We start from the raw sequence: 229867 nt of genomic DNA on the forward strand, positions 1-229867 counted from the left end.
TCGTGCTCACTAGCTGAGGCCATCATGACGCCTATTCTGCAATTGCTGCGCAATCTCGTCACCCTGCGCTGGATAACGGGAAAAAATGCGGGCCGCAACGTCGTCATCGCCGTGCCGTCGCTGTTCCTGGCGGCCGCCTTCCTCGTGCCTTTCCTGATCGTGCTGCGCATCAGCCTGTCGGACATGGAAACGGCGGGCAGCCCGTTCGGCGGCCTGCTGTCGTACGTCGACGGCATCGTCGTGCTGAAGGTCAAAATCGCCAACTACCTGTTCATCGCCGCCGACGAACTGTATCTGCTGACCTATCTCAGCTCCCTCAAGTATGCGGCGATCACCACCGCCATCTGCCTCGTCATCGGCTACCCGTTCGCCTACTTCATGGCGCGCGCCAGGCCGTCGATACGCCCCGTGCTGATGATGCTGGTGATGCTGCCGTTCTGGACCTCGTTCCTGCTGCGCGTGTATGCGTGGAAGGGCATCCTGGCCAACCACGGCCTGCTCAACGACCTGCTGATCGCGCTGGGCGTGGTGAACGAACCGCTGCACATGATGAACACCTCGTTCTCGCTGGTCGTCGGCATGGTGTACGCCTATCTGCCCTTCATGATTTTGCCGCTGTACGCCAACCTGGTCAAAATGGACATGCGTTACCTGGAAGCTGCTGCCGACCTGGGCGCCACGCCCCTGCAGGCGTTCTGGCGCATCACCGTGCCGCTGTCGAAGTCGGGCATCATCGCCGGCGCCATGCTGGTCTTCATCCCGTCCGTCGGCGAGTATGTGATTCCCGAGCTGCTGGGCGGCCCGGAAACCCTGATGATAGGCCGCGTGCTGTGGGATGAATATTTCACCAATAACGACTGGGCCATGGCCTCGTCGGTGACGGTGCTGGTGATCCTGCTGATCCTCGTGCCGATGGCGATTTTTAACAAGTACAAGATGGACCAGGACGCGGGGAAACAAACATGAGCACAGGTAACAATGCGCACTCTTTCCTGCAGCGCTGGTTCGGCCGCGGCTGGCTTTCGCTGGGCTACCTGTTCCTCTACCTGCCCATCATCGTGCTGATCGTCTTCTCGTTCAACAGCTCGCGCCAGGACATGGTGTGGAGCGGTTTCTCGCTGCGCTGGTACAGTGAGCTGATGAGCGATACGGAGATCATCTCGGGTTTCGGCCTGTCCCTGAAGATCGCCTTCATGTCGGCCACGTCCTCCGTCATCCTCGGCACGTTTGCCGCCTTCGCCCTGACCAGCTACCAGCGCTTCCGCGGCCGCACCGTGTTTTCGGCCATGGTCAGCGCGCCGCTCGTGATGCCGGAAGTGATCATCGGCCTGTCCCTGCTGCTGATGCTGGTGTCCATGCAAAAGGTCTTCGGTTTTCCCGAGCGGGGCGTGCTGACCATCTGGCTTGGCCATACCTTGCTGGGCATGGCGTACGCGGCCGTGGTGGTGCAGTCGCGCCTGCAGGAGATGAGCAAGTCGCTGGCCGAGGCGGCGATGGACCTGGGCTGCCGCGCGCACCAGGTCTTCTTCCTCGTGACCCTGCCGAACATCACGCAGGCGCTGGCCTCGGCCTGGCTGCTGACATTTACCCTGTCGCTCGACGACGTCGTGCTGTCCGCCTTTTTGTCCGGCCCCGGTTCGACGACCATGCCGCTGGTGATTTTCTCGCGCGCGCGGCTGGGCCTCGACCCGCGCGTGAATGCGGTTGCCGCGCTGACCATCCTGGCCGTGTCGATCGCCGTGATCGTGTATGCCGTGATGCTGGCGCGCGCCGACCGCAGACGCCGCAAGCAACTGTCTGCGGCCTATACGCCAGACTAGGAGTAAGCTGGCGTTTTCACCTTGCAGGAGACGACCATGACGAAAAACACCAGCTGGCATGCACGGGCAGCAGCGCTCACGATCGATGGCCGCGCCATCATCAACGGCGAACGGGCCTGGGCCAGATCCGGCCAGACCTTCGACAATCTGTCGCCCATCGACGGGCGCCTGCTGGGGCAGGTGGCCCGCTGCGATGGCGCGGACGTGGACGCGGCCGTGCTGGCCGCCCGCGCCGCCTTCGATGACCGCCGCTGGGCGGGAAAATCGCCGGCGCAGCGCAAGCGCGTATTGATCAAGTTCGCCGACCTGGTGCAGCAGCACGGTCCCGAACTGGCCCTGCTGGAAACCCTGGACATGGGCAAGCCGATCAAGTACAGCCAGAGCGTGGACGTGGGCGCCACGGCCAACTGCCTGCGCTGGTATGGCGAGGCGATCGACAAGGTCTACGATGAAATCGCGCCCACGCCGGCCAACAGCCTGGCCCTGATCACGCGCGAGCCGGTGGGCGTCGTCGCCGCCATCGTGCCGTGGAATTACCCGATGATCATGGCCGCCTGGAAGATCGCGCCCGCGCTGGCGGCAGGCAACAGCGTCATCCTGAAGCCGTCGGAAAAATCGCCGCTGACAGCCCTGCGCCTGGCCGACCTCGCGCTGCTGGCGGGGCTCCCGCCGGGCGTGTTCAACGTGCTGCCCGGCTACGGCAACGAGGCCGGCGCCGCGCTGGCGCTGCATATGGATGTCGATTGCATCGGCTTTACGGGCTCCACGCGCACGGGCAAGCTGATCGTGCAGATGGCGGGCCAGTCGAACCTGAAACGGGCCTGGACGGAACTGGGCGGCAAGTCCGCCAACATCGTCTGCGCCGATTGCCCGGATCTGGACAAGGCCGTGGCGGCCGCCGTCGGTTCCATCTTTTTCAACCAGGGCGAAAGCTGCAACGCGCCCTCGCGATTGTTCGTGGAAGAGTCGATCAAGGACGAGTTCCTGGCCAAGGCGCTGGCCATGCTGCCGCGCTTCCAGCCGGGCGATCCGCTCGACGAAGCCACGGTCATGGGCGCCATCGTCGACGCCACGCAGATGCACACCGTCATGGGCTATATCGCGGCAGGCAAGAACGAGGGCGCGACACTGCTCGGCGGCGGCGACGCCGTGCGCGCGGAGACGGGCGGCTACTACGTGCAGCCGACCGTGTTCGGCGACGTGGATGCCGGCATGACGATCGCGCGCGAAGAGATCTTCGGCCCCGTGCTGTCCGTGCTGGGCTTTACGGATATCGCCGAAGCGGTGAAGCAGGCGAATGCCACGCCGTATGGCTTGCAGGCGGCCGTGTGGACGTCGGACATCAGCAAGGCCATCCAGACGGCACGCGCCCTGCGCGCCGGCACCGTGCACGTCAACCAGTACGATGGCGATGACATCACCGTGCCGTTCGGCGGCTACAAGCAGTCGGGCAATGGGCGCGACAAGTCGCTGCACGCGCTGGACAAGTACACGGAGCTGAAGACGACGTGGATACAGGTGGGGTAGTGGCGAGAGTTTGAGCTGGTGGCGGTGTCGGGTTACGCTGCGCTAACCCGACCTACGATGCCGACAGGTCGTAGGCCGGCCTGGCGCGCAGCGCGCAAGCCGACAAACACACTACATCAGAAGCAGTGTTCCAGCGCCGGGAAGCTGCCATCCTTGACGGCCTTGACGTAGCCGGTGACGGCGTCGTCGATGCTGGCAGCGCCTTCCATGAAGTTGCGCACGAAGCGCGCCTTGCGGCCTGGGAACACGCCCAGCATGTCGTGCATGACGAGTACCTGGCCCGAACAGTCGGGACCTGCGCCGATGCCGATGGTCGGTATCGTCAGCATGTCGGTGACTTCCTTGCCCAGCTGCGACGGCATCGCTTCCATCAGCACGATGGCGGCGCCCGCGTTTTGCAGCACCAGCGCGTCGTTCTTCAGTTCTGCCGCGCTTTCCGTGCTCTTGCCCTGCACTTTATAACCACCGAGCTGGTGCACCGATTGCGGCGTCAGGCCGATGTGCGCGCAGATGGGGATGCCGCGTTCGGTGAGGAACTTCACGATCTCGGCCAGCCAGGCGCCGCCTTCGATCTTGATCATGTGCGCGCCAGCCTGCATCAGGATGACGGCGTTGGCATAGGCCGTTTCGGGCGTGCCGTAGGCGCCGAAGGGCAGGTCGGACATGATCATGGCCGACTTGCTGCCGCGCGCCACGGAAGCCGTGTGGTAGGCCAGTTCGGCCACGGTGACGGGCAGGGTGGAGTTGTGGCCGTTGCAGACCATGCCGAGCGAATCGCCGATCAGCAGGATCTCCACGCCGCAGCGGTCCATCAGGGACGCGAAGCTGGCGTCATAGCAGGTCAGCATGGTGATCTTTTCGCCGGCGGCGCGCAGCGTGGCCAGGGTGTGGATGGTCACGGCCTTGTTGGCGACAGGCTTGGATGGCGCCGGCGCTGGTGTGGCGGCCTTGTCTTTTGCGGCCAGATCTGTTCCTTGCAAATAAGCGGACATAGGTATTCTCTAGAGTGAAAGGGGTACGACGCCGCTAGTGTAGTACTTTATGCGGGGCGCTGCAGGAGCGGCATTGTAGAGGATGGCGGCGGCTCTGGTCAGAGCTGGCTGATGGCCTGGTCGGCTACAGCCACCAGGTAGTCCTGGGCCGGCCCCAGGCCAGGCACGACGATGGCGGGCGCCAGGGCCAGCAGCGGCACCAGCACGAAGGCGCGTTCCGTCAGGCGTGGATGCGGCACTGTCAGCGTGGCGCTGGCGATCCGTTCGTCGCCGTACAGCAGCAAGTCCAGGTCCAGGGTGCGCGGGGCGTTGCGGTAGGGGCGCTCGCGCCCGTGCGCCGCCTCGATGGCGTGCAGGGCCTGCAGCAGCGCTTCGGCCGGCAGGGTGGTCGCGATGCGCGCCACGGCATTGATGTAGTCATCGCCGCTCGAGTCGATGGGCGCCGTGCGGTAGCTGGCCGAGGCGTCGAGCAGGCTGGCGCCGGACAGGCGCGCCAGGCGCGCAAGCGCGTCCTGCACGTTGGCGCGCGCGTCGCCAAGGTTGGCGCCGATGCCGATGTAAGCGGTTACTGTCTGCATGACCGCGTTTACTCGCCGCTGGTGCTGCCGGTGGTCGAGCCGCCTGTGCCCGTCTTGCTGCGCGTGCTGCGGCGTGGCGGGCGCTTCTTCTTGACGGCGCCCGGCGCCGCATTCGCGCTGACGAGCAGCGCTTCGCGCGTTTCCTCGTCGCCTTCGTAGAATGCGGTCCACCATTCGCCGATGTCCAGGTCGATCTCGCCCGAGGCGCAGCGCAGCAGCAGGAAGTCGTAGCCGGCGCGGAAGCGCAGGTGCTCGAGCAGCTTGTACGGCGCCTTGCCGACGCGGCGCTCGAAGCGCGGCTGCATCGACCAGATGTCGCGCATGTCCGAGCCGATCTTGCGCTGCAGGGCCAGTTTTTCCGTCTGCGAATCGAGCACGTCGTCGGCCGCCAGGTGCAGCGCGGGAATGGTCGATTCGCCGGCGGCGCGGTAGGCCGTCCATTTTTCCAGCACCTGGTGCCACAGCAGCGAGGCAAACAGGAAGCCTGGCGAGACGGTCTTGCCGGCGGCGATGCGGGCGTCGGTGGCGTCCAGCGCCAGGGTGACGAATTTCGCGCCCAGCGGCTGCTCCAGCACCACGTCGAGCAGCGGCAGCAGGCCGTGATGCAAGCCTTCCTTGCGCAGCTGCTGCAAACAGGCCAGCGCGTGGCCGCTCATCAGCAGTTTCAGCATCTCGTCGAACACGCGCGGCGCGGGCACGTTGTTGATCAGCGGGGCCATGACGGGAATCGGCGCTGCGGTGGCCGGCTCGATGGTGAATTTCAGCTTGGCGGCGAAGCGCACCACGCGCAGCATGCGCACCGGGTCTTCGCGGTAGCGCTCTTCCGGCTTGCCGATCATGCGCAGGGTCTTGGCGCGGATGTCTTCCACGCCGCCATGGTAGTCCAGCACTTCCTGCGTGGCCGGGTTGTAGTACATGGCGTTGATGGTGAAGTCGCGGCGCAGCGCATCTTCGTGCTGCAGGCCGAAGGTGTTGTCGCGCAGGACGCGGCCATGTTCATCCTTGGGCGCGGAGTCGGCGCCGGCGCCGCGGAAGGTCGTCACTTCCAGCAAATCCTGGCCGAACATCACGTGCACGATCTGGAAGCGCTTGCCGATGATGAAGGCGCGGCGGAACAATCGCTTGACCTGTTCCGGCGTGGCGTTGGTGGCGATGTCGAAGTCTTTCGGTTTGACGCCCAGCAGCAGGTCGCGCACGGCGCCGCCGACGACGAAGGCTTCGAAGCCCGCTTCCTGCAGGCTGCTGGTGACGCGGATGGCATTCGACGACACCAGTTTCGGGTCGATTCCGTGTTGCGCGGGACCGAGCACGATGGGTGCCGTGGTGTCGCGCGCTGCCTCTTTTTTAACGCCGAGGATCTTGCGGATGAATTTTTTAATCATTGAATAAGTGGAGTGATGGCCAGCCGTGGAGGGATGCGTGTGCGCTCAAGGCAGCATTGGGATTGGTGGCGACAGGGTGGGTAACGACCGACAGCAAGGGAATGTCGTTGTGCGAATCGCTGTAGAAATAGCTGCGCTCGAACTGTCCCAGTTCCTTGCCCATCTTTTCCAGCCAGGCATGGGTGTGGGTCAGCTTGCCGGCGCCCAGGGTGGGCGTGCCCAGCAGCTTGCCCGTGACATTGCCCTCGGCGTCATATTCGGGCATGGCGGCCAGCAGGTGCTCGACGCCCAGCGCCTCGGCGATGGGTTTGGTGATGAAATGGTTGGTGGCCGTGACGATGGCCAGCAGGTCGCCCGCGTCCTGGTGCTGCTTGAGCAGGGCCACGACTTCGGGGCGGATGGCCGGCATGACCACTTCGGCCATGAATTGCCGGTGCAGCGCCTCGAGGCGATCGCGCGGGAATTGCGCCAGGGTGCCCAGGGAAAATTCCAGGTATTCCACCGGGTCGAGGGTGCCGGCCTGGTATTGCGCGAAGAATTCGTCGTTGCGTCGGGTGAATTCGGCGGCGTCCACGGCACCGATGCGTACCAGGAACTCGCCCCACTCGTGATCCGAGTCGATGGGCAGCAGGGTGTGGTCGAGGTCAAACAGGGCCAGATTCATCATTCTTTCGCTTCCGCCTGCAACAACTCGCGCAACAATGGCAAGGTGATCGGACGTTGGGTTTCAAGGGAGTATAGGTCGAGAGAGTCCAGCATCGTCGACAGCGAACGCATGTCGCGCCGGAAATGGGACAGCAGGTAGGGTAACACGCCCGGCGACAAGGTCAAGCCGCGGGTGCTGGCCGCCTGGGTCAGGGCGGCGATTTTTTCATCGTCCGTCAAGCCGTGGATCTGATAGATCAGGCCCCAGCCCATGCGCGTGCGCAAGTCTTCGCGCACGGGCAGCACGGCCGGCGGCACGGCGCCGCTGCACACCATATAGGCCTTGTTGGCGCGGATTTCATTGAACAGGGCAAAGGCGTCGATCTGCGCCAGCGGCGAGAGTTTTTCGCAGTCGTCGAGCAGGTACAAATCCACGTCAGGCGAATACACGAATTCGGACTCGATCGAGAACGGCGAAATATAGCGCGCGCGCTCGGTGCTGGCCAGGGCCTTGAGCAGATGGCTCTTGCCGGCGGCCAGTTCGCCCCACAGGTAGGCAAAATGTTCGCGCGACGTGCGCGCGGCGAACTGGCGCATCAGCTGCGCCACTTCGGCATTCTGTCCCACCTCGAAGGTATCGAGGCTGTGCGCCTGGTCTGTGCCTAAATCGAGCACCAGTTGTTTCATGGCGTACGCCTTGTCCTGTTTTTCATTACTGCATGTGCATCGTGGTATTGCTAGGTTGATATGATATCCGCTTTTATTATGTATTATAGAAGCTGCTGGACAGGTAGTGGCGCCGAAGATGCTTAAAAGCGACCATCAGCACGGCAGAAGCGGGTAAAGCGAGCAAAACGCCGACGAAACCAAATAATTGTCCAAACGCCAACAGGGCGAAAATCACGGCCAGCGGATTCAAGCCGATGCGCTCGCCCACCAGGCGCGGCGTGAGGAAAAAGCCTTCGATGACCTGGCCGCAGCCGTAGATGACGGCCACGGCGATCACGCCGCTCCAGTCGGCAAACTGCAGCAGGGCGGCGATCAGCGCCAGCGCCAGCCCCAGGCCGAAGCCCAGATAGGGGATGAAGACCAGCAAGCCCGTGATGATGCCTACAGGCAATGCGACCTCGAAGCCGGCGATGGCCAGCGCGGCCGAGTAATACGTGGCCAGCACCAGCATCACCAGCAGCTGGCCGCGCAGGTATTGCGCCAGCAGGGTGTCGACTTCCTGCGCCATGCCCACCGTGCGGCCGACCCAGCGGCGCGGCACGGCGCCGGCGATGCGCGCCAGCATCGGATGCCAGTCCAGCAACAGGTAGAACAAGACCACGGGGATCAGCACGACGGTGGCCAGCCAGCCCAGCACGGCCGTGCCGCCGATGCGCGCCGACGCCAGCACGGTGCTCCAGATTTCATCGCCGCTGGTGGCCATCTGCTGGCTCAGCATGCGCTTGATGCCCGTGCCGTCCAGGCGCACGCGGATGCCCAGGTCGCGCAGCTTCGGCGCGAGGAACTCGTTGGCCTTGCTGAGAAACTGCGGTATCTGCGCCTGCAGCAACGGGATTTCCTTTTGCAGCACGGGCACGACGATCAGCACCAGCGCCGTGATCGCGAGGAAAAACAACACTACGACGACCAGCACGGCCAGCGGCCGGGGCAGGTAAAAACGCTTGTAATGCAGGCGCTGCAGGCGGTCCACGCCCGGATTGAGCACGTAGGCGAGGATGGCGGCGGCCAGGAAGGGCGTCAGGATGGGGCCCAGGCTGACCAGCAACAGCAAAAATGCCAGCCAGACCGCGATCCAAAATGCTGTTTGCTTCTGTTCTGCGGTGATGGGAAATGGCATGTGGTTTGTGCTGTTGCGTTAAAAAAAGGCAGTTAATTACGAAATTGCGGGGGCAGTTTGATAAAATAGCGTATTGATCGACCGAATTCACCGGCTGGCCGCCTGCCGCACGATGTTGAAAAACATGCTTGCGCGCGCGTGCCGGCGGGTATCCGCCTTCTATTTTACCGCCTCCGCTGCCACCACACCATGAACCAGACTTCTAATGTTTCCCTTTCCTACCGTGACGCTGGCGTCGATATCGACGCAGGCGACGCTTTAGTCGAAGCAATCAAGCCGTTTGCCAAGCGCACCCTGCGCGAAGGCGTGATGGGCGGCCTGGGCGGTTTTGGCGCCATGTTTGAAATCAGCAAGAAGTACAAGGAACCGGTCCTGGTCTCGGGCACCGACGGCGTCGGCACCAAATTGCGCCTGGCGTTCGAACTGAACCGCCACGACACGGTCGGCATCGACCTGGTCGCCATGAGCGTCAACGATATCCTGGTGCAAGGCGCCGAGCCGCTGTTCTTCCTCGACTACTTCGCTTGCGGCAAGCTGGACGTGGCCATTGCCACCGACGTCATCAAGGGCATCGCCCAGGGTTGCGAACAAGCGGGCTGCGCACTGATCGGCGGCGAAACGGCGGAAATGCCGAGCATGTACCCGGCCGGCGAATACGATCTGGCAGGTTTTGCCGTCGGCGCCGTGGAAAAATCGAAAATCATCGACGGCACCAAGATCGCCCCGGGCGACGTGGTGCTGGGCCTGGCGTCGTCGGGCGTGCACTCGAACGGTTACTCGCTGGTGCGCAAGATCATCGAAGTGGCGAAACCGGACCTGGAAGGCGATTTCCACGGCCGCAAGCTGGCCGACGTGCTGATGCAGCCGACGCGCATCTACGTCAAGCCGCTGCTGGCCCTGATGGATGCCATGGAAGTCAAAGGCATGGTGCACATCACCGGTGGCGGCCTGGTGGAAAACATCCCGCGCGTGCTGCAGCCTGGCCTGGTCGCCGAACTCGATTCGAAGGCATGGACCATGCCGCCGCTGTTCACGTGGCTGCAACAGCATGGCGGCGTGGCTGACGCCGAGATGCACCGCGTCTTCAACTGCGGCATCGGCATGACCGTCATCGTCTCGCAGGAAAACGCGGACGCCGCCATCGCGCAATTGCAGGCGGCTGGCGAAACCGTCTCGCGCATCGGCACCATCCGTGCCCGCGTGGGTGACGAGCACCAGACGATCGTCATCTAAGTCTTCGCTTGGATAAAAAAGCAGGCCTCTTTCGAGAGCCTGCTTTTTTTACGCCTGTCGCCAGCTTACCGTGCGTGCGCCGGCTTCATGCCCCCTTCCGGCTGCGCGCCGCCCTTGCCGATCATGGCCACGCTGACGGCCGAGACGAGGGAGGCGAACAGGATGTAGCCGACGATGTGCCACGGCTCGCCATTGCCCGTTTTCAGCAGGTAGGTGGCGATGATGGGCGTCAGGCCGCTGGCGAAGATGCCGGAGAACTGGTAGACGAAGGAGATGCCCGTGTAGCGCACCCTGGCGTCGAACAGGTCGCAGAACAGCGCCGCTTCCGGGCCATACACGGCTGAATACAGCACGCCGAGCGGGATGATCACGGAACACCACAGCAGCAGCGGATTGTCGGCGTGGTTGAGCATGATCCAGAAGGCGGGAATCGACGACACGCCCGTGATCAATGAACCCCAGAAAAACACCTTGCTGCGGCCGATGCGGTCCGACAGCCGGCCGAAGAAGGGGATGCAGAAGCACATCACGACGGCCGACGCCATCACGCCCATCAGTGCCTCCGTGCGGGCGATCTTGATGGTGTTGGTGAGATACGTGATGGAAAACACGCCGAAGATATTGAAGAAGACGCCGTCGATATAGCGCGCGCCCATGCCCTTCAAGACGTTGCCCGGATAGCGTTTCAGCAGGTCGAAAAACGGAATCTGCGTTTCCGCGTTCTTCTCCTTGACGGCCTGGAATTCCGGCGTTTCCATCACGTTCAGGCGTATCCACATGCCGATGAAGACGAGGGCGGCCGACAGGATGAAGGCGACGCGCCAGCCCCAGGACAAAAATTGCGCATCCGTCAGGCTGTACGACAGGATCGCCACCACGCCGGAAGCGAGGCACAGGCCGATGGCCAGGCCGATCTGCGGCAGGCTGGCATAGAAGCCGCGCTCCTTCGGCGGCGCATATTCATACGCCATCAGCACGGCGCCGCCCCATTCGCCACCGAGGCCGATGCCCTGCAGCACGCGCAGGAACAGCAGCAGGGCGGGCGCCCAGTAACCGATGTGGTCATAGGTCGGCAGCACGCCGATCAGGAAGGTGGAGATGCCCATGATCATCAGGGTCATCACCAGCATGCTCTTGCGGCCGATCTTGTCGCCGAAGTGGCCGAAGATCACGCCGCCGATGGGGCGCGACAGGAAGCCCACGGCGAAGGTGCCGTAGGCCAGCATGGTCGAGACGAGCGGATCGCCGCCGGGGAAATACAGCTTGCTGAACACGATGCCGGCGACGACGCCGTACAGGAAGAAGTCATACCATTCGATGGTGGCGCCGATCACGCTGGCCATCACGACTTTCCGTAGCTCTTTGGCCTTTTTCGGATTGTTGTCCATATATCTAGTCTCCAATCGATATCGATTATGTGTTTTTTTTGGATGGTTGGGGTGCAGCCGCCGCGCTGCTGGCGCGGCGGCTGGTCAAACAGGGGCGGGCCGGTCTGCCCGCCGCTGGCATCCTCCTCGGGTAGGGGGGAATCGGGTGCGAGTGGATCGGGCGTCCGCTATGCCGCCTGCGGCAGGCGCACGGCGTCCGCCAGGATCATGTCGGCGGCTTTTTCGGCGATCATGATGGTGGGCGCATTCGTATTGCCCGAGACGATTTCCGGCATGATCGAGGCGTCGACCACGCGCAAGCCCTGCATGCCGTGCACGCGCAGGCGGTCATCGACGACCGCCATGGCGTCGTGGCCCATCTTGCAGGTGCCGCTCGGGTGGTAGATCGACTGGCTGAAGCGGCGCGCCGCATCCAGCAGCTGCGCGTCCGTCTCGAATTGCGGGCCGGGCACGAACTCGGAAATGATGTGCGGCGCCAGCGACGGCGCCGCGGCGATGCGGCGCGCCACGCGCAGGGCGGCAATCGCCGTCTGCTGGTCGCGCGGGTCGGACAGGTAATTCGGGTAGATGCCCGGATAGGCGAGGGGATCGGCGGACTTGATCGACACGTGGCCGCGGCTGTGCGGGCGCAGCTGGCACACGGACGAGGTGAACGCGGAAAACGGATGCGCGCCTTCGCCCGGCTTGTCGGCGCTCAGCGGCTGCATGTGGAACTGGATGTCGGGCCGCTCCACCTCGGGCGAGGACTTGGTAAACACCGTCACCTGGCTGGCCGCCAGGGTCAATGGCCCCGAGCGGGAAAACACATATTGCATGCCCACCCACAGCTTGCCCCACAGGCTGTTGACTTCATCGTTCAGGGTTTTCAGCCGGGTCTTGAAGACGAGGCGGATTTGCAGGTGGTCTTGCAGGTTCTGTCCCACGCCGGGCAGGTCGTGCACGAGCGGCACGCCGACTTCCTCGAGCAGGGCGCGCGGCCCCACGCCCGAGCATTGCAGGATTTGCGGCGAGCCGATGGCGCCCGCGCATAAAATCACTTCGCCGCTGGCGCGCGCCTGACGCAGCTGGCCATCCTGCCGGTATTCGATGCCGACGGCGCGCCTGCCTTCGAACAGCACGCGCGTGATTTGCGCGCGCACTTCCACGCGCAGGTTGGCGCGCTTGCGGGCCGGCCGTAAAAAGGCTTTCGCCGTGCTCCAGCGCAGTCCATTGCTGGCCGTCTGCTGGAAGTAGCCGACGCCTTCCTGCGTGGCGCCGTTGTAATCGGCATTGAAGGGGATGCCGCTTTCCGTGGCGCCGGCGATGAAGTGTTCGGCGATGGGACGGCGCAGGCGCAGGTCCGACACTTTCAAGGGGCCGCCGACGCCGTGGTAGTCGCTGGCGCCGCGTTCCTGGTCTTCCGATTTCTTAAAGTAGGGCAGCACCTCGGCATAGCTCCAGCCGGCGTTGCCCAGTTCGGCCCAGCGGTCGTAGTCTTCCTTCTGGCCCCGTACATACAGCAAGCCGTTGAGCGAGCTGGAGCCGCCCAGTACCTTGCCGCGCGGCCATTGCAACTGGCGCCCGGCGATGCCGGCGTCCGCTTCCGTGCGGTAGCACCAGTCCAGCCTGGGATCGTGCATGGTCTTGAAATAGCCGACCGGCACGTGTATCCAGGGATTGTTGTCCTTGCCGCCCGCTTCCAGCAGCAATACCTGATTGCCGCTGTCGTGCGACAGGCGGTTGGCCAGCACGCAGCCGGCCGAACCGGCGCCGACGACGATGTAATCGTAGTGTGTTTGCGACATGGTGCTTGTCTCCTGCGTTGCGGTATCGGCTTGCCTCGGCGGGCGTTTTTTGCGATACACTGGTCTTTATTGATTATTTCTGGAACATCTGGTTCCATTTATAAAAGACGCGCAACACCGAGACAAGCGGAAACACCCGCATACGCGAGAGGTGAAACAGAACATGCATGATGCGTTTCAAAAACGGTCGGCCGAGACCGAAGACGCTGGCCAGGCGGGCGCTGCGGCGGCCAGCCATGGCGACGAGGCGCGCGGCTTGCGCGTGCTGCGCCTGATCGAGCACCTGGCCAGCGCCAGCCAGCCACTGACCCTGTCGCAGCTGGCCACGCGCATGCAGGTGCCCAAGGCCAGCATGATGCGCCTGCTCGATACGCTGGAACAGCACGGCTACGTGCTGCGCACGCCCGTGGGACGCGGCTATGTGCCGGGGGCCGCCTCGACCAACCTGGCGCTGGCCACCCTGCGCAACAATGCCCTGATCCGTGTCAGCCGCAGCATCCTGGGCAGCCTGGTGGCGGCCACGGGCGAGACGTGCAATCTCGCCATTCCAGAAGGCAATGCCATCGTGTATGTGGATAGGGTGGAAACGCAGGAACCGCTGCGCCTGCACCTGGTGCTCGGTACGCGCGCGCCCATGCATTGCACGGCCAGCGGCAAGCTGTTCCTGGCGCACATGTCCTTGCTGGAGCGGCGCGAGCTGCTGGCCATGCTGCGGCTGGAAGCGCGCACGCCAAAGAGCATCACGGATCCCGCGCTGCTCGAGCGCGAGATCGTGCGCATCGCCCGCCTGGGCATCGGCATCGACGACGAGGAATTCGTGCACGGCATGGTGGCCGTGGCCGTGCCCATCTGCGCGGCCGACGGGCGCATCGTGGCGGCCGTCGCCTGCCACGCGCCCGTGGCGAGAAAATCCGTGGAACAGCTGATGCAGCACGTGCCGCAGCTCAAGGAGGCGGCCGTCAAGCTGCGGCCGCTATTGCTGGCGGAAAGCCACTAAGGCTTCAAGACTTTCGCTACTTTGGCGGCGCGCAGGCGGAAGGCGTCCGGCATGCCGGAGCCGAGCAGCGGACGCAGGTAGAGCCTGAAAGCATCGGTCACGTCCGTGCCGCTGGCGCTGATGAACTCGTCTTCCATGGTGCGCGTCTTGCCCGCCACGTCCGACAGGGGCAGCAATGCATAGTCGACGGAATAGAAGCCCGTGCGCTTGATGGCGACGGAACCGTCGCGCTCGCCCCACATGGCGAACTGCACGGCCTTTTCGCCCACTTCGCGCGCCTCGCGCTGGTCGACGTCGGAAACGCAGCCGATGAAGGAGCGCTGCAAATAGCCGAAGGTGTCGCCGCGCACGCGCTTGATGCCGAGCTTGGACTTGATCTCGTCGCACAGCAGGTCGGCCAGCGCGCCCGTGCCCGACAATTGCACATTGCCGTGCGCATCGCGCTCGACCTCGTTGCCCACCTGTTTGGCCAGCAGGCTGGCGATCGGCTCGCCCGAGGCATCGTGGATGCCTTCGGAGACGGCGATCACGCAGCGCCCGTACTTGGCATACGCGGCCTTCACGTCGGCGAGGAAGTTTTCCAGCACGAAGACGCGCTCGGGCAGGTAGATCAGGTGCGGGCCGTCGTCGGGGAACTTCTTGCCCAGCGCCGAGGCGGCTGTCAGGAAGCCCGCGTGGCGGCCCATCACCACGCCCACGTAGACGCCAGGCAGGGCGGCGTTGTCGAGGTTGGCGCCGGCGAACGCCTGCGCGACGAAGCGCGCGGCCGAAGGAAAGCCGGGCGTGTGGTCGCTGCCCACCAGGTCGTTGTCGATGGTCTTGGGAATGTGGATGCAGCGCAGCGGGTAGCCGGCCTTGTGCGCTTCCTCGCTGACGATGCGCACCGTGTCGGATGAGTCGTTGCCGCCGATGTAAAAGAAGTGTTCGATCTCGTGCGCGCGCAGCACTTCGAAGATTTGCTGGCAGTAGGCGATGTCGGGCTTGTCGCGCGTGGAGCCGAGGGCGGACGAGGGCGTGGCGGCCACCAGTTCCAGGTTATGGCTGGTTTCCTGCGTCAGATCAACAAACTCTTCATTGACGATGCCGCGCACCCCATGCAGCGCCCCATATACGCGCGTGACGTGCTGGAAGCGCCGCGATTCGAGCACCACGCCTACCAGCGACTGGTTGATGACGGCGGTGGGACCGCCCCCTTGGGCGACAAGAATTTTTCCAGACGGCATGGGATTTCCTCGTAAGTGGAACGGCCCTCCAGCCTACTCCTTTTTTGCGGCTGTGCCGTCTTTTCCGATAAGTCTGTCGAGACATTGTTTTGCATCCCCCAGCCCTTGATGCATTGTTATTCGCATTGTTATTCCGGTGCGCGGATATGCTCGACCAATCCCGTGCTGCGGCGTCCCGGCGCCGGCGTCAGCCAGCTGACGAGGATGGCGGCGGCCAGGCCGGCCGGCACGCCGAAGATGCCGGCGGAAATCGGTGCGATATGCAGCCATTGCCCGGCTGCACTGCCGCCCAGCATGGCGCTCGTGTGCAGCATGTAATACAGGCACACGCCGAAGCCTGCCAGCATGCCGGCCAGCGCACCCTGGTAAGTGGTGCGTTTCCAGAACACGCCCAGCACGAGGGGCGGGAACAGGGTCGAGGCGGCCAGCGAGAAGGCCACGCCCACCAGCGACAGGATGTCGGCCGGTTTTTGCGAGGCCGCGTAGGCGGCGATGAAGGCCACGGCCAGCAGCAGCAGTTTCGAGATCGTCACGCGCTTCTGCGTCGATGCGGTGGGATCGACCACCTTGTAATAGATGTCGTGCGACAGGGCGTTGGAGATGGCCAGCAGCAAGCCGTCCGCCGTCGACAGGGCGGCGGCCAGGCCGCCCGCCGCCACCAGGCCGGATATCACGTAGGGCAGGCCGGCGATCTCGGGCGTGGCCAGCACCAGCACGTCGGCGTCGATGGAAATTTCCGCCAGTTGCACGATGCCGTCGCGGTTGACGTCGACGATGCTGATCAGGGGGCTGAGCTTGTCCACGTTGGCCCAGTACGATACCCATGTGGGCAGGTTCGCGTATTGCGTGCCCACCAGCGCCGAGTAAATGTCGTACTTGACCAGCACGGCCAGCGCAGGAATCGTGAGATAGATCAACAAGATGAAGAACAGGGTCCAGAACACGGAGACGCGCGTTTCGTGCACGGAGGGCGTGGTGTAGGATCGCATCAGGATATGGGGCAGGGCGGCCGTGCCCAGCATCATGCAAAACACGAGGGCGAGGAAATTGTTGCGCTTGATGTCGGATTGCGCGCGGTCCGGCGCGGGAAACGGCAGCGCGTGCGGCGTGATCGGCTCGGCGCGCTTCTGGTTGTGTGCTTGCGCCGTTTGCCACAGCGCGCGCGCTTCATCGGGACTTTTCGGATAGGCGATCAGGCTGCGTTCCGCGTTGCGGATATCGAACAGTGAGGCATTGCGCTGGCGCAAATTGTCGAGCTGGCGCTGGGCGGCCAGGTGACCTTGTTCCCAGGAACCGGGCAAGCCGTCGATGCGCGCCTGGTAGCTGATGGCGCGCTGGCGGAAGATGGCGCGCACCTCGTTTTCCTTCGGATCGGCCTCCAGCACGTGCTCGCGCGCGCTCAGTTGTGGCAGCACCTTGCCATACGCGATCTGCGGCACGGGATTGTCCGCATGCTTGACGGACAGCCACATGGCGGGAATCAGGAAGGCGACGAGGATGATGATGTATTGCGCCACTTGCGTCCAGGTGATGGCGCGCATGCCGCCGAGAAAGGAGCACACGAGAATGCTGGCCAGGCCCAGGAAGATGCCGACGGAAAAATCCACGCCCGTGAAGCGCGAGGCGATCAGGCCGACGGCGTAGATTTGCGCCACCACATACGTAAATGACACGATGATGGTGGCGGCCACGGCCACCACGCGCACGGCGGCGCCACGCCCGTCCGCGCCGCTGCCGTAGCGGGCAGCGAGGAAATCGGGGATCGTGTACTGGCCGAACTTGCGCAGGTAGGGCGCGATCAGCAGCGCTACCAGGCAATAGCCGCCCGTCCAGCCCATGATGAAGGCCAGACCATCGAAGCCGTTCAGGTACAGGCCGCCCGCCAGGCTGATGAAGCTGGCGGCCGAGATCCAGTCGGCGGCCGTCGCCATGCCGTTGAACATGGCCGGCACCCTGCGCCCCGCCACATAGTATTCCGTGACGTTCGAGGTGCGGCTGATGACGCCGATGGTGGCATACAGGCTGATGGTGGCGAACATGAACAGGTAGCCGATCCAGACGCGCGGCATGCCTTCCTGCTCCAGCACCGTCAGGGCCAGCAGGAAGGCGGCGAAGCCGCCGGCAAACAGCAGGTAGTAGCGGCACAGCCGGCCAAAGAAGGTGCGCTGGCCGCTCATGCTTGCTCGCTGGCATGGAAGGCCCGGTCCAGGCGGCGCATGCGCCAGGCATACACGGCGATGATGGCCAGGTACACGAGCGAGGCGCCCTGGGCCGCCATATAGAAGGGCAGCGGCCAGCCGAACAGATTCAGATGCAGCAGTTCGCGCGCATAAAACACGGTCAGAAAGCCTGTCAGCAGCCAGATGAGCAGCAAGACGGCCGTCAGGCGCCGCGTCCTGAGCCAGTGCGCATCGAGGCGCTGCTGCAACTCGGGACTGGGCGCGCGCGACGGCCGCGCCGGCGCGGCAGGTGGAACCGGCTTATCCATATGTGATGTCATCCTCTTCGGGCGCGTCCGGCAGCAGCAGGGCTATGCATAGGCGCAACAGCGTGCCCGGCAGCTTGGGCGACTGCGCACGCGGATTATTGAAAATGTCGACTTCGGCGCCGTGCTGCTGGGCGATTTCGCGCACGATGGCCAGGCCCAGGCCACTGCCGTCGGCATTGCTGCCGAGAATGCGATAAAAGCGTTCGAACACGTGCGCCCGCTCCGCTGGCGGAATGCCGGGGCCCGTATCCTCCACTTCCAGGATGGCCAGCTCGAGGGTGCTGCGCACGCGCACCGTGACGCTGCCGCCGGCAGGCGTGTAGCGCAGGGCGTTGTCGATCAGGTTGCTCAGCAGTTCGCGCAGCATGATGGCATTGCCGGAAATTATGATCGGGTATGCTGCCTGCTCGAAGCCCAGGTCGATATGCTGGGCAAACGAGGCTTGCACCCAGTCCTGCACCACGCCGCGCGCCAGTTCGCTCAGTTCGATCGGTTCAAACGCCGTGCCCGCCTGCGGCTGGTTTTCCGCGCGCGCCAGGGCCAGCAGCTGGTTCACCAGCCGCGTGGCCGCCTCCGAACTCTTGGCCAGCTGCAACAGCGAGCGGTGGATCTCGTCGTGGTCGGTCTGGCGCAAGGCCAGCTCGGATTGCATGCGCATGCCGGCCAGCGGTGTCTTCATCTGGTGCGCCGCGTCGGCGATGAAGCGCTTCTGCATGTCGATCGACAGCGACAGACGCGCCAGCATGTCGTTGAGCGAACCGACCAGTGGCGTGATTTCCTCGGGCACCTGGCCCGATTCGATCGGCGATAAATCGTCCGGCGGCCGCGCGCGTATGCGTTCCTGCAACTGCGCCAGCGGCGACAGGCCGCGCGCCAGGGCAAACCAGACCAGGGCCAGGATCACGGGCAGGATGATGAACTGCGGCAAGATCACGCCCTTGATGATTTCGTTTGCCAGCTGCGCGCGCTTTTCCAGGGTTTCGCCCACTTGCACCAGGGCGCGGCGCGGCTCGTCGTCGGTGCTGGCCGGCATGTCGAGATAGGTGAAGGCCACGCGCACGGGCGTGCCATGGATGGTGTCATTGCGAAACAGCACGGTGCCGCTGCGGTATTTGTCGGGGTCCTGCGGCTGCGGCAAGTCGCGGTCGCCGTCGAGGTATTCGCCGCGCTCGCCCAGCACCAGGTAATACAGGGTGTCGACATCGTCGCCGCGCAGGAAGTCGCGGCCCGTGTTGCTGGCGTTCTTGTCCGGCTGGCGGCGCAGCATGGCGCCATCGGCCTGCTTGACCTGCTGCGTCAGCACGGTGACGCTGTCTTCCAGCGCATGGTCGAACGGTTGATTCGCGATGCTCTTGGCCACCAGGTAGGTGATGGCGATGCTCATCGGCCACAGCAGCAGCAAGGGCGCCAGCATCCAGTCGAGAATTTCGCCGAACAGCGAATGCTCGATGGTGTCATCCTGTTCCGTGGTGGGCGGCTCGAACCAGTCGTCGTCCGCCGCCTCGTCCGCGGGCGCCTCGCGCGCCTTCACTTGGTGGCGGGACCGCTGGCAGGGGCGGCCGCCTCGCCCGCTTCGGCTTGCAGGCGCGCCGCTTCCGAATATTTTTCCAGGCAATAGCCGAGGCCGCGCACGGTGGCGATGCGCACGCCGCCCACTTCGATCTTCTTGCGCAGCCGGTGCACATACACTTCGATGGCGTTGTTCGACACCTCTTCTCCCCATTCGCACAGGTGGTCGACCAGCTGCTCTTTGGAAACGAGACGGCCCGTACGGCCCAGCAGGATTTCCAGCAAGCCCAGTTCGCGCGCCGACAGGTCGAGCATCTGGTCGTTGATGTAGGCGCTGCGTCCCACCTGGTCATAGCTGAGCGGACCGTGCTTGATGATGGTGGCGCCGCCGCCCGCGCCGCGCCGGGTCAGGGCGCGCACTCTTGCCTCCAGTTCCGACAGGGCGAACGGCTTGGCCATATAATCGTCGGCGCCCAGGTCGAGGCCATTCACACGTTGCTCGATGGAATCGGCGGCCGTCAGGATCAGCACGGGCAGCAGCGAAGCGCGCGCGCGCAGGCGGCGCAGCACTTCCAGTCCCGACATCTTCGGCAAGCCGAGGTCGAGGATCAGCAAGTCGAATTCCTGGGTGGACAGGGCCGTATCGGCTTCCTGTCCGTTCTTCACGTAGTCGATGGCATAGCCGGACTGGCGCAGCGAACGGGTCAGCCCGTCAGCCAGCACGCTGTCATCTTCGGCAAGTAAAATACGCATGGTCAGGCTTCCTCGGCTTGCGACGGTAGAAGCTTGTATTGTGTTTCATTTTCCGCAAGGTGGCGAGTTTTTGTGAAAAACAAGGCTTGTATTGATCTGTTTCAAAACAAATCCACGTTCCGCTTGCATTGATCACTGTTTTTTTATACAGTAGTGTCTGTAACGAATTTAACCCACGCGCTCACCCAGGCTGAAAGAACATATGGACGATAAAAAAGCTGTAGTACCCGCATCGGAAAAAGCCAAGGCGCTCGCCGCCGCACTGGCGCAGATCGAGAAGCAGTTTGGCAAAGGTTCGGTCATGCGTATGGATGCCAGCGCACCGATCGAAGAAGTGCAAGTCGTGTCGACCGGTTCGCTCGGCCTGGATATCGCGCTGGGCGTCGGCGGCTTGCCGCGCGGCCGCGTGGTGGAAATCTACGGTCCGGAATCGTCGGGTAAAACCACCTTGACCCTGCAAACCATTGCAGAAATGCAAAAATTGGGCGGCACCTGCGCCTTTATTGATGCCGAGCACGCGCTCGACGTCGGCTATGCGCAAAAACTGGGTGTAAACCTGCATGAATTGCTGATCTCGCAACCGGATACGGGCGAGCAGGCGCTGGAAATCTGCGACGCCCTCGTGCGTTCGGGCAGCGTCGACCTGGTGGTCATCGACTCCGTGGCCGCACTGACGCCACGCGCCGAGATCGAAGGTGACATGGGCGATTCCCTGCCGGGCCTGCAAGCGCGTCTGATGTCGCAAGCGCTGCGTAAATTGACCGGTTCCATCAACCGCACGAACACCCTGGTCATCTTCATCAACCAGATCCGCATGAAGATCGGCGTGATGTTCGGCAGCCCGGAAACGACCACCGGCGGCAATGCGCTGAAATTCTACGCTTCCGTGCGCCTGGACATCCGCCGTACCGGCTCGATCAAGTCCGGCGATGAAGTGATCGGCAACGAAACCAAGGTCAAGGTCGTCAAGAACAAGATCGCGCCGCCATTCAAGGAAGCGCACTTCGACATCCTGTACGGCGCCGGCACCTCGCGCGAAGGCGAAATCCTCGACCTGGGTTCGGATGCCAAGATCGTGGAAAAATCCGGTTCGTGGTACAGCTATAACGGCGAACGCATCGGCCAGGGCAAGGACAACGCCCGCGCCTTCCTGCAAGAGCGTCCGGCACTGGCACGCGAGATCGAAAACAAGGTCCGCGCATCGCTGGGCGTACGTGAACTGCCGCCGCTGGCCGCTGAAAAGCCGGAAAAAGCGGATAAAGCCGCCGACAAGGCGGCCAAGGCTGCGGAAGCGAAAGCGGCCGAGTAAGCAGGCAACTCAGCAGGCAATTTAGCCGGCAACTCAGCAGGAAAATTGTTCGTCCAGGCCAGTTGCCGCGGCAGGGTCCGCTTTCGGGCGGTCCTGCCGCAGCAGGATGGCGGCCCCTTGCGCCGCAGCTTGCCGGGCAAAAGATCTACAATGAATGCCGCCTCGCGCCCGTGCGCCAGGCGGCATTTGTATTTTGGCGGTATGTTTGACGCTATATCTGTGGTGTTGATGTGATGGACGATAGGGTGGAATGATGGCAGCGGTACAGTTGAGCCTGAAGGGCAGGGCGCTACGCTTCCTGTCGATGCGTGAACACAGCCGCATGGAATTGCGGCGCAAGCTGCAGCGCCATGCGCAGGAAGGCGACGATGTGGAAGCCTTGCTCGACAGCCTGGAGCAGGCCAACTGGCTGTCGCAGGAACGTTTTTCCGAGTCGCTGATCCATCGCCGCTCGGCGCGCTTTGGCAACAGCCGCATCATGGCCGAGCTGCAAAGCCATGGCATCGGCGGCGAGGCGCTGCAAGAGCTCAAGGCCGGGCTGGCCGAAGGCGAGGTGGCGCGTGCCTGCGAGGTGTGGCGCCGCAAGTTTGGTGTAGTGGCGCAGGATGCCGAGCAGCGCAGCAAGCAGATGCGCTTCCTGATGCAGCGCGGTTTTTCCCAGCGCGCCGTGCAGGTGGCCTTGAAAGGCCTGGAGCCCGAGGACGACTAGCCGAACCGACGTGGTTCGCACGGCGCGCGCATCGCACCTTGCGGCGTCGCCCCCCCGCTCCGGTCCGCCGCTCGTATGCTGGCCGGCGGGCCGGTCTCCGCTGTGTTCCATCTGCAACAGTCACGGTCCTGTCTGTGCCGGCGCTGGCGGGCCGGTGCCGCCGCGTATCATTATCTTCCTGCCAATGCCGTTTGCCTTGTCCATCCGCTGGTCGGACGGCGGCGTATTGTTGCACTGCGCATCGTTCGTCGGGCCAGCCCAGCCGCGCGCCGGGGCGACGGGCCTGTTTGGCGCGGCGCATGGCGAGATCGGGCCATATCTATCATCACCATGCGTGATAACAGCGTCAATTTCCATGTGAATTCTTTATGCTTTGAAATGTTTTTATCAAAGCAATGAAAAATTATGTTGCGGCGCAACCGGCGTCCAGTGTGCTACACTTTTAGGGTTTTTGCGGCGCCGCAGGTGCGGTTGCTGTTCGTAGAAGCTGCGAACGGCGTGCTTTATGCACATGGCTGCTTACTAAATTATGGCCGCGCAAGCGGCATCGGTCTTATGCCCCTGTCAACTCCCGTATCCCGGCGCGCCCTACGGCACTCCCGCGTTATCGACGTCCAAGCGTATCTGCGCGACGACGGCCTGTGGGATATTGACGCCCGTATCACCGATATCAAAAGCTATGACGCGACCCTGGCCTCCGGCCCCCGTCCCGCCGGCGCCCCCCTGCATGACCTCCATTTACGCATTACCGTCGATCGCGAACTGACCATTGTCGAGGCCGAAGCTGCCTCCGATGCCGTGCCGTATCCCGGTTTTTGCGATACCATCGGCCCCGCCTACAGGGCGCTGATCGGTCTGAATCTATTGAAGAATTTCCGCCGCGACTTGAAACAGCGCCTGGCGGGAATCGCCGGCTGTACCCATTTGACCGAACTGGCGCAAGTCTTGCCGACTGCAACGGTTCAGGCATTTGCCGGCGATGTCTGGTCGACCCGTGACGGTGCGAATGCTGACTTGTCGCATGAAAAGCCGTTTCAACTCGACAAATGCCACGCCCTGCGCACCGATGGCGGGGCAGTTGCACAGTATTACCCGCGCTGGGTAGCCAAGGCGTGACCCCGGCGCTCTGTTTTTCCTGTTTTTTTTGCACCACTAACCGTATTTTTACAAATCAGTATCAGAAGGGAAGCCAGCATGAAAATCCATGAGTATCAAGCCAAAGAAATCCTCCGGCAGCACGGAGTGACGGTACCACGCGGTATTCCGTGCATGTCCGTCGACGAAGCCGTCAAGGCTGCGGAAACCCTGGGCGGTCCGGTATGGGTCGTCAAGGCGCAGATCCACGCAGGTGGCCGCGGCAAGGGCGGCGGCGTGAAAGTGGCAAAATCGATCGAACAGGTCAAGGAATACGCCGACCAGATCATGGGCATGCAGCTGATCACGCACCAGACCAGCGCCGAAGGCCAGAAAGTCAACCGCCTGCTGGTGGAAGAAGGCGCCGACATCAAACAGGAACTGTACGTTTCGCTGGTCACCGACCGCGTCACCCAGAAAATCGTCCTGATGGCTTCGTCCGAAGGCGGCATGGACATCGAAGAAGTGGCCGAGAGCCACCCTGAGAAGATCCACCACGTCACCATCGATCCGGGCGTAGGCCTGACCGATGCCCAGGCAGACGACATCGCCGCCAAGATCGGCGTGCCTGCCGGTTCCATCGCCGACGCCCGCGTCAACCTGCAAGGCCTGTACAAAGCGTACTGGGAAACCGATTGCTCGCTGGCCGAAATCAACCCGCTGATCGTCACCGGCAGCGGCAAAGTCATCGCCCTGGACGCCAAGTTCAACTTTGACCCGAACGCCCTGTTCCGTCATCCGGAAATCGTCGCCCTGCGCGATCTGGACGAAGAAGATCCAGCTGAAATCGAAGCGTCGAAATTCGACCTGGCCTACATCTCGCTCGACGGCAACATCGGTTGCCTGGTGAACGGCGCCGGCCTGGCCATGGCCACCATGGACACCATCAAGCTGTTCGGCGGCGAGCCAGCCAACTTCCTGGACGTCGGCGGCGGCGCCACGGCAGAAAAAGTGACCGAAGCGTTCAAGATCATGCTGAAAAACCCAGGCCTGAAAGCTATCCTGGTGAACATTTTCGGCGGCATCATGCGTTGCGACGTGATCGCCGAAGGCGTCATCGCCGCGGTGAAAGCCGTTTCGCTGAACGTACCGCTGGTCGTGCGCATGAAGGGCACCAACGAAGACCTGGGCAAGAAGATGCTGGCCGATTCCGGTCTGCCTATCATCGCAGCCGACACCATGGAAGATGCAGCCAAGAGCGTCGTTGCCGCTGCTGCCGGTCAAGCTTAATTAAGGAATCAACATGTCCATTCTGATCAATAAAGATACCAAAGTCGTTACCCAAGGGATCACCGGCAAGACCGGCCAGTTCCACACCCGCGGTTGCCGCGACTACGCGAACGGCAAAGCTGCCTTCGTGGCAGGCGTGAACCCGAAGAAAGCCGGCGAAGACTTCGAAGGCATTCCTATTTTCGCTAACGTCACCGAAGCGAAAAAAGAAACCGGCGCCAACGTTTCCGTGATCTACGTACCGCCAGCAGGCGCGGCAGCGGCGATCTGGGAAGCTGTCGAAGCTGAAATGGATCTGGCCATTTGCATCACCGAAGGCATTCCTGTCCGTGACATGATGGCCCTGAAAGACCGCATGGCTAAAGCCAACAGCAAAACCTTGCTGCTGGGCCCTAACTGCCCAGGCTTGATCACGCCAGACGAAATCAAGATCGGCATCATGCCAGGCCACATCCACAAGAAGGGCCGTATCGGCGTGGTGTCGCGTTCGGGCACCCTGACCTATGAAGCAGTGGGTCAGCTGACCGCACTGGGCCTGGGCCAATCGTCGGCAGTCGGCATCGGCGGCGACCCGATCAACGGTCTGAAGCACATCGACATCATGAAGATGTTCAATGACGATCCAGATACCGACGCGGTCATCATGATCGGCGAAATCGGCGGTCCGGATGAAGCCAACGCGGCTTATTGGATCAAAGACAACATGAAAAAACCGGTCGTTGGCTTCATCGCTGGCGTGACCGCTCCTCCAGGCAAGCGCATGGGCCACGCCGGCGCGCTGATCTCGGGCGGTGCCGATACGGCACAAGCCAAGCTGGAAATCATGGAAGCTTGCGGCATCACCGTGACCAAGAACCCGTCGGAAATGGCGCGTCTGCTGAAAGCCATGCTGTAATTTCAGCCTGGTCGCCGCAGTACAAAAAAGGAGCTTCGGCTCCTTTTTTTTGTCTGTGCGCTACGGCGGATCGTGGCGCCGGGGGGACGAAAAGCGACCGATGGCGCCCAAATGCGTCGTTTTTCTTGCTTTCCTATCCCTTCCGCCCCATGCGCGCCGCTGGCATGGCGCTTGCACCGTGCAGGACATGAGCATCTGCACAAGGGAGGAAACGATGCGCGCGCAAAGCGGATTTACCCTGATAGAACTGATGATCGTCGTGGCCATCGCCGGCATCCTGGCGGCCGTGGCCATTCCCCAGTATGGCGACTACACGATGCGGGCCAAGGTCAGCAACGTGCTGGCCGCTGCCGCTCCGTTGAAGACGGCCGTGGCCCTGTGCGTGCAGGAAAATGGCGGCGCTGCAGCCATCTGCAGCACGCCCGCCGCCAACGTGCCCGGCGTCATCCCGCTATTCACGCCGACGCGCGAAGTGGCCAGCGCCAAGGTCACGACGGGCGATATCGAGCTGACCCTGGCTGGCGATCTGGGCAATGGCGTGGGTGGCAAGATCGTGAAAATGACCTTGACGCCGGGCAGCAGCAGCCTGACGTGGATGAACAGCACCACGGTGACGAATGGGGCGGCGATCGAGGCCATCCTGAAGAACAATCCGCCACCGCCGGCGGCAACGCTGTGAGCGCCGACTGCCTGGCCGCCATCAGACGATTTTTTGCCGGTCCGCGATTAGCGCTTCGTAGGTGAGGTTTTGCAGCAGCGTGTAATGGGTCGGTTCCAGGTCGATGAATTGCACGCCATACGTATAGATTTCGGGCGCGTCGGCCGCCTGGCCATGCGACGGCTTGCCGACGCTGACGTTCTGGATGCGGGCGCGCGTGTTGACGCGCATCTGGTGCTTGTTCGGCTGCACCAGCAGGGTAAAGCTCAGGGCCACGCCGTCGTCGTCGGGCGTGAGCATGCTGGGCGCCTCGATCAGCGCCCCGGAAACGCTGAGGTTGACGATGAACACGGGCACGGCCGCCACATCACGGTAGCTGAGCTGCGCGGGTATCTCCACCTTGACGCGCATCGCCGTGCGCAGGCTCGTGCCCTGTATGGTGTCGGGAAAGCTCAGGTGGACATAATTGAGGGGGCGGCCAAAGATGCGCAGCACGCTGCAGGAAAACGAACACACGGTAACGCCGGAAAACACGCGGATGGTCAGCTTGTCGCCCTCGTTGAGCATGATGGCGGCGCCGTTTTCCTGCGGAATCTTGACGATCAGATACTCATCCTTCACATAGCCGATCACGGTCGAGAAATGCTGGATGGGCTTGATGGTGCGGTGCGTGATGAACTGGATGCGCCCGCCCACCTGCAGATTCATGGCTTCGAATTCGAAGTCCTGGAGCTTGCTTTCCGCGGCGGGCTTGTTGCTTGTCATGCGCTACTCGTCTCAATGTTGTCGAATAGCAGTATGCATGATTTCTTGATGAAAAAGCATTTACATCAATAAAATCGGGATGGGCTGCAAAAAATACGCGACGGCGTGCCGGCACGCGCCGCAAGCTTTACAATTGCGTCAATATTGACGAATGTAAATCTTATGGCGCGCAGCTATTTCTGGACGATGTTGTTGCTGATCCTGCATCAGGTCGATGCGGCGTATTGGCGTGAATGGGAAATGTTTCATGTGCCGGGCGGCATACAGGGTTTCCTGGTATTCAACCTGGCGGCGATTGCCCTGGTGCTGGCCGGTTACCGCCACGTGTTGCTGGGCACCATGCAGGCACGGCGCTATGCGGCGGTGTGCGCCGCGCTGGGCGTGGGCACATTCCTGATCCACGCCGGCTTTGCGCTGGCGGGGCTGGAGCAATTCCACCTGCCGCTGTCGATCGCCATCCTCGTGCTGTGCCTGGGCAGCGCCGTGTGGCTGCTGTGCGACTTGCGCCGCCTCAAGGCGGCGCCGCCAGTGCCCGCCTGAAGCGGTGGCGCTGCGCCCTAGACCTCGGCGTGCCAGTCGCCCGACTTGCCGCCATGCTTTTCCAGCACGCGCACATTGGTCATGACCATGCCGCGGTCGACGGCCTTGCACATGTCGTAGATCGTCAATAAACCGATCTGCACGGAGGTCAGCGCTTCCATTTCCACGCCCGTCTTGCCCGTCGTGTCGACCTGGGCGCGGCAGTGCACGCTGTTGGCGGCGGCGTCGATGTCAAAGTCGACCGTCACGCGCGTGAGCGCCAGCGGGTGGCACAGGGGAATCAGATCGCTGGTGCGCTTGGCGCCCATGATGGCGGCGATGCGGGCGATGCCCAGCACGTCGCCCTTCTTGGCGTTGCCGGAGATGATCAATGCCAGCGTCGCCGGCTGCATGCGGATGGTGCCGGCCGCCACGGCGCTGCGGCGCGTGTCTTCCTTGCTGCCCACGTCGACCATATGGGCCTGGCCCGTGGCGTCGAAATGGGTCAGTTCCCCGGCGGGGGCTTGCTTGTCTGCTGTTGTCATGGCGTCAAAAGTGGGTCAGGAAATGGGGGCGCGGCATGTCGTAAGGGAAAGCCGTGCCACAAGCATATCGCATGCCTGTCGCGCGGAAACGGCGCCGCGAACAAGGTATGATATCACCCGTGAATTCAAAAACTACCCTCCAGTCCGTACTTGAAAACGCCGGCGCGGCATTGCGGCGCCAGCCATGGCGCATGTCCGTGCTGGCCGCGTTATGGCTCGCTGCGCCCTGTGCGCTGGCGCAAACCTATACCTCGGCGCCAGCCGCCAGCACCGCTGCCAAGCCGGCCAGCGGCTGGACGCCGTCGGCCGTGCCGCCCGCGCCGAACCTGCCGAACCTGGGCGATACCTCGCGCGAAGACCTGTCGCCGGCGATGGAGCGCAAGATCGGCGAGGAAATCATGCGCGGCGTTCGCGGCGACCGCGATTACCTCGACGACGCCCCGCTGCTGGAATACCTGAACACCTTCGGCAACGCCCTCGTGGCGGCGCGGCCCAGCGTGCGCGGCGAAACGAATTACGATTATTTCTTCTTTGCCGTGCGCGATCCGCAATTGAACGCGTTCGCCTTGCCCGGCGGTTTCATCGGCGTGCACTCGGCCCTGCTGCTGGCCGCGCAAACGGAAGCGGAATTGGCGTCCGTGCTGTCGCACGAGATCGGCCACGTGGCGCAGCGCCATATCGCGCGCATGCTGGGACAGCAGCGCCAGGATGCCCTGATGCCGCTGGCGGCCATGCTGCTGGCGGCGCTGGCGTCGCGCGCGGGCGGCGACGTGGCCATGGGCGTGTTTGCCGCCGGCCAGGGCCTGGCCATCCAGCGCCAGCTCAATTTCGGCCGCGACGCCGAACGCGAGGCGGACCGCATCGGTTTCCAGATCATGGGCGAGGCCGGTTTCGACACCACCGGCATGGTGGCCTTCTTTGGCCGCATGCAGGCGGCCAGCCGCTCGTACAGCGACCTGATGCCCGCCTACCTGCAGACGCATCCCCTGACCACCGAGCGCATCGCCGACATCCAGGCGCGCATCCGCGAGCAGCCGTACAAGCAGCGTCCGGACAGCCTGAATTTCCACCTGGCGCGCGCCCGTGCCCGCGTGCTGCAGGATGAAAGCGTGCAAGGCCTGTTGAATGCCCGGGCCGTCTTCAAGACACAGCTGGAGCAGCAAAGCCGCTTCCAGGTGACGGCCGCCCACTATGGCTTGTCCTATGTGGCCGTCAAACAAGGTAAGCCCGCCGAGGCGCAGAAGGAACTCGACGCGGCCAATGCGGCCCTGCACCAGCCGGTCGGGCCGAATGTGTTTACCTCGGGCGGCACGCAGGCCCCCAATTCGCTGCTGGCGGCGATGGGGCTGGAAGTGCTGCTGATGCCGGCGCAAAAGAAGGAGGTGGCGCAACAGGCCTTGAAGGCGGCGGACGCGGCGCGCCAGCAGTTTCCCCTCTCGCGCGGCATCGCGCGCCAGTATGCGGAAGCGCTGATGGCCGCCGGCAAGCTGGAGCAGGCGACCCTGTACCTGCGCGACCAGGTGCAACTCTACAAGGAAGAGCCGGAACTGTACGACTTGCTGGCGAAAGTGTATGCGGACCAGGGCAAGATGACCTTGCAGCACATGGCGCTGGCCGAATCCTATGTGTTGCAGGGCGCCACCATGGCTGCGCTGGACCAGCTGACGATTGCCCGCAAGTCCACCGACGCGACCTTTTATGACCAGGCCGTGATCGATGCGCGCGAGCGGGAATTGCAGGAAAAGCGCCGCGAACAGCTGAAGGAGCAGAAGGGCTAGCCCCTATGCGGCTTGCGGCGCGCGCTGGAAGCCAAAGCTCTGCGGCACGGCGGCATGGGCCAGCGGCTGCACGGCAATCTCCTTGCCGTCATGTAACAAGGTCAGCTTGCCTTGCCCCCCTTCCAGCCAGGCCAGCAGGGCGTCGTCGCCGAGCGCCTGGCCATCGAGGCGCAGCGCGGGCAGCACCTGCGCCATGTCGCGGTCATCCACCTGCGCCACGATGGCGCCATGGCGCAGGATCAGGGCGCCGTTGTCGCACAGCCAGGCTGCATCGATGGCCGCCAGCGGCGCGCCCGTCTGCAAGACAAAACCATGTTGCGGATCGCTGCGGGCGATGTAGGGCGTCGCTTCCAGGTTCAGGTAGACGCGCTGCGGACCGTTCTGGAAAAACCAGCAGCCGCGCTCGTCATGGTCGTAATTGCGGTTGATAAACCCCAGCAGCGCCGCGTGGGCGATCTTGTCGCCCGGTAGTTGCTGTTGCTGCGCATGCTGGTCGCGCATGCGCCAGTTGCCGCGCGCGTCCAGCCCCAGCCAGCCGTAGCAGTGGGGCACGTTCGGCCATTTGGCCAGGGCCTGCTTGACGAGATCATCCATGTAAGGCGTTTTCTGTTGAAGTGCGCAAGCCGTCAGCGTGACAGTTTTGCGGCGAAGACGGCGCCGCGCTGCCGCCTTCAAAAAAGGACAGCAGGCGCTGCGGCAGCCAGTCTATGCTGCCAGGCAACTTCCCGACGGCAAAGCCCACGTGGCCGCCATGGCGCGGATAGTCGAGCGTGACCTTGGGCGCGGCGCTGGCAGGCAGGAAGCGCCCGGGCAGGAAGGGGTCGTTCTGCGCATTGAGCACGAGGGTCGGCACGGTGATGTCCTGCAAGACGTGTTTCGCGCTGGCGCGGTGCCAGTAATCGTCGGCGTCGCGGTAGCCGTGCAGCGGCGCCGTGACGACATTGTCGAACGCGTGCAGGTCGCGCGCGGCCAGCATGGCGTCGCGTGGGAACAGGCCGGGAAACTGCTCGAGCTTGGCCAGGCATTTGGGTTTCAGGGTGTTCAGGAACATGCGCGTGTAGAGCCGGTTGAGGCCCGCGGACAGGGCCTTGCCGCCCTGCGCCAGGTCCAGCGGGGCGGACACGGCCGCGGCCGCGTCGACGAAGTCCGCCTGGTGCTGCGACTGGCCCAGCCAGCACAGCAGGGCGTTGCCGCCCAGCGAGACGCCGGCCGCGTAAAACTTGCCGCTGGCGCGCGGTCGCAGTGCGCGCAAGACCCAGTCCACTTCCTGCGCGTCGCCGGAATGGTAAAAGCGCGGCGCCAGGTTCGCTTCGCCCGAGCAGCCGCGAAAATGCGGCACGGCGCCCGACCAGCCGCGCGCGGCCACTTCGGCCATCATGGCGCGCGCGTAATGGCTGCCGGAGGAGCCTTCCAGGCCATGGAACAGCACGACAAAGGGCTGGCCCGGCTGGCCATCGACCAGATCGACGTCGACGAAATCGCCATCGGGCGCCTGCCAGCGTTCGCGGCGGAAGGGCACGGCAGGCTTGCTGATGCACAGGGCCGGATAAATCGTTTGCAAGTGGCCGCTGGGCAACCAGAATGGGGCGGTGTAAGTCATCGTTCAGAGATTAGTGCAGGATCTGCGCTCCCGCATGGTCCGCCGGCGCGCCGCCCGGCGCGATGGAGGCATGGTGCAGCACGATGCGCCAGCCGCGCGGCGTTTTCACATAGACATTGGTGGCCAGCAGGTGCGCCGGCCCGCCTTCCTCGGCGGTGACGCCTTCGATGACCGTGTGTACCGAGCTCATCAGATTGTGCGTTTCATGCAGCTGGGCCGGCACGATGTGCAGGCCGCCGCCGGCCAGGATGGCTTCCCACGAAGCGCGGATGGCCGCATGGCCGATCAGGCGCGCGCCGCCCGGGTGGATGCAGACGATTTCTTCGTCGTCGGCCCATAGCGCCATCAGCGCTTCGAGGTCGGCGCGGTGCAAGGCATCGTAGAACGCCGCTTCGATTTCCGCGGCGCTGCCATTGAGTTCCTTCAGACGTTTCATGACGACTCCGGACTGATCGGTGCAGCTGTGCAAATGAAAACGGCGCGCTGGTGGCGCGCCGCTGGGCAGTTTAATGATGGCCGGCGCTGGCGCCTTCCTTCAGCGTGTAGGCGGTGCCGCAGTACGGGCACTTGGCGATGCCGCTCTTGTTGAATTCCAGGAACACGCGCGGATGCGACGACCACAGCGGCATGGCCGGGTTAGGGCAGTGGGCTGGCAGGTCTTTACTGTCGAGTTCGACCGCTGGCTGGGTGGTATTTGTCATCTTGTCATGCTCCGTGAGGCTGTATGGATGGAAGTCGGCTGCTGCCAAAAGCACGATTTTAACGGATTCAGGCAGACAGCAAAAATCATGGCTAAAATGGCGGCTCGACCCTCTTCGGCTGCGGCGCGGTTTTTTGCGGAAATATGGCGCCTGCAGCGCCACCATGACTGGATTTGCCTTGCCGGTATCGCCGTTGTCGCCCTTGTCGCCATGCACCATTGTTGTGCAGTTACCACACTCAGCCTGCCGGAGCGCCGCGTGAACGCGATCGCGGCCGCCCGCGATGACGCTCTGCTGAAAGACGCCTGGCATGCCGGCCTGAAACTGGGGGCGCCCAGCCTGCTGGGCATCGCGGCCTGGGGCATGGTGGTGGGCGTGGCCATGGTGAAGAGCGGCCTGACGGTGGCGCAGGCGGGCGCCATGACCCTGTTCGTCTTTGCCGGTTCGGCCCAGCTCGCGTCCTTGCCCCTGCTGGCCGCGCAGGCGCCCGTGTGGGTGATCTTTGCCACGGCCCTCGTCGTCAATTTGCGTTTTGTCATCTTTTCCGTGCTGCTGGCGCCCCATTTCGCCCATCTGCCGTGGCGCCAGCGTTTTGCGCTCGGCTATGTTTCCGGCGATATCACGGTGGGGCTGTTCCTGCAGCGCTACCGCGACGAGGCGCCGGACCCGGCCAAGCTGCCCTTCCTGAAGGGCCTGATCTATCCCAACTGGCTGGCCTGGCAGATCGGTTCCTTCATCGGCATCGTGCTGGGCGCCGTCGTGCCGGCCGAATGGGGGCTGGGCTTTGCAGGGACGCTGGCGATCCTGTGCGTCACCGTGCCGCTGATCCAGAACCGCGCCGCCCTGTGCGGCGTGCTGGTGGCGGGCACGGTGGCCGTGCTCGCCTTCAGCCTGCCGTATAAGCTGGGCTTGCTGGTGGCCGTGCTGGTGGGCATGGTCAGCGCCATGGCCGTGGAAGAATTGACGGAAAAGTGGACAAAACGCCATGTTTGACAATATCGACTGGGGCAGCTTTGACGTGTGGCTGGCCATCGCCGTGCTGACGGTGGCCACGGCCGCCACGCGCAGCACCTTCTGGCTGGTCGGCCACCACATCACCATCCCGCGCCGCGTGGGCGAGATGCTGCGCTATGCGCCGGCCTGCGCGCTGGCGGCCATCATCGCGCCCGACATGCTGATGGAGGGGCAGCAGGTGCATCTGGAATTGTCCAATTTGAAACTCTTGTCGGGTATTGCCGCCACGATCTTTTTTGTGATTCGGCGCAATATGTTGCAAACCATCGTGTTTGGCATGCTGGTTTTCACGGGCTTGCGACTGTTGCACGTTTTTCAGTAAAGCAGGACAAATCGGCGATTTGGTCTGGTCATTGCGGTAAAATAGCGCACTTCCTTCCACTCGTCATCTGGATCGCCATGTCAGCTGTTCTCAACTTCATCCGTCTGCAAGATTTGATCGACCAAAATGCACTGCAAGGCAAGCGCGTGTTTATCCGCGCCGACCTGAACGTCCCGCAAGATGACAGTGGCAAGATCACCGAAGATACGCGCATCCGCGCCTCGGTGCCGGCCATCCGCGCCGCGCTGGACGCTGGCGCCGCCGTGATGGTGACGTCGCACCTGGGCCGTCCGACGGAAGGCGAGTTTAAGCCGGCCGACAGCCTGGCGCCCGTGGCCGCCCGCCTGTCCGAGCTGCTGGGCCAAGGAGTTGCATTGAAGCAAAATTGGATCGATGGCGCCGGCCTGGAGTCCTTGGCTGCCGGGCAAGTGGTCTTGCTGGAAAACGTGCGCGTGAACAAGGGCGAAAAGAAAAACAGCGATGAGCTGGCGCAAAAAATGGCCAAGCTGTGCGATATCTACGTCAATGACGCGTTCGGCACGGCCCACCGCGCGGAAGCGTCCACGCACGGCATCGCCAAGTTCGCGCCTGTCGCCTGCGCCGGCCCGCTGCTGGCGGCCGAACTCGATGCGCTGGGGAAAGCGTTGCACGCGCCGGCCCGCCCCTTGCTGGCGATTGTTGCTGGTTCGAAAGTGTCGAGCAAGCTGACCATCCTGAAAGCCCTGTCCGACAAGGTCGATAACCTGATCGTCGGCGGCGGCATCGCCAACACCTTCATGAAGGCCGTTGGCTTGAACGTCGGCAAGTCGCTGGTGGAAGCGGAACTCGTCGAGGAAGCCCGTGCCATCATCGACATCATGGCCAAGCGCGGCGCGCAAGTGCCGATTCCCGTCGATGTCGTGTGCGCCAAGGAGTTCTCGCCAACGGCCGCCGCCACCGTCAAGGACGTGGCCGATGTGGCCGACGACGACATGATCCTCGATATCGGCCCGAAAACGGCTGCCCTGCTGGCGCAGCAGATCGCCGCCGCCGGCACCATCGTGTGGAACGGCCCCGTCGGCGTGTTCGAATTCGACCAGTTCGGCAACGGCACCAAAACCCTGGCGCTGGCCATTGCCGAATCGAAAGCATTCTCGATCGCCGGCGGTGGCGACACCCTGGCGGCGATTGCCAAATACGACATTACCGATCAAATCAGCTATATCTCGACGGGCGGCGGCGCCTTCCTGGAATTCCTGGAAGGTAAGACTTTGCCCGCCGTGGAAATTCTGATGCAGCGCGCTGCGTAAGACGCAGCAGTTAGCCGTTCAGTACCAAGCGCAGCCTGACCGCTGCGCTTTTACCTTGCCGGATGTAACATCAAACCGGCCTTGATCACCTTCGCTCGCGCACAAGGAATCCTATGCCACGTGGTACAAAAATCGTAGCAACAATCGGCCCCGCCTCCACCGACTTCGACATCCTGGTGAAGATGATACGGGCGGGCGTCGACGTGGTGCGTTTGAATTTTTCCCACGGCAAGGCGCAGGACCATATCGACCGCGCGGCGCTGGTGCGGCTGGCGGCGGCCGAGTGCGGCCGCGAAGTGGCCATCATGGCCGACATGCAAGGGCCGAAGATTCGTGTCGGCAAGTTTGAAAACACGCGCATCGCGCTCGAGCCGGGCGAACGCTTCATCCTCGACGCCAAGTGGGGCGAGAATGGCGAGCTGGGCAACCAGGAACGCGTGGGCCTCGATTACAAGGCCCTGCCGCGCGACCTGCACAAGGGCGACGTGCTGCTGCTGAACGACGGCCTCATCGTGCTGATCGTCGAGCGCATCCACGGCAGCGAAATCCACACCACCGTGAAAATCGGCGGCGAGCTGTCGAACAACAAGGGCATCAACCGCCAGGGCGGCGGCCTGTCCGCGCCGGCCCTGACGGCGAAGGATATGGAAGATATCAAGACGGCCATGAGTTTCCAGGCCGACTATCTGGCCATTTCCTTCCCGAAATGCGCGACCGATATGGAAATGGCGCGCCAGCTGGCCAATATCGCGGGCGAACCGTACCACCACAAGCCGATGATGATCGCCAAGATCGAGCGCGCGGAAGCCATTCCTGCGCTGCAGGAAATCCTCGACGCGTCCGACGGCATCATGGTGGCGCGCGGCGACCTGGCGGTCGAGGTGGGCAACGCGGCCGTGCCGGCCCTGCAAAAGCGCATGATCAAGATGGCGCGCGCCTCGAACAAGCTGGCGATCACGGCCACGCAGATGATGGAATCGATGATCGTCAACGCCGTGCCGACGCGCGCCGAAGTGTCGGACGTGGCCAATGCCGTGCTCGACGGCACGGATGCCGTGATGACGTCGGCCGAGACGGCCTCGGGCAAGTACCCGATCGAGACGGTGGAAATGATGGCCGCCATCTGCATCGAGGCGGAACAGTCCGAATACAACAAGCTCGATGCCGATTTCCTCAACGTCACGTTTACCCGCATCGACCAGTCGATCGCGTATGGCGCCCTGTTTACGGCCCACCATTTGCGCGTGAAAGCCATCGTGGCCCTGACGGAATCCGGTTCCACGGCCTTGTGGATGAGCCGCCACAGCATCGACACGCCGATCTACGCGCTCACGCCCAGCGTCACAACTTTGCGCAAAGCGGCGCTGTACCGCAATGTACGGGCGTATCATCTGATGCAGAACGCCCCCAGCGCGCAGGTGCTGAAGCAGGCGGAAGAGCTGTTGGTGGCGCAGGGCATCGTGCGCAAGGGCGACATGATCGTCGTGACCTGGGGCGAGCCCATGGGGCAGGTGGGCGGTACCAACGCGCTTAAAATCGTCAAGGTCGGCGAGTTTGACCTGACGTAAGCATTCAGGCGCCGGCGCGGTGATCGACCGCGAAGCGCCGCAACGGTTTCTATTGTTATCTGGAGTATTACCATGTCTCTCGTATCCATGCGTCAACTGCTGGACCATGCCGCCGAAAACGGCTATGGCATTCCTGCTTTCAACGTCAATAACCTGGAGCAAGTGCAAGCCATCATGGCCGCCGCCGATGCCCTGAACTCGCCGGTGATCATGCAGGCGTCCGCCGGCGCCCGCAAATACGCGGGCGAAGCCTTCCTGCGCCACCTGATCGACGCGGCCGTCGAAGCGTACCCGCACATTCCCGTCGTCATGCACCAGGATCACGGCCAGTCGCCGGCCGTCTGCATGGCCGCCATCCGCTCGGGCTTCACGTCCGTGATGATGGACGGTTCGCTGGAAGCGGACGGCAAGTCGGTGGCTTCCTACGAATACAACGTGGAAGTGTCGCGCGAAGTGGTGAAGTTCTCGCACGCCATCGGCGTGACGGTGGAAGCGGAACTGGGCGTGCTCGGTTCGCTGGAAACCATGAAGGGCGACAAGGAAGACGGCCACGGCGCCGACGGCACCATGACCCGCGAGCAACTGCTGACGGACGTGGCGCAAGCTGCCGACTTCGTGCAGCGCACCCAGTGCGACGCGCTGGCCATCGCCATCGGCACCTCGCACGGCGCCTACAAGTTTACGCGCAAGCCGACGGGCGACATCCTGGCCATCGACCGCATCAAGGAAATCCACGCGCGCATCCCGAACACCCACCTGGTGATGCACGGCTCGTCGTCGGTGCCGCAGGAATTGCTGGCCATCATCCGCGAATTCGGCGGTGACATGAAGGAAACCTACGGCGTGCCGGTGGAAGAAATCCAGGAAGGCATCCGTCACGGCGTGCGCAAGATCAACATCGACACCGACATCCGCCTGGCGATGACGGCCGCGATCCGCAAATACCTGTTTGAAAATCCATCGAAATTCGACCCGCGCGACTTCCTGAAGCCGGCCCGCACCGCTGCCGAGCAGATCGTGCGCGCCCGCATGCAGGCGTTCGGCTGCGAAGGCCAGGCGTCGAAAATCAAGGTCATCACGATGGAAAAAATGGCCGAGCGCTACAAGGCCGGCGAGCTGTCGCAAATTGTGAAGTAAAATTCTGTCTGGAACGGGCAGCAGGCATACGCAGATAGCGTATCCTGGTGCCCGATTTTCTCGACCGGCGGGCGTCCCCTGCCTGCCGGTTTCGTTTCATCACATCATTCCCTCCGCTATGAACAGCCTCTATCAGACTTCCATCCAATCCCTGCCACTGCTGGGCCACGGCAAGGTCCGCGACAACTATGCCGTCGGCGACGACAAGATCCTGATCGTCACCACCGACCGCCTGTCGGCCTTCGATGTCGTCATGAACGAACCGATTCCCGGCAAGGGCAAGGTCCTCAACCAGATGAGCGACTTCTGGTTCGAGAAACTGGGCCACATCGTGCCGAATCACTTGACCGGCGTGGCGCCGGAGTCCGTGGTGGCGCCCGAGGAAGTGGAGCAGGTGCGGGGCCGCGCCGTCGTCGCCAAGCGTTTGAAGCCCATCATGGTCGAGGCGGTCGTGCGCGGCTACATCATCGGTTCGGGCTGGAAGGATTACCAGGATACGGGCAGCATCTGCGGCATCGCGCTGCCAGCCGGCCTGCAACAGGCGCAAAAGCTGCCGGAACCGATCTTCACGCCGGCCGCCAAGGCCGAGCTGGGCGAGCATGATGAAAACATCAGCTTTGCGGACATGGAACAGCGCATCGGCGCGGAACTGGCCGCCAAGATGCGCGACGTGGCCATTGCCCTGTACAAGGCCGCCGCCGACTACGCCGCCACGCGCGGCATCATCATCGCCGACACCAAGTTCGAATTCGGCCTGGACGACAATGGCGTCATGCATCTGATGGATGAAGTGCTGACGGCCGATTCGTCGCGCTTCTGGCCGGCGGATTCGTACCAGCCTGGCATCTCGCCACCGTCGTTCGACAAGCAATTCGTGCGCGACTACCTGGAAACCTTGACGTGGGGCAAAACCGCACCGGCGCCTGCGCTGCCGGCCGACGTCATCGAAAAAACCCAGGCCAAGTATTTCGAAGCCATCGAACGCCTGACGGGCGAGAAGCTGAAGGCCTGAGATGACTGAGCAGAATAAGCCGCTGGTCGGCGTCATCATGGGCTCGTCCTCGGACTGGGACGTGATGCAGAATGCAGTTTCCATCCTGAAACAGTTTGGCGTGCCATTCGAGGCGCAAGTCATTTCCGCGCACCGCATGCCCGACGAAATGTTTGCCTACGCGAAAAGCGCGCGCGCGCGCGGCTTGCGCGCCATCATCGCCGGCGCCGGCGGCGCGGCCCACCTGCCTGGCATGGTGGCCGCGATGACCATCGTGCCGGTGCTGGGCGTGCCCGTGCCGTCGAAATACCTGCGCGGCGAAGATTCCATGCTGTCGATCCTGCAAATGCCCAAGGGCGTGCCGGTGTCGACCTTCGCCATCGGCGAAGCGGGCGCGGCGAATGCGGCGCTGACGGCGGTGGCGATGCTTGCCGCCACCGACGACGCTCTGGCCGATCAGCTCGAGGCGTTCCGCGCCACGCAAACGGCCGCCGCCAAGGCCATGATATTGCCGCTAGACTAATGTGCTTGAAAAATAATGAATAGTAAATTGACTTTCCCATTGTTGCCCTCCGCCAATCCACCGGCGTGGCTGGGCGTGATGGGCGGCGGCCAGCTCGGCCGCATGTTTGCCCAGGCCGCCCAGAGCATGGGCTATCAGGTTGCAGTTCTTGAACCTGTGCTGGAGCCGGCCGCCAGCTGCCCTGCGGGGCAGGTGGCGCAGCGCCTGATCAACGCCGGCTACGACGACCTTGACGGCCTCGACGCCTTGGCCGCCCAGTGCCTGGCCGTCACCACGGAATTCGAAAACGTGCCGGCCGACAGCCTGTCGCGCCTGGCCGGCCACGTGTTCGTGGCGCCCAATGCGCACGGCGTGTCGGTAGCGCAAGACCGCATCGCCGAAAAGCGTTTCTTTGTCGACTGCGCGCAGACATCGGGCGTGCTGCCGGCGCCGCACATGGTCATCGCCACGCAGCTTGACATCGACGGCATAGTCGACGACTTGCTGCCGGGCATACTGAAAACCGTGCGCATGGGCTATGACGGCAAGGGCCAGTACCGCGTGCGCACGCGCGACGAGGTGCGCGCCGCCTTTGCCGAAATGGGCCAGGTGACTTGCCTGTTGGAAAAAATGCTGCCGCTGGCCTACGAAGTGTCGGTGCTGACGGCGCGCGGCGCGGATGGCCAGTCGGTCGTGTATCCGATCGCCGAAAACGTGCACCGCGACGGCGTGCTGTTTACCACCACCGTGCCGGGCCCGAACGTGTCCGCCGACAGCGCCGCCAGGGCGCAGCGGGCGGCGCAAGCCATGGTCGCCGAGCTCGGCTATGTTGGCGTGCTGTGCATCGAATTTTTTGTCTTGACCGACGGCAGCCTGGTGGTCAATGAAATGGCGCCGCGTCCGCATAACAGCGGCCACTACACGATGGATGCCTGCGTCACCAGCCAGTTCGCGCAACAGGTGCGGGCCATGGCGCGCTTGCCGCTGGGCGACGTGCGCCAGCATTCGCCGGCCGTGATGCTCAACATCCTCGGCGATGCCTGGTTTGCCGACGGCAGCGATGTCGCCTGCGAGCCGGCCTGGGAGCGCATCCTGGCCCTGCCGGGCGCCTGCCTGCACCTGTACGGCAAGGACGATCCGCGCCGTGGACGCAAGATGGGCCATCTGACCCTGGTGGCTGCCAGCCTGCCGGAAGCGCAGCAGCGCCTGCGCGACGCTTGCCTGATCCTGGGAATCGCGCCGTGAGCGTGCCCGAACAGGATCTGGACCAGGCCGCCATCGCGGCGGCGGCCGCCGTGCTGGAAGCGGGCGGTCTCGTCGCTTTCCCGACAGAAACCGTGTACGGCCTGGGCGCCGACGCGGAAAATCCGGCCGCCGTGGCGCGCATCTATGAAGCCAAGGGCCGTCCCTCCGACCACCCGGTGATCGTGCACGTGGCGCCGGACGCCGATCTGGCGCACTGGTCCGATGATATCCCGCAAGAAGCGCAGCAACTGGTGGCCGCCTTCTGGCCCGGTCCGCTGACCCTGATCCTCAAGCGCGCCGCGCACATTCCCGACGCCGTCTCCGGCGGCCAGGATACGGTGGGCTTGCGCTGTCCGTCGCACCCGGTGGCTATCGCATTGCTAGGCACTTTCAAGGGCGGCAAGGGGGGGCTGGCGGCGCCGTCGGCGAACAAGTTCGGCAATGTCAGCCCGACCACGGCACAGCACGTGCGCGACGAATTCGATGCGGAACTGGACAGCGGCTTGCTGGGCGCGGTGCTCGATGGCGGGCAGAGCGACGTCGGCATCGAGTCGACCATCGTCGACCTGTCGCGCCTGGCCACGCATGGCCCCGTGTTGTTGCGTCCTGGCCATATCAGCAGCGAGCAGATCGCTGCCGTCATTGGCCGCGCGCCGGCCATGGCCGATGCGGCCGCGCCGCGCGCATCGGGCACGCTGGAATCGCATTACGCGCCACACACGCCTGTTGCGATGCAGCACAGCGATGAACTGGGCGAGACGCTGAACCGCTTGCTCAACGACGAGCGCCGCGTAGCCCTGATCCATTATTCGGACATGCCGCCGGCCAGCGCCAGCGTGCGCCTGGAAGCGGACCCGCACAGCTATGCGCATGCGCTGTACGCCTCGCTGCGCACGATGGATCAGGTTGGTGCCGAGCTGATCCTGGTGGAAGCGCCGCCGACCGGCCCCGAGTGGCTGGGCATCAATGACCGTTTGCGGCGTGCCGCGTTCGGCTCAAGTGGTATCTTGCAGCAATTTCTATCAGCCTGACAAAAGCCCCGCAAGGGGCTTTTTCTTGATGCAGCGCAATAGAGATGCTTGCCACGAAACATCTTAAATCCTCCATAATCCAGGCATCCGTTCCACTGCGGCCGGGTGTCGCGCTGTTGTTATTTCGTTGATTTTTAAAACATATTTTCTATACAAGCCTGAGGAACGATGGCATATTAGTTGGGTAGCGAATAGCACGCCCGTTCGTTTAGAAACCAGAAAAAAGACCGAGGAGACAAAATGCATCAAACCAAATTCGCGCTGGCCGTGCTGGCAGCGGCTGTCCTGGCAGGTTGCGGTGGCGCCAGTGGCGGTGATCAAGCCTTGAAAGTCAAATATACGGCGCAGGTGTCATTCGGCGACAGCCTGTCCGACGTGGGGTCGTACGCCGTCGGCACCGTGGCCAAGCTCGGTGGCGGCAAGTTCACCATCAATGGCGACAATACCAAGATCAATCCTGAACTGACGGGCAAGAACTGGACCGAGCACCTGGCCGCCCAATTTGGCCTGGCCGCGCCATGCGCCGCCGAAACGGGACTGGAAGGCGATGCCGCGCAAGGCCTGGCTGTCGCCCGCGTCAAGCATGCGGGCTGCTTCGGCTACGCCATGGGCGGTTCGCGCGTGACCAATCCGGTCGGCCCGAACAACAAGCTGACGGGCAGCGCGCTGGGCGCGCTGACGGTGCCGGTGGTGACGCAGATCGCCAATCACCTGGCCGTTTCCGGCGGCAAGTTCAGCGGCACGGAAGCCGTCTTCGTAATGGCTGGCGGCAATGACGTGCTGTACCAGCTCGGTGCACTGCAGGCCGGCGCGACGGCGGCTGGCACGAAGGCTGGCGCGGATGCGGGCGCCAAGGCATTCGCCACCAACCTGACCCTGGCCCTGGCCGCCGGCGCCACCAACCCCGCCACGGCGGCGGCGTCGATCGGTGCTGCCGTCCAGACCGCCAGCACGGCGCCGGGCGCCACGCCGACAACGATCGTGGCCGCTGCCGTGCAGGCTGCTGTGATTGCCGGCAATACAGCGGTAGCTGCGCCAGCCGTCTATGGCCCGCTGGTCGCCAAGGCGCAAGCCGATGCGACGGTGACGGGCAATGCCGCCGGCGCCAAGGCCGGTGCCGACTACGCTGCGGCCCAAGGCCCGGCGCTGGTTGCTTCCATGGCGCTGGCAGGCAAGGAGCTGGTGGCGCTGGTCAAGGACCAGGTCATCGCCAAGGGCGCCAACTATGTGGTGGTCAACAATCTGCCGGACGTGGCCGGCACGCCATCGGGCTTGAGCAAGGATGCCAATACCAAGGCACTCATCAACGCCATGGTCAGCGCCTATAACAGCGAACTGAGCACGGGCTTGAATGGCAATGCGAAAGTCTTGCTGGTCGACGTGTTTGCCGTCAGCCATGACCAGGGCGTCAATCCCGGCCCGTATGGCTTGACCAACGTCAGCGAGACGGCGTGCGACCTGACGCCGGCGAAGAACGTACTGGGCAGCTCGCTGGTATGCAATGGCACGAACCTGAAATCGGGTGACGTCAGCCACTATGCGTATGCCGACGATGTGCATCCTACGCCGTTCAACAATCTGTTGCTGGCCCGCTTCGTGGCCAAGGAAATGGTCGTGCGCGGTTGGCTGTAAGGGAAGGCCGCGCCGGCCATGCCTTCGGGGCAGGGCCGGCGCCGGCAGCGACAAGACTCGATAGCGGAACACTCCGCACATAATGAATCAGGAGACAAGATGAAGAATCGTTTGAATACCGCTGTACGCGTGCTGGCCGCCGCTGCCGCGATGGTCGTGGCGACGGGCGCTTCGGCGCAAAGCGCAGGCACCTGGATGGCCAAGGTTGGCCTCAACAAGATCACGCCGCATGTGGACAGTGGCGACGTGTCGGCGCCAGCCTTGCCGGGCACCAAGGCCGACGTCAAGTCGGATACCAAGCCCATCCTGACGTTTGCCTACATGATCACGGACAATATTTCCGCTGAAATGATCCTCGGCGTGCCATACAAGCATGAACTGGTCGGTGACGGCGCCATCAAGGGTACGGGCAAGCTGGGGACGGCGGAAGCCTTGCCGCCAACGGCGTTCGTCCAGTACCGTTTCTTCCAGCCCAATGCGATGATCCGCCCTTACGTGGGCGCGGGCCTGACGTATGCCTATTTCCAGAAGGAAAAAGGTTCGGGACAGCTGACGGCCTTGCTGGATCCGGGTGGCAAGCCAGTCACCTACCGCATGGATAACAAGCTGGCCGGCAGCCTAGTGGTCGGCAGCACGCTGGCCCTCAACGAGCGCTGGTTTGCCGACGTGGCCGTGGTCAAGACCTTCCTGAAAACCAAGGCGAAATTCTCGACGGGGCAGACGCAGGACATCAAGCTCGACCCGCTCGCCGTGAGCGTCAGCATCGGGTATAACTTTACCCTGTAATGCAAAAAATCCGCTTCGGCGGATTTTTTTTGTCCCGCTCAGGCTGGCGGCGTATTGAACTTTCCATTGTGGAAGATCAAGGGCGCCTGCGCGGCAAACGCGCATTGTTCCACTTCGCCCACGAAAATGACGTGGTCGCCTTCCGGATAGCGGCTGCGGTTGTGGCACTCGAACCAGGCCGACGCCCCTTTCAGGATGGGCTGGCCCGTGCGCGACAGTTCGTACTCGACGTCGTCGAACGGGTTCGGCGTGCGGCGTGAGAAGCGCTGCGCCAGTTCCGCCTGGTCGGCGCCCAGCACATTGATGACGTAATGCGAATTGCCGCTGAAGATGGGCATGCTGTTCGCCACGGAACCGAGGCTCCACAGCACCAGCGGCGGCGACAGCGAGACGGAATTGAAGGAGCTGGCCGTCAATCCACGGAAGCTGCCATCGGCCAGGCGCGTGGTGATCACCGTCACGCCCGTCGCAAACTGCGAAAGTGCTTGGCGGAAATGGGTCGTATCGAATTCTTGCGCTGGCGCGCGGGGAGAGCGTGTGTTCATGGGAAACCTGTCTATTTGCTGACATTATGCCAAAAATCGGCCATGCCAGCGCAATCCTGGCCGGCATGCCCCTATGTGCGGTGGGCCACGCGCCGTTTCAAGCGGCGCTGCAAGCCATGGCGCTTTGCGTTACAGTGGTGGAAGAGACAAGTATTTCCTGTCTTTCAAGGGCCGGCACCGGTCCGGGATCGCATCGACGGGGGAGAGCATCATGGATGGACAGACGGAAGTCGCGGTACTCGGCGGCGGCTGCTTTTGGTGCCTGGCCGCCGTGTACCTGGAAGCGCGCGGCGTGACGCGCGTCGAGTCCGGCTACACGGGCGGCAGCGTGCCGGCGCCCACGTACGAGCAGATTTGCACGGGCCAGACGGGACACGCGGAGGTGGTGCGGCTGGAATTCGATCCGGCCATCATCAGCTACCATGACTTGCTGGAAATATTCTTTACGCTGCACGACCCCACCACCCTGAATCGCCAGGGCAATGATGTCGGGACGCAATATCGCTCCGTCATCTATTACCAGTCGGCCGGGCAGGAAAAGGTGGCGCGCAAGGTGATCGCCGAGATGGCCGGCGTGTGGGATGCGCCCATCGTCACGGAACTGGCGCCCGCACAGGCGTATTACCCGGCCGAGGATTATCACCAGAATTACTTCGAGCAACATCCCCTGCAGGGGTATTGCGCTTTCGTGGTGGCGCCCAAGGTGGCGAAATTTCGCGCCATGTATGCGAACCGCCTGAAGTGAGGCGTGCGCGGGACGCCGGCCCGGGCAGCCGGCTGGCTGCTCAGCCCGCCAGCACGGGGGCTGGCGCCGGCAGGTGCGCCGCCTCATACATGTAATTGCGCGACCACGGCAGGGTCGAGGAACGCCGGCCCGCCTTCACGCAGACGATCTGGTACAGGCTGATCAGGTCTTGCTCGAAGGCATATGCGCAGCCGGCCAGGTAGACGTGCCAGATGCGGAAGCGCCGCTCGCCCGCCAGGGGACGGATCTGCTCGGCGTGGGCTTCGAAATTTTCCGTCCACAGGGCGCAGGTGCGCGCATAGTGGCGGCGCAGGTTTTCCACGTCCAGCACTTCCAGCCCCCCCTGCTGCATGGTCTTGAGCACATTGCCGATGTGCGCCAGTTCGCCGTGCGGAAACACATATTTCTCGATGAATTCGCCGCCGCCGTACGGCGTTTCGCCATTGTCCGGGTCGGTCGAGGTGATGCCGTGGTTCATCGCCATGCCGTCGGGCGCCAGCAGTTTGTTGATGATGGAAAAATAGTCGGGCAAGTGTTTCAGGCCCACGTGCTCGAACATGCCCACGCTGGTGATGCGGTCGAACTGGCCCGTCACATCGCGGTAGTCCTGCAGGCGGATCTCGACCAGGTGCGCCAGGCCGGCCGCCGCCACGCGCTCGCGCGCCAGCGCATACTGGTTTTCCGACAGGGTCACGCCGACGCAACGGGCGCCGTATTGCTGTGCTGCACGGATGACCAGCGCTCCCCAGCCGCAGCCGATGTCGAGCAGGGTCTGGCCCGGCTGCAGCTGGATTTTCTTCAGGATATGGTCGATCTTCTTCACCTGCGCCTGGGCCAGGGTTTCATCGCCGTTTTCAAAGTAGGCGCAGGAATACACGAGGGCGGGGTCGAGAAACTGTTCGTAGAACGCATTCGACACATCGTAGTGATAGCGGATGGCCTCGGCATCCTTGCTCTTGTCATGCGTAAAGCTGCGCACGATGCGGGCCAGCTTGCCTTCGGGCTTGAGCGTGTTGCGCGCCAGCGCGTTGCAGATGGCGATCATGTCCATGGCCGTGCCCTTGACCTCGATATTGCCTTCCACATAGGCCGAACCGAGGTTGGCCAGCGATGGATTGAGCAGATAGCGGGCCGAGGCGGCTGTCGGCAGGCGGATGGTGACTCTGGGCGCTTCGCTCGACAGGTCGACATGCTGGCCGTTCCACAGTTCTATGCGCAGGGGCAAGGCGGTCTTGCTGCGGATACCGGCAATCCAGGACTTGAGTTGGTTTTGTACAAACAAAATGGCCTCCAATGAAGCGGCCGCTGGCGGCCGCAAATTGAGCAACAATGTTATTTAACCTCTATCCCTCATAGCCTACACCTATATTGTCGAGCTTGCTTTGCGGCGCGCTCAGGGTTGTAATCGTTGCAAGCTCCATTGCCCGTCGGCGCCGCGCGTAAACACGATGCGGTCGTGGAAGCGCGAGCGGCGGCCTTGCCAGAACTCGATGCGTTCCGGCTGCAAGCGGTAGCCGCCCCAGTGGGCCGGACGTGGCGGCGGCGCCTCGCCGATGGCGGCGGCCACGGCTGCGTAATTCGCTTCCAGCGCGGCGCGGTCGGCGATCGGTGCGCTCTGTTGCGAGGCGATGGCCGACAAGCGGCTTTGCAGTGGGCGCACATTGAAATACTCGTCGCTTTCGGCGGCCGAGGTTTTCACCACCGTGCCTTCGATGCGCACCTGGCGCTCCAGCTCGCGCCAGAAGAACAGCAGGGCCGCATGCGGGTTGTGCTCGAGCTGCTGGCCCTTGTCGCTGGCGTAATTCGTGTACCAGGTAAAGCCGCGCTCGTCGAACTGCTTGATCAGCACGATGCGCGAACTGGGCTTGCCGTCAGCATTGACGGTGGCCAAGTCCATGGCGTTCGGCTCGATCACCTGGGCCTGGACGGCTTCGTCAAACCATTTCCGGAATTGCGCGATGGGGTCGGCCAGCACGTCCGTCTCGCTCAGGCTGGACTGGACATAATCGGTGCGCATGGCGGTCAGGGCGGGGCTTGGCCCGGGCCGTGCCGGCGCCGCTGCTGCTGCGGGGGCGTCGGGCGCGATGCCGCGGCGGCGCTGCATGGCCGTGCCCAGCTGTTCCATCTGCTGCGCGCTGAACAGGCGCTTGGCCATGGGCGCCAGCTGGCCCTCTTCCTTGCTCATGTGCGCCTGGTAGGCGGCCGCGTAATCGTGCACGCCGGCGGCGGACAGCTGCGTGCCCGTGCCGGCCGCGATGGCGTCGAGCGCCGGGCGCAAGGTCAGCCAGGCCTGGTCCATGCGCTGGTGGTCGGCCAGGATGTCCGGCACCAGGGTGGCCAGCAGCGCGGCGTCGTCGCCCGTGGCGGTCGCTTGCAGCATCGGCATCAGGTCTTGCTCTTCATCGTCATGGTGCAGATGGGCGGCTTTATTGAAGTATTGCAACACGGCCCTGGCCGCCTGCTGCGCCTCCGCCGTATTGCCATGCTGAGCCAGGTGGCCCGGCAGGTTTTGCAGGGTGCTCAGTTGCTTGCGGATCTTGTCGTGGCAATGCTTGAGTACGGCGATGGGCTGGTCAAAGCCGGGAACGGAGTCGAACAGGGGAGAGGTCATGGCGAGTTCTCGTGGTGGCGGTGTGGGGGCGCGGCGACAATCGGGCCTTGTCGCTGTGTCAATTCGGCTATTTTAGAATATCCGCCAGCGCAGTGTCCGTTAAAATGGCGGCATGCATACCTCCACCAATGAACTAATTTCCATGGACTTGACCGAGATCGATTTCGAGCGCCGTTTCGGCGGCATCGCCCGCCTGTATGGCGCCCCCGCACTGGCGCGCTTTCGCGCCGCCCATGTGTGTGTGATCGGCGTGGGCGGCGTCGGTTCCTGGATCGTCGAAGCGCTGGCGCGCAGCGCCATCGGCCGCCTGACCCTGATCGACCTCGACAATGTTGCCGAATCGAACATCAACCGCCAGATCCAGGCCATGAGCGACACCATCGGCAAGGCCAAGATCACGGCCCTGGCCGAGCGCATCGAGTTGATCAACCCGTGTTGCCAGGTCACGCAGATCGAGGATTTCATTGCGCCCGATAACCTCGAGCAATTGCTGGGCGGGCGCGACTTCGATTACCTGATCGACGCCATCGACAATGCCAAGGCGAAGGCGGCGGTGATCGCGTATTGCCGCGCGCGCAACATTCCCATGCTGACCATCGGCAGCGCCGGCGGTCAGACGGACCCGACCCTGATCGCCGTGCGCGACCTGTCGAAAACGGAACAGGAGCCGCTGCTCAAGCGCGTGCGCAAGCTGTTGCGCACCGAATATGGTTTCCCCCGTGGCGTGAAAAACAAGTTCAATGTCGACGCCGTGTTTTCCATGGAACCGTTGACGACGCCCGAAAGTGCGGAAGCGTGCGCCATCGACGGCACGGCCGCCGGCGTGACGGGCCTGAACTGCGCCGGCTTCGGTTCCAGCGTGGTGGTGACGGCCAGCTTCGGCATGGTGGCGGCCGCCCATGCGCTGAAAACCTTGCGCCAGGACACACTGGCCGCCGTGCCAGAGGCCGCTTAACTTAATTCCCGGCGTCCCACGATGCGGTAGTCGCCGCTGCTTTTCAGCGATTCCACCAGCACCACTTCGCTTGCCTGCCAGGCGATGGGCGCCAGCGCGTATGCGGCCGGCGGCGGCGCCTGGCGCGCCAGGGTCACGTGCGGCGTAAAGCGGTCGTGCTCGAAGCGGGGCGCCAGTCCCTGTTCCGCCAGGCTGTGCATGCAGGCCGCGCGCAGGGCCAGCAAGGCAGGCGACGGCTGCGCCAGGGCGGCCCAGGCGAGGGCCAGGCGGGGAAAGTGGCTGACGTGATCGAATCCCAGCGGCATGGGACGCGCCGGCAATTGCGCCAGGATGGTTTGCAGGGCCGGCAGCTCGCCGGCGGGGCGCTGTCCCAGAAAGGCCAGGGTCAGGTGCAATTTGTCGGCACGCACGGGCTTGCCCCCCAGCGGCGCCTGCCAGGCGGCCAGCGCCGCGCGCGTGGCGGCATCGGGCCACAGCGCGTAAAACAGGCGGGGAAACTGTGAATCGGGCGACAAGTTTTTCATATCGTTGCGGCGGTTTGCTATCATTGGCGTTCCCTGTCCGCAGCTGGTGCAGGGATCTCACCGAAACTCAATGAAAGAATACATCATGACGCGTAGCTCCGTTTTGTTTGCCCTGATCTGCTCCGTCGCCGCGTCGCTGGCGCAGGCACAGGCGCCAGCACCTGTTCCCGCCTCCGCCGTATCGCTGAGCCCCGGCCCTGCCGCCGACAAGCTGATCATCATCGACAACAAAGTCGGCACGGGCAAGGAAGCGATTGCCGGCAATACCGTATCCGTGCACTACACGGGCTGGCTGTACCGTCCGCTGGCGAAAGATTCGCGCGGCAAGAAATTCGACAGCTCCGTGGGCCGTGGCCCGTTTGACTTCCCGCTGGGCAAGGGCATGGTCATCAAGGGCTGGGACCAGGGCGTGGCCGGCATGAAAGTGGGCGGCAAGCGCACCCTGGTCATTCCTGGCGAACTGGCCTATGGCCCGCGCGGCGCCGGCAATGGCGAGATCCCGCCGAACTCGGCACTGATCTTCGACGTGGAACTGCTGGACGTTAAGTAATTGTTCACTTTGGTGGCGGCGCATGCTCGCGCCGCCGCCAAAAGCGGTAGACTGGGGTTTCTTGAAATAGCGGAGATTCCTTCCATGAACATCGCCAACGACGTCACTGAACTGATCGGCAACACCCCCCTGGTGCGCATCAACCGCATCGCCGCCGGCTGCCATGCCAGCATCCTGGCCAAACTCGAATTCTACAATCCCGCCCACAGCGTCAAGGACCGCATCGGCCTGTCCATGATCGTGGCGGCGGAAGCAGCGGGCAAGATCCATGCCGATACCGTCATCGTCGAGCCCACCAGCGGCAACACGGGCATCGCGCTGGCCATGGTCTGCGCCGCGCGCGGCTACCGCTGCACCCTCGTCATGCCCGACACCATGAGCCGCGAGCGGCGCATCCTGCTGCGCGCCTACGGCGCCGAGCTGGTGCTCACGCCCGGCAGCGAAGGCATGCTGGGCGCCATCCGCAAGGCCGAAGAGCTGGTGGCGGCCGACCCCCGCTATCTGATGTTGCAACAATTCAATAATCCGGCCAATCCCGCCATTCACCGCGCCACGACGGCCGAGGAAATCTGGCGCGACACGGATGGCCAGGTGGACATCGTCGTGGCCGGCGTGGGCACGGGCGGCACCATCACCGGCATCGGCGAAGTGCTGAAGGAGCGCAAGCCTGGCCTGCACGTGATCGCCGTGGAACCGGAAGCGTCGCCGATGCTGTCGAAAGGCACGAAAGGCCCGCACCCGATCCAGGGCATCGGCGCCGGTTTCGTGCCGCAGATCCTGAACACGGCCATCTACGATGAAATCATTTGCGTGAAAAACGACGATGCGTTCGCCACGGCGCGCCTGGCCGCCAGCGACGAAGGCTTGCTGGTCGGTATCTCGTCGGGCGCCGCCCTGTGGGCCGCGCTGCAAGTGGCGCGCCGTCCGGAAAATGCGGGCAAGACCATCGTCACCATCATCCCCTCGTTCGGCGAGCGCTACCTGAGCACGGCCCTGTACGCGGGATTGGGCGACTGATCTTTAAACAGCAGCGGCAGGGCTATTCCTTCCGCCAGCGCCCGGTTGCCCGCGTCGCCCGGGTGCAGGTGGTCGCCCGAGTCGTAGGCGGGCAGCAGGCGCTGCGGGTGGGCCGGATCGCGCAGCCAGGCATCGAAGTCCAGTACGGCATCGAAACTGCCGCTGTCGCGTATCCAGGCGTTCAGTTGCTGGCGCAGCGCGTCTTTTTCCGGCTGGTAATAATCGCTCAGCGGCGTGCCGGGCAGGGCGCCCTCGAACGGTGTCAGGGTGGCGCCGATCACACGCACGCCGCGGCTGCGCGCCTGCGCCAGCAGCTGGGCATAGCCGGCCGTTAATGCTTCCAGCGTGGGACGCCGTTCCTGCCGCGCGAACGCCGTGCCGGGCCAGCTGATGTCATTGATGCCGATCAGGACGATGACCGTGCGCACGCCCGGCTGCGCCAGCACGTCGCGCTCGACTCGGGCCAGCGCATTCTCGCCCATGCCGTCGGACAACAATCTCCCACCGGAAATACCCGCATTGAGCACGGCCACGCCCTGCGGCGCCAGGCGTTCGGCCAGCACGTCGGGCCAGCGCGCATCGCCGCCCAGGCTGGCGCTGGCGCCATCGGTGATCGAATCGCCGAGGATGGCCACGGCTTGCGCGCCTGGGGCCGCTTCCACCTCGATGGCACTGAGCAGCAGGCGCGCCGTCGTGCTTTGCACGCCGGCCTGGGCGATGTCGATGTGGGCCGCGCGCGTCTGGTCATGCGGCGCGAGCCACGCCGTCTCGCGGCCATCCCAGTGAAAGGTCGACACGGGGCTGGCCTGCGGCAGGTGGATGCTCACCGTCAGCCGCGCCAGGTCCGGCACGGCCAGATCGACGGGATCGCTGACGAGGGGGGCACCGGGCGCGATGGTGGCTGCAGACCGGCCGGCAAAGGTGAGCGTGCGCAGGCTGTCCGGGCGGATGGCCGGGCCGCTGGCTGCCAGCGCCAGCGTGGCCGCGCCGATGCGCAGCGGCGCCTTGCCATACGCATTCGACAGCACGAGGCGCACGCGCCGGCCGCCCACGCTCACGCGCGCCACCTGGCGCACGGTATGGCCGTGCAGCACGGCGGGCACGTTGCTGGGGAAGAGGAAGTCCTGTCCCCACACGGCTTGCGGACTGGCCGTCCAGCTGGCCAGCCAGCCGGCGTCGGGACGGGGACCGGCGTGGGCGTCGGCCGCGTGGGCGGCGACGGTGTTCAGGGCCAGGGCCAGCAGGGCGGTGGCGGGGAGGGCATGCAATGGTTTCATGGTGTCGTGCTCCATCAATGGGATGCGCCATGATGCCGCTCCCGCCATTTATGCACTAGACTGTGTTAACGAAGAACATTTATGAGCTGAATTCACAATGGGCAGAAGCGACGTCAATCGCTCCGGCGAGCTGGAAGTATTTGTGCGGGTGATCGAACTGGGCGGCTTTTCGGCCGCCGCGCGCGCCTGCGGCATGACGCCGTCGGCCGTCAGCAAGCTGGTGTCGCGGCTGGAGCAGCGCCTCGGCGCGCGCCTGCTGAACCGTTCCACGCGCCAGCTGCAGCTGACGGCCGAAGGCTGCGGCCTGTATGAGCGGGGCGCGCGCGTGCTGGCGGCCCTCGACGAGGCCGAGCGCTGCGCCGGCATCCAGAGCACGCCGCGCGGCAAGGTGCGCGTCAACGCGAATGTGCCGTTCGGCCAGCATTTCCTGCTGCCGCTGGCGCCTTTGTTCCTCGAACGCTATCCGCAGCTGACGCTCGACATCGTGCTCACCGATGCCGTCGTCGATATCCTCGAACAGCGCACGGATGTGGCCGTGCGGGCCGGCCCCCTGAAAAGCTCGAACTTGATGGCGCGCAAGCTGGGCCAGACGCGCATGCGGATCGTGGCGGCACCAGCGTACCTGGCGCGGCGCGGCACGCCGCGGGCACCGGCCGACCTGGCGGCGCACAACTTGCTGGACGCCAACTATGCGCGGGCGAAGTCCGGCTGGCCGCTGCGCCAGGCCGGCGGCGACATCGTCGTGCCCGCCACCGGCAATGCGCAGGCCAGCGATGGCGAAGCCTTGCGGCAACTGGCGCTGGCGGGACTGGGGCTGGCGCGCCTGGCCGCCTTCCAGGTGCGCGACGATATCGCGGCCGGCCGTTTGCAGGCCGTGCTGGAAGAGTTCAATCCGGGCGACAGCGAGGAAGTGCATGCCGTGTATGTGGGACAGGGCGGCCACCTGCCGCTGCGCGTGCGCGCCTTGCTCGATTTCCTGGCGGAGCAGGTGCGGCTGGATGGAGCGTGACCAGGCTGAACTTGCCCTGACGAAATAGACGCCAGGCGGGCAGGGCAGGCGCAGTACAATACCGGACACAACGGGGCCGCAATGGTTCGGCCCGTATTGTGTCTTTGAATGGAAATATGTTCCTGGTAAAACCTGAACGCCGCCGCCTGCTGCAGGTGGGCGCAACCGTGGCTGTCATCGCGCTGGGCCTGGCCTCGCGCGCCTTTCCCCAATTCGTTCCTGAGGCCCTGGGCAAGTACCCGGGCGACGCCTTGTGGGCCATGATGGTGGTCTTCGCGCTGGGCGCCTTCGCCACGCGGATGCGCACGTGGCAGCTGGCGCTGGTATCGCTGCTGATCTGCTTTGCCGTCGAATGCGGCCAGCTGTACCAGGCGCCGTGGATCAGCGACATCCGCGCCCATCCGCTGGGGCACCTGGTGCTCGGTTCCCACTTCGGCTGGGTCGACCTGGTCGCCTACACGGCGGGCGTGGCGCTGGCGGCGCTGGTGGACAAGGCTGTCCTGTTCCGGCGCCGCTAAGCCCGCTTACTTGACGTTGCCCTCCGCGTCGCGCACTTCCACGGGCGCCAGTTTCAGCCTGGACAATTGCGGCGCGATCTTCGCCTTGTCGCCCACGCCGATGACGATCAGCTTTTCCGGCTGCAGGTATTTCTGCGCCACCTGCTGCACCTGCTTGTCCGTCACGCTGGCAAAGCGCTGCGGCAAGGTCGCGTAATAGTCGATGCCCAGGTCGTAGATGTAGGTGTTGGCCATGCTGGCGCTGATGCTGGCATTCGTCTCGAACTGGCCCGGCAGCGACAGCACCTGCGAATTGCGCGCATTCGACAATTCCTTGGCCGTCAGCGGCCTGGCGATCATGGCGCGGATTTCCTTGAAGGTTTCCGACACGGCCGGACCCGTCACGTCGGTGCGCACGCCGGCGGCGATCGAGAACGGTCCCGGCTGGCGGCGGTACTGGAATTGCGAACGCACGCCATACGTATAGCCTTTCTCTTCGCGCAGGTTATTGCTTAGCCGGCTCGTAAACAAGCCGCCCAGCGCCGCGTTCATCACTTGCAGCGGCGCATAATCGGGCGTCGCGCGGGCCACGGCGATGGTCGACAGGCGCACGGCCGTTTGCGGCGCGCCCGGCTTGTCGACGAGGATCAGCCTGGCCTTCGCCGTTTGCGGCGCCGCCGCCACGGACGGCGCCACCGTGCCCGCCTTCCAGCTGCCGAACTTGGCTTCGGCCAGCGCCTTCAATTCCGCTTCGCCGATGTCGCCCGAGACGATCAGGGCCGCATTGTTGGGCAGGTAATGCTGCTGCCAGTAGCCTTGCAGGTCGGCGCGGCTGGCCGCCTTCAGCGCCGCTTCCGTGCCCAGCTGGATGTAGCCGTATGGATGTTTCGGGCCGTACAGGGCCGCCGCCTCCACGCGGGCCGCGACGGCGCCCGCGTTTTCGCGCTGCTGCGCCAGTTCGCCGATGCGGCTGGCGCGCTGGCGTTCCACTTCCGCCTGCGGGAATTGCGGGTGCTGCACCACGTCGGCCAGCACGTCGAGCGCTTGCGGGAACGTGGCTTTCAGGGAAGTCAGCTGGGCGAACGAGGCGTCGGCGCCGGAACCGGTACCGAGGAAGGCGCCCAGCTGCGCCACGTCATCGGCGATTTGCGGCGCGCTGCGCGTGGCCGTGCCTTCCTGCAGCATTTGCGCCGTAAAGCTCGACAAGCCCGGCTGCGCCAGCGGATTGGCGCCCGAACCGCTTTTCACCACCAGCTGGCTCGATACCAGCGGCACGGCCGGATTGTAGTTGTGGATCACGGTCAGGCCGTTTGCCAGGGTGAAGGACTTGGCTTGCGGCAGCACAATCTTGGGCGCGGGGCCGGCAGCCGGCACCTTGTTGCGCCACGGCTCGTCCGCATTGATGGCCGTGCCTGGCGCAGGCTTGACCTTGCCCGGCGCCGGCGTCGGCACTTCCGCGCCCAGGTCCGGCGTGCCCGGCACGCCATACACGACCACGCGGGCCTGGTTCTTCAGGTAGGTGTCGACGGCGCGTTGCACGTCGGCCACCGTCACCTTGCGGTAGCGTTCGATATCCTTGCCCAGGTAGCCGGGGTCGCCCAGGTACTGGTTGTACTGGTTCATCAGGTTGGCATTGCCGCCGACCTTTTCCACCTGGCTCAGCATGCCCGTCTCGATGCCGTTGCGGGCCCGCTCCAGTTCCTTCTCGGTGGGACCGCTGGCGCGCAATTGTTCCAGTTCGGCATTCAGCGCCTGCTCGATTTCCTCGGGCTGGTGGCCGGGGCGCGCCGTCACGTCCACGCTGAAGATCGAGGTGAGGGTGTTCGAACTCTGGCTGGCGCCCACGTCCTGCGCGATCTGCTTGTCGTACACGAGCGATTTGTACAGGCGGCTGGACTTGCCGCCGGCGAGGATTTGCGCGGCCATCGTCAGTTCCGCGTCATCCTTGGCGTAGGCGGACGGCGTCAGCCAGGCCATGAAGACGCGCGGCAGCTCGACCCGGTCCTGCACCACCAGGCGGCGCTCCTGCGTGATGGGCGGCGTCACGACAGCGGGTTTCGGCACGGCCGGGCCGCTCTTGAAACTGCCGAAGTACTTGTTGACCAGTTCCTTGGTCTTCGCCTTGTCGATATCGCCCACGATCACCAGGCTGGCGTTGTTGGGGCCATAGTAGTTGGTGAAGAATTCCTTGATGTCGGCCAGCTTGGCGTTCTGGATATCCGCGTGCGAGCCGATGACGCTGGCGTAATACGGGTGGTTCTTGGGAAACAGCTGGTGGTACAGCGCTTCCTGCACGATGCCGTACGGCGCGTTTTCCACGCTCTGGCGGCGTTCGTTGCGCACCACGTCCTGCTGGTTCGTCAGGGCCGTCTGGTCGAGCACGTCCAGCAGGTAGCCCATGCGGTCGGAATGGGCCCACAGGGCCAGTTCCAGCTGGTTCGACGGCACCGTGTCGAAATAATTGGTGCGGTCGAAATCCGTGCTGCCGTTCGAATCGGTGGCGCCCGCCCCTTCCAGCAACTGGTCGGCCATGCCGCGCGGCACGTGCTTGGTGGCGGCAAACATCATGTGTTCGAACAAGTGCGCAAAGCCCGTCAAGCCCGGCGCTTCATTCGCCGGACCCACGTGGTACCAGATATTGACGGCCGTGACGGGCAATTTATGGTCTTCCACGAGAATCACGTCTAGGCCGTTCGGCAAGGTGTATTTTTCGTAGGCGATATGCGGCACGGCCGTCGCGCCCGTAGTGGCGGCCGCATCGGCGGCGTGGGCGAGGCCCAGGGGAGCGCCGTACAGCGACAGCATCAGGGCGGGAATGGCCAGCAGTTTGATCGGTTTCATGCGTGCTTCCAGAAGAGGGTGGGAAGGATGCTGCGATAGCCTGGCGGCTGGCGCCGTGGCTGCCGCAGGTGTTGCCGATGATACATTTATTTAAACAGCAGCGCCGCCCCGCCCAGCACCAGCAGGGCGCAGGTGACGGAGACGATGGCGGCGGCGGCGAGCAGGCGCCATTCGCGCGGCGTGAAGCCGGCCGGCCCGGCCGGCGCTGGCACTTCCGGCACAGGCCGGGACAGGGCCGCCGCCGGTTCTGCCGGCAAGCCGCCCGTGGCGCGCGCCTGCGCCGCCAGCGCCTGCGTGGCCGCGTCCAGCAGGGCCAGCTGGCGTTCGACGGTGTCCGCCAGCACCGCTTCGTTCAGCGCCACGAGGGCGAATATCGGGTCGTCGACGTCGATCCTGATGCCCGTCTTGTCGAATACGTGCGTGCGCAGTTTATGCTGGTCCACTACCATTGCACCTTGTCGAGTTGTTCGAAAATGTCGCGGTAGACGACCTTGATGCGCTGCTTTTCCATGATGTTGAACTTGTCGTTCTGCAGCACTTCCTGCATCGTCAGGCGCGCCGTGTTCATCTTCTTGACGTCGGCGCCGAAGGTGTCGGGATTGCGCTGGCTCAAGGTGATGCTGCCTTTGACGCGCGCGCGGTTGTCGGCGTACGACTGCGATTCGACAAACTGCTTGCCCGATGCCGATTGCAGCAGGCCGAAGTGTTCGTTTTGCCACAGCACCAGCGGCACCTTCGTCGATTGCGCCGTGGCGACAAAGCCCGTCGCCGTGTCGTGCAGGGTGTCGCCGCCGCCGACGATGGTGTGGATGTATACCTTGCGGCCCGACTCTTCCAGCAGCGAGAAGCAATCGTTTTCCAGCAGATAACCCATCAGCGGCGAAAAGGTGTTGGCGCCATTGTCGACCACGCAGTTGCCATCCTCTTCCAGGATATCGATCATCAGCGCGTCGAAGCGCTTCGGATCGATATTGCGCGCGTCCGTCATCACGGGCACGTGCTTGACGTTCATCGCCTTGTAGCGCGAAAAGGTGGCGTTTTCCTGGTCGGTGTCATAGCAGCGCAGGGGCGTGCCGTCCTTGCCGCCTATCCATTGCGCCAGCAGGGTCGAGACCAGGGTCTTGCCGATGCCACCCTTGCCCTGCAGGATGAAATGTACCGTGTTTTGCATTGCGACTACTCCAAGTTGTTGCGTCAGTGACTACCAAAGATCCGTGACAGCGGCGATTGCTCCCGGCCAGACTGCAACTGGCATTTTTACCACAATCCTTTGCAAATATGCCATGGGGAAGAGCGAATCTGGTTATGATGTTAATCAGGATACCATTGATGCAGAGCAAGTTTTGCGTGAAAAATTCACCCCAGCGTGTGTACGAGGATGCAGTGCCGATATCCAGTCTCGATAAAGCCGACATTGACCGCCTCAATCAGCAGGCCCTGTCCTGCCTTGTCGGCAACCGGCGCCAGGCGCGGCGGCTGGCGCACATGGCGCTGGCGGCGGCGCAGCGCCAGCAGTATGCGCGCGGCAGCGCCTACGCGGAACTGAATCACTGCTGGCTAGCGTATTACGCGGGCGAGGCCGAACCGTCGTGCGAGCGCCTGTGCGAGTATTTCCAGCAGACGTGCGACCTGGAAGGGGGCATGGAAGTGGCCGCCCTGCGGGGTGCGTATGCGAGCCGGCGCGGCGACTTTGCCGATGCCGAGCAGCATTTCCTGCGGGCGCGCGGCCAGGCGGCGCAGATTCCCGATTCGCTGCATAAATTCATGCTGTACGCGCGCCTCGGCGTCGATGCCCTGAACCGTGGCGACACGCAGGACGGGCCGCGCAACTTCCTGCTGGCGCTCGACATCGCCGAGCGCTTCGGCAGCCCCGCGCACCGCGTCAACAGCCTGTCGAACCTGGCCTCGTCGCAGCACGACCTGGGCAACGACGAAGACGCCATCCCCCTGCTGGTCGAGGCGCTCGACATCATCGGCACGCAAAAGCTCAAGTACCAGCAAACCATCGTCTCGGCCAACCTGGCCATGTGTTTGCTGGCCACGGGCAAGCCGGCCGAGGCGCTGGCGCTGGTCGAACCGTTTTATGAGTGGCCGGAAGAGGACCTGGCCATCCGCGCCTTCCTGTTCTGCATCGCCGCCCATGCCGCCATCCTGCTGCAGCAGCCGGCCAGCGCGCTGCAACTGCTGCTGCGGGCGGAAGAATATGCGCGGCGGGGGCAGGACCTGGAAGAGCAGATGCACGCCTGGCTCGTGCGCGGCAAGCTCGACCTGCATGCGGGCCAGACGGCGCAGGCGCTGGCGTCGCTGACGCAGGCGCACAGCCTGCTGAGCTGGACGCGCAATCCGTTTCACCAGCAACAGATCTTGCGCGGTTTGTCCGATATCAATGCCCAGCTGGGCGAATGGCAAGCCGCATATGGTTTCCTGCAGCAATACCAGGCCGCCTTCGAGGCCAGCAGCAAATCGGCGCGCGCCTCGCGCATCCTGATGCGCAACCTGGAAAAGGAAATGCGCAACCTGAAGGCCGAGCGCGACAAGGCGCTCGAGCTGCAGGCCGCGCGCGAGACGGAAAACGTCAAGCTCGAGCACCTGAACCGCGAGCTGGCGCACCAGATCATGCATGTCAACTCGCTGCAGGACAGCCTGAAGGAGCAGGCCATGCGCGACCACCTGACGGGCCTGTACAACCGCCGCCATTTCGAAACCTGCCTGAATGCCATCCTGCACGAAGCCGATGCGGACGCGCCCGTGGCCATCGCCATCATCGACCTGGACTTTTTCAAGCGCGTTAACGATACGTACGGGCACAACTTTGGCGACGAGGTGCTGATCCAGTTCGCGCGCCTGGTGGAGAGCCAGCTGCGCGGCAGCGACATGCTGTGCCGCTATGGCGGCGAGGAATTCTGCCTGCTGTTGCGCGAAGCCGACAGCGCGATCGCGGCGCACAAGATCGACGATATCGCCGCGCGCTACCGCCAGCTGCTGATCCGCCAGGCGCCGCACAGCTTGACGGGCTGCACCTTTTCGGCCGGCATCGCCGAGTATCCGCGCCATGGCGCGGGCCGCCACGAATTGCTGATGCGCGCCGACAGCGCCCTGTACGCGGCGAAACAGGCGGGCCGCGACCGCGCCTGCATCGCCGGCACGGATTGAAGCCGATCCATACGCCAGAAGGTCAAGCGAGGAAGCGCAGCAGTCCTTGCAGGGCATGGATGACGGCCTGCTCGCGCACGGCCTGGCGGTCGCCCGCGAAGACCAGGCGCTCGGTATGCACGCGGCCATCCCGCGCCCAGCCGAAACAGACGGTGCCCACGGGCTTGCCGGGCACGCCGCCCGTGGGGCCGGCGATGCCGGTGGTCGACACGGCCACCTGGGCCGGGCTGTGGGCCAGGCTGCCTTGCGCCATGGCGGCGGCCACGGCTACGCTGACGGCGCCGTGCTCGGCGATCAGGGCGGCCGGCACGCCCAGCATGCCGATCTTGGCCGCGTTCGAATAGGTGACGAAGCCGCGCTCGAACCAGGCGCTCGAGCCCCCGATGTCGGTGACGGCTTGCGCCACGCCGCCGCCCGTGCACGATTCGGCCGTGGCCAGCAGCCAGCGCCTGGCATGCAGGGCCTGGCCTACCGCGGTGGAGAGAGAGATGAGATCGTTGTCCATGAGTGTTTCCTGCATGCATGAAGAGGGGCGCTGCGCTGGCCGCCGTTTTGCGCGGCCAGCGTCATGGCATGACTGTAGCATGGCGCGCGGTAGAAGAAACTTTCCCCGCTACCAGCGAAAATGCGTACACTCTTTTATACATTTGCTACCAATACGGGCCGGCAGGCAGTCTGCTGCTGTACCACATCGGTTCGCATCGCCCCACTGGGACGCGGCCTGGCGCCGCGCCTTCGAATGCATTATCTTTACTCGGTTGTCATGGCACTTCTGAACTGGACCTGGCGGCAGCATGCTGGCCCCCTGCGTAGCCCCTTGCGTGGCGCTCGCCGCAGCACCATCCGCTGGGGCTGGCTATTGCTGTTGCTGGGCGTGTTGTGCGCCGGCGTGCGGGCCCAGGTGCCGGGCGAGCTGGAGCGCCAGGTGAAGGCCGCCTACCTGTACAAGTTTGCCGGCTTTGTCGAGTGGCCGGAAGGCAGCTTCGCGCGGCCCGATGCGCCGCTGGTGATCGGCGTGGCCGGCGCCGACGGGCTGGCCGAGCAGCTGGAACAGAGCGTGGCCGGACATAGCGTCAACGGGCGCACCGTGCAGGTGAAAAAAGTGCGCCGCGGCGAAGCGCTGGCCGGGCTGCACGTGCTGTACCTGGGAGCGCTGGAGAAGGCGGTGCTGCAGGAAATGCTGGCGGCCAGTCGCGGCCTGGCGCTGCTGACGGTGTCCGATTCGGATGAGGTCTATGCGATGGGCAGCATGATCAATTTTGTGATGGCCGACGACAAGGTGCGCTTCGACGTGGCCCTGAAGCCCGTGGCGCAGGCGCATATCCGCATCAGCGCGCGCATGCTGCTGGCGGCCTACCGCGTGCAGACGGGGGGCGCCTGACCATGATACGGCTGCGCTCCATACGCCACAAGCTGATGTCGGTGGTCTTGCTGACCACCCTGGTGGCGCTCGTCATCTCGCTGGGCACCATCGTCGTCTACGACTTGCGCGCCTATCACCGCAACCTGGTGGCCGATATCAGTACCCAGGCCCAGCTGCTGGGACACATGAGTTCGGCCGCGCTGGCCTTCGACGATGAACGGCTGGCGCTGGAAAACCTCAATTTGATGCGCATCCGCCCGCGCGTGACGGCCGGCGCCCTGTACAAGGCCGACGGCAGCCTGTTTGCCAGCTACCGCGCGAACCAGAAAACGGGGCCGCTGCCGGCCCATGTCGGCGGCGAGGGCGTCAGCATCCAGGGCAAGTCGGTGGAATTGTTCAAGCCCATCGTCGACAATGGCGAATTGCTGGGCACGGTCTACCTGCGCGCCGATTATGAATTGGCGGGCCGCACGGTCGATTACCTGGCCATCGCCCTGAGCGTGACGGTGCTGGCGCTGCTGGTGGCCTTGCTGCTGCTGCGCCGCCTCGACCACGTGATCACGCAGCCCATCCTCGATATCGCCGACGTGGCGCGCGAAGTGATCGAGACGGGCGACTATTCGCGCCGCGCGCGCAAGCTCAGCGCCGACGAGGTGGCGCAGCTGGTCGATTCCTTCAACAAGATGCTGGCCGAGATCGAGCACCGCACGCGCGCGCTGGAGCGCTCGAACGGCGAGCTGGCGCGCGAGGGCGAGCAGCGCGCCCAGGCGCAGCAGGAAGTCATGCGCCTGAACCAGGAACTGGAAGTGCGCGTGCACGAGCGCACGGTGCAGCTGGAAATGACGAATGGCGAGCTGGCCATGGCGATGGAGGAGGCGCGCAGCGCCAACTATGCGAAGTCGGCCTTTTTGTCGTCGATGAGCCATGAATTGCGCACCCCCCTGAATGCCATCCTCGGCTTCGCGCAAATCCTCAGCTCCGACCGCCTGCCGTCGACCCTGGCGCAAAAGAAGGAATTTGCCGGCCATATCCTGAAGTCGGGCCGGCATCTGTTGACATTGATCAATGAAATCCTCGACCTGGCGAAGGTCGAATCGGGCACGGTCAGCCTGTCGCTGGAACCGGTGGCCCTGCACGCCATCTTGCAGGAATGCCGCGACATGATCGCGCCGCTGGCCAGCCAGCGCGGCATCGGCATGACCTTTCCCGACGCCTGCCCGCTGAACGTGCTGGCTGACCGCACGCGTTTGAAGCAGATCTTATTGAACCTGCTGTCGAACGCGCTCAAGTACAACCGCGCGCAGGGCGCAGTGCGCATCGAGTGCACGCCGCAGCCGGGCGGGCTGGCGCGCATCAGCGTGCGCGACACGGGCGTGGGACTCGACAGCGAGCAAGTGGCGCTGCTGTTCCAGCCGTTCAACCGCCTGGGCCAGGAAGGCGGCACGGAAGAGGGCAGCGGCATCGGCCTGGTGGTCACCAAGCGCCTTGTGGAATTGATGGACGGCAGCATCGGCGTGAGCAGCGAACCCGGTGTCGGCAGCACCTTCTGGATCGAGCTGCGCGCCGTCGAGAGCTTGCCCAGCCCCGCGCCGGCCGGCTTGCCGCTGCCGGACCTGGCCGGCGCGCTGCTCGACAACAGCGCTCCCGTCACCCTGCTGTACGTGGAAGACAATCCGGCCAACCTGACCCTGGTCGAGGAAATCGTCCGCTATTGCCCGCAATTGCGGCTGCTGACGGCGCCCGATGGACGGCAGGGCGTGGAAATGGCGCGCACGCATTTGCCGCAACTGATCTTGATGGATATCAACCTGCCCAACGTGAGCGGCACGGAAGCGCTGAAACTGCTGCGGGCCGACCCGCGCACGGCGCACATCCCCGTCATCGCGCTGACGGCCAACGCCATGCCGGGCGACGTCGAACGCAATATGGCGCTGGGCTTCTACCGCTACCTGACCAAGCCGATCAACCTCGAGGAATTCACCGAGGCCATCAACAGCACCCTGGCCTATGTGGCGCAGCAGCGCCAGCAGAAGGGAACGGGGGCGCCATGATCAGCCAGGCCGATATCTATGGCGCGAAAATCCTCATCGTCGATGACCAGGAAGTCAACCTGCGCCTGCTCGAGCACCTGCTGCAAAGCGGCGGCTACACGGCACTGTCGAGCACGCTTGATGCGCGCGCCGTGGCCAGTCTGCACCAGCGCCACCAGTATGACTTGATCATTCTCGACCTGGTGATGCCGGGCATGAGCGGCTATGCCGTGATGGACGCGCTGCGCCCGCTGGAACTGGAAGGCTACCTGCCCGTGCTGGTGATCGCCGCCGATCCGGACGCCAAGCTGGCCGCGCTGGAGGCGGGCGCGCGCGACTTCATCAGCAAGCCCTTCGACGCGCTCGAAGTGCTCACGCGCATCCGCAACATGCTCGAAGTGCGGCTGCTGCACCGCGCCGCGCGCCACTACAACGCGCTGCTCGAGCGCACGGTGGGCCAGCGCACGGCGGAACTGCAGCGCTTTCGCGGCGCCATGGATGCCACCACGGACGCCATCTTCCTCGTCGACGTGCTGGGCATGACCCTCGTCGACGCCAACGATGGCGCCTGCCGGCTGCTCGGCTACACGCGCGCCGAGCTGCTGTCGCTGTCGCCGGGCGCCCTGCTGCCGTCGCCGCCGCCGGCGCCGCTGGCCGCGCTGCACGGCGGCTCGGCCCACCTGGCCACGGACGTGACCGAGTGCGAACTGGTACGGCGCGACCTGAGCCTGGTGCCCGTGGAGCTGGGCTGGCACTGGTATGCGCAGGCACCCGTGGCCGGCGCGCCCGCCACGGGCGGCCTGCTGCTGATCGCCGTGGCGCGCGACATCAGCGAGCGGCGCCAGGCCCAGGAACGCCTGAAGCACCTGGCCCATTACGATGGCTTGACGGGATTGCCGAACCGCAGCCTGTTCTACCAGACGCTGGCCCAGGCCGTCGAACTGGCGCAGGAAAAAAGCTGGCGCATCGTCGTGCTGTTCATCGCGCTCGACCGTTTCAAAAGCATCAACGATACCCTGGGCGCGGCGCTGGGCGACGAATTGCTGCGCCAGTTCAGCAACCGCCTGGTCGAATGCGTGCGCCTGCGCGACACGGTGGGACGCCTGGGCAACGACGAATTCGCGCTGATCCTGACCATGAGCCGCAACCAGCAGGAGGCGGTGGCGGTGGCCAACCAGGTGCGCGAAGCGCTGCGCGCGCCGTTCGACCTGCATGGCCACGCGGCGACCCTGACGGCCAGCATCGGCATCGCCATGTATCCGGACGACGCCACCGACCCGGAAACGCTCATTAAATACGCGAATACGGCCATGGGCGGCGCCAAACAGGCGGGGCGCGACGGCTACCGCTTCTTCACGGCCGGCATGAACGTGCAGGTGCTGGCGCGCCTGGACCTGGAACTGGCGCTGCGCCACGCGCTCGAACATGAACAGTTCATCCTGTACTACCAGCCGAAGGTGGACTTGCGCACGGGTCGCATCAGCGGCGTCGAGGCGCTGCTGCGCTGGCGCCGTCCCGGCTACGGCCTGGTGGCGCCGGCCGAATTCGTGCCGGTGCTGGAAGACACGGGCCTGATCGTGCGCGTTGGCGCCTGGGTGATCCACGCCGCCTGCCGCCAGATCGCCGAGTGGCGCGACAGCGAAGTGGGGCCCGTGCACGTGGCCGTGAATGTCTCGAGCCGCCAGTTCGCCGAGGGCGACCTGGAAGGCGAAGTGACGCACGCGCTGGCGCAGCACGGCGTGGCGCCCGAACTGCTGGAGCTGGAGCTGACGGAAACGGCGCTGATGTCGAACGCCGAGCGCACCATCGTCGTGCTGGGGAAACTGAAGAAGATCGGCGTGAAGGTGGCCATCGACGACTTCGGCACCGGCTATTCGAGCCTGGCGTACCTGCAGCGCTTCCCCATCGACAAGCTGAAGATCGACATCGCCTTCGTGCGCAACATCACCAGCAACCCGAACGACGCGGCCATCGCGCTGGCCATCATCAGCATGGCGCACAGCCTGAAACTGAGCGTGGTGGCCGAGGGCGTGGAGTCGCGCCCGCAGCTCGAATACCTGCGGCGCAACCGCTGCGACGAGATCCAGGGTTTTTATTTCAGCCGCGCCCTGCCGGCGCTGGAACTGGGGCAGATGATCGTCGCCGGCGCCGGCCTGCCGCCGGGCCACGACCCGGCCGCCCAGCCGGCGCAGACGCTGCTCATCGTCGACGACGACGTCAACGTGCTGTCGTCGCTGCACCGCCTGTTCCGCCCCGAGGGCTACCAGATTCTCACGGCCAGCACGCCGGCCGAGGGTTTCGAGATGCTGGCCCTGCACCGCGTGCACGTGATCGTCTGCGACCAGCGCATGCCCAGCATGAGCGGCACGGAGTTCCTCAGCAAGGTCAAGGAGCTGTACCCGGAAACCATCCGCATCATCCTGTCCGGCTACACGGGCCTGGAAGCCGTGCTCGACTCCATCAACCGGGGCGCCATCTACCGTTTTTATACGAAACCGTGGGACGACACCCAGCTGCGCGACAATATCCGCCTGGCCTTCCAGCATTACTGGATGGTGAACCAGCCGGGCCTGGCGCGCGTGGCGGTGCGCTAGCGAAAAGCCAGCGGAAAGTCAGTCGCTGAAGTGGTCGAAGGACGACAACTGCAGGTCGAGCGGCATGCCCGAGGCATCGACCAGGCGCAAGCCCGCTTCGGCCTCGATGCGGCCCACGCGCGTGGCCGGCGTGCCGCAGCGCAGCGCCAGCGCGGCGATGGCGTCGCGCGAGGCGGCCGGTGCCGTGAAGCACAGTTCATAGTCGTCGCCGCCGGCGGCCGTGTAGCGGCGGCGCAGGGCCGTGGCTTGCTGCGCCAGGATGGGGCCGGCCGGCAGGGCGTCGACATCGAGCGTGGCGCCCACGCGCGACGCCTTCAATATGTGGCCCAGGTCGCCCACCAGGCCATCCGAAATGTCGATGGCCGCATGCGCGAGGCCCGCTTCGGCCAGCGCGCAGCCGAGCGCCACGCGCGGCGTCGGCGTGTGCATGCGCGCGGCCGCCGTGGCCAGGTCGGCGGCCGCCAGCGGCTGCTCCATGCGGTAGCCGGCCAGCGCCAGGCGCGCGTCGCCGAGGGTGCCGCTGACCCAGATATCGTCGCCGGCCACGGCCGCGCTGCGGCGCAGGGCCTGGCCCGGCGCCAGTTCGCCGAACACGGTGATGCAGATATTCAGCGGGCCCTTGGTGGTGTCGCCGCCGATCAGTTCGCAGCCAAAAGCGTCGGCCAGCGCGAACAGGCCGTCGGCGAAGCCGGCCAGCCAGGCCCGTTCCGCCTGCGGCAGCGCCAGGGCCAGCGTGAACGCCACGGGACGCGCGCCCATGGCGGCCAGGTCCGACAGGTTCACGGCCAGGCTCTTATGCCCGAGCATGCGGGCGTCGGCGCCGGCAAAGAAATGCCGGTCCTCGACCAGCATGTCCGACGAGATGGCGATCTGCTTGCCGGCGCCGGGCGTCAGCAGCGCGCAATCGTCGCCGATGCCCAGGGTGGCGCGGCCGGGGCGCGGGCGCACGAAATACTGTTTGATCAGGTCGAATTCGGAAAGCGCGTCGTGTGGGGCCATGGCGTAGTGGGCAAGTTGAGTGGAGGTGTGGCCCGGCTATTATAGGCTGGCCTACAATACGGGCCCTTGCCACTGCCGATCATGCCCCTATGCCCTTCCACGATATCCACGCCGTGATGCAATCCTATCTTGACGATGGCTGGCTGCGCGAGCCGCAGGCCGTCGGCCTGGCCACGTTCACGGCGCCGGAACTGCTGGCGCGCGGGTTTTACGAGCTGTGCGATGGCGGCCAGCTGTGCCTGTATGAGGATGAGCGCTGGTTCCGCTGCGCCAGCCGGGCCGTGCAAGCATCGTTCAAGGTGTATCTGCAAGGCGGCCGCTTGCACGCAAACGGACTGGAACTCGGTTATCAGGTGCGCCTGGCCAGCGTGCTGCGCGCGGCGCGGCGGCCCTTGCCGCCGTATCGCCTGCTGCTGGAGGCAGGGGCGCGCAGCGGTGCGCTGCTGTTCGACTGCGGCCTGGTGCTGCAGTTCGCGGCCAACCTGCGCGGCGCGCAGCGCCATTATTTCCTGACCCTTGTCGAAGGGCAGTTGCCCGATCCCGGTGCGGGCGAGCTCGACCTGCGCGCCGCCAGCGAGGGCCACGTCCAGGCCCTGTATGGACACTGTGCGCCGGAGGAATTGCAGCGCCAGGCACGGCGCGGCCATGCGGCGCTGCGCGAGCTGGCGCAGCTGCTTTCCTGACTTTTCCTAACCTTTCTTCGCCTGGGCCATGCCCTGCAGCAGCTTGGCCAGCAACTGGTCGAGCTGGCGCTGCTCGTCCTCGCCGAGGGACGCCAGCATGGCACGCTCGTTGTCCACGTGCAGCAGCACCAGTCGTTCAATCAATGCCAATCCCCTCGGCGTCAAGGCCACCAGCACGCCGCGCCGGTCGCTCGGGTGCTTCTGCCGTTCGATCAGGCCCGCCGCTTCCAGGCGGTCGATGCGGTTGGTCATGCCGCCCGAGGACAGCATGGCCGCCTCGTACAGGGCCGTCGGCGTCAGCGCATGCGGCGCGCCCGAGCGGCGCAGGGTGGCCAGCACGTCGAACTCACCGGGCTGCAAGCCGTGTTCGGCGAACAGTGGGTTGAGCCAGTCGCGCGCCATCAGCTGCGCCACCGTGCCCAGCTGGCCCACCAGCTGCATGGCGCGCGTATCCATCTGCGGCAGTTCGCGCCGCCATTGTTCGGCGGCGAACTGGGCGCGCCGGTGTTCTTGCGGGGTATCAGTCATGGCGGTATCCATTTATCTTGGCATCGAGATAGATTTCTATCTTTATGTTAAGATACTTTTCATCGAGTTATATTCAATGACGCATTAAACCATGTGCCTCCCTGCGAGGCAAGGACTATCCCCATGCCATCCGAACGCCCCGTATCCTCTCCCTCGTCCGCCGTGCTGGTGGCCGCCATCATCCTGCTGGGCCTGAACCTGCGCCCCATCCTGGCCGCCATCGGCCCCCTGCTGGACAGCATCCAGGCCAGCACGGGCCTCGGCAATGCCGATGCCGGCCTGCTGACCACCGTGCCCGTGTTCGCCATGGGCGTGTGCGCGCTGGCGGGCGCGCAGCTGCAGCGCCGCCTGGGCGTGGCGCGCGGCATCACGCTCGGCATCGCCATCATCGCCATCGCCTGCGCGCTGCGCTGGCCCCTGCACGGCAGCGGTGGCTTGCTGGCCACGGCGGCGCTGGGCGGCCTGGGCATCGCGCTGGTGCAAGCCTTGCTGCCCGCCTTCATCAAGCGCCACTTTCCCGCGCGGGCCGGGCAGTTGATGGGTTTCTATACGACCGGCATCATGGGCGGCGCGGCCATTGCCGCCGCGTCCGCCTCGCCGCTGGCGCAGTCGCTGGGCTGGCCCGTGTTGCTGGCCCTGTGGGCCTTGCCCGCCGCCGCCGCCGCGCTGCTGTGGCGCCGCGCCTCGGCTTCGCGCGTGGACGTGGCCAGCGGCGCCGGCGCCGGCCTGCCCGTGGGCAGCCCCCGCGCCTGGCTGCTGATGGTGTTCTTCGGCATCGGCACGGGCGCCTATACGCTGGTGCTGGCCTGGCTGCCGCCGTTCTACACGGAACTGGGCTGGAGCGCAGCTGACAGCGGCCTGCTGCTGGGCGCCCTGACCCTGGTGGAAGTGCTGGCGGGGCTGGCCGTCTCCAGCGTCATCAACCGCTTCCCCGACCGCCGATTGCTGCTGCTGTGCGTCTTGCTGGCCGTGCTGGGCGGCCTGGCTTGCCTGATCCTGGCGCCACGGCAACTGGCGCTGCCCGCCGTGATCCTGCTGGGCTGCGGCATCGGCGCCCTGTTCCCGCTGTCGCTGATCGTCAGCATGGACCATGTGGCGGACCCGGCCGGCGCCGGCGCCCTGCTGGGCTTCGTGCAGGGCGGCGGCTACATCATCGCCAGCAGCATGCCCTTCATTGCCGGCCTGATCCGCCAGCATTCGTCCAGCCTGGCCCAGGCGTGGATGGTGATGGCGGCTGGCGTCGTGCTGCTGCTGCTGATTGCGGTGCGCTTCGCGCCGGGCGCGCGGCTGGCGTCGCCGGCACGGAAAATCGCGTAGGCTGTCGGCTTTCCTTGCCAGAAAGCATCGCCGCCATGACCGCACCCGCCACCACGCCGCCAGTCTTGTTGCCCGCCAACCGCCGCATCGTGCTGTCCGGCGAGGATGCGCTGCGCATCCTGCGCGAGATCGAATTCCTGCTGCAGTCGCTGCACCACATCGGCCGCCATTACTATCCGGATGGCGACGATGACGGCGCCGATGCACAGCGCCGCGCGCGCTACTGCGCGGAGACCACCCGTTTCATCGACGGGCAGCAAGCCACGACCCGCCTGGCGCTGATGCGCAGCATCCTGTCCGCGCCGTTCGACACCACCCTGGGCGCCGATGACATGGACGATATCGAGCGCGCCGTCGAAGCGCTGCCGCTGTGGCGCGCGCCTGGCGCGCCATCATAAAAACTAATTGAAATCTAAAATTTGATAGTTTTTCCTGTTCAGGACGTTTGTGCTGCCGGACGGCCTTACAATGCGAGGTTATGCGTTTTCGTGATATCAGACTGTGGCTAGCGGAAAATACCTAGCTAATTGAAAGTATCGGTCTGATAAAATCGGAAGCACCCCGATCGACCAAACAGGAAGGCAGCACAGCATGGATTCGTCATCTGATAAAAAAGAAGAATTGCGTCAACAATTGCGCTTGGCCGCACTCGAGTACCACGAGTGCCCGCGCCCCGGCAAAATCAGCGTGACGCCCACCAAACAACTGACCAACCAGCGCGACCTGGCGCTGGCCTATTCGCCAGGCGTGGCCGCTCCCTGCGAAGAAATCGTGATCGATCCGGCCAATGCCTATAAATACACGGCGCGCGGCAACCTGGTGGCCGTCATCACCAACGGCACGGCCGTGCTGGGCCTGGGTAACATCGGCCCGCTGGCCGCCAAGCCGGTGATGGAAGGCAAGGGAGTGCTGTTCAAGAAGTTCGCCGGCATCGACGTCTTCGACATCGAAATCAACGAGATGGACCCGGACAAGCTGGTCGACATCATCGCCTCGCTGGAACCGACCTTCGGCGGCGTGAACCTGGAAGACATCAAGGCGCCCGAGTGCTTCTACATCGAGCGCCAGCTGCGCGACCGCATGAAGATTCCCGTCTTCCATGACGACCAGCACGGCACCGCCATCATCGTCGGCGCAGCCATCCTGAACGGCCTGAAAGCCGTCGGCAAGAAAATCGAGGACTGCAAACTGGTGGTGTCGGGCGCGGGCGCGGCAGCGCTGGCCTGCCTGGACCTGATCGTCGACCTGGGCTTCCCGCTGAAAAACATCTACGTCACCGACCTGGCCGGCGTCGTCTACAAGGGCCGCACGGAACTGATGGACCCGGACAAGGAACGCTTCGCGCAAGACACGCCGCTGCGCACCCTGGGCGAGATCATCCCGGACGCCGACATTTTCCTCGGCGTTTCCGCCGGCGGCGTGCTGAAACAGGACATGGTGCGCAAGATGGCGCCGAATCCTTTGATCCTGGCGCTGGCCAACCCGAATCCGGAAATCCTGCCGGAAGAAGTCAAGGCCGTGCGCAGCGACGCCATCATCGCCACCGGCCGTTCGGATTACCCGAACCAAGTCAACAACGTGCTGTGCTTCCCATACATCTTCCGCGGCGCCCTCGATTGCGGCGCCACCACCATCACGCGCGAAATGGAAATCGCCGTGGTGCACGCGATCGCCGACCTGGCGCATGCCGAGCAGTCGGACATCGTGGCCACCACGTACGGCATCAGCAATCTGTCGTTCGGCCCTGAATACCTGATCCCGATGCCGTTCGATCCGCGCCTGCTGATCAAGATCGCGCCAGCGGTGGCCAAGGCGGCCGAGGATTCGGGCGTGGCCACGCGTCCGATCAAGGACTTGCAGGCGTACGCGGACAGCCTGCAGCAATTCGTCTACCGCAGCGGCACCTTCATGAAGCCGCTGTTCCTGATGGCCAAGTCCACGCCGGCCGACCTGAAGCGCATCGTCTACGCCGAAGGCGAAGAAGAGCGCGTGCTGCGCGCCGTGCAAGTGGTGGTCGATGAAAAACTGGCGCGTCCCATCCTCGTCGGCCGTCCGCCCGTGCTCGAAGCGCGCATCCAGAAGTTCGGCCTGCGCCTGAAGCAGGGCGTCGATTTCGACGTCATCAACCCGGACTTCGACGAGCGCTATCGCGATTACTGGAATACGTACTACGACATGACGAGCCGCAAGGGTGTCACCGAGGAATACGCGAAACTGGAAATGCGCCGCCGCCACACCCTGATCGGTTCGATGATGATCCACAAGGGCGACGCCGACGGCATGATCTGCGGCACCTTCGGCACCACGCAGCTGCACCTGAAATACATCGACCAGGTGCTGGGCAAGCGCGCTGGCAGCAATGTCTACGCCGCCATGAACGTGCTGATCATGCCGGAACGCCAGCTGGTGATGGTCGACACGCACGTCAACGAAAACCCGGACGCCGAGCAATTGGCCGAGATCACCATCATGGCCGCCGAAGAGATGACCCGTTTCGGCCTGTCGCCGCGCGCGGCCCTGCTGTCGCACTCGAACTTCGGTTCCAGCGACAGCGCCTCGGCGCAAAAGATGCGCGCCGCGCTGGCCATCATCAAGGAACGCGCGCCGGAGCTGGAAATCGACGGCGAAATGCACGGCGATACGGCCCTGGACAGCAAGCTGCGTCAAAAAATCATGCCGCATTCGGCACTGAAGAACGACGCCAACCTGCTGGTCATGCCGAACATCGAATCGGCCAACATCGCCTATAACCTGGTGAAGACGGCCGCCGGCAACGGCATCGCCGTGGGCCCGATCCTGCTCGGCTGCGCCAAGCCCGTGCACATCCTGACGCCATCGGCCACCGTGCGCCGCATCGTCAACATGACGGCACTGTGCGTGGTCGATGCGGTAGCGCAGCGTAAAGTCTAAGGCTGGGCTGTCGCCTGAAAGCCGCGCCATCCGCAAGGGTGGCGCGGCTTTTTTACGTCAGTGCGCCAGCGGCACGGGCAAGTCCGGCATGGGCGCCATCGGCGGCGCGGTTGTCGTGCCGGGCTTGATGTGGGTCAAAAAAAGCACAGGCCCAGACCATGCACAAGCGCGTTGGCAGGAAATGCCGGTCTATTTGATGTGCATCAAATTGCATTGTCGCTTGCCAGCCATAATGGAAGCGAACTCCTGGCCCTTCCAGTGGTCTGCATCGGCGTCGACACCATCGTGTTCGACACATCCTTGTGTGACGCAACAACACCGGACGTGGCGGGAGTTCACTCCTCACGCCTGCGCGTGCTTGTCCTCTTTCTCCGCCCAGCGCAGGCGGATGGCGTCGATGGCGGGTAACTGCCCGACGAACAGGTCGACCAGGTGCGCATCGAAATGGCTGCCCTGCTGTTGCTGCAGGTAGGCGACGGCGTCCGTGACGGGCCAGGCGCGCTTGTACGGGCGGGCCGAGGTCAGCGCGTCGAAGACGTCGGCCACGGCGACGATGCGTCCCGCCAGCGGAATGTCCTCTCCCGCCAAACCGCGCGGATAGCCGCTGCCATCCCATTTTTCATGGTGACTGAGGGCAATCTCGTGCGCCAGCGCCAGCATGCCGCCGGGCGCGTGCTGGCCGATGATGTCGGCGCCGATGCCCGCGTGCGTCTGCATGATGGCCCATTCGTCCGCGTCGAGCTTGCCCGGCTTTTGCAGGATGCGGTCGGGGATGCCGATCTTGCCGACGTCGTGCATGGGCGCCGCGTGCAGCAGGTCGTCCGCCTGCGCCTCGTCCATGCCGGCGGCCACGCCCAGCAGGCGCGCGTAATGGCTCATGCGGATCACGTGCAGGCCCGTTTCATTGTCCTTGTATTCGGCGGCCAGGCCCAGGCGCTGGACGATCTGCAGCCGCGTTTCCTTCAACTCGTCGATGCGCACCAGCGACAGGTGGGTGCGCACGCGGGCGCGCACGATGGCGGGGCTGAGCGGCTTGGTGATGTAGTCGACGGCGCCGGCCTCGAAACCGCTGAGTTCGTCGCGCATGTCGTTGAGGGCCGTGACAAAGATGACGGGGATGGCGCGGGTCAGGGCTTCGGCTTTCAGGCGGCGGCAGGCGTCGTGGCCGCTCATGCCGGGCATCATCACGTCGAGCAGGATCAGGGCCGGGCGTTCCTGCCGCGCCAGTTCCAGCGCGCGCGCGCCATCCTTGGCGAACAGCAGCGCGTAGTCGTCCTGCAAGATCTGGCGCAGCAATTGCAGGTTGGCCGCTTCGTCGTCGACGACCAGCAGCAGGGGCTTGTGCGGGCGTGGCACATTCATGGGGACTCCCGTTCGAACGATTGCAGCACGTCGTGCAACAGCGACTGTGCCAGGGAAAAGTCAAAGTCGTCGATGGCGTGCACGAGCGGCGCCAGCCTGGCCGCTTGCGCGCCCATGGCTTGCTGCAGGCGGGCTTGCGCCGCGTCATCGAGTTCGCCGCGCCGCAGGGCTTGCAGCAGCGTGCCGGCCGCTTGCCGCACGGCGGGAATATCGCTGGCGTGCAGCGCCTCGGCCTTGGCGGCGGGCGGCGCCAGTCTGGCGATGGCGGCCAGGGCCGCCGGCCATTGCGTCAGCAGGGCGCCCACGGTTTCATCCCGCTGCTGCGCCGGGGCGGGGCCGGGCGTGGCGCACAGCTGTTCCAGCGTCGCCAGGCTCGCCGCCAGCTGCTCCAGCCCCAGATTGGCCGCCACGCCCCGCAGTTTGTGGCTGAGGGCCAGGATCGGGGCTGGCTCGCCGGCCTCGATGGCGGCCAGCAGCGCCGGCGGCAGGCGCGGATGCTCGCTGGCGAAACGGAGCAGGGCGCCGCGGTAGGCGCTCTCGTTGCCGGCCCAGCGCTGCAGGGCGCCCGCATGGTGCAGCACGCGCCGGCCCGCCGGCGCGGCCGGGCCGGCGCCAGCGTCGGCCGGGTCCGCGTCCAGGCCCAGCACGCGGGCGATTTCATGCGACAGGGCTTGCCATTCGACGGGCTTGGTGGCGAAGCCGTCCATGCCGGCCGCCAGCGCCGCCTTGCGGTGCGCGGCCAGCACGCTGGCCGTCATGGCGATCACGGGCACGCGCGCACGGCCGTCGCGCAGGGCGGCGGCGCGGATCGCCTGCGTGGCGGCCAGGCCATCCATGCGCGGCATTTGCAAGTCCAGCAGCAGCACGTCGAAATCGTGCTGCTGCGTCATCTGCAGGGCCAGTTCGCCATCGCTGGCCGTTTCCACCGTATGGCCGCGCTTGCGCAACAGCAAGCACAGCAGTTCCAGGTTTTGCGGCACGTCGTCGGCGGCCAGCACGCGCAGCGGCGGCAGGTGCACGCTGCGCCGTTCGCTGGCGGGCAGCGCCTGCTGGCGCGCCGGTGCCAGCGGCAGCATCACGTGAAATACACTGCCGTGCGGCAAGGCGGCATCGGCCCAGATGCTGCCCTGCATCAGGGTCACCAGCTGCTTGCTGATGGTGGTGCCCAGGCCCGTGCCGCCATAGCGCCGCGTGGTCGAGGCGTCCGCCTGCACGAACGGTTCAAAGATGGCGTCGCGGCGCTCGGCGGCGATGCCGATGCCGCTGTCCTGCACCAGCAGGTGCAGCTGGCCATTGTCGCGGCGGGCGGCCAGGCTGACGGCGCCGCTGGCCGTGAACTTGATGGCGTTGTCGAGCAGGTTGCCCAGCACTTGCCGCATGCGCAATTCATCGCCATGCAGCAGGGCCGGCAGTTGCGGGTCGTACTGCACCTCCATGCGCAAGCCCTTGGCGCGCGCATGGATGCCGTACGTGGAAGCGAGTTCGTCGACCAGGGCCAGCAGGCTGTAGTCGCGCAGTTCCAGCGCCACCGCGCCTTTGTCCAGCTTGGCCGTGTCGAGCACTTCATTGAGCAGGCGCAACAGCGAGCGCCCGGACTGGCGCACCGTGTCCAGGTGGCGCCGCTGTTCCGGCGTCAGCGGCGAGTCCAGCAGCACGTCCGTGAAGCCGAGGATGGAATTCATCGGCGTGCGGATCTCATGGCTCATGTTGGCGACAAAGCTGGCCCGCGTGGCGGCCGCCAGCTCGGCTTTTTCCTTGGCCATGCGCAAGTCTTCCTCCATTTGCCGGCGCTCGCTGATGTCGAGGATGACGCCGTCGACCCAGCGCGCGGCCGCTACCGGATCGTGTACGACGGTGCCGCGTTCCCACAGCCAGCGCAGGCGGCCATCCGCGTGCTGCAGCCGGTATTCGAGCAGGTAGGGTTCGCCGCTGGCGACGCTGCGGTTGAAGACGTCGACCACGTAGGCGCGGTCTTCGACGGCGATCAGGCCCGTGATGGTGCGGCGCGGCGTGGCGCCGAGGAAGTCGGCCGGCGCATAGCCGGTGATGGCTTCCACGCCGTCGCTGATGAACAGCATGGGCTGGTTTTCTGCCGTGGTGCAGCGGAACGCGATGCCGGGCAGGTTGCCGACCAGCGAGCGCAACTGCTGTTCGCTTTCGCGCAGGGCGGCCAGCATGGCGCGCCGTTCGCTGATGTCCGTAATGAACAGCACATACAGGTCCTGGTCGGCCAGGCGCGCGCTGGCCATCGAGCGCTGCACGGCCACCGGGGCGCCATCCTTGCGCAGGTACACGATTTCCTCGCTGGCGTGGACGGCCTCGCCTTCGCCCGTGCGCAGGTAGTGCAGCAAGCCGTGCCGCTCGGACTCGCGCACATCGCTGACCAGCACGCTGACGTGGCGGCCGAGAATATCGGCCTGGCGCCAGCCGAGGATGCGCTCGGCGGCGCCGTTGAAGTCGACGATGTTGCCCGCCCTGTCGATGGTGATGACGCCGTCGACGGTGCTCGTCAGCAGGGAACGCGTCCAATTTTCGCTCTGGTTCAGGTGGCGGAACAGTTCCCGGTAGCGCAGCACGCCCACGGCCGAGGCGACGAAGATGGTCAGGGCGACGGTGAGCAGGGTCACGCAGACCACGAGCATGGGGCGGTTCGCATCGGCATCGTTGCCAGGAGGAATAGTGCCGACGAAGCGGGCCGCATACATGCCCATGTAATGCATGCCAGAAATTGCGCTGCCCATGACGCAGGCGCTGATCAGGTTGCGCTGCGACGGCCCCAGGGCCGCGCTCCAGCCGCGCAGGCCGAAGCGTATCCACAGGGCCAGCGTGGCCAGCACGACGGCAACGAGCAAGGACAGTGCGAACAGCAGCGGCTCGTAGCGCAGCGACAGGCCGACGCGCATGGCGTGCATGCCCGTGTAGTGCATGGCGCCGATGCCCAGGCCCACCAGCAGCCCGCTGCGCAGCAGCAGCGGCGCCGAGACGGCGCGCCGGCTGATGGTGGACAGGGCCACGAACGAGGCCGCCACGCTGGGCACGATCGACAGCAGGGTCAAACCCGGGGCATAGTCGACGCTGGTGCACAGGTCGAAGGCCAGCATGCCGACGAAATGCATGGCCCACACGCCGCAGCCGAGGGCCAGGCTGCCGGCCAGCAGGCACAGCAGATGCAGCTGGCGGCTGATGCTGGCCTGCGCGCGGCTGTAGACCGTCATCTGGAAGGCCATCCACGACGTGAAAATGGCGATCACGACGGACAGCAGCACGAGGCCCGGCTCATACAGGCCGAAGTGCAGCAGGGCCGGATCGGCGGGAAGGCGGAACAGCTGTTGGACGCTGGCAGGTATCATCGTAGGCAGACTGGTAGAGCGTCGTGGCGCTGGAATCAAGGTACGGCAAGGTTCGGGGCCGGTCGCCGCGACAGGTGGTCGGGTGGCCGATGCGGATTACCTTACCAGATTTCCGGAAACAAATATCTTAATTGTAATTATTTTGTCTGTCGTGCAATGCATCCGACGGCTGGAAAGTGGCGTACCCGCCTTGCCGTGCCCATGGAATTGCCGTGTCGGGAGGAAAGTTGCAACTGGGAATTGTGTGGTTTTTCTGCAAAGTGCGACAGGCGCGCCGCCGTCATGCTACATTCGCGCCCTGTTTTTTCTGAAAGGATGACGATGCCCTCAAGCAGCAACTTCTTGCAGCATAATCAGCAAGCCTGGGATGCCCAGGCTGCACAGAACAGCCCGTGGTCGCAGCCCGTCGACAGCGCCACCATCGCCGCGGCGCGCGCCGGGCAGTGGCAAATCCACCTGACGCCCGGTCCCCTGCCGGCCGGCTGGCTGGGCGACGTGCGGGGCCAGCGCATCCTGTGCCTGGCCGGCGCCGGCGGGCAGCAGGCGCCCGTGCTGGCCGCCGCCGGGGCGCACGTGACCGTCTTCGACCTGTCTGACCAGCAACTGGCGAAAGACCGCATGGTGGCCGAGCGCGACGGCTTGCAGCTGGCCACCGTGCAGGGCGACATGCGCGACCTGGCCTGCTTTGCCGATGCCGGTTTCGATGTCATCGTCCATCCCGTGTCGAACCAGTATGTGCCCGACATCGCCCCCGTGTGGCGCGAATGCGCGCGCGTGCTGGCCGATGGCGGCGTGCTCTTGAGCAGCTTTTTCAATCCGGCCGTGTTCATCGGCGACCGCGACCCGCAATGGGCGCGGCAGGGCTTGATACGCCCGCGTTTTGTGGTGCCGTATTCGGACGTGGAGGATATGGCGCCGGACGCGCTGGCGGCGCGCATGGAGAGGGGCGAGGCGCTGCTCTTCGGCCATGGCCTGGACAGCCAGATCGGCGGCCAGCTGGCGGCGGGCTTCGTGCTGGCGGGCTACCACGAGGAAATGCATCCCCACCCGCGTTTTGAAATTGAAAAGTACCTGCCCAGCTTTATCGCCACGCGCGCCGTCAGGCTGGCGCGCGCGGCGTAGGTGTTAATTGTAGGGCTGCAGATCGAGCCAGACGGCGTATGACAAACGCTTGCCATTCCACAGTCCGCCGCCGCGGATGACGGCGTCGCACGAGGTCAGCTGGCCCACCAGGTCCTGGCGGCCCAGGTTGCGGCGCAGGCGCAGCGCGTCGTTGTGCGACAGGTAGCCGACCAGCTGGCCATCGATGAAGACGGCGATGGCCTTGTCCTGGAACGGGTTGGCGTCATCGCAAACGAGCAGGGCCAGGCATTTTTCTTCCGCGTTGCCGGGGCCGTGCTCGCCGGCCAGCTTGGCGATGGCGGGCTGGTACATCGATTCGTTTTCCACTTCCGAGGCAAAGCGGCCGCCATCGCTCCAGTGGTGCGCCGGTGCGCCCGCAGGTATCGCCGGCACGTACTGGCGCACCGAGACGAGTGGCTTGTGCAGCGGTTTGACGGGCGTGCGGCCGCTGAAGACGTAGTACAGCAGGGCGATGACGATCACGATGGCAAGCAGGTAAAGCATGGTATCTCTCTGATTTCTGATGGGGAAGCCGGGGGCGCGGGCGTACTGCGCGCCGCTGCCGCTACTATAGCAAGTTCGCCGCCTGCTTCCGGGTAAATCTGGCCATCAGGTGGCGGCGCCGGCGCAGTGCGCGCGGGTCGTTCAGCACGATGGGCGAGGCGCCCGTCAAGCCCGAATAATACTGGCCGTGCCGGCGCAGGACGGCGGCATAGTCGCGCGGCGCGTGGCCCTGCGCCAGCATGCGCGCGTCGCAATCGACTTCGATGGCAAAGCGCAGCCGGTGCAACTGCCACCACAGGGGCAGGTTCCACGGCATGAGGATAATCAGGGCGTAGGCCAGGGCCAGCCATTGCGGGTCGCGCGCGGCCAGCCGGCATTGCTCATGCGCCAGCAGCAGCGCCTGTTGCTGCTGCGGAATCAGCGACAGCCAGACGGGCATCACGATGCGCGGGCGCAGCAGGCCCGCCACGCAGGGACCGATGCCGCCGCTGAGGAAGACGGGCGCGCCCAGCAAGCTGGTTTTTTGCCAGCGCCGCTGGTGCGACAGCAGCCAGATGCTGCGCAGCGCCAACATCAGCAGCATGCCGCCCGATAACATGAACCAGCCCAGTTTCAGCTGCGACTGTGCCGGCGGCAGGGCCGCCAGCACGCCGGGCAGCCATGGCAGCGGCAGCAGCACCGACGCGGCCATCGCCGCCAGCCACGGCCAGCGCGTCTGGCGCCCGCGCCGTTGCAGCGCGCGCTCGGCCCGCCAGGCGCCGGCCGACAGCAGCAGTGCCAGCGCGAGTGTGCACAGCAGCCAGACCGGCATCGGCGCCTAGCGCTTCAGCGCCATGCCGACGGAGGCGGGCGCCGTGTGCTTGAAGCCGAACTGCGCGTACAGGTCTTGCGCCTGGCCATCGGCAATCAGGCTGACATACGCGCTTTCCGGCACGTCGCTGTCGATGAACTGGCGGATTTCGCGCATGATCAGCTTGCCCAGGCCCTTGCCCTGGTGGGCCGGCAGCACGGCGATATCAACCACCTGGAAGAAGCAGCCGCCATCGCCGATGACGCGCCCCATGCCGACCACCTCGTCCCCATGCAGCACTTGCACGGCAAACAGGGAATTGGGCAAGCCCCTGGCTGCGGCGGTCGCGGTCTTCGCGCTCAGGCCGGCGGAAACGCGCAGGTGCTGGTAGGTGGCGGCCGAGGGAATGGCCAGGCGGGTGGTGTAGGGCGATGCTGCGCTCAAGGCGGTCTCCTGTGAATTCGTGGTAACGGCAATTATAGGCGGCGATCGCCGCCAGGGGCGGCACGCTTTATTTGGCGCGGGTATTCTGTCCGCGTCGCTTTTGCGCTATGGTGGCGCCATCCACCCATTTGTTGAAAGCACGCCATGTCCGCAGGATTTACCGCCACCGAGTTGTCCGTCGTCAATGAAGACGACGCCCTGATCACCACCCTGGCCGCGCCGGCCGGCAAGGGCGAGCCCGTCTACCTGATGCTGCAGCGCGCCGATGACTACGACGAGCAGGACGTGGCGCTGGGCATGGACGAGCCGTATATCGAGTACTGCGGCCAGGAGTTCGCGTGGTATGGCCACATGCACGCCGTGATCCTGCATCCGAACCGCCTGTCCGTGCAGATGGATGCGGAAGCGGCCATGCAGATGGACGACGACGGCCAGATCGACGTGCGTTTCAACTTGACGCCCGAGCGCTACGCCCAGCTGCAGCAGGCGCTGCGCACCACGTTCGAGGGCTGCGACTACTATCGCGAGGAACGTTGATCTGCGTGGACGGCGCCGGTCGCGGTGTCGTCTAGGATCGCTAGAAGGTAGGGACTGGGGGAGAAGACGATGACTGTGCTGATACTCGGTTTGCTGTTGTTCCTGGGCTTGCACTCGGTGCGCATCGTTGCCGACGGCTGGCGCGGCGCCCAGCTGGCCCGCCTGGGCGAGCGGCGCTGGAAGGGCGTCTATTCGCTGCTGGCCCTGCTGGGCCTGGGCTTGATCGTCTGGGGCTACGCCCTGGCGCGCCAGCAGCCGCTCGCCTTGTGGATGCCACCGATGGGCTTGCGCCACGTCAGCGGCCTGCTGATGCTGTTTTCGCTGATACTGCTGGCGGCGGCGAATGTGCCGCGCAACCGCATCAAGACGCTCGTGCACCACCCCATGCTGCTGGGCACGCAACTGTGGGCCGTCGCCCATCTGCTGGCCAATGGCACCTTGGCCGATGTGCTGCTGTTCGGCGCTTTCCTCGTCTGGTCGTCGGTCGACCTGTATTCCGCCGTGCAGCGCGACCGCGCGGCCGGCGCCGCATACGAGGGCGGCACGCTGAAAGGCACCCTGGCCGCCATCGGCGCCGGTGTCGCGCTGTGGCTGCTGCTGGCATTCTGGCTGCACGGCGTGCTGTTTGGCGTGCGGCCGTTTGGCTATTGAGGAGGAGGAAAAAAATGGATCCAGCGATGGAAATCGCCTTGCGCGGCCAGCTGGTCGAGCTGCTGCCGCTGCAGCCCGGACACGGGCCACAGCTGCTGCAGGCGGCCGCCGATGGCGAGTTATGGAACATGACCGTCACCGTCGTGCCCGGCCCCGACAGCATGGCGCGCTACATCGCCACGGCCATCGAAGGCCGGCGCGCCGGCACGGTCATGCCCTTCGTCATCGTGCAGCGCGCCACAGGGGCTATCGTCGGCAGCACGCGCTTCTGGAAGATCGACCGCGCCAACCGCAAGATGGAAATCGGCCACACCTGGCTGGCTGCCTCGGCGCAGCGCTCGGGCGTGAACACGGAAGCGAAATTGCTGCTGCTGACGCACGCCTTCGATGCCATGCACGCCGTGCGCGTGCAATTGACCACCGACGAACTGAACGAGAAATCGCGCGCCGCCATCCTGCGCCTGGGCGCCGTGCAGGAAGGCATCGTGCGCCACGAACGCATCATGCCCGACGGCCGCAAGCGCAATTCCGTGCGTTTCAGCATCATCGATACGGAGTGGGCGGGCGTGAAGGCGGCCCTGGAGCACCGGCTGGGGCGCTGACAAGTTCAGGGTATTGCCGGATATGGCAAGTACAAGCGGGGAGACGGTTCTGGCGTGGTGCCGAACGCTTATCGACAGTGTTTTGCGGAACACGCATTAAATTGCGGGACAAAACAAAACGGCCCTCAATCGTGAGAGCCGCATGTTGAATGGTGCCGGGAGCCGGAATCGAACCGGCACGCTGTTTCCAGCGCGGGATTTTGAGTCCCGTGCGTCTACCTATTCCGCCATCCCGGCAACGCGAGACGCATTATCACTGATTTGTCACAATCCGGCAAGTTTTTTGCTTGGCGTGTGTTTTGCATAAGCTTCCGCAATGCTTGTTTGCGGGTATGATCGGCGGTATTCCAAGCCCGATGCCGGCGCCGCAGGCCGGCCTGACGCATGAGACACAAGAAGATACGCGAAATTATCCTCGGCAAGCCGCTCGACCCGATGAAGGTCGAGACGCGCCATTCGATGGCGCTGGTGGCGTTCCTGGCGTGGGTGGGACTGGGCGCCGACGGCCTGTCCTCGTCGGCGTATGGCCCCGAGGAAACCTTCCGCGCGCTGGGCGAGCATGCGCACCTGGGCCTGTACCTGGCGCTGGCCACGGCCGTCACCGTCTTCATCATCGCGCTGGCCTACAACCAGGTGATCGAGCTGTTTCCCACGGGCGGGGGCGGCTACCGCGTGGCCACCAAGCTGGTGGGGCCGTACATGGGCCTCATTTCCGGCTGCGCGCTGATCCTCGACTACGTGCTGACGATCGCCATCTCGATCGCCTCGGGCGTCGATGCGCTGGCCTCGTTCCTGCCGCTGGGCTTCCAGCCCTACAAATTGTGGGCCGAGATGTTTTTCATCGGCTTGCTGATCATCATGAACTTGCGCGGGCTCAAGGAAGCGATCCAGATCCTGCTGCCCATCTTCATCGGCTTCGTCATCACGCACTTGGTGCTGATCGTCTACGGCGTCATCGCGCACGCTTCGCACTTGCCCGAATTGCTGCCCGTGACCATGGCCGAGACGAAGGCGCTGGCCGGCAGCATCGGCTGGGCCGGCGTGGCCGGCATGCTGCTGCTCGCCTATTCGCAGGGCGGCGGCACCTACACGGGCCTGGAAGCCGTCTCGAACAACGTCAACCTGCTGGCCGAACCGCGCGTGCGCACCGGCAAGATCACCATGCTCTACATGGCGCTGTCGCTGGCCTTCACGGCGGGCGGCATCATCCTGCTGTACCTGCTGTGGAACGCCACGCCCACGCCGGGCGAGACCCTGAACGCGTCGACCTTCAAGACCATCATCGCCAGCATGGGCCTGGGCGGCGAGATGCTCAACCAGGCGCTGCTGGTGATCGTGCTGGCCTTCGAGGCGGGCCTGCTGTTCGTCGCCGCCAACACGGGTTTCCTGGGCGGACCGTCCGTGCTGTCGAACATGGCGGCCGATTCCTGGGTGCCGCACAAGTTCCGCTACCTGTCGACGCGCCTCGTCACGCAGAACGGCATCGTCGTGATGGGCGTGGCGGCGCTGGCCATCCTGTTCTGGACGGGCGGCAGCGTGACCCTGCTGGTGGTGCTGTATTCGATCTCCGTCTTCCTGACCTTCGCCATTTCCCTGTTCGGCCTGTGCCTGTACTGGCTGCGCAACCGCGTGCCGGGCACGCACTGGCTGCGCCGCCTGCTGCTGTCGCTGGTCGGCTTCATCATCTGCGCCGGCATCCTGGTGATCTTGCTGTACGAGCGCTTCATGCAGGGCGGTTGGGCCACGGTGCTGATCATCGCCGCCATCGCGGCCCTGTGCATCGCCATCCGCCGCCATTACCGGCGCACCAAGCAGGCGATTTTGCAAGTGGACGAAGTCTTCGCGCACCAGCCGTTCGGCGCGAACACGGACCCCATCGTGCCGCTCGAGCCGGAGCCGGAAGCGCAGACGGCCGTGTTCATCGTCGGCACCTCGCGCGGCGGCGGCCTGCACGCGCTGCTGTGGGTGCAGCGCATGTTCCCTGGTCATTTCAAGAATTTCTTGTTCGTCAATGCGCGCACCGTCGATTCGCACGCGTATGGCGGCGAGGGGGCGATGGCGCAGATGCGCCAGGAAGCGGCCGACACGCTGGAATTCTTCGTCGACTTTTGCCACAGCCACGGCATGGCATCCTCGTCCTACCTGGGCTTCGGCACGGACGCCGTCGATGAAATCACGAAACTGTGCGAAGCCATCAACGAGGAATTTCCCAATTCAATCTTTTTCACCAGCAAGCTGATTTTCACCACCGATAACTGGACCACGCGGGTGCTGCACAACCAGGCTTCGCTGGCCGTGCAGCGCAGGCTGCACCTGGAAGGCTTGCAGATGGTGATACTGCCGATGAAAGTATAAACGCCGCCCCAGGCGCAAGTGCGAGGCACAGGCGCGGGACGGCGTTGTCGGTGCGGCAGGACTAGATTCAGTTATGTACCGAGTTCAGCTGGCGCGCGATGATGTCGTGGTTGAGCCAGATGACGGGCGCTTGCGGTTCCGACATGGCGTGGAACATCAGCGGGCCCGTGCCTTCCAGCACCAGCGAGCTCAGGTGGTCAGTGATCAGTTCCTTGCGGTCCTTGTGCAGCTTGGTGATGTCGTCCGAGGTGCCGATCATGACTTCGGCCAGCTCCGGCGTGTTGTCCATCGGCCAGGCGGCGAAGTTGCGGAACTGCACGCTGGTGGCGTCGCCATTGTAGGCGGCGATACGGTCGAGCAAGTCTTGCAGCGAGACGCCGTCTTCCAGCAAGCCCTGGCAGATTTTCCACTGTTCTTCGGCCCAGGCCGCGCCGCCTTCTTTTTTCAGCGCGTCGAGCAGGGGGAACAACGACAGCTCCACGCCGACGAAAATGTCGGACGAGTTGGTGCGGATTTCCGGGCAGTTGAAGACGGTGGCCTTGATGCCTTTTTCCCACGCGGCCTTGGCCACGTTTTCCAGGCGCATCTTGGCCAGGCCTTGCGTGTAGTTGCTATACGTTTGCCACTGGTACTTGCCGTCGATCAAGATCTCGGTGCCGTGGTAGCCGTAGGCGCTGTAGCGCACCTGGCCGCCCGTTTGCTCGATGCGGGCGCGGATGGCGGCACTGCCGTCGATCAGGTGCTGCAGGGTGTTGGCCGTGACTTCGTCGAAGTTCATCAGGATCAGCTTGCCCAGGTCGCTGTCGAGCAGGGCGCGTGAGGACATGAAGCGCTCGCCGCGGCCCTTGTAGATGCGGTTGGCGATGGCGAGGAAGACTTTGACCTTCGGAATGCCGCCGGCCATGGTGTGGGCGAAATACACATTGCTGCCGTCAGGAATCAGGCTGTCCAGCTCTGCCATGGCTTTCGCCACGGATGCGCTGAAGCGGGCGATGCCGGCTTCGCGGCAGCGTTCGATCTGTGCCCAGTCCAGCTTGTCTTCTTGCCAGCTTTTCAGCGTCATGTCGGCCAGCAGGGCCGTCGGCGTCGGTTCGCCGGCTGGCGCGTCGAGGTCGAAACCGGCCATCAGCGGCACGTTGATGATGCGGCCGCCCAGGTTGGCTTCGGCTTCCGCCAGCTCTTCCGCGTTCAGCGGACGCAGCGCCATGTTTTCATCGCGGCGGCCGACCGTCATGCCGACGATATTCATGCCCGCCTTGCGCGCTTCGTCCAGCAAGCCATTTACATAGCCGCGGCCGAACAGCTCGCCGAACAGCACAAAGGTGTCGCCCTTGCGGAAGATATTTTTTTGCGGGATGTCTCTTAAGGACGTGATCTCGGTCATGGTGTCAATTCATTCAAAAATTAGCAGGGCAGGTGGCTGATGCTGCTGCCCGCTGGTTCAACATAGTTGTAAATTATGCGCCATTTCAGTGGGAAAAATCATGTTGCGAACGATTCTCGTCTGGAACGGCATCTTCTTCTGCGGTGGAGCTCTTATTCTTTCGCCATGGCGTATTTTACGCTGCCGCCGCGCGCAACGCCCGCGGACAGGGCCAGACTACGTCCGGCAGGCGCCGATATTACCTCAGCTTGGCAGTGCTGGTCAGCAAAATTGATCTAAAACAAATCCTGCTGCCCCGACACCAGGCGCGAAAAGTCGTCGCCGAGGAAGGGCAGGATCGCATCGGCCACCGGCTGCAGCTGGCGCGTCAGGTAGTGGTGGTAGTCGATGGGCGAGCGCTGCGTTTCCAGCGGTTCCGGCCCTGCCACCGTGATCACATAGCTGATCCAGCCGCCATTCTGGTATTGCAGCGGCCGGCCCTGCGCCAGGTTGTAGGCGTCGGCCGTGCGCGCCGCGCGCACGTGGGGCGGCACGTTGCGCTGGTAATCGTCGAGCGGGCGGCGCAGCCGCTTGCGGTAGACCAATAAAGCGTCGAATTCGCCGCGCACGGTGCGCGCCACGTAGTCGCGCACATAGTCCTGGTAGGCGGCGCGCTGGAAGATGCGCAGGTACAAGGCTTGCTGGAATTGCTGCGCCAGCGGCGTCCAGTCGCTGCGCACCGTTTCCAGTCCCTTGTAGACCATCTGCTCGCTGCCGTCCGGCTTGCCCACCAGGCCCGCGTAGCGTTTCTTGCTGCCCTCTTCCGAGCCGCGGATGGTGGGCATCAGGAAGCGCCGGTAATGCGTCTCGAACTCGAGTTCCAGCGCATTTTCCAGGCCGAATTCCTCGCGCAGATACTGGTCCCACCAGGCGTTCACATGCGTCACCAGGGCGCGGCCGATCTTGCCCGCCTCTTCATCCGTATGCGCGGTTTTCAGCCACACGAAGGTGGAATCCGTGTCGCCATAGATGACCTGGTAGCCTTGCTGCGTGATCAGCTCGCGCGTGCGGTGCATGATGTCGTGGCCGCGCAGGGTGATCGACGACGCCAGGCGCGGGTCGAAGAAGCGGCAGCCGCTCGATCCGAGCACGCCGTAAAACGCGTTCATGATGATTTTCAGCGCTTGCGACAGCGGCGCGTTGCGCTCGCGCTTGGCCACTTCGCGGCCCTGCCACACCTGTTCCACGATGGCGGGCAGGCAGTGCTTGACGCGCGAAAACTGCGCGCCCCGGTAGCCGGGCACGGTTTCCGCCTCATCGCCGCGCGTGCCCACGACCAGGCCCACGGGGTCGATCAAAAAGGTGCGGATGATGGACGGGTACAGGCTTTTGTAGTCGAGCACCAGCACGGAATCGTACAGGCCCGACTGCGAATCCATGACGAAGCCGCCCGGGCTGTTGTCGCCGGAGACGTCGCCCAGGTTGGGCGCCACATAGCCTTGGCGGTGCATCAGCGGCAGGTACAGGTGTTCGAAGGCGGCCACGGAGCCGCCGCTGCGGTCGGCCGCCAGCCCCGTCACGCTGGCCCGCTCCAGCAAGAAGGTCAGCAGTTCGGTTTTCGCAAAGATGCGCGTGACCAGCTCGCAATCCTTGAGGTTGTAGCGGGCCAGCGCCGGCTTGTCTTCGCGGAAACGCCGGTCGATCTCGGCCATGCGCTGGTAGGGATTGTCGATGGACTTGCCTTCGCCCAGGAGCGTCTGCGCCACGTTTTCCAGGCTGAACGAGGAAAAATTCCATGTCGCCGATTTTAACGCTTCGATGCCGTCGATGATCAGCCGGCCCGCGGCGGCGGCAAAGTAATGCTCTTGCTTGCCGCCATGCTCGCGCCATTCCATGACGGCGCCCTCGCGTCCCAGCTTCAGGGGTATGTTGTAGCGCTCGGCATGTTCCCTGAGCACGCGCAAGTCGAACTGCACCAGGTTCCAGCCGATGATGGCGTCCGGGTCGTGTCGTTCCATCCATGTGTTCAGGCGCTCAAGGATCTGTGCGCGGCTGTCGCAGTATTCGAGGTCGAAGTCGGGCACCTGAGCGTCGCCGTTTTTCGGCCCCAGCATGTAGACCTGGCGCTGGCCGCAGCCTTCCAGGGCCAGCGAAAACAGTTCGCCATGGGCCGTCGTCTCGATGTCGAGCGACACCAGTTTCAGGGCGGGACGGTAGCCGGGCGCCGGTTTCAGCTGCACTTCCTGCAGCGGGTCGCCGCTGAACGACACGGGCGCCGTGATGAAGCGTTCCATCAGGTAGCGCTCGGAAGGCCGGATGTCGGCTTCGTAGACGTCGACGCCATGCGCGCGCAGCTGTTTTTCCAGCTTCAGCAAGTGGCGGTACTGCTTGCAGTACAGGCCCAGCACGGGACGGTGATGGAAGTCGGACAGGGACAGGGGCCGCAGCTCCACATGGCGTTCGCCGCGCAGCAGCAATTCCGCTTGCGCGCGCTGTTCCATGGGGATAAAGGCGACGGCCGTCTGCACGGGCAGGCGCACGTGGCGGGGCCCGGCATCCGTCGCCAGCCACAGATCGACCTCCGTGCCGGCGCGCGTGTCGCGCCAGTGGCGGGTGAGGATAAAGCCCTGTTCGGGAGGGGGTGCTGTGCTGTCCATGCCTGTCGTGTGTGTAGCGTGCCCCCGGTAGTGTGGCACCGGCCTGCACATTACAGCAAGCCGGCACAGGACGGGTGCGTATGCGGCTATAATTTTTGCTATCGATGTCTATCACCATAACAAGAGCGCGTCGCGCCACCAGCCTGGAGACGGTATGCAAGCAATGAGTTATGTACACGGCGCCCACGAGACGCCGTTGATCGGGGAAACCATCGGCGCCTACCTGGACGGCATCGCGGCCCGCTACGGCCAGCACGACGCCCTCATCGTGGCGCACCAGAACGTGCGCTGGACGTACGCCGAATTCCAGCAGCGCGTGCACCGGCTGGCCGCCGGCTTGCTGAAGCTGGGCTTGCAGCCGGGCGAGCGCATCGGCATCTGGTCGCAAAACTGCGCGGAATGGGTGCTGACCCAGTTCGCCACGGCAAAGGCCGGTTTGATCATGGTCAATATCAATCCCGCCTACCGGCGTTCGGAACTCGAATACGTGCTCGACAAGGTGCAGTGCAGCGCGCTGATCCTGTCGCCCAGCTTCAAGTCCAGCGACTACCTGGCCATCGTGCAGGACGTGGTGCCGGAAATCGCCCGTACGCGTGCCGGCGCCCTGCAGTCGCCGCGCCTGCCGCAATTGCGCCACGTCATCCGCCTGGGCGCGGCCGCCACGCCAGGCATGCACAACTTCGACGCCTTGATGGACGGCATCACCGAGGCCGACCTGGCGCACCTGGAAGACATCAGCGCCACCTTGCAGTTTGACGACGCCGTCAACATTCAGTTCACTTCCGGCACCACGGGCGCGCCCAAGGGCGCCACCTTGACGCACCACAACATCCTGAATAACGGCTTTTTCATCGGCGAAGCCATGCGCCTGACGCAACAGGACCGCTTGTGCATCCCCGTGCCCCTGTACCATTGCTTCGGCATGGTGCTGGGCAACCTGGCCTGCGTCACGCACGGCGCGGCCATGGTGTACCCGGGCGAAGGCTTCGACCCGAAGGCCGTGCTCGAAACGGTGCAGGCCGAGCGCTGCACGGGGCTGCATGGCGTGCCGACCATGTTCATCGCCATCCTCGACCATCCCGATTTCAAGCAATACGATCTGTCGAACTTGCGCACCGGCATCATGGCCGGCTCGCCATGCCCGATGGAAGTCATGACGAGGGTCATCGAGCTGATGCACATGGCGGAAATCACCATCGCGTATGGCATGACGGAAACGTCGCCCGTCAGCTTCCAGACGTCCATCGACGACCCGCGCGAGATGCGCGTCTCGTCCATCGGCCGCGCGCATCCGCACCTGGAAGTGAAGATCATCGACGCGGAAGGGCGCATCGTGCCGCGCGGCGAGAAAGGGGAGCTGCTGACGCGCGGCTATTCCGTCATGCAGGGCTACTGGGGCGACGCGGAAAAGACGGCCGAAGCCATCGACACGGCGCGCTGGATGCACACGGGCGACCTGGCCGTGATCGATGAGAACGGCTTTTGCAGCATCGTCGGCCGCTCGAAGGACATGGTGATACGTGGCGGCGAAAACATCTATCCGCGCGAAGTCGAGGAATTCCTGTACCGCCACCCGAGCGTGCTCGACGTGCAATGCGTGGGCGTGCCCGATGCCAAGTATGGCGAGGAGCTGTGCGCCTGCATCATCCTGCGTCCCGGCACGCAGGCCACGAGCGAGGATATCCGCGCCTTCTGCGATGGCCAGATCGCGTACTACAAGATTCCCCGCTACGTGCGCTTCGTCGAGGAATTCCCCATGACGGTGACGGGCAAGATCCAGAAATACTTGCTGCGAAAACAGGTGGCGACGGATCTGGGCCTCGGTACGGACTAAGCGCGGCGGCCGTAGGCGCGGTTACTTTCCTGTCGCACATAAAAAAACACCGGGACGCTCGCGCGGCCCGGTGTTTTTTTTAGTGATGCAGTGTAAAGCTTAGGCCATCGCGGCCTGCGGTGCGCGCGCTGGCGTGCGGCGGCGCATGAAGGCGAGCAAGCCCAGGCCGGCCAGCAGCATGGCGTAGGTGCCTGGTTCCGGCACGGGCGACACGTTCACGGTGTTGAAGCCGGAACCGTTCATCGACACATGGCCATTGCCGGCGATGACCGAATTGGCGATCAGCGTGCCGTTCAGGCTGCCCGAACCCGAAAACGTGCTTTTCGGCGCCAGGATGCTGCCCGTCACGCCGGCATTGGTCAGGCTGGTGCTGGTGGCGTTGGCGAAGTTATACAGCGTGCGGTCGGCATAGTTGCTGAAGTTGTCGAAGCCGCCGCTCATGATGATTTCGCTGGCCGTGCCGTTGATGATGATGCTGGCCGTGCTTTTCAGCGACGACAGGTCCAGCGTCAGGTTGTGCAGGTTCGTTGCATCGATATTGAAGATGTTCACGTCGGCGTTGATGTCGCCCACCAGCTTGAAGCCGCCGTATTGCGAGATCACGGTGCCGGTCGATTGCAGCTTGGCCACGTCGCCCGACAGGGTCGTCAGTTGTTGCTTGGCAGCAGCGAAGTCCAGCGTGGACGCGTTGCCCTTGCTGATGTTGCCGGTTGGGAACCATTGTGGCGCCGTCAACGTGGCGTTGGGATTGCTCACGCCATACACGGCCGAACCGTTGATGGTGCCCCAACCCGTGTTCAGGTTGCCGCCGGCGACGATGGTCGTGGCGCTGCTGGTGGCGTTCTTGTTCGTGCCGACAGAGTAGTTGTTCAGGTAAATGTTGCCACCGGCGGCCAGGCTGCCGCCAACGCTGGTAAAGCCGCTCGTTGCGCTATTGCCGATATTGCCAAAGATGAAGGCCGAGTAGCCGTTCGCGACGCCGAGGTCAACGACGGTCGCCTGGGCCGATGCGCTGAACGCCATGGCGAACAGGGCGGCGCTGATGAGCGGGAGGGAGCGAGCTGCAAAGGACATCGATTTCATGTGGACTTTCAAAGTATAGATTGGACGGATAGGCGGGAAAGCAAGGACACCGCCATCACGCTGGCCATCATTATAATCTAAAAAACAATTTTAGTTCAATTTATGTAATTAACTATATTTTAAAGCAACACTTTTCCCGCTTCCGTCATTTGCTTGCAGGGCATAAAAAAACCGGGCCAGGCCCGGTTTTTTTTCGTTGCGGCATGCCGCATCTGGCCTACTTGATGCGTTGATACAGACGGAAGCGCTCCACATTGTCGGTCGGGCGGCGTCCTTCCCACAGCTTGATCCAGTCGGCGCCGTGGTGTTCGGGCAGCCTTTCCTGGTTATCGGGCACTTTGATGCTGTCTTGCAACAGGAACAGGTCGCACTGCTGCTTTTCCACGCCGGCAAACGGCAAATGGCCGTAGTAGGCGAACGTGGCGCGTTGCGCTGCGCCGACATTGCTGTTGATGCAGGTGCTGCCTGGTGGCACGTTGACGGAAATCTGGTGCGCCACGCTGATGTAGCTCTTGCTGTAGTTCAGTTCGGGCAAGAACAGGGTCATGATGAGGACCCAGATCAGGATCAGGCCGCCGGACGACAGCACGACGGCGCGCCACAGCACGGCCGGTTGGCGCGAGATGCGCCAGTGCACGAGCGCCACCCAGCCTGCGCTGACGCAGGCGGCGACAAAGAAGGCCACCAGTTCCAGTTCGGGCTTGAATCCAGGCAGCAGTTTCAGTGCGTTGTAGGCCAGGCGCGGCGGCCAGCCCGTCAGGGTGGCGAACCAGAACAGCCACAGCACGAAGGCGCAGATGGTCAGCACCATCACGGAGAACCAGTCGATGGCGTTGATGGCGCCCCGCTTCATGGTCAGCAGGCCGAACGCGGCCATCACGGCCAGCGGCGGTAGCAGGGGCAGCAGCTGGCTCGGGTCCGGATCGGGATGACACAGGCCGAGGATGGCCAGCATGGCGACAAAGGTCAGCGGCACGACGATGTGCAGCACGTGGTGCTGGCGGCGCCAGGCATACACGGCCCAGGCGGCGAATGGCCAGGCGGGCCAGAAGAACCAGATGCCGACGCGCAAGAAATATTGCACGCTTTTCAGGCTCGGGGCGCTGAACTGGCGGCAATTCCACTCCATCCACGCTTGCAGCGGCGACTGGCCATAGGGCTGCAGCAGTTCGCCCGGCAGCAGCCACACCAGCGTCAGCGCCACGGCAACGAGCACGGCCAGCGCCAGATGGCGCACGCTGCGCAGCAGCGGCAGGCGCAGGAACACGGTGCACAGCAGCATGGCGATGGTCAGCGCCGCCGGCGTGATCCAGCCGCGCGTCAGGGTCAGGCCACCCAGCGCCAGGCCCAGCAGGGCCGCATTGCGCACGGACGGGCCTTCCACGTAGCGCACGGCACGGTACAGCAGGTAAGCCATCAGGGAAACATACAGCGCCTCGGCCGTGATGTCGTGGCTGTGCTGCAGCAAGCCCAGGCAGCCCAGGTAGATGAGGACGGCCGCATCGGCCAGGGTACGGCCGAAATCGTCCGGCTCGGGCTGGCCGCCGAAGGCCAGGCGCAGCGGCTGGGCGTCGCCGCGGCGGCCCAGGTTGAAGGCGGTGTACCAGACGGACAGGGTGCTGACGACGAAGATGCCGATGGTGGACATGCGCGCGCCGAACACGTCGCCGTCGATCCAGCCAAACAGCTTGATGAAGATGGCGCCGAGCCAGAAGGCCAGCGGCCCTTCATCGGGCAGCGACAGGCCGGCGACGTTGGGCCACAGCCAGTCGTTCAGGCCGCCATGCGCCATGGTCCACATGATGCCGAAACTGGCGGCGTCATCGTTCTTCCACGGTTCGCGGCCGATCAGGCCGGGCAGGATGTAGAGCAGGCCAAGCGCAAACAAGGCCCATCGTGGCAGCGCGAGTGTGGCAGCGGCGGGAAGGCGGACTGGCTTCATCGATGGTGGTATCAGTAAAAATGGTAAGACGCGAGAAATGGCGTCGGGTCAGCGGCAGTGGCAGTATAAAGTAAAGCGGGAAGGAAAGCCGGTAAAGCGGCCAAAGGCAAAAAAGGCAGCCGAGGCTGCCTTTTCTCTGGTAGCCGAAGCTGCCTTTTTTGCCGCTGAGCGGCAAAAATTAGCCTGCTGCGACTGCGGTTTTCGAACCAACGGTACCGAACTTCTGACGGAACTTCTCGACGCGACCAGCGGTATCGACGATTTTGTGCTTGCCCGTGAAGAATGGGTGCGATTCAGCCGAAACCTCGATCTTCACCAGTGGGTATTCTTTACCGTCGTGGGTGATTTTTTCGCGGGTTTGGATGGTCGAGCGGGTAACGAATTTGAAATCGCACGACAGATCGTGGAAAACAACTTCGCGGTATTCTGGATGGGTATCGACTTTCATGGGATTCTCTCTAAGTAGGTAGCCAAACAGCACTTCGTCGGTCGTCTTGCTTCTTGACCCGATTGCCGATCACTTGCCAGGGTTTAAAATAATGCAACCGTCGATTATATAGCGCTTTCGGACGGCAGGCAATAAAAAAGCCGCTCAATGAGCGGCTTGCACTACGATCCGGCACCGGGGAGCGGGAAACCGTAGCGAGCAGGCCCGATATACGGCCGAGTAGCGCAGCTGTACGAAGGTACAGCGAGCAACACAGGCCGTAGAGCGGGACGCGCAGTAGGTTTACCCCCCCCGGCGCATCATGTCGAAGAATTCGGCGTTGTTCTTCGTCGCCTTCATCTTGTCCAGAATGAACTCCATCGCCTCGATCTCGTCCATCGAGTACAGCAACTTGCGCAGAATCCAGATTTTTTGCAGCTCGTTCGGCTTGATCAGCAGTTCTTCGCGACGGGTACCCGATTTGTTCAGGTTGATTGCCGGATAGACACGTTTTTCAGCCAGGCGGCGTTCCAGATGCACTTCCATGTTGCCGGTACCCTTGAATTCTTCAAAGATCACGTCATCCATGCGCGAACCCGTTTCGATCAGCGCCGTGGCGATGATGGTCAGCGAGCCGCCTTCTTCGATATTGCGCGCGGCGCCGAAGAAGCGTTTTGGACGTTGCAGCGCGTTGGCGTCGACACCGCCGGTCAGCACCTTGCCCGAGGCAGGGATGACGGTATTGTAGGCGCGGGCCAGGCGGGTGATCGAATCGAGCAGGATCACCACGTCTTTTTTCATTTCGACCAGGCGCTTGGCTTTTTCCAGCACCATTTCAGCCACTTGCACGTGGCGCGTGGCCGGTTCGTCGAAGGTCGAGGCGACGACTTCGCCGCGTACCGAACGTTGCATTTCGGTCACTTCTTCCGGACGTTCGTCGATCAGCAGCACGATCAGCGTGATATCGGGGTGGTTGGCCGTGATCGCATGCGCGATGTGCTGCAGGATCACGGACTTGCCGGATTTCGGCGACGCCACCAGCAAGCCGCGCTGGCCTTTGCCGATCGGGGCGATCAGGTCGATGATGCGGCCGGTGATGTTTTCCTGGCCATTCATTTCACGTTCCAGGCGCAGCGGCTCGTTCGGGTGCAGCGGCGTCAGGTTTTCAAACAGGATGCGGTGTTTCGAGGCTTCCGGCGATTCGCCGTTGACCTTGTCTACTTTGACCAGTGCGAAATAGCGTTCGCCATCTTTCGGGGTCCGTACCTCGCCCTCGATCGAATCGCCGGTGTGCAGGTTGAAGCGGCGGATTTGCGAAGGGGAGATGTAAATGTCGTCGGTGGACGCCATGTAGCTGGCGTCAGGCGAGCGCAGGAAGCCGAAGCCGTCAGGCAGCACTTCCAGGGCGCCATCGCCAAAAATCTGTTCGCCGGACTTGGCGCGTTTTTTCAGGATAGCGAACATCAGCTCCTGTTTGCGCAAGCGGGCTGCGTTGTCAATGTCAAGACCGATCGCCATCTCAAGCAGGGCGGATACGTGTAGGGCCTTTAGTTCGGATAAATGCATATGTGTTGAGTGTCCCGAGACGGGATGTAAAGGTAGGGGAGGGGACTGCGTGGCTTGATTAATTATTGGGGAAGGTTTTGCACGAATGGTACGAAAGCCGCTTCCCGGACGATCCAATCAGGCGGCGCTGCGGGCGCAGCGCTGCCTATCATACATTAAATGTTGCTGTCGACGAAAGCGGTCAACTGGCCTTTGGCCATGGCGCCGACTTTTTGCGCCGCTGCCACGCCATCCTTGAACAGGATCAGGGTCGGGATGCCACGGATGCCGAACTTGGCAGGCACTGCCTGGTTGGCGTCAACGTCCATCTTGGCGATCAGGATGCGGCCCGCGTATTCCTTGGCGACTTCTTCCAGGATCGGAGCGATGGCCTTGCAGGGACCGCACCACTCTGCCCAGAAGTCCACCAGGACTGGCAATTCGGATTTCAGGACGTCTGCTTCAAAAGATGCATCGCTAATGTGTTTGATATTTTCGCTCATATTTTCCTCAAATGAGGGTGGGATCAATAATGCCTGGAATTAACCATACGCTGGTTCGCCATCCATGCTTCCTGGAATGCAACTAGAAGATGGGGACAATGGGCACGAATTCAATGTTCTTGGAAGGTGCGACCAGAGGTATGCAGGCGGGGATGGCTGAAATAATAACCCATTTTTTCAAAGCGTGGCGATTATTGCAGAAAAACTTGAGGCAGATCGTCCCCGAATGCCGTGGCCGGTCCGCAAAGCCGCATGCCTGCTGGCTTGCGGCATGCAGGCCGGCAGGCAGGACTAGGCTTGCATGCCGGCCAGGCGGGCCGTTTTCTGCAGTTGCAAGTTCACCATCAGCTGCAATTCCGCGCTTTCCATCGGTTTGCGGAAGGTGCCTAATATATGCAGGCCATTCGCCACGGCCAGGCGCTCCGCCGCCAGGCGCACGGCCGAATGCAGGCCAGACAGCAGGACGACGCCGCCGCGGAAGCCGTTGTCGGCCGCCATGCGCAGAAATTCGATGCCGTCGATGTCGGGCATGGACAGGTCGCAGATCAGCAAGTCCGGCTGGTGCTGCTGCAGGGTGGTCAGGGCCAGCTCGCTGTGCGATTCGCAGCGGATATCGAACTCGCCCAGCTGCTCGAGCATGTCGCTGAGCACGTCGAGCATGAAGACGTCGTCGTCGAGCAGCAGCACGCGCAGCGGCGCCGCCTCGCTTGCCTGAGCCTGGGCCTCGATGTGTTGTTTGGATGCGTTGTTCATGTGCTGTCTTTCTGTGTGTAGGCTGCATCGTGGTCGATGCCGGTACCCGGCTGCAATGGACGTTGGCGGTGGCTAGTCGTCATTGGCAAAGCTGGTGTTGTTCATGATTTGTTCGGTAATCTGTTCCAGCAGGGGCCACAGGCGCGTGACGATGCGCCGCGCCCGTTCGGCTTCCTCGGCCGGTTCGCCCGGCGGCAGGGTTTCCAGGCTGTGGCACAGCTCGGCCAGGCCCAGCGCGCCCACCGTGCGGGCCGAGGATTTGATGCGGTGCCCCAGTTCGCGCACCTGGTGCACGTCGCCGCGCGCCAGGGCGGCGTCGATGTCGCCAAAGCCATCCTGCGTCGTTTGCAGGAACTTGAAGGCAAACTTGCGCACTTTTTCCGGGTTGTAACCCAGCAACTTGGCCAGGATGGACAGGTCGATCACTTGCGGATCGCCGGCCAGCGTGGTCTTGAAGGCGGGCGCGGCGCGGCTGCGGGCGGGCGGGGGCGGGGTCTCGCGCGCCGGCAGCCAGCTGGCGATGGTCTGGTACATCATGGCCGGCTGGATGGGCTTGGAAATGAAATCGTCCATGCCGGCGTCCAGGCAGCGCACGCGGTCTTCGCTGGTGGCCGTGGCCGTCATGGCCAGCACGCGCAGGTGCGCCAGCTGCGGATCGGCGCGGATGTGGCGCGTCGCCTGCAAGCCGTCCATCAGCGGCATCTGCACGTCCATCAGCACGCAGTCGAACTGCGTCTGGCGCAGCAGGTCGAGCGCCTCCTCGCCATTGTTGGCCAGGCAGACGGAGGCGCCCGCTTCTTCCAGCAGTTCCAGCGCCACTTGCTGGTTGAAGGTGTTGTCTTCCACCAGCAGGATGCGCGCATGCTTGAGTGTGCGCATCACCAGGGCCGCATCGGCGCTGGCGCGCATGGCGGCCGCCGTCTGCACCATGCTGTCGAGCATGGCCGGCGCCGCCTGGTCGGAAATGCCCAGGTTGGCCGTGAACCAGAAGGTGCTGCCGGCGCCGGGACGGCTGTCGACGCCGACATCGCCGCCCATCAGCTGGGCCAGCTGCTTGCAGATGGCCAGGCCCAGGCCCGTGCCGCCATACTCGCGCGTGGTGGACGTGTCGGCCTGCTGGAATGACTGGAACAGCTTGCTCATTTCATCCTGCGACAGGCCGATGCCGTGGTCGCATACTTCAAAGCGCACCAGGCAGTGCTTGGCGTCGCCGATGACCTTGTGGACCTTGACCGTGATGCTGCCCTGTTCGCTGAACTTGATGGCATTGTTCGCGTAGTTGATCAGTACTTGCCCCAGGCGCAAGGGGTCGCCCACCAGCACGGCCGGCAGTTGCGGGTCGATTTCAAACACCAGTTCCAGGTTCTTGCCGGCCGCGCGCGGCGCCACCACCGTCATCAGCGTCTGCACCACGTGGTCAAAGCTGAAGTTGACGCGTTCGATTTCCAGCTTGCCCGCCTCGATCTTCGAAATGTCGAGGATGTCGTCGATGATGCCCAGCAAGTGTTCTCCGGCAAAGCGGATCTTTTCCAGGTAATCGCGCTGGCGCGGTTCCAGTTCCGTCTTCAGCGCCAGGTAGGCCATGCCGATCACGCCATTCATCGGCGTGCGGATTTCATGGCTCATGTTGGCCAGGAACTGTCCTTTCGCCAGGCTCGCCTCTTCCGCCACCTGCTTGGCCTGGTCGAGCTGCTCCGTGCGCTGCGCCACCCGTTCTTCCAGATGTTCATTGAGCTCGCGCAAGGCGCTCTCGCTGCGCTTGTGATACGTGATGTCCGTCAGGCTGGCCACCACCATGCTGACCTTGCCGTATTCGTCGCGGATCGCTTCCGTGTTCACGGACAGCCATGACAGGCTGCCGTCCGTTTGCTGCACGCCCATCAGCACGTCGCGCATGGCTTCGCCCGTCGACAGCGTGATGTGCACGGGGTGGCTGCGCTGGTCGAAGGCCGAACCATCTTCGCGGATGGCTTGCCACAGGCTGTTGCCGGCCGGACTGGCCGCCAGCATGCGCGCGGCGGCCGCATTGCTTTCCAGTATGTGGCCACGGCTGTCCTGCACCACCAGGCCATTCGTCACGGCGCCGAAGACGGACGCCATGCGCTGGCTGGAATTCGACAGGGCGATCGAGGCCTGGCGCCGTTCCGTGATGTCGGTGATCATGGCCAGGGTGCCGCCCGGCTCGCCATTGTCGGACTGGATGCTGGTGCTCGACAGCAAGCCCCACAGGCTGGACAGGTCCTTGCGGAAGAAGCGGAAGTCGACCTGGTCCGGCTGGCTGGCCAGGCTGCCGTGGCTGGCCAGGCGGCGCTGCATCAGCAATTGGCTGTCGCGGTCCATGAAGTCGAGCATGGGGCGGCCCAGCATTTCCTGCACCGTGTAACCGAGCATATGCGCCATCTTCGGGTTGACGAAGGTGGTCTTGCCATCCCCGTCCGTCATCCAGATGCCTTCGGCCGCCGTCTGCACGATCAGGCGATAGCGCTCCGAACTGGCGTGCAGCGCTTCCTCGGCGCGTTGCCGCTGCGTCATGTCGCGCAGCGAGACGATGGAAAACACCTGGCCGGCCATGCGCAGCGGCGACAGGCTGACCTTGGCCGGGAAATGCGTGCCGTCGCGGCGGCGCGCCATCATCACCCTGCCTGGCAGGCTGTGCCGTGCTTGCGGGTCGCTGGCCGAGTGGCTGGCCGTGCTTTCCGGTACCAGCTGCTCCAGCGACATGCCGATCAGTTCGGCCAGCGGGTAGCCGAAGCAGCGCGCGCCGATCTGGTTGGCGTAGTGCACCTTGCCGTCGATATCGGCCACCAGCATCGCTTCGGGTGCCGCTTCGAGCATGCAGCGCATGCGCGATTCCTCGTCCGCCTTGCGCTCGCTGATGTCGCAGACGATGCCGCTGGCCTGGGTGGCGGCGCCATCGGAGGCGCGCGTCAGGACGGCGCCGCGCGCCAGCAGCCAGCGCCAGTGGCCATCGCTGTGGCGCAGGCGAAATTCGCAGCTGAAGCTGCCAGGCGCCTGACCGTCTATATGCTGGTGAAATATCTGGCTCAGGCGTGCGCGGTCATCGCGGTGCACTTCGGCCAGCCAATCGGCCAGCGTGTGCGCGAGCCTGGCGTTCTTGTCGCCGAGCAAATCCTGGTACTGGGGAGCGAACAGCAGCTGGTCGGACTGGCGCCGCCACGTCCAGCCGGTCATGGCCGCGCCGCGCAAGGCTTGCGTGGCATGCGGCCCGGCCATGCGGTCGGGCGGCAGCCGCAGGTGATGCACCTGTTGCCGCCAGCGCCAGGCTTGCCAGCAAGCCAGTCCCGCCAGGGCCGTGGCGCTGGCCGCGGCAAACGGCCACAGCAGCACAGGCGCGGCGACGGACGCGGCCGCCTGCGCCAAGGCGGGCAGGGTCAGGGGGATGCCCGCAGCCAGCATCGTACGAGCGAGCCTGCGCAGCGCAAGGCGCCGACGGCGTGGTACGCTGAAACTCGTGTGGCTGCAAGACGACAAATGCATCCCTTTCTGGGGCGTGATTGGACAGGGCTGGCACGACAGGACGCGCACGCAAATACGCGCCTGTGGCGCTTTCTGGCGGCAACTATAGCATCGAATATTTACTCGGAGTATTTAAGTTCTGAAACGGCAAAAACGGGGATTTTTTTGCCCCGAAATGGCCGATTTATTAGCGATTTGGTGAGAATTCGTGAGAAAGTTTGCGTGAAATCATGCTACTGAATCACAAGGCGTGGCTTCAGGCGAAGCTGCCGGCGAACTGATAGCGGTGGCCCGGATGCCACATGGTGGCGATCGAGGCGATCTTGCCGCCCGAGCGCGTCTGGCGGCGCAGCACCAGGCACGCCTGTTTCGTGTCGATGGCCAGCATTTCGGCGATGTCGCGCGGCGCCGACAGCGCCTCGATGCTGTAGGTGGCGCCCTGCAGGGGTGCGGCCGCCATCAGGTATTCGTTCGGCGTGATGCTGGCAAAGTCCTGCGTCATGTAGTCGGGCGCGCAGTCGGGATTGACCCAGCGGTCTTCCACCTGGATCGGCACGCCGTTTTCAAAGTGCACGATCAGCGAATGAAACAGCGGGTGTTCCGGCACCATGCCGAATTGCTTGGCCAGCAAGTCCGACGCCTTGGTGCGTTCCAGCAACTGCAAGCTGCTGCGGTGGATATGCCCGCGCGCGCGCACTTCATCGGCGATGCTCTTGATTTCCAACAAGGTCGCCTGGTATTTTTGCTGCGCCACATAAGTGCCCGATCCCTGGCGCCGCGTCAGCACCTGCTCGCTGGTCAGTTCGCGCACGGCGCGGTTGACGGTCATGCGCGAAACGCCGAATTGCTTCACCAGCGCTTGCTCGGAAGGAATGACGTCACCTTCCTTCCAGCGCCCGGCGGCGATGCCGGCCAGCAGAAAATCCTTGATGCGCTGGAAAATGGGCGTATTTTCTTGTGTAATGTGATCGTCCAATGCGGTTTCTCCGAAGCGCGGGCTGGGCGCGCCTCCGGGCGGAGGCGCGATGAACGATTTTAGCACCGAGCAAGGCAGGCGCCGCCAGCCTTTTTTTGAATTCAAAAGCAAGCGCCGGAGTGTGGCGTCCGGCGGCGCTGGCTATGCTGGCTACTTACTATCTATTTGCAGGGAGTCCGCCATGGAACACGCTTATCTGACCGACGACGAACGCTGGGACGGCGTGCAGCGGCGCGCGCCTGACGCCGACGGCGTCTTTTATTATTCGGTGCGCACGACGGGCGTGTATTGCCGGCCCTCTTGCGCGGCGCGTCCCGCCTTGCGCCGCAACGTGGCTTTCCACGCCAGCTGTGCCGCGGCGGAAGCGGCCGGCTTTCGCCCCTGCCTGCGCTGCAAGCCCGACCAGCCGCCGCTGGCCCAGCGCCAGGCGGCCGTCGTGGCCGACATCTGCCGCCTGATCGACGCCAGCGACGACTTGCCCGACCTGGACAGCCTTGCCAGGGCCGCCGGCATGAGCCGCTTTCATTTTCACCGCGTCTTCAAGGCGCACACGGGCATCACGCCGAAAGCGTATGCGGCGGCGCGGCGCGGCGAGCGGCTCAAGGCCGGCTTGCAGGGCGCCGCGAACGTCACGGACACTTTATATGCGGCCGGCTTCAATTCCAGCGGGCGCTTCTATGCCGCCACGCCGGGCTTGCTGGGCATGACGCCGGGCGCCTTCCGCGACGGCGGCAGCGGCGCCGTGATCCGCTTTGCCATCGGCGCCTGCTCGCTGGGGGCCATCCTCGTGGCCAGCACGGACAAGGGCATTTGCGCCATCCTCATCGACGACGACCCGGAAGTGCTGCTGCGCGACTTGCAGGACCGCTTTCCCCGCGCCGAGCTGCGCGGTGCCGAGCCCGAGTACGAGCAGACGGTGGCGCGCGTCGTCGGCCTGGTCGAGGCGCCGGGCCTGGGCCTGGACTTGCCGCTCGACGTGCGCGGCACCGTCTTCCAGCAGCGCGTGTGGCAAGCCTTGCGCGAGATTCCCGCCGGCAGCACCGTCAGCTATGCCGAACTGGCCCGCCGCATCGGCGCGCCGAACGGGGCGCGCGCCGTGGCGGGCGCCTGCGCCGCGAATGCGCTGGCCATCGCCATCCCCTGCCATCGCGTGGTGCGCAACGATGGCGCCCTGTCCGGTTACCGCTGGGGCGTGGAGCGCAAGCAGGCGCTGCTGGAACGCGAGGGCGAACGGTGAAGGCGCTCGATTGGCAGCGCATCGAGGACGAGCTGAATCAATATGGCTGCGCCGTCGTGCCTGGCTTGCTGAGCGGGGAGGATTGCGCCGCGCTGGCGGCGCTATATGACGACGCGTCGCGCTTTCGCAGCCGCGTGGTGATGCAGCGCCATGGGTTTGGGCAGGGCGAGTACCAGTATTTCGCCTATCCGCTGCCGGATGCGGTGGCCGCCCTGCGCATGGGCTTGTATCCGCGCCTGGCGGCGATTGCCAACCGCTGGCAGGCCAGCCTGGGCCTGGAGGCGCGCTTTCCATTGGCGCATGCGGATTTCCTCGCGCGCTGCCATGCGGCGGGGCAGGCGCGGCCCACGCCCTTGCTGCTGCGCTATCGCGAAGGCGATTACAACTGCCTGCACCAGGACCTGTATGGCGAACACGTATTTCCGCTGCAGCTGGCCGTGCTGCTGTCGCGCCCGCACGAGGATTTCACGGGCGGCGAGTTCGTGCTGACGGAGCAGCGCCCGCGCATGCAGTCGCGCGCCGAGGTGGTGCCGCTGGCGCAGGGCGACGCCGTGCTCTTTCCCGTGGCGCAGCGCCCCGTGAGCGGCACGCGCGGCAATTACCGCGTCATCATGCGGCACGGCGTGTCGCGCCTGCGTTCGGGCTCGCGCCATACCCTGGGCATCATTTTCCACGATGCGGGCTGACGCGGATGCGTGGCGCTTGAGTTTCCGGGATTACATGGCATGATGGCTGTTCCCTGTCACTTACCGACCCTGCCATGTCCGCGTTTTTCCGCCTGCTGTGCCTATTGACGATCTTCCTCTTGCCTGCGGCCCATGCGCAGGAGGCTGCGCCATCCCTCGTCGCGGAGGCCGCCTCTGTCATGGCGCCAGCGCCTGCCGTGGCGGTCAGGACGGCGCCGCTGATGTTTGCCAACCGCAAGGTATTCGTCTTCCGCGCCGCGCTGGCCGGCTATCCGCCGGAAGAGCGGGCCACGGGCGCGCAGCGCCGCCTCGACGGCGTGCTGGCGAAGAACGGCCCCTTGAAGACGAGCACGCGCATGATTCCCGAAGGCACGCAGGTGCTGCTCGACGGCGTGCAGCTGTTTGTCGTCGTGCCCGGCGACGTCAACCAGCTGGCCGGCGACACGACGGAAAGCGTGGCGAAAACGGCGGCCGAGGAGTTGAGCAAGGCCGTGCTCGATTACCAGGAGCAGAACAGCTGGCGCTACCTGGCCATCGCCGCCGCCGTGTGCGCGGCCGCCACCCTCGTATTCTGGCTGGTGTGGATGGGCCTGACGCGCCTGTACCGCTGGGCCAAGCGCCGCAGCGGCATCCTGCTGGCCTCGCGCCTGCGCGACGTGCGCCTGAAAAACGTGCGCGTGCTCGATGCCGAGCATTACATCGCCTTTGCCTACCAGCTGCTCAGCGCCGTGCTGTGGGGCTTGCGCCTGATGGCCACGTACCTGTGGGCCGCCTTCGTGCTGGGCCGCCTGCCCTACACGCGCTCGTGGGGCGAAAGCCTGAGCGGCTACCTGTTCGACGTGGCGGCCGACGTCTTCCATGCCATCATCGGCGCCCTGCCGGGGCTGGTGCTGGTGTGCGTGATCTTCGCCATCGCGCGCCTGATCGCCGCCACGGCCGCTTCGCTGTTCAAGCGCGTGGAAAGCGGGGAACTGCAGATCGGCTGGCTCGACAAGGACACGGCCCTGCCCACGCGCCGCATCGCCAGCGTGGTGATCTGGCTGTTCGCGCTGGCCATGGCCTACCCCTACCTGCCCGGTTCGCACACGGCCGCCTTCCAGGGCCTGTCCGTGCTGGTGGGCCTGATGGTCTCGATCGGCGCGTCGAGCATCGTCGGGCAGGGGGCCAGCGGCCTGATCCTGATGTACACGCGGGCCTTGCGCAAGGGCGAATATGTGCGCGTGGGCGACAGCGAAGGCACGGTGGTCGACGTCGGCATGTTCGAGACGCGCTTGCGCACGGGCCTGGGCGAGGAAGTGGCCTTGCCGAACGCGTGGGTGATGTCGCAGACGACGAAGAACTATTCGCGCGCCCAGCCCGGCGGCGGCTTCGTGCTCGACTCCACCGTCACCATCGGCTACGCCACGCCATGGCGCCAGGTGCACGCCATGCTGGAGCTGGCCGCCTCGCGCACGACAGAGCTGTCCGCCACGCCGAAACCGTATGTGATGCAGCTGGCCCTGCAAGATTATTATGTGCAATATCGCCTGGTGGCCTACGCCAGCGCGGAAGTCCCGCGCCAGCGGGCCGAAGTGCTGAACCAGCTGCACCAGAACATCATCGACGTCTTCAACGAATTCGACGTGCAGATCACCTCGCCGCACTACATCGATGACCCGAAAGAGTCGCATGTGGTGCCGCCGGAGCAGTGGTTCAGGGCGCCGGCGCAAAAGCCGCAGGACGGGGCGAAGTAAGGTCACGCGACGCGGTGCCTGATCATGGGGCAGTCCACCTGACAGCCTCGGCGCAGGCCCGTGGCGTCTTGCACGTATTGGCCGGTCGCAAGGGATCGGTGCTTGCGTTAAGATGCCGGGCGTTACAACGAAGAGAAAGCGTATTCATGTCCGAGCCATCCCGCACCGAAGTTTCCAATACCGCCCGCAGCCTGGCCGCCGCCCTGATCGGCGACCCGTTTTACCGCGCCGTCACGGTGGCGTGCGGCGAGGACGAGGCGGCGCGGCGGAACATGCTGGCGGCCTACTTCGCGCTGGCGCTGCTTGAAGGCGAACAGGCGGGCCGGGTCGACCTGGCTGATGCGGCGGGCCATGGCGCCGCCATCTGGACGACGGATGCGCCGGCGGCCGTGCGCCAGGCCGCGTATGCGCAGCGCGAGCAAGGCTTGCGCGCGCTGCTGGGAGAGCAGGGCTTCGCCCATTTCACGGCCATCGTGGCAAACATGGAACACGCGCTGGCGCCGCATGGCTTGCACGATGCGTGGTATTTGTCGATCGCCGGCATTCATCCGGACGCGCAAGGCCGCGGGCTGGGCGCCTGCGTGCTGGCGCCTGGCCTGGCGGCCGTCGATGCGGCGGGCGCCGCCTGTTTCCTGGAGACCTACAACGAACGCAGCCTGCCATTCTATGGCCGCCTCGGTTTCGACGTGGCGGCACGCCATGCGGAAGCCGTCACGGGGCGCGATTACTGGCTGATGCTGCGGCCCGCTGCAGGAAACCCGCACGCTGCCTGATTGACCATTTTGCCAATTTCTATACACTCGTCTTTTTGTGAATGACTCAAAGACCTGGAGATGGACATGCCGAACCCGCACTTGCGCCGCACCCTGACCGTACTCGCCTGCCTGGGCGCCCTGGGCCAGGCCCACGCCGACACGGTGATCGACAATGCCAACGGCTACACGCTCGACGCAAACGGCAAGGTGATCCGTTTCACGGCGCTGGCGTTTGACGACGCGGGCAAGCTGCTTGCCGTCGGCAGCGCGGCCGATGTGAAACGCAAGGCGGCCAAGGGCGCCACGCATGTCGACGTGCAGGGCAAGACGGTGCTGCCGGGCCTGATCGACGCGCACGGCCACGTCTTCGGCCTGGGCACGATCGCCAGCGGCGTGATGCTGTACGGTTCCCCGTCGCTGCCGGCCGCCGTGCAGGCCGTGGGCGACTTCGCGCGCGCGCATCCGGAGCGCGGCTGGGTCGTCGGCAATGGCTGGAACCAGGAAATCTGGAAGCTGGGGCGCTTTCCCACGGCAGCGGAACTCGATGCGGCGGAAAGCGCGCGCCCCGTGTGGCTGCGCCGGGTCGACGGCCACGCGGGCTGGGCCAACAGCCGCGCGCTGGCGCTGGCCGGCATCACGCGCGATACGCCCGACCCGGCCGGCGGCAAGATCGAGCGCGACGCGGACGGCCATGCCACGGGTGTGCTGGTCGATAACGCCATGGACTTGATGGATGCCGTGCTGCCCAGGCCAGGCGACGTGGAAAACCGCGCCGCCCTCGATGGCGCGCTGGCGCAGCTGTCGCAGGTGGGCCTGACCAGCGTGCACGACGCGGGCATCGGCCGGATGCAGGACCGGCTGTTCCGCGACTATGCGGATCAGGGCAAGCTGACGGTGCGCGTGTACGGCATGATTGCCGACACGACGGACGACTTCGACGCGCTGGCGAAAAACGGTCCGCTGAACAGCTACGCGCGCGATATGTACGCCTTGCGCGCCGTCAAGCTGCTGTCCGACGGCGCCCTGGGCAGCCGCGGCGCGGCCCTGCTGGCGCCGTACAGCGACGATCCGTCTACCCGTGGCCTGCTGTTCTACCCGGACGCCGTCATGCGCGCGAAGATGGAAAAAGCCATGCGCGCCGGCTACCAGGTGAATGTGCACGCCATCGGCGACGCGGGCAACCATCAAATCCTCGATGGCTACCAGGCCCTGATCGGACAATACCGCAGCGCGGGCCTGCGCCACCGCATGGAGCATGCGCAGGTGGTGCAATTGAGCGATATCCCCCGCTTCAAGAGCCTGGGCATCGTGCCGTCGATGCAGCCGACGCATGCCACCTCGGACCAGAACATGGCGGAGCAGCGCGTGGGCCACGAGCGCATCAAGGGCGCGTATGCGTGGCGCACCTTCCTCCAGCAGGGTTCGCGCATCGCCTGCGGCTCGGACTTCCCCATCGAGTCGCCGAACCCGTTCGAGGGCATCCACGCGGCCGTCACGCGGCAGAACAGCGAAGGCTTTCCGGCCGGCGGCTGGTATCCGCAGCAGGCGATGACGGTGACGCAGGCGCTGCGCTGCTTCACGCTCGACGCGGCCTGGGCGGCGCACCAGGAGAAAGTCATCGGCACGCTGGAACGGGGCAAATGGGCCGACTTCATCGTCGTCGACCAGGACCTGTTCAAGGTGGCGCCTGGCGCCATCGGCAAGACGCAGGTGCTGCAGACGTGGGTGGCGGGCAGGCGCGTATTCGAGAAAAAATAGGCGGTTTACGCTTGCAAAAATCTGTTGACTTGGTTGTATAGACAACCTATGCTGGGAGCACCAGAGCGGGTCACGCATGCCCGCTCGCCCCCTACGAGGAGACAGCATGAACAGCACAATGGACACCGATCCACGCTTTGATGCCAGCCGCACCGTCCGCGCCCCGCGCGGCACGGTGATGGCTTGCAAGAGTTGGCAGGCCGAGGCGGCCTACCGCATGTTGCAAAACAACCTGGACCCGGAAGTGGCGGAAAACCCGCAGCACCTGGTCGTTTACGGCGGCATCGGCCGCGCGGCCCGCAACTGGGCCTGCTTCGACCAGATCCTCGCCTCGCTGCGCGAGCTGGAGGATGACCAGACCCTGCTGATCCAGTCCGGCAAGCCGGTGGGCGTGTTCCAGACCCACGCGGACGCGCCGCGCGTGCTGATCGCGAACTCCAACCTGGTGCCGAAATGGGCCAACTGGGAGCACTTCAACGAACTCGATCGGCAAGGCCTGTTCATGTATGGCCAGATGACGGCCGGCAGCTGGATCTACATCGGCACGCAGGGCATCGTGCAAGGCACGTATGAAACCTTCGCCGAGGCGGGCCGCCAGCATTTCGGTGGCGACTGGGCCGGGCGCTGGATCCTGACGGCGGGCCTGGGCGGCATGGGCGGCGCGCAGCCGCTGGCCGCCACCATGGCGGGCGCCGTCTCGCTCAATATCGAATGCCAGCAAAGCAGCATCGACTTCCGCCTGCGCACGCGCTACCTGGACAAGCAGGCGGCCAGCCTGGATGAGGCCCTGGAACTGGTCAAGTACCACACCGAACGCAAGGAAGCCATTTCCATCGGCTTGCTGGGCAACGCGGCCGAAGTGCTGCCGGAGCTGGTGCGCCGCGCGAAGGAGGGTGGGCTGGTGCCCGACCTGGTGACGGACCAGACGTCCGCGCACGACCTGGTCAACGGCTACCTGCCGCGCGGCTGGAGCGTGTCGGACTGGAAGGCGGCGCAGCAGGACCCGCAGCGCCATGCGCGCCTGACGGTGGCCGCCGCCGATTCCTGCGCCGCCCATGTGCAGGCCATGCTCGATTTCCACGCCATGGGCGTGCACACTGTCGATTACGGCAACAACATCCGCCAGGTGGCGTTCGACCAGGGCGTGCAGAACGCCTTCGACTTCCCCGGCTTCGTGCCCGCGTACATCCGCCCGCAGTTCTGCGAGGGACGGGGGCCGTTCCGCTGGGTGGCCTTGTCGGGCGATCCGGAAGACATCTATAAAACGGATGCGAAGATCAAGGAGCTGTTCCCGCACCACAAGCAGGTGCACCACTGGCTGGACATGGCGCGCGAGCGCATCGCCTTCCAGGGCCTTCCGGCGCGTATCTGCTGGCTGGGACTGGGCGAGCGACACATCGCGGGCCTGGCCTTCAACGAGATGGTGCGCACGGGCGAGCTGAAGGCGCCCATCGTCATCGGCCGCGACCACCTGGACACGGGTTCCGTGGCCAGCCCGAACCGCGAGACGGAAAGCATGAAGGACGGCACGGATGCCGTCTCCGACTGGCCGCTGCTCAACGCCATGCTCAATACGGCCGGCGGCGCCACCTGGGTTTCGCTGCACCATGGCGGCGGCGTGGGAATGGGGTATTCTCAGCATGCGGGCATGGTCATCGTGGCCGATGGCAGCGAAGCGGCGGCGAAACGCCTGGCGCGCGTGCTGGTCAACGACAGCGGCTCGGGCGTGATGCGCCACGCCGATGCCGGCTATGAAACGGCGGCCGCCTGCGCCAAGCGCAACGGCCTGATTCTTCCCATGATTCCCTGAGACCTTGATCCGAATGACTATGACACAGCATGCCAAAAGTTGGACCCTGAAACCGGGCGCGATGACCCTGGCCGACCTGCGCGGCGTATGGGCCGCGCCCGCCAAACTGATCCTCGCCGCCGAGGCCTATCCCGTCATCGAGGCGTCGGCCGCGGCCGTGCAGGCCATCGTCGCCAAGGGCGATGCGGCCTACGGCATCAACACGGGCTTCGGCCTGCTCGCCAAGACGCGCATTCCCGATGAAAAGCTCGAGCAATTGCAGCGCAACCTGATCCTGTCGCACTCGGTCGGCACGGGCGAACTGCTGTCGGACGCCGTCGTGCGCCTGATCATGCTGATGAAGATCGGCAGCCTGGCGCGCGGCTTTTCCGGCGTGCGCCCGCTGATCGTCGACACCCTGATCGCCCTGTACAACGCGGGCATCATGCCGGCCATTCCCGCCAAGGGCTCCGTCGGCGCCTCGGGCGACCTGGCGCCGCTGTCGCACATGACGCTGGCCATGCTGGGCGTGGGCGACGTGCGCGTCAACGGCGAACTGATGCCGGCGCCGGACGCGCTGGCGCAGGCGGGCATCGCGCCCGTGGTGCTGGCGGCGAAAGAGGGCCTGGCGCTGATCAACGGCACCCAGGTGTCGAATGCGCTGGCGCTGCATGGCCTGTTCATGGCCGAGCGCCTGCTGGAAGCGGCGATGGTCACGGGCGCGCTGTCGCTCGACGCGGCCAAGGGCAGCGATGCGCCGTTCGACGCGCGCGTGCACGCCGTGCGCGGCCAGCCAGGCCAGATCCTGGCGGCGCAGATGTACCGCCAGCTGGTGGCGCACAGCGCGATTCGCGCCTCGCACCTGGAAGGCGACGAGCGCGTGCAGGACCCGTACAGCCTGCGCTGCCAGCCGCAAGTCATGGGCGCCTGCCTGGACCTGATCGGCAATGTCGGCCGCACCCTGCTGATCGAGGCCAATGCCGTCACCGACAACCCGCTGATCTTCCAGGATGGCCCCAACGGACAGGCGGAAATCGTCTCGGGCGGCAATTTCCATGCGGAGCCGGTGGCCTTTGCGGCCGACACGCTGGCGCTGGCGATCGCTGAAATCGGCGCGCTGGCCGAGCGCCGCATCGCGCTGCTGATCGATGCCACGCTGTCCGGCCTGCCGCCCTTCCTCGTGCGCGACCCGGGCGTCAATTCCGGCTTCATGATCGCCCACGTGACGGCCGCTGCGCTGGCGTCGGAAAACAAGTCGCTCGCGCATCCGGCCAGCGTCGACAGCCTGCCGACGTCGGCCAACCAGGAAGACCATGTGAGCATGGCCACGTTTGCCGGGCGCCGCCTGGACGACATGGCGCACAACACGGCCGTCATCGTCGGCATCGAGCTGCTGGCCGCAGCGCAGGGCATCGATTTCCACCGCCCGCTGAAAACCTCGCCGCACCTCGAGCACGTGCACCATCAGCTGCGCCAGAAAGTGCCGTTCTTCGATGCCGACCGCTTCTTTGCACCCGATATCGAAGCGGCCAAGCAGATGGTCTTGCGCGGTGAGCTGAGCACCACGTGCAAGAGCCTGTTCGCCCCGCTGTACGCCTAGACATGAACTGACGCCTGGCCGGCCCTCGGGCAAGCGCCGGGCGCAAGGAGACGACAATGGATTTCCGTTTCAACGAAGGCAGCATCCCGCTGCTGGTGTCGATGCCCCACGTGGGCACCGATATTCCCGACGATATCGCCGCGCGCATGACGCCGCAGGCGCTGATCAAGGCCGACACGGACTGGCACCTGCGCGAGCTGTATGGCTTTTTGCACGAGATGGATGCATCCGTGCTGTCGGCGCGCTGGTCGCGCTACACCATCGACTTGAACCGCCCGCAGGAAGACACCAACCTGTACCCGGGCCAGGACACGACGGGCTTGCTGCCCAACGATACCTTCCACCGCGAGCCGCTGTACCTGCCGGGCCGCGAACCCGATGCGCAGGACGTGCAGCAGCGCTTGCAGCGCTACTGGGCGCCGTACCACCGGCAGCTGCGCGCGGAGCTGGAGCGCCTGCTGCGCGTGCACGGCGCCGTGGTGCTGTGGGATGCCCATTCCATCGCCTCGCGCGTGCCGCGCTTTTTCGAGGGCAAGCTGCCCGACCTGAATTTCGGCACGGCCGACGGCGCCAGCTGCGATGGCGGCCTGACGTCCGCCGTAGTGGATATCGCGCGCGCGCAGGAACAATTCACCGTGGCGCTGAACGGGCGCTTCAAGGGCGGGCATATCACGCGCCATTACGGCCAGCCGGAAAGCCGCGTGCATGCGATCCAGCTGGAGATGTGCCAGTGCCTGTACATGGATGAAGCGGCGCCGTTCGGCTACCGGCCCGACCTGGCCGCGCAGGTGCAGCCGCTGCTGCGCCAGATGATGGAAGCGGCCGTGGCATGGGTGGCGCGTTGAGCGGCTGCCTGTTCGCGCGCCACGCGCTGCTGCCGCAGGGCTGGCGCCGCGACGTGCTGCTGGCATGGGATGCGGCCGGCGATTTGACGCACGTCACGGAAGACGCCGCGCGGCCGCCTGGCGCGCAAGTGGCGGAATACGTCTTGCCGGGCATGGTCAACCTGCATTCGCACGCCTTCCAGCGCGCGCTGGGCGGCATGACGGAAGTCGCCGGGGATGGCGCTGGCAAGGCACCGGACAGCTTCTGGACCTGGCGCGAGCTGATGTACCGCTTCGCGCGCCACATCACGCCGCAGCAGATGGAAACCATCGCCGCGCAGCTGTTCGCCGAATGCCTGCGCCATGGCTACACGGCCGTCTGCGAATTTCACTACCTGCAGCGCGATGCGGGCGGCGCCATGTATGCGCGTCCCGCGGAGACGGCCGAGCGCGTGCTGGCCGCGGCGCGCATCAGCGGCATCGGCATGAGCATGCTGCCGGTGCTGTACAGCCATGCGGGCTTCGGCGAACAAGCGTTGAAACCGGAGCAGGCGCGCTTCCGCACGGATGCGGACGATGTCCTGCGCATCATCGAAGCGCTGGCGCCGCTGCGTGGCGGGCAGGTGGAAGTGGGCTTTGCGCCGCATTCGCTGCGCGCGGCCAGCGTGGAACAGATCCGCGAAGTGGCGGCGGCGCTGCCTGCGGGCCGTCCCATCCACATCCACATCGCCGAGCAGCAGGGCGAAGTGCGCCAGAGCCTCGACTTCAGCGGCCGGCGCCCGGTGCAGTACCTGTACGAGCAGGTCGACGTCGATGCGCGCTGGTGCCTGGTGCACGCCACGCATGTGCAGCCCGACGAGGTGGCGCAGATGGCCGCCAGCGGCGCCGTGGCGGGCCTGTGCCCGACGACGGAGGCGAACCTGGGCGATGGCCTGTTCCCGCTGGCCGAATTCATCGCCGCCGGCGGGGCATTTGGCGTCGGCAGCGACAGCCACGTGTCGCAGTCGCCGGTGGAGGAATTGCGCTGGCTCGAATATGGCCAGCGTCTGCAGCGCCAGCAGCGCAATGTCGCCGCCACGCCGGATGAACGCCATGTGGGCGACTACCTGTGGCAGGCGGCCTTGCGCGGCGGCGCGCAGGCGGCCGGGCGCAAGCTGGGCGCGCTGGCGCCGGGCTGCCGCGCCGACCTGCTGGTGCTCGACGAGGCGCACGTCAACCTGGGCGGCGTGGCCATCGACGATGTGCTGGGCAGTTTTCTCTTCTGCGGCAACGACAGCCTGGTACGCGACGTGCTGTGCGGCGGCCGCTGGCAGGTGCGCGGCGGGCGCCACGTGGCGCAGGACGCCATCGCCACCGCCTACAAGCGCACGCTGGCGCAACTGAGGGCGCTCTGATGGCCACCTTCATCCCGCACGAATGCCTGCGCGCCGCGCCGTGGAAAAATGGCGGCGGCAGCACGACGGAAATCGCCATTTCGCCAGCGGGCGCCGGTTTCGACGATTTCGACTGGCGCATCAGCCTGGCGACGATCACGGCCAGCGGGCCGTTTTCCAGCTTTCCCGGCATCGACCGCAGCCTGATGCTGGTCGATGGCGACAGCGTGCAGCTGATGCTCGATGGCGCGCGCAAGGTGACCTTGAGCGCGGCGCAGCCCATGCTGTGGTTTCCCGGCGAGGCGGCCGTCGATGCGCAAGTCAAGGGGCCGACCACGGATTTCAATGTGATGACGCGGCGCGACCGCTGTCGCCACCAGCTGGAAAAAATCACGGCGCCGGTCAATCTGGCGCGGCGCAGCGCGGCCACCTTGCTGTTCGTCGCCGGCGAGGGACCCGTGCTGGCGCGCGCCAGCGACCAGCAGTTCGCGCTGGCCCGCTACGACGCGCTGCTGCTGGACGCCGACGATGCGCAGGACTGGCGGCTCGACGCCTTGCAGCGCACGGCCGTGTTCCGCGTCGACCTGTTCATCTAACGAGGAAAACACCGATGCAAGACTGGGATCTGGTCATCCACAACGTCCACCTGGCCACCATGGAGCACGGTTACGGCGAACTGCTCGACGCGGCCATCGCCGTCAAGGATGGCCGCATCGCCTGGTTCGGACCCGGCGACGAACTGCCGGCCAGCGGCGCGCCCCTGTTCGACGGCCAGGGCTGCTGGCTGACGCCGGGCCTGATCGACTGCCATACGCACATCGTCCACGCGGGCAACCGCAGCGACGAATTCGAGGCGCGCCTGAACGGCGCCAGCTATGAAGACATCAGCCGCGCCGGCGGCGGCATCATGTCCACCGTGCGCGCCACGCGCGCGGCCAGCGACGAGGAGTTGCTGCGGCAAAGCCTGCCCCGCGTGCTGGCGCTGCTGGCCGAGGGCGTGACCACGCTGGAGATCAAGTCCGGCTATGGCCTGGCTGCGGACAGCGAGGCGAAGATGCTGCGCGTGGCGCGCCGGATCGGGCAGACTCTGCCAGTCACCGTGCGCACCACGTTTCTTGGCGCGCACGCGCTGCCGCCCGAGTATGCGGGCCAGGCCGATGCGTATATCGACCTGCTGTGCAGGCAGATGCTGCCGGCGCTCGCCGGCGATGGCCTGGTCGACGCCGTCGACGCCTTTTGCGAGCGCATCGGCTTTACGCCGGCGCAAACCGAAACGGTGTTCGAGGCGGCGCGCGCCTTGAATCTGCCCGTCAAACTGCATGCGGAGCAGCTGTCCGACCTGGGCGGCGCGGCCCTGGTGGCGCGCTACGGCGGCCTGTCGGCCGACCACCTGGAATTTTTGTCGGACGAGGGCATCGCCGCCATGGCGCGGCACGGCACGGTGGCGGTGCTGCTGCCCGGTGCGTATTACTTTTTGCGCGAGACGCAGCCACCGCCCGTCGCGGGGCTGCGCGCGGCCGGCGTGCCGATGGCCGTGTCCACCGATTGCAACCCGGGCACCTCGCCCATGACGTCCCTGCTGCTGGCGATGAACATGGCCTGCACCCTGTGGCGCCTCACGCCGCAGGAAGCGCTGGCCGGCTGCACGATCCACGCGGCGCGCGCGCTGGGCCTGCAGCAGGAAACGGGCAGCCTGGTGGTCGGCAAGCGCGCCGATTTCGCACTGTGGCGCATCGCGCGCCCGGCCGACCTGGCGTATGCGCTGGGCCTGAACCCATGCGCCGGCGTGGTGCATGGCGGTGTCTGGCGCATGCCGGTGGTAAGCTTGGCGGATTGATCATTCGTCCGGAGCGCCGCGTGCGTTGCATCTACCTGCTGTTGATGTTTGTTTTCGGCGCCGCGGCGCCCGCGCACGCCATGGACGCCGGCACCCTGAAGGTGGGCTCGAAGCGCTTCACGGAATCGTACATCCTCGGCGAGATCGTCAGGCAGAGCGCCGCGCCGCACGTCGCGGTGCAGCACCGCCAGGGCCTGGGCAACACGGCCATCGTGCTGGCCGCGCTGCAGGCGGGCAGCATCGACGTGTATGCCGAATACATGGGCACCATCGCCAGCGAAATCCTCAAGCACGACAAACCGATCGACCTGGAACAGATGCGGCATGAACTGGCGCCGCTGGGCCTGGGCGTGGCCGTGCCGCTGGGATTCAATAATACCTATGCGCTGGCCGTGCGCGGCGATGAAAAATCCATCGCCAGTCTGGCGCAGCTGGCGCAGCAGCCTGGCCTCAAATTCGGCCTGTCGCATGAGTTCATCGGCCGCGTCGATGGCTGGCCGGGCCTGGCCGCGCGCTATGGCTTGCCGCAGCGCCCGCGCGGCCTCGATCACGGCATCGCCTATGAAGCGCTGGCGCAGCGCCAGGTGGACGTGATCGACATCTATTCGACGGATGCGAAGATACGCCAGTACGGCTTGCGCGTGCTGGCCGACACGCAGCACTATTTCCCCCGCTACGACGCCATGCTGCTGTACCGGCTCGACGTGCCGGCGCGCTTTCCCGCCGCCTGGCAGGCGCTGCAAGCGCTGCAGGGGCGCATCAGCGAGAGCGACATGATCGCCATGAACGCGCAAGTGGAAATCGACGGCAAGAGCTTTGCCGGCGTGGCGCGGCAATGGTTGGCGTCGGGCAAGGCGGCAGGCAAGCCGGCTGCCGCCAGCGCCGCGGGCGTGCGCAGCGGGCTGCTGGCGAAAATCATCGGCGACGACTTGTGGACCCTGACGCGCCAGCATGTGACCCTGGTCCTGCTGTCGGTGGCGCTGGCGTGCGTGATCGGCATTCCGCTGGGCGTGCTGGCGGCGTTTTCGGCGCCGCTGCGGCAAACGGTGCTGGCGCTCGTCGGCGTGCTGCAGACGGTGCCCTCGCTGGCGCTGCTGGCGATCTTGATCCCCGTGCTGGGCATGATCGGCACCGTGCCGGCGCTGGTGGCGCTATTCGTCTACGCGCTGCTGCCCATCGTGCGCAACACGTGCACGGGCATCCTGCAAGTGCCGCAAGGCTTGCGCATGGCGGCGCTGGCGCTGGGCTTGAGCAAGCGCGACCGCCTGCTGCACGTGGATTTGCCGCTGGCCTTGCCCGTCATGCTGGCAGGCATCAAAACGGCGGCCGTGATGAGCGTGGGCACGGCCACGATTGCCGCCTTCATCGGCGCGGGCGGCTACGGCGAACGCATCACCATCGGCCTGGCCCTGAATGACAACGACATGCTGCTGGCCGGTGCGATCCCCGCAGCCGTGCTTGCCCTGCTGACGCAGGGCTTGTTCGAGCTGGTGGAGCGCTGGGCCGTGGCTGGCCGGCAGCGCTGACGGCATCACGGTTACAGCGAGTGCAGTTTCGAGCGCACCGAGACGACCGCCTGGTGCAGGATGCGTTCGGCCTGGAAGTCGTTCTCGCGCTGTTCGGCGATGGCTTGCAGGTCGCGCGTGTAGCGTTCCAGGCGCGAGCGCAGGTAGGCGCGGTAGATTTTCATGACGAGTGGTTTGGCAGAAACATTCATGATGTGGCTCCCGGGTGCGTAATGATGCGTTCATTTTGTGTGAGCGGAATGCCGCCACTTTGCGTCACATCAAACGCCATGACCCCGTCAAATTGGCGCGTTTGACATTACGCAATGCCCCCAAGGCCGAAGATGCCACACTGAATCTTTCCTGCTTACCCCAGCCAATGTTGCGCAGCAGGTTATCCGCAGATTCGTCTCCCCCTGAAGTGCTTTCAAGGAGTGTCGCATGGTCATTTTTGCCGTGGTTGCTGGCTGCATCGCCTGCCTGACAGTGTACCAAATCTATAAAAAATCGCAGGGAGCAAGTGGGGTTGCGCCACAACATATCGGCTTGCATGGCACATTGATTGAACCACGGAAATAATCAGTGTCATCCGAGCGACATTTGGTTAAGAGATTTAAGTCAAATGTAAGGCCCGGTAAGCAAATGTAAAGGTCGGCGCCGCGACAAGCCGCAGCGTTTATATTGATAACCGTTGATTGCATTCTCCCCCTCCCACTTGACAATGGGTTCACCCCGCGGTGCCGCTAGCCCGCGGGGATTTTTTTTTGCAGCCTGCGCTTTCAATGCCAATCAGGCCGGTTTCGGCGTGCCTGCCGACAATTGTGTCAAGGCATCGCCGGCAACCCGGCAGATGCGCCAGTCCGGCATCACGTCGGCGCCCATGCCCTTGTAGAAATTGATCGCGTTTTCATTCCAGTCCAGCACCGACCATTCGAAGCGGCCGCAATCGCGTTCGACGGCCAGTTGCGCCAGCGCCACCAGCATCTGCTTGCCATAACCGTTGCCGCGCACCGATTGCTTGACGTACAGGTCTTCCAGGTACAAGCCCTTGCGGCACAGGAAGGTGGAAAAATTATGGAAGAACAGGGCGAAGGTCACCACTTCACCATCTTGCGTGCCGACCAGCGCTTCGCAGGCGGGATGCTGGCCGAACAGGCTGTCGCGCAGCATGGATTCCCTGGCGATCATCATGTGCTCGAGTTTCTCAAACACGGCCAGTTCGTGGATCATGCCGAAGATGGCGGCGACGTCGGCTTCCTGGGCGGGACGGATGGCGAGGGGGGACAGGGAGGAGCTCATGTTGCCTTTGCGGGTGGAGTGGTGGAAATGGCGGATGCCGTAGCGGTCTTGCGCGCGCCCGAGGTCAGGGCCCAGGCCACGCTGGACAGGCACAGGACCATGCCCGCCCATTCGATGGCGGCGGGCCGGTAGTGTTCGAACTGCACCGACAGCAGCACGGAAATGACGGGCGTGACGACGCCGATATACACGGTCTTTTGCGTGCCGATGCGGGCGATCAGCGTGAAATACGCGCTGAAGGCGATCACCGAGCCGAAGATGGCTAGGTAAAACAATCCCATCCAGTAACTGGGGCGCGCGGGCAACTGCCACGACTGGCCCGTGGCGACGGCCCAGACGGCGACCATCAAGGTGCCCCACAGCATGGTCCAGGCCATGGTCAGCATCACGTTGCCCGACTGTTCGCGCACCTTCATGACGAGGGCGTTGCCCACGGTGCTAGAGACGGTGGCCACCAGGGCCAGCATGAAGCCGAGCAGGAAGTGGCCATTGCCGCCCCCCACGATGTCTTGCAGTGCGGCGCCGATCGACCGGTAAAACAGCAGCACGATGCCGGTGATGGCGACGAAGGCCGCGCAACACGTGCTCCAGGTGATGGGCGTGCCGAAAACGATGCGGTTGAGCAACGGCGTCCAGAACACCATCAGCGCGAACAGCACGCTGACGAGGGCCGAAACCAGGTATTGCTCGGAGCTGTAAGTGCAGACATAACTGAGGGCAAACGAAGCCAGGCCTTGCAGCAGCATCCATTTTTGCGCGCGCCAGGGCAGGCGCAGGGCGTCGCCGCGCACGGCGCACCACGCGAACAGGGCGGCCGAAGCGAGGCCGAAGCGGTAGACCACGGAGACGGCGGGGGCGACATCGCCCAGCTGCAAGGTAATGGCCCAGAAGGTGGAGCCCCAGATCAGGCAGGCAATGATGAACAGGAGAGGAGAGGACATCGCGCAAGTATACGGGCATCGCGCGGGGATGGCGAGTGCCGGTCGGGCTTGCTTTATGGATAGTGCGGTGCACGCCGGCATTGAGCCAGCGCAGTGCTTTTGGAAAACGTTGAATTTATGAAAATATTCACATTACTATCAAGTAAATATTTTCTCAATTGCATCGTTATGGAGAAACGCCATGCCAGCCTCACTGCAGATCAAAGTATGGAGCGTGCTCGCGTATGTCATCGTGACCACCTTGATCGCCGTCTGGCTGCACGAGGGCATGGCGCCCTCATCCCTGCTGATCGCCGCCGGCGCATTCGGCTGAATGCATGCGCCGGCAGGGGGATTAATGCGTGACGCGGGTCTTGCGGCCATCGGACAGCAGGCGCACGCGCTCGCCCGGGCGGAACAGCTCGTCGGCGTCCTGCACGATGGCGCGCATATCGCCATTGTCCAGGCGCACGGTAATTTCCAGGCCGGCCTTGTTCGAGGCATTCGCTTCGATGCTCTTGCCAGCCATGCCGCCGGCGACCGCGCCGAGGATGCTGGCCGCGATGGCGCCCTTGCCGCCCCCGACCGCCGAGCCGGCCACGCCGCCCAGCGCCGCGCCAGCCAGCACGCCCGTGCCCGTTTCGCCCTTGTCGATGGTTACCTGGCGCACGGATTCAACCGTGCCCATGCGGACCGATTGTTCGTTTTGCGCCTGGCGTGCATTGTAGACATTCGCCGAGTTCGGTTGTACGGCGCAGCCGGCCAGGGTGGCCAGCAATGCCACTGCAATAATTGGTGCTTTCATGTGAAACTCCTTGGACAAAGATGGTGAGCCGATTACGTCGACCGGCCATAAAAATGCTTATTACTTATCATAAGGATACTTTCTTAGGATAACTAGTTGTGAATGGTAATAATCTGTTACTCGGCACCGGTGTTGCGCCCCGATCCTGCGCCTCTCAATATGCGAGCCGCAGGCGCCGGTACAGGAAGCCCAGCACGAACAACGGACCGATCAGCAGGAAGCGCAGGTCGTCGAGGAACGACGGTTTCCTGCCTTCGATCTGGTGACCGATGAACTGGCCTATCCACGCCAGCACGAACACACCCAGCGACAGGGGCAGGATGGTCATGGGCGGCATGGCGAGCAGCAGGCCCAGCATGGCGGCCAGCATCAGCAGCATGCCTGCAGCAAACGGACGCGACAGTTTGTAGTAGTAGTATAAGGCGAGAATGCTGCCGAGCAGCGCCACGCTGGCGTGCACGCTCCACAGCAGCCCCAGCAGGCTGAAAACGATCAGCGGCACACACACGATGTGCACCCATTCATTGACGTGGTTGCGGTGGCTGTCGCCATACCGGGCCAGCAGGGTGTCGATGGTGCGCATGGGCGTCTCTCTATGGTGGCGTTCTGGCTGGAAATTCTACACCGGAACACGGCTTGCCGAACGCGGCGGGAAAAGCGGAAGTTGTTAGATTGGTAATTTCACGTTATTATTGCCAGTTGGAAATATTTCCGTGCATTTCAAAAGGTAGTCGTGACATCACCAGCCAGCCATCCTGATTACCAGCGCTATTCGATGGCGTCCCTGCAGCAAGCGTTGGCCGGACCGGAAGGGACGGATGCGGCGCGGCGCCAGCGGATTGAAATGGAAATTGCCCAGCGCCAGCAGGATGACCTGGAGGCACAGCAGCGCCAGTGGGCGGCGCGGCCGCAGGACAAGCCGCTCGATCCCGCCGCTGCGGCACTGGCGGCAGCGGCCAGGCCTTACTTGCAGTCGGCAGGCTATGTGCTGCTGTTCACGTGGGTAGTGTTGACAGTCAGTGTTTGCTTGGAAATCGTCCTGGCCGATAGCCGGATTTATGTTGTCGGCGGCGTCGAGTTGCTGATCTTTGGCATCTTCTTGTTGCGTGGCAGCCTGCGCGCGGCGAGATGGCTGCGCTGGCTGGCGGTTTTCTGCGTGGTGCCGACCGTGCTGGCGCTCGATTTCCTGTTCCTGCAACCGTGGTCCCTGACGGTGGCCCAATTCAAGCTGGCGCCCGCGTACCGTCTCTGGTCGGTGCTGGAAGTCGTGCTGTCGTTGTGGGTCATCCGCTATCTGTATCGCCAGCTGGGCATGCCTGCCGTGGCGGCCGCCTGCGATGCCAAGGGGTACAGGCGGCGCGACCTGCGCATTCCGGCGCTGCTGGGATTGATTCTCGGCATCGTTGGCATCGGCATCAAGCTGGCTGCCTTGCATGGCGACACGGCCTTGCAGGCACGCGCCATCGTGGCGCAGCGCCATGGACCCGGTTACGGCTACCATGTCAGTGGCGTGGGCCGGAGCGTCACGCCGCAGGGCGCATTGCATACGGCGCTGGTGCAGGTGTGGGATGACAAGGGCATCATGCAGGTACCCGTGCAGTGGCCACAGTAAAATAGGCAACCTCCACCGCACAGGACGCCACTTTTGAGCAGGAATCTACTCCCCGCAGCTGCCTCGCCGGACACGCGCAAGCGCTGCTTCGATCCCGTCGTCGACGCCGACACGCGCTTGCTGCTGCTGGGCAGCCTGCCCGGCGAAAAATCGCTGGCGCACAGCCAGTACTATGCGCATCCGCAAAACAAATTCTGGACGCTGATGGGCGAAGTGCTGGGCGTGAACTTGACGAGCCTGCCCTATGAGGCGCGCCTGGCCGCCTTGCTGGCACACGGCGTGGGCCTGTGGGACGTGGTGGCGCAGGCGCAGCGCACGGGCAGCCTGGACAGCAATATCCGTGAGCGCGACGACAATGACCTGCTGGCCCTGGCGGCCAGCCTGCCGCGGCTGCACACCATCGCCTTCAACGGCGGCACGGCCGCGAAGCTGGGCATCAAGGTGCTGGGCGCGCAGGCGCAGCGCTACCGCATCGTCAGCTTGCCGTCCAGCAGTCCGGCCTACACGCTCGCGTATGCGCAGAAATTGCAAGCCTGGCTGATGCTGCGCGGCATCGAGGCCACGTAGGGCCACGCCGGCGCTCAACGCGCGCCAGCCCGCGCTGCTTCCTGCCGGTACTGGCGCCGCCAGAACCAGGCGATGCATAGCAAGCCCAGCAAGGATGGCGCCAGCTGCGTCCACGGCTGGCCCACGCGCAGCAAGTTGCCGGCGGCGGCCGACAGCATGGCGAACAGCGAGGCGAGCAGTTTGTAGATGTGTTCGTAGCGCCACAGGACGCCATGCCAGCGGCGGGGAAACAGCCAGCGCGCGCTGTCGTAGACGACGATGGTGGCCAGGCCGCCCAGCGACGACAGCACGACGATGGCTTGCTGCCCGGAAGCGTCCTGCCGCAAGCGCAGCAGGATCAGCAGGCCGGCCGCCAGCGCGGCGGCCGTCATCGCGCCATCGACGGCTTGCGGACCGGCATCGCGCGTGTAGATGGCGCGCCAGCCGCTCAGCAGCTGGTACAGCACCAGCACGGTCAGCACGGCAAACACGGGACGATAGCCAAACAGCACATTGCCGACGGCGGCCGTGGCGCAGACGAGCAAGGTCAGCCACGCAAACTGGCGGCCGTGGCGGCGGTGCGCGGGCGTGCCCTTGGCCATTGCCAGCAGGAACAGTCCCAGTCCGATGGCGGCGCTGCCGGCCAGCACGTGGAGGGCGATATTGATCAGTTGTGGCTGCAGTTGCGGCATGCGCATCTCCGGATGCGGGCCAGGCTGGCGCACGCTCGCGGAGATGGTATCTTGATAATTGCCGCTTGCCAAGACAGCAAACGGCGGCCGGGAGGCGGCAGGACTTAGGCCGGCGCGTACGCCTGCACTTCCAGCGGCTGGCCCTGGGCATCGAACTTCAGCGCCACGGACAAGCTGGTGACGCCGATGGTGGCCAGCGCGTCGCAGATATCGTCGACCTCGTCCTGCAGGTCGGCGGCCAGGTCCAGCGGCTTGTCCGCGCTGTGCAGCACGTCGCCGCCTGCCGTGTAGACATTCACGCGCAACAGCATCTCGCCATGCTCGTCGGCCGGACCGACGACGACCGAGACGTCGCCGGCGGCCACGCCGTTTTCCGCCAGCGCATGGTTGATGCCCGACATCATTTGCAGCATCGCATATTCGCTCATGCCTTGTTCCTTGCCGCCATGGAACAGATCCTGGTACAGGAAGCTCGCTTCCAGTCCTGCGCCGGCCGGCGCCAGGCAGCGCTTGACGAGCGCGCCCACTTCCGTCGTCCACTGCTGGTAGCGCGCCATGCGGGCGTCGAACCAGGCATCGAGCGCCGCTTCATCCTTCGGTTCCACATAGAACGGGTCGTCCACGCGCTTCAGGGCAAAGCCCAGCAGGAAGCGCAGTTCGACGGCCGTATCCTGCGGGCCGAAGGCCGTTTCGCTCCAGCCGACGATGCTGCGCTCCAGGCCCGGCGTGGCCGCGATTTTCTTGTCCGTCATCGACGAATAGGCGTCGCGCACCATTTCGTGCAGGTGGCTGTAGGTGATGCGGTCGATCTCGTCGAGGTCGTAGGCATGGCTCATCAGGACCACCTTGGCTTTCGGGCTTTCCAGTCCTGCTTGCTGAAAACTTTTCACCAGCGCTTCAAATGCTTCCTGGTCCTGGAAGCTGTCCGCTTCGCGCAGGCCGCCCGTGCTTTGCACGAGCAGGGGCACGACGAAGGCGTTGATTTCCATGGTCGGCGCATTGTCGCGGCGGATCAGCACGATGGAGGCGGCTTCCTCGATATGGCTGCGCAAGTACTGGTAGGCGCCCACGTCTTCGTACTTGGCCCGCTCGATGGCGTCGTACAGCACTTCATCTTTCTTCTGGTTCAAGGCCTTGCGGATGATGCGGCCGAACTCGACGGCTTGCTCGGCCAGCACCGTGCCCTGCGATTCGCTGTCTTCCTGTTCCGCCAGGTTCAGGGCCATCGTGCACAGCATGCGCGTGACGGACTCGTCCTTGTCTTCAGGCGTGTTGGCGGATTTACGGGGGACAGGGCGCTTATTTTTGGGCATGGCGATCAAATGGTTAGAGGACTACGGTCAGGCAAACGGAAGCGGGCGCCGCCGGCGATGCCGGCTGGCGCCCGGTGACATGATACAGGCGGCAGCGGCCGCCCGATACATCAATGGTCGGTATCGAACATCTCGTGCAGTTCGTCGAGCAGGTCGGCGGCTTCTTCCTGCGACAAGCCGAGATGCTGGCAAGCAAGTTCTCCGCCCTTGTCCCACTCGAGCGAGGTGCTGTTGCCATGGTAGCGCTGAATGCCCTTTTCGGCCAGCAGCGACAGGGCGACGAGCGAACGGATGGCGTCATCCGTGGACGGGTCGGCCAGCACCGCGTAGTCGTGGTGGTGCAGGATGGCCCAGGACACATCGGATGACAGGCCCCAGTTACGTGCCAGCAAGCAACCGATGGCCGCATGGTTGGTCTGGTGGCGCGCATCTTCCACGCTGGTAAAGCAATTGTGCGCGTCATTCGCCGCCGCCGCATAGGTGTTGACGTAGTCGGGGAAGCGGTTCATCAGCAGGGGCACGCCGATATCGCAGAACAGGCCGAACGTGTGGGCGATGTCGGGCGGGGCGATGCGCAGCTTGCGCGAGGCAAATACCACGGCGCGCGCGCGCTTGGCCGACACGTCCCAGAAGTGGGTCAGTTCCACGCCTTCCGCTTCCAGCGCCTGGCGCGCCAGCAAGCCCGTCATCATGGCGCTGCACTGGTTGATGCCGAGGAAATTGATGCCTTGCTCGACGGATTTGGCCTTGCGCGCGGCGCCATAGAATGGCGAGTTGGCCAGTTTCAGCAGGGCGCCCGACATGCCGACGTCGTCGGCGATGATGCGCGCGATGCGGCGCGGCGACGGGTCGTCTTCGGCCAGTTCGCGCTGCAGGTCGACCAGCAGGCTGGGGCGCGGCGGGATACGGATGGAACGCATCAAGGCGTCAACCGGATCATCGTGCACTACCTGCTTTTGCGCTGCCGCTCTCATCATCATTGTCTTGCCCGGTGGTTATCTGGTGGCGCTGCCGCTGCCCGCTGCATGAGCGTCTGGCGCAGTGCCCGACGATTATCGCTGTTTATGCATGGCAATAGTTCATCTCTGCAATATTTTGTCGACAAAATCCCCATTTTTTCCTTGCCAGAGGCCGATGCGGGCCGTTTTGCGACGCCGCCATGCCGCATTTGCATGATTAAAAAATCAAGATGGTTTTGTTTTCAAGGCTGGGCGAAACGTGCGACGGCATGTGCGGCGCTACAATTGCTGTATGAAAAACATCCTTGCCGGTATCGATTTTGCGGACGACTCTTGCCATGTGGCGCGCCAGCTGATCGGCGTGACCGTGCTCGTCGATGGCGTGGGCGGGCGCATCGTGGAAACGGAAGCGTATGACCGGCTGGATCCGGCCTCGCACACGTATGGCGGCTTGACGCCGCGTAATGCCGCCATGTTCGGTCCGCCCGCGCACGCCTATGTGTACCGCTCGTATGGCATCCACTGGTGCCTGAACTTTGTCTGCCGCGAGCCGGGCCATGGGGCGGGCGTGCTGATACGCGCGCTCGAACCCGTGGCGGGGCTCGATGCCATGCGCGCACGGCGCGGCGTCGACGAGGCGCGGCTGCTGTGTTCGGGGCCGGGCAAGGTATGCCAGGCGCTGGGCGTCACGCATCTGCACAACCGGCTGGCGCTGGAGGCGCCGCCGTTCATGCTGCTGGCGCGCGAGGAGGATGCCCTGGTGCTGGCCGGCCCGCGCATCGGCATTTCCAAGGCGATGGACACGCCGTGGCGCTTCGCCCTGGCCGGTTCGCGCTACCTGAGCAAACCGATGCGCATGCCCGTGGACTAGGCTGGATGCCCGGATTCAGGCGCCGCGCCGGCGTGGCGGCCTGGGCCTGGCGCCGGCCGCACCGGCCCCGGACTTGCCGCGTAGCGGACTGTGCAGTGCACGCCGTTCCTGGCCAGCCGTCCTGGCGGGGTCCTGGAAGGCGTCTTCGGCCGTGCCTTGTGTGGCCGGCGTGGCGGGATCGAGGGTAAACACGCTGACGGCCGCCGACAGCTTGACGGCCTGATCCTGCAGGCTGGCCGCCGCGGCCGCGGCTTGCTCGACCAGCGCCGCATTTTGCTGCGTGACATCATCCATTTGCGCGACGGCCTGGTTCACTTCCGTGATGCCCGAAGCCTGCTCGGCGCTGGCCTGTTTCACGCGCTGGATGATCTCGTTGACTTGCTGCACCGAGGCGACGATGGCGCTCATGCGCTCGCCCGCCTGCTGCACGGCGACGCTGCCGCCATCGATCGTGGTGACGGAGGTGGCGATCAGGGTCTTGATTTCCCTGGCGGCCTGCGCCGAGCGGTGCGCCAGCGTGCGCACCTCGGAAGCGACGACGGCAAAGCCGCGGCCCTGTTCGCCCGCGCGCGCCGCTTCCACCGCCGCATTCAGGGCGAGGATGTTGGTCTGGAAGGAAATCCCATCGATCACGCCGATAATATCCACGATCTGGCGCGAATTGGCGCGGATGGTCGTCATCGTCGTCACTGCCTGCTGCATCGCCGTGCCCCCTTGCACGGCCAGGCTCGACGCTTGCGCCGCCAGGTCGCAAGCCAGCTGGGCATTGTTGGCATTGTCGTTGACGGCTTCCGTCAGGGTTTCCATGGCGCTCGACGTTTCTTCCAGCGAACTGGCCTGCATTTCCGTGCGGGCCGACAGGTCCAGGTTGCCGGTGGCAATTTCGCGCGAGGCCGTATCGATCGATTGCACGGCGTCCATGATGGTGCGCAAGGTCTGGTTCAGATTGGCGATGGTCTGGTCCAGCACGCGCGAGGTGTCGGCGATCTCGTCGTTGCCCGGCTTGGGGGCGCCGGCGATCAGCTTGCCGGCGGCCAGGTCTTGCACGGCGTCGGCGATGCCGCGTATCTCCACCAGCATGGCGCGGCGCACCAGCATGGTCACGACGATGGAAACGAGGATGGACAGCAGGACGGTCAGCAGCAGGCTCCAGCCCAGGCTGCGAAATTCCGCGCTGGCCGTCGCATGGGCCTGGCTGCTGAGCATCGTTTCCAGCGCCGACAGCTGCGCCAGCTGGGCATTGAAGCGCACGAACTGGGTTTCCGCCTTGAGCATGGAGTTGGTGGCGATCGACTGGTCCATCTGCGCCATTTCCATGGTTTCCAGCACCGCCTTGCGGTAGCCGGCCAGCGCCGTGATGGCCGCATCGAGCAGTGTCAGTTCGGTGCCCGTGGACGTCGCGCGCAGCGTCGCCAGCTGGGTGCCGATGCTGGCGTGGCGCGCCTTGATCTGCTGTTCCAATGCATCGATGCGGGCCTTGGCGAAGCTGCCGTTGGTCCACGACAGCAACTGGTACATATTGCCATGCACATGCTTGGCCTCGCCGGCCACGTCGGACGCGGCTTTCAGATGCGTGATGCGCACCTGCACCATATTTTCCAGCGAGGCATTTTGCCGCACCATGCCATACCAGGCGCCGGCGGAGCTGAGTATCAGCAGCAGCAAGACCAGAGCGGGCGCCAGCAATAATTTTGGTCCGATGCGTAGTGTATTGAGCATGCTTGACTCCTGGCTGTTCCAACCGCAAGCGGCGCCGCGGCAGGCGAGCGCCCGCCGCGCACGGCAGCGGCTGTCTTACTTTTTGTAGATGCCCGCTTCCAGCACCACATCGTTGACGCGCAGGATATACGTGGTCTTCGGCTCGATCTTGCCGCTGGTGGGGTTCTTGTACTGGTAGTCGACCCAGCCCTTGCCTTGCTTTTGCGCCAGCTCGATGATTTCACGGCGATATTTCTTGCCATTCGCGTCGGGCACATCCGTCAAGTCCTTGCCCACGATGGAGGGGTTGATCGGGTGGGCCAGCACGATGCCCGTCTTGATGTCGCGCATGTCCACATACAGCGAGCCTTGCACGAAGTCGGGGTCTTTCGCCGTGATTTTCTTCATCATTTCTTCCTTGCCATGCGCCTTCATGAAGGCGGCTCCCCGTTCGGCCATGGCGATCGCATCTTTTTCCGTCGGTTCTACCGCGGCGCTGACGCTGGCGCCGGCAAATGCCAGGCACAGCAGACTACCCGTGAATAAGCGTTTCATGAAGACTCCTTGTGATATCGAGGGATGTGTTGCCAAGTCGTAATTTACGTCGCCATGGCCCGCATTAAATTGCGATGGAACAAACTAAGGTGCTGCCGCATGGCAGTTGGTGGCTTATCGGCAAGCTTGTTGATTTTTGGCAATTTGGTTCCGGGTAGCAAGAATTATGATGACTTTCACAGCATGCCGGTGTCAGGCGGCAGGCGTGAAAACAGGTTGAATTGGCTGACGTAGGGCTGATTTCATGGACGTTATCGTTATTTACTGGTAAGGAGCCGACCGTGGCCGCATTCATCACCGAACCGTTTTCACCCAAGTTCAAGCCCTATACGCGGCAATCCATCCAGCAAGCACGGCAGTGGTCCTGGTTGCCGGAAGAGCAGCGCGAAGCCGTGCAAGTGGTGTCGCATGTGTTGCCATTTCGCACCAATGAATATGTGCTCGATCAATTGATCGATTGGAACAATATTCCTGACGATCCCATCTACCGGCTCGTCTTCCCGCACCGCGACATGCTGCCGCCCGAGCAGTACGCGCATTTGCGCGACCTCGTCCTGGTGCAGCGGGACAAGGCGGCTATTGATGCCTATGTGCATGGTTTGCGTCTGGGCATGAATCCGCATCCGGCCGGGCAGATGACGCATAACGTGCCCCGGGTCAACGATGCGCCCGTGCGCGGCTTGCAGCATAAATATGCGCAAACCGTGCTGTTTTTCCCCAGCGCTGGCCAGACTTGCCATGCGTATTGCACCTTCTGCTTCCGCTGGCCCCAGTTCGTCGGCATGGACGACATGAAATTCGATGCGCGCGAATCGCATGAGCTGGCTGCCTACCTGAAGCTGCATCCGGAAGTGACGGACGTGCTGATCACGGGCGGCGATCCGATGATCATGAATACGCGGCAACTGGCCGCCTACCTGGAGCCGCTGCTGGACCCGGCCCTGGAACATATCCAGAACATACGCATCGGCACCAAGGCGGTGGCGTATTGGCCGCAGCGCTTTGTGTCCGACCGCGATGCCGATGATTTGCTGCGGCTGTTCGAACGCATCGTCAAGGCCGGCAAGAACCTGGCCGTGATGGGCCATTACAGCCACGCCGTCGAGTTGCGCCAGGACATCGCGCAGCAAGCCGTGAAGCGCATCGTGTCCACGGGCGCCACCTTGCGCATGCAGGGGCCGCTGATCCGGCATATCAATGAAGACCCGAAAAGCTGGGCCGAACTGTGGCAGACGGGCACGCGCCTGGGCGCGGTTCCGTACTACATGTTTGTCGAGCGCGACACGGGCCCGCGCGGCTATTTCGAGTTGCCGCTAGCCAAGGCGCACGAGATTTTCCAGGCCGCCTACCAGATGGTATCGGGCCTGTCGCGCACGGTGCGGGGACCGTCCATGAGCGCGTTTCCCGGCAAGATCGTCATCGATGGCGTGGTCACCATCAATGGCGAGAAACTGTTTGCCCTGCAATTTTTGCAGGCACGTAATCCCGACTGGGTACGCCGGCCGTTTTATGCGAAGTTCGATGCGGAAGCGACGTGGATGGACCATTTGAAACCCGCGTTCGGCCAGGAAAAATTCTTCTTTGAAACAGATGCGAATGGTAACGATCCTGTGCCGCAGTTTCCGCACAAAATCATCCGCCTGGCGCAGGCCGCCTGAGCATGCATGGCGCGGGCACGCCATCGCGCTCCGGCGTGGCCGTGTTTTGCCTCGTGTTCCTGCCATTTGCTCTCGGTCATTACCTGTCTTGCCTGCTGCGCGGCGTCAATGCCGTGCTGATGACGGAACTGCTGGCTTCCGTCGCCCTGACGCCAGCACAGCTGGGCTTGCTGACCAGCGCCTTCTTCCTGGCGTTTGCGCTTGTGCAATTGCCGGTTGGCATGGCGCTGGACCGCCACGGCCCCCGCGCGGTCCAAGTGTGGCTGCTGGCGCTGGCGGCCGTGGGCGTATGGCTGTTCAGCCGGGGCCACAGTTTTGCCGAGCTGATGTGGGCGCGCGCCATCATGGGCGCCGGGCTGGGCGGCTGCTTCATGGCGGCCGTGAAAGCGATCTCGTGCGTCATCGCGCCGGCGCGCCTGCCATCCGTGCATGGCTATCTGATCGCCGTGGGCGGCCTGGGCGCGGCCACGGCCACCATGCCCGTCAAGCTGGCGCTGCACTACACGGACTGGCGCGGCGTCTTCCTGGGCCTGGCGCTGGCGGCGCTGGCCATCGGCTGCCTGATCCGCCTGCTGTCGCCGGCCCTGCCCGCGCCCGCCGCTGCCGCCGGCAAGGCTGGCAAGGTCAGTGTCTGGAGCGTGTACCGCGACGCGGCTTTCCGCCGCACCATTGCGCTGATCCTGCTGCCGCACACGGTGTTCTTCGGCGTGCAAGGCTTGTGGATAGGCCGCTGGCTGGCCGACGTGGGCGGCTTGTCCGACGATAACGTGGCGTATCTGCTGTACCTGGGCATGGCGGCCGTCATCTTCGGCGCCATCGGCATGGGCATGCTGACGGAATGGGCGGCGCGGCGCGGCATCACGCCGATGCGGCTGGCGGCCGCGGGCATCGCCCTGTTTATCGCCGTGCAACTGGGCATGGCGTGTAACAGCGTGCCCAGCCTGCCTTTGCTGTCCGTGCTGTTTACCCTGCTGGGCACGGTGACGGGCCTCGAGTATGCGATCGTCGCGCAAGGCATGCCGGCCAGCCTGACGGGCAGGGCGGCCACCTGCCTGAACCTGCTGATCTTCACGGGCGCCTTCCTGGTGCAGGCCGGCTTTGGCCTGATCCTCGGCTGCTGGCCCCTGAACAGCCAGCAGCAGTATCCGCCGCAGGCCTACCAGGTGGCGTTTGGCGTGCTGGCGGTCCTGCAGCTGCCGGGACTGGCGCTGTTTGTCATGCGCCGTGGCAGGACGGCTTGCACGGCGCCAGCGGCGAACGGCGAGCCAGGCTATGCAAGGCCTTCATTACGGCAACCCGGACAGGGCAACGCCGCGCCTGACCGATGAGGGCGGCAGCGTCGCAACGTGAACCCGGCCTGGCCGCATCGACTCGTCATGGAGAAAAAATTTGCTTTTTTGATACTTGAATAATATACACTCCTCGCTACCGACCATTTCCATGGGGAAATTCAAGACATGAAGGCACTTTGCTATCTCGCGATCGTCTCGCCTTTGCTGGCCCTGCAACCGCCTGTTTGGGGCAAGCCGCCGGCGGCATCGGCCACGCAGGCCGCCACCAGGGAGCAGCAGGTGGACGCCCTGTTTGCAAAATGGAACCGGGCCGATACGCCGGGCGCGGCGGTGATGGTCGTGAAGGATGGCCAGCGCGTCTACCGGGGCAGCTTCGGCATGGCCGACATCGAGCAGAACCGTCCGATCACGCCGTCGACCAGCTTCCACGTTGCCTCGCTGTCGAAGCAATTCACGGCGTTCGCCATCCTGCTGCTGGCGCAAGACGGCAAGCTGTCGCTCGACGATGACGTGCGCAAGCATGTGCCCGCGCTGCCGGACTTTGGCCAGACCATCCGCATCCGTCACCTGCTGACCCACACCAGCGGCTTGCGCGACCAGTGGAATCTGCTGGCGATGGCCGGATGGCGCATGGACGACGTCATCACGGACGACGACGTGCTGCGCCTGGTGCGCCGCCAGCGCGCGCTCAATTTCGTGCCGGGCAGCGACTTCGCGTACAACAACACGGGCTACACGCTGCTGGCCGCCATCGTGCGCAAGGTATCGGGCCAGCCGCTGGCCGCGTTTGCGCGGGAGCGCATCTTCGATCCGCTCGGCATGCGGCACACTTTTTTCCACGAGCAATATGCCACCCTGGTCGCGGGCCGCGCGCAGTCTTACCAGCCGGCGCCGCAGGGCGGCTACAGCCGGATCGCCCTGTCGTACTCCACGGTCGGCCCGACCAGCCTGGTCACGACCGCGGACGATCTGCTGCTGTGGGCGAACAATTTCAACGATGCCCGCGTCGGCGGTCCTGCGTTGCTGGCCCGGATGCAGACGTCGGCCACCTTCAACGATGGCAAGGCCACCGGCTATGGCGGCGGTCTCGACATCGGCGCCTACCGCGGCCTGAAAACCATCGACCACAGCGGTGCGGACGCGGGCTTTCGCAGCTATCTGGTTCGCTTTCCCGACCAGCAACTGACGGTCATCATCATGGGCAACGGCGCCGACGTGCAGGCAAGCCGGCTGGGCCAGCGCATCGCCGACATTTATCTCGATGGCCAGCTGCAACCCTTGCCCAAGCCTATGCCCGACTATTCGGACGGCGTGCAGGTGCCGCTCGCGCCCGCTCGCCTGGATGCCCTGCTCGGCACCTACGCGCTGGAAAACGGTTCTGCCATCACTTTCGCCAGGGAAGACGAGCAGTTGCTGGGCTGGACGGCGGGTGACGACAAGATGCCGTTCTACCCGGCGGGCGAGCGCGAATTCTTTGTCAAGCTGAGCAACGCCAGCTTTCGCTTCGATGCGCCGGACGCGGCGGGCGTCATCGGTGGCGGCACCTGGCTGCGCAACGCGCGCGCCATCCGCGCCAAACGCATGGCGCCGGCGCGGCTGCCGGATGCCGCGCTGCAGCCCTTGCTGGGGGAATACTACAGCGATGAACTGCATGCGCTGTACACGGTGACGGCGCAGGAGGGCAGCGTCGTGCTGGGTTTTTCGCGGGGCGACATCGCCCTGGCGCCATTCGGAAAAAACAGCTTCGTGGGCCCCTGGCCATTCGGTCTCGTGAGCTTCCAATGCCTGGCCGCCAGCGATTGCACGGGTTTCACGGTGACGGAAAGCCGCGCCAGCGACGTGCAATTTACCCGCGTGGCCTTGCCCGGCTTGCGCGGGAGCACGGCCACGCCCTGACGGTGGATGGCCGCACCTTGCGCTGTTTTTCATCGGCCGCCACAGGCGTGCCGGGCCATCCGGTAAAATGGCAGCCTGCACAGCGGCAATGATCAACTCCAAGGAAGACTATGAAACTCGTTCGTTATGGACGTCCAGGCAAGGAAAAACCGGGCCTGATCGATGAAGAAGGCAAACTGCGCGACCTGTCCGGCGTGATCGTCGATATTGATGGCGCGCAACTGTCCGACAAGGCCCTGCGCAAGCTGGCCAAGCTCGACGAAAAGACGCTGCCCCTGGTGCGCGGCAACCCGCGCTTCGGCGTGCCGCTGGCCAAGGTCGGCAAATTCATCGGCATCGGCCTCAATTACGCGGACCACGCGGCCGAAGCGGGCATGCCGATCCCGGCCGAACCGATCGTCTTCATGAAGGCGATCAGCTGCCTGAATGGCCCGGACGACAATGTCGTGTTGCCGAAAGGCTCGAAAAAGACGGATTGGGAAGTCGAGCTGGGCGTGGTCATCGGCACGCGTGCGCAATACGTGAGCGAAGACGATGCGCTGAAATATGTGGCCGGCTACTGTGTCGTCAATGACATTTCCGAGCGCTCGTTCCAGCTGGAACGGGGCGGCCAGTGGGACAAGGGCAAGGGCTGCGACACCTTTGGTCCCGTCGGCCCATGGCTGGTGACGCGCGATGAAGTCATCGACGAGCAGGACCTGGACCTGTACCTGGAAGTCAACGGCAAGCGCATGCAGACCGGCAATACGCAAACCATGATCTTCACGGTGGCACAGATCGTCAGCTACCTGTCGCAATTCATGACCCTGGAACCGGGCGACATCATCGCCACGGGCACGCCGCCGGGCGTGGGCCAGGGCCGCAAGCCGCAGCGCTTCCTGAAAAAAGGCGACAGCCTGCGCCTCGGCATCGCCGGCCTCGGCGAGCAGCAGCAGGACGTGGTCGCCTGGACCGCCTGATGGCCGGTAGCGATATCGACCGCTTGCCGCCGCTGCCGCCGGACCAGCTGGACCGGCAGCAGCGCGCCGCCGCGCAAGCCATCATCGATGGCCCGCGCGGTGCCCTGTACGGCCCCTTCGTGCCGCTGATCCGCAGCCCCGAGCTGATGGAAACGGCGCAGCGCATGGGCGAGTACCTGCGCTACCGCAGCGCCATCGGCACGCGGCTGTCGGAACTGGCGATCCTCGTGACGGCGCGCCAGTGGGACCAGCAGGTCGAGTGGGCCATCCACGCGCCGCTGGCCGTGCAGAATGGCATCGCGCAAGCGGCCGTGGACGCCATCGCCGCGCGCCGCGCGCCCCTTGCCCTGAAAGAGGACGAGCAAGCCGTGCATGACTTCTGCATCGAGTTGCAGCAGAACAAGCGGGTCGGCGATGCCACGTATGCGCGCGCGCTGGCGCTGTTTGGCGAGCACGGCGTGGTCGACTTGATGGGCATCAATGGCTACTACACCCTGTTGGCCATGGTCATGAATGGCGCGCAGACGGCCGTGCCGGCATTGGGCGTGCCGCCGTTGCCGGCCTGATTGGCGCGGTTTTTGTGGAAGATGGACAAATTGTAATAATATTGCCGTTATTCAATATATAATTTTGCTTCTCTTCCATTGCGAAAAAGCTCAATGAAAACTCGTCCGTGCTCCACCCTGATGGGCCGCGCCTGCCTGGCGCTGGCCCTTTCTTTTTGCCCATTGATGATGGTCAATGCCGTCGCGGCGGAAACCAGCGCCGCGCCCAGCGCTTCCGCGCTGGAAAACTCCGTCGTCAAGGTGTTTTCCACCCTGCGCCGGCCCGACCCGTACAAGCCCTGGAGCAAGGCCGCGCCCCAGGATGTGACGGGCTCCGGCGTCGTCATCGATGGCCGCCGCATCCTGACCAACGCGCATGTGGTCGGCTACGCGAGCCAGGTGCAGGTGCAGGCCAACGGTTCCGGCGACAAGATACCGGCCACCGTGCTGGCCATTTCGCGCGGCATGGATCTGGCCTTGCTGAAACTCGACGATGACAGTTTTTTCGACAGCCACAAGCCGGCGCCGCGCGCCAATGTCTTGCCCGACGTGCGCGATGCCGTGCTCGCGTATGGCTACCCGCTGGGCGGCACCTCGCTGTCGATCACCAAGGGCATCGTCTCGCGCATCGAGTTCGTGCCCTACCGCTTTCCCGCGTCCGGCCTGCGCATCCAGATCGATGCGGCCATCAACCCGGGCAATAGCGGCGGCCCCGTGATTGCCGGCGACAAGATGATCGGCCTGGCCTTTGCGGGGGCGCAAAATGCGCAAAACATCGGCTACATCATTCCGAATGAAGAAATCGAACTGTTCCTGCGCGAGCAGGCGGCGGGCAAGACGGACAAGGATGGCGAAGGCAAGCCGGCCATGTTTGACGTGACGCAAACGCTGGAAAATCCCGCCTTGCGCAGCCTGCTCAAACTGGGCAAGAATGTGGAAGGCGTGGTGGTCATGTCGCCGCTGAAAAAAGATGCCGGCTATCCGCTGAAAGAGTGGGACGTCATCACGCACATCGGCGATTCGGCCATCGACAACCAGGGCATGGTCAAGCTCAATGCCAACAGCCGCGTGCGCTTCCAGTACCGCGTGCAGCAGGTGGCGAGCCATGGCGCGGTGCCGCTGACGCTGGTGCGCAATGGCGCCGTCATGAAGGTCAGCCTGCCCGTGTCGGCGCAGCGTCCCATGCTGATCGGCGACTTGCAGGGCGATTACCCTTCGTATTTCATCTATGGCCCCATCGTCTTTTCGCGCGGCACGGCTGAATTCCTCGCCTCGGCCAGCAGCAATGCGACGACGCTGGCCGCCATGAGTTTTTATGGCAATCCGCTGGTGACGCGGCGCGGCGATGCGCCCGATGCGGCGCGCGAGGAACTGGTGGTGATCGCCGCGCCGTTTTTTCCCGCACAAGCTGATGACGGGCTACAGCAATCGCTTTGGCGCCGTGGTGCAATCGATCAATGGCGTGCCCGTGCGCAGCCTGGCGCACCTGGTGACCTTGCTGCGCGACCAGACCGATGAGTTGCTGACGATACGCTTCGACCAGCACGGCGGCGAAACCATCGTCGTGCCGCGCAAGGAGATGCTGGCGGCGACGGAATCGGTATTGACGGACAACGGCATCCGCACGGAAGCGTCGCCCGACATGCTGAAAATCTGGCAAGAAAAAACGCCGGCAGGCAAATAAGCCTCCGGCGTCCGTGATACTGGAAGGCATGGCGCACGCCATGCCTGTTTGACCTTAAGCCACTACTTTTTTCAGCCACGCGCCGATGGCGTCGATCTCTTCCTGGCACAGCGAATGCTGCATCCGGTATTCATGCCATTCCACCTTGTAACCCATGCCGGTCAGCAAGTCGCGCGACTGTTGTGCGCGGCCCAGCGGCACCACGGGGTCGTCCGTGCCATGCGCCATGAAGATCGGTGTTTCCAGGCTGGCCGGCGTGCGTTCGGCAGCCGTCTTGTCGGCCAGCGGCAGGTAGCCGGACAGGCACATCAGGCCGGCCAGCGGCTCCGCGTGGCGCAAGCCCGTCTGCAGGGTCATGGCGCAGCCTTGCGAGAAGCCGGCCAGGATGATGCGGCTGGCGGGGATGCCGCGTGCCTTTTCGCGCGCGATCAGCGCTTCGATCTGCGTCTGCGAGGCGCGCAGGCCGGCTTCATCTTCGCGACGCACCAGGTCGTTGACGAGGATGTCGTACCAGGCGCGCATCACATAGCCGTTGTTGATGGTGACGGGCATGGTGCCGGCGCTGGGGAAAATGAAGCGGATGGCGGGGCAGCCGCGCAAGTCGAGTTCTTTCACCAGGGGCACGAAGTCGTTGCCGTCGGCGCCCAGGCCGTGCATCCAGATGATGGAAACGGTGGGGTGCGGTGCGCTGTCGAGTTCTATGGTTTCCAGCAAGGTGCTCATGTATTTTCCTCAGGTAAAGGTTGCGCCGGACGCAGCGCCGATTTGGGACGGAAGGCCTTGCAGATGGCCGTGTCGGTTTCCATGTAGGGGCCACCGATGAGGTCGATGCAATACGGCACGGCGGCAAAGATGCCGTTTACCAATTGATTTCCATCAACATCCTTCAAGCCTTCCAGGGTTTCCTTGATGGCTTTCGGCTGGCCCGGCAAGTTCATGATCAGGGCGGCGCGCTCGGGCGTCTCGCGGATCACGGCCACCTGGCGCGACAAAATGGCCGTCGGCACGAAGCGCAGGCTGATCTGGCGCATCTGTTCGCCGAAACCAGGCATTTCCTTGGTTCCCACGGCCAGGGTCGCGTCCGGCGTCACATCGCGCCGCGCCGGGCCCGTGCCGCCCGTCGTCAGGATCAGGTGGCAATGGTTCAGGTCGACCATGTCGATCAGGGTGTTTTCAATCTGCGAGCGGTCGTCCGGAATCAGCCGCTTTTCCAGACGGAACGGCGTGCGGATGGCGGCCGAGAGCCAACTTTCCAGGGCAGGGATGCCCTGGTCTTCATACACGCCGCCGCTGGCGCGGTCCGAGATCGACACGAGGCCGATAATCAATTCGTCTTCGATGGTGGTGGGCATCTTGCACCTATAGAGTCTGGAGTGGCGTAAAAACAATAAAACCGGGATTATCCCGGTTTTTTGTCCATCCCTGCGTTTCGGACGGCCGATTATTCGTCGTCTTCTTGCTCAACGCCATCTTCGTCAGCATCATCCTTGCCGCCGTTTTGCTTCTTGGCGATCTGTTTCAGGATCTGGAAGATTTCGCGGTAGGCTTTTGGCGGCTTGTTCTCGGCCTGCTCCTTGCGGGCATTGCGGATCAGGGTGCGCAGGTGCTGCACGTCCAGTTCCGGGTTTTCCGACAGCAAGACGGTCAGGGCTTTGTCATCCGTCAAGAGCTTGTCGCGGCGGCGTTCCATCGCGTGCATGGCGGCCGTGTCGGCTTTCGACAAGCCTTTCCAGCTATCGATGGTGCGTTGGATGGCGGCAACTTCTTCCTCATCCAGGGTGCGCATCTTCTTGCCCACGTATTGCAGCTGGCGGCGGCGGCCTTCGTGATCCTTGATCAGCTGGCATTCGAGGATGGCGTCGCGTACGTCTTCCGGCATCGGGACGCGCTTGACGCGGTCGCGTGCTTCATTGACGAGTTCTTCGCCCAGCTTTTGCAGGACGGTCATCTGGCGCTTGAGTTCCGATTTCGACGGACGTTCATATTCCTGTTCGAATTCGGACGATTGGAAGCCGCAAGCTCCCCGGTTTGGATTTGGCATGATATATAAGGCGGGAGAGGACTTGTGGACCGCTCCTGTAAACTGTAAACGACTGCTATGATAACCTTTTTAGCGGCTTTCCGAAGAAAACAGCACATGAACGACTCCGTATTTACCCATAGCCAAGAGCAATTGAAGCAACTTGCCCGTGATGTGTTGTCTTTTGCGCGGGAAGCGGGCGGCACCGACGCCGCCGTCGAAGTCAGCGAAGGCGGTGGCCTGTCTGTTTCTGTACGAAAAGGCAAGATCGAGACGATCGAGCAAAACAAGGACAAGGGCATGGGCGTGACCGTGTTTGTCGGCAAGAAGCGCGGCAATGCCAGCACGTCCGACTTTTCGCCGTCGGCCCTGCGCGCCACCGTGGATGCCGCCTACAACATCGCCCGCTTCACGGCCGAGGACGATTGCGCGGGCCTGGCCGATGCCGAGCTGCTGGAAATGGCACCCCGCGACCTGCAGCTGTTCTATCCGTGGCTCATTTCCGCCGAGGAAGCTGTCGTGCTGGCCCAGCGGGCCGAAGCGGCCGCGTTTGCCGTCGACCCGCGCATCACGAACAGCGAAGGCGCCGGCGTGCACGTGCAGCAATCGCATTTCGTTTCCGCCAATTCGCGCGGCTTCATCGGCGGCTACCCGTTTTCGCGCCACACGCTGTCCGTGGCGCCCATCGCCGGCAAGGGCGCGAAGATGCAGCGCGACGACTGGTATTCGTCCGTGCGCGATGCATCGAAAATGTCGAGCCCGGAAGCCATCGGCCGCTATGCCGCCGAACGCGCGCTGTCGCGCCTGAATGCGCGCAAGCTGGGCACGCGCACCTGTCCCGTGCTGTTCGAGGCGCCGTTGGCGGCCGGCTTGCTGGGTACCTATGTGCAAGCGACCTCGGGCGGCGCGCTGTACCGCAAGTCCACTTTCCTGCTCGATTCCCTGGGCACGCAGGTGCTGCCCGATCACCTGCAGATCTTCGAAGATCCGCACGTGATCGGCGGCGTCGGTTCGGCGCCGTTCGATGAGGAGGGCGTGAAGACCGTCAGCCGCGACGTCGTCAAGGATGGCGTGGTGCAAGGGTATTTCCTGTCGACCTATACGGCCCGCAAGCTGGGCATGCAGACGACGGGCAATGCGGGCGGTTCGCACAATCTCTACCTGACGTCGTCCCGCACGGCCGCCACCGACGATTTTGTCGCCATGCTGAAAAAGCTGGGTACGGGCTTGCTGGTGACGGAACTGATGGGACAAGGAACCAATTATGTGACGGGCGACTATTCGCGCGGCGCCTCCGGCTTCTGGGTGGAAAATGGCGTGATTCAATACCCGGTGGAAGAAATCACCATTGCCGGCAACATGAAGGACATGCTGCGCAATATCGTCGCCGTCGGCGCCGACGTGTTGCGCCGCGGCACCAAGCAGACGGGTTCCATCCTCATCGAGAGCATGGTGGTGGCCGGCGGCTGAGCGCTGCCAGCTCCTCCTTCCGCAACAAGGCGCCGTGGGCGCCTTTTTTCTTGTCCGCGTGCTTTCTGCTCCGTGATCCTGGTGTCATACGGGTGAAATATTCGCTTCGTATGATGGCGCCATCTGACGTTATTTGCGCAAATTAGATGCTTTTAATGTAAGTAGGCCGAACTTCGTGATATTTAATGCAAGATGCGAATCTTGCCCATCACGCTTCGTTGTTGATCCAATCCTGCATAGTGACTCTTTCCATGACCTACTCCCGTACCCGCATCGCCCGCGCGGTGGCCCTGTTGTGTGCCATGAACGCCGTCTTCGCCAGCCAGGCGCATGCCGATGGCGATGCGCCCGCCGTTTCCGCGTCCGCCGGCGATGCCCTTGAGGCGCCGCAAGCCGTGATCGTCACGGGCACGCGCGGCAGCAACCGCACGCAGTTCGACACCATGGCGCCCGTTGACGTGTTCAACCGCGAAGATATCGGCGCCGTCGAGTCGTCGGACTTGAACGATGTGCTGGCGCAACTCGTACCGTCGTACGTGGTGCAGCGCTTGCCGATGGCCGATGGGCAAGTCTTCGTGCGTCCCGCAACCTTGCGCGGCCTGTCGCCGGACCAGACCCTGGTGCTGGTCAACGGCAAGCGTTTCCACCGCAGTGCCCTGCTCGGCGCGCGCGGCGCGCAGGCGGCCGACCTGGCGCAGATTCCCGTGTCTGCCATCAAGCGCATCGAGGTGTTGCGCGACGGTGCCTCGGCCCAGTATGGTTCCGATGCGATCGCGGGCGTGATCAACATCATCCTCGACGATACGCTGGGCACGGAACTCTCCGTGCACCATTCGCAATACTCGGAAGGCGACGGCAAGGGTAACGAGCTCAACCTGAAAACGGGCTTTACCTTTGGCGAGACGGGCAAGGCGACGATTTTCGGCGCGCTGGCCAAGTCCGACCCCACTTCGCGCACGCGCCAGCGGGCCGACGCCATTGCTTTCCAGAACGCGCATCCGGAGTTGAAGGTGCCGAATCCCGTGCAGCGCTGGGGCCAGCCTGAACTCGACAGCAAGCGCCTCGGCTTCAATGCCAGCATGGCCCTGTCCGACACCACGGAGCTGTACGGCTTTGGCCTGTTCAGCCGCAGCGACGGCACCTCGGACTTCAACTGGCGCAACCCGGACACGAGCACGGGCGCGTACAAGACCAGCAGCCTGTTCCCCGGCTGGGACTTGCGCAGCATCTATCCGCTCGGTTTCAGCCCCAGCTATTCCAATGACCAGGACGACCTGCAAGTGGTGGCCGGCGTGCGCGGCCGCTTCAACGACCGCTTCGGCTGGGATGTGAGCGCGTCCTACGGCCGCAACCGCATCGATTACCACCTGGCCAATTCCATCAATGCCTCGATGGGGCCGACCAGCCCGACGGCGTTTTACCTGGGCCAGCTGTCGCAGGCGGAAAAGATCCTCAACGCCAATTTCAACTATGAATTACCGGTGGCCTCCTTGCCGCAGCCCGTCAATATCGCGTTTGGCGCGGAAGCGCGCAACGAAACCTATGGCGTGCGCGCCGGCGATGCGGCGTCCTACCTGGTGGGACCGGGCGCGGCCATTGGCCTCGATGCGAACTCGAATGGCGCGCCCGGTTTCAGCGACCGCCAGGCGGGCAGCTGGGGCCAGGACAGCTATGCGGCCTACCTGGACGTGGAAGTGCCGCTGAGCCGCGCCTGGAGCGTGGGCGGCGCGGCCCGCTATGAGCATTTTTCGGAATTCGGCAGCACCGTCAACGGCAAGTTGTCGGCCCGCTACGCGCTGAGCGAGGACTTCGCCTTGCGCGGCTCTTACTCGACGGGTTTCCGCGCGCCGACGCCGGGCCAGTCGAATACCAACAGCACGAATCAGGGCCTCGATACCAAGACCTTGCTGCTGTTTACCAGCGGCCGCCTGGCGAATAACGATCCGCTGGCCATCCTGCTCGGCGCGCAGGCGCTGAAACCCGAAAAATCGAAGAACCTGTCGCTGGGCTTTACGTGGAAGACGCCGGCCGGTTTTTCCGGTTCCGTCGACGTGTATGACATCAAGGTCAGCGACCGCTTCAGCACGTCCGCCGCGTTTGCCGTGCCGGCTGGCGTGGCCAACCCGCTGCGCTACACCTCCGTCAGCTATTTCACGAACGACTTCGACACCACCACGCGCGGCATCGATATCGTCGGCAGCCACCTGAGCCGCGTCGGCGACGGCAAGCTGAACTTGACTCTCGCCTACAACTACAACACGACGCAAGTCGATGGCGGCAAGTCCAGCCTGGTCACCAATCCTGCCCAGCGGCAAGTGTTCGAAGAGCGCCTGCCGCGCCAGAAGGCCACCGTCAGCGCAAACTATGATCTCGGCAGCTGGAATACCCTGGCCCGCGTGCGCTACTATGGCGCCTGGACGGACAATTCCGGCAATGCCACGGGCGATATCTTCCAGCGCTTCGGCGCCATGCAATTTCTCGACCTGGCCGCCAGCTACAAGATCAGCGAGCAGCAGTCGCTGCGCGTGGGCGTCGACAATGTGCTGGATAAGTATCCCGATGAGGCAACGTTCCAGGCCAGCCGCGGTCTGATTTACTCGCGCAATGCGCCGTACGACACGGATGGCCGCAACCTGTATGTGGAATATAAAGTGAAGTTCTAAGCATTACATACTAAGGGGCACTTTTTGAAAATGAATCCTCAACGCCGCGCGCTGCTGTGCGCCGGCTCGCTGGCGGCGGCGCTGCCGTTTGCTGCGGGCGCCGCCGGGGCCGCGCCGCTGGCAGCCGTCTTGCCGCCGCTGCCAACGGTGCCGCCCGGCACCACGCCGGACATGCTGGCGACCAGGCCGGCGTACTGGCAGGCCGTGGCCGCGCAATACGACACGACCGATGCGGTCGTGCAACTCGATAACGCCTTCTGGGGTTCGATGGCCAGGCCCGTGCTGGCACATTACGAGCAGCAACTGGCCATGGTCAACCGCGACAACGCCTGGTATGCGCGCATGCGCTTCCCTGCCGATTTCGAGGCGGCGCGCGCGGCGGCGGCGAAGGCGCTGGGCGTGGCTACCGATGAAATCGTGCTGACGCGGGGCGCCACGGAAGCGCTGCAAGTGCTGATCGCCGGCTACAACCGCTTGCAGCCCGGCGATACGGTGCTGTACGCGGACATCGATTACGACAACATGATCACCGTCATGCGCTGGCTCAGGCAGCGGCGCGGCGCCGACGTGGTGGCTATCACCATGCCGGAACCGTTTACGCACGATAGCGTGGTCGCCGCCTATGTGGCCGCCATGGATCGCCAGCCGAAGCTGAAGCTGATGCTGCTCACGCATGTGAACCACCGCAACGGCATGGTCTTGCCCGTCGCCGAGATCAGCCGCCTGGCGCGCGAGCGGGGCATCGATGTCATCGTCGATACGGCGCACGGTTTCGGCCAGCTGGACATGACGATTCCCGACTTGCAGGCGGACTTTGCCGGCATCAACCTGCATAAATGGATAGGCGCGCCCGTGGGCGTGGGCGCCGCCTACATCAGGCGGGGCAGGGTGGCCGATATCGACCCGTATATGGGAGAAACGGCGGGAGAGGATATCCGCACGCGCGTGCACACGGGCACGGTCAATTTCGCCGCTTACCTGAGCTTGCCGACGGCGCTGGACTTGCACGCGCAGATCGGCGTGGCCAATAAGCAGGCGCGGCTGCGGCTATTGCGTAACCGCTGGGTGGACGCGGCGCGCGGCATCGACGGCATCGAGGTGCTGGCCTCAAGCGACCCGCGCCTGACGAGCGCCATCGCGTCGTTCCGCCTGAAAGGCAGGACGAGCGTGGCCGATAACTTTGCCTTGTCGAAAAAACTGGTGCAGGAACACGGCATCTTTGCCGTGCCGCGCGACGGTCTCGCTTCCGGCGCTTGCCTGCGCGTGACGCCCGGCATCTTTACGCCCGAGTCGCACCTGGACAAGCTGGTGGAGGCCTTGCGCAAGGTTGCCAGGGGCTGATGCGAAGCGCGGCCCGCCTGCGCGGGGCGGGCCGCGTGACCGCGGTGATGCTTAGGCGCGCAAGGTCGACAGGATAGGTTGCAGCACGGCAGCCCCCAGGGCGGCGCTGCGTGCACCGCTCCAGCCCGTTTGCGGGTCCGGATCGTTGGCGTTGTCCTTGAACGGCAGTTCCAGGGTCAGCGACAGGCAGCCGAAGGCGTGGGTGATGTGGGGCGAACCCATGGTCAGCACTTCCGGCGTGAACGGGCCGTCTTCATAGCCGTGTTCATCCTGGAAGTCGGGGCTGGCCACCTTGAAGTCGGCGATGAAGCGGTCTTGCTCGGCTTTTTGTGCTGGCGTGAAGTTTTCCAGCGCATCGCTGCCGGCCACGAACACGTACGGCAAGCCTTCGTCGCCATGCACGTCGAGGAACAGGTCGCAGCCGATTTCATGCATCTTCTGTTTCACCAGGAACACTTCCGGGCTGCGCTCCATCGTCGGCGTCATCCATTCGCGGTTCAGGTTGGCGCCAGCCGCGTTGGTGCGCAGGTTGCCATGCACGGAACCGTCCGGGTTCATGTTCGGCACCACGTAGAAGACGGCGTCTTGCAGGCATTGGCGGGCAAATGGATTGGCCTGGTCCAGCAGCGCCTCGAGCATGCCTTCGACAAACCATTCGGCCATCGTCTCGCCCGGGTGCTGGCGCGCAATGACCCAGACTTTCTTCTCGGCATCGGCATCGCCGACCACCAGCAGATTCATGTCGCGGCCTTCCACGGTGCTGCCCAGGTCGATCAAGCGCACCAGCGGCGACGCTTGCGCGCTGTCGATCAGGGCCAGGTGGCGATCCCATGGGTACGGTTCGAAATAGGCGTAGTACACGCTTTCCTCTTCCGGCGTGTGTGCGATGGTCATCACGGTGCCGTCAAAGCTGGTGGGCACGCGGAACCACGTTTCGCGGTCGTAGCTGGCGACCGCCTGGTAATCCTTCCAGCCGTCCGGGTAGGCCGACTTGCCTGCATTCATGAAGCGGATCGTGCACGCCTCACCCTGCGCGCCTTGCAGGCGGAAATAAAACCACTGCGTGATGTCGGCGTGGGAATCCTTGCGAATGTTCAGCTCGATGGATTGGGCATCGTCGGCGCGCAGCACTTCGATCGCGCCGGCATCGAATTGCTGGCTGATTTTAATGGTCATGAGTGTTCCTGATAAAAACAAGAGAGGTTTTGCATCGTGTGCAATGGCGCGATGATACCTGTTTTGTCTGCGTCTTTGTGCTGGCGCAAACGACGCGCGATGCGCTTTGCTAAGGTGATAGCTCGAACATCAGGAGATCATCATGGACGACAACGGTAAACACATACGCGAGCTGGAAAAGAAAGTCAGCGCCCTCAGCGACGCGCTGGCGCACCTGGGCAAGGGCACGACCTTGCAGGAATTGCTGCGCATCCTGCGCTTTCCCGGCTACACGACGCCGGCCGAATTCACCTTCAATGCCGCCATCCTCGACACCATGCTGGTGCAGGCCAATGCGCTGGAAAAGCTGGGGCAGGATTTGCTGGCCGGGGCGAAACAGGTCGTCGTCAAGTAATGAGCGTCTGATGAATCGTCTGATTGATCGTCTGATTAATCAGCGCCTGTTGCTGCGCGCCTGCCGAACGCCTGCAAAATGTTCGGGGCCAGGCGCAGGGCCGCAGGCAGCGCAAACGTAGGCTTGGGCCCTGCAGCGCCGCCATGGACGTTTTCTCAGCTGTTCAACCCGCCGAAACGTTCGTAGAACCACGGCTCCACATCGGGCGCCTGTGCATCCTCGCGCCGCAGGGTGGCCAGGATATGCTCCTCGGCGGCCGCATACGTGATGCGGTACAGCGCGCGCGCCAGCGCGTAGGCCTGCGTGCCGGGCCACGGTTCGGGCAGCAGCTCGACGGGTAGTTGCGGATCGTGCAATTGCACGCGGCGGTAGGCGTGCGTCAACAGTGAGCGGATGACGAACGCTTGTTCGGCGTCGAACACGGGGTTGTCTTGCAGCAAGGTCAGCAGCGGCTGGAAGCTGGCGATGAATTTTTCATAGCCGGCCATCACTTCCGACAAATCCCAGCATTCGCCCACCATGTCGCGCAGCGGGCGCGTACTGACGCCCGGCAATTCCGTGGTGTGGCACACATACAGCTTGCCCTGCACTTCGTTGCGCGCGAGGATATCCTCGAGCGCTTCCGCATTGCTGGCCGGATGGCCGAAGATGCCGGGCGCGATCAAGCCATAGCCAGCCCACAGCAATTCCTTGCGCAGGGCGCCCCGTTCGGCGGCGCCGATGCTGCCGGCCGGGCCGATCACCAGGGTCCAGCTGCCATCCCAGTGCGCGACCAGCGGCGCATAGATGCGGCGGTAGGCGCGCTCGAAGCGGGCCAGCGCGTCGGGACGTATCGTATAGGCGCTGCGGCGGCCATCCCTTTGCGAGCTGAGCCAGCCCTCCTGCGCCAGGCGGAACACGCTGGTGCGCAGCAAGCGGTCGTTGACGCCGAACGGCGCCAGCAATTCGATCAGGCTGCCGAGCCAGATGGCGCCGCCGCGCGGCACGATGGCATCGCCGAAAATCGTCATCACCAGCGACTTCGAGCGGGGCGGGTCGGTGGCGAGGAAGGCGGCTATCCATGTGCTGCAAGCGGTGTTCTTCATGTGGTCCTGGTCTGGCCGTATTGGTCGTTTCAATAAAAGCAGCAGTTTACTTTGCCATGCGCCGGGGCGTGGACTATTTTTTCACATCATACCCCCGTAAAAGACTCATAAGATACGGATTTATGAAATGATTCAAATCAAGTGTATGCAAATCGTTTTATGTATCGTATTATCCGTGTATCGCTTTGCGCTATAGCAAAGAAACACGACATGGGAGACACATCATGTACGCACAAATGGTTGAAACCGGCCTCAAAAACGTCCGCTCGATCGACGACATGGGATCGGAAGAACGCGCTTTTCAGGCGCGCATCGACGAAGGTATCAAGATCGAAGCCAAGGATTGGATGCCGGACGCCTACCGCAAGACCCTGATCCGCCAGATTTCGCAGCACGCCCACTCGGAAATCGTCGGTCAATTGCCTGAGGGTAACTGGGTCACGCGCGCACCTACCCTGAAGCGCAAGTCCATCCTGCTGGCGAAGATCCAGGACGAAGCGGGCCACGGCCTGTACCTGTACAGCGCCGCGGAAACCCTCGGTGTCTCGCGCGACGAGCTGCTGGCTGCCTTGCACTCAGGCAAAGCCAAGTATTCCAGCATCTTTAACTATCCGACCCTGTCGTGGGCCGACATGGGCGCCATCGGCTGGCTGGTCGACGGTTCCGCCATCATCAACCAGATTCCCCTGTGCCGCTGCTCGTATGGCCCGTATGCACGCGCCATGATCCGCGTCTGCAAGGAAGAATCGTTCCATGCGCGCCAGGGCTACGACATCATGATGTCGCTGTGCAAGGGCACGTCCGAGCAGAAGGCCATGGCGCAGGATGCGCTGAACCGCTGGTGGTGGCCTTCGCTGATGATGTTCGGTCCGTCCGATGCCGCTTCCGTCAACAGCGCCCAATCGGCGCAGTGGCGCATCAAGCTGTTTTCGAACGATGAGTTGCGCCAGCGCATGGTCGACCAGACCGTGCCGCAAATCGAATACCTGGGCCTGACCGTGCCCGACCCCGACCTGAAATTCAATGCCGAAACGGGCCACTATGAATTCGGCGAGATCGACTGGTCCGAGTTCAACAATGTCTTGAAGGGCAATGGCCCGTGCAACCGCGAGCGCCTGCAAACGCGCGTGAAAGCGTATGAGGACGGCGAATGGTTCCGCGATGCCTTGGTCGCGTATGCAGACAAGCAAGCCGCTAACAAAGCGGCAGCGTAAACAGATAAGACAGATAGGGGAGAGCAACATGAGCAAAGAATGGCCATTGTGGGAAGTTTTCATCCGCAGCCAGCACGGGCTGGCGCACAAGCATGTGGGCAGCCTGCACGCTTCCGACGCCACCATGGCGGTCAACCATGCGCGCGACGTCTACACGCGCCGCAATGAGGGCGTGAGCATCTGGGTGGTGCGCGCAGCCGACATCGTCGCCAGCAGCCCCGGCGACAAGGGCGCGCTGTTCGAACCATCGAACAGCAAGGTGTACCGTCACCCCACCTTCTTCCCGATGCCGGAAGAAGTCAAGAACCTGTGATGGGAGCGCCTGCGATGGATGACAAGGTCAATTACCTCCTGCGCCTGGGCGACAACGCCCTGGTCCTCAGCCAGCAGCTGTCGCAGCTGTGCGGCAAGGGCCCGGCGCTGGAAGAAGACATGGCGCTGACCAACGTGGCGCTGGACCTGCTGGGCCAGACGCGCTTGTGGTTCAGCTATGCGGCCGAACTGGAAAACGCGGGCCGCGACGAGGACGATATCGCCTTCCTGCGCGACGCCCACGACTTCAAGAACTGCCTGCTGCTCGAGCAGCCGAACGGCAATTACGCCGACACCATGATGCGCCAGTTCTTCTTCGACACCTGGCACTACTTCCAGCTGCTGGAACTGACGAAATCGGCTGACGCGCGCATCGTCGAAGTGGCGCAGAAGTCGATCAAGGAAGTCACCTATCACCTGCGCCGCAGCGGCGATCTTGTTGTGCGCCTCGGCGACGGCACGGAGCAAAGCCACGCGAAAACGCAGGCCGCGGCCGATGCGCTGTGGATGTACACGGGCGAGATGTTCAAGTACGACGCCGTCGACCAGGCCATGGTCGCCGCCGGCATCGCGCCGCCGTCCGACATCCTGCGCCAGGCTTTCCTCGAGCACGTGGCCGAGATCTTCGCCGAAGCCACCCTGGCCATGCCGGCGCCGGACGCCTGGATGCAAAAGGGCGGCAAGCAGGGCACGCACACGGAGCACCTGGGCTTTATCCTGGCCGAGATGCAGTTCCTGCAGCGCGCCTATCCCGGGGCGGAGTGGTAATGAACACGGCCACGGCAGCGCTGGACGCGGCCCAGGTCTGGGCCTGGCTCGGCGACGTGCCGGATCCGGAAATCCCCGTCATTTCAGTGGTGGACCTGGGCATCGTGCGCGCCGTCGAAGTCACGGACGGCGATGCGTGCATCGTGACGATCACGCCCACGTATTCGGGCTGTCCGGCCATGCAGGTGATCGCCGATGCCGTCACGGATGCCTTGCGCAGCCACGGCGTGGCCAAGGTGACCCTGGTGAACCAGCTGTCGCCCGCGTGGACCACGGACTGGATGAGCGAGGCGGGCAAGGTCAAGCTGCAAGGCTATGGCATCGCCCCGCCGCAGCAGCAGGTGATCGACATCAGCGGCTTGCGTGGTGGCGTCAAGCGCCAGGCCATGCCAAGGCTGGACGTGATCTGCCCGAACTGCGGCTCGACGCATACGCAGCTGACCAGCCAGTTCGGCTCCACGCCGTGCAAGGCCCTGTACAAATGTCTCGATTGCCGCGAACCGTTTGATTACTTCAAGTGCCACTAGCCACGCTAAAACAAGGCACGAAGAAACTGGAGATGAAGCATGAGTAAATTTTATCCGCTGTCCGTGGCAAACGTGCGCAATGAAACGCGCGACACCATCGCCGTCACGTTCGCCGTGCCGGCCGAGCTGGAACAGCAGTTCCGCTTCCAGCAGGGCCAGCACCTGACCCTGCGCGCCAATATCAATGCGGAAGACGTGCGCCGCTCGTATTCGATCTGCTCGGCGGTGCAGGACGGCACCCTGCGCGTGGCCATCAAGCGCACGCCGGGCGGCGCTTTTTCGACCTGGGCCAACGACACCCTGAAAGCGGGCGCCACCATCGAGGTGATGCCGCCCATGGGCCACTTCAACGTGCCGCTCGACTGCGTCAACCGCAAGCACTACCTGGCTTTCGCGGCCGGCAGCGGCATCACGCCCATCCTCTCCATCATCAAGACCACCTTGCTGACGGAACCCCTGAGCCGTTTCACGCTGTTTTACGGCAACCGCGCCTCGTCCTCCGTCATCTTCAAGGAAGAACTGACGGACTTGAAGGATGTGTACCTGGAGCGCCTGAACCTCGTGTATGTGATGAGCCGCGAGCAGCAGGACATCGAATTGTTCAACGGCCGCATCACGCAGGAAAAATGCGAGCAGTTCCTGCAGCACTGGATCAAGGTCGAGGACTACGACAACGCCTTCATCTGTGGCCCGGAAGACATGATGCTGGGCGTCTCCGCCGCCCTGCAGGCGGCCGGCATGCCGAAGCAGAATATCAAGATCGAACTGTTCGCGGCCAGCATCCCGAAAAACGCCCACAAGCCGCGCGCCCAGCTGGACGCGGGCGTCGTGCAGGAAACGGAAGTGACCGTCATCATGGACGGCAACCACACCACCTTCACGATGGACAAGGACAAGGAATCCATCCTCGACGCCGGCCTGCGTCAGGGCATCGACATGCGCTACTCGTGCAAGGGCGGCGTGTGCTCCACCTGCCGCTGCAAGATAATCGACGGCAAGGTCGAGATGGACGTCAACTACGCGCTGGAAGATTATGAAGTGGCGCGCGGTTTCGTCCTCAGCTGCCAGAGCTTCCCGCTGACCGACAAGGTCGTCGTCGACTTCGACCAGGCAGAATAAAGCCGGCGCAGGGCTGGTGCCCTGCCGTACCCATTAAAAAGCGAGACGCCATGAGCTACCAAAACATCCTCTTCACCATCGAGCAGGGCATCGCCACGCTCACCCTGAACCGCCCCGACAAACTCAATAGCTTTACCCAGGCCATGCACGAGGAAGTGCGCGACGCCATCGCCAAGGTCAACGCCGACAGCGCCGTGCGCGTCTTCGTGCTGACGGGTGCGGGGCGCGGCTTTTGCGCGGGGCAGGACTTGTCCGACCGCGCCGTGGAGCCGGGTTCGAAAGGCGTGGACCTGGGCGAGTCGGTGGAAAAAAACTATGCGCCGCTGGTGCTGGCCCTGAAGGCCTTGCCGATGCCCGTGATCTGCGCCGTCAATGGCGTGGCGGCGGGCGCGGGAGCCAACCTGGCCCTGGCCTGCGATATCGTCATCGCCGGCAAGTCGGCCAGCTTCGTCGAGGTGTTCTGCAAGCTGGGCCTGATCCCGGACACGGGCGGCACCTTCTTCCTGCCGCGCCTGATCGGTTCCGCGCGTGCCATGGGCCTGGCCATGCTCGGTGAAAAACTGACGGCGGAAAAAGCGGAAGACTGGGGCCTGATCTGGAAATGCGTGGACGACGCGCAGCTGGCGGAAGAAACGCAGAAATTGGCCGTGCACTTTTCCACGGCGCCGACCAAGGGCCTGGCGTTCACCAAGCAGGCGCTGGCCGCCAGCGGCGCCAACACCCTGCCGCAGCAGCTGGCGCTGGAAGCGCGCATGATGAGCGAACTCGGTAACAGCGACGATTACCGCGAAGGCGTGGCCTCCTTCATGGAAAAGCGCGCACCGCAATTCAAGGGACACTGATATGACCGCATTGGCACACAACAGCATTGTCGCCGTCATTGGCAGCGGCGCCATGGGCGCCGGCATCGCGCAGGTGGCCGCTGCCGCCGGCTACCGCGTAAAGCTGTACGACACGCGCGCGGAAGCCGTCAGCAAGGCCTTGCTGGATATCGGCAAGATGTATGCGAAGCTGGCCGAGAAGGGCCGCATGACGGCTGACGACGCGGCGGCCGCCACGGCGCGCCTGCAGGCGGCGGGCAGCCTGGCCGACGTGGCTGACGCTTCCCTGGTGGTGGAAGCCATCGTGGAAAACCTCGACGTCAAGCGCGGCCTGTTCGCCGAGCTCGAAGCGGTGGTCAGCGACGACTGCATCCTGGCGACGAATACCTCGTCGATTTCCGTTACGGCGATTGCCGCCAGGCTGCGCCGCCCGGAACGCCTGGTCGGCATGCATTTCTTTAACCCGGTGCCCTTGATGGCGCTGGTCGAGGTGATCAGTGGCCTGGCCACCAGCGCGCAAGTCGCCGCCACCGTCCACGATACGTCGATTGCCTGGGGCAAGAACCCCGTGCATGCGAAATCGACGCCGGGCTTCATCGTCAACCGGGTCGCCCGTCCGTTTTACGCGGAAGGCTGGCGCTTGCTGAACGAGCAGGCGGGCGACGCCGCCACCATCGACGCCGTGCTGCGCGAAGCGGGCGGCTTCCGCATGGGACCATTCGAATTGATGGACCTGATCGGCCACGACGTGAATTTCTCCGTCACGCAATCCGTGTTCGGCGCCTATTTCAACGATCCGCGCTTCACGCCGTCCGTGCTGCAGCAGGAAATGGTCAACGCGGGCTTCCTGGGCCGCAAATCTGGCCGCGGCTTCTACCCATATGGCGAAGGCGCGGCCGCTCCCGTGGCGCAGGCGGAAGGTCCGCAGCCGAAGCCGGAGTTCGTTGCCATCTCGGCGGCCATCGGCAGCGACGGGCGCGGCCACAGCGGCATTGTGCATAGCCTGGTGCAGCGCCTCGAGCACGCCGGCCTCACTGTCAGCCGCCGCGTCGTGCAGGAAGGCGAAACATGCGATGAAGCGCCCGCCCTGCATTGCAACGGCGCCGCGATCTACCTTACCGACGGGCGCAGCGCCACCCAGCGCGCGCACGACAACCAGCATCCGGACACGGTGCTGTTCGACCTGGCACTCGATTACGCCGCTGCCAAGCGAATCGCCGTGGCGCGCGCCGACCAGTGCAGCGACGCGGCCTATGCGGCTGCCGTGGGCCTGTTCCAGGCCGCCGGTTTCATCGTGACCCGCCTGGACGACGTGCCTGGCCTGGCTGTCATGCGCACCGTGGCCATGCTGGCCAACGAGGCGGCAGACGCCGTCAACCAGGGCGTGTGCACCGTGGCCGCCGTCGATATCGCCATGCAGAAGGGCGTCAATTACCCGCGCGGACCGCTGGCCTGGGCCGACCAGGTGGGCGTTGCCCACATCGTGACCGTGCTGCACAACCTGGCGCAGGGCTATGGCGAGGACCGTTACCGCGTCTCGCCGCTGCTGCGCCGCAAACTCGCCAATGGAGCACCGTTTCATGCCGAATGATATGTCGAATGAAGATCGCAACCTGACCGCCCAGGCCCTGGCCGAAGCTTCCGCCGCGTCCATGCTGTCGCGCGATAACGCCACCGCCGCCATGGGCATCGCCCTGGCCGAAGTACGCCCGGGCTATGCGCGCATGACGATGACGGTGCGCGCCGACATGCTCAACGGCCACCAGACCTGCCATGGTGGCTTTATCTTTGCCCTGGCAGACAGCGCCTTTGCCTTCGCCTGCAACAGCTACAACATGAACACCGTGGGCGCCGGCTGCACCATCGACTACCTGGCGCCGGGCCGCGAAGGCGATGTGCTGACGGCCGATGCCGTCGAGCAGGCGCTGGCGGGCAAGAGCGGCGTCTATGACGTCAAGGTCAGCAACCAGGAAGGGCGCGCGATCGCGCTATTTCGCGGCAAGTCGATCCGCGTGGCCGGCGAAGTCATTAGCGCTTGAAGTAGCACAAGAGCAGGTTTGAACTGCCGCAGCTGATTTGAAAAATTGAAGAACCGATTAGGAGACAATGATGGTCCAACGCTATCCCGCCCCGAATGACCTGGAAGCGATCGAGCGCGCCAGCAAGGATGAACTGCAGGCGCTGCAGCTCGAACGCATGCAATGGTCGCTCAGGCACGCCTATGACAACGTGCCCCATTACCGCGCCGCCTTCGATGCGGCGGGCGTGCATCCGGATGACCTGAAGTCCTTGGCGGACCTGGCCAGGTTTCCGTTCACGGACAAGAAGGTCTTGCGCGACAATTATCCATTCGGCCTGTTCGCCGTGCCGCGCGAGCAGGTGGTGCGCATCCACGCCTCGAGCGGCACCACGGGCAAGGCCACGGTGGTCGGCTATACGCAGAACGACATCGACACCTGGGCCAATGTGGTGGCGCGCTCGATCCGCGCCGGCGGCGGCCGCGCCGGCGACATGGTGCATATCTCCTACGGCTATGGCCTGTTCACGGGCGGCCTGGGCGCGCACTACGGCGCCGAGCGCCTCGGTTGCACGGTCATCCCGATGTCCGGCGGGCAGACGGAAAAACAGGTACAGCTGATCCAGGACTTCAAGCCATCGATCATCATGGTCACGCCATCGTACATGCTCAACATCATCGAGGAATTCACGCGCCAGGGCCTCGACCCTGCCGAATCGTCGCTGAAGGTGGGTATTTTCGGCGCCGAGCCGTGGACGGACGCCATGCGTTCGGAAATCGAGGCGCGCGCCGGCATCGACGCCGTCGACATCTACGGCCTGTCCGAAGTGATGGGGCCTGGCGTGGCATCCGAATGCATCGAAAGCAAGGACGGCCCCGTCATCTGGGAAGACCACTTTTATCCGGAGATCATCGATCCGGAAACGGGCGAAGTGCTGCCGGACGGCGAAGAGGGCGAGCTGGTATTTACGTCGCTGTCGAAAGAGGCGCTGCCCATCATCCGCTACCGCACGCGCGACCTGACCCGCCTGCTGCCGCCGACGTCGCGTTCGATGCGCCGCATCGGCAAGATCACGGGCCGTTCGGACGACATGCTGATCATCCGCGGCGTCAACGTCTTCCCCACGCAGATCGAGGAACTGATCCTCAAGATGCCGCGCCTGGCGCCGCAATACCAGCTGGTGGTCACGCGCGACGGCCATCTCGACAAGCTCGAAGTCATCGCCGAGCTGCGCATCGACCTGACGTCCACCATCTCGGCCAGCGAGACGGACGCCCTGGCGCGCGAGCTGGAGCACCGCATCAAGACGCACGTGGGCGTGAGCACGCGCGTGCGCCTGGTGGCCGCTTCCGGTATCGAACGCACGCTGACGGGCAAGGCCCGGCGCGTGATCGACCAGCGCCCGAAGATTTTCTCCTGATCAGACAGAATAGACAGAACAAGGACAAACATGAACGACGCTTTTATCTGTGACGCCGTGCGCACGCCCTTCGGCCGCTATGGCGGTGCGCTCTCCGGCGTGCGCGCCGACGACCTGGGCGCGCTGCCGATCGCCGCGCTGATCGCGCGCAACCCGTCCGTCGACTGGTCCGCCATCGACGACGTATTTTACGGCTGCGCCAACCAGGCGGGCGAAGACAACCGCAACGTGGGCCGCATGGCCGCGCTGCTGGCCGGCTTGCCGGATGTGGTGCCCGCCAATACCATCAACCGCCTGTGCGGCTCCAGCCTGGATGCCGTCGGCATGGCTGCCCGCTCCATCAAGGCGGGCGAGGCGGAACTGATCATCGCCGGCGGCGTGGAAAGCATGACGCGCGCGCCTTTCGTCATGGGCAAGGCCGACAGCGCGTTCTCGCGCGCGGCGAAAATCGAAGACACCACCCTGGGCTGGCGTTTCGTGAACGGCAAGATGAAGGCGCAGTACGGCATCGACACCATGCCGGAAACGGCGGAAAACGTGGCCGTGGAATTTGGCATCAGCCGCGCCGACCAGGATGCTCTGGCCTTGCGCAGCCAGCAGCGCTGGGCAGCCGCCCACGCGGCTGGCGTGTTCGAGCGCGAAATCGTGCCCGTCGCCGTGCCGCAAAAAAAGGGCGATCCTAAAATGGTCACCAGCGACGAACATCCGCGCCCGGACACCTCGCCGGAGATGCTGGCAAAGCTCAAGGGCGTGGTCAAGGCGGACGGCACCGTCACGGCCGGCAATGCCTCGGGCTTGAACGACGGCGCCTGCGCGATCCTGCTGGCGTCCGCCGCCGCCGTCGACAAATACAAGCTGACGCCGCGCGCGAAGGTGCTGGGCATGGCCACGGCCGGCCTGGCGCCGCGCATCATGGGCTTCGGTCCATCGCCGGCCTCGCGCAAGGTGCTGGCGCAGACGGGCCTGAGCATCGAACAGATGGACGTGATCGAACTCAATGAGGCGTTTGCCGCGCAGGCGCTGGCCGTCACGCGCGACCTGGGCCTGGCCGACGATGCCGCGCACGTCAATCCGAATGGCGGCGCCATCGCCATCGGCCATCCGCTGGGCGCCTCGGGCGCGCGCCTCGTGATGGCCGCGCTGAACCAGCTCGAGCGCACGGGCGGGCGCTATGCGCTGTGCACCATGTGCATCGGCGTGGGGCAGGGTATCGCCGTCGTGATCGAACGCGTATAACAAAGTAAAAACAAAAAAAGGCGCAGGCTTGTAAAAAAGCGCCGACCATACATTGACCGCAGTGCCAACCTGGTGGAGACCACAATGATTGCCAATATCTTCAAGAAAACCCTGATCGCCGGCGTGCTGGCCATGTCTGCCGCGGGCGCGTACGCGGCCGAGAATATCAAGATCGGTGCCGTGCTGTCCGTCACGGGGCCGGCCGCCTTCCTGGGCGACCCTGAACTGAAAACCCTGCAGCTGTACATCGAGAAGATCAACGCGGCCGGCGGCGTCCTGGGACGCAAGCTGGAACTCGTGCACTACGACGATGGCAGCGATGCGGCCAAGGCCAACGGCTTTACCAAGCGCCTGATCGAGTCGGACAAGGTCGATGTGCTGATCGGCGGTACCACCACGGGCGCGACGATGGCGATGGCGCCGCTGGTGGACCGCGCCAGCATGCCGTTCATCTCGCTGGCGGGCGCCGTGGTCATCATCGATCCGGTGAAGAAATGGGTCTTCAAGACGCCGCACACGGACCGCATGGCGGCCGAAAAGGTGTTCGAGGACATGAAGAAGCGCGGCATCAGCAAGGTGGGCCTGCTGTCGGAAACGAGCGGCTTCGGCGCCTCGGGCCGCAAGGAATCGCAGATCGTCGCCTCCAAGTATGGCATCACCCTGGTGGCCGATGAAACCTACGGTCCGAAGGACACGGACATCACGGCACAGCTGACGCGCATCAAGAATACCAAGGGCGTGCAAGCCGTATTCGTCTTCGGCCTGGGCCAGGGCCCTGCCGTGGTCACCAAGAACTACGGCCAGCTGGGCATGGCCGCGCTGCCGCTGTACCAGTCGCACGGCGTGGCCTCCGACGAGTACCTGAAATTGTCGGGCAAGTCCGCCGAGGGCGTGCGCCTGCCGACGCCGGCCCTGCTGATCGGCGCCATGCTGCCCGACAGCGATGCGCAGAAAGCCGTCGTCGTCGGCTACGACAAGACCTACAAGGAGCGCTACAAGATCGAACCATCGACGTTCGGCGGTTATGCGCTCGACGCCCTGAACCTGTCGGTGGACGCCATCAAGCGCGCCGGCGGCACGGACCGCGAAAAAGTGCGCGCGGCGCTGGAGCAGACCAAGGGCTTTGTCGGCACCACGGGCGTGTTCAACATGTCGGCCAAAGACCATATGGGCCTGGACCTGTCGGCGTTCCGCATGGTCGAAGTGAAGAACGGCGAATGGCAACTGTCGAAATAATGTAAGCCGGAAGTACCTGCGCGAGGCCGCCCTCGAAGGCGGCCCGCGCGTAGCCGAACATAATGGAGACACCATGGAAGTCGCTCAATTTCTACAATTTCTGTATTCCGGGATGACGGTCGGTTCCGCCTACGCGCTGGCGGCGCTGGGCTTCACCATCATCTACAACACCAGTGGCGTGATCAACTTCGCCCAGGGCGAATTCATCATGTTGGGCGGAATGCTGGCCGCCGTGATGTCGGCCGCCGGCGTGCCGCTGCCGCTGGCCATCATCCTGGCCGTCATCGCCACGGGCCTGGTCGGCCTCCTGATGGAAAAAACCGTGATCGAGCCGGCGCAGAACGCGCAGGTCATCACGCTGCTGATCATTACCATCGGCGCCTCGCTGGTGCTGCGCGGCCTCGTGCAAATCTGGCTGGGCAAGGATACGCATTCGCTGCCGGCCTTTTCCGGCGATGCGCCGATCGAATTCCTGGGCGCCAGCCTGCTGCCGCAAAGCCTGTGGGTGCTGGGCGTGACCGTCGTCATCGTGCTGGTGCTGGGCTGGTTCTTCGGCCGCACCCTGATGGGCAAGGCCATGCTGGCCACCTCGCACAACAAGCTGGCCGCGCAACTGGTGGGCATCAACACGCGCAAAGTGCTGCTGTTTTCGTTCGGCCTGTCGGCCCTGCTGGGCGCCGCGGGCGGCATCCTCGTCGCGCCGATCACCTACACCTCGTACGACGCGGGCATCATGCTGGGCCTGAAAGGCTTTGTCGCCGCCGTATTGGGTGGCCTGGGCGGCGGCGCGGGTGCGATTGCCGGCGGCCTGATCCTCGGCATTGCCGAAGCCATGACGGCCGGCTATATCTCGTCGGCGTACAAGGACGCCGTGCCCTTCGTGCTGATTCTATTGATCCTGTTCTTCCTGCCGCAAGGCTTGTTTGGCGCCAAAAATTCGGAGCGTGTATGAAGACGCAGTTGCCAACCTTCTTTAGCCGTTCGCGCCATGGCGGGCTGCTGGTACTGGCACTCGTGCTGGCCATCCTGCCGCTTTTCCTCAGCAATGCGTTCTACTATGACGTGACGATCCGCATCGCCCTGAACGCCATCGTCGTCATCGGCCTGAACCTGCTGATGGGCTACACGGGCCAGATCAGCCTGGGCCACGCCGGTTTCTATGGCCTGGGCGCGTATGCGTCTGCCGTGCTGACCACGCACTATGGCTGGCCGCCGCTGGCGGCGCTGGCCGCCGGAGCGGTCGCCACGGGCTTGCTGGCCCTGCTGCTGGCCCGTCCCGTGCTGAAACTCAAGGGGCATACCCTGGCCATGGCGACCCTGGGCCTGGGCATCATCATTTCCATCGTCATCAACAACGAGACGCAATGGACGGGTGGGCCGGACGGCATCGGCGTGTCCGCCTTCACGGTGGCCGGCCTGGAAATCGCCGGCGAAAAATCGTGGTACATCGTGTGCGCCGTGCTGCTGTTGCTGGTCACGTGGCTGGCCCTGAACCTGATCGATTCGCCGGTCGGCCGCGCGCTGCAGGCCATCCACGGTTCGGAAGTGGCAGCCCGCGTGGTGGGCGTCGACACGACGCGCTTCAAGGTGCGCGTGTTCGTGCTGTCGGCGGTGATCGCCAGCATCGCGGGCAGCATCAGCGCCCACTACATCGGTTTTATTACCCCCAACCTGGCCGGCTTCTTCCACTCGATCGAGCTGGTGACGATGGTGGTGGTGGGCGGCATGGCGTCGATCTTCGGCTCCATCATCGGCGCGGCCCTGCTGACGGTCCTGCCGCAGCTGCTGTCCAGCTTTGAGGGCTGGGAAACGGTGGTGTTTGGCGTGATCCTGATGGCCACCATGATCTTCAGGCCGAAAGGCCTCGTGCCCAGCCTGGCCAGCCGTTCGCGCAAGCGGGCAGCGGTGCCGCAGGCACCCAAAGCCCCCGAAGGCGCGGCAAAACCACCGGCGCAGGAGGTATGAAATGCTGACGATTAAGAACCTGAGCAAGAGCTTTGGCGGCGTGCACGCGGTGCAGGACGTGAGCTTCACGGTCAAGGAGGGCAATATCCACTCCGTGATCGGGCCGAACGGCGCCGGCAAGACGACCCTGTTCAACCTGATCACCGGTGTCTACACGCCGACCAGGGGAGAAATCCTGCTCAATGGCGAGAACGTGGCCGCCATGCCGCCCGACGCGCTGGCGCGGCGCGGCATGAGCCGCACCTTCCAGAACCTGCAGGTGTGCATGAACATGACGGCCATCGACAACGTGATGGTGGGCGCGCATTTGCGCCTGAACCAGAACCTGTTCGCCTCCATGCTGCGCCTGCCTTCCGTGCGGCGTGCCGATGCGGCGTGCCGCGACGAGGCGGCGGGCCTGATGGAGTTTGTCGGCGTGGGGCGGCATATCGACGACGAGGCGGGGCAGATGTCGTACGGCGCGTTAAAACGCCTGGAGATCGCCCGCGCGCTGGCGGCCAAGCCGCAGGTGCTGCTGCTCGATGAGCCGGCGGCCGGCTTGAACCACACGGAAACGGGCGAGATCGAGGCGCTGATCCGCAAGGTGGCGCAGTCGGGCGTGACGGTGGTGCTGGTCGAGCATGACATGAAGCTGGTGATGAATCTGTCGGACCATATCCTGGTGCTCGACTATGGCAAGAAGCTGGCCGAGGGAACCGCCGCCGAAGTGCGCGCGAATCCCGACGTGGTGGCGGCGTATCTGGGAGTGGCGGCATGATGCAGGAGAATCTCAACAAGCAATCGTCGCTGGTACTTGATATCCAGGGACTCACCAGCCATTACGGCCGCATCCAGGCCCTGCACGGCATCGACCTGCAGGTGCGCCAGGGGCAGCTGGTGGCGCTGGTGGGCGCGAATGGCGCCGGCAAGACGACCCTGCTGCGCGCCATCTCCGGCGTGCAGCCGATCAGCGCCGGCAGCATCGCCTTTGCCGGACAGGACGTGAGCCGCATGAGCGCCGACAGGCGCGTGCGCGCCGGCATTTGCCAGGTGCCGGAAGGGCGGCAGGTGTTCGGCCCCATGACGGTCGAGGATAATCTGCGCCTGGGCGCCTTTACGCGCCCCGCGCAGGACGTGGCGGGCGACATGGAGCGCATGTACGGCCTGTTCCCGATTTTGAAGGAAAAACGCGGCCTGCTGGCCGGGACGCTCTCTGGCGGCCAGCAGCAGATGCTGGCCATGGCGCGCGCGCTGATGGGCCGTCCGCAACTGCTGCTGCTCGATGAGCCGAGCATGGGCCTGGCGCCCCTGCTGATCGCGGAAATCTTCCGCATCGTCGCCGAACTGCGCGACCAGGGCATCACCATCTTCCTCGTCGAGCAGAATGCGCATGCGGCCCTGTCGATCGCCGACGTCGGTTATGTGATCGAGACGGGCGCCATTACGCTGTCCGGCCCCGGTCCCGAATTGCTGCATAACGAGCAGGTACAAAGCGCCTATCTGGGCATGTAAGGAGTCTGTATGGTCAAAGTGTATGAAATCAACGGCGTCACCCCCGTCGTCCACCCCAGCGCCTATGTGCATCCGAGCGCGGTGCTGATCGGCGACGTGATCGTCGGCCCGCGCTGCTATATCGGCCCGCTGGCCTCGATCCGCGGCGACTTCGGCCGCCTGATCCTGGAGGAAGGCGCCAATCTGCAGGACACCTGCGTCATGCATGGTTTCCCCGGCTGCGACACGGTGGTCGAGGTCGACGGCCATATCGGCCACGGCGCGGTGCTGCACGGCTGCCGCATCGGTCGCAATGCGCTGGTCGGCATGAACGCCGTGGTGATGGACAACGCCGTCATCGGCGAGGAATCCATCGTCGCGGCCATGAGTTTCGTCAAGGCGGGCATGATCGTCGCGCCGCGCAGCATGGTGGTCGGCACGCCGGCCAAGGTGATGCGCGCGCTGACCGACGATGAAATCAAATGGAAAAGCTCGGGCACCGGCCAGTACCATGAGCTGGCCGTGCGCTCCATGCAGACGATGCGCGAAGTGGAAGCCCTGACGGAAGTCGAGGCGAACCGCCAGCGCCTGAATTTTGAATCGGCCTTGCCGCTGCATTTGCACAAGAACGCCGCAGCGCAGTAAGCACGCAGTAAACCAACATAGGAGTAGTATCCATGGCTCAAATATCCACGCTGCAAAGCCTGATCGCCGGCCGCTGGCTGGGCGAAAGCGCCGCCGTGCCCCTGCACAGCGCCTTGAACAACCGCGTCATCTATCACACGCACGCGGAAAAGATCGATTTCGACGAAGCCGTCACCTATGCCCGCAAGACGGGCGTGCCGGGCCTGATGGCGCTGGACTTCCAGCAGCGCGCCGCGCGCCTGAAAGCGCTGGCGCTGTACCTGGTCGAACGCAAGGAAGAACTGTATGCGATCTCGCACCTGTCGGGCGCCACGCGCGCCGACAGCTGGGTCGATATCGAAGGCGGCACGGGCACCCTGTTCGCCTACGCCAGCATGGGCAGCAACGAGCTGCCGTCGTCGAACGTGCTGCACGAAGGCCCGGCCATCGCGCTCGGTAAAAAAGGTGGCTTCGCCGGCACGCACATCCTGGTGCCGCGCGGCGGCCTGGCCGTGCACATCAACGCCTTCAATTTCCCCATCTGGGGTCTGCTGGAAAAATTCGCCCCGAGTTTTCTCGCCGCCATGCCCTGCATCGCCAAGCCGGCCACGGCGACGAGCTACCTGACGCAGGCCGTCGTGCGCATGATGCACGAATCGGGCCTGCTGCCGGCCGGCAGCCTGCAGCTGGTGATCGGCTCCACGGGCGACTTGCTGGACCGCCTGAATGGCCAGGATTTCGTCACCTTCACGGGATCGGCCGCCACCGCCGCCAAGCTGCGCACGAATCCGAACCTGATCGCCCAGTCCGTGCCGTTCAATGGCGAAGCCGATTCGCTCAACTGCGCCATCCTGGCGCCGGACGTCACGCCCGACGACGTGGAGTTCGACCTGTTCGTCAAGGAAGTCGTGCGCGAGATGACGGGCAAGTCGGGCCAGAAGTGCACGGCCATCCGCCGCATCATCGTGCCCGGGCACCTGATGGACGCCGTCGGCACGCGGCTGCGCGAGCGCCTGGCCAAGGTGGTGGTGGGCGACCCGTCCATCGAAGGCGTGCGCATGGGCGCGCTGGCTTCGAAAGAGCAGCAGAACGACGTGGCCGAGCGTGTCGCCACCCTGTCGCAGGGCAATGAAGTGGTGTTCGGCGCAGCCGACGGCTTCAATCCCCTGGGCGATGGCGCGCAGGAGGGCAGCTTCTTTTCGCCGACCCTGCTGCTGTGCCGCGACGCCTTCGGCAACGATGCCGTGCATGACGTGGAAGCGTTCGGCCCCGTCAGCACCATGATGGGCTATACGGATATCGACGAGGCGCTGGCGCTGGCTGCGCGCGGCAAGGGCAGCCTGGTGAGCACCCTGGTGACGCGCGATCCGAAGATCGCCGCGCGCGTGGTGCCGCAAGTGGCGGCCACGCATGGCCGCGTGCATGTGCTCGAGCGCGTGGCGTCCGTCGATTCGACGGGCCATGGCTCGCCCCTGCCGCAACTGAAGCATGGCGGCCCTGGCCGCGCGGGCGGCGGCGAAGAGCTGGGCGGCGTGCGCGCCGTGCGCCACTACCTGCAACGCGCGGCGGTACAGGGTTCACCGACCATGCTGGCGGCCATCACCGGCGAATACGTGCGCGGCGCGGACGTCAATGAAAGCCCGATCCACCCGTTCCGCAAGCATTTCGAGGACCTGAAGACGGGCGACTCGCTGCTCACGCATCGCCGCACGGTCAGCGAAGCGGACATCGTGGCCTTCGGCGGCATCTCGGGCGACTTCTTCTACATGCACTTCGACGAGATCGCGGCCAAGGAATCGCAGTTCGGCAAGCGCATCGCCCATGGCTACTTCGTGCTGTCGGCCGCCGCCGGCCTGTTCGTCTCGCCCGGTGTCGGCCCCGTGCTGGCCAACTATGGCCTGGACAACCTGCGCTTCGTCGCGCCCGTCGCCATCGGCGACACCATCCGCGCGCGCCTGACCTGCAAGCGCAAGGTCGACCGCAACCGCAAGGACGTGTTTGGCGTGGGCCAGGGCGTCGTTGCATGGGACGTGCAGGTGACCAACCAGAACGAAGAACTGGTGGCCAGCTACGATATCCTGACGCTCGTCTCGAAGCGCGAGTAAGCGTCTCAGGCAGGACTGGTTTGACCGGCGCCGCCCGCGATATTCGCGCGGGCGGCGTTTTTTATGGGCGCCGCGCGATTCATGTAGGGCTCCGTTATTTTTGTCTTGAATTATCCATAAGTGTATGAAAAATAGGGATAAAGTGTGGTTTCACGCGGCGTGCTATTTAGAAAATCTCCTCTAGAATGCGTGCTTTTTCCTGCAAAAATGGCGAAATGGCTCATTGCCTCAGGAAAACTTTCCAAAGTAAAACCTTTTCTCTGTAGCATGGTTTGACTCACTGGTCACGCTGCCATGCACCCGATGCACGGCGTTGGCGGCGTGCAAAAAATGGACCCGGCCTGTCACGGCCGGTGAGCCTTCGACCGCGAGTCCACTCCACGATTAACGTTCTCCGCTACGGGTATTTGATTACTATGAATAAACACGTCCTGCTTTTGCTGCTGGCCATGCCCCTGGCCATCAGCCATGCCTACGCCGAAGATGCCGCCAGCGGCCCCACCGTCAAGATCAGCGGCTACGGCACGGCCGCGCTGACCATGGCCGATACGGACAGCGCGCAGTTTGCGCGTCCCAACCAGGCCAGCGGCGCGGGCCGCACCGCCCGCACGGGCGTCGATTCCAACCTGGGCCTGCAGGCCAGCGTCACCGTCAACCCGTGGCTGTCGGCCACCGCGCAAGGCCTGGCGCGCAAGGATGGCGAAGATGATTTCGGCGCCGAACTGGCCTGGGCCTTCGCCAAGGCCAAGGTGTCGGACAGCTTCAGCGTGCGCATTGGCCGCATGGGCCTGCCCGTCTTCATGATTTCCGATTACCGCAACGTGGGCTATGCCAACACCATGCTGCGTCCGCCCGGCGAGATGTATTCGCAGGTGCCGCTCAACAGCATCGACGGCATCGACGGCACGTATCAATTCAGCGCGGGCGACACCAGCGTGACGACGCAGCTGGCGCTGGGCAGCACCAAGGCGACCCTGGCGACGGGACCCGATTCGACCGTGCATGTCAAAGGCAAGTCCATCGTGGCCCTCAATGTGGTGGCCGAACATGGCCCGGTCACCGTGCGTTTCGGCCGCGCCGAGACCAAGCTGACCATCGACGATTCGCCGAGCCAGAATACCCTGATTGCCAGCCTGCGCGCGGCCGGTTCCGGCTACAAGTTCGCCCAGCTGGGCGCCCTGGCCGATGCGCTGGTGGTGAAGGAAAAGAAAGCGTCGTTTACGTCCGTCGGCCTGGGCCTGGACTGGAACAATGTGCTGCTGCAGTCCGAATATGCGAAGCGCAAGACCGACAGCTATGTCAGCGACAGCACCTCGTGGTACGTGATGGCCGCTTACCGCATCGGCGCTTTCCTGCCGTACTACAGCCACGCCAGCCTGAAGGCCGATGGACGCGTGAACAACACCGTGCCTGCCGCGTGCCCGCCAGGTTACCCGGCCGCCTGTACGCCGACCCTGCGCGCGCTGTCGGCCGGCGTCGACACCATGGCCAACACGCGCAACCAGCTGGAACAATCGACGGACAGCATCGGCGTGCGCTGGGATTTCCACCGCTCGGCCGCCTTGAAAGTGCAGATCGACCGCATCAAGCCGAAAAATGGCCAGGGCCTGTTCGTGCAAGCCAAGCCAGGCTTCCATGGCCCCGTCACGGTGGCTGCCGCCGCCATCGATTTCGTTTTCTAAGGAGCGCCGCATGAAACCAATGATTGTGAATGTGGCTGCCTTGCTGGCGCTGGCAATCGCCGTTCCCGCCATGGCCGAAGTGGTTGTGGTGGTCAATACGAAGAATGCCGCAGCTGCCATGACGAATGAACAGGTGGCCCAGTTCTTTCTCGGTAAATCGACGGCCATGACGCCGATCGACCAGCCGGAAAGCGCCCCCGTGCGCGCCGAGTTCTACAAGAAAGTGACGGACAAGGAACCGTCGCAGGCGAAGGCGCTGTGGTCCAAGCTGGTTTTCACGGGCAAGGCCACCTTGCCGAAGGAAGTGGCGAATAGCGCCGACGTGAAGAAGGCCGTCGCCGCCGATCCGAAAGCCATCGGCTATATCGAGAAAAGTGCCGTCGACGGCACGGTGAAAGTGGTGCTGACGACGCCATAAGGCCGTCATGGCGGCATGCGGCGACGCATGCCGTCTTTTGCACGAGATAACATCAGGAGACAGCAATGAGCATCAAACGCAAGATATGGGCGCTACCTGTCGTCTCGGCCGTCATTTTCGGACTGGGACTGGCGGTCAGCGCCTATCTGTCCACGGCCGCGCTCAATTCCATTCACTCCACCGAAAGCGTGGATTATCCGGTGCTCGACATGGCCAAGTCGCTGACCCTGGACGTAGCCGCCGTCGGCGACGCCTTGCGCGACGCCGTCAGCGAAGGCGACAAGGAGCGCATCGCCCAGGTCGATGGCCAGGCCGTCAAGCTGCGCGCGAAGTTCGACGCCTTTGCCGCGATTCCGGGCCAGCGCGAGCATGGGCAGCGGCTGGCCAGGGAATTCGATGCCTACTATGCACCGGCCCTGAGCGCGGCGCGCATCATGCTGGAAATGGAAGAGGGCGACCCGCAAGCCACCGTGGCGCGCATGCAGGGCGCGCTGGCTGCGCTCAATACGGACCTGGCGAAGACCAACGAGCAGGCGCAATCGCAGTTCAAGCAGGGCATCGAACGCAGCGCGGCCAATGTGCGCAATGCGCTCAATACCAGTATCGCCGTGGCGCTGATCGTCATCGTCTGCCTGGTGGCCGTCTCGCACTTCGTCGTGCGCGCCATCTGGCAGCAGCTGGGCGGCGAGCCCGAATACGCGCGCCAGATCGCGCGCGCCGTGGCCGACGGCGACCTCTCGATGGATATCGCCACCGAGGCGGGCGACCAGGCCAGCCTGCTGGCGGCCTTGAAGGACATGCGCGGCAAGCTGGGCGGCATGGTTTCCGACATCAAGGCGTCGGCCGAAACCATCCAGGTAGCCAGTGCTGAAATCGCGCAGGGCAATGCGGACCTGGCCGCGCGCACGGAATCGCAGGCGGGCAGCCTGGATCAGACGGCCCGCAGCATGGACAGTCTCACAAGCACCGTGCGCGACAACGCCGCCAACGCGGGCCAGGCGCATGCACTGGTGGTGTCGGCGTCCTCGGTGGCGGTCAAGGGCGGGCAAGTGGTCAGCCAGGTGGTGACCACCATGGGCGAGATCAACGATTCGTCGAAGCGCATCGTCGACATCATCGGCGTCATCGACAGCATCGCCTTCCAGACGAACATCCTGGCGCTGAATGCGGCCGTGGAAGCGGCGCGCGCGGGCGAACAGGGACGCGGCTTTGCTGTCGTGGCCTCCGAGGTGCGCAACCTGGCGCAGCGCAGCGCCGGCGCGGCGCGCGAAATCAAGCAGCTGATCGGCGACTCGGTGGCGAAGGTGAATGTCGGCTCGAAGCTGGTCGACGAGGCGGGGCTGACCATGGGCCAGATCGTCGATTCGGTGAAGAAGGTGGCCGATATCATGGCCGAGATCAGCGCCGCCAGCCAGGCGCAGAGCGCCGGCATCGGCGACATTGGCGTGGCCATCGGCAGCATGGACCAGATGACGCAGCAAAATTCCGCGCTGGTGGAGGAAGCATCGGCGGCGGCCGAATCGCTGCAGGAACAGGCCGTGCAACTGGGTACGGCGCTGGCCGTGTTCAAGCTGGCGCAAGTGAGCGCTGTGTCGGATTACGCGCAGGGCGCTAATCCGACCTACCTGACATTGCGGTGATGCCAGCTTGACCTGCCTGGCATGGCGTAGGTTGGATTAGCGCAGCGTAATCCAACACCTGGACTACGCCTGCAGGCCGAACGGATCGTCGATGCTGTGCGCCGGCTGCGTGAACCAGCGCGGACCATTCTCCGTCATGTAGAAATGGTCTTCGTGACGGATGCCGAATTCGCCGGGGATGCAGATCATCGGCTCGTTCGAGAAACACATGCCCACGTCCAGCGGCGTGGTGTCATTGCCGACCAGGTAAGGCCATTCGTGGATGTCGAGGCCGATGCCGTGGCCCGTGCGGTGCGGCAGGCCGGGCAGCTTGTAACCGGGGCCAAAGCCGTCGGCCTCCAGCGAGACGCGGGCGGCGCGGTCGACGTCGCCGCAGGGAACGCCCAGCCGGGCGGCGGCAAACGCTGCGGCCTGCGCCGCCTTTTCGCTATTCCACACGGAGCGTTGGCGCTCGCTGATGGTGCCGAACACATAGGTGCGCGTGATATCGGAGATGTAGTTCATCACCTGGCAACCCGTGTCGATCAACACGGTGTCGCCCGCCTTCAGGGTCTGCACGTAATTGACTCCATGCGGGTAGGCGGTGGCTTCGCCGAACAGCACGATGCAGAAGTAGGAGCGCGGCGCGCCTACCTTGCGGTGCGCGCGCTGGATGAATTCCTCCACTTCCACCGTCGTGATGCCTTCGTACAGCATGCTGGCCGTGGCCACGTGCACGGCCAGGGTCATGTCCATCACGCGCTGCATCAGGGCGATTTCCGCCTCTGACTTGCGGCTGCGGCAGTATGCCGTCACGGCGCGCGCGTTTTCCAGCGCGTAGCCGGCGGCCAGCGGCTTGATGCCGTCGTAGATGAAAAAGGCTGCGCTTTCGCAAATGCCCACGCGCGGCGGCCTGGCCACATCCTGCGCCACGCCCATGCGGGCCAGCACGTCGACGAACAGCTGGTACGGGCTTTCATGCTCTTCCCAGCAATTGACCTTACCCTCGATGAGCATGAAGCCCTTCAAGGTGCTTTCCTCGAAGGCGGGAGCGATGTATTCGATCTCGCCGCTGGCCGGCAGGATGGCGCCCACCATGCGTTCGCTGGCATACCATTTGGTGCCCGTGAAGTAGGTGAGGTTGGCGCCCGCGTTCAGATAGATCGCGGCGATGCCCTGTTCGCGCATATAGGCTTGCGCCTTGCCGATGCGTTGCGCGTGTTCGTCCTTGCCGATGGCGACCATGCCGCCTGTCATGTCCGACAACGATGCCAATGCCTGTTCGATGGAAGTGCCACCTATGCTCATGCCTGCTCCTTTGTGCGATGCGCGATGCTGAAAGCGAGCATGATATCAGTTCGGGGCTTTCGGCTTGAGCCCGGGCGCGCCGCCGGCGGCATCGGGCGGCGTCAGCACCAGGTCGTGCGGATAGGTGAATTGCCAGTCCGCGTAGCGCTGCTTGCGGCGCAGGCTGGCGTCTTCATCGAGGAAGTTGTCCTGCTTGACCGGCAGCTGCGGCGACAGCGAATGGATGCCGACGATGCGTCCCTCCTGCCGCAGCAGGCCCCATTCCGCCTTGCCGGTGACGGGGTCCGCATACAGGCGGCGCAGGTGCCGTCTGGCGTTGGCGAAGCGCGGATCCTTCAGCAATTCCTGCATGGTCAGCGGATAGCGGGGGCGTCCGTCATCGGGCGTGCTTTCATAGTAGCGTCCCAGCGCATTGCGGAATTCATGGCCGATGAACAGCAGTGCGCGTTCCTTGTCGCGCCGCGCGGCGGTGGCATGCAGTTCGCTGGCCAGCACCAGGCCCACGCCCATGAAGGCCACCAGCATCAGGGTCCAGATGTAGGCGAAGCCTGCTGCCCGCCGCCGCATTTTCCTAGAGCTGTTCAAAGGGGATGCCCTCGCGCGTCTTGCCCTTGGCGCCGCTGCGCACGTCGGCCACGCCGCTGATCTCGCCATTGGGCGAAGGGATCAATTGCCAGGTGGCGGCGGACTCCGTGACGGGGTCCAATGGCACGCTGCGGAAGTAATGGTGGGTCACGAGGTCGGCCAGCGCGGCCGGATACTCCCCCTTGTCGGCATAGTATTTATCCAGGCCGCTGCGGAGCACCTGCAGGTTTTCCTTCAGGGCGACTTCCTTCGACTTTTCCACCGAACCGAAGTAGCGGGGAATGGCGATCGTCAGCAGCAGCGAGATGATCGCCAGCACCACCAGCAGTTCGACCAGCGTGAAGCCGCGCAGGCGGCGCGGGGAGGGCAGGCGCATGGCAGTCACCATTCGTTGAGCGGCACGCCGTTCAGGCCCACCTTGGTCGAGCGCGAGGCGACGTCGAACACGTCCTCGCCTTCGCTGGGATTGTCGGGCGGCGAAGCGTAGGCGCGCTTGCTCCAGCTGTCGGCGGCGCTGCCGGCCTGGCCATCCGCGCCTGTTGCGTGAAACGGGTCGCGCGGCAGGCGGCGCAGGAAATAGATGTTCTGCTTGGACGGGCTGCGCTGGTCGGGCACGCCTTCGACCAGTTCATCGAGTTTTTTCGGATAGCCCGATCCTCCCAGCGACAGCTTGATGCGGCCGTTGTCGGACGCGCGCTTGTAAGCGTCGATGGCTTCGCGGATCTCGATCAGGGCCGAACGCAATTCGTGCTCCTTCGCCCGTTGCAGCGCCACCTGCGCCATCGGCACGGCCACCGTGGCCAGGGTCGCCATGATCGCCAGGGTGATCATCAGCTCGATGAAGGTAAAGCCACGCTGAAGACCATGCCGCTTCACTGGCCACCCTTGACGGTGGCGCTGGGCGTGGCGGCAGGCTTGTCGCCGGCAGGCGCTTCGTCGCCGCCCGTCATGGGCGAGACGGTGCGCGGCGCTGCCTGCTCGGGCGCGGCGACGGGTTCCGCGGCGCCGCCCACGCTGGCGCGGCCGCCCACGGCCGCCTCGGTGCCGGAATTGAATTCGGCCGTCATCAGGTCCGGCCTGCGGATGCTGCGCAGCAGGCGCGGCGTGATCGACAGCACGATCTCGCTGCGCATGGCATCGTCCTTCTGGCTGCCGAACAGGCGGTTCAGCACGGGCAGCTCGCCCACGCCGGGCACCTTGTTGGCCGTGCCCCGGTCCTCGTCGCTGATCAGCCCGGCCAGCACCTGCGTCTCGCCATCCTTCAGGCGCAGCACGGTCGACGCGCTGCGCGTGCCGATCTGGTAAGCCTGCGTGCCCGTCTTGCTGATCACTTCCTTGACGACGTTCGACACTTCCAGGTTGATCTTGATGGCCACTTCGTCGTCCAGGTAGACATTGGGTTCGACGTCGAGCTTCAGGCCCACGTCGATGTAATTGACGCTGTCGGAGCTGACGCCGTTATTCGTCGTGACGGTAATGACGGGCACGCGGTCGCCGATCAGGATCTTGGCCTTTTCCTTGTTGCGCACGCGGATGCGCGGATTGGCCAGGATATTGCTGTCGCTGTCGGTCTTGTTGGCATTCAGGGTAACGCCGCCGATGCCCAGGTTGATATTGTCGCCATTGATGCGGTGCAGGTCCGCCACCTTCAAGCCACCGAGTCCGCTGCCGACGCCGGCCAGTGTCAGGCTGGCCTGGTCTGGCCAGCGCACGCCCAGCTCCATCAGGCGCGTGCGTTTCACTTCCAGCACCTCCACCTCGAGCATTACTTCCGGGTCGGCCAGGTCCTGCACGTTGATGATGCGTTCGGCCATGCGCACCATTTCCGGTGTATCGCGCAGCATGATGATGCCCAGGCGTTCGTCGGTGACGACGTCCTTGGCCTTGAGCAGGGTCTTGATGGAAAACGCCACGGTCTTGACGTCGGCATTGGTGATGAAAAAGGTGCGCACCACCAGCTGCTGGTAGTCCTTCACCTTTTGCGGCGTGTTCGGGTAAATCGTGATCGACTTGTCGCTGGTGACGCTTTGCTCGAGCTGATTGGCCCCCAGCAGCATGGCGATGGCTTCCTCGATGCTGGTGTCGCGCACGGAAATGGTGGCGCGCAGGGCGGGGTCGACTTCCTTGTCGAAGACGAAATTCAGGCCCGAGACCTTGCTGATGAAGTCGAAGACGGAGCGCAGCGGCGCATCGCGGAACTCCAGGGTCACGGGTTTGCGGTAGGCCGCCGCCAGCTTGCCGCCGGCCGGCAGGCTTTTCGCCTGCGCCTCGCCGATGCGGGCTTTCAGCAGCAAGGCGTCGCGCTGGGCGGGACGCTCCTGCAGCACCTGGCGCAAGGTGTCCTGCGCCTGGGCGATATTCGCCTCGCCGCCGCGCTGGTAGCTGGCCTGCGCTTCCTGCACCAGCTTGCGGTGGCGCTCATCCTGCGCCACGCCGGCCAGGCCCCGCTGCGCCACGTCGTTGCTGGCGTCCAGCGCCAGCGCCTGGCGGTACAGCGCCTGCGCCTCGGGCAGGCTGCCTTGCTGGCGCAGCGCATCGGCGCGGCCGTTCAGGCTATTGAGCGCGCGCATCCTGCCATTCGTGACGGCGATGCGGTACTTGGCGTTGGTCGGTTCCGCCTGCGCCGCCTGCTCCAGCAGGGCCAGTCCCTGCTCCGTGCGGCCGGCGCCCAGCATGGCCTGGCCGTCGTTAAAAGCCTGGTTGCCGGCGCAGGCGGCCAGCAAGGACAGCAAGGGCAGCAAAGCAAGACTGCGTGGCATACGTGGCGCGCATCGTTTCAATTGAGGTCCCCTACGGCGAGTGTCTGTTTCTGGTTGAGCGGCAGATAGGTAAATTGCAGGGCGCCCTGCACCACGCCGTCGAAGCGGTAGCGCTCCTCGAGCATGTCGCCGGGCCGCGCCACCACATTGCGTTCGCCCGCCTGCAGGAAGTAGGCGGCCTTGCCTTCGTCGACAAAGCGCCCGAGGAACTGGAACGGCAAGGGCGGCGGCGCATTCGCATCGACGGTTGCCGCAGGCAGCGCAGCCTTGGCGGCCTGCTGGTCGAGCATGATCTTTTTCGGCGTCTCCGGCTGCCAGCTCTGCTTGGCAAACAGGGTGGCCGCCTCTTCATCGTCGAGCGCGCGGCGCGGATGGATGGCCAGCGCGGACGGGGGAGCGGGTGGCGCGGCCACGGCAAGCGCAGGCGCCGCCGGTACCCGCTCCACCTGGCGCGTGGTGGCGGTGGCCGGTCCGACGATGCTGCCTTCGTCTTCCGGCGCGAAGAAGGCGGCCAGCAAGGTCGCCACGGCTGCGCCGGCCAGCACGACTTTTTTCATGGCCGCACCTCCGGCTTTTTCACCAGCAGGATGAACTGTATGCGCGCCTCGATTTCTCCCGCTTCGATCTGTTCGCGCTTGAAGATCACGGAGTCGAGGGTCAAGGTAGGCAATTCCTGCAAGGCGTCGACGATGAAGGTTTGCAGCTGCATGTATTCGGCCTTCACGGGCAGCGTGATCTGGTAGCGCAGGAACGCCATGTTGCCGTCCTCCTGCGGCTTGTAGTCGGCCTTGGCGAGGGTCACGCCGCTCTTCTGCGCCACGGCCAGCAATTGCTGCAGCTGCTCGGGGATGCTGTCATGCGCGGGCAGGTAGGCATGGAAGGCGGCCAGGCTGTCGGCGTCGCCGTCCGTGCTGACGGGTGCCTGCGGCAGTGCCGCCTGCCTGGCGGCCGTCGCCAGCTGTGCCGCCAGCTGCTGCTGGCGCGCCGCCAGTGCGCCGCCTTGCTGCACGGCGAAGGCGGCCAGCGCCAGGCAGGCCGCGCCAATGGCGCTGGGCCAACCCAGCCTGCGCCCCAGGCGCGCCGCTTCCCATGCGAGACGCGGCGGCATGCGCAGTTGCAGGCGTGGACGAGCCAGCGGCGTATTGGCTTTGAATACGGGTTTTATTGCCGCCATTGCGCCTCCAGTTGAAAACGATACGGGTGTTCCGGCGCGTTGGCGTTCATTTCGTGCTTGAGCAGGTACACGGAGCTGAACATCGGCTGCTGGTTCAGGAAGGCCAGGTAATTGAGCATGTCCTGCGGCGTTTCCGCTTCGGCGGCGATCTTCAGGGCGCTGGCGCCATCCTGTCCCTGCTGCGCATTCAGGTCCAGACCCAGCAGGGCGATGCGCACGTCGCGTGGCGGCTGCACCGTCTTGATCAGGCGCGTGACGGGCAGGTTGAGCTGGCGCACGGCGGTGGCCACCAGTTTCAGTTCGATGTCGCGCTCGCGCTGCTGGCTGGCCGACAGCGGCGGGCGCACCGCGCGCGCGGGCTGCAGTTGCGCCAGTTGCGCTTCCAGGCGCCGCGTTTCCTGCGCCTGCACCAACCACAGCACGGTGGCCGGCAGCAGGACGGCGATGCCCGCCAGGCACAGCGCCAGACGCCAGCCGGAAAACGCCTGCGTCGCGCCAGGCGGCAGGAATTCGAGACGGCTCAGGCCCATGCCGCCTCCCGCATCAGGTGCGCGGCGCTGGCCACGGCGACGGGCTCGAAGCGTTCCGGCACGTTCGCCTGCGGCACGCCGCTCAAGTCGATCAGCGTCACGCGTTCGATGGCGTCGAGCTGCGGCGCGCGCAGGTTCCAGCGCCGCCACGCCCGTTCCAGTTCATCGCCCCAGGCCTCGGCGCAGGGCTGGCTGTGGATGGCGGCAATGCGCCCGCCGCTGCTGGTGGCCAGCAGCAGCCGTCCCGCCTCCACCAGGGCGAAGGCGGCCAGCTTGCCGCCGGCCGGCCTGGCGCTGGCGATGCTGCGCCAGGCCGGCCCGACGATCGGTTCGATCGACAGGCAGCGCCGGCCATGCGCGCCGGCCGCGTCCTGCACGCCCTGCAGCAGCGCGGCATCGATGCCGCAGGCCAGGCGCGGCTTGCCGTAAGGCGCATCGTCGGCCGCCAGGCGCCAGGCGCGCGCGCCGTCGCCATACACGGCGCCGAACTGGCTGTGCAGGAAACGCTGCGCGCTGGCCTGGGCCAGCAGGGCGCCGCTCCACGGCACCACCTGCATGGCGCACCAGCGGCTGGCCAGGCTGACGGCCAGCGGCAATTTTGCCTGGTCCTGTTCCAGCCAGCGGTTCAGGGCCGCCAGCGCCACTTCCCAGCTGGCGTCCGGGTTCACGATCGGCAGCTGGAAGGCGCTGTCCGGCAGCGGGCGGCCGGCCCGCCGCAGCACGCCATGCAGCCCGTGCGGCGCCAGGTGCAGACATACCGTGGCCCGGGTAACGCGTTCAATAAGTGACACGATTGAGCTCCGTCAGGGTGGTTTCGCCGCGCCGTACCAAGTCCATGCCCGCCTCGCGCGCCAGGCGGAAGCCGTTGCGCGCCGCCTCTTCCTTCATCTGGCTCAGAGGCGCGCGGGTGCAGATCATTTCGCGCATGGCGTCGCTGAGCATCAGCACTTCGGCGACGGCCTTGCGGCCCTTGTAGCCGGTGCCGCGGCAGTGGCCGCAGCCCTTGCCGGCCATGAACTGCCAGTCCTGCACGCGCTGGGCATCGAGGCCGCTGGCCTGCAGCAGGGACGTGTCGGCCAGCGTTTCCGCTGTCGCATCGACGGCGCAATGGGCGCAATTGAGGCGCAGCAGGCGCTGCGCCACGATGCCGTTCAGGGCCGCGGCAAAGCTGTAGGCGTCGACTCCCATATGCAGGAAGCGGCCCACCACGTCGAACACGTTATTCGCGTGCACGGTGGTAAACACCAAGTGGCCCGTGAGCGCCGCCTGCACGGCGATCTGCGCCGTCTCGTCGTCGCGGATCTCGCCGATCATGATCTTGTCGGGGTCGTGGCGCAGGATGGAGCGCAGGCCGCGCGCGAACGTCAGTCCCTTCTTTTCGTTGACGGGGATCTGCAGCACGCGCGGCAGACGGTACTCGACGGGGTCTTCGATGGTGACGATCTTGTCGCGCCCCGTATTGATTTCCGTGATGGCCGCATACAGGGTGGTGGTCTTGCCGGAACCGGTGGGGCCCGTCACCAGCAGCATGCCGTGCGGCTTGGCGGCCAGGCGGCGGATCTGCTCGATGGCGTCCTCGTTCAGGCCCAGGCTTTCCAGGCGCAGCGCCTGCGCCGCCTCCGTCAGCGCGCGCCGGTCGAGCAGGCGCAGCACGGCGTCCTCGCCAAAGATGTTGGGCATGATGGAGACGCGGAAATCGATCTCCGCGCCTTTCACGCGCACCTTGAAGCGGCCATCCTGCGGGATGCGCCGCTCGGCGATGTCGAGATCCGCCATCACCTTGATGCGCGAGATGATCTGCTCGGCCATCGCCAGTCCCTGCACCTGGCCCGCCTGCACCAGCACGCCGTCGACGCGGTACTTGATGACCAGGCTGGCCACGTCGCACTCGAGGTGAATGTCGCTGGCCTGGAATTTCAGGGCGTCGTAGATGGTGGAGTTCACCAGTTTCACCACCGGGCTGCTGTCTTCGCTGATGCGGATCAGCGAGATGTCCTCGATGCTCTGGTCGAGGCCCGGCACGTCGTCCCCATGCTGCATCTCCTGCATCGCCTGCTGCACGCTTTCCTGCTGCTGCAGGTAGGCGGCCAGGTCGTCCGGGTGGGCCAGCGCCACCGTGAAGGGCGTGCGCAGGGCAAAGTCGGCCCATTGCAGCAGGTCGTCGGCGAAAGGATTGCCGATGACGAGCACGGGCGATGCGCCGGAGGCGGGCGGCTGCATCAGCACGCAGTCGTGCTGGGCGCAATCCGTGTAGGGCAGCAGCGCAAAGGCGGGCAGGCCAGCCTGCAGCTCGGCCATCGTCCAGGCCGGGTAGCGGAACAGGGCGGCCAGCTGGCGCAGGAAGACTTCGGGCGGCAGGGCCGCCGTTTCCTGCAGCACGGCCATTTGCGGACGGCCCTGCGCCAGCGCGCTGGCGTGGGCCTGGCGCAGCATGGCCGCATCGAGCACGCTGCGTTCTTCGTCGCGCGCGTTCATGGCAAGCTCCTCATGGTAGACCCGTCACGATAAGCTCCCGGCCAGTTCAAAGATCGGCATGTACATCAGCACCACCACGCCGCCGATCACCACGCCGATGATGGTCATCAGCAGGGGCTCGAGCAGGCGCGAGGCCCAGTCCACCCAGCGGGCGAATTCCTCGTCGTGGAACTTGGCCGAGCGTTCCAGCATGTCGCCCAGGCGGCCCGTGTTTTCGCCCACCTTCAGCAGCGATTGCGCCACCGGCGTGGCCATGCTGGCCTCTTCCAGCGCGGTGGAAAACGGCATGCCTTCCTGCACCGCGCGGCGCGCCTGCGCCAGCTGCTCCTGCTGTGCCGGCAGCAGCATGGGCGCGACCATGGCCAGGGCCTTGTGCAGCGGGATGCCGGCGTGCAGCAGCAGGCTCAGGGCGCGGTAGAAGCGGGCCAGGCGAAATTCGGCGGCCTTGTCCGCCAGCACGGGCAGGCGCAAGAGGCGCAGCACCAGCGCCATGCGCATGGCGCGGTTGGCCACGCCGAACACCACGGCCGCCACGCTGGCGGCGAGCGCCGTGGCGCACAGCAGCGGATGGGCCGCCAGCGTCTGGCCAAAGCCCAGCAGCATCTGCGACATCCAGGGAATCTCGCGGCCCGAGCTTTCATACACGACGCTGAATTTCGGCACCACGTAGCCGAGCAGGAACAGCGTCACCAGGCCGCCGACGACGAGCAGCATGCACGGGTAGATGGCGGCCGAAATGAGCTTCTTGCGGATGGCGTCGAATTGCAGCTGATAGCCGACGAAGCGCGCCAGCGCTTCCGGCAGGTTGCCCGAGCGCTCGGCCGCGTGCACGGTGGCGATGTAAATGTCGGGGAAGATGTCGGGGAAGTCGGCCAGGGTGTCGGAAAAGCTCTTGCCCTGCTGCAGGGTGAGCACGATGGCGCCCAGGGTGGCCCTGGCGGCCGTGCGCGTTTCCTTGTTGTGCAGGGTGGCCATGGCTTCACCCAGGTTCAGGCCCGCTTCGAGCAGGGCCAGCAGTTCCTGGCTGAATTGCAGCAGGGGCAGGCCCTGCTTCCCAGGGCGGACCACGGCGCCTGCGTCTTGCGCGGCGCCGTCGTCCACGGCCAGCACGCGCCAGCCGCCGCGCACGGCCGCGCGGATCGCCTCGGCTTCGCTGGGCGCGTCGATGGCCAGCGCCTGGCTGCCGGCAGGGCCTTGCACCTGGAGGTGGAACTGCATGAGCGGGTCAGGCGAGCATGGCGTTGGACGCGAAAAGGGACAGGCTGGCGGGTGGCAAGGCGCGTGTGATCAAAGTAGGCATCGGTCAGGAACAATCAAAAAGAGTTCAATTCGTCGCGGGTACCGGCAGCAGGCAAGATGCAATTCGCTGCCTCAGGGTAGACTGGAATTGCAAGAAAATCAATCGTGTTCTGCGAATGGTGCGGGCAGGCAGTCCTTCTCGACTGCCTGCCCGCACGCTTAGCCGCTTACTGGGTAACCAGGCTGACCTTGTCGATCACGAACGAGGTTTGCAGCGATGCATCCTCGGTCGCGGCAAACGAGATCTGCACGGTCTGGCCTTTGTAGGCGATCAGGTCGAAGGTGCGGATCTGGTAGCCGGCCGCCTTGTTCACGTTCGAGTACGAGGCCAGGGTGCCCAGCACCGTGCCGGCGCTGTTTTTCACGGTCACCACCAGCTTGTCGTACACGGTATTGCCCGTTTCGGCCGTGTCGATATGCAGCGCGAAGGTCAGGCTGGCCGAGGTGGCGGCGGCAGGAATGGCCACGCTTTGCGTCAGCGATTCGCTGGCCGTCGCGCCATTGCCGCCGAGCCAGGCGTACTTCGTGCCTTCATACGCGGTTTGACCCGTGAAGGTGCCGATGGCGCCCGTGGTGCCGCTCCATCCCGTGGCGCCGGACTCGAAGCCGCCGTTCGTCACGCGTTCGGTGGCGCTGCTCGTGCCGACGGTGAGGGTGGCGTTGTTCGACGTAGCCGTCACGGCAGGCGAGGACGAATCCGTCACCGTGGCCTTGAAGACGGCGCCGTTGTCGGCCGCCACGGTCGTGAAGCTGTAGGCCGGCGACGTGGCGCCGCTGATCACGGCGCCGTTGCGGTACCACTTGTAGGTGTACGGCGCCGTGCCGCCACCCGCGCCGACGGCAAACGAAGCGGTGGCGCCCGGCGCGACCGTGATGCTGGCCGGCTGGCTGGTGATGGTCACCGCGCCGCCCGTCGTCGATTCATCGACGTCGGCGCCCACGTTGATGGCCGCGTACGCGCGCTTGACGGCCGTCGCCTCGGCGCTGCCCACGCCATACAGTTCCTCGGCTGCCAGCAGCACCTTGTTGCGCGCGTCGGCATAGTTGGTCGACGAGGTGAACTTGGTGGTCGCGGCCTTGAACCAGATGCGGTAGGCCTTGTCGCTGCCGATACCGGTCATGGCCAGCGGGCTCTTGTTAAGGTAGGAGCTGTAGTAGTCGCTGCTGGCGGTGGAGTTCGAGCCTTGCGACAGGAAGTAGAACATGCGGTTGTTCGGGCCGCTGCTGTAGTGGACGTCCAGGTTCTTGATGGTGCTGCTCCACGCATTCGGGCTGCTGCCATCCTTGCTCGGTTTGTACAGCCAACGCAGCGGCTGGCCATTCTTGGCGATCTCCTTGCCCGTCATCCAATCGTTGCCCGTGTTGGGGATGGTGGTGCCCGTGCCGCCGGCACGCGCATACGCTTCCACCATTTCACCGGCGATGTCCGAGCTCGATTCGTTCAAGCCGCCCGACTCCTGCGAGTAGATCAGGCCCGAGGTGGCGTCCGTGATGCCGTGGCCCATTTCATGGCCGATCACGTCGATGGAACCGAGGTTGTTGAACGAGCTGCCGCCGTCGCCGATGTACATGCACTTGCAGCTGCTGTCGTAGTAGGCGTTGTCGTAGGCCGTGTTGACGTGGGCGGCGATGTGGGTGGCCGTGTTGTTGCCGTCCAGGCTGGACCAGCCCAGCACATTCTTGTGCGTGTCGTAGGTGTTCATCAGGCCCCACATGGCGTTGACTGCCGCCGTCTGGCCGTTGGCGTTGGTGGTGCTGCCGCCATTGATGTATTGCTGGCCGTCGCCCCAGGTATTGCTGGTGCTGCTGTACACGCTGCCCGAAGTGGTGCCGTGGTTGGCGTTGGTGATGGCCATGCCGCCGAAGCTGCCACCGGTGCCGCGGCTGGGGTCCTTCATGGTGTAGGTGCTGCCGGTGAGCGTGGTATTGAGCGGCACCTGGCCGTTGTACTGGCTGTTGCCGATGCCGGCCACGGTTTTCAGGGCTTTCCACTGGCGCAGGATGCGGCCATCCTTGGCGCTGACGATGGTGTCGTAGTACACCGGCTTGCTGCCGCTGATCATGCGGGTTTGCACCAGGTAGGCCAGCTCGTAGTGGTCGACCACGTCCTGCACGTCGAGGGCATTGAGCGAGGCTTCCGATTTGTTTTCGGCGCCTGCCACGCGCACCGTTTTCATGACGGGGTAGATCAGCAGCTGTGCATGCGGCGGCACATGGTCGACGGCCGGCACGCCGATGCTTTTCACCGCGGCGGCGATGGCCGTTGCGGCGCTGACGGCGGGCGTGGTGTCGATGTCGGCGGTGGCGCTGCGGGTGACGGAATTGACGCCGCCGCTACCGAGGCCGGAGGCGCGGTCCGAGACCGATTCGCTGACGATGTCGCCGGCGTTATTGCTGACCACCACCGTTTCCGAACCAAACACGGGCAAGCCCTTGTAGGTGTGCTGCACGCGGCTGACGCGCGTGCCGCTGACGCCCGGATGCTGGGCGCCAACGACAAAGCCATGCTCGGTATTCAGGCCGCGGCTGCGCGCCTGTGCCGCCAGTTTGTTGACCAGGCTGGCCGTCTCTTGTGGCGACGCCAGGCTGACAGGGGCGGCCATCAGGGTCGGTGGCAGCGGGGTGGCGGCATGTGCCGTCGTGGTGGCCATCAGCGGCAGGGCGGCGATGGATGCGGCAACTATCGTCAAACGTAAATTCATTTCTGCTCCATGGTATCGGTTAGGAAAATAGTGAATGAGCTGGCCGCGATTGTCTGATGGCCACCCCGGCGTGCCGGACGACGGGCGGGTAGCCTGCCGCTTTTTTTATGGCGTTACCGCCGGGTAGGGCGACACTAAACTTGTCGATATCGCCATGTCAAAATTTTCAAGAAATGGGTCAAGCGGGCTTTTTTTGTTAAGAATTGAACATTTATCGGCGCGCTACTATAGGAAAGTTTGATCTGCCGCAAGCTGTAACTTTTGTTTTGGACTAGTCCCTCAAATGGCGCGTTCTGTTGGCAAAACACTGTTGCATTTTTTAAATGTTGCGATCTACACTAGGTATTCGCGCTGTCCGCTGTCGGGGCAAGGCGTAGATAAAAAAAGCGCACGCGGCAATGACCGCGTTCACATGGCGCAACGGGAAAAAATCGGGAGTTTCACATGACGTCAGTTCTGCCTTCTGCTAGCGGTTTCAGCCATTTCCCCTCTGGAGCGGCGTTGATGCTGCATCCGCCTTCCTAGCCGCCGCCCGCCTCTTTCCCGCAAGGGTACTCAGCGAAACCGGCCACGCCTCCAGGCGCGGCCGCTGGTGCAGTGCAGCCTTTTTTTCAGGAAGGGTTGCCGGCTCCTGGTGCGTGCACCGGAATGCCCGGCACATGAACTATGCTTTCGATAGCGACTAAAGTGGAACAGATCGTGATGGAGTCGGCGTTTCTCAGCGAGGGCCTGGGCCGCGGCTTGCTCAACCTCTCGGAGCTGGCGCGCCAGCTGCAGCCGCAATTGCAGACCGACTTGTGGAAACCGGTAGGCCAGGCCGCCGTGGTGATGGCGCTGCGCCGCCTGGCCGAACGCATGCCGCAGCAGAAAAGCGGCGAGATCGTGCTGGCGCACCGCGCGGGAGAACTGTCCACGCGCAGCGAATTGATGATTTTTACCTACCGTTACTCCGACCAGACGTATGACTGCCAGCGCCAGTTGCTGGCGCTGGCAGCGCCGCAGCGCGGCACCTTCATTACCGTGACGCGCGGCGTCAACGAGGTGATGGTGATCTGCAGCCGCTCGCTGCATGCGCTGGTGGACGAGGTCTTTGGCGGCGAGCAGGAACTGGCGCGCCTCGAGCGCGTGACGGCCGTGACCCTGCATCTGGCCCCCGAGACCTGCTATACGCCAGGCGTGTATCACGCCATCCTCAAGCGCCTGGCCTGGGAGCGCATCAACCTGATCAACATCATTTGCACCTACACCGAGCTGACCTTGCTGCTCGAAGCATCGCAGACGGGCGCCGCCTTCTCCGTCCTGTCGAAAATCGTCGCCCAATAAAAAACGCCCCGCTGCATCGCTGCTGCGGGGCGCTTGCCGGGGAAATCCCCGCTTATTTTTCCAGCTGCGTGCGCACGCGGGCGATCGCGGCGCGCACCTGGCGCGGCGCGGTGCCGCCCACGTGGTCGCGCGCGGCGACGGAGCCTTCCAGGGTCAGCACCTCGAACACGTCTTCGCCGGTCAGCGGAGAAAACGCGCGCAGCTGCTCCAGCGACAGGTCGGCCAGGTCGCAGCCCGCATCGACGCAGGCGCGCACGGCCAGGGCCACCGCTTCATGGGCATCGCGGAAAGGCAAGCCCTTCTTGACCAGGTAGTCGGCCAGGTCGGTCGCCGTGGCGTAGCCTTGCAGGGCGGCCGCGCGCATGGCTTCCGGCTTGACCGTGATGCCGCCGGCCATGTCGGCAAAGATGCGCAGGGTGTCGATGACGGTGTCGACGGTGTCGAACAGCGGTTCCTTGTCTTCCTGGTTGTCCTTGTTATAGGCCAGCGGCTGGCCTTTCATCAGGGTCAGCAGGCCGATCAGGTGGCCGTAGACGCGGCCGGTCTTGCCGCGCGCCAGTTCCGGCACGTCCGGGTTTTTCTTTTGCGGCATGATCGACGAGCCGGTGCAGAAGCGGTCGGCGATGTCGATGAAGCCGATGCGCGGGCTCATCCAGATCACCAGTTCCTCGGCCATGCGCGACACGTGCATCATCAGCACGGCGGAGGCGGCGCAGAATTCGATGGCGAAGTCGCGGTCCGAGACGGCGTCGAGCGAATTGTGGCAGACGTCGTCAAAGCCCAGCGTCTTGGCCACGCGCAGGCGGTCGATGGGGAAGGTGGTGCCGGCCAGTGCGGCGGCGCCCAGCGGCAGGCGGTTGACGCGCTTGCGGGTGTCGGCCATGCGCTCGGCATCGCGGCCGAACATTTCAACATAGGCCAGCATGTGGTGGCCGAAGGTGATCGGCTGCGCCACCTGCATGTGGGTAAAGCCCGGCATGATGGTGTCGGCATGCTGCTCGGCCAGGTCCGTCAGCGCGCCGCGCAGGGTGGCCAGCAGGGCGGTGATGTCGTCGATGGCGGAACGCACGTACAGGCGGATGTCGGTGGCCACCTGGTCGTTGCGCGAACGGCCCGTGTGCAGGCGCTTGCCCGCATCGCCTACCAGCTCGGTCAGGCGTTTTTCGATATTCAGGTGGACATCTTCCAGGTCCAGCAGCCATTCGAACTGGCCGGCGGCGATTTCCTGCGAAATTTGCGCCATGCCGCGCTGGATTTCAGCGTAGTCGGCCGGGCTGATGATGGCTTGCGCATGCAGCATTTCCGCATGGGCCAGCGAACCTTCGATATCGAACAGCGCCAGGCGCTTGTCAAAAAATACAGAAGCGGTATAGCGCTTGACGAGGTCCGAGACCGGTTCGGAAAACCGGGCCGACCAGGCTTCGCCCTTTTTGGAGAATTGATCAGTCATGAAAGAAGTCCTTTAGTGTAGGGCGATTATAAACAAGGTTGGCCTGCGGTAGGGCTTTTAGGGCCTTTCCCAGCGCGGAAATGGCCTGGAATGGGGCTTGCAAGCCTCAAACGGCGCGCCGGATGCCCGCCATGCGTTCCATCCGGCCTTTTTGTATTCTGTCCCGCAAATTGTGCGTTTGGTCGCAATCCGATGGCGGTTCAGGGACGATAAGCCTACAGTTCAATCATCGCAGGACCCAACCACCGACCCAAAGGAAAACATCATGAACATCGCTAAAAACATGGAAGCCATCTTCGTTGCCATCATCGCCATCGCTGCCGCCACCAGCCTGGCCACCGCCTCGGTGCCGAAGTTCCGCGCCGCGCCTGCGACCATCGTGGCCAGCGCCGACGCCGCCACCATGCACACGGTCTACGTCAGCGCCAAGCGCTTGAGCGCCGCAGAAAAAGCCGCCCTGTAAGCACGGCGATGCCATGCGGGCAGTATCGCCAACAGCAGTCGCAGCACCTCGTAGCATCCCATCACGGGCAATCGGAACGGGCGGCGCCCCCGGTTCTCTCCAGCCCTGGTGACGGCAGCAATACACAGTAACAGCAGACAGCAGACGGCAGACAGCAGTCACAGTCAGTCACAACGGCGGAACGCAAGCTTCCAGCCAGCCTATTCTTACCAGCTATTCTCATCATGAGCCACCGGCGGCGCGCCGACGGCAGTGGACCGCTACGCCCTAGCGCATTTCGCCCAGGGCCCAGCGCACTTCGCCAGCCACGTCGGGATCCGGATCGTTCAGCTGCCGTTGCAGCATGGGGATGCTCGCGGCAACCTGCAGGTCGCCCAGCGCATGCGCCACGCGGCGGCGGACCACGGCATCCTGGTCGCCGAGCATGGCGATCAGGGGCGACAGCCAGCGCGTCTCCCGCATGTCGCCCAGCGCACCGGCCGCCTCGGCGCGCACCGACGCCTCCGGATCTGCCAGCAGTGCCGCCACCGCGGGCGCCGTTTCGGGAAAGCGCATCTCGCCCAGGCCCCACACGGCAAGCCGTCGCACCACGGGGCGCGGATCGCGCAAGGCCAGCAGCAGGGGCGGTATCGCGGCGCGCTGGCGGAACGATGGACCTTCGGCCGCATGGCGCAGCGCGTAGTCGCCGGCGCGCATCGCGGCGGCCAGCTGGGTGAAATTGGGATTGTCCAGGGCTTGCAGCAAGGCGATCGGGTCCTGGTTCCTGGCGCCGGAGGCGGGCAGCAGGCTGTCCGGCCACAGCACATGTTCGCCGCGCAGCTGGAGGCTGGCGACCAGGCACACGAGCACCAGGCTGGCCAGCGTTCCGCTCCACCATTGGCGTCCCGTGACGCGGCCGCGCGGACGATGCGCTTCCAGTAGCGCCGCGATGCGGGCGCCCAGCATGGCGCCGCTGCTGGCGATGCGGTTGGCCAGGCGCCGTGCCGGCGTGGCGACGGTTCCCGAAGCGAAGGCCTGGCGCGAGACCGTGAGCAGGGTGTGGGCGTAGTGCGACGGCGTGGCGCCGGCTGCCAGCACGGCGTCGTCGGCCGCGCATTCCGTATCGTGTTCGAGCATGCGCAGCAGCGGATACATCAGCGGCTGCCACCAGTACAGGGCGAGCAGCACGCGCGCCAGCAGCAGCATGGGCCAGTCATGCGCGCGGAGATGCGCGAGTTCGTGGGCCAGCACCGCCTGCGGCGCGGCGTTGGCGGCGCTGTGCCGGTCCAGCACGATCACGGGATGCCGCCAGCCCCAGCTGTATGGCGAGGACGCCGTATCCGACAGCAGCAGGCGCGCGGGGCGGCGCAGCCGCAGCGACAGATGCAGGCTGTGCAAGGCCGCTTCCCAGGCCGGCGCTTCGAACCGCTGCGCGGCAGCGGCGGCCTGGCGCAAGCGCTGCAGGTTCAGCGCGAGGCGCAGCAGATGGCACAGCACGCCCAAGGCGTACACGGCAAGCAGCCAGCGTCCCAGCCGGGCGGCACGCTCGGGCATGGACACGGCATCCTCGACGGCGGGCAGTGCGGCGGTCGTCACGCTGGCCGGGATGACGAGCGGCGGATCGAGCAGGGCCGACACGGCCAGCGGCATGCGCAGCGGCAGTTGCGGAAGCGACAGCCAGAACAGCGGCAGCAACAGCAGCGCCACCAGGCCGCAGCGCGCGGCAAATACGCGGCGCGCCGCCGAGGCGCGATACAGCAGCCGCAGCGCCAGCAGCAACAGCACGACCGTCACGCTATGCTTCAGCAGAAGCTGCGCGAGGTCGGTTCCCGCCATCAGCGGCCTTCCTTGCGTGCCTTCGCGATCATCGCCTCGAGGTCATCGAGCTCTTTCGAACTCAGTTCGCCCGACATGCCGAGCAAGGCCGTTGCGGCGCTGGCCTTGGAATTGTTGAAGAAGGTGCCGACCAGTTTTTTCAGCGCGGACTCGCGCACCTTGGCCTGCGGCGCCACTGCGCTGTACAGATAGCGCTGGCCGTCGACGCGATGCTGGAGTATGCCCTTGGTTTCCAGCCGCGCCAGCATGGCGCGCACCGCCGAATTGCTCAGGTCGGGTTTCAGTTCTTCCTGGAGCTGCGCGGCGGTAGCCTCCTGCAGCCGGTAGACGCACTCGACGACCTGTCGTTCGCGCGGCGCCAGGTCTTCCAGCCCGCGCATCTCGGTTGCCGCAATGGCTGGCGCATTTTTTTTCATGGTTGTTTCAATGCCTGTTCTGCTTGCGAAAGATGCTGCCGGTAGCCGGCCATCGCCTGTGCGCGCGCGCCGTTGGCCTGCCCCAGTGCGAGCGCCCGTGCGAACTGGCGCCTCGCTGCCTCGGCAAGGCCGCCTGCCAGCAAGGCTTCGCCATGGCTGTCGGCGGCATTGTCGGACTGCGCGTATGTCTGGCTATTGTACGCCAGCACCAGCGTCGCCAAAGGCGGCCGCTTCGCCTTGAGCAGCAGGTCGAAACCGAGCGCATTGATGTCGGCTTCGCTCAATGTGCTGTTGCCGAGCGCTGCCGCGACCCGGCGCGCGGCAGCGTCCTGCTGGTGCTGTTCCAGCAGGGCCGCGCTCTGTTCCAGCTCACCCATCAGTGTCTGCTTTGCCTTCGCCCTGGCCTCGCGCGCCGCGTTTTGCGTGACCAGGGTCAGTACCTGGCCGATGGCGGCGACGACCAGTTCGGGTTCCTGCATCTGGATGCCGTGGCCGCTGTTCGGCGTGAAGACATGCGCGCCGCTTGAAAACTGGCTGAGGAAGGCAGCGTGTCGCTCGCGCTTGATCTTGACGACGCCGGGCGTCTCCTGGAAGAAGTCCGAGCCGGCGCGCGCCTGCACGGAGGTGAGCAGTACCGTCGGCACGTCGGGCAGCGCGGGCATGGCCGGCAGCGTGCCCGCATCGAGCAGCTTCTGGATCGTCTGCAGCTCGCCCTGCCATTTCGGCGGGATGCTCGACGCGAGCAGGCGCCGGTCTTGCTGCAGGCGTACCGGGTCGATGCCTTTGAGTACGCCCTCGAGGCCTTCATCCGCCGGGTCGACGAAGACCAGGCCGGCAACCCGCTGCGGATGGGTGGCTGCGAAGTAGCGGATCAGGAAGGCGCCGTACGAGTGGCCCACAAGGATCAGCGGCCCGTCCACCTTGCGCTGGCTCAGCACTTCAGCCAGTTCGGCCGCGCTCTGTTCCATGCCGAGCGGCTGCGCGCGCGCCGGCGACTTGCCATAGCCTGCGCGCGAGTAGACCAGCACCGCCGCCTTCTTCGCGATGTCCGGCACTACCTTGCGCCACACCGACTGGTCGCTGGCGAAGCCCGCCTCGAAGACGACCGTATAGGGGCCTTCGCCCGCCTGCGCCACCTGCAACTGGTGCTGGCCCACGTTGACCATGCCGTCAAAATCGGCGGCCGCCGCCGTTGCCGTGAAGGCTGCCGCGGACAGCAGGCCGGCCAGTTTCCACTTCCATGCGCACGAAAACATATTTTTCCTTGTCGAGTGTGTTTGCTACAAATGTAGCATGCCACATTTGTAGCACCCCCGCAAGAAATACAGGGTGCGCCATGGGCTACGCGACTGGGCTGGCTGCGTTGCAGGGTGCTGCAACGCTTCATCGCAGCTGTTGGTATTCTGTCCCGCGAATTGCGCGGTTTGTCGCAATCCGGTGGCGATGCAGCGGGTGTTGGCCTAAAGTTCCATCATCGCAGGACACAAACCACTGACCCAAAGGAGCACATCATGAACATCGCTAAAAACATGGAAGCCATCTTCGTTGCCATCGTCGCCATCGCCGCCGCTACCAGCCTGGCCACCGCCGCCGTGCCGAAGTTCCGCGCCGCGCCAGCACCGCTCGTGGCCAGCGCCGACGCCGCTGCCACCATGTACACCGTCCATGTCAGCGCCAAGCGTTTGAGCGCCGCAGAAAAAGCCGCACTGTAAGCACGGCGATGCCATGCCGGCAGTACGGAAAAGGGCGGTAGCAGCAGTCAATCGTCATACCCCAACATGGGCAAGCGGAACGGGCGGCGCCCCCGGTTCTTTCCAGCCCTGGTGACAGCAGCCGCAAAAAGGCCGATGATCGTGTTTTCAACGACAGCAGGGCCAGCGCAATGTCACATCTGAAAATCAGCACCGACAAGGCGGAACTCGACGTTCCGGCCATCCACCATTTTCTCAGCACCCAATCGACATGGGCCATCGGCATCCCGCTGGCTACCGTGCAGCGCGCGATCGACCATTCGCTGTGTTTTGGCGGCACGCTCGACGGCCGCCAGGTGGCGTTTGCCCGCGTGGTCAGCGACTATGCCACGTTTGCCTATCTGGTCGACGTGTATGTACTCGACGACTGTCGTGGCCGCGGCTACAGCAAGCGCTTGATGGAAGCCGTCATGGCGCATCCCGACTTGCAGGGCTTGCGCCGTTTCATGCTGGCCACCGGCACCGCGCATACGCTGTACGCGCGCCATGGCTTCACGGCGCCGCTGCGCCCGGAAACGCTGATGGAGCGCTATGTGCCGGACATCTACCAGCGCTGACTGACCGTATTGAAGGGCGGGCGCAAGTCGCCGTGGCTGGGGTGTTTACTGCCAGTGCATCAGGCACGGCGGAATCAGCAGCAGCAGGGCCAGCACCAGATAGATCAGCTGCAGCGGTATCATCCACTTGGCCCACGTAATCCAGGGGATGCGCGCCAGCGCCAGCACGCCGACGGTGATGCCGGAGGTGGGTATCATCGGCGTGGTGAATTCGCCGAACTGGAACGCCAGGATGGCCGTCTGGCGCGTCACGCCGACCAGGTCGGCCAGCGGCGCCATGATCGGCATAGTCAGCGCGGCCTGGCCGCTGCCCGAATGGATGAAGAAATTGATCACCGACTGCATGAAGAACATTTTCTGCGCGGCGAAGACGGGGCTCGATGAAGCCACCAGCGGCGTGAGCGCATGCAGCATGGTGTCGATGATCTGTGCGTCGCGCGCCAGGATCATGGTGCCGCGCGCCAGCGCGATGACCAGCGCCACGCTCACCATGTCGCGCGCACCCTGCACGAAAGACGCCACCAGGCTGTCCATGTCGAGCCGGCCGACCAGGCCGACGACGATGGCCATGCCGAGGAACAGGGCGGCGATTTCATCGATGAACCAGTCGTACTTGACGACGCCGACGACCATCGTCAGCAGGGTCGCCATGAAGATCCACAGCACGGCGCGGTGCGTGCGCGTCATGCCGGCAAAGGTGGAAAAGTCCAGCGTATGCTCGCCGCGCTTTTCAATGTCGAGCAGGTAGGTCGGGCTTTTTTCCGGATGGCGCTTGATGCGCGCCGCGTACCACATCAGGAAGACGATGCTGACAAACGTGGCGATGGCCCACACGATCAGGCGGTAGCCGATGCCGGAAAAGATCGGCACGCCGGCGATGCCCTGCGCGATGCCGACATTGAACGGGTTCAGGAAGGCGGCCGAAAAGCCCACTTGCGAACCGATGAAGGGAATCGACACGCCGACGATGGAGTCGTAGCCCAGGGCCAGTGCCAGCGGCACGAAGATCAGGATGAAGGGAATGGCTTCCTCGTTCATGCCGAAGGTGGCGCCGCCGAGGGAAAACATGGTGAAGAAGACGGGAATGAGGGCGGCGCGCACGAAGCGCGAACTGGTGTGCGCCTTGGCGATGGACTTGATCAGCGAATCGAAGGCCTCCGTTTTTTGCAGCACCGAGAAGGCGCCGCCGACGATCAGCACGAATCCGATGATCAGGCCGGCGTCGACGAAGCCCTTGATGGGCGCCATCATCAGGGCGGCAAAGCCCTGCGGCTTGTTGTCGACATAGTGGAAGGTGCCGGGAACGATCAGCTGCTTGCCGTTGATCAGCTGGGTGTCGAATTTCCCGCCCGGTACCAGCCAGGTCGCCAGCGCGATCATGGCCAGGATGCCGCATAGCAGGACAAAGGTATTGGGCAGCTTGAAGTATTTTCTCATGCGGGTTTTCTTTATTATTGGCTGAGCAGGCTGCCGCCGCGGAAGGCGACGGCGCCGGCGACCTTGCCGACATTCATGCCGCGCAAGACGTGGCGGTGGGCGCTGCGCGCGAAGAAGACACCGGCGACCGTGCAGCGCAAGGTCGTCGTTTCACCGCTGACAGGGTCGATCAGGTCGGCCAGCGCATCGCCGGCGGCCAGCACGTCGCCCATCTCGCGCAGATACACCAGCACGCCGTGATGCGGCGCGAGGATCGGTTCCACGCCGGCCAGCGGCGTCGGCTGGCATTGCGGCGCGGGCAGGTCGTCGCCGGCGCCAGCGATGTCCAGCACGCCCTCGATGGCGAGGAAGCGCAGCAGGGCTTGCGCATCGCGCTCGGCCAGGGCATAGCTCACTTCCACTTCGCCGCGTAATTCGACGGTGGTCGACAGGCAGGCGGCGGGAATCGGATAGCGGCCGCCGAAGTGCGCGTCGAGGTCCCACCACAGGCGGCTGCACGCTTCGTCGAACGGCTCTTCGCCGGCCGCCAGTTCCAGCAGCACGGCGCGCGCGCCCAATAGCGCCGACAGGGGCGCGAGTTGCGCCGCCAGCGGCGTGCCCGTATACAGGTGCAGCGCGGCCTCGTTGTCGCAGTGCAGGTCGAGCACGATATCGGCATCGATGGCCATGCCCAGCAGCGTTTTTTTCAGCACGCCCGCATCCGTGCCAGGCTGCCAGGCGGCGACGGCGGCGCGCGCATGCTGGCGTATCAGGGCCACATTGGCATCGGCATCGGGCCCCAGCAGGCCATCGAGCGTGGTTTTCAGCTCATCGGCCACGTGGCGGTAGGCGCGGTTGAAGTTGATGCCGGTGGTCAGGTCGAAGCGGCCGAACGGCGCGCCATGGATGGCTTGCGCCAGGCCGATCGGGTTAGCGGCCGGCACCAGGATCACTTCGCCATGGATCTTGCCGGCCGCTTCCAGCGCCAGCAGTTCGCGGCGCAAGAATTGCGCCACCAGCATGCCCGGCACCTCGTCCGCGTGCAGCGCCGCCTGGATATACACCTTCTTGCCGCTGCGGCTGCCGGCGGCCGGACTGCCGAAGTGAAAGCTGCTCAACTGGCAGGCAACGCTGGCGTGCGGCGTGGAGATCGGATGCTGGTGTACTTGCATGATGATTTCGCCCCAAAACGGGGCGCGGTTGATGGATTTCGGTCGATTATGTAGCATTATTTTCACGAAGTAAATCAATGAAAATCCTTTTACAAAAATTTGTTGAGTTTTCTTTTTGATATGCGTAAAGTGGTTTCAAACGGCGCATCCTGCGCCGCTTTGCCACGCTTTCTCCGTCCATGCGCAGCATGCAGGCTGCCATTGCAGCGCGTAAAAACAACAGGCCGCCAGTGATATGAAACCATCCGCCAGTCCTGCCCGCAACAGCGCGCCACGCGCGGCACCGGCGGCCGCCATGTCGCCGCCCGATGCCGCGTTTGCGCAGTCGCCGCTGGGACAGGCCCTGATGCATGTGCTGGCCAGCGGCTCGGCCTCGCAGCGGCAGATCGCCGACTACCTGCTGCGCAACCAGATGCGCGTCACCGCGCTGGGCATCGAGGAGCTGGCAGACAGCTGCCAGGTATCGACGGCCACCATCAGCCGCTTCGCGCGCGATATCGGCCAGAAGAATTATTCGGCCATGCGCGGCGCCATGGCAGAAACCCTGCAGGCATTGCTGCAACCGGTCGACAAGCTGCGCCATACGATAGAACGGCGCGCGCGCGCCACCTCGCCCGTCACGCAAAGCCTCGAGTATGCGGCCGCGAATATCGCCGCCACCTCGGGCAGCCTGTCGCTGCCGGACATGCACGCCGTGGTGCGCCGCCTGACGCGTGCCAAGGTGGTGTACGTGATGGGCTTTGGCCTGTCGGCCAACCTGGCCGGCATGCTGGTGCAGCATTTGCAGCCGTTCTGCGCGCACGTGGTGGAAGTGGTGGGCATCGGCGGCTCGGAAGTGGCGGCCGGCCACCTGGTTAACCTGACGGCGAGCGACGTGCTGGTGGTCATTTCCTTTCCCCGCTATACGCTCGACTGTATCGGCCTGGCCAGCTTCGCGCGCGACCGCGGCGCGCGCATCGTGGCGCTGACCGACTCGCCCGCGTCGCCCTTGGCGGAACTGGCCGACCATGTGTTGTACGCGCAAAGCACGCATCCCGTGCTGCCCAGCAGCGCCAGCACGGCACTGGCCATGATCGAGGCGCTGGTCGTGGCGCTGATGGTGTCGAACAAGGACAACGTTGAAAAAGCAGCGCGCCTGAGCGAGGTGATCGCCGCCTACCTGTATGGCGGCGAGCATGGCGCGCAAGGCCCCCGGAAAACAGCAGTCAAGCAGCGCAAGGCAGTACCCAAAAAGCAGTCACTATAAAAATCAGGGTTAAACCATCTGGGAGAGTTGAAATGCATATGGAAAAACAACCGGGCAGGCAGGTGCTGCCACGCGAGTCGGTACTGGCGCACGCCGTGCGCCTGGCATTGGGCGCCTTGAGCGTGTCGGCGGCGCTGGGCATGCTGGGTGGCGGCGCGCTGGCGCAGGAACAGGCGGCACCGGCCGAGGCCGCCATGCCCGTGCCGAAGCTGCAGCGCGTGGAGATTACCGGCTCGGCCATCAAGCGGCTGGAATCCGAAACGGCCCTGCCGGTGCAGATCATCACGCGCGCGGAGATCGAAAAAGCGGGCGTGACGACGGCGGCCGAACTGATGGCGCGCGTCTCGGCCAACGTGGGCGGCTTGACGGATGGCGCCAGCATCAATGTGGGCGGCGACCAGCGCGGCTTCAACAGCGCCAACCTGCGCGGCGTGGGCACCTCGTCGACGCTGGTGCTGCTCAACGGCCGGCGCATGGCCAATTTCGCCTCGCCCGGCGACGATGCCGGCGTGGACCTGAACAATATTCCCGCCGCCGCGCTGCAGCGCGTGGAGGTGCTGCTCGACGGCGCCTCGGCCCTGTATGGCACGGACGCCATCGGCGGCGTGATCAACTTCATCACGCGCAAGGATTACCAGGGCGTGGAGCTGAACGCCTACGCCAGCGGCACCGACGAAGGCGGCGCCGGCAAGCGCACGGCCAGCATCACGGCCGGCACGGGCGACCTGGCCACCGATGGCTACAATATCTTTGCCGTCGTCGATCTGCAGCAGACGGACCGCCTGCGCTCCTCGCAGCGCAAGTTCATCCCGAACCTGCAGATTCCGCAGCGCCTCGGGCATTTGCTGTCGAGCTTTACCAGCCCGGCGAATATCCGCCTGTCGAGCGCCCAGCGCACGCATCTGCAGGACAACGGCTTCCTGCTCAATGGCCAGCCCATCACCAACCGCCAGATCAATTTCGCCATCCCGGACTGCGCGCCGCCGGCCAATCTGTACCTGCCGAAAGGCACGGGCGGCGTGGACGGCTGCACCTATGACTACATGGGCGATACGGAGCTGTATCCGAAGACGGACAAGCAGAACCTGCTCACGCGCGGCGTGCTGAAACTGAATAACGATCACCAGCTGTACGCGGAGGTCGCATTGAGCCGTTCGCGCAGCTATTACGTGGGCTCGTCGGCGCGCGTGATCGGCTACCTCGATTACAGCAAGGTGCCGCAGCTGGCCAATGTCGGCTTCGATACGGCCGTCGATGAAGATGGCGAGCCGGTGGGGCGCGAGCTGGAACTGCGCATGCGCCTGAACGAGGCCGGCATGCGCACCAGCCAGCTGACCAGCGAAAGCCAGCGCTACGTGGTGGGCGCGACCGGCACCGTGGGCGGCTGGGACTATGACGTGGGTTTCAACCACAGCGTCAACATCGTCAAGGACCGGGATACGCATGGCTACGTCCTGTATGACCAGCTGCTCGCGGGGATCGCCGATGGCCGCATCAACCCCTTCGGGGCATCGGGCGCGGAAGGCAAGGCGCTGCTCGACAGCATCCAGGTCAACGACGAGGTGCGCCATGCGCGCGGCAGCATGGACGCGCTCGATTTCAAGGCTTCGCGTGCGCTGATGGCCATGGGCGGCGGCGACATGGCGCTGGCCGTGGGCGGCGAAGTGCGGCGCGAACGCACGCAGTTCCGTCCATCGGCGCTGCTGATGAGCAACAACATCAACAACGATGATGCGCCCGAGGGCGGCAAGGTCACGAGCGACAGCCGCAATGTACAGGCCGTTTACGGCGAGCTGCTGCTGCCGTTCAGCAAGCAGTGGCAGGCGCAGTTGTCGGGCCGCTACGATCACTATGAGCAGGTAGGCGGCGCTTTGAGTCCGAAGATCGGCCTGACCTACATGCCCAGCAAGCAGGTGCTGATGCGCGCCTCGGCCGGCAAGGGCTTCCGCGCGCCGTCGATGTCGGACTTGCACCGCCCCACCGTGTACAGCAGCACGGCAACCCTGCCTGATCCCGTGTACTGCGCCGCCGAGAACAACGACTATTCCGTCTGCGCCGACAACTGGGATACGCGCCGCTACAGCAACGACAAGCTGAAACCGGAGCGCAGCCGCCAGTTCTCGGCCGGCCTGGTGCTCGAGCCCAGCGAGCACTGGACCTTCAGCTTTGATTACTGGAACATCAAGCGCACGGACCTGATCAGCGAAATCGGCGACGATATCATCCTGGCCAATCTGTCCAAGTACGGCGACCTGGTACACCGCGATGAAGACGGCTTGATCGACTACATCGAACTGCGCAAGGAAAACCGCGGCGCGCAAAAAGCCGCAGGCATCGACATCACTGCCGACCTGCATGGCGTGAAAACGGCATGGGGACGCTTCGGCGGCCACCTGAGCGGCACCTATGTGCTCGATTCGAAAATCCAGACCAGCCCTGGCGACGTGTTCATCAGCAACCTGAATAAATTTGTCACGGACGGCGTGGTGCAGCGCTGGCGCCATACGATCACGCTGGACTGGGATAGCGGCCCGTACTCGGCCAGCCTGTCGAACACGTATTCGAGCGGCTACGATGACCAGAATTCGGCCATCAATATCGACGACGGCAGCGTGGTCAAGTCGAACCGGGTGAAGGCGTACACGCTGTGGGACATGTCGGGCGCCTATGCGGTCAGCAAGCAGTTCAAGCTGCGCGCGGGCATACAGAATATGTTCAATACCAGTCCGCCATACTCGAACCAGGCGTATTTTTTCCTTTCCGGCTATGACCCCAGCTATTCGGACCCGCGCGGGCGGCGCTTCTATGCCAGCGCCAATTACACCTTCAAATAAGGCTGGAAAGCAGGAGATGCCGCAATACCGCTGTCACACGCAGCGGGTAGTATCGTAGTTCGATGGAGTTCGGTAGCAAGCAGCAGAATCGGCAGCAATGGCGCGTGTTTGTATCGGCAAGTGCGCGCCACTTTTCTCGCATTCGAAAGGCACCATGAAATCATCCGCAAGCCTGTATCAAAAACTGTCTGCCGCGCTGCTGTTCGCGCTGGCGTTTTGCAGCATCCATGCCATGGCGGCGCCGGCCGGCAGTGCCATCGGCAGCGCGCCGCAAGGCACCCTCGTCATCATCGGCGGCGGCCTGCGGGCCGATAATGCCGAAGTCTGGCAGCGCATCGTCAAGCTGTCGGGCGGCCCCGGCGCGCGCATCGCCGTGCTGGCCTCGGCCGCGATGAACCCGGAAAAATCGGGCGAAAGCATCATCAAGAAACTCAATCAATACGGCGCCGATGCTTTTTTCGTGCCGCTGGCCGTCAAGCTGCCCAATAGCGATTACCGCAAGGCGGCCGAAGACCCGTCCATCGTCACGCAGATCAAGTCGGCCAGCGGCATCTATTTCGCTGGCGGCGACCAGGGCCGCATCACGCAAGCGTTGCTGCGCCAGGACGGCAGCCGCACGGCCGCGCTGGAAGCCATCTGGTCGGTGTACCGCAACGGCGGCGTGATCGCCGGATCCAGCGCCGGTGCCGCCATCATGAGCACCACCATGTTCTACGATGCCAAGCCGGTGCTCGACATGCTCAAGATGGGCGTCACGGACGGCCGCGAAATCGCGCCTGGCCTGGGCTTCATCGGCAGCGACGTGTTCGTCGACCAGCATTTGCTGGTGCGCGGCCGTTTCGCGCGCATGATTCCCGTGATGCTGAAAAAAGGCTATCACCTGGGCCTGGGCATCGACGAAAACAGCGCCATGGTGGTCGATGCCATGCGCGATGTGGAAGTCATCGGCTACAGCGGCGCTCTGCTGATCGACCTGTCGGGCGCCATCAGCGACCGCGGCGTGAAAAATTTCAACATCAGCAATGCCGCCATCAGCTACCTGGACCGGGGCGACAAATTCAACCTCGTCACGCGCGTGTTTACGCCGTCGCCGGACAAGGCCGACAACAAGCTCGATCCGAACCAGCCCGACATGCGCGAACCCGTGTTTACCAACGATATCCTCGGCAATAACGCCGTGCTCGACCTGATGGGCAACCTCATCGACAACGCCCAGCAGGAGGCCATCGGCATCGCCTTCGGCAACCCGCGCGACCCGTATCCGGACCTGGGCTTCGAATTCAGGTTCAGCAAGACCGTCAACAGCGTCGGCTACAGCTCGACCGAGGCGGAAGCGTATTCGGTGCTGAAGCTGCGCCTCGACATCCGCCCCATCCAGCTGCGCCAGCCACTGTACCGCTACAAATAAGCGGCACCGGCGCGCCGCCAGCGCGGCCATGCCGCGATCGTCAGTGCCCGCAGCAGCCACTCGACAGGACCATACGCATGGCCGCGCAGCCACCAGCGGCTCAGTGGCAGCTGCGCGCAGAAGATGGCGGCGGCCAGCGCCAGTGCCCCCAGCGGCGAGACGCTGCCCATCAGGCGCGCGCCATAGGCGAGGAACAGCCAGGCGCAGATGGCCGATTGCAGCAGGTAATTCGACAATGCCATGCGGCCCGTATCGGCCAGCAGGGCGAACAGCGTGCCATCGCGCAGCCGGTCGAACAGGGCCAGCGCCAGGGCCACGTAGGCCCCGGTCAGCAGCGGCGCGCTCGCCACGCCCACGGCCAGTCCTGCCAGCTGCCACGCCTGGTCGCCCGCATACACGGACGTCCACGCATAGCAGGCCGCTCCGGGCAGGCCCGCCAGCGCGCCGGCCCACAGCAGGCGGCGGCGCAGCGGCAGGTAGGCGGCCGCATGCAGCAGCATCTCGCGCTTGCCGGCAGCCAGGCCGCACAGGAACATGGCCAGCGCGCACGGTGCCTGCAGCAACAGCAGGACGACCCAGATCTCGCCCAGTTCGCGCACGTGCTGGGCGATGACGGTGGCCGGCGTGTCGCGGTAGGCGGCCAGCGCGGCCGCCGCCTTGCGCGCCATCGCCACGGCATGCTCCACGGTGTCGCCCGGTGGCTGCAGGCCTTGCAGCCAGGCCATCGCGGCCCACAAGCCGGCGCAGCCGATGACGAGGAAGGCGGCCATGATCAGGGCCGGCCGCTCGCCGCAACGGTGCAGGGCCAGCAGCAGCATGCCCAGCACGGCATAGGTGGTCAGTATGTCGCCATGAAACAGGAAGACGGCATGCAGGGCGCCGAGCAGCCACAGGCCCGCCTGGCGGCGCAGCATGCGCGGCGCGAACGGGGCGCCGGCGCGCGCGGCCGCCTGCATCTGCAGGGTGAAGCTGTAGCCGAAGAGGAAGGAAAACAGCAGGTAGAACTTGGTCTCGAACAGCAGCGCGACGAGGAAGTGCGTGGCGCGGTCGACCGCGCCGGCAAAGGCGGGGTCGGTCAGGCCCAGGCCGAACCAGGGCGTGGCGAAGGCGCCGATATTGACGACCAAGATGCCGAACAGGGCGCAGCCGCGCAGGGCGTCGACATCGGCGATGCGCGCGGGGGCCGTGGTCGGTGCGCCAGGCATGGCGGCGCTCATGCCAGGGAAGGGCGCAGGAAGCGCGCCAGCAGCAGGTGCAGGCCGGCGCGCTGCGCCAGCGGTGCGTAATGGGGATCGACGGCGACGCGGTTGAAGATGCCGTCGATCAGCGCGGCGATCCAGCCGGCCGTCTGCGCCGGGTCGAGTTCGGCGTCGACCCGGCCTTGCGCGGCCGCGCTTTCCAGCAGCGCCTGCACGCCGGCGCGCAGCATGGCATCGTTGCGCGCCACCCTGGCGGCGATATCGGCGTCGCGCATCGCTTCGGCCGAAATGTCCAGCGCCAGTCCCGCAAATGCCGCGTCGGCGGCCAGCGCCAGCACCAGGTCCATGAAGCCGAGCAGGGCGCCATACGCATCGGCGTCGCCTTGCGCGCCGGCGAAATACGCGGCCGTTTCGCTGCCTTCCTGGTCGACGATGGCGGCGATGATGGCTTGCTTGGTGGGGAAATAATGAAACAGGTTGCCGGGACTCATGCCGGCCTGCGCGCAGATGGCGGCCGTGCTGGTCTGGTGAAAGCCCTTGCGGGCGAAGCAGTGGCGCGCGGCCGCGAGGATGGCGTCGCGGCGGGCCGCGTGTTTGTCGGGATCGATGGTGCGCATGGTGGCTGGCTATCCTTTTAATTAATCGACTAGTCAGTCTAATATAATGGAGGCCGGTCGCAAGGTCAAGCGGATACGCATCAATGGAGGCTTTGCAGGCCCTGATCCTGTCGCTACAATGTGCCGCAGCGGATTTTCCCGAGCCTCCCGGCATGGCCGCCGTATATTTGGAAAATCGATCCCTTCACCTGTTTTTCTACCGTTTTAGGAATGACATGCAGCAGACCCCGATTCGATCCTTGCTGTGCGCGCTGGCGCTGGCTGCCGGCATGGTCCCTGCCGCGCACGCCGACTTTGCCACGCTGCCGGCCACCATGCGCCTCGACTACCAGCACAGCGGCAATGCGCTGGGCGAACATTATGCGGTCGAGCGCGTGCTGATCGAGCCCTTGCCTTGGGCGGGCAACCTGGCGCGCCCCATCGACGACAGCAACCGTGGCAACAACCTGCTCGAAGTGGTCGATATCAAGTCCGGCAAGGTGCTGTATTCGCGCGGCTTTTCCACCATCTTTGGCGAGTGGGCCAGCACCGACGAGGCGAAGACCACCACGCGCGCCTTCCAGGAATCGGTGCGCTTCCCGCAGCCCGAGCAGCCCGTGCGCGTGCGCATCCTCAAGCGCGACGAGCGCGGCCTGTTTTCCATCGTGTGGAGCACCGATGTCGACCCCGCGGCGCAGGACGTGATCCGCAAGCAGCCGCCGGCGCCGGCCAAGCCGATCCCGATCCGCATCAGCGGCCCATCGTCGGGCAAGGTCGACCTGCTGATCATGGGCGATGGCTACACGGCTGCCGAGATGGGCAAGTTCGAGGCGACGGCGCGCAAGCTGGCCGACCACCTGTTCACGGTGTCGCCGTTCCGCGAGCGGGCCAATGACTTCAACGTGTGGGCCATGGCCGCGCCGACGCAGGAGTCGGGCGTGTCGCGCCCATCGACGGGCGTGCACCACGCCTCGCCGCTGGGCACGCGCTACGATATCTTCGGCAGCGAGCGCTATGTGCTGACCACCGACAACCGCGCCTTGCGCGACCTGGCGCAATACGCGCCGTATGAATTCATCGAAATCCTCGTCAACAACGACACGTATGGCGGCGGCGGCATCTTCGGCCAGTTCAGCACGGCGGCGGCCAATAGCGACTGGGCCAACTATCTGTTCGTGCATGAATTCGGCCACCATTTCGCCGGCCTGGCCGACGAGTACTACACCTCGCCCGTGGCGTATCAGTCGAACGGCGAGCGCCAGGAGCCGTGGGAGCCGAACGCCACGGCGCTGCGCGATCCGGCCAGGCTGAAATGGAAAAACCACGTGAAGGCCGGCACGCCGCTGCCGACGCCGTGGCCGAAGGAAGCGTACGACAGCCATGCGCGCGAGTACCAGAAGCAGCGCGCGGCCCTGCGCGCGGCGAATCGCCCGGAAAGCGAAATGAGCGACTTGTTCAAGGCCGACCTGGCGTACACGCAGCAGCTGTTCTCGAAGGCGCCGCAGCGTCATGCCGTGGGCGCGTTCGAAGGGGCGAATTACGAATCGTCCGGTTATTACCGCCCGGAGATGCAGTGCATTATGTTCGACCGCAGCGAGACATTCTGTTCCGTATGCCAGGATGGCATCAGCACCATCATCGACCTGTATTCGCGTCCGGCCGCTACACGGTAGCCTGGCAATAAATTAATAATATCAATGCAGTAATCAATGGGATGCCATGTTGCGTCGCAATAGCATGGCTCCCCATTTGGCCTTTCCTGCAGCATTCCCTCTCTGCAATACCTTTCCTCCACGTATTTCTCCACTAATACCAATTTGAGTTCCGGCAGTAACTTTCATTCTCGCCACTCCAACATAGTTATCAAATAAATACCGCGATTCGATTGCTTACAATTTGTTTCATTTAAATACTATTGATGTAGAATTTGATGTACATCAATGTTGCATCGCCGCAATCGCACTTATAGTTGACCTTGCTCAAAGCCTTATGCATGCGCCCCGGCTCCATCGCAAATCGCGCGTCTAAATGCTGTAGAGTAATTTTCGCCCCGTACCAGTCCACTTCGCATGGCCTGGTGCCGGCCTCGAATTTCAGTGACGGAAGCCAGATACATGAAGATGCAGATCCCCGCGCCTGACGCGTGCAGCACCCTCCATCCCCACACTCCCATCGTGCTGCCGCATGCGCGTGCCGGCGGCGTTACCCTCGCTGCCTGCGCCGCATCGTTCTGCGCGGGCGCCGTGCAGTGCGTGAACGCCGCCACGCCGTGGCCGGCATTGCGTCCGTCCAAGCCATGACGGCCCCCTCGTTGCCGTCCCCGCCATTGCAGGGCAAGCGGGGGCTGGTGGTGGGCATCGCCAATACGCACAGCATCGCCTGGGGCTGCGCCAGCGCCCTGCGCGCGGCCGGCGCCGAACTGGCCGTGACCTGGCTCAATGAGAAGGCGCGCCCGCATGTGGAACCGCTGGCCGTGCAGCTGCAGGCGGCCATCATGGCGCCGCTCGACGTGTCCGTGCCGGGCCAGCTGGAAGCCGTGTTTGCGCAGATCGAACGGCAGTGGGGGCGGATCGATTTCGTCGTCCATTCCATCGCCTACGCGCCGAAGCAGGATTTGCACGGCAGGGTCACGGACAGTTCGGCCGCCGGCTTCGCGCAGGCGATGGACATCTCCTGCCACTCCTTCATGCGCATGGCCAGGCTGGCCGAACCGCTGATGCCTGCGGGCGGCAGCCTGATGACCATGAGCTACCTGGGCGCCGAGGAAGTCATCGCCGACTACGGCCTGATGGGCCCCGTGAAGGCGGCGCTGGAATCGTCCGTGCGCTACCTGGCGGCGGAACTGGGTCCGGCCGGCATCCGCGTCAACGCCATTTCGCCGGGTCCCCTGGAGACGCGGGCCGCTTCCGGCATCGCCCATTTCGACCGCCTGATGGCCGACGCCATCGAACGCTCGCCGCTGCGGCGCCTGGCCACCATCGAGGACGTGGGCGCGCTGTGCGCCTTTCTCGCCGGCGACGGCGCGCGCGCCATCACGGGCGGCACCTTGTATGTCGACGGCGGCTACAACATTCTGAATTGACTGGAAGAAGATGACCATGCCTGTTTCCGTTCTCCCCGCGCGCGCCAGGCTGGCCGCTGCACTGGCCACCACGCTGGTCCTGGCCGGCTGCGCCTCGCTGGCGCCGCCGTACGCGCCGCCGCCGCTGCCCGTGGCGGCGCAGTATCCGGAAAACGATGGCGCCGGCGCGCACGCGCCCGACATCGCCTGGCAAGCCTATTTTGCCGACCCGCGCCTGCAGGCGATGATTGCGCAGGCGCTGGCGAATAACCGCGACATCCGCATCGCCGCGCTGCGCGTGGACGAGGCGCGCGCCGCCTATGGCATTCAGCGCGCCGAACAGTTTCCCACCGTGGCGCTGGGCGCTTCCGGCAGCCGCTCTCGCGTGCCGGACGACTTGAGCCTGACGGGCCGCGCCATGACGAGCGCGCAGTACCAGGCGGGTCTGAACGTGAGCGCCTGGGAGCTCGATTTCTGGGGCCGCGTGCGCAGCCTGAAGGACAGCGCGCTGCAAACCCTGCTGGCCAGCGACGAGGCGCGCCGCGCCGTCGGCGTGGCCCTGGTGGCGCAGGTGGCGAACGGCTACCTGGCACTGCGCGAGTTCGATGAACGGGTGGCGCTGGCGCGCGCCACCGTCGACAGCCGCGCCGAATCGCTGCGCATTTTCACGCGCCGCTTCGAGGTGGGGTCGATTTCCAAGCTGGACCTGACGCAGGTGGAAACCCTGCTCAGCCAGGCCCTCTCGCTGTCGGCCCAGCTGGAGCAGGCGCGCGCCGTGCAGGCGCACGCGCTGGCGCAACTGGTGGGCGGACCCGTCGACCTGACGCCGGACACGCGCCGCTTCGACGACGCCAGCGTGCTGCAGCCGCTGCATGCGGGCCTGCCATCGGCCTTGCTGGCGCAGCGCCCCGACCTGGTGGCGGCCGAACACCAGCTGCGCGCCGCGCAGGCGAATATCGGCGCCGCGCGCGCCGCCTTCTTCCCGACGATTTCGCTGACGGCGGCCTACGGCACGGCCAGCGCGGAATTGAGCGGCCTGTTCGACTCGGGCAGCGGCGCCTGGAATGTCGCGCCGCGCCTGGTGCTGCCGATCTTCGACGCGGGGCGCCTGCGCGCCAATATGGACCTGGCGGAAGTGCGCCGCGACGTGGCCGTGGCCAATTATGAAAAGAGCGTGCAGGGCGCCTTCCGCGAAGTGGCAGACGCCCTGTCGAACCGGCGCTGGCTGGCGCTGCAGGTCGATATCGGCAAGACCACGCTGGCCGCGCAGAGCGAACGCGCGCGCCTGGCCAAGCTGCGCTATGACAATGGCGCCGCGCCCTACCTGGAAGTACTCGATGCGCAGCGCGACTTGCTGACGGTCGAGCAGCAACTGGTGCAGACGCGCCGCGCGCTGCTGGCCAGCCAGGTCAGCCTGTATGCCGCCCTGGGCGGCGGCGCGCCCGCCACCTCCGCCGCCGCCACGTTCACCAATTAAAAGCGATTGCCGATACCATGACTCCACAACTGAAGAAGAAACTCGTTCCCGCGGCGCTCGTCGTGGCCGTCCTCGTGCTGGGCTATGTGGCCTGGCAAAAAATGCGTCCTGCCGGCCCCGGCGAAGGTTTCGTCAGCGGCAATGGCCGCATCGAAGCGACCGAGATCGACGTCGCCACCAAGCTGGCGGGCCGGGTCAAGGAGATCCTCGTGCGCGAGGGCGACTTCGTCAAGGCGGGCCAGCCGCTGGCCAGCATGCAGGTCGATTCGCTGTCGGCCCAGCGCGACGAGGCGCGCGCGCGCCAGCAGCAGGCATCCGACGCCGTGGTCGGCGCGCAGGCGCAGGTGGCTGTGCGCGAAAGCGACAAGGCGGCCGCGCTGGCCATGGTGGCGCAGCGCGAAAGCGAACTCGATGCGGCCAAGCGCCGCCTGGCCCGTTCCGAAACCTTGTCGAAGGAGGGCGCTTCCTCGGTGCAGGAACTCGACGACGACCGCGCCCGCGTGCGCAGCGTGGCGGCGGCCCTGAACGCGGCCAGGGCGCAAGTGACGGCGGCGCAGGCGGCCATCGACGCGGCCAAGGCGCAGGTGGTCGGTTCCCGCTCCGCCGTCGTGGCCGCCGAGGCGACCACGGCGCGCATCGATTCCGACCTGGCCGACGGCCAGCTGACGGCGCCGCGCGACGGCCGCGTGCAATACCTGGTGGCGCAGCAGGGCGAGGTGCTGGCCGGTGGCGGCAAGGTGCTCAACCTGGTCGACCTGTCGGACGTCTACATGACGTTCTTCCTGCCCGAGACGGCCGCCGGCAAGGTGGCCCTGGGCGGCGAAGTGCGCATCATCCTCGATGCGGCGCCCAATTACGTGATTCCGGCGACGATTTCGTTTGTCGCCGCCAGCGCGCAGTTCACGCCGAAGACGGTGGAAACGGCCAGCGAGCGGCAGAAGCTGATGTTCCGCGTGAAGGCGCAGATCAGCCGCGAGCTGCTGCAAAAGCACCTGGCCCTGGTCAAGGTGGGCTTGCCCGGCGTGGCCTGGGTGCGCCTCGACGCGCAGCAGGCCTGGCCCGCTGAACTGACGGCCAAGGTCCCGCAGTGACCATGGACGTGAACCCATTTGTCGTCAGCATCAAGGGCGTCAGCCAGCATTACGGCAAGACGGTGGCGCTCGACGCCATCGACCTGGACGTGCCGGCCGGCCGCATGGTGGGCCTGATCGGTCCCGATGGCGTAGGCAAGTCGAGCCTGCTGTCGCTGGTAGCCGGCGCGCGCGCCGTGCAGCAGGGCAGCGTGATGGCGCTGGGCGGCGACATGCGCGATGCGCGCCACCGCGACGACGTCTGCCCGCGCATCGCCTACATGCCGCAGGGCCTGGGCAAGAATCTGTATCCGACCCTGTCGGTCGAGGAAAACCTGCAGTTTTTCGCGCGCCTGTTCGGCCACGACGCGGCCGAGCGCCGCCGCCGCATCGACCAGCTGACCCGCAGCACGGGCTTGCAGCCCTTCCTGGCGCGCCCGGCGGGCAAGCTGTCGGGCGGCATGAAGCAGAAGCTGGGCCTGTGCTGCGCGCTGATCCACGATCCCGACCTCCTGATTCTCGATGAGCCGACCACCGGCGTCGATCCGCTGGCGCGCGCCCAGTTCTGGGACCTGATCGCGGGCATCCGCGTGCAACGCCCGCAGATGAGCGTGATGGTGGCCACCGCCTACATGGACGAAGCGCAGCGCTTCGACTGGCTGGTGGCCATGGATGACGGCAAGGTGCTCGACATGGGCACGCCGGCCGAGCTGCTGTCGCGCACGCACAGCGACAACCTGGAAGCGGCCTTCATCAAGCTGCTACCCGAGGCCAAGCGCGCCGGCCACCAGCCCGTGGTCATCACGCCGCTGGACGCTGCCAGCGCGCAGGATGTCGCCATCGAGGCAAAAGACCTGACCATGCGCTTCGGCGATTTCACGGCCGTCGACCATGTGAATTTCCGCATCGGCCGCGGCGAGATTTTCGGTTTCCTCGGTTCGAACGGCTGCGGCAAGTCGACCACCATGAAGATGCTCACTGGCCTGCTGCCGGCCACGGAAGGCCAGGCCTGGCTGTTCGGCAACGAGGTCGATTCCAGCGATATCGACACGCGCCGCAGGGTCGGCTACATGTCGCAGGCGTTCTCGCTGTACAGCGAGCTGACGGTGCGCCAGAACCTGGTGCTGCACGCGCGCCTGTTCCACGTGCCGGAGAAAGACATCCCGGCGCGCATCGACGAGATGGCGCAGCGCTTCGACTTGCGCGAGGTGATGGACGGCTTGCCCGACAGCCTGCCGCTGGGCATACGCCAGCGCCTGTCGCTGGCCGTGGCCATGGTGCACAAGCCGGAAATGCTGATCCTCGACGAGCCCACGTCTGGCGTCGACCCCATCGCGCGCGACAATTTCTGGCGCCTGATGATCGAGCTGGCGCGGCGCGACCACGTCACCATTTTCATTTCCACCCACTTCATGAACGAGGCCGAGCGCTGCGACCGCATTTCGCTGATGCATGCCGGTAAGGTGCTGGTCAGCGACGCGCCGGCCGAACTGGTGCGCAAGAAGGGCGCGCCGTCGCTGGAAGCGGCCTTCATCGCCTACCTGGAGGAAGCGGGCGGCGGCACGGCGCCGGCGGCAAAGGAGAGCGAGGCGCCTGTGCAGGAAGCGGCAGCGCAGGCACCGGCGCCGCAGCACCGGCGCAGCCGCTTCAGTCTGGGCCGCATGCTCAGCTACATGTGGCGCGAAACGCTGGAATTGCGCCGCGACCCCGTGCGCCTGACGCTGGCGCTGGGCGGCTCGGTGCTGCTGCTGTTCGTCATCGGCTTCGGCATCAGCCTGGACGTCGAAGACCTCAGCTACGCGGTGCTCGACCACGACCAGACGACGCTGAGCCAGAATTACACGAACAACCTGGCCGGCTCGCGCTACTTCATCGAGCGCCCGCCGCTGCGCGACTATGCCGATATCGACAAGCGCATGCGCAGCGGCGAACTGTCGCTGGCCATCGAGATCCCGCCCGGCTTCGCGCGCGACGTGCAGCGCGGCGCGCCGGCCCAGGTGGGCGCGTGGATCGACGGCGCCATGCCGATGCGCGCCGAAACCGTGCAAGGCTACGTGCAGGGCATGCACCAGCTGTGGCTGGCCGACCAGGCGCTGCACCGCTATGGCGTCAAGGTGAGCAATCCGGTCGCCATCGAGACGCGCTTCCGCTACAACCCGGACGTGAAAAGCCTGCCCGCGATGGTGCCGGCCGTGATCCCCTTGCTGCTGCTGATGCTGCCGGCCATGCTGGCGGCGCTGTCCGTCGTGCGCGAAAAGGAACTCGGCTCCATCATCAACCTGTACGTGACACCCGTCACGCGCCTGGAATTCTTGCTTGGCAAGCAGGTGCCGTACGTGGTGCTGGCCATGTTCAACTTCGTCCTCATGGCCCTGCTGGCGGTCACCGCCTTCGGCGTGCCGATCAAGGGCAGCCTGCCGACCCTGATCGGCGCCACCTTCATCTTCAATATCTGCGCCACCGGCATCGGCCTGTTCGCCTCGACGTTTACGCGCAGCCAGATCGCCGCCCTGTTCGTGACCATGATCGGCACCATGATCCCGGCCATCCAGTTTTCCGGCCTGCTCAATCCCGTCTCGTCGATGGAAGGCGTGGGCAAGGCGATCGGCCTGATGTACCCGGCCACGCACATGCTCAACATCAGCCGCGGCGTGTTCAACAAGGCGCTGGGCTTCGGCGACCTGCACGCCTCGTTCTGGCCCCTGCTCGTCGCCATTCCCGTGATCCTCGGCGTGACGGTGGCGCTGCTGAAGAAACAGGAGAGCTGATTTGCGACACTTTGAAAATATCTACCGCCTGGGCGTGAAGGAAATCTGGAGCCTGATCCGCGACCCGATGATGCTGATCCTGATCCTCTACACGTTTACCCTGGCGATCTACGTGGCCGCCACGGCCAAGCCGGAAACCCTGCACATGGCCTCGATCGCCATCGTCGACGAGGATGGCTCGCCCCTGTCCGGACGCATCGCCTCGGCCTTCTTCCCGCCGCAGTTCACGCCGCCGGCCATGATCAACCAGAGCCAGGTCGATGCGGGGCTGGACGCGGGCCAGTACACATTCGTGCTGACGATCCCGCCCAAGCTGCAGGCGGACGTGCTGGGCGGGCGCCAGGCGGAGCTGCAGCTGAACGTGGACGCCACGCGCATGAGCCAGGCCTTCAGCGGCAGCGGTTATATCCAGCAGATCGTCGCCGGCGAAGTGGCCGAATTCGCCAAGCGCTATCGCGGCGCGACGGTCCCGCCGGTGGAACTGGTGATGCGCGCGCGCTTCAACCCATCGTTGAGCCAGGCCTGGTTCGGTTCGCTGATGGAAATCATCAACCAGGTGACGATGCTGTCGATCATCCTGACGGGTGCGGCCCTGATCCGCGAACGCGAACACGGCACCATCGAGCATTTGCTGGTGATGCCGGTGACGCCGGCCGAAATCATGCTGGGCAAGGTCTGGTCGATGGGCCTCGTGGTGCTGCTGGCCGCCGCCCTTTCGCTGAACCTGGTGGTGCGCGGCATGCTGCACGTGCCCATTGAAGGCTCGATCGCGCTGTTCCTGTGCGGCGCCGCCCTGCACCTGTTCGCCACTACCTCGATGGGGATTTTCCTTGCCACCGTGGCGCGCAGCATGCCGCAGTTCGGCATGCTGCTGATCCTCGTGCTGCTGCCGCTGCAGATGCTCTCGGGCGGCAGCACGCCGCGCGAAAGCATGCCCGAGCTGGTGCAGAACATCATGCTGATCGCGCCCACCACGCACTTCGTCGAATTGAGCCAGGCCATCCTGTACCGGGGCGCCGGCATCGACGTGGTATGGAAACCGTTCCTCGCCCTGCTGGCGATCGGCACGGCCCTGTTTACCTTCGCGCTGGCGCGTTTTCGCAAGACCATCAGCCAGATGGCGTAGGTTCCGCGCCGGAATGTTCCGGCACTCACTGCATGAAAAGGATAGTCATGAAGATCGAATCTGCTCCATTTTTCTCCACCGGCGGCCTGCCCTCGCTGGGCATGCTGGGCGACTATGCGCGCGACTCGTGGCAGCGCATCGTGCTGTATGCGGACGTGATGCGCCGGCGCGGCAACCAGTACCAGGAGCATCTGGCCGAGGAAGTGCCGAACGTGCTCGATTTTCCGGCCGAAGTGGTGATGTCTGGCCTGGAACTGGCGCGTCCCGTCAATTACGGCCTGGCGCGCATCCTCGTCGCCGATGCGCCGGAACCCGATCCCACGAAACGCCCGTTCGTCGTCGTCGATCCGCGCGCCGGGCATGGCCCCGGCATCGGCGGCTTCAAGGCCGAAAGCGAGATCGGCGTGGCCATGCGCGCCGGCCATCCCTGCTATTTCATCGGCTTCCTGCCCGATCCCGTGCCGGGCCAGACGGTGGAAGACGTGATGCACGCGGAAGCGCAATTCCTCGAAAAGGTCATCGCCCTGCATCCGCACAGCGAGGGCAAGCCTGTCGTCATCGGCAATTGCCAGGCGGGCTGGCAAATCCTCATGACGGCGGCCATGCGCCCGGAGCTGTTCGGCCCCATCATCGTGGCCGGCGCGCCCGTGTCGTACTGGGCCGGCTGGCATGGCCGCAACCCGATGCGCTATGCGGGCGGGCTGATGGGCGGCAGCTGGGCCACGGCGTTGGCCGGCGACCTCGGTAACGGCCGTTTCGACGGCGCCAGCCTGGTGCAGAATTTCGAGAACCTGAACCCGGCCAATACCCTGTGGAGCAAGCAGTACAACTTGTACGCCAACATCGACACGGAAGCGCCCCGTTACCTGGAATTTGAAAAATACTGGGGCGGCCATGTCTTCCTGAACGACGTCGAGATGCAGTACATCGTCGACAATCTGTTCATCGGCAACCGCCTGGCGACGGCCGAACTGATCACATCCGACGGCGTGCGCCTGGACTTGCGCAATATCCGTTCGCCCATCGTCGTGTTTTGCTCGAACGGCGACAACATCACGCCGCCGCCGCAGGCGCTGGGCTGGATCACGGACCTGTACCGCGACGACAAGGACGTGCTGATGCACGACCAGACCATCGTGTATGCCGTGCATGACAGCATCGGCCATCTGGGCATCTTCGTGTCGGCCAAGGTGGGGCGCAAGGAGCACCAGAAGTTCGCCAGCAATATCGACCTGATCAACCTCCTGCCGGCCGGCATCTACCAGGCCCTGATCGTCGACAAGACGCCCGACACGCCGAACGCGGATCTGGCCAGCGGCGATTACGTGCTGCAGGTCGAGCGCCGCAGCATCGAGGACGTGCGCGCCATCGTGCAGCCGGACGTGGAAAACGACCGCAAGTTCGCCGCCGCCGCGCGCGTGTCCGAAGTCAACCTGGCCCTGTACCGCACCTTTGCGCAGCCGTGGGTGCGCGCCATGGTGACGCCGCAGACGGCGCGCTTCCTGCAGCTCGCGCATCCGCTGCGCGTGTCGTACGAGCGCTGGACGGACCACAATCCGCTGGCCGCGCTGGTGGCCAGGGAGGCGGAAAAAGTGCGCGCGAACCGCCAGCCGGTGGCGCCCGACAATCCGCTGCTGGCCATGCAGGAGGCCTTCTCCGGCGCCGTCACGGCGGGCTTGAACAGCTGGCGCGACTGGCGCGACACGCTGCAGGAAACCACCTTCGACCTGGTGTATGGTTCGCCCCTCGTGCAGGCGCTGACGGGACAAGCCATCGGCGATGCCACGCCGCCACGCCCGCATCCTGGCATCTCGCCCGAGCATTGCGAGTACGTGCGCTGCGAAACGCGCAAGATGGACGAGGACATGCAGCAGGGCGCACTGGTGGAAGCGGCCGTGCGCTCGCTGTTCTATATCTACCGCTTCCGCATGATCGCCGACGAGCGCCGCGTCAACCTGGCCCTGAAACTGGTCAAGCCGCAGTACACGCAGGGCGTCAGCATGGAAGAATTCCGTCACATCGTGCGCCAGCAGGCGCGCCTGATGCTGCATGATTTCGACGCCGCCGTCGCCGCCTTGCCGGTGCTGTTGTCGCGTGCCGAACCGGATGCCATCCGCGCGCTGGCCGAATGGCTGCAGCAAGTGCTGCTGGTGCCGGACGCGCCGACGCCGGACGAGGAGGCGAGCCTGCAGCAGATGCTGGCCGTCTTCGACCGCGCCGCACGGGCGCAGGAAACGGTGCAGAAAAAGGTGCAGGAAGCGGTGCAAGAAAAGGCGCAGCCGGCGGCCGTGCGAGAATCGCAGCCTGTCCCTGCATCCACGACGAAGCCCAAAGCCAAACCTGCCAAGAACATTACCCCAGCCTAGAAGGCCAAGATGACCACCACCAAAACTGACGACTTGAATATCGTGCGCAACCGCACCTTCGAGCAGATCGCCATCGGCGACACTGCCAGCATCACGCGCACCCTGAGCATGGACGACATCGCCCTGTTCGCGGTGATGTCGGGCGACGACAATCCGCAGCACCTGGACGCCGAATTTGCCGCCTCCAGCCGCTACCAGGGCGTGATCGCGCATGGCATGTGGGGCGCGGCGTTGATTTCGGCCGTGCTGGGCACGCGCCTGCCCGGCGCCGGCACCGTCTACACGGGCCAGACCCTGCGTTTCCTGCAGCCCGTGCGCGTCGGCGATACGCTCGATATCAGCGTCACCGTCACGGCGCTGGAACCGCGCAACCGCCACGTGACCCTGGCCTGCCGCTGCGTCAACCAGCATGGCGCCGTGGTGCTCGATGGCGAAGCACAGGTGGTCGCGCCGGCCGAACAGATCGAACGGGCACGCGCCACCCTGCCCGAAGTGCGCCTGCATAACGGCGACGGCACGCGGCGCCTGCTGGAGCATGCGCGCACCCTGGGGCCGATCAAGGTGGCCGTGATCCACCCTTGCGATGAATTGAGCCTGTCGGGCGCGCTCGACGCGCATGCGGCCGGCCTGATCACGCCCGTGCTGGTGGCGCCGCGCGCGCGCCTGGAAGCCGTGGCGGCACAGGCGGGCCTGAGCCTGGAAGGCATCGCCATCGAAGACGTCGAGCATAGCCATGCGGCTGCCGCGCGCGGCGCCGAACTGGCGGGCAAGGGCGAGGTGGAAGCGCTGATGAAGGGCAGCCTGCACACGGACGAACTGATGTCGGCCGTGCTGTCGGCCAGCGCCGGCCTGCGCACCAAGCGCCGCATCAGCCATTGCTTCCTGATGCAGACGCCGGCCTATCCGCGCCCCTTCATCATCACGGACGCCGCCATCAATATCGCGCCCAACCTGGCGATGAAGGCCGACATCGTGCGCAACGCCATCGACCTGGCGCACGTGATCGGCGTGGCCGAACCGCGCGTGGCCATCCTGGCCGCCGTGGAAACGGTGAATCCGGACATGCCGGCGACCTTGGACGCGGCGGCCCTGTGCAAGATGGCCGACCGCGGGCAGATCACCGGCGCCATCCTCGACGGTCCGCTGGCCTTCGACAACGCCGTCTCGATCGCCGCCGCCACCGTCAAGGGCATCGTTTCCGAGGTGGCGGGCCGCGCCGACATCCTGCTGGTGCCCGACCTCGAGAGCGGCAACATGCTGGCCAAGCAGCTCGAATACATGGGCGACGCGGACAGCGCCGGCATCGTGCTGGGCGCGAAGATTCCCGTCATCCTCACCAGCCGCGCCGACTCGCGCGCCAGCCGCATCGCCTCGTGCGCCATCGCCGTGATGCTGGCCAACCACTACCGGAGCACGCCGCCATGAACACCCCTGTCCAACATGCCGACGGCGCCCTGATCCTGGTGCTCAATTGCGGCTCGTCGAGCATCAAGTTCGCCCTGTTCCAGCAGGCGGACGGCATGCTGCCGCAGCAGGCGGAATGGAGCGGCAAGGTCGAAGGCATCGGCCGCGAAAGCGCCACCTATCGTGCCGGGGGCCTGCCGGCCGAGGCCCTGCAGCTCGACCCGCAGCAGCCGCACCATGCGGCGCTGGCGCACATCCGCGAAAAAGTCGTCGAGCGCCTGGCCGGGCGTCCGCTGCACGCCGTGGCGCACCGCGTGGTGCATGGCGGCAGCAAGTATTTCGCCCCCGTGCGCATCGATTTCAAGGTGCTGGCGGACCTGAAAAGCTTTGTGCCGCTGGCGCCCTTGCACCAGCCGTTCGCGCTGGAGGCGATCGAGGTGCTGCTCGAGTCGCGTCCCGACATCGCGCAGGTGGCGTGCTTCGACACGGCCTTCCACCATACGGTGCCGCAGGTCGAGCAGATGCTGGCCCTGCCGTACGATGCGTGGGAGCGGGGCTTGCGCCGCTATGGCTTCCACGGCCTGTCGTATGAATACCAGTCGCTGGTGCTGGAGCAGCGTTTCGGTGCTGTCGCGCGGGGCAAGGTCATCGTCGCGCACCTGGGCAGCGGCGCCAGCCTGTGCGCCATGGAGAACTTGCACAGCGTGGCCACCACCATGGGCTTTTCCGCGCTCGATGGTTTGATGATGGGCACGCGCTGCGGCTCGCTCGATCCGGGCGCCGTCATCTACTTGATGGAAATCGAAAAGCTGTCGCTGGAAAAAGTGGCGCACGTGCTGTACCACGAGTCGGGCTTGCTGGGCGTCTCCGGCGTGTCGGCCGACCCGCCCGTGCTGCTGGCGCAGCAGGACCGGCAGGATGCAACGGGCGAGCGCATCCGTGCCGCGCTGGCTTTATATATCCGCCGCATCGTGCGCGAGATCGGCGCCCTGACGGCCGTGCTGGGCGGGCTGGACATGCTGGTGTTTACGGCCGGTATCGGCGAGCACAGTGCGGAACTGCGCCAGCGCATCTGCGCCGAGCTGGGGTTTATCGGCCCCGTGCTCGACAGCGGGGCAAATGCGCGCAACGCCAGCCGCATTTCCAGCGAGGACAGCCGCATCGTCGTGGGCGTGGAGCCGGCCAACGAGGAGTGGGTGGCGGCCCGCCATGCGGCGCAGGCCGTCGGCGCGTGAGTGCCTGAGACGCGTGCCCGCGCGCAATGGGAAATTTGCGGAATTGCACATATTTCCCATTGAGTGCGATAGCGCACAGTCTGGTTTCGACTTTGTCTTTACTATGAAGTCATGCCATCGAGCTGCTGACAACAACAGCGCGATGCCTGGCAAATTTGGAACATTTTGCCCGCCTTTAGTAAAAATAAATCGAATCCATATTGAAAGGTCACATCATGAACAAATTACTCGCCGCCCTGATCGCTACCCTGTTTGCCACCGCCGCCATCGCCCAGACGGCGCCGGCTACCGAAGCCGTCGTGAAAGCCCAGGCTTCCGCGCAAAAAGACGTCAACAAGGCTGCCGCTTCGGAAGCCAAGGTCGATGCCAAGGCTGACGCCAATGTCGCCAAGGCAGAAATGAAGGCCGACGAAAAGAAAGCCGACGCCCATCACAAGGCCAATAAAACCAAGGCCAAGGCCCACGAAAAAGTGGTGCATGCCGACCCGGAAGACAAGCTGAAAGCGGAAGCCAAGGCCGACAAGGCGGCCGCCAAGGCCGATGCAAAAGCGGGCAAGGCTGCCGTGAAAGCCGATGCTAAAGTTGCCAAGGAAAAAGTGGAAGCGAACGCCGACAAGGCTGTCGCCGCCACCAAGACGGAAGAAGCCAAGGCCAAGGCCGACGCTGAAGTCAAGGCCGCCGCCGCCAAGTAATTCCTCATGCAGGTTTTCCTGTAGCAAAAAAGACAGCCCCGGCTGTCTTTTTTTTCGCCTGCCTTTTCCCTGGCGTTGCCATCCTTGACGTGCCTCAAATGCCCGCCCTGTCGCCGTGCCATAGTGAATTGGCAGACAGACCAAGGGAGACATCATGACTACCGCCAAAACGAAAAGAACACCGGCGACCGGTTCCGCTGACGGCATGCCGGCCATGCAGTCCATGCCGGTCGAGGGCGACATGCAGGCCGCCGATGCCGGCGCGGACAGCGGCGATCGCATGCCCGGGCCGCGCCTGGGCGTGTCGTATGCCGACCAGGCGGTCATCCATGCCGCGGCGGCAGCGGATGCGGCAAGCATGCCCGCCGGCGGCATGCAGCAGGCATCGCAGGGCATGGCCGGCGCCAGCTGCATGCATGTGGGCGATGGCGACGGCATGGGCGGTGACCGCGACGGGGCCGGTGGTGGCGCGGGCGGCGGCATGGGGGGCGACGGCGGCGGCGCTGGCGATAGCCAGGGCGGCGGCACGCCGCAGGTGCGCACCTGCGCCACGATGGACGTGCATCGTCGCCTGCTGAGCGAAGATCCCGCCTATGCGCGCGTGCGCGACGATATCGAGAACCTGGCCGGCTTGTACGAAGGCGACCGCAGCATCGCCGCGCGCGCCGGCGTGACGCAGATACCGGTGGTGGTGCACGTGGTGTGGAACACGGCCGCGCAGAATATCTCGGACGCGCAGATTGCCAGCCAGATCGATGTGCTCAACCGCGATTACCGGCGCACGAACAGCGATGTGGGCAGCACTCCGGCACCATTCCTGCCGCTGACGGCCGACGCGCGCGTGGAATTCGCGCTGGCCACGCGCGATCCGAACGGGGCGGCCACCAGCGGCATCGAGCGGCGCCAGACGACAGTGACGTCCTTCGGTGCCGACGACGCCGTCAAGTCGCAGGCGACGGGCGGCATGAATGCCTGGCCGTCCGATACCTACCTCAATATCTGGGTCTGCCAGCTTGGCGGTGGCTTGCTCGGCTACGCGCAGTTTCCCGGCGGCCCGGCCGCCACCGACGGCGTGGTGGTCTTGCAATCGGCGTTCGGCACCGTCGGCACGGCGGCGCCGCCGTTCCACCTGGGCCGCACGGCCACGCACGAGGTGGGGCATTGGCTGAACCTGAACCATATCTGGGGCGACGACGGCACGGGGTGCTCGGGTACCGACAACGTGGCCGATACGCCCAACCAGGGTGGACCGAACACGGGCCAGCCTTCGTTCCCCCATGTTTCCTGCAGCAATGGACCGAATGGCGACATGTTCATGAATTACATGGATTATGTCGACGACCCGGCCATGTTCATGTTTACCACGGGCCAGGTGGCGCGCATGCAGGCCTGCCTCGATGGCCCGCGCGCCAGCATCGGCACGGGCGCGGGCGGCGGCGCCACGCCGCGCCAGAGTTCTTCTCCCGTCGTGGCCTGGGGCGCGAACCGCCTCGACGTCTTCGTGCTGGGCACCGACCGCGCGCTATACCACAAGGCCTGGAACGGGGCGGCGTGGGCGCCCTCCGTGAGCGGTTACGAGGGGCAGGGCGGCATTTGCACCAGTGCGCCGCAGGTGGTGTCATGGGCGCCGAACCGGCTCGACGTTTTCGTCACGGGCACCGACAGCGGCCTGTTCCACAAGTGGTGGAATGGCTCGGCATGGGGGCCGTCGCTGACGGGCTACGAGGCGATGGGCGGCCTGTGCGTGGGCGACCCGCGCGCCGTGGCCTGGGGCCCGAACCGTCTCGACGTGTTTGTCGTCGGCACGGACCGGGGCCTGTATCACAAATGGTGGAATGGCGCGGCCTGGGGCCCGTCGCTGACGGGCTACGAAGCCATGGGCGGCATCTGCCTGGGCCAGCCCGAAGCCGTGGCCTGGGGCCCGAACCGCCTGGACGTGTTCGTCATCGGCACGGACCGCGCCCTGTACCATAAGTGGTGGAACGGCACGGCCTGGGGACCGTCGCTGAACGGCTATGAACGGCTGGGCGGCATCTGCATGTCGTCGCCGAAGGCGGTGGCGTGGGGGCCGAACCGCCTCGATGTGTTTGTCACCGGCACCGATGGCGCGCTGTACCATAAGTGGTGGGATGGCACGCAATGGGGGCCATCCATCGATGGCTTCGAACGCCTGGGCGGCATCTGCGTGGGCGAAGTGGAAGCCGTGTCGTGGGCGGCCAACCGCCTGGACCTGTTCGTCATCGGCACGGACAGCGCGCTGTACCACAAGGCGTGGAACGGCAGTGCCTGGAGCCCATCGCTGACGGGCTTTGAAAGCCTGGGCGGCGTGTGCACGTCGCGTCCGCGCGCCACGGCCTGGGCCGCCAACCGCCTCGACGTGTTTGTCACGGGCACCAATGGCGCCCTGTTCCACAAGGCCTGGAACGGTTCGGCCTGGTCACCATCCGTGAGCGGCTATGAAAGCCTGGGCGGCGTGGTATCGTGCTTCTGACGGCGCCCTATGGGCGTCTGGACAGCGATGGTTCGGAAAGGGGGCGGCATGCATGGCATGACGATGGCATTGCCCAGCGGTAGCTGGACGCACTCGTTCGAGGAAGATGCGGGCGGTATCGAAGTGTACCGGCCCACGGCCACGTTCGCGTTTCCGCCCAGCCGCAAGGGGCGCAAGGTGCTCGAATTCGGCACTGGCGGAAAAACGGGGGAAGAAGGTGCCGCCACCCTGACCGCCATGTCGCCCGGCCCCGATGACCGTCCGCGCGCCGGCGCGGCCGACCGGCTCGTTCCCTTGGGCATGGGCCGCTATGGCGTGGGCGGCACGGCGGCGGCGCCGCAAGAGGTGCTGGAAATCATCGAGGCCACGCCGGACATCCTCAAACTGGCGCGGCGCTGACGAGGAAGAGGGAAAGCAGCTGCTTGCGCGGCCGCCGGCATTGTTCCCTCACCTTGAATGAATATCGCCCACCTGGCCATCTGCCAGATAAATCACGTTGACTGCCTATTTAAATCTGTTAACTGTTGCTGGTCTGGTGTCTAGAGGAAAGTTCTCGTATGGACGGCGCTTGCATAAAACGCTAGACTTAATTTTCTCATACGCAACATTCGATATGCCGATTGTTTGTGGAAAAATGTGAGTGTTTCCCCTATAAATAATGACGATATCTTTTAGTGTTTTAAAAGCGAAAAGCCTGTTGGTTTCCGCTGTGCTCATTAGTTGCTGCCTTCCGGCACAGGCGGCTGAAATTCATGTTGAAAATGTCACGATCAGCAAGATACGCGGTATCGGAGACTTTTCTACTCCCGTGTTTGCCAATGCCATTGAAATCTGGTTCGCGGCCCCGGTTAATCTGCCTGCGGGCATGGGATGCCCGGCGCTGGCCTATCGCGTGGCGGTGGATGCCAAGCATAAACATTTGATTGCCGCCGTTTATCTCGCATTTTCCATGGGTAAGAAAATCAATATCAACTTTGACGACCGGCTGCCGATACGCGGCGATATGTGCGAAGCGTCTTATGTGGATGTTGTGAATTAAGTCATTTCCCAAGACGGGATGGCGATGGTTTGCCCCGTTTTTTCAGATGAAGAAAACGGGTGAAACGGAGATTGTTTTCGGATGAAGGGCGATAGCTGCCCGGCGATGGCTGGCAGTCTGTATTCCAGCCGCATTCATGCTCGATGCCACAGCAAGGCTGGCAGCTCTTGCACGAGCTGCAGAGGCAATTTTGACTTGCTCTGAAGAAAAGTTTATGCCGGCGTGATGGCCAGAATCAGCGGCACCGGCCTGCGACCCTGCGCTGGCCGCTTCTCGCAGCATCTAGTTTTTTAGTCTGCGGGAAAGACGGTCCGGCCGACGTATCGACCGAACCGTATCAACCCTGCATCAGCCGATGGCCGTCATCGAAACGGGCTTCAGCTTGGCCGCCAGCGCCTTGCCTTTCCTGGCGCGCTTGCCGAAGTGCTCGGCCAGGGCCGTGGCGCCCAGCGACGCATCCTGCGGTTTCGATGCGCGGCCGATGCCGGAGACGACGACGCCGCGTTGCGTGATCGGCTGCACGGCCAGCAGCTTGTCCTTGCCTTCCAGGTCGATCAGCTTGACGCCCGTGCCGCCCTTGGACAGGGTTTTCATTTCATCGAGGCCGAACACGAGCAGGCGCGCGCCTTCCGTCAGGCAGGCCACGGCGCTGGCCGCGTCAGGGATGATCTTTGGCTCGAGTGGCACGTCGCCGTCGTCCAGCGTGATGAAGGCCTTGCCGCCTTTCAAGCGACTGGCCATGTCGCCCGCCTTGGCGATGAAGCCGTAGCCGGCGCTCGACGCCAGCAGCAGGCTGGTGGCGCCATTGCCCGCGAAGTAGTGGAGGATGCGCACGGCGTTGCCCGGTGTACCGCCGCTCAGGTCGCACAAGGTCGTGATCGGCACGCCGTCGCCGCGTGCGTTGGGCAGCGCGGAAACGGGCACGGAATAAATCCTGCCGTTGTTGCCAAAGCCGAGCAAGGTGTCGACCGTGCGGCACTCGAAGGCGCCATGCAGGGTATCGCCCGCCTTGAACGTGAACTGGGCTGCATCGTGGCCGATGCCGGTACGCGCGCGCACCCAGCCTTTTTCCGAGATGATGACGGTGACCGGTTCATCGACCACCTTCTGCTCGGCCACGGCTTTTTGCGCTTCCTCGATCAGGGTGCGGCGCGCATCGCCGAACTGCTTGGCGTCCGCCTCGATTTCGCGGATGATGGCGCGTTTCATCGAACCCGGGTTGTCGAGCAGGTCCTGCAGCGACTTTTCTTCCTTGCGCAGCTCGGCCAGTTCCTGCTGGATCTTGAGCGTTTCCAGGCGCGCCAGCTGGCGCAAGCGGATTTCCAGGATATCGTCGGCCTGGCGCTCGGACAGATTGAACGCGTCGATCAGGGCCGCCTTCGGTTCATCCGAATTGCGGATGATCTGGATCACCTTGTCGATATTGAGCAGGATCGCTTCGCGCCCTTCCAGGATATGGATGCGGTCCTTGACCTTGCCCAGTTTGTAGCCGGTACGGCGGGTCACGGTCTCGAAACGGAAGTCGATCCACTCGCGCAGGATGTCGCCCAGGCCCTTCTGGCGCGGACGGCCATCGCCGCCTATCATCACCAGGTTGATCGAGGTCGACGATTCCAGCGACGTGTGCGCCAGCAGCATCAGCATGAATTCCGTCTGGTCCTGGTTTTTCGATTTCGGCTCGAACACGAGGCGCACGGGCGCGGCGCGGCCCGATTCGTCGCGGATGGTGTCGAGCGAATTGAGGATCAGCGCCTTCAGGGCCACCTGCTCCGGCGACAGTGCCTTCTTGCCCAGCTTGATCTTCGGATTCGTCAGTTCCTCGATTTCTTCCAGCACCTTTTGCGACGAGGTGCCCGGCGGCAGTTCCGTCACGACGGCTTGCCACTGGCCGCGCGCCAGTTCCTCGATCTTCCAGCGTGCGCGCACCTTCATGCTGCCACGGCCGCTCGCGTACATGTCCTGGATCTGCGATGGCGGCGTGATGATCTGGCCGCCGCCGGGGAAGTCTGGGCCGGGGATGATGGCCATCAGTTCGGCGTGCGTGATCTTTGGATCGCGGATCATGGCGACAGCCGCTTTCGCCACTTCCGCCAGGTTGTGCGACGGGATTTCCGTCGCCAGGCCCACGGCGATGCCGGAGGCGCCGTTCAGCAGCACCATCGGCAGGCGCGCCGGCAGCAGCTTCGGTTCTTCCGTCGAGCCGTCGTAATTGGGCTGGAAGTCCACCGTGCCCATGCCGATTTCATCCATCAGCAGCTTGGCGATCGGCGTCAGACGCGCTTCCGTGTAGCGCATCGCCGCCGCGCCGTCGCCGTCGCGCGAACCGAAGTTGCCCTGGCCATCGATCAGCGGGTAGCGCAGCGAGAAGTCCTGCGCCATGCGCACCAGCGCGTCATACACGGACTGGTCGCCGTGCGGATGCAGCTTGCCCAGCACGTCGCCGACCACGGCCGCCGATTTGCGCGGCTTCGCCGTGGAATTCAAGCCCAGCTCATTCATCGCATACAGGATGCGGCGCTGCACGGGCTTCTGGCCATCGCAGACGTCGGGCAGGGCGCGGCCCTTGACCACCGAGATGGCGTAATCGAGATAGGCGCGCTCGGCAAACGTGGACAGGGTCAGCGCTTCACCGTCGAATACCGGTTCATCCGGCTCGATCGGCTCAGGCTGGGCATCGTCAAATAAATTGGTTTGTGTGGACATGGCGCTTGTTTCAGTATTAAGTGGTTGCGGTTGAATTCGTGGAGCCGATTATGACAGCCCGGATTTGGAAAAGGACTTGCCGTACGTCAGATACATGTAGCGCAAGGTCAGATACAGCACGGCCATGGCCAGTTCGACGCTGTGATGCATCATCGGCATGGCGCGGATAGCGGGGGCCTGGCCGGCCAGCAGAAAGCTGCCGATGGACGGTACCAGGACCAGCGGCCACATCGTCTTCCAGCGGAAATCGCTGGGAGAAAACAGCAAGCCGGTGCAGGACCAGGCAAACAGCATGGCGCCGGCGAGGACGGCCGGCAGCTGCTGCGCATACAGCAGCGATAGCAAGCCCGCACAGCCGATCAGCCATGCCGCGCGCAGGCGGGGCAGCAGCGCCTCGGGGAAGCGGCAATCGCCATACAGGCCGGTGGCGCTGCGCAGGGCCAGCGCCGCCAGGCAAAACATCAGCGGCATGGCCTCGCCGATGGCGAGCGCCGCCTGGCCTTTGCCGCTCATGAACATGGCGGCGAACAGCGACAGGCCCAGGGCCAGGAGCAGCAGCATGCCATGCAGCAGTTGGCGATTCAGCGCATACGCGAGCAAGGCCGACGCGCACAAGCCGGCCGAAGTGACGAGGCGCATGGACTCGCTGCGTTCGGGCAGGAATAGCAGCAGCGCCAGCGCGAGGTAGGGCACGATCCAGCCCAGTTGCCGCAGGCCGGGCCGCTCCCACAGCGCGGGCAGGCGTTCCTGCAATGCTTCCTGCCGTGCTTCCAGGCGTGCGAACAGCGGCGCCGGCCAGCGCAAGGCATGCATGGCCAGCAGGGCAAAGGCCAGCGCCTGGCAACCCAGCAGGCTGGCATAGCCAGCCGTGTCGCCGAGCTTGAAGCCGGCCGCATCGAGCACGCCGGCCAGCATGAAGTGCAGCACGAAACCGAGGCCGCACGATGCCAGCGCCGTCTGCTTGAAGTAGCGTTTGGCATGGACGACGTGTTCCCATTGCTCGAACAGATCCGTATCGAGCTTGTAGGCCAGCATTTCGGCATGCTGCCAGCGTATCGTCTGCAGCAGCTCGCGCAGCTGCAGCGTGAATTTTTGATCGAACAGCTGGCGCGCGTAGGCGCTCGGCGGCTGTTGCGACATGATGCAGTCCAGGCCCGGGTAGCTGTCGCGGTTGTCGCTGCAATGGGCAAACGAGCGGTCGGCCCGGTAGCGCTGCACGGCGCTGCGCACCAGGTCCGCATGGCTGCGCGCCAGGTAGGAAAAATCGTGCTCCCAGCCCAGCTGCTCGAACAGGGCCTGGCGCAGCGCCAGCTCATAGCCGGCGCTGGCGCAGTAGCGCAGCGCGCACAGGTCGAATTCCTCGCGCACGTCGAGGTTCAGCAATTCCCCGCGCTCGAGGAAGCCTGGCAGCAGGGTGACCCCGTTGCGCTGCCTTGCCTGTTCCAGGAATGCCTGCCACAGGCTGGCGCCTTCCTGCACCGGGTCGATGGCGACCACGCCCCACAATTCGGCTGGCGGTGCCTGTTCCTGGGCGATGACGCCCCACAGTTCCGCAGGCGCGTCCCGAGTGTCTCGGGTATCGTCGTCGATGACGCCCCATAATTCGGCGGCTTCCACGTGCGGCGTCCCGGTCTCTGCGATACTTGCCGCTACCGGGGCCGGATGCGCTTCAGCCGTTTCCTCAGCCTGCTCCTGTAACTCGGCGGCAAACAGCTGCGCATGGCGCAGCGCGTATTCATAGGCGTCGCGCAGTTCCTGGAAGGCGGCCGCATCATCCTCGGGACGTGTCACCTTCAGGCGCTTTGCATACGCGCGCTTGATGGCGCGCTCGTCGCCCGTCGGTGCCGTGTCCAGGATCTCCCACAGGCCGCGTTCTGCGTTGTGCATGCCGCCGTCCATCTACAGGAAGCTCTCGCTCTCGACCTGGCGCAACACTTCGTCGAGCGCCTGGCGCGCCTTGCGGATGGTGTTCGGGTCCTGCGTCTCCAGCGCGGCCTGGAAGTTGGCCGTATGCGCGGCCAGGTACTGGCGCACGTCGCCCAGCGACTGTTCATACAGGCGGTCGGCGCGCGTGACCAGGGTGCGGTTCTCCAGCTGTTCGCGCGGGTGGATCTTCAGGTCGGCCAGTTCAAGGAAGCGCCGCTCGATCTGTTCCGGCGTCATCACGCCCGCATTGTCGCTGATGACCATCTTGTGCTTTTCCTGCGTGGCCAGCACCGTCACTTCCGCTTCCAGCACGCCGCTGACGTCATAGGTGAAGCGCACGTCGATGCCGACCTCGCCGGCCTTCTTGGCGGGAATCGGGAAGCTGATCTTGCCGAGGAAGACGTTGTCGGCCACCAGGCGCGACTCGCCCTGGAAGATCGCCACGTTGATTTCCTTCTGGTTGTCGTGGATGGTGGTGATGTTTTCCGTGCGGGAGACGGGTACCACGGAGTTGCGTTCGATGATGGGCAGGTAATGGCCGCCCTCATACTGGTTCGCGCCGACCTGGCGCGAAATGGAAATGCCCAGCGAGTACGGCGCCACGTCGGTCATGACCACTTCATCGAGGGCCGCATCGCGCATTTTCAGGCCCGCCTGCACGGCGGCGCCCAGCGCCACCGCTTCATCCGGATCCAGGTGGATGGCGGGGAAGCGGCCAAACATGCGCGAGACGAGCTTGCGTACCAGCGGCATGCGCGTGGCGCCGCCGGCCAGCACCACTTCATTCAATTCGGCGGCGCGGATGGTGGCGTCGCGCAGCGCCCGTTCCACGGGCAGGCGCAAGCGGGCCAGAAGGGGTTCGCACAGCTGCGCCAGCTTGTCTTCGTTGATCTCCCAGCTATATTCCCTGTCCTGGTAGCGCGTGACCATGCGCACGGAGGGCTGCTCCGACAACAGGCGCTTGACGCGCTCCGCCTCGTCGCGCAGCAACTGCTGCTGGCGCGGGTCGAGCAGGCGGCTGCCGACGGCGTCGCGCAGGCCGCTGCCCTCCAAAAAGGCGTCGACCAGCACGCTGACGAAGTCTTCGCCGCCGAGGAAATTGTCGCCGGCCGAGGCGCGCACTTCCATCACGCCTTCAAACAGTTCCAGGATCGACACGTCGAAGGTGCCGCCGCCCAGGTCGAAGACGAGGAATTTGCTTTCCTGTTCCTTGTCGCGGATGCCGTAGGCCAGCGCGGCGGCCGTCGGTTCATTCAGCAGCCGCTCCACGCGCAGGCCTGCCAGCTGGCCTGCGATGCGCGTGGCCTTGCGCTGCGCATCGCTGAAATACGCGGGCACGGTGATGATGGCTTCCTCGACCTTGTGGCCGAGGAATGCCTCGGCATCTTCCTTCAGCGCGCGCAGCACCATCGACGACAGCTCTTCCGGACGGAAGTGCTGCGTGCCGAGGGTGATCTTCTTTTCGCTGCCCATGTAGCGCTTGAAGACGGCCGCCGTCAGCTGCGGGTGCGTCTGCAGGCGCTCGCGCGCGGCGCGCCCCACCAGCACGGTACCATCGTCGTCGATGCTGACGCACGACGGCGTCAGGTGGTCGCCCAGCGCATTCGGAATGATGGATGCCTTGCCGTCGCGCCAGATGGCGACCAGGCTGTTGGTGGTGCCGAGGTCGATGCCGATGATCATTTAGATATCCGCCTCCGCCTCATTGCCGTGTTCCTCGATCCAGGCGCGGCGGCCTGCCGCCTCGCCTTTGCCCATCAGCATGTTGAAGCGGGCGGCCGAGGCCATGTGGTCGATTTCGCCCAGGGTCACGGGCAGCAGGCGGCGCGTGTCCGGGTTCATCGTCGTTTCCCACAGCTGCTCGGCGTTCATCTCGCCCAGGCCCTTGAAGCGCGAGATCGACCAGGCGCCCTGTTTCACGCCTTCCTTGCGCAGCTTGTCCTCGATGGCGAGCAGTTCGCCATCGTCGAGCGCGTAGATTTTCTGGATCGGCTTCTTGCCGCGCGCGGGTGCGTCCACGCGGTACAGCGGCGGACGGGCGATGCAGATATGGCCCTTGTTGATCAGGGCGGGGAAGTGCTTGAAGAACAGGGTCAGCAGCAATACCTGGATGTGCGAGCCGTCCACGTCCGCGTCGGAGAGGATGCAGATCTTGCCGTAGCGCAGACCGGACAGGTCCGGGGAATCGCCCACGGTGTGCGGGTCGACGCCGATGGCGACTGCGATGTCGTGGATCTCGTTGTTGGCGAACAGGCGGTCGCGGTCCGTCTCCCACGAGTTCAGCACCTTGCCGCGCAGGGGCAGGATGGCCTGGAATTCCTTGTCGCGGCCCATCTTGGCCGAACCGCCCGCCGAGTCGCCCTCGACGAGGAACAGTTCATTGCGCGTGATGTCCGACGATTCGCAGTCGGTCAGCTTGCCCGGCAATACGGCCACGCCCGAGGATTTTTTCTTTTCCACTTTTTGCAGCGAGCGCTGGCGCGACTGTGCCTGCTTGATCACCAATTCCGCCAGCTTCTTGCCGTAGTCGACGTGCTGGTTCAGCCACAGTTCCAGCGGCGGCTTGGTGAAGGTCGAGACGAGGCGCACGGCGTCGCGCGAGTTCAGGCGTTCCTTGATCTGGCCCTGGAATTGCGGGTCCAGCACCTTCGCCGACAGCACGAAGGAAGCGCGCGCGAATACGTCTTCGGGCAGCAGCTTCACGCCTTTCGGCAGCAGCGAATGCATCTCGACGAAGTTCTTCACGGCGCCGAACAGGCCGTCGCGCAAGCCCGATTCGTGCGTGCCGCCATTCGAGGTGGGAATCAGGTTGACATACGACTCGCGCACGATGGCACCTTCTTCCGTCCACGCCACGACCCAGGCCGCGCCTTCGCCTTCGGCAAAGCCTTCCGAGTCCGGGCCCGCGTATTGCGCGCCCTCGAACAGGGGGATCAGCGTTTCGCCATTCGACACCTGCGCCAGCGATTCGGTCAGGTAGCCGCGCAAGCCTTCCGCGTACAGCCAGGTTTGCGTGTCGCCAGTTTTGGCGTTGGTCAGCGTGACCGTTACGCCCGGCAGCAGCACGGCTTTCGAGCGCAGCAGGCGTTGCAGCTCGGTTTGCGAGATGTTGGGCGAGTCAAAATACTTTGCATCGGGCCAGGCCGTCACGCGCGTGCCCGACTTCTTGCCGTCGCGCGGGGCGGGACGCGAATTCAATGGCTCGATCACGTCGCCGTTGGCAAACACCATGTGATGCAGGCCGTTGCCGTCGCTTTCCTTGCGCCAGACGGTGATTTCCAGGCGCGTCGACAGCGCATTGGTGACGGATACGCCGACGCCGTGCAGGCCGCCCGAAAACGCGTAGGCGCCGCCCGAGCCCTTGTCGAACTTGCCGCCCGCGTGCAGTCGCGTAAACACGATTTCCACCGTCGGCACGCCTTCTTCCGGATGCAGGCCGACGGGAATGCCGCGGCCATTGTCTTCGACGGTGATGCTGCCATCGGTGTTTTGCGTGACGGCGATATGCGTGCAGTGACCGCCCAGCGCCTCGTCGGAGGCATTGTCGATCACTTCCTGAATGATGTGCAGCGGATTTTCAGTGCGGGTGTACATCCCCGGGCGCTGCTTGACGGGTTCCAGTCCTTTCAGGACACGGATGGATGATTCGCTGTAGTCGGATGCTGGTTTTTTAGTGGCCATACGTGTTCAAGCTAAGTAAAGACAGTGGTTGGAACGCCAGGCCGGGGCACTGCGCGGCGCAGTGACAGCGGCGGCGATAACTGTATGAATATACAGTATATCCCATCCAGCGTCACTGGGGGAGGGCAGTGCGGCAGGCTAGGCGTCCTTGTGCGGACGCTCGCGCATTCTATCTTGATCGGCGAGCAATAGCGCTACTCCAAGGCAACAAGAGTGCGCCACAGCCGTGGTTTTGCGCCAATTGTGGCGGATTTTATGCGGTAAAGCCCCCGTTTTTACATCTTGTTTACAGCTGCCCGCCCAGTCTTTACGAATTTTTTAGACCCATTTGGCTAATCTGCTCACTATCAAAACAAACCTGAATGAGGGTGGGAATGGATATCGTGTATCTCGGCTTGATTGCCGTGTTTTTCGTCGTGGTGGCCGGCTTTGCCGTCGCCTGCGACAAATTAGGGAGCGTGAAATGAACGCGTTCTATGTGCTGGGCGCCTTCGTGTCGGCCGGCTTGCTCGTGTACCTGCTGGTGGCGCTGCTGAAGGCGGAGGAACTGTGATGACGACCCAATCAACACTATTACTGCTCGCTTTCCTCGTCGTGCTGCTGGCGGCCGCCTATCCGCTGGGATCGTACATGGCCAGGGTGGCCGGCGACGCGCCGCTGCGCGGCCTGGGCTGGCTGCAAAAGCTGGAAAACCTGCTGTACCGCTGGTCCGGCCTGCCCGCCGACAAGGCCATGGGCTGGAAAAGCTATGCCATCGCCCTGATCGTCTTCAATACCGTGGGCGCCGTGTTTGTGTATGGCCTGCAGCGCCTGCAGGGCTTTTTACCGCTGAACCCCCAGGGACTGGGCGCCGTCAGCCCGGATTCCTCGTTCAATACCACCGTCAGCTTTGTCGCCAATACCAACTGGCAGGGCTACGGCGGCGAACAGACCATGAGCTACCTGACCCAGATGCTGGGCCTGGCCTGCCAGAACTTTTTCTCGGCCGCCACGGGCATCGCCGTGATCTTTGCGCTGGTGCGCGGCTTCGCCTCGCGCTCGGGCAAGTCGATCGGCAATTTCTGGGTCGACCTGGTGCGCTCGACCCTGTACATCCTGCTGCCGCTCTCCTTGGCCCTGTCCGTCGTCTTCATGGGCGAAGGCATGATCCAGAATTTTTCCCCGTACAAGGAAGTGACCCTGCTCGACCAGGTGGCGTATGAGACGCCGAAAATGGCGGCCGACGGCCAGCCCGTGCTGGATGCGGCCGGCAAGCCCGTGATGGAAGCGCAAGTGGCAAAAACGCAAACGATCGCCATGGGCCCCGTCGCGTCGCAGGAGTCGATCAAGCTGCTGGGCACGAATGGCGGCGGCTTCTTCAATGCCAATTCCTCGCATCCGTATGAAAACCCCACCGTGCTGTCGAACTTCCTGCAGATGCTGGCCATCTTCCTGATTCCCGCCGGCCTGTGCTTCACCTTCGGCCGCATGGTGGGCGACATGCGCCAGGGCTGGGCCGTGCTGGCCGCCATGACCGTTATCTTCGTCGTCATGACGGCCGGCGTGATGAGCGCCGAGCAGCAAGCCAATCCCGCCCTGCAGGCGCTGGGCGTGGACCAGCAGGCCAGCAGCCTGCAATCGGGCGGCAATATGGAAGGCAAGGAAACGCGCTTCGGCATCAGCTCCTCGACCCTGTTCGCGGCGGTGACGACGGCGGCATCGTGCGGCGCCGTCAACTCCATGCACGACTCCTACATGCCCCTGGGCGGCATGGTGCCGCTGCTGCTGATGCAGTTCGGCGAAGTGGTGTTCGGCGGCGTGGGCACGGGCCTGTACGGCATGCTGATGTTCGCCATCCTGGCCGTCTTCATCGCCGGCCTGATGATAGGCCGCACGCCGGAATACCTGGGCAAGAAAATCCAGGCGTATGAAATGAAGATGGTGTCGCTGGCCATCCTGGTGACGCCGGCCCTGGTGCTGACGGGAACGGCGATCGCCGTGATGGTGGAGCCGGGCACGGTGGGCGTGGCCAATCCGGGCGCGCATGGATTTTCCGAAATCCTGTACGCCTTCACCTCGGCCGCCAACAACAACGGCAGCGCGTTTGCCGGCCTGTCCGCCAACACGCCGTTCTATAACGTGATGCTGGCGATCGCCATGTGGTTCGGCCGCTTCGCCGTGATCGTGCCCGTGCTGGCGGTGGCCGGTTCACTGGCCGGCAAGCAGCGCCTGTCGGCCAATGCCGGCACCATGCCCACGCACGGCCCCATGTTCATCGGCCTGCTGATCGGCGTCATCGTGCTGGTCGGCGTGCTCAATTATGTTCCCGCGCTGGCCCTGGGCCCCGTCGTCGAACACCTGCAACTATTCATCAAATAAGAGGCTACCATGTCACGCACAAGCCTGACTTTGTTCGATTCCGCACTGATCGGCCCCGCCGTCGTCGATGCGTTCAAAAAACTCGACCCCCGCACGCAGTGGCGCAGCCCCGTGATGTTCGTCGTCTATGTCGGCAGCATCATCACGACCCTGCTGGCCATCCAGGCCCTGAATGGCCAGGGTGAAGCGCCGTTCGGCTTCATCGTCGCCGTCGCCGTGTGGCTGTGGTTTACCGTGCTGTTCGCAAACTTCGCCGAAGCGCTGGCCGAAGGCCGCAGCAAGGCCCAGGCGGCCTCGCTGCGCGCCCTGAAGCAGACGGTGATGGCGAAAAAGATGCAGACGCCAAAATATGGCACCTCCTGGCTGCCGACGCCCGCCACCGACCTGCGCAAGGGCATGACGGTGCTGGTCGAGGCGGGCGACGTGATTCCCGCCGACGGCGAAGTGACGGCCGGCGTGGCCTCCGTCGACGAGAGCGCCATCACGGGCGAATCGGCGCCCGTCATCCGCGAATCGGGCGGCGATTTTTCCGCCGTCACGGGCGGTACCCGCGTGCTGTCGGACTGGCTGCTGGTGCGCGTTTCCGTCAATCCCGGCGAAGCGTTCATCGACCGCATGATCGCCATGGTGGAAGGCGCCAAGCGCCAGAAGACGCCGAACGAGATCGCCCTGACGATCCTGCTCGTCGCCCTGTCCATCGTCTTCCTGATCGTCACCGTGACCCTGCTGCCGTATTCGCTGTTTTCCGTGGCGGCAGCCGGCAGCCAAGGCGTGACAAGTTCGCCCGTCACCATCACCGTGCTGATCGCGCTGCTGGTGTGTTTGATCCCGACCACCATCGGCGGCCTGCTGTCGGCCATCGGCGTGGCCGGCATGAGCCGCATGATGCAGGCCAATGTGATCGCCACCTCGGGCCGCGCCGTGGAAGCGGCTGGCGACGTCGACGTGCTGCTGCTCGATAAAACCGGCACCATCACCCTGGGCAACCGCCAGGCGTCGAACTTCGTGCCGGCGCCCGGCGTGACGGAGCAGCAGCTGGCCGACGCGGCGCAGCTGGCCTCCTTGGCCGATGAAACGCCGGAAGGGCGCAGCATCGTCGTGCTGGCCAAGCAGAAGTTCAATATCCGCGAACGCGAGATGGCCAGCCTGCACGCCACCTTCGTGCCGTTCACGGCGCAGACGCGCATGAGCGGTGTGGATATCGCGGGCGAGCAGCAGGTGCGCCAGCTGCGCAAGGGCGCGGCCGACTCCATGAAAAAATATGTGGAAGCGCTGGGCCAGCCGTATCCGGAAGAGGTGGCGCGCGCCGTCGACGATATCGCCCGCCGCGGCAGCACGCCGCTGGTGGTGGTCGACGATGGCCGCGTCATGGGCGCCGTGGAGCTGAAGGATATCGTCAAGGGCGGCATCAAGGAACGCTTCGCGGAACTGCGCCGCATGGGCATCAAGACCGTCATGATCACGGGCGACAACAAGCTGACAGCGGCCGCGATTGCCGCCGAGGCAGGCGTGGACGACTTCCTGGCGGAAGCGACGCCGGAAGACAAGCTGAAACTCATCCGCAGCTACCAGGCCGAAGGCCGCCTGGTGGCGATGACGGGCGACGGCACCAACGACGCGCCCGCGCTGGCCCAGGCCGACGTGGCCGTGGCCATGAATTCCGGCACGCAGGCGGCAAAGGAAGCGGGCAACATGGTCGACCTCGACTCGAACCCCACCAAGCTGCTGGAGATCGTCGAAATCGGCAAGCAGATGCTGATGACGCGCGGTTCGCTGACGACGTTCTCGATCTCGAACGACATCGCCAAGTATTTCGCCATCATCCCGGCCGCCTTCGTGGGCACGTATCCGCAGCTGAAGGCGCTCGACATCATGCACCTGGCCAGCCCCGCCTCGGCCATCATGTCGGCCGTGATCTTCAATGCGCTGATCATCGTCGTGCTGATCCCGCTGGCGCTGAAAGGCGTGCAATACCGCGCCATCGGCGCGGCCAGCCTGTTGCGCCGCAACCTGCTGATCTACGGCCTGGGCGGCATCATCCTGCCCTTCATCGGGATCAAGCTGATCGACATGCTGCTGTCCGCACTCAACCTCGTCTAAAGGAGCCATCATGAGCACTATCGTACGTCCCGCCCTGGTCCTGTTTGCCGCGCTGACCGTGATCTGCGGCGTCGTCTATCCATTTGCCACGGCCGGCATCGGGCAACTGGCTTTCAATGAGGAAGCCAATGGCAGCATCGTCGAGCGGGCTGGCAAACCGGTCGGCTCCAGCCTGATCGGCCAGTCGTTCACCTCGCCCAAGTACTTCTGGGGCCGTCCATCGGCCACCGCGCCGATGGCGAATAACGGCGCCGGTTCGGGCGGCTCGAACCAGGGACCGAGCAATCCTGCCCTGGTCGACGCCGTCAAGGCGCGCATCGCCGCCCTGCAGGCAGCCGATCCCGGCAATACGCGCGCCGTTCCCGTCGACCTGGTGACGGCGTCGAGCAGCGGCCTGGACCCTGAAATCAGCCTGGCGGGCGCCCTGTACCAGGCGCCGCGCGTGGCCCGCGTGCGTGGCGTGCCGCTGGCGCAGGTGGAAAATGCCATCGCCAAGGTGCAGAAAACCGCGTATATCGGCTTTTTTGGCGAACCGCGGGTGAATGTGCTGGAACTGAATCTGGCATTGGATGCCATGGCAAAGTAAGCTGACAATGGTGCGTAGGTCGGCGTAGGTCGGCTTGGCGCAGCGTAAGCCGACATTACCCACGGCGCAGCCAACAATGCCGTCGGATTACGCGCTAGCGCTAATCCGACCTACAGATGCTCCAAGAAGACTAAAATACAATATGCTCCCCAACGACAGCCAACGCCCCGACCCTGATGCCCTGCTGGCGCAAGTGCAGGCGCAGGAAAAGAAAGCCGCGCGCGGCAGGCTGCGCATCTATTTTGGCGCCTCCGCCGGCGTCGGCAAGACCTATGCGATGCTGGCCGCCGCCCGCAAATTTCTGGCCGATGGTCAGGATCTGCTGGTCGGCGTGGTGGAGACGCATGGGCGCCAGGATACGGCCGCCCTGCTGGACGGACTGCCGCTGCTGCCCCGGAAGGCCGTCGAATACCGCGGCAAGACCCTGTTCGAATTCGACCTGGACGAAGCGCTGCGGCGTGCGCCGCCGCTGATCCTGATGGACGAACTGGCCCATTCGAACGTGGCCGGTTCGCGCCATCCGAAGCGCTGGCAGGATGTCGAGGAATTGCTGGCGGCCGGCATCGACGTGCTTTCCACCGTCAACGTGCAGCACCTGGAAAGCCTGAACGATGTGGTGGGCGGGATCACCGGCGTGCGCGTGGCCGAGACCCTGCCCGACACGGTGTTCGACCGCGCCGACGAGGTGGTGCTGGTCGATATCCCCGCCGATGAACTGCTGCGCCGCCTGAAACTGGGCAAGGTGTATCAGCCGCAGCAGGCGGAGCGGGCGTCGCAGCATTTTTTCCGCAAGGGTAATTTGATCGCCTTGCGCGAACTGGCCTTGCGCCGCACGGCCGACCGCGTGCAGGACGACGTGCAAGCCTACCGCGTCGAGAAGTCGATCAATCCCGTCTGGAAGACGGGCGCCGCGCTGCTGGCTTGCGTGGGGCCGCGCGCGGGCGGCGAACATGTCATCCGCAGCACGGCGCGCCTGGCCAGCCAGCTCAATGCGGAATGGCATGCGCTGTATGTGGAAACGCCGCGCCTGCAGCGCCTGCCGGCGCGCCAGCGCGAACGCATCCTGAAAACGCTGAAGCTGGCGCAGGACCTGGGCGCGCGCACCGCCGTCAACCCCTCCGGCGACATCGCCGCCGCCATCGTCGACTATGCGCGCGGCGCGAATATCTCGAAAGTCATCGTCGGGCGCGGGCAGGGCAGGGGCGGCTGGCTGGCGCGGCTGTGGAGTGCGTCGCCGGCGGCGCGCATGGCCAGCCTGGCACCCGATATCGACCTGATCGAGGTGGGCTTGCCGCCAGCTGACGCCCCGCCCCGGCCTGTCGCGGGCGTGGACACGGAAACGCCGCGCCGCCCCATGCGCCACTGGCGCTACATCCTGGCGGCCGGCGCCAGCATGGCCACGGCCCTCGTTTCGGTGCCGTTGCAGCCTTACCTGGACCTGGCCAATATCGCCATGCTGTCGCTGCTCACGGTGGTGCTGGTGGCCGTGCGCCTGGGGCGCGGACCGGCGGCGCTGGCCAGCCTGGTGGGCGTGGCCTGCTTCGACTTCGTCTTCGTGCCGCCGCGTTTCTCGTTTGCCGTGGGCGATTTTCAGTACATCATCACCTTTGGCGTGATGCTGGCCGTGGGCCTGATCACGGGCCACCTGACGGCCGGCCTGCGTTTCCAGGCACGGGTCGCTTCGCACCGCGAAGCGCGGGCGCGGGCCCTGTACGAGTTTTCGCGCGAGTTATCCAGCGTGCTGCAGACGGAGCAGATTTTCGAGATCACGAAAAGCGCCATCGAGCGGGCGTTCCGCGCGCGCGCGACCCTGCTGCTGCCTGATGACGAGGGACGCCTGCAATCGCCAAATGGCGTGGAGCCGCTGGACATGGGCATCGCGCAGTGGGCCTTCGACCATGCCCAGGCGGCCGGCACGGGCACCGATACCCTGCCGGGATCGAGCATTTTTTATCTGCCGCTGATCGCGCCGATGCGCACGCGCGGCTTGCTGGCGCTGCTGCCGCTGGAGGCGCCGCGTCACGGGCGCTGGCTGCTGGTGCCCGAGCAGCGCCAGCACCTGGACACCTTTGCCGCGCTGGCGGCCATCGCCCTCGAACGCGTGCACTATATCGACGTGGCGCAGGGGGCGCTGGTGCAGATGGAGTCAGAACGCTTGCGCAATTCGCTGCTGGCGGCCCTGTCGCACGACCTGCGCACGCCGTTGACGTCGCTGGTGGGGCTGGCCGAATCGCTGGCCCTGTCGAAACCGG

General features: G+C 64.7%; 202 protein-coding genes, 1 tRNA gene and 2 pseudogenes (2 of these 205 cut by a window edge). 118 read left to right on the top strand and 87 right to left on the bottom strand.

The window, feature by feature from the left end; all coding sequences use genetic code 11:
* The 4 genes in view from YQ44_RS01220 to YQ44_RS01235 are tightly spaced (at most 36 nt apart) and all read left to right on the top strand, a layout consistent with a single transcriptional unit that may run on beyond the window.
* Nucleotides 1-17 carry the 3' portion of an ABC transporter ATP-binding protein gene (locus YQ44_RS01220; protein WP_071321821.1) on the top strand. 1132 nt of this gene lie to the left of the window's left edge, so 17 of the gene's 1149 nt are visible here — the last part of the coding sequence; the start codon falls outside the window, past its left edge; it ends in the stop codon at nt 15-17.
* 7 nt (nt 18-24) lie between these two features.
* Nucleotides 25-966, top strand: a complete 942-nt coding sequence (locus YQ44_RS01225; protein WP_071321822.1) for an ABC transporter permease subunit — start codon at nt 25-27, stop codon at nt 964-966.
* Complete coding sequence (locus YQ44_RS01230; protein ID WP_071321823.1) at nt 963-1820, top strand: ABC transporter permease; 858 nt, start codon at nt 963-965, stop codon at nt 1818-1820. Before YQ44_RS01225 ends, YQ44_RS01230 begins: the two co-directional genes overlap by 4 nt.
* Nucleotides 1821-1856: 36 nt before the next feature.
* Nucleotides 1857-3347, top strand: coding sequence for an aldehyde dehydrogenase (locus YQ44_RS01235; RefSeq protein WP_071321824.1), 1491 nt, complete (start codon nt 1857-1859; stop codon nt 3345-3347).
* A gap of 116 nt (nt 3348-3463) precedes the next feature.
* Here the strand turns inward: YQ44_RS01235 and panB are convergent, their stop codons facing one another.
* The 6 genes from panB to YQ44_RS01265 form a co-directional block, all read right to left on the bottom strand.
* Entirely contained in the window at nt 3464-4339 is an 876-nt protein-coding gene (panB, locus tag YQ44_RS01240; RefSeq protein WP_198043854.1) for a 3-methyl-2-oxobutanoate hydroxymethyltransferase, read from the bottom strand.
* Between the two features lie 98 nt (nt 4340-4437).
* Nucleotides 4438-4917, bottom strand: a complete 480-nt coding sequence (gene folK / locus YQ44_RS01245; protein ID WP_071321825.1) for a 2-amino-4-hydroxy-6-hydroxymethyldihydropteridine diphosphokinase — start codon at nt 4915-4917, stop codon at nt 4438-4440.
* 8 nt (nt 4918-4925) lie between these two features.
* Nucleotides 4926-6299, bottom strand: a complete 1374-nt coding sequence (gene pcnB, locus YQ44_RS01250; RefSeq protein ID WP_071321826.1) for a polynucleotide adenylyltransferase PcnB — start codon at nt 6297-6299, stop codon at nt 4926-4928.
* Nucleotides 6292-6963 carry an HAD family hydrolase gene (locus YQ44_RS01255; protein ID WP_071326180.1) on the bottom strand — a complete coding sequence of 224 codons (672 nt, stop codon included), beginning with the start codon at nt 6961-6963 and terminating at the stop codon, nt 6292-6294. The genes pcnB and YQ44_RS01255 overlap by 8 nt, the downstream gene beginning before the upstream one ends.
* Nucleotides 6963-7631 (bottom strand): DnaA regulatory inactivator Hda, encoded by a 669-nt coding sequence (gene hda, locus YQ44_RS01260; protein ID WP_071321827.1) that lies wholly within the window; start codon nt 7629-7631, stop codon nt 6963-6965. Before hda ends, YQ44_RS01255 begins: the two co-directional genes overlap by 1 nt.
* A 76-nt stretch (nt 7632-7707) precedes the next feature.
* Nucleotides 7708-8790 carry an AI-2E family transporter gene (locus YQ44_RS01265; protein ID WP_071321828.1) on the bottom strand — a complete coding sequence of 361 codons (1083 nt, stop codon included), beginning with the start codon at nt 8788-8790 and terminating at the stop codon, nt 7708-7710.
* A gap of 189 nt (nt 8791-8979) precedes the next feature.
* On the opposite strand from YQ44_RS01265, the gene purM reads away from it, so the two are divergent.
* Entirely contained in the window at nt 8980-10023 is a 1044-nt protein-coding gene (gene purM / locus YQ44_RS01270; RefSeq protein ID WP_034788683.1) for a phosphoribosylformylglycinamidine cyclo-ligase, read from the top strand.
* Nucleotides 10024-10088: 65 nt separating this feature from the next.
* On the opposite strand, the gene YQ44_RS01275 is transcribed toward purM, so the two are convergent.
* Together YQ44_RS01275 and YQ44_RS01280 are read right to left on the bottom strand one after the other, a co-directional pair.
* On the bottom strand, nt 10089-11411 hold the full coding sequence (locus tag YQ44_RS01275; RefSeq protein WP_071321829.1) for an MFS transporter: 1323 nt from the start codon (nt 11409-11411) through the stop codon (nt 10089-10091).
* Nucleotides 11412-11578: 167 nt separating this feature from the next.
* Complete coding sequence (locus tag YQ44_RS01280) at nt 11579-13195, bottom strand: GMC family oxidoreductase (RefSeq protein ID WP_071321830.1); 1617 nt, start codon at nt 13193-13195, stop codon at nt 11579-11581.
* Nucleotides 13196-13358: 163 nt separating this feature from the next.
* Here YQ44_RS01280 and YQ44_RS01285 point away from each other — a divergent pair, with 163 nt between their 5' ends.
* The gene (locus YQ44_RS01285; RefSeq protein WP_083411584.1) at nt 13359-14192 is read left to right on the top strand and encodes an IclR family transcriptional regulator; all 834 of its coding nucleotides are present in this window, start codon (nt 13359-13361) and stop codon (nt 14190-14192) included.
* On the opposite strand, the gene YQ44_RS01290 is transcribed toward YQ44_RS01285, so the two are convergent.
* From YQ44_RS01290 to YQ44_RS01310, 5 genes are all read right to left on the bottom strand, one after another.
* Nucleotides 14189-15415, bottom strand: a complete 1227-nt coding sequence (locus YQ44_RS01290) for a 6-phosphofructokinase (protein WP_071321831.1) — start codon at nt 15413-15415, stop codon at nt 14189-14191. The genes YQ44_RS01285 and YQ44_RS01290 overlap by 4 nt on opposite strands.
* Nucleotides 15416-15543: 128 nt before the next feature.
* Entirely contained in the window at nt 15544-17592 is a 2049-nt protein-coding gene (locus YQ44_RS01295) for a sodium:solute symporter family protein (protein ID WP_071321832.1), read from the bottom strand.
* Complete coding sequence (locus YQ44_RS01300) at nt 17589-17903, bottom strand: DUF4212 domain-containing protein (RefSeq protein ID WP_071321833.1); 315 nt, start codon at nt 17901-17903, stop codon at nt 17589-17591. The genes YQ44_RS01295 and YQ44_RS01300 overlap by 4 nt, the downstream gene beginning before the upstream one ends.
* Complete coding sequence (locus tag YQ44_RS01305; RefSeq protein WP_071321834.1) at nt 17896-19434, bottom strand: sensor histidine kinase; 1539 nt, start codon at nt 19432-19434, stop codon at nt 17896-17898. Before YQ44_RS01305 ends, YQ44_RS01300 begins: the two co-directional genes overlap by 8 nt.
* Nucleotides 19431-20165 (bottom strand): response regulator, encoded by a 735-nt coding sequence (locus YQ44_RS01310; protein ID WP_071321835.1) that lies wholly within the window; start codon nt 20163-20165, stop codon nt 19431-19433. Before YQ44_RS01310 ends, YQ44_RS01305 begins: the two co-directional genes overlap by 4 nt.
* Before the next feature lie 202 nt (nt 20166-20367).
* On the opposite strand from YQ44_RS01310, the gene recA reads away from it, so the two are divergent.
* From recA to YQ44_RS01340, 6 genes are all read left to right on the top strand, one after another.
* Nucleotides 20368-21474 (top strand): recombinase RecA, encoded by a 1107-nt coding sequence (gene recA, locus YQ44_RS01315; RefSeq protein WP_071321836.1) that lies wholly within the window; start codon nt 20368-20370, stop codon nt 21472-21474.
* 253 nt (nt 21475-21727) lie between these two features.
* Nucleotides 21728-22183 (top strand): recombination regulator RecX, encoded by a 456-nt coding sequence (recX, locus tag YQ44_RS01320; RefSeq protein ID WP_071321837.1) that lies wholly within the window; start codon nt 21728-21730, stop codon nt 22181-22183.
* A 405-nt stretch (nt 22184-22588) separates the two neighbouring features.
* Nucleotides 22589-23299, top strand: coding sequence for a DUF2889 domain-containing protein (locus YQ44_RS01325; protein ID WP_335589257.1), 711 nt, complete (start codon nt 22589-22591; stop codon nt 23297-23299).
* Between the two features lie 78 nt (nt 23300-23377).
* Nucleotides 23378-24547 carry an ADP-forming succinate--CoA ligase subunit beta gene (gene sucC / locus YQ44_RS01330; RefSeq protein ID WP_071321838.1) on the top strand — a complete coding sequence of 390 codons (1170 nt, stop codon included), beginning with the start codon at nt 23378-23380 and terminating at the stop codon, nt 24545-24547.
* Between the two features lie 13 nt (nt 24548-24560).
* Nucleotides 24561-25442, top strand: a complete 882-nt coding sequence (gene sucD, locus YQ44_RS01335; RefSeq protein WP_034746085.1) for a succinate--CoA ligase subunit alpha — start codon at nt 24561-24563, stop codon at nt 25440-25442.
* A gap of 214 nt (nt 25443-25656) precedes the next feature.
* The gene (locus YQ44_RS01340; RefSeq protein WP_083411585.1) at nt 25657-26121 is read left to right on the top strand and encodes a pilin; all 465 of its coding nucleotides are present in this window, start codon (nt 25657-25659) and stop codon (nt 26119-26121) included.
* A 21-nt stretch (nt 26122-26142) separates the two neighbouring features.
* On the opposite strand, the gene YQ44_RS01345 is transcribed toward YQ44_RS01340, so the two are convergent.
* Nucleotides 26143-26865, bottom strand: coding sequence for a flagellar brake protein (locus YQ44_RS01345; protein WP_071321840.1), 723 nt, complete (start codon nt 26863-26865; stop codon nt 26143-26145).
* A gap of 162 nt (nt 26866-27027) precedes the next feature.
* Between YQ44_RS01345 and YQ44_RS01350 the strand changes: the two genes are divergently transcribed.
* Nucleotides 27028-27405, top strand: coding sequence for a DUF6713 family protein (locus tag YQ44_RS01350; protein ID WP_071321841.1), 378 nt, complete (start codon nt 27028-27030; stop codon nt 27403-27405).
* A 17-nt stretch (nt 27406-27422) separates the two neighbouring features.
* Here YQ44_RS01350 and moaC read toward each other — a convergent pair whose 3' ends face one another.
* Nucleotides 27423-27929, bottom strand: coding sequence for a cyclic pyranopterin monophosphate synthase MoaC (gene moaC / locus YQ44_RS01355; RefSeq protein ID WP_071321842.1), 507 nt, complete (start codon nt 27927-27929; stop codon nt 27423-27425).
* 191 nt (nt 27930-28120) lie between these two features.
* On the opposite strand from moaC, the gene YQ44_RS01360 reads away from it, so the two are divergent.
* Nucleotides 28121-29707 carry a M48 family metalloprotease gene (locus YQ44_RS01360; RefSeq protein ID WP_232251293.1) on the top strand — a complete coding sequence of 529 codons (1587 nt, stop codon included), beginning with the start codon at nt 28121-28123 and terminating at the stop codon, nt 29705-29707.
* 3 nt (nt 29708-29710) lie between these two features.
* On the opposite strand, the gene YQ44_RS01365 is transcribed toward YQ44_RS01360, so the two are convergent.
* From YQ44_RS01365 to YQ44_RS01380, 4 genes are all read right to left on the bottom strand, one after another.
* Entirely contained in the window at nt 29711-30301 is a 591-nt protein-coding gene (locus tag YQ44_RS01365; protein WP_071321843.1) for a DUF2946 family protein, read from the bottom strand.
* On the bottom strand, nt 30294-31307 hold the full coding sequence (locus tag YQ44_RS01370; protein WP_071321844.1) for a YheT family hydrolase: 1014 nt from the start codon (nt 31305-31307) through the stop codon (nt 30294-30296). Before YQ44_RS01370 ends, YQ44_RS01365 begins: the two co-directional genes overlap by 8 nt.
* Before the next feature lie 10 nt (nt 31308-31317).
* Nucleotides 31318-31743, bottom strand: a complete 426-nt coding sequence (locus tag YQ44_RS01375; protein WP_071321845.1) for a YybH family protein — start codon at nt 31741-31743, stop codon at nt 31318-31320.
* Nucleotides 31744-31813: 70 nt separating this feature from the next.
* Nucleotides 31814-32008 carry a zinc-finger domain-containing protein gene (locus YQ44_RS01380; protein ID WP_071326184.1) on the bottom strand — a complete coding sequence of 65 codons (195 nt, stop codon included), beginning with the start codon at nt 32006-32008 and terminating at the stop codon, nt 31814-31816.
* A 258-nt stretch (nt 32009-32266) separates the two neighbouring features.
* On the opposite strand from YQ44_RS01380, the gene YQ44_RS01385 reads away from it, so the two are divergent.
* The 11 genes from YQ44_RS01385 to YQ44_RS01435 all read left to right on the top strand — a co-directional run bounded on the left by YQ44_RS01385 (nt 32267) and on the right by YQ44_RS01435 (nt 43525).
* Nucleotides 32267-33001 carry an AzlC family ABC transporter permease gene (locus tag YQ44_RS01385; RefSeq protein ID WP_071321846.1) on the top strand — a complete coding sequence of 245 codons (735 nt, stop codon included), beginning with the start codon at nt 32267-32269 and terminating at the stop codon, nt 32999-33001.
* Complete coding sequence (locus tag YQ44_RS01390; RefSeq protein ID WP_071321847.1) at nt 32994-33344, top strand: AzlD domain-containing protein; 351 nt, start codon at nt 32994-32996, stop codon at nt 33342-33344. Before YQ44_RS01385 ends, YQ44_RS01390 begins: the two co-directional genes overlap by 8 nt.
* Nucleotides 33345-33421: 77 nt before the next feature.
* Nucleotides 33422-34633, top strand: a complete 1212-nt coding sequence (locus tag YQ44_RS01395) for a phosphoglycerate kinase (RefSeq protein ID WP_071321848.1) — start codon at nt 33422-33424, stop codon at nt 34631-34633.
* A 113-nt stretch (nt 34634-34746) separates the two neighbouring features.
* A complete protein-coding gene (gene pyk / locus YQ44_RS01400; protein WP_071321849.1) occupies nt 34747-36201 on the top strand; it encodes a pyruvate kinase in 1455 nt (484 codons plus the stop codon).
* Between the two features lie 72 nt (nt 36202-36273).
* A complete protein-coding gene (gene fba, locus YQ44_RS01405; RefSeq protein WP_010401625.1) occupies nt 36274-37338 on the top strand; it encodes a class II fructose-bisphosphate aldolase in 1065 nt (354 codons plus the stop codon).
* A 118-nt stretch (nt 37339-37456) separates the two neighbouring features.
* The gene (locus tag YQ44_RS01410; protein ID WP_071321850.1) at nt 37457-38350 is read left to right on the top strand and encodes a phosphoribosylaminoimidazolesuccinocarboxamide synthase; all 894 of its coding nucleotides are present in this window, start codon (nt 37457-37459) and stop codon (nt 38348-38350) included.
* A gap of 1 nt (nt 38351) precedes the next feature.
* Nucleotides 38352-38852, top strand: a complete 501-nt coding sequence (gene purE / locus YQ44_RS01415; protein WP_071321851.1) for a 5-(carboxyamino)imidazole ribonucleotide mutase — start codon at nt 38352-38354, stop codon at nt 38850-38852.
* Nucleotides 38853-38867: 15 nt separating this feature from the next.
* Complete coding sequence (locus tag YQ44_RS01420; protein ID WP_071321852.1) at nt 38868-40076, top strand: 5-(carboxyamino)imidazole ribonucleotide synthase; 1209 nt, start codon at nt 38868-38870, stop codon at nt 40074-40076.
* The gene (locus YQ44_RS01425; RefSeq protein ID WP_083411586.1) at nt 40073-41107 is read left to right on the top strand and encodes an L-threonylcarbamoyladenylate synthase; all 1035 of its coding nucleotides are present in this window, start codon (nt 40073-40075) and stop codon (nt 41105-41107) included. Before YQ44_RS01420 ends, YQ44_RS01425 begins: the two co-directional genes overlap by 4 nt.
* Nucleotides 41108-41347: 240 nt before the next feature.
* Entirely contained in the window at nt 41348-42739 is a 1392-nt protein-coding gene (locus tag YQ44_RS01430) for an SGNH/GDSL hydrolase family protein (RefSeq protein WP_071321853.1), read from the top strand.
* A gap of 99 nt (nt 42740-42838) precedes the next feature.
* A complete protein-coding gene (locus YQ44_RS01435) occupies nt 42839-43525 on the top strand; it encodes an OmpW/AlkL family protein (protein ID WP_071321854.1) in 687 nt (228 codons plus the stop codon).
* 38 nt (nt 43526-43563) lie between these two features.
* On the opposite strand, the gene YQ44_RS01440 is transcribed toward YQ44_RS01435, so the two are convergent.
* The gene (locus YQ44_RS01440) at nt 43564-44070 is read right to left on the bottom strand and encodes a flavin reductase family protein (RefSeq protein ID WP_071321855.1); all 507 of its coding nucleotides are present in this window, start codon (nt 44068-44070) and stop codon (nt 43564-43566) included.
* A 211-nt stretch (nt 44071-44281) separates the two neighbouring features.
* Between YQ44_RS01440 and msrA the strand changes: the two genes are divergently transcribed.
* Nucleotides 44282-44815, top strand: coding sequence for a peptide-methionine (S)-S-oxide reductase MsrA (msrA, locus tag YQ44_RS01445; RefSeq protein WP_071321856.1), 534 nt, complete (start codon nt 44282-44284; stop codon nt 44813-44815).
* Nucleotides 44816-44855: 40 nt separating this feature from the next.
* On the opposite strand, the gene YQ44_RS01450 is transcribed toward msrA, so the two are convergent.
* Both YQ44_RS01450 and pdxH read right to left on the bottom strand, forming a co-directional pair.
* Nucleotides 44856-46097, bottom strand: a complete 1242-nt coding sequence (locus YQ44_RS01450) for an SAM-dependent methyltransferase (protein WP_071326186.1) — start codon at nt 46095-46097, stop codon at nt 44856-44858.
* A 111-nt stretch (nt 46098-46208) separates the two neighbouring features.
* Complete coding sequence (gene pdxH, locus YQ44_RS01455; protein ID WP_071321857.1) at nt 46209-47426, bottom strand: pyridoxamine 5'-phosphate oxidase; 1218 nt, start codon at nt 47424-47426, stop codon at nt 46209-46211.
* A 112-nt stretch (nt 47427-47538) separates the two neighbouring features.
* Here pdxH and tcdA point away from each other — a divergent pair, with 112 nt between their 5' ends.
* On the top strand, nt 47539-48381 hold the full coding sequence (gene tcdA / locus YQ44_RS01460) for a tRNA cyclic N6-threonylcarbamoyladenosine(37) synthase TcdA (protein WP_071321858.1): 843 nt from the start codon (nt 47539-47541) through the stop codon (nt 48379-48381).
* Here tcdA and thpR read toward each other — a convergent pair.
* Complete coding sequence (thpR, locus tag YQ44_RS01465) at nt 48378-48896, bottom strand: RNA 2',3'-cyclic phosphodiesterase (protein ID WP_232251025.1); 519 nt, start codon at nt 48894-48896, stop codon at nt 48378-48380. The genes tcdA and thpR overlap by 4 nt on opposite strands.
* 94 nt (nt 48897-48990) lie before the next feature.
* On the opposite strand from thpR, the gene YQ44_RS01470 reads away from it, so the two are divergent.
* Nucleotides 48991-49455 (top strand): FKBP-type peptidyl-prolyl cis-trans isomerase, encoded by a 465-nt coding sequence (locus tag YQ44_RS01470; protein ID WP_071321860.1) that lies wholly within the window; start codon nt 48991-48993, stop codon nt 49453-49455.
* An 84-nt stretch (nt 49456-49539) separates the two neighbouring features.
* Nucleotides 49540-50472, top strand: coding sequence for a cysteine synthase A (cysK, locus tag YQ44_RS01475; RefSeq protein ID WP_071321861.1), 933 nt, complete (start codon nt 49540-49542; stop codon nt 50470-50472).
* Here the strand turns inward: cysK and YQ44_RS01480 are convergent.
* Nucleotides 50433-51749, bottom strand: a complete 1317-nt coding sequence (locus tag YQ44_RS01480; RefSeq protein ID WP_156894658.1) for an SGNH/GDSL hydrolase family protein — start codon at nt 51747-51749, stop codon at nt 50433-50435. The genes cysK and YQ44_RS01480 overlap by 40 nt on opposite strands.
* Nucleotides 51750-51846: 97 nt before the next feature.
* Here YQ44_RS01480 and YQ44_RS01485 point away from each other — a divergent pair, with 97 nt between their 5' ends.
* Together YQ44_RS01485 and YQ44_RS01490 are read left to right on the top strand one after the other, a co-directional pair.
* Complete coding sequence (locus tag YQ44_RS01485) at nt 51847-52758, top strand: LysR family transcriptional regulator (RefSeq protein WP_071321863.1); 912 nt, start codon at nt 51847-51849, stop codon at nt 52756-52758.
* Between the two features lie 116 nt (nt 52759-52874).
* Nucleotides 52875-53276 (top strand): ribosomal maturation YjgA family protein, encoded by a 402-nt coding sequence (locus YQ44_RS01490; RefSeq protein WP_071321864.1) that lies wholly within the window; start codon nt 52875-52877, stop codon nt 53274-53276.
* Between the two features lie 6 nt (nt 53277-53282).
* Here YQ44_RS01490 and YQ44_RS01495 read toward each other — a convergent pair whose 3' ends face one another.
* From YQ44_RS01495 to YQ44_RS01505, 3 genes are all read right to left on the bottom strand, one after another.
* On the bottom strand, nt 53283-56096 hold the full coding sequence (locus YQ44_RS01495; protein WP_071321865.1) for a M16 family metallopeptidase: 2814 nt from the start codon (nt 56094-56096) through the stop codon (nt 53283-53285).
* Nucleotides 56097-56182: 86 nt separating this feature from the next.
* Entirely contained in the window at nt 56183-56539 is a 357-nt protein-coding gene (locus tag YQ44_RS01500) for a hypothetical protein (RefSeq protein ID WP_071321866.1), read from the bottom strand.
* Nucleotides 56539-57267, bottom strand: a complete 729-nt coding sequence (locus YQ44_RS01505; RefSeq protein ID WP_071321867.1) for a hypothetical protein — start codon at nt 57265-57267, stop codon at nt 56539-56541. The genes YQ44_RS01500 and YQ44_RS01505 overlap by 1 nt, the downstream gene beginning before the upstream one ends.
* 212 nt (nt 57268-57479) lie before the next feature.
* Here YQ44_RS01505 and YQ44_RS01510 point away from each other — a divergent pair, with 212 nt between their 5' ends.
* Nucleotides 57480-59249 (top strand): GGDEF domain-containing protein, encoded by a 1770-nt coding sequence (locus YQ44_RS01510; RefSeq protein ID WP_071326187.1) that lies wholly within the window; start codon nt 57480-57482, stop codon nt 59247-59249.
* A gap of 22 nt (nt 59250-59271) precedes the next feature.
* On the opposite strand, the gene YQ44_RS01515 is transcribed toward YQ44_RS01510, so the two are convergent.
* Nucleotides 59272-59754 (bottom strand): CinA family protein, encoded by a 483-nt coding sequence (locus YQ44_RS01515; RefSeq protein WP_071321868.1) that lies wholly within the window; start codon nt 59752-59754, stop codon nt 59272-59274.
* A gap of 312 nt (nt 59755-60066) precedes the next feature.
* Here YQ44_RS01515 and YQ44_RS01520 point away from each other — a divergent pair, with 312 nt between their 5' ends.
* Genes YQ44_RS01520 through YQ44_RS01530 form a run of 3 tightly spaced genes read left to right on the top strand, consistent with a single transcriptional unit; the run spans nt 60067 to nt 65236 of the window.
* The gene (locus YQ44_RS01520; protein WP_198043856.1) at nt 60067-60630 is read left to right on the top strand and encodes a YfiR family protein; all 564 of its coding nucleotides are present in this window, start codon (nt 60067-60069) and stop codon (nt 60628-60630) included.
* 2 nt (nt 60631-60632) lie between these two features.
* Nucleotides 60633-62663: an ATP-binding protein gene (locus YQ44_RS01525; RefSeq protein ID WP_071321870.1), complete on the top strand. Its 2031-nt coding sequence runs from the start codon at nt 60633-60635 to the stop codon at nt 62661-62663.
* Nucleotides 62660-65236 carry an EAL domain-containing protein gene (locus YQ44_RS01530; protein ID WP_071321871.1) on the top strand — a complete coding sequence of 859 codons (2577 nt, stop codon included), beginning with the start codon at nt 62660-62662 and terminating at the stop codon, nt 65234-65236. The genes YQ44_RS01525 and YQ44_RS01530 overlap by 4 nt, the downstream gene beginning before the upstream one ends.
* Nucleotides 65237-65254: 18 nt before the next feature.
* On the opposite strand, the gene thiL is transcribed toward YQ44_RS01530, so the two are convergent.
* The gene (thiL, locus tag YQ44_RS01535; RefSeq protein ID WP_071321872.1) at nt 65255-66235 is read right to left on the bottom strand and encodes a thiamine-phosphate kinase; all 981 of its coding nucleotides are present in this window, start codon (nt 66233-66235) and stop codon (nt 65255-65257) included.
* Nucleotides 66236-66348: 113 nt separating this feature from the next.
* On the opposite strand from thiL, the gene YQ44_RS01540 reads away from it, so the two are divergent.
* Nucleotides 66349-66918, top strand: a complete 570-nt coding sequence (locus YQ44_RS01540; protein WP_156894659.1) for a hypothetical protein — start codon at nt 66349-66351, stop codon at nt 66916-66918.
* 6 nt (nt 66919-66924) lie between these two features.
* Here YQ44_RS01540 and YQ44_RS01545 read toward each other — a convergent pair whose 3' ends face one another.
* Entirely contained in the window at nt 66925-67446 is a 522-nt protein-coding gene (locus YQ44_RS01545; RefSeq protein WP_071326188.1) for a MarR family winged helix-turn-helix transcriptional regulator, read from the bottom strand.
* Between the two features lie 123 nt (nt 67447-67569).
* On the opposite strand from YQ44_RS01545, the gene YQ44_RS01550 reads away from it, so the two are divergent.
* The 3 genes from YQ44_RS01550 (at nt 67570) to YQ44_RS01560 (ending at nt 71673) form a co-directional block, all read left to right on the top strand.
* Nucleotides 67570-68763: an MFS transporter gene (locus YQ44_RS01550; RefSeq protein ID WP_071321874.1), complete on the top strand. Its 1194-nt coding sequence runs from the start codon at nt 67570-67572 to the stop codon at nt 68761-68763.
* A gap of 35 nt (nt 68764-68798) precedes the next feature.
* Nucleotides 68799-69161: a hypothetical protein gene (locus YQ44_RS01555; RefSeq protein ID WP_198043857.1), complete on the top strand. Its 363-nt coding sequence runs from the start codon at nt 68799-68801 to the stop codon at nt 69159-69161.
* Between the two features lie 193 nt (nt 69162-69354).
* A complete protein-coding gene (locus YQ44_RS01560; protein ID WP_071321875.1) occupies nt 69355-71673 on the top strand; it encodes an NADP-dependent malic enzyme in 2319 nt (772 codons plus the stop codon).
* A 342-nt stretch (nt 71674-72015) separates the two neighbouring features.
* Here YQ44_RS01560 and YQ44_RS01565 read toward each other — a convergent pair whose 3' ends face one another.
* Together YQ44_RS01565 and YQ44_RS01570 are read right to left on the bottom strand one after the other, a co-directional pair.
* Nucleotides 72016-73035, bottom strand: a complete 1020-nt coding sequence (locus YQ44_RS01565; RefSeq protein WP_071321876.1) for an HD-GYP domain-containing protein — start codon at nt 73033-73035, stop codon at nt 72016-72018.
* A complete protein-coding gene (locus YQ44_RS01570) occupies nt 73032-76385 on the bottom strand; it encodes an MHYT domain-containing protein (protein WP_071321877.1) in 3354 nt (1117 codons plus the stop codon). The genes YQ44_RS01565 and YQ44_RS01570 overlap by 4 nt, the downstream gene beginning before the upstream one ends.
* A gap of 321 nt (nt 76386-76706) precedes the next feature.
* On the opposite strand from YQ44_RS01570, the gene YQ44_RS01575 reads away from it, so the two are divergent.
* Nucleotides 76707-77507: a class I SAM-dependent methyltransferase gene (locus YQ44_RS01575; RefSeq protein ID WP_071326190.1), complete on the top strand. Its 801-nt coding sequence runs from the start codon at nt 76707-76709 to the stop codon at nt 77505-77507.
* Between the two features lie 3 nt (nt 77508-77510).
* Here the strand turns inward: YQ44_RS01575 and YQ44_RS01580 are convergent, their stop codons facing one another.
* From YQ44_RS01580 to YQ44_RS01590, 3 genes are all read right to left on the bottom strand, one after another.
* A complete protein-coding gene (locus YQ44_RS01580) occupies nt 77511-78011 on the bottom strand; it encodes a hypothetical protein (protein ID WP_071321878.1) in 501 nt (166 codons plus the stop codon).
* Nucleotides 78012-78075: 64 nt separating this feature from the next.
* Nucleotides 78076-78822: a M56 family metallopeptidase gene (locus YQ44_RS01585; RefSeq protein WP_071321879.1), complete on the bottom strand. Its 747-nt coding sequence runs from the start codon at nt 78820-78822 to the stop codon at nt 78076-78078.
* Nucleotides 78823-78828: 6 nt separating this feature from the next.
* Complete coding sequence (locus tag YQ44_RS01590) at nt 78829-79245, bottom strand: GNAT family N-acetyltransferase (RefSeq protein ID WP_071321880.1); 417 nt, start codon at nt 79243-79245, stop codon at nt 78829-78831.
* 144 nt (nt 79246-79389) lie between these two features.
* Here YQ44_RS01590 and YQ44_RS01595 point away from each other — a divergent pair, with 144 nt between their 5' ends.
* The 3 genes from YQ44_RS01595 to YQ44_RS01605 all read left to right on the top strand — a co-directional run bounded on the left by YQ44_RS01595 (nt 79390) and on the right by YQ44_RS01605 (nt 81035).
* Nucleotides 79390-79782 carry an Imm10 family immunity protein gene (locus YQ44_RS01595; RefSeq protein ID WP_071321881.1) on the top strand — a complete coding sequence of 131 codons (393 nt, stop codon included), beginning with the start codon at nt 79390-79392 and terminating at the stop codon, nt 79780-79782.
* Nucleotides 79783-79851: 69 nt separating this feature from the next.
* The gene (locus tag YQ44_RS01600; RefSeq protein ID WP_071321882.1) at nt 79852-80433 is read left to right on the top strand and encodes an NnrU family protein; all 582 of its coding nucleotides are present in this window, start codon (nt 79852-79854) and stop codon (nt 80431-80433) included.
* A gap of 14 nt (nt 80434-80447) precedes the next feature.
* A complete protein-coding gene (locus tag YQ44_RS01605) occupies nt 80448-81035 on the top strand; it encodes a GNAT family N-acetyltransferase (RefSeq protein WP_232251026.1) in 588 nt (195 codons plus the stop codon).
* A 150-nt stretch (nt 81036-81185) separates the two neighbouring features.
* Here YQ44_RS01605 and YQ44_RS01610 read toward each other — a convergent pair.
* Nucleotides 81186-81272 (bottom strand) — tRNA-Leu (locus YQ44_RS01610).
* Between the two features lie 147 nt (nt 81273-81419).
* Here YQ44_RS01610 and YQ44_RS01615 point away from each other — a divergent pair.
* Entirely contained in the window at nt 81420-83390 is a 1971-nt protein-coding gene (locus tag YQ44_RS01615) for an APC family permease (RefSeq protein WP_071321884.1), read from the top strand.
* Nucleotides 83391-83457: 67 nt separating this feature from the next.
* Here the strand turns inward: YQ44_RS01615 and YQ44_RS01620 are convergent, their stop codons facing one another.
* Nucleotides 83458-84774 carry an enoyl ACP reductase FabMG family protein gene (locus YQ44_RS01620; RefSeq protein WP_071321885.1) on the bottom strand — a complete coding sequence of 439 codons (1317 nt, stop codon included), beginning with the start codon at nt 84772-84774 and terminating at the stop codon, nt 83458-83460.
* Nucleotides 84775-85049: 275 nt separating this feature from the next.
* The gene (locus YQ44_RS01625) at nt 85050-87410 is read right to left on the bottom strand and encodes a DNA polymerase II (protein ID WP_071321886.1); all 2361 of its coding nucleotides are present in this window, start codon (nt 87408-87410) and stop codon (nt 85050-85052) included.
* A gap of 154 nt (nt 87411-87564) precedes the next feature.
* Here YQ44_RS01625 and YQ44_RS01630 point away from each other — a divergent pair, with 154 nt between their 5' ends.
* Nucleotides 87565-89244, top strand: a complete 1680-nt coding sequence (locus YQ44_RS01630) for an AMP-binding protein (RefSeq protein ID WP_071321887.1) — start codon at nt 87565-87567, stop codon at nt 89242-89244.
* A gap of 99 nt (nt 89245-89343) precedes the next feature.
* On the opposite strand, the pseudogene YQ44_RS29740 reads toward YQ44_RS01630, so the two are convergent.
* The 9 genes and pseudogenes from YQ44_RS29740 to hutC all read right to left on the bottom strand — a co-directional run.
* Nucleotides 89344-89457 (bottom strand): annotated as a pseudogene (locus tag YQ44_RS29740) (PEP-CTERM sorting domain-containing protein); the annotation flags it as partial.
* A gap of 93 nt (nt 89458-89550) precedes the next feature.
* Nucleotides 89551-90327, bottom strand: a pseudogene (locus YQ44_RS01635) (choice-of-anchor A family protein); the annotation flags it as partial.
* Between the two features lie 217 nt (nt 90328-90544).
* On the bottom strand, nt 90545-92269 hold the full coding sequence (locus YQ44_RS01640) for an ArnT family glycosyltransferase (RefSeq protein WP_071321889.1): 1725 nt from the start codon (nt 92267-92269) through the stop codon (nt 90545-90547).
* A 178-nt stretch (nt 92270-92447) separates the two neighbouring features.
* Nucleotides 92448-92717, bottom strand: a complete 270-nt coding sequence (locus YQ44_RS28000) for a type B 50S ribosomal protein L31 (RefSeq protein WP_010401544.1) — start codon at nt 92715-92717, stop codon at nt 92448-92450.
* A 282-nt stretch (nt 92718-92999) separates the two neighbouring features.
* On the bottom strand, nt 93000-94262 hold the full coding sequence (gene rho, locus YQ44_RS01650; protein ID WP_010401543.1) for a transcription termination factor Rho: 1263 nt from the start codon (nt 94260-94262) through the stop codon (nt 93000-93002).
* Between the two features lie 155 nt (nt 94263-94417).
* Complete coding sequence (gene trxA, locus YQ44_RS01655) at nt 94418-94744, bottom strand: thioredoxin TrxA (protein ID WP_071321891.1); 327 nt, start codon at nt 94742-94744, stop codon at nt 94418-94420.
* 291 nt (nt 94745-95035) lie between these two features.
* Nucleotides 95036-95497, bottom strand: a complete 462-nt coding sequence (locus YQ44_RS01660; RefSeq protein WP_071321892.1) for a response regulator — start codon at nt 95495-95497, stop codon at nt 95036-95038.
* Between the two features lie 72 nt (nt 95498-95569).
* Nucleotides 95570-98914, bottom strand: a complete 3345-nt coding sequence (locus tag YQ44_RS01665; protein WP_232251028.1) for a PAS domain-containing hybrid sensor histidine kinase/response regulator — start codon at nt 98912-98914, stop codon at nt 95570-95572.
* 316 nt (nt 98915-99230) lie between these two features.
* A complete protein-coding gene (hutC, locus tag YQ44_RS01670) occupies nt 99231-99950 on the bottom strand; it encodes a histidine utilization repressor (RefSeq protein ID WP_071321893.1) in 720 nt (239 codons plus the stop codon).
* A 181-nt stretch (nt 99951-100131) separates the two neighbouring features.
* Here hutC and ada point away from each other — a divergent pair, with 181 nt between their 5' ends.
* The 12 genes from ada to YQ44_RS01730 all read left to right on the top strand — a co-directional run bounded on the left by ada (nt 100132) and on the right by YQ44_RS01730 (nt 115068).
* Nucleotides 100132-101187 (top strand): bifunctional DNA-binding transcriptional regulator/O6-methylguanine-DNA methyltransferase Ada, encoded by a 1056-nt coding sequence (ada, locus tag YQ44_RS01675; RefSeq protein WP_071321894.1) that lies wholly within the window; start codon nt 100132-100134, stop codon nt 101185-101187.
* A complete protein-coding gene (locus tag YQ44_RS01680; protein WP_071321895.1) occupies nt 101184-101873 on the top strand; it encodes a 2OG-Fe(II) oxygenase in 690 nt (229 codons plus the stop codon). The genes ada and YQ44_RS01680 overlap by 4 nt, the downstream gene beginning before the upstream one ends.
* A gap of 74 nt (nt 101874-101947) precedes the next feature.
* The gene (locus YQ44_RS01685; protein ID WP_071321896.1) at nt 101948-103606 is read left to right on the top strand and encodes a mechanosensitive ion channel family protein; all 1659 of its coding nucleotides are present in this window, start codon (nt 101948-101950) and stop codon (nt 103604-103606) included.
* A 146-nt stretch (nt 103607-103752) separates the two neighbouring features.
* Nucleotides 103753-104379: a GNAT family N-acetyltransferase gene (locus YQ44_RS01690; RefSeq protein WP_071321897.1), complete on the top strand. Its 627-nt coding sequence runs from the start codon at nt 103753-103755 to the stop codon at nt 104377-104379.
* Nucleotides 104380-104445: 66 nt separating this feature from the next.
* Nucleotides 104446-106119, top strand: a complete 1674-nt coding sequence (locus YQ44_RS01695; protein WP_071321898.1) for an amidohydrolase — start codon at nt 104446-104448, stop codon at nt 106117-106119.
* A gap of 106 nt (nt 106120-106225) precedes the next feature.
* Nucleotides 106226-107929, top strand: a complete 1704-nt coding sequence (gene hutU / locus YQ44_RS01700; RefSeq protein WP_071321899.1) for a urocanate hydratase — start codon at nt 106226-106228, stop codon at nt 107927-107929.
* 19 nt (nt 107930-107948) lie between these two features.
* Nucleotides 107949-109508, top strand: coding sequence for a histidine ammonia-lyase (gene hutH / locus YQ44_RS01705; protein ID WP_071321900.1), 1560 nt, complete (start codon nt 107949-107951; stop codon nt 109506-109508).
* A 56-nt stretch (nt 109509-109564) separates the two neighbouring features.
* Nucleotides 109565-110353 carry an N-formylglutamate deformylase gene (gene hutG / locus YQ44_RS01710; RefSeq protein WP_071321901.1) on the top strand — a complete coding sequence of 263 codons (789 nt, stop codon included), beginning with the start codon at nt 109565-109567 and terminating at the stop codon, nt 110351-110353.
* Nucleotides 110338-111726 carry a formimidoylglutamate deiminase gene (locus YQ44_RS01715; protein ID WP_071321902.1) on the top strand — a complete coding sequence of 463 codons (1389 nt, stop codon included), beginning with the start codon at nt 110338-110340 and terminating at the stop codon, nt 111724-111726. Before hutG ends, YQ44_RS01715 begins: the two co-directional genes overlap by 16 nt.
* The gene (locus YQ44_RS01720; protein ID WP_071321903.1) at nt 111726-112301 is read left to right on the top strand and encodes a HutD/Ves family protein; all 576 of its coding nucleotides are present in this window, start codon (nt 111726-111728) and stop codon (nt 112299-112301) included. Before YQ44_RS01715 ends, YQ44_RS01720 begins: the two co-directional genes overlap by 1 nt.
* Before the next feature lie 14 nt (nt 112302-112315).
* Nucleotides 112316-113542, top strand: coding sequence for an imidazolonepropionase (hutI, locus tag YQ44_RS01725; RefSeq protein WP_071321904.1), 1227 nt, complete (start codon nt 112316-112318; stop codon nt 113540-113542).
* A 44-nt stretch (nt 113543-113586) separates the two neighbouring features.
* Nucleotides 113587-115068 carry a glycine betaine ABC transporter substrate-binding protein gene (locus tag YQ44_RS01730; protein ID WP_071326192.1) on the top strand — a complete coding sequence of 494 codons (1482 nt, stop codon included), beginning with the start codon at nt 113587-113589 and terminating at the stop codon, nt 115066-115068.
* Between the two features lie 11 nt (nt 115069-115079).
* Here the strand turns inward: YQ44_RS01730 and YQ44_RS01735 are convergent, their stop codons facing one another.
* The 4 genes from YQ44_RS01735 to YQ44_RS01745 all read right to left on the bottom strand — a co-directional run bounded on the left by YQ44_RS01735 (nt 115080) and on the right by YQ44_RS01745 (nt 117287).
* Nucleotides 115080-115259 (bottom strand): hypothetical protein, encoded by a 180-nt coding sequence (locus YQ44_RS01735; RefSeq protein WP_034746290.1) that lies wholly within the window; start codon nt 115257-115259, stop codon nt 115080-115082.
* Between the two features lie 64 nt (nt 115260-115323).
* Complete coding sequence (locus tag YQ44_RS28590; RefSeq protein WP_156894660.1) at nt 115324-115599, bottom strand: hypothetical protein; 276 nt, start codon at nt 115597-115599, stop codon at nt 115324-115326.
* A gap of 237 nt (nt 115600-115836) precedes the next feature.
* Entirely contained in the window at nt 115837-116346 is a 510-nt protein-coding gene (locus YQ44_RS01740; RefSeq protein WP_071321905.1) for a GNAT family N-acetyltransferase, read from the bottom strand.
* Nucleotides 116343-117287: a DMT family transporter gene (locus YQ44_RS01745; RefSeq protein WP_071321906.1), complete on the bottom strand. Its 945-nt coding sequence runs from the start codon at nt 117285-117287 to the stop codon at nt 116343-116345. Before YQ44_RS01745 ends, YQ44_RS01740 begins: the two co-directional genes overlap by 4 nt.
* A 181-nt stretch (nt 117288-117468) precedes the next feature.
* Between YQ44_RS01745 and YQ44_RS29655 the strand changes: the two genes are divergently transcribed.
* The gene (locus tag YQ44_RS29655) at nt 117469-117600 is read left to right on the top strand and encodes a hypothetical protein (protein ID WP_257786873.1); all 132 of its coding nucleotides are present in this window, start codon (nt 117469-117471) and stop codon (nt 117598-117600) included.
* Nucleotides 117601-117621: 21 nt separating this feature from the next.
* Here YQ44_RS29655 and YQ44_RS01750 read toward each other — a convergent pair whose 3' ends face one another.
* Nucleotides 117622-118071 carry a glycine zipper 2TM domain-containing protein gene (locus YQ44_RS01750; protein ID WP_071321907.1) on the bottom strand — a complete coding sequence of 150 codons (450 nt, stop codon included), beginning with the start codon at nt 118069-118071 and terminating at the stop codon, nt 117622-117624.
* 154 nt (nt 118072-118225) lie between these two features.
* A complete protein-coding gene (locus YQ44_RS01755; protein WP_071321908.1) occupies nt 118226-118654 on the bottom strand; it encodes an Mpo1 family 2-hydroxy fatty acid dioxygenase in 429 nt (142 codons plus the stop codon).
* Nucleotides 118655-118804: 150 nt separating this feature from the next.
* Between YQ44_RS01755 and YQ44_RS01760 the strand changes: the two genes are divergently transcribed.
* Together YQ44_RS01760 and YQ44_RS01765 are read left to right on the top strand one after the other, a co-directional pair.
* A complete protein-coding gene (locus YQ44_RS01760; RefSeq protein ID WP_156894661.1) occupies nt 118805-119683 on the top strand; it encodes a hypothetical protein in 879 nt (292 codons plus the stop codon).
* A 33-nt stretch (nt 119684-119716) separates the two neighbouring features.
* Nucleotides 119717-120250 carry a DNA-deoxyinosine glycosylase gene (locus YQ44_RS01765; RefSeq protein ID WP_071321910.1) on the top strand — a complete coding sequence of 178 codons (534 nt, stop codon included), beginning with the start codon at nt 119717-119719 and terminating at the stop codon, nt 120248-120250.
* Nucleotides 120251-120264: 14 nt separating this feature from the next.
* Here YQ44_RS01765 and YQ44_RS01770 read toward each other — a convergent pair whose 3' ends face one another.
* From YQ44_RS01770 to YQ44_RS01780, 3 genes are all read right to left on the bottom strand, one after another.
* Nucleotides 120265-120921 (bottom strand): hypothetical protein, encoded by a 657-nt coding sequence (locus tag YQ44_RS01770; protein ID WP_156894662.1) that lies wholly within the window; start codon nt 120919-120921, stop codon nt 120265-120267.
* A 104-nt stretch (nt 120922-121025) separates the two neighbouring features.
* Complete coding sequence (locus YQ44_RS01775) at nt 121026-122234, bottom strand: hypothetical protein (protein WP_071326193.1); 1209 nt, start codon at nt 122232-122234, stop codon at nt 121026-121028.
* Between the two features lie 110 nt (nt 122235-122344).
* The gene (locus YQ44_RS01780; RefSeq protein ID WP_071326194.1) at nt 122345-123211 is read right to left on the bottom strand and encodes an HDOD domain-containing protein; all 867 of its coding nucleotides are present in this window, start codon (nt 123209-123211) and stop codon (nt 122345-122347) included.
* A 274-nt stretch (nt 123212-123485) separates the two neighbouring features.
* Here YQ44_RS01780 and YQ44_RS01785 point away from each other — a divergent pair, with 274 nt between their 5' ends.
* The gene (locus tag YQ44_RS01785) at nt 123486-124064 is read left to right on the top strand and encodes a DNA-3-methyladenine glycosylase (RefSeq protein ID WP_071321912.1); all 579 of its coding nucleotides are present in this window, start codon (nt 123486-123488) and stop codon (nt 124062-124064) included.
* A gap of 15 nt (nt 124065-124079) precedes the next feature.
* Here YQ44_RS01785 and YQ44_RS01790 read toward each other — a convergent pair whose 3' ends face one another.
* Together YQ44_RS01790 and YQ44_RS01795 are read right to left on the bottom strand one after the other, a co-directional pair.
* Nucleotides 124080-125783 (bottom strand): methyl-accepting chemotaxis protein, encoded by a 1704-nt coding sequence (locus tag YQ44_RS01790; protein WP_071321913.1) that lies wholly within the window; start codon nt 125781-125783, stop codon nt 124080-124082.
* A 75-nt stretch (nt 125784-125858) separates the two neighbouring features.
* A complete protein-coding gene (locus YQ44_RS01795; protein ID WP_071321914.1) occupies nt 125859-126317 on the bottom strand; it encodes a cache domain-containing protein in 459 nt (152 codons plus the stop codon).
* A gap of 281 nt (nt 126318-126598) precedes the next feature.
* Here YQ44_RS01795 and YQ44_RS01800 point away from each other — a divergent pair, with 281 nt between their 5' ends.
* The 7 genes from YQ44_RS01800 (at nt 126599) to YQ44_RS29445 (ending at nt 134351) form a co-directional block, all read left to right on the top strand.
* Entirely contained in the window at nt 126599-127975 is a 1377-nt protein-coding gene (locus YQ44_RS01800) for a KamA family radical SAM protein (protein WP_083411591.1), read from the top strand.
* Nucleotides 127976-127977: 2 nt separating this feature from the next.
* Complete coding sequence (locus YQ44_RS01805; protein WP_198043858.1) at nt 127978-129303, top strand: MFS transporter; 1326 nt, start codon at nt 127978-127980, stop codon at nt 129301-129303.
* A gap of 129 nt (nt 129304-129432) precedes the next feature.
* Complete coding sequence (locus YQ44_RS01810; protein WP_083411593.1) at nt 129433-131163, top strand: serine hydrolase domain-containing protein; 1731 nt, start codon at nt 129433-129435, stop codon at nt 131161-131163.
* 110 nt (nt 131164-131273) lie between these two features.
* Nucleotides 131274-132122 (top strand): fumarylacetoacetate hydrolase family protein, encoded by an 849-nt coding sequence (locus YQ44_RS01815; protein ID WP_071321916.1) that lies wholly within the window; start codon nt 131274-131276, stop codon nt 132120-132122.
* Nucleotides 132122-132688, top strand: a complete 567-nt coding sequence (locus YQ44_RS01820; RefSeq protein WP_071321917.1) for a carboxymuconolactone decarboxylase family protein — start codon at nt 132122-132124, stop codon at nt 132686-132688. Before YQ44_RS01815 ends, YQ44_RS01820 begins: the two co-directional genes overlap by 1 nt.
* A 93-nt stretch (nt 132689-132781) precedes the next feature.
* Nucleotides 132782-134185, top strand: a complete 1404-nt coding sequence (locus tag YQ44_RS01825) for a S1C family serine protease (RefSeq protein ID WP_232251029.1) — start codon at nt 132782-132784, stop codon at nt 134183-134185.
* Nucleotides 134112-134351 carry a PDZ domain-containing protein gene (locus YQ44_RS29445; RefSeq protein WP_232251030.1) on the top strand — a complete coding sequence of 80 codons (240 nt, stop codon included), beginning with the start codon at nt 134112-134114 and terminating at the stop codon, nt 134349-134351. The genes YQ44_RS01825 and YQ44_RS29445 overlap by 74 nt, the downstream gene beginning before the upstream one ends.
* A 54-nt stretch (nt 134352-134405) precedes the next feature.
* On the opposite strand, the gene YQ44_RS01835 is transcribed toward YQ44_RS29445, so the two are convergent.
* From YQ44_RS01835 to yjgA, 3 genes are all read right to left on the bottom strand, one after another.
* The gene (locus tag YQ44_RS01835) at nt 134406-135074 is read right to left on the bottom strand and encodes an alpha/beta hydrolase (RefSeq protein ID WP_071321920.1); all 669 of its coding nucleotides are present in this window, start codon (nt 135072-135074) and stop codon (nt 134406-134408) included.
* Nucleotides 135071-135703, bottom strand: coding sequence for a molybdopterin adenylyltransferase (gene mog / locus YQ44_RS01840; RefSeq protein WP_071321921.1), 633 nt, complete (start codon nt 135701-135703; stop codon nt 135071-135073). Before mog ends, YQ44_RS01835 begins: the two co-directional genes overlap by 4 nt.
* A gap of 89 nt (nt 135704-135792) precedes the next feature.
* Nucleotides 135793-136392, bottom strand: coding sequence for a ribosome biogenesis factor YjgA (yjgA, locus tag YQ44_RS01845; RefSeq protein WP_071321922.1), 600 nt, complete (start codon nt 136390-136392; stop codon nt 135793-135795).
* 96 nt (nt 136393-136488) lie between these two features.
* Between yjgA and pmbA the strand changes: the two genes are divergently transcribed.
* The 3 genes from pmbA to YQ44_RS01860 all read left to right on the top strand — a co-directional run bounded on the left by pmbA (nt 136489) and on the right by YQ44_RS01860 (nt 141845).
* On the top strand, nt 136489-137841 hold the full coding sequence (pmbA, locus tag YQ44_RS01850; RefSeq protein ID WP_071321923.1) for a metalloprotease PmbA: 1353 nt from the start codon (nt 136489-136491) through the stop codon (nt 137839-137841).
* Nucleotides 137842-138092: 251 nt separating this feature from the next.
* Nucleotides 138093-140504: a TonB-dependent receptor plug domain-containing protein gene (locus tag YQ44_RS01855; RefSeq protein WP_083411594.1), complete on the top strand. Its 2412-nt coding sequence runs from the start codon at nt 138093-138095 to the stop codon at nt 140502-140504.
* Between the two features lie 30 nt (nt 140505-140534).
* Complete coding sequence (locus YQ44_RS01860) at nt 140535-141845, top strand: aminotransferase class V-fold PLP-dependent enzyme (RefSeq protein ID WP_071321924.1); 1311 nt, start codon at nt 140535-140537, stop codon at nt 141843-141845.
* A 51-nt stretch (nt 141846-141896) separates the two neighbouring features.
* Here the strand turns inward: YQ44_RS01860 and YQ44_RS01865 are convergent, their stop codons facing one another.
* On the bottom strand, nt 141897-143021 hold the full coding sequence (locus YQ44_RS01865; protein WP_071321925.1) for a M14 family metallopeptidase: 1125 nt from the start codon (nt 143019-143021) through the stop codon (nt 141897-141899).
* Nucleotides 143022-143163: 142 nt separating this feature from the next.
* Here YQ44_RS01865 and YQ44_RS01870 point away from each other — a divergent pair, with 142 nt between their 5' ends.
* Entirely contained in the window at nt 143164-143415 is a 252-nt protein-coding gene (locus YQ44_RS01870; RefSeq protein ID WP_071321926.1) for a hypothetical protein, read from the top strand.
* A gap of 155 nt (nt 143416-143570) precedes the next feature.
* Here the strand turns inward: YQ44_RS01870 and paaX are convergent, their stop codons facing one another.
* Nucleotides 143571-144500 (bottom strand): phenylacetic acid degradation operon negative regulatory protein PaaX, encoded by a 930-nt coding sequence (paaX, locus tag YQ44_RS01875; RefSeq protein WP_071321927.1) that lies wholly within the window; start codon nt 144498-144500, stop codon nt 143571-143573.
* Between the two features lie 224 nt (nt 144501-144724).
* On the opposite strand from paaX, the gene paaA reads away from it, so the two are divergent.
* The 20 genes from paaA (at nt 144725) to YQ44_RS01975 (ending at nt 165075) form a co-directional block, all read left to right on the top strand.
* Nucleotides 144725-145714: a 1,2-phenylacetyl-CoA epoxidase subunit PaaA gene (gene paaA, locus YQ44_RS01880; protein WP_071321928.1), complete on the top strand. Its 990-nt coding sequence runs from the start codon at nt 144725-144727 to the stop codon at nt 145712-145714.
* Nucleotides 145715-145742: 28 nt separating this feature from the next.
* Nucleotides 145743-146027, top strand: a complete 285-nt coding sequence (gene paaB, locus YQ44_RS01885; RefSeq protein ID WP_034746356.1) for a 1,2-phenylacetyl-CoA epoxidase subunit PaaB — start codon at nt 145743-145745, stop codon at nt 146025-146027.
* Between the two features lie 14 nt (nt 146028-146041).
* Entirely contained in the window at nt 146042-146794 is a 753-nt protein-coding gene (gene paaC, locus YQ44_RS01890; protein ID WP_071321929.1) for a 1,2-phenylacetyl-CoA epoxidase subunit PaaC, read from the top strand.
* On the top strand, nt 146794-147321 hold the full coding sequence (paaD, locus tag YQ44_RS01895; RefSeq protein ID WP_071321930.1) for a 1,2-phenylacetyl-CoA epoxidase subunit PaaD: 528 nt from the start codon (nt 146794-146796) through the stop codon (nt 147319-147321). The genes paaC and paaD overlap by 1 nt, the downstream gene beginning before the upstream one ends.
* Before the next feature lie 39 nt (nt 147322-147360).
* The gene (gene paaE, locus YQ44_RS01900) at nt 147361-148440 is read left to right on the top strand and encodes a 1,2-phenylacetyl-CoA epoxidase subunit PaaE (RefSeq protein WP_071321931.1); all 1080 of its coding nucleotides are present in this window, start codon (nt 147361-147363) and stop codon (nt 148438-148440) included.
* A 50-nt stretch (nt 148441-148490) separates the two neighbouring features.
* Entirely contained in the window at nt 148491-149282 is a 792-nt protein-coding gene (paaG, locus tag YQ44_RS01905; protein WP_071321932.1) for a 2-(1,2-epoxy-1,2-dihydrophenyl)acetyl-CoA isomerase PaaG, read from the top strand.
* Nucleotide 149283: 1 nt separating this feature from the next.
* Nucleotides 149284-150852, top strand: a complete 1569-nt coding sequence (gene paaH / locus YQ44_RS01910; protein WP_071321933.1) for a 3-hydroxyacyl-CoA dehydrogenase PaaH — start codon at nt 149284-149286, stop codon at nt 150850-150852.
* Complete coding sequence (gene paaI, locus YQ44_RS01915; protein WP_232251031.1) at nt 150842-151300, top strand: hydroxyphenylacetyl-CoA thioesterase PaaI; 459 nt, start codon at nt 150842-150844, stop codon at nt 151298-151300. The genes paaH and paaI overlap by 11 nt, the downstream gene beginning before the upstream one ends.
* 70 nt (nt 151301-151370) lie before the next feature.
* Entirely contained in the window at nt 151371-152699 is a 1329-nt protein-coding gene (gene paaK, locus YQ44_RS01920; RefSeq protein ID WP_071326197.1) for a phenylacetate--CoA ligase PaaK, read from the top strand.
* A 30-nt stretch (nt 152700-152729) separates the two neighbouring features.
* Nucleotides 152730-153935, top strand: a complete 1206-nt coding sequence (gene pcaF / locus YQ44_RS01925; RefSeq protein ID WP_071321935.1) for a 3-oxoadipyl-CoA thiolase — start codon at nt 152730-152732, stop codon at nt 153933-153935.
* Between the two features lie 84 nt (nt 153936-154019).
* Nucleotides 154020-155171, top strand: a complete 1152-nt coding sequence (locus tag YQ44_RS01930) for an ABC transporter substrate-binding protein (protein WP_071321936.1) — start codon at nt 154020-154022, stop codon at nt 155169-155171.
* A gap of 73 nt (nt 155172-155244) precedes the next feature.
* Nucleotides 155245-156123: a branched-chain amino acid ABC transporter permease gene (locus tag YQ44_RS01935; RefSeq protein WP_046684305.1), complete on the top strand. Its 879-nt coding sequence runs from the start codon at nt 155245-155247 to the stop codon at nt 156121-156123.
* On the top strand, nt 156120-157136 hold the full coding sequence (locus tag YQ44_RS01940) for a branched-chain amino acid ABC transporter permease (RefSeq protein WP_071321937.1): 1017 nt from the start codon (nt 156120-156122) through the stop codon (nt 157134-157136). The genes YQ44_RS01935 and YQ44_RS01940 overlap by 4 nt, the downstream gene beginning before the upstream one ends.
* A gap of 1 nt (nt 157137) precedes the next feature.
* The gene (locus YQ44_RS01945; protein ID WP_071321938.1) at nt 157138-157893 is read left to right on the top strand and encodes an ABC transporter ATP-binding protein; all 756 of its coding nucleotides are present in this window, start codon (nt 157138-157140) and stop codon (nt 157891-157893) included.
* A complete protein-coding gene (locus tag YQ44_RS01950; protein ID WP_442905889.1) occupies nt 157890-158627 on the top strand; it encodes an ABC transporter ATP-binding protein in 738 nt (245 codons plus the stop codon). The genes YQ44_RS01945 and YQ44_RS01950 overlap by 4 nt, the downstream gene beginning before the upstream one ends.
* 9 nt (nt 158628-158636) lie before the next feature.
* Nucleotides 158637-159251: a phenylacetic acid degradation protein PaaY gene (paaY, locus tag YQ44_RS01955; RefSeq protein ID WP_071321940.1), complete on the top strand. Its 615-nt coding sequence runs from the start codon at nt 158637-158639 to the stop codon at nt 159249-159251.
* 32 nt (nt 159252-159283) lie between these two features.
* Nucleotides 159284-161335 (top strand): phenylacetic acid degradation bifunctional protein PaaZ, encoded by a 2052-nt coding sequence (paaZ, locus tag YQ44_RS01960; RefSeq protein ID WP_071321941.1) that lies wholly within the window; start codon nt 159284-159286, stop codon nt 161333-161335.
* Between the two features lie 416 nt (nt 161336-161751).
* Complete coding sequence (locus tag YQ44_RS01965; RefSeq protein ID WP_071321942.1) at nt 161752-163017, top strand: hypothetical protein; 1266 nt, start codon at nt 161752-161754, stop codon at nt 163015-163017.
* A 10-nt stretch (nt 163018-163027) separates the two neighbouring features.
* Nucleotides 163028-163435, top strand: coding sequence for a hypothetical protein (locus tag YQ44_RS01970; RefSeq protein ID WP_071321943.1), 408 nt, complete (start codon nt 163028-163030; stop codon nt 163433-163435).
* A gap of 65 nt (nt 163436-163500) precedes the next feature.
* Complete coding sequence (locus tag YQ44_RS01975; RefSeq protein ID WP_071321944.1) at nt 163501-165075, top strand: methyl-accepting chemotaxis protein; 1575 nt, start codon at nt 163501-163503, stop codon at nt 165073-165075.
* A 63-nt stretch (nt 165076-165138) separates the two neighbouring features.
* Here the strand turns inward: YQ44_RS01975 and YQ44_RS01980 are convergent, their stop codons facing one another.
* The 12 genes from YQ44_RS01980 to YQ44_RS02035 all read right to left on the bottom strand — a co-directional run bounded on the left by YQ44_RS01980 (nt 165139) and on the right by YQ44_RS02035 (nt 177886).
* Entirely contained in the window at nt 165139-166362 is a 1224-nt protein-coding gene (locus YQ44_RS01980) for a M24 family metallopeptidase (protein ID WP_071321945.1), read from the bottom strand.
* A 45-nt stretch (nt 166363-166407) separates the two neighbouring features.
* Entirely contained in the window at nt 166408-166929 is a 522-nt protein-coding gene (locus tag YQ44_RS01985; protein WP_071321946.1) for a type II secretion system protein, read from the bottom strand.
* Between the two features lie 4 nt (nt 166930-166933).
* The gene (locus YQ44_RS01990; protein ID WP_083412091.1) at nt 166934-167323 is read right to left on the bottom strand and encodes a type IV pilin protein; all 390 of its coding nucleotides are present in this window, start codon (nt 167321-167323) and stop codon (nt 166934-166936) included.
* Nucleotides 167324-167328: 5 nt separating this feature from the next.
* Nucleotides 167329-167778 (bottom strand): type IV pilin protein, encoded by a 450-nt coding sequence (locus YQ44_RS01995; protein WP_083411595.1) that lies wholly within the window; start codon nt 167776-167778, stop codon nt 167329-167331.
* Nucleotides 167779-167819: 41 nt separating this feature from the next.
* Nucleotides 167820-169706, bottom strand: coding sequence for a secretin and TonB N-terminal domain-containing protein (locus tag YQ44_RS02000; protein WP_071321949.1), 1887 nt, complete (start codon nt 169704-169706; stop codon nt 167820-167822).
* 17 nt (nt 169707-169723) lie between these two features.
* Complete coding sequence (locus tag YQ44_RS02005; RefSeq protein ID WP_071321950.1) at nt 169724-170263, bottom strand: hypothetical protein; 540 nt, start codon at nt 170261-170263, stop codon at nt 169724-169726.
* Nucleotides 170260-170880, bottom strand: a complete 621-nt coding sequence (gene pilO / locus YQ44_RS02010) for a type 4a pilus biogenesis protein PilO (RefSeq protein WP_071321951.1) — start codon at nt 170878-170880, stop codon at nt 170260-170262. The genes YQ44_RS02005 and pilO overlap by 4 nt, the downstream gene beginning before the upstream one ends.
* Nucleotides 170868-171410 (bottom strand): hypothetical protein, encoded by a 543-nt coding sequence (locus YQ44_RS02015; RefSeq protein WP_071321952.1) that lies wholly within the window; start codon nt 171408-171410, stop codon nt 170868-170870. Before YQ44_RS02015 ends, pilO begins: the two co-directional genes overlap by 13 nt.
* The gene (locus tag YQ44_RS02020) at nt 171401-172201 is read right to left on the bottom strand and encodes a hypothetical protein (RefSeq protein WP_156894663.1); all 801 of its coding nucleotides are present in this window, start codon (nt 172199-172201) and stop codon (nt 171401-171403) included. The genes YQ44_RS02015 and YQ44_RS02020 overlap by 10 nt, the downstream gene beginning before the upstream one ends.
* The gene (locus YQ44_RS02025; protein ID WP_071321954.1) at nt 172188-173885 is read right to left on the bottom strand and encodes a GspE/PulE family protein; all 1698 of its coding nucleotides are present in this window, start codon (nt 173883-173885) and stop codon (nt 172188-172190) included. Before YQ44_RS02025 ends, YQ44_RS02020 begins: the two co-directional genes overlap by 14 nt.
* 24 nt (nt 173886-173909) lie before the next feature.
* Nucleotides 173910-175103 carry a type II secretion system F family protein gene (locus tag YQ44_RS02030; protein ID WP_071321955.1) on the bottom strand — a complete coding sequence of 398 codons (1194 nt, stop codon included), beginning with the start codon at nt 175101-175103 and terminating at the stop codon, nt 173910-173912.
* A gap of 248 nt (nt 175104-175351) precedes the next feature.
* Nucleotides 175352-177886: a M4 family metallopeptidase gene (locus YQ44_RS02035; protein WP_071321956.1), complete on the bottom strand. Its 2535-nt coding sequence runs from the start codon at nt 177884-177886 to the stop codon at nt 175352-175354.
* A 687-nt stretch (nt 177887-178573) separates the two neighbouring features.
* Between YQ44_RS02035 and YQ44_RS02040 the strand changes: the two genes are divergently transcribed.
* Entirely contained in the window at nt 178574-179209 is a 636-nt protein-coding gene (locus tag YQ44_RS02040; protein WP_232251032.1) for a hypothetical protein, read from the top strand.
* Between the two features lie 52 nt (nt 179210-179261).
* On the opposite strand, the gene argH is transcribed toward YQ44_RS02040, so the two are convergent.
* Nucleotides 179262-180659, bottom strand: coding sequence for an argininosuccinate lyase (argH, locus tag YQ44_RS02045; protein WP_071321958.1), 1398 nt, complete (start codon nt 180657-180659; stop codon nt 179262-179264).
* A 265-nt stretch (nt 180660-180924) separates the two neighbouring features.
* Here argH and YQ44_RS02050 point away from each other — a divergent pair, with 265 nt between their 5' ends.
* Nucleotides 180925-181122 carry a hypothetical protein gene (locus YQ44_RS02050; protein ID WP_071321959.1) on the top strand — a complete coding sequence of 66 codons (198 nt, stop codon included), beginning with the start codon at nt 180925-180927 and terminating at the stop codon, nt 181120-181122.
* A 267-nt stretch (nt 181123-181389) separates the two neighbouring features.
* Here the strand turns inward: YQ44_RS02050 and YQ44_RS02055 are convergent, their stop codons facing one another.
* Genes YQ44_RS02055 through YQ44_RS02065 form a run of 3 tightly spaced genes read right to left on the bottom strand, consistent with a single transcriptional unit; the run spans nt 181390 to nt 184609 of the window.
* Nucleotides 181390-182937: a M56 family metallopeptidase gene (locus YQ44_RS02055; protein WP_071321960.1), complete on the bottom strand. Its 1548-nt coding sequence runs from the start codon at nt 182935-182937 to the stop codon at nt 181390-181392.
* Complete coding sequence (locus YQ44_RS02060) at nt 182937-183353, bottom strand: BlaI/MecI/CopY family transcriptional regulator (protein WP_083411596.1); 417 nt, start codon at nt 183351-183353, stop codon at nt 182937-182939. Before YQ44_RS02060 ends, YQ44_RS02055 begins: the two co-directional genes overlap by 1 nt.
* The gene (locus tag YQ44_RS02065; RefSeq protein ID WP_071321961.1) at nt 183350-184609 is read right to left on the bottom strand and encodes an alpha/beta fold hydrolase; all 1260 of its coding nucleotides are present in this window, start codon (nt 184607-184609) and stop codon (nt 183350-183352) included. Before YQ44_RS02065 ends, YQ44_RS02060 begins: the two co-directional genes overlap by 4 nt.
* A 255-nt stretch (nt 184610-184864) precedes the next feature.
* Here YQ44_RS02065 and YQ44_RS02070 point away from each other — a divergent pair, with 255 nt between their 5' ends.
* Complete coding sequence (locus tag YQ44_RS02070; RefSeq protein WP_071321962.1) at nt 184865-185065, top strand: hypothetical protein; 201 nt, start codon at nt 184865-184867, stop codon at nt 185063-185065.
* Between the two features lie 170 nt (nt 185066-185235).
* Nucleotides 185236-185661 (top strand): GNAT family N-acetyltransferase, encoded by a 426-nt coding sequence (locus YQ44_RS02075; RefSeq protein ID WP_071321963.1) that lies wholly within the window; start codon nt 185236-185238, stop codon nt 185659-185661.
* Nucleotides 185662-185706: 45 nt separating this feature from the next.
* Here YQ44_RS02075 and YQ44_RS02080 read toward each other — a convergent pair whose 3' ends face one another.
* Nucleotides 185707-187098 (bottom strand): YfcC family protein, encoded by a 1392-nt coding sequence (locus YQ44_RS02080; protein ID WP_071321964.1) that lies wholly within the window; start codon nt 187096-187098, stop codon nt 185707-185709.
* Nucleotides 187099-187112: 14 nt separating this feature from the next.
* Complete coding sequence (locus YQ44_RS02085; protein WP_071326199.1) at nt 187113-188249, bottom strand: succinylglutamate desuccinylase/aspartoacylase family protein; 1137 nt, start codon at nt 188247-188249, stop codon at nt 187113-187115.
* A 235-nt stretch (nt 188250-188484) separates the two neighbouring features.
* Between YQ44_RS02085 and YQ44_RS02090 the strand changes: the two genes are divergently transcribed.
* The 3 genes from YQ44_RS02090 to YQ44_RS02100 all read left to right on the top strand — a co-directional run bounded on the left by YQ44_RS02090 (nt 188485) and on the right by YQ44_RS02100 (nt 193737).
* Nucleotides 188485-189495 (top strand): MurR/RpiR family transcriptional regulator, encoded by a 1011-nt coding sequence (locus YQ44_RS02090; RefSeq protein ID WP_071321965.1) that lies wholly within the window; start codon nt 188485-188487, stop codon nt 189493-189495.
* A gap of 38 nt (nt 189496-189533) precedes the next feature.
* On the top strand, nt 189534-192329 hold the full coding sequence (locus YQ44_RS02095; protein ID WP_071321966.1) for a TonB-dependent receptor: 2796 nt from the start codon (nt 189534-189536) through the stop codon (nt 192327-192329).
* A 154-nt stretch (nt 192330-192483) separates the two neighbouring features.
* Complete coding sequence (locus YQ44_RS02100; protein ID WP_071321967.1) at nt 192484-193737, top strand: cyanophycinase; 1254 nt, start codon at nt 192484-192486, stop codon at nt 193735-193737.
* Here YQ44_RS02100 and YQ44_RS02105 read toward each other — a convergent pair.
* Together YQ44_RS02105 and YQ44_RS02110 are read right to left on the bottom strand one after the other, a co-directional pair.
* Entirely contained in the window at nt 193728-194942 is a 1215-nt protein-coding gene (locus tag YQ44_RS02105; RefSeq protein ID WP_071326200.1) for a DUF418 domain-containing protein, read from the bottom strand. The two genes, YQ44_RS02100 and YQ44_RS02105, sit on opposite strands and share 10 nt — an antisense overlap.
* 8 nt (nt 194943-194950) lie before the next feature.
* Complete coding sequence (locus YQ44_RS02110; RefSeq protein WP_071321968.1) at nt 194951-195553, bottom strand: TetR/AcrR family transcriptional regulator; 603 nt, start codon at nt 195551-195553, stop codon at nt 194951-194953.
* A 215-nt stretch (nt 195554-195768) separates the two neighbouring features.
* Here YQ44_RS02110 and YQ44_RS02115 point away from each other — a divergent pair, with 215 nt between their 5' ends.
* From YQ44_RS02115 to YQ44_RS28600, 14 genes are all read left to right on the top strand, one after another.
* The gene (locus YQ44_RS02115) at nt 195769-197205 is read left to right on the top strand and encodes an IgA Peptidase M64 (RefSeq protein ID WP_071321969.1); all 1437 of its coding nucleotides are present in this window, start codon (nt 195769-195771) and stop codon (nt 197203-197205) included.
* A 441-nt stretch (nt 197206-197646) separates the two neighbouring features.
* Entirely contained in the window at nt 197647-197832 is a 186-nt protein-coding gene (locus tag YQ44_RS28595; protein WP_156894665.1) for a hypothetical protein, read from the top strand.
* Nucleotides 197829-198614, top strand: a complete 786-nt coding sequence (gene fabI / locus YQ44_RS02120; RefSeq protein WP_198043860.1) for an enoyl-ACP reductase FabI — start codon at nt 197829-197831, stop codon at nt 198612-198614. The genes YQ44_RS28595 and fabI overlap by 4 nt, the downstream gene beginning before the upstream one ends.
* A gap of 10 nt (nt 198615-198624) precedes the next feature.
* Nucleotides 198625-200070 (top strand): efflux transporter outer membrane subunit, encoded by a 1446-nt coding sequence (locus YQ44_RS02125; protein ID WP_083411598.1) that lies wholly within the window; start codon nt 198625-198627, stop codon nt 200068-200070.
* Nucleotides 200071-200087: 17 nt separating this feature from the next.
* Nucleotides 200088-201161 carry an HlyD family secretion protein gene (locus tag YQ44_RS02130; protein WP_071321970.1) on the top strand — a complete coding sequence of 358 codons (1074 nt, stop codon included), beginning with the start codon at nt 200088-200090 and terminating at the stop codon, nt 201159-201161.
* A gap of 2 nt (nt 201162-201163) precedes the next feature.
* On the top strand, nt 201164-203908 hold the full coding sequence (rbbA, locus tag YQ44_RS02135) for a ribosome-associated ATPase/putative transporter RbbA (RefSeq protein WP_071321971.1): 2745 nt from the start codon (nt 201164-201166) through the stop codon (nt 203906-203908).
* A 1-nt stretch (nt 203909) separates the two neighbouring features.
* Complete coding sequence (locus tag YQ44_RS02140) at nt 203910-205034, top strand: ABC transporter permease (protein ID WP_071321972.1); 1125 nt, start codon at nt 203910-203912, stop codon at nt 205032-205034.
* A gap of 101 nt (nt 205035-205135) precedes the next feature.
* Nucleotides 205136-207400 carry a DUF3141 domain-containing protein gene (locus YQ44_RS02145; RefSeq protein WP_071326203.1) on the top strand — a complete coding sequence of 755 codons (2265 nt, stop codon included), beginning with the start codon at nt 205136-205138 and terminating at the stop codon, nt 207398-207400.
* A 9-nt stretch (nt 207401-207409) separates the two neighbouring features.
* Nucleotides 207410-208825, top strand: a complete 1416-nt coding sequence (locus tag YQ44_RS02150) for a bifunctional enoyl-CoA hydratase/phosphate acetyltransferase (protein WP_071321973.1) — start codon at nt 207410-207412, stop codon at nt 208823-208825.
* On the top strand, nt 208822-210039 hold the full coding sequence (locus tag YQ44_RS02155; protein ID WP_071321974.1) for an acetate/propionate family kinase: 1218 nt from the start codon (nt 208822-208824) through the stop codon (nt 210037-210039). Before YQ44_RS02150 ends, YQ44_RS02155 begins: the two co-directional genes overlap by 4 nt.
* A gap of 215 nt (nt 210040-210254) precedes the next feature.
* Nucleotides 210255-210731 carry a hypothetical protein gene (locus YQ44_RS02160; protein ID WP_071321975.1) on the top strand — a complete coding sequence of 159 codons (477 nt, stop codon included), beginning with the start codon at nt 210255-210257 and terminating at the stop codon, nt 210729-210731.
* A gap of 154 nt (nt 210732-210885) precedes the next feature.
* Complete coding sequence (locus YQ44_RS02165) at nt 210886-213222, top strand: M43 family zinc metalloprotease (RefSeq protein ID WP_269466316.1); 2337 nt, start codon at nt 210886-210888, stop codon at nt 213220-213222.
* 57 nt (nt 213223-213279) lie between these two features.
* Nucleotides 213280-213621, top strand: a complete 342-nt coding sequence (locus YQ44_RS02170; RefSeq protein WP_156894666.1) for a hypothetical protein — start codon at nt 213280-213282, stop codon at nt 213619-213621.
* Nucleotides 213622-213880: 259 nt separating this feature from the next.
* The gene (locus tag YQ44_RS28600; protein WP_156894667.1) at nt 213881-214261 is read left to right on the top strand and encodes a hypothetical protein; all 381 of its coding nucleotides are present in this window, start codon (nt 213881-213883) and stop codon (nt 214259-214261) included.
* 348 nt (nt 214262-214609) lie between these two features.
* Here YQ44_RS28600 and parC read toward each other — a convergent pair whose 3' ends face one another.
* Genes parC through YQ44_RS02195 form a run of 4 tightly spaced genes read right to left on the bottom strand, consistent with a single transcriptional unit; the run spans nt 214610 to nt 222571 of the window.
* On the bottom strand, nt 214610-216964 hold the full coding sequence (gene parC / locus YQ44_RS02180) for a DNA topoisomerase IV subunit A (protein ID WP_071321977.1): 2355 nt from the start codon (nt 216962-216964) through the stop codon (nt 214610-214612).
* A gap of 48 nt (nt 216965-217012) precedes the next feature.
* Nucleotides 217013-218851: a J domain-containing protein gene (locus tag YQ44_RS02185; RefSeq protein ID WP_156894668.1), complete on the bottom strand. Its 1839-nt coding sequence runs from the start codon at nt 218849-218851 to the stop codon at nt 217013-217015.
* Nucleotides 218852-218863: 12 nt separating this feature from the next.
* Nucleotides 218864-220573 carry a molecular chaperone HscC gene (locus tag YQ44_RS02190; protein WP_071321979.1) on the bottom strand — a complete coding sequence of 570 codons (1710 nt, stop codon included), beginning with the start codon at nt 220571-220573 and terminating at the stop codon, nt 218864-218866.
* The gene (locus YQ44_RS02195; protein WP_071321980.1) at nt 220574-222571 is read right to left on the bottom strand and encodes a DNA topoisomerase IV subunit B; all 1998 of its coding nucleotides are present in this window, start codon (nt 222569-222571) and stop codon (nt 220574-220576) included.
* A 463-nt stretch (nt 222572-223034) separates the two neighbouring features.
* Here YQ44_RS02195 and kdpF point away from each other — a divergent pair, with 463 nt between their 5' ends.
* From kdpF to YQ44_RS02220, 5 genes are all read left to right on the top strand, one after another.
* Complete coding sequence (kdpF, locus tag YQ44_RS02200) at nt 223035-223124, top strand: K(+)-transporting ATPase subunit F (RefSeq protein ID WP_071321981.1); 90 nt, start codon at nt 223035-223037, stop codon at nt 223122-223124.
* Nucleotides 223124-224929, top strand: coding sequence for a potassium-transporting ATPase subunit KdpA (gene kdpA / locus YQ44_RS02205; RefSeq protein WP_071321982.1), 1806 nt, complete (start codon nt 223124-223126; stop codon nt 224927-224929). The genes kdpF and kdpA overlap by 1 nt, the downstream gene beginning before the upstream one ends.
* A gap of 9 nt (nt 224930-224938) precedes the next feature.
* The gene (gene kdpB / locus YQ44_RS02210; RefSeq protein WP_071321983.1) at nt 224939-227029 is read left to right on the top strand and encodes a potassium-transporting ATPase subunit KdpB; all 2091 of its coding nucleotides are present in this window, start codon (nt 224939-224941) and stop codon (nt 227027-227029) included.
* A gap of 10 nt (nt 227030-227039) precedes the next feature.
* Nucleotides 227040-227615, top strand: a complete 576-nt coding sequence (gene kdpC / locus YQ44_RS02215) for a potassium-transporting ATPase subunit KdpC (RefSeq protein WP_071321984.1) — start codon at nt 227040-227042, stop codon at nt 227613-227615.
* Nucleotides 227616-227757: 142 nt separating this feature from the next.
* Nucleotides 227758-229867: the 5' portion of a DUF4118 domain-containing protein gene (locus YQ44_RS02220; protein ID WP_071321985.1), read on the top strand. It continues 638 nt past the right edge of the window; 2110 of the gene's 2748 nt are visible here — the first part of the coding sequence; the start codon lies at nt 227758-227760; its stop codon lies off the right edge, out of view.

It is taken from the genome of Janthinobacterium sp. 1_2014MBL_MicDiv, assembly GCF_001865675.1.
In the GTDB taxonomy this organism is placed as follows: Bacteria; Pseudomonadota; Gammaproteobacteria; order Burkholderiales; family Burkholderiaceae_D; genus Janthinobacterium.

Coding starts and splice junctions, on each gene's coding strand:
- recX (WP_071321837.1), top strand. CDS start 21,728: ATGGCAGCGGTACAGTTGAGCCTGAAGGGCAGGGCGCTACGCTTCCTG.
- YQ44_RS02105 (WP_071326200.1), bottom strand. CDS start 194,942: ATGCCTGGCGCACCGACCACGGCCCCCGCGCGCATCGCCGATGTCGAC.
- YQ44_RS01515 (WP_071321868.1), bottom strand. CDS start 59,754: ATGGACAACGATCTCATCTCTCTCTCCACCGCGGTAGGCCAGGCCCTG.
- purM (WP_034788683.1), top strand. CDS start 8,980: ATGAACCAGACTTCTAATGTTTCCCTTTCCTACCGTGACGCTGGCGTC.
- YQ44_RS01770 (WP_156894662.1), bottom strand. CDS start 120,921: ATGCCGCAACTGCAGCCACAACTGATCAATATCGCCCTCCACGTGCTG.
- pilO (WP_071321951.1), bottom strand. CDS start 170,880: ATGGCGGCAATAAAACCCGTATTCAAAGCCAATACGCCGCTGGCTCGT.
- YQ44_RS01995 (WP_083411595.1), bottom strand. CDS start 167,778: ATGATCACCCTGGCGATCATGGCGACCCTGGCCACGGTGGCCGTGCCG.
- YQ44_RS28000 (WP_010401544.1), bottom strand. CDS start 92,717: ATGAAAGTCGATACCCATCCAGAATACCGCGAAGTTGTTTTCCACGAT.
- YQ44_RS01825 (WP_232251029.1), top strand. CDS start 132,782: ATGAAAACTCGTCCGTGCTCCACCCTGATGGGCCGCGCCTGCCTGGCG.
- YQ44_RS01570 (WP_071321877.1), bottom strand. CDS start 76,385: ATGATACCTGCCAGCGTCCAACAGCTGTTCCGCCTTCCCGCCGATCCG.
- YQ44_RS01435 (WP_071321854.1), top strand. CDS start 42,839: ATGAAGAATCGTTTGAATACCGCTGTACGCGTGCTGGCCGCCGCTGCC.
- pcaF (WP_071321935.1), top strand. CDS start 152,730: ATGAACGACGCTTTTATCTGTGACGCCGTGCGCACGCCCTTCGGCCGC.
- YQ44_RS01950 (WP_442905889.1), top strand. CDS start 157,890: ATGATGCAGGAGAATCTCAACAAGCAATCGTCGCTGGTACTTGATATC.
- YQ44_RS02000 (WP_071321949.1), bottom strand. CDS start 169,706: ATGCCACGCAGTCTTGCTTTGCTGCCCTTGCTGTCCTTGCTGGCCGCC.
- YQ44_RS01375 (WP_071321845.1), bottom strand. CDS start 31,743: ATGAAACGTCTGAAGGAACTCAATGGCAGCGCCGCGGAAATCGAAGCG.
- YQ44_RS01870 (WP_071321926.1), top strand. CDS start 143,164: ATGGACGACAACGGTAAACACATACGCGAGCTGGAAAAGAAAGTCAGC.
- YQ44_RS01485 (WP_071321863.1), top strand. CDS start 51,847: ATGGGCAGAAGCGACGTCAATCGCTCCGGCGAGCTGGAAGTATTTGTG.
- YQ44_RS28600 (WP_156894667.1), top strand. CDS start 213,881: ATGACGATATCTTTTAGTGTTTTAAAAGCGAAAAGCCTGTTGGTTTCC.
- YQ44_RS01410 (WP_071321850.1), top strand. CDS start 37,457: ATGAACAGCCTCTATCAGACTTCCATCCAATCCCTGCCACTGCTGGGC.
- YQ44_RS01780 (WP_071326194.1), bottom strand. CDS start 123,211: ATGATGAGAGCGGCAGCGCAAAAGCAGGTAGTGCACGATGATCCGGTT.
- YQ44_RS01370 (WP_071321844.1), bottom strand. CDS start 31,307: ATGACTTACACCGCCCCATTCTGGTTGCCCAGCGGCCACTTGCAAACG.
- YQ44_RS01505 (WP_071321867.1), bottom strand. CDS start 57,267: ATGCAAAACACGGTACATTTCATCCTGCAGGGCAAGGGTGGCATCGGC.
- YQ44_RS01490 (WP_071321864.1), top strand. CDS start 52,875: ATGTTCCTGGTAAAACCTGAACGCCGCCGCCTGCTGCAGGTGGGCGCA.
- YQ44_RS01395 (WP_071321848.1), top strand. CDS start 33,422: ATGTCAGCTGTTCTCAACTTCATCCGTCTGCAAGATTTGATCGACCAA.
- parC (WP_071321977.1), bottom strand. CDS start 216,964: ATGTCCACACAAACCAATTTATTTGACGATGCCCAGCCTGAGCCGATC.
- YQ44_RS01730 (WP_071326192.1), top strand. CDS start 113,587: ATGTTTGTTTTCGGCGCCGCGGCGCCCGCGCACGCCATGGACGCCGGC.
- hutU (WP_071321899.1), top strand. CDS start 106,226: ATGAACAGCACAATGGACACCGATCCACGCTTTGATGCCAGCCGCACC.
- trxA (WP_071321891.1), bottom strand. CDS start 94,744: ATGAGCGAAAATATCAAACACATTAGCGATGCATCTTTTGAAGCAGAC.
- msrA (WP_071321856.1), top strand. CDS start 44,282: ATGGATGGACAGACGGAAGTCGCGGTACTCGGCGGCGGCTGCTTTTGG.
- YQ44_RS01805 (WP_198043858.1), top strand. CDS start 127,978: ATGCATGGCGCGGGCACGCCATCGCGCTCCGGCGTGGCCGTGTTTTGC.
- yjgA (WP_071321922.1), bottom strand. CDS start 136,392: ATGCCAAATCCAAACCGGGGAGCTTGCGGCTTCCAATCGTCCGAATTC.
- YQ44_RS01275 (WP_071321829.1), bottom strand. CDS start 11,411: ATGGACAACAATCCGAAAAAGGCCAAAGAGCTACGGAAAGTCGTGATG.
- YQ44_RS02115 (WP_071321969.1), top strand. CDS start 195,769: ATGCAGCAGACCCCGATTCGATCCTTGCTGTGCGCGCTGGCGCTGGCT.
- YQ44_RS01740 (WP_071321905.1), bottom strand. CDS start 116,346: ATGAGCTCCTCCCTGTCCCCCCTCGCCATCCGTCCCGCCCAGGAAGCC.
- YQ44_RS01810 (WP_083411593.1), top strand. CDS start 129,433: ATGAAGGCACTTTGCTATCTCGCGATCGTCTCGCCTTTGCTGGCCCTG.
- YQ44_RS02155 (WP_071321974.1), top strand. CDS start 208,822: ATGAACACCCCTGTCCAACATGCCGACGGCGCCCTGATCCTGGTGCTC.
- paaX (WP_071321927.1), bottom strand. CDS start 144,500: ATGAAGAACACCGCTTGCAGCACATGGATAGCCGCCTTCCTCGCCACC.
- YQ44_RS01230 (WP_071321823.1), top strand. CDS start 963: ATGAGCACAGGTAACAATGCGCACTCTTTCCTGCAGCGCTGGTTCGGC.
- YQ44_RS01600 (WP_071321882.1), top strand. CDS start 79,852: ATGACTGTGCTGATACTCGGTTTGCTGTTGTTCCTGGGCTTGCACTCG.
- YQ44_RS01255 (WP_071326180.1), bottom strand. CDS start 6,963: ATGAATCTGGCCCTGTTTGACCTCGACCACACCCTGCTGCCCATCGAC.
- YQ44_RS01860 (WP_071321924.1), top strand. CDS start 140,535: ATGAATCCTCAACGCCGCGCGCTGCTGTGCGCCGGCTCGCTGGCGGCG.
- YQ44_RS02110 (WP_071321968.1), bottom strand. CDS start 195,553: ATGCGCACCATCGATCCCGACAAACACGCGGCCCGCCGCGACGCCATC.
- YQ44_RS01795 (WP_071321914.1), bottom strand. CDS start 126,317: ATGAAACGCTTATTCACGGGTAGTCTGCTGTGCCTGGCATTTGCCGGC.
- YQ44_RS01300 (WP_071321833.1), bottom strand. CDS start 17,903: ATGGATAAGCCGGTTCCACCTGCCGCGCCGGCGCGGCCGTCGCGCGCG.
- kdpF (WP_071321981.1), top strand. CDS start 223,035: ATGAACGCGTTCTATGTGCTGGGCGCCTTCGTGTCGGCCGGCTTGCTC.
- YQ44_RS01630 (WP_071321887.1), top strand. CDS start 87,565: ATGCAAGCAATGAGTTATGTACACGGCGCCCACGAGACGCCGTTGATC.
- YQ44_RS02055 (WP_071321960.1), bottom strand. CDS start 182,937: ATGGCGGGAACCGACCTCGCGCAGCTTCTGCTGAAGCATAGCGTGACG.
- thiL (WP_071321872.1), bottom strand. CDS start 66,235: ATGGCCCCACACGACGCGCTTTCCGAATTCGACCTGATCAAACAGTAT.
- YQ44_RS01390 (WP_071321847.1), top strand. CDS start 32,994: ATGTTTGACAATATCGACTGGGGCAGCTTTGACGTGTGGCTGGCCATC.
- tcdA (WP_071321858.1), top strand. CDS start 47,539: ATGCATACCTCCACCAATGAACTAATTTCCATGGACTTGACCGAGATC.
- YQ44_RS01530 (WP_071321871.1), top strand. CDS start 62,660: ATGATCAGCCAGGCCGATATCTATGGCGCGAAAATCCTCATCGTCGAT.
- YQ44_RS01820 (WP_071321917.1), top strand. CDS start 132,122: ATGGCCGGTAGCGATATCGACCGCTTGCCGCCGCTGCCGCCGGACCAG.
- YQ44_RS02050 (WP_071321959.1), top strand. CDS start 180,925: ATGAACATCGCTAAAAACATGGAAGCCATCTTCGTTGCCATCATCGCC.
- paaC (WP_071321929.1), top strand. CDS start 146,042: ATGGATGACAAGGTCAATTACCTCCTGCGCCTGGGCGACAACGCCCTG.
- paaI (WP_232251031.1), top strand. CDS start 150,842: ATGCCGAATGATATGTCGAATGAAGATCGCAACCTGACCGCCCAGGCC.
- YQ44_RS02100 (WP_071321967.1), top strand. CDS start 192,484: ATGAAATCATCCGCAAGCCTGTATCAAAAACTGTCTGCCGCGCTGCTG.
- YQ44_RS01940 (WP_071321937.1), top strand. CDS start 156,120: ATGAAGACGCAGTTGCCAACCTTCTTTAGCCGTTCGCGCCATGGCGGG.
- YQ44_RS01340 (WP_083411585.1), top strand. CDS start 25,657: ATGCGCGCGCAAAGCGGATTTACCCTGATAGAACTGATGATCGTCGTG.
- YQ44_RS01295 (WP_071321832.1), bottom strand. CDS start 17,592: ATGAGCGGCCAGCGCACCTTCTTTGGCCGGCTGTGCCGCTACTACCTG.
- YQ44_RS01665 (WP_232251028.1), bottom strand. CDS start 98,914: ATGCTGGCTGCGGGCATCCCCCTGACCCTGCCCGCCTTGGCGCAGGCG.
- YQ44_RS01555 (WP_198043857.1), top strand. CDS start 68,799: ATGACCGCACCCGCCACCACGCCGCCAGTCTTGTTGCCCGCCAACCGC.
- YQ44_RS02035 (WP_071321956.1), bottom strand. CDS start 177,886: ATGAATTTACGTTTGACGATAGTTGCCGCATCCATCGCCGCCCTGCCG.
- YQ44_RS01310 (WP_071321835.1), bottom strand. CDS start 20,165: ATGCGTATTTTACTTGCCGAAGATGACAGCGTGCTGGCTGACGGGCTG.
- hda (WP_071321827.1), bottom strand. CDS start 7,631: ATGAAACAACTGGTGCTCGATTTAGGCACAGACCAGGCGCACAGCCTC.
- YQ44_RS02125 (WP_083411598.1), top strand. CDS start 198,625: ATGACCATGCCTGTTTCCGTTCTCCCCGCGCGCGCCAGGCTGGCCGCT.
- hutG (WP_071321901.1), top strand. CDS start 109,565: ATGGATTTCCGTTTCAACGAAGGCAGCATCCCGCTGCTGGTGTCGATG.
- YQ44_RS01225 (WP_071321822.1), top strand. CDS start 25: ATGACGCCTATTCTGCAATTGCTGCGCAATCTCGTCACCCTGCGCTGG.
- YQ44_RS02030 (WP_071321955.1), bottom strand. CDS start 175,103: ATGCAGTTCCACCTCCAGGTGCAAGGCCCTGCCGGCAGCCAGGCGCTG.
- YQ44_RS02165 (WP_269466316.1), top strand. CDS start 210,886: ATGACTACCGCCAAAACGAAAAGAACACCGGCGACCGGTTCCGCTGAC.
- YQ44_RS02015 (WP_071321952.1), bottom strand. CDS start 171,410: ATGGGCCTGAGCCGTCTCGAATTCCTGCCGCCTGGCGCGACGCAGGCG.
- YQ44_RS01550 (WP_071321874.1), top strand. CDS start 67,570: ATGCCATCCGAACGCCCCGTATCCTCTCCCTCGTCCGCCGTGCTGGTG.
- YQ44_RS01545 (WP_071326188.1), bottom strand. CDS start 67,446: ATGACTGATACCCCGCAAGAACACCGGCGCGCCCAGTTCGCCGCCGAA.
- paaG (WP_071321932.1), top strand. CDS start 148,491: ATGAGCTACCAAAACATCCTCTTCACCATCGAGCAGGGCATCGCCACG.
- YQ44_RS01345 (WP_071321840.1), bottom strand. CDS start 26,865: ATGACAAGCAACAAGCCCGCCGCGGAAAGCAAGCTCCAGGACTTCGAA.
- argH (WP_071321958.1), bottom strand. CDS start 180,659: ATGACTGATCAATTCTCCAAAAAGGGCGAAGCCTGGTCGGCCCGGTTT.
- YQ44_RS01525 (WP_071321870.1), top strand. CDS start 60,633: ATGATACGGCTGCGCTCCATACGCCACAAGCTGATGTCGGTGGTCTTG.
- purE (WP_071321851.1), top strand. CDS start 38,352: ATGACTGAGCAGAATAAGCCGCTGGTCGGCGTCATCATGGGCTCGTCC.
- paaA (WP_071321928.1), top strand. CDS start 144,725: ATGTACGCACAAATGGTTGAAACCGGCCTCAAAAACGTCCGCTCGATC.
- YQ44_RS01695 (WP_071321898.1), top strand. CDS start 104,446: ATGCCGAACCCGCACTTGCGCCGCACCCTGACCGTACTCGCCTGCCTG.
- YQ44_RS02070 (WP_071321962.1), top strand. CDS start 184,865: ATGAACATCGCTAAAAACATGGAAGCCATCTTCGTTGCCATCGTCGCC.
- YQ44_RS01685 (WP_071321896.1), top strand. CDS start 101,948: ATGTCCGCGTTTTTCCGCCTGCTGTGCCTATTGACGATCTTCCTCTTG.
- YQ44_RS01975 (WP_071321944.1), top strand. CDS start 163,501: ATGAGCATCAAACGCAAGATATGGGCGCTACCTGTCGTCTCGGCCGTC.
- YQ44_RS01865 (WP_071321925.1), bottom strand. CDS start 143,021: ATGACCATTAAAATCAGCCAGCAATTCGATGCCGGCGCGATCGAAGTG.
- YQ44_RS01430 (WP_071321853.1), top strand. CDS start 41,348: ATGCATCAAACCAAATTCGCGCTGGCCGTGCTGGCAGCGGCTGTCCTG.
- pdxH (WP_071321857.1), bottom strand. CDS start 47,426: ATGACCTCTCCCCTGTTCGACTCCGTTCCCGGCTTTGACCAGCCCATC.
- YQ44_RS28595 (WP_156894665.1), top strand. CDS start 197,647: ATGAAGATGCAGATCCCCGCGCCTGACGCGTGCAGCACCCTCCATCCC.
- moaC (WP_071321842.1), bottom strand. CDS start 27,929: ATGACAACAGCAGACAAGCAAGCCCCCGCCGGGGAACTGACCCATTTC.
- YQ44_RS01280 (WP_071321830.1), bottom strand. CDS start 13,195: ATGTCGCAAACACACTACGATTACATCGTCGTCGGCGCCGGTTCGGCC.
- hutH (WP_071321900.1), top strand. CDS start 107,949: ATGACACAGCATGCCAAAAGTTGGACCCTGAAACCGGGCGCGATGACC.
- YQ44_RS02145 (WP_071326203.1), top strand. CDS start 205,136: ATGCTGGGCGACTATGCGCGCGACTCGTGGCAGCGCATCGTGCTGTAT.
- panB (WP_198043854.1), bottom strand. CDS start 4,339: ATGTCCGCTTATTTGCAAGGAACAGATCTGGCCGCAAAAGACAAGGCC.
- YQ44_RS01935 (WP_046684305.1), top strand. CDS start 155,245: ATGGAAGTCGCTCAATTTCTACAATTTCTGTATTCCGGGATGACGGTC.
- YQ44_RS01625 (WP_071321886.1), bottom strand. CDS start 87,410: ATGGACAGCACAGCACCCCCTCCCGAACAGGGCTTTATCCTCACCCGC.
- YQ44_RS01350 (WP_071321841.1), top strand. CDS start 27,028: ATGGCGCGCAGCTATTTCTGGACGATGTTGTTGCTGATCCTGCATCAG.
- paaD (WP_071321930.1), top strand. CDS start 146,794: ATGAACACGGCCACGGCAGCGCTGGACGCGGCCCAGGTCTGGGCCTGG.
- YQ44_RS01745 (WP_071321906.1), bottom strand. CDS start 117,287: ATGTCCTCTCCTCTCCTGTTCATCATTGCCTGCCTGATCTGGGGCTCC.
- YQ44_RS01930 (WP_071321936.1), top strand. CDS start 154,020: ATGATTGCCAATATCTTCAAGAAAACCCTGATCGCCGGCGTGCTGGCC.
- YQ44_RS01265 (WP_071321828.1), bottom strand. CDS start 8,790: ATGCCATTTCCCATCACCGCAGAACAGAAGCAAACAGCATTTTGGATC.
- YQ44_RS01365 (WP_071321843.1), bottom strand. CDS start 30,301: ATGGATGATCTCGTCAAGCAGGCCCTGGCCAAATGGCCGAACGTGCCC.
- YQ44_RS01690 (WP_071321897.1), top strand. CDS start 103,753: ATGTCCGAGCCATCCCGCACCGAAGTTTCCAATACCGCCCGCAGCCTG.
- YQ44_RS01750 (WP_071321907.1), bottom strand. CDS start 118,071: ATGAAAGCACCAATTATTGCAGTGGCATTGCTGGCCACCCTGGCCGGC.
- kdpB (WP_071321983.1), top strand. CDS start 224,939: ATGTCACGCACAAGCCTGACTTTGTTCGATTCCGCACTGATCGGCCCC.
- YQ44_RS01620 (WP_071321885.1), bottom strand. CDS start 84,774: ATGACCGAGATCACGTCCTTAAGAGACATCCCGCAAAAAAATATCTTC.
- YQ44_RS29655 (WP_257786873.1), top strand. CDS start 117,469: ATGCCAGCCTCACTGCAGATCAAAGTATGGAGCGTGCTCGCGTATGTC.
- YQ44_RS01855 (WP_083411594.1), top strand. CDS start 138,093: ATGACCTACTCCCGTACCCGCATCGCCCGCGCGGTGGCCCTGTTGTGT.
- ada (WP_071321894.1), top strand. CDS start 100,132: ATGGAACACGCTTATCTGACCGACGACGAACGCTGGGACGGCGTGCAG.
- YQ44_RS01965 (WP_071321942.1), top strand. CDS start 161,752: ATGAATAAACACGTCCTGCTTTTGCTGCTGGCCATGCCCCTGGCCATC.
- YQ44_RS01480 (WP_156894658.1), bottom strand. CDS start 51,749: ATGAAACCATTGCATGCCCTCCCCGCCACCGCCCTGCTGGCCCTGGCC.
- YQ44_RS01790 (WP_071321913.1), bottom strand. CDS start 125,783: ATGCTCAATACACTACGCATCGGACCAAAATTATTGCTGGCGCCCGCT.
- YQ44_RS01595 (WP_071321881.1), top strand. CDS start 79,390: ATGTCCGCAGGATTTACCGCCACCGAGTTGTCCGTCGTCAATGAAGAC.
- YQ44_RS01495 (WP_071321865.1), bottom strand. CDS start 56,096: ATGAAACCGATCAAACTGCTGGCCATTCCCGCCCTGATGCTGTCGCTG.
- YQ44_RS01970 (WP_071321943.1), top strand. CDS start 163,028: ATGAAACCAATGATTGTGAATGTGGCTGCCTTGCTGGCGCTGGCAATC.
- YQ44_RS02005 (WP_071321950.1), bottom strand. CDS start 170,263: ATGAAAAAAGTCGTGCTGGCCGGCGCAGCCGTGGCGACCTTGCTGGCC.
- YQ44_RS01815 (WP_071321916.1), top strand. CDS start 131,274: ATGAAACTCGTTCGTTATGGACGTCCAGGCAAGGAAAAACCGGGCCTG.
- YQ44_RS02085 (WP_071326199.1), bottom strand. CDS start 188,249: ATGCAAGTACACCAGCATCCGATCTCCACGCCGCACGCCAGCGTTGCC.
- YQ44_RS01360 (WP_232251293.1), top strand. CDS start 28,121: ATGTCCGTGCTGGCCGCGTTATGGCTCGCTGCGCCCTGTGCGCTGGCG.
- YQ44_RS02185 (WP_156894668.1), bottom strand. CDS start 218,851: ATGCACAACGCAGAACGCGGCCTGTGGGAGATCCTGGACACGGCACCG.
- YQ44_RS01235 (WP_071321824.1), top strand. CDS start 1,857: ATGACGAAAAACACCAGCTGGCATGCACGGGCAGCAGCGCTCACGATC.
- kdpA (WP_071321982.1), top strand. CDS start 223,124: ATGACGACCCAATCAACACTATTACTGCTCGCTTTCCTCGTCGTGCTG.
- paaB (WP_034746356.1), top strand. CDS start 145,743: ATGAGCAAAGAATGGCCATTGTGGGAAGTTTTCATCCGCAGCCAGCAC.
- YQ44_RS01640 (WP_071321889.1), bottom strand. CDS start 92,269: ATGAAGCCAGTCCGCCTTCCCGCCGCTGCCACACTCGCGCTGCCACGA.
- cysK (WP_071321861.1), top strand. CDS start 49,540: ATGAACATCGCCAACGACGTCACTGAACTGATCGGCAACACCCCCCTG.
- hutI (WP_071321904.1), top strand. CDS start 112,316: ATGCAAGACTGGGATCTGGTCATCCACAACGTCCACCTGGCCACCATG.
- pcnB (WP_071321826.1), bottom strand. CDS start 6,299: ATGATTAAAAAATTCATCCGCAAGATCCTCGGCGTTAAAAAAGAGGCA.
- pyk (WP_071321849.1), top strand. CDS start 34,747: ATGCCACGTGGTACAAAAATCGTAGCAACAATCGGCCCCGCCTCCACC.
- YQ44_RS28590 (WP_156894660.1), bottom strand. CDS start 115,599: ATGCAAGCCGATATGTTGTGGCGCAACCCCACTTGCTCCCTGCGATTT.
- kdpC (WP_071321984.1), top strand. CDS start 227,040: ATGAGCACTATCGTACGTCCCGCCCTGGTCCTGTTTGCCGCGCTGACC.
- YQ44_RS01980 (WP_071321945.1), bottom strand. CDS start 166,362: ATGAGCATAGGTGGCACTTCCATCGAACAGGCATTGGCATCGTTGTCG.
- paaY (WP_071321940.1), top strand. CDS start 158,637: ATGGTCAAAGTGTATGAAATCAACGGCGTCACCCCCGTCGTCCACCCC.
- YQ44_RS01775 (WP_071326193.1), bottom strand. CDS start 122,234: ATGCCCAAAAATAAGCGCCCTGTCCCCCGTAAATCCGCCAACACGCCT.
- rbbA (WP_071321971.1), top strand. CDS start 201,164: ATGGACGTGAACCCATTTGTCGTCAGCATCAAGGGCGTCAGCCAGCAT.
- YQ44_RS02080 (WP_071321964.1), bottom strand. CDS start 187,098: ATGAGAAAATACTTCAAGCTGCCCAATACCTTTGTCCTGCTATGCGGC.
- YQ44_RS01470 (WP_071321860.1), top strand. CDS start 48,991: ATGACGCGTAGCTCCGTTTTGTTTGCCCTGATCTGCTCCGTCGCCGCG.
- YQ44_RS02195 (WP_071321980.1), bottom strand. CDS start 222,571: ATGGCCACTAAAAAACCAGCATCCGACTACAGCGAATCATCCATCCGT.
- YQ44_RS01945 (WP_071321938.1), top strand. CDS start 157,138: ATGCTGACGATTAAGAACCTGAGCAAGAGCTTTGGCGGCGTGCACGCG.
- YQ44_RS01585 (WP_071321879.1), bottom strand. CDS start 78,822: ATGCCGGTCTGGCTGCTGTGCACACTCGCGCTGGCACTGCTGCTGTCG.
- mog (WP_071321921.1), bottom strand. CDS start 135,703: ATGCCCACCACCATCGAAGACGAATTGATTATCGGCCTCGTGTCGATC.
- YQ44_RS01985 (WP_071321946.1), bottom strand. CDS start 166,929: ATGCGGCGGCGGGCAGCAGGCTTCGCCTACATCTGGACCCTGATGCTG.
- YQ44_RS01720 (WP_071321903.1), top strand. CDS start 111,726: ATGGCCACCTTCATCCCGCACGAATGCCTGCGCGCCGCGCCGTGGAAA.
- YQ44_RS01735 (WP_034746290.1), bottom strand. CDS start 115,259: ATGAATGTTTCTGCCAAACCACTCGTCATGAAAATCTACCGCGCCTAC.
- YQ44_RS01440 (WP_071321855.1), bottom strand. CDS start 44,070: ATGAACACACGCTCTCCCCGCGCGCCAGCGCAAGAATTCGATACGACC.
- YQ44_RS02190 (WP_071321979.1), bottom strand. CDS start 220,573: ATGATCATCGGCATCGACCTCGGCACCACCAACAGCCTGGTCGCCATC.
- YQ44_RS01285 (WP_083411584.1), top strand. CDS start 13,359: ATGCATGATGCGTTTCAAAAACGGTCGGCCGAGACCGAAGACGCTGGC.
- paaE (WP_071321931.1), top strand. CDS start 147,361: ATGAGTAAATTTTATCCGCTGTCCGTGGCAAACGTGCGCAATGAAACG.
- YQ44_RS01380 (WP_071326184.1), bottom strand. CDS start 32,008: ATGACAAATACCACCCAGCCAGCGGTCGAACTCGACAGTAAAGACCTG.
- YQ44_RS01605 (WP_232251026.1), top strand. CDS start 80,448: ATGGATCCAGCGATGGAAATCGCCTTGCGCGGCCAGCTGGTCGAGCTG.
- YQ44_RS02075 (WP_071321963.1), top strand. CDS start 185,236: ATGTCACATCTGAAAATCAGCACCGACAAGGCGGAACTCGACGTTCCG.
- YQ44_RS01290 (WP_071321831.1), bottom strand. CDS start 15,415: ATGCCGTCTGGAAAAATTCTTGTCGCCCAAGGGGGCGGTCCCACCGCC.
- recA (WP_071321836.1), top strand. CDS start 20,368: ATGGACGATAAAAAAGCTGTAGTACCCGCATCGGAAAAAGCCAAGGCG.
- YQ44_RS01835 (WP_071321920.1), bottom strand. CDS start 135,074: ATGAGCACCTTGCTGGAAACCATAGAACTCGACAGCGCACCGCACCCC.
- pmbA (WP_071321923.1), top strand. CDS start 136,489: ATGAACGACTCCGTATTTACCCATAGCCAAGAGCAATTGAAGCAACTT.
- YQ44_RS01565 (WP_071321876.1), bottom strand. CDS start 73,035: ATGAATGTGCCACGCCCGCACAAGCCCCTGCTGCTGGTCGTCGACGAC.
- fba (WP_010401625.1), top strand. CDS start 36,274: ATGTCTCTCGTATCCATGCGTCAACTGCTGGACCATGCCGCCGAAAAC.
- YQ44_RS02170 (WP_156894666.1), top strand. CDS start 213,280: ATGACGATGGCATTGCCCAGCGGTAGCTGGACGCACTCGTTCGAGGAA.
- YQ44_RS02090 (WP_071321965.1), top strand. CDS start 188,485: ATGAAACCATCCGCCAGTCCTGCCCGCAACAGCGCGCCACGCGCGGCA.
- YQ44_RS02095 (WP_071321966.1), top strand. CDS start 189,534: ATGGAAAAACAACCGGGCAGGCAGGTGCTGCCACGCGAGTCGGTACTG.
- YQ44_RS02150 (WP_071321973.1), top strand. CDS start 207,410: ATGACCACCACCAAAACTGACGACTTGAATATCGTGCGCAACCGCACC.
- YQ44_RS01580 (WP_071321878.1), bottom strand. CDS start 78,011: ATGCTTTACCTGCTTGCCATCGTGATCGTCATCGCCCTGCTGTACTAC.
- paaZ (WP_071321941.1), top strand. CDS start 159,284: ATGGCTCAAATATCCACGCTGCAAAGCCTGATCGCCGGCCGCTGGCTG.
- YQ44_RS02130 (WP_071321970.1), top strand. CDS start 200,088: ATGACTCCACAACTGAAGAAGAAACTCGTTCCCGCGGCGCTCGTCGTG.
- YQ44_RS01420 (WP_071321852.1), top strand. CDS start 38,868: ATGAATAGTAAATTGACTTTCCCATTGTTGCCCTCCGCCAATCCACCG.
- YQ44_RS01715 (WP_071321902.1), top strand. CDS start 110,338: ATGGGTGGCGCGTTGAGCGGCTGCCTGTTCGCGCGCCACGCGCTGCTG.
- YQ44_RS01755 (WP_071321908.1), bottom strand. CDS start 118,654: ATGCGCACCATCGACACCCTGCTGGCCCGGTATGGCGACAGCCACCGC.
- folK (WP_071321825.1), bottom strand. CDS start 4,917: ATGCAGACAGTAACCGCTTACATCGGCATCGGCGCCAACCTTGGCGAC.
- YQ44_RS01660 (WP_071321892.1), bottom strand. CDS start 95,497: ATGAACAACGCATCCAAACAACACATCGAGGCCCAGGCTCAGGCAAGC.
- YQ44_RS01990 (WP_083412091.1), bottom strand. CDS start 167,323: ATGCGCCTGCCCTCCCCGCGCCGCCTGCGCGGCTTCACGCTGGTCGAA.
- YQ44_RS01325 (WP_335589257.1), top strand. CDS start 22,589: ATGTTGCGGCGCAACCGGCGTCCAGTGTGCTACACTTTTAGGGTTTTT.
- paaK (WP_071326197.1), top strand. CDS start 151,371: ATGGTCCAACGCTATCCCGCCCCGAATGACCTGGAAGCGATCGAGCGC.
- YQ44_RS01785 (WP_071321912.1), top strand. CDS start 123,486: ATGAAAAACATCCTTGCCGGTATCGATTTTGCGGACGACTCTTGCCAT.
- fabI (WP_198043860.1), top strand. CDS start 197,829: ATGACGGCCCCCTCGTTGCCGTCCCCGCCATTGCAGGGCAAGCGGGGG.
- YQ44_RS01575 (WP_071326190.1), top strand. CDS start 76,707: ATGCCCTCAAGCAGCAACTTCTTGCAGCATAATCAGCAAGCCTGGGAT.
- sucD (WP_034746085.1), top strand. CDS start 24,561: ATGTCCATTCTGATCAATAAAGATACCAAAGTCGTTACCCAAGGGATC.
- paaH (WP_071321933.1), top strand. CDS start 149,284: ATGACCGCATTGGCACACAACAGCATTGTCGCCGTCATTGGCAGCGGC.
- sucC (WP_071321838.1), top strand. CDS start 23,378: ATGAAAATCCATGAGTATCAAGCCAAAGAAATCCTCCGGCAGCACGGA.
- YQ44_RS01560 (WP_071321875.1), top strand. CDS start 69,355: ATGGATTCGTCATCTGATAAAAAAGAAGAATTGCGTCAACAATTGCGC.
- YQ44_RS02025 (WP_071321954.1), bottom strand. CDS start 173,885: ATGAACGCGCGCGACGAAGAACGCAGCGTGCTCGATGCGGCCATGCTG.
- YQ44_RS02060 (WP_083411596.1), bottom strand. CDS start 183,353: ATGAAAAAAAATGCGCCAGCCATTGCGGCAACCGAGATGCGCGGGCTG.
- YQ44_RS02160 (WP_071321975.1), top strand. CDS start 210,255: ATGAACAAATTACTCGCCGCCCTGATCGCTACCCTGTTTGCCACCGCC.
- rho (WP_010401543.1), bottom strand. CDS start 94,262: ATGCATTTATCCGAACTAAAGGCCCTACACGTATCCGCCCTGCTTGAG.
- YQ44_RS02065 (WP_071321961.1), bottom strand. CDS start 184,609: ATGTTTTCGTGCGCATGGAAGTGGAAACTGGCCGGCCTGCTGTCCGCG.
- YQ44_RS01615 (WP_071321884.1), top strand. CDS start 81,420: ATGAGACACAAGAAGATACGCGAAATTATCCTCGGCAAGCCGCTCGAC.